At 51.6% G+C, this 230,686-nt stretch carries 196 protein-coding genes, 1 tRNA gene, 1 pseudogene and 1 riboswitch (1 of these 199 cut by a window edge); of the genes and pseudogenes, 101 read left to right on the forward strand and 97 right to left on the reverse strand.

Annotation, left to right across the window (positions count from 1 at the left end; all coding sequences use genetic code 11):
• Positions 1 to 375: 375 nt before the first annotated feature.
• Both NDA02_RS11690 and NDA02_RS11695 read left to right on the forward strand, forming a co-directional pair.
• Complete coding sequence (locus NDA02_RS11690; protein WP_190790441.1) at positions 376 to 588, forward strand: hypothetical protein; 213 nt, start codon at positions 376 to 378, stop codon at positions 586 to 588.
• 48 nt (positions 589 to 636) lie between these two features.
• Positions 637 to 1,821: an HlyD family efflux transporter periplasmic adaptor subunit gene (locus tag NDA02_RS11695; RefSeq protein WP_190790442.1), complete on the forward strand. Its 1,185-nt coding sequence runs from the start codon at positions 637 to 639 to the stop codon at positions 1,819 to 1,821.
• On the opposite strand, the gene NDA02_RS11700 is transcribed toward NDA02_RS11695, so the two are convergent.
• Positions 1,793 to 2,005 carry a hypothetical protein gene (locus tag NDA02_RS11700; protein ID WP_190790443.1) on the reverse strand — a complete coding sequence of 71 codons (213 nt, stop codon included), beginning with the start codon at positions 2,003 to 2,005 and terminating at the stop codon, positions 1,793 to 1,795. The genes NDA02_RS11695 and NDA02_RS11700 overlap by 29 nt on opposite strands.
• Before the next feature lie 16 nt (positions 2,006 to 2,021).
• On the opposite strand from NDA02_RS11700, the gene devC reads away from it, so the two are divergent.
• From devC to NDA02_RS11740, 8 genes are all read left to right on the forward strand, one after another.
• Entirely contained in the window at positions 2,022 to 3,200 is a 1,179-nt protein-coding gene (gene devC / locus NDA02_RS11705; protein ID WP_190790444.1) for an ABC transporter permease DevC, read from the forward strand.
• Between the two features lie 63 nt (positions 3,201 to 3,263).
• Positions 3,264 to 4,007 carry a DevA family ABC transporter ATP-binding protein gene (locus NDA02_RS11710; RefSeq protein ID WP_190790445.1) on the forward strand — a complete coding sequence of 248 codons (744 nt, stop codon included), beginning with the start codon at positions 3,264 to 3,266 and terminating at the stop codon, positions 4,005 to 4,007.
• Positions 4,008 to 4,310: 303 nt separating this feature from the next.
• Positions 4,311 to 5,363 carry an aromatic ring-hydroxylating dioxygenase subunit alpha gene (locus NDA02_RS11715; RefSeq protein WP_190790446.1) on the forward strand — a complete coding sequence of 351 codons (1,053 nt, stop codon included), beginning with the start codon at positions 4,311 to 4,313 and terminating at the stop codon, positions 5,361 to 5,363.
• A gap of 48 nt (positions 5,364 to 5,411) precedes the next feature.
• Positions 5,412 to 6,446, forward strand: coding sequence for an aromatic ring-hydroxylating dioxygenase subunit alpha (locus NDA02_RS11720; RefSeq protein ID WP_190790447.1), 1,035 nt, complete (start codon positions 5,412 to 5,414; stop codon positions 6,444 to 6,446).
• 92 nt (positions 6,447 to 6,538) lie between these two features.
• Positions 6,539 to 7,762 carry an MFS transporter gene (locus NDA02_RS11725; protein ID WP_348247798.1) on the forward strand — a complete coding sequence of 408 codons (1,224 nt, stop codon included), beginning with the start codon at positions 6,539 to 6,541 and terminating at the stop codon, positions 7,760 to 7,762.
• Between the two features lie 808 nt (positions 7,763 to 8,570).
• Entirely contained in the window at positions 8,571 to 9,917 is a 1,347-nt protein-coding gene (locus NDA02_RS11730; RefSeq protein ID WP_190793962.1) for an APC family permease, read from the forward strand.
• Between the two features lie 433 nt (positions 9,918 to 10,350).
• The gene (locus tag NDA02_RS11735) at positions 10,351 to 12,171 is read left to right on the forward strand and encodes a Calx-beta domain-containing protein (RefSeq protein WP_190793963.1); all 1,821 of its coding nucleotides are present in this window, start codon (positions 10,351 to 10,353) and stop codon (positions 12,169 to 12,171) included.
• 796 nt (positions 12,172 to 12,967) lie between these two features.
• Positions 12,968 to 15,583, forward strand: a complete 2,616-nt coding sequence (locus NDA02_RS11740; protein ID WP_199296785.1) for a CHAT domain-containing protein — start codon at positions 12,968 to 12,970, stop codon at positions 15,581 to 15,583.
• Between the two features lie 210 nt (positions 15,584 to 15,793).
• Here NDA02_RS11740 and prmC read toward each other — a convergent pair whose 3' ends face one another.
• Entirely contained in the window at positions 15,794 to 16,705 is a 912-nt protein-coding gene (prmC, locus tag NDA02_RS11745) for a peptide chain release factor N(5)-glutamine methyltransferase (protein ID WP_190793965.1), read from the reverse strand.
• Between the two features lie 94 nt (positions 16,706 to 16,799).
• Positions 16,800 to 17,801, reverse strand: coding sequence for a Tic22 family protein (locus tag NDA02_RS11750; protein WP_348247794.1), 1,002 nt, complete (start codon positions 17,799 to 17,801; stop codon positions 16,800 to 16,802).
• 496 nt (positions 17,802 to 18,297) lie between these two features.
• On the opposite strand from NDA02_RS11750, the gene NDA02_RS11755 reads away from it, so the two are divergent.
• A complete protein-coding gene (locus NDA02_RS11755) occupies positions 18,298 to 19,665 on the forward strand; it encodes an ABC transporter substrate-binding protein (protein ID WP_242067106.1) in 1,368 nt (455 codons plus the stop codon).
• Positions 19,666 to 20,307: 642 nt separating this feature from the next.
• On the opposite strand, the gene NDA02_RS11760 is transcribed toward NDA02_RS11755, so the two are convergent.
• Both NDA02_RS11760 and glpX read right to left on the reverse strand, forming a co-directional pair.
• On the reverse strand, positions 20,308 to 21,597 hold the full coding sequence (locus tag NDA02_RS11760; RefSeq protein ID WP_190789839.1) for a glutamyl-tRNA reductase: 1,290 nt from the start codon (positions 21,595 to 21,597) through the stop codon (positions 20,308 to 20,310).
• Between the two features lie 770 nt (positions 21,598 to 22,367).
• Positions 22,368 to 23,405: a class II fructose-bisphosphatase gene (glpX, locus tag NDA02_RS11765; RefSeq protein ID WP_348247793.1), complete on the reverse strand. Its 1,038-nt coding sequence runs from the start codon at positions 23,403 to 23,405 to the stop codon at positions 22,368 to 22,370.
• A 234-nt stretch (positions 23,406 to 23,639) separates the two neighbouring features.
• Between glpX and NDA02_RS11770 the strand changes: the two genes are divergently transcribed.
• The 6 genes from NDA02_RS11770 (at position 23,640) to NDA02_RS11795 (ending at position 31,963) form a co-directional block, all read left to right on the forward strand.
• Positions 23,640 to 24,419, forward strand: a complete 780-nt coding sequence (locus NDA02_RS11770) for an SOS response-associated peptidase (RefSeq protein WP_242067107.1) — start codon at positions 23,640 to 23,642, stop codon at positions 24,417 to 24,419.
• Between the two features lie 662 nt (positions 24,420 to 25,081).
• A complete protein-coding gene (locus NDA02_RS11775) occupies positions 25,082 to 27,673 on the forward strand; it encodes an EAL domain-containing protein (RefSeq protein ID WP_190789853.1) in 2,592 nt (863 codons plus the stop codon).
• A 101-nt stretch (positions 27,674 to 27,774) separates the two neighbouring features.
• Positions 27,775 to 28,248 carry a hypothetical protein gene (locus NDA02_RS11780; protein WP_190789854.1) on the forward strand — a complete coding sequence of 158 codons (474 nt, stop codon included), beginning with the start codon at positions 27,775 to 27,777 and terminating at the stop codon, positions 28,246 to 28,248.
• Between the two features lie 22 nt (positions 28,249 to 28,270).
• On the forward strand, positions 28,271 to 28,492 hold the full coding sequence (locus tag NDA02_RS11785) for a hypothetical protein (RefSeq protein WP_190789855.1): 222 nt from the start codon (positions 28,271 to 28,273) through the stop codon (positions 28,490 to 28,492).
• Between the two features lie 173 nt (positions 28,493 to 28,665).
• Entirely contained in the window at positions 28,666 to 31,158 is a 2,493-nt protein-coding gene (locus NDA02_RS11790) for a glycoside hydrolase family 31 protein (protein WP_190789856.1), read from the forward strand.
• Positions 31,159 to 31,171: 13 nt separating this feature from the next.
• On the forward strand, positions 31,172 to 31,963 hold the full coding sequence (locus tag NDA02_RS11795; protein WP_190789857.1) for an SDR family oxidoreductase: 792 nt from the start codon (positions 31,172 to 31,174) through the stop codon (positions 31,961 to 31,963).
• A gap of 36 nt (positions 31,964 to 31,999) precedes the next feature.
• Here NDA02_RS11795 and NDA02_RS11800 read toward each other — a convergent pair whose 3' ends face one another.
• The 3 genes from NDA02_RS11800 to NDA02_RS11810 form a co-directional block, all read right to left on the reverse strand.
• A complete protein-coding gene (locus tag NDA02_RS11800; RefSeq protein WP_190789858.1) occupies positions 32,000 to 32,230 on the reverse strand; it encodes a hypothetical protein in 231 nt (76 codons plus the stop codon).
• 233 nt (positions 32,231 to 32,463) lie between these two features.
• Complete coding sequence (locus NDA02_RS11805; protein ID WP_348255012.1) at positions 32,464 to 33,927, reverse strand: alpha/beta fold hydrolase; 1,464 nt, start codon at positions 33,925 to 33,927, stop codon at positions 32,464 to 32,466.
• 91 nt (positions 33,928 to 34,018) lie between these two features.
• Positions 34,019 to 35,218, reverse strand: coding sequence for a glutathione S-transferase family protein (locus NDA02_RS11810; RefSeq protein ID WP_348255013.1), 1,200 nt, complete (start codon positions 35,216 to 35,218; stop codon positions 34,019 to 34,021).
• A gap of 326 nt (positions 35,219 to 35,544) precedes the next feature.
• Here NDA02_RS11810 and NDA02_RS11815 point away from each other — a divergent pair, with 326 nt between their 5' ends.
• Complete coding sequence (locus NDA02_RS11815; RefSeq protein WP_348255015.1) at positions 35,545 to 36,048, forward strand: hypothetical protein; 504 nt, start codon at positions 35,545 to 35,547, stop codon at positions 36,046 to 36,048.
• 138 nt (positions 36,049 to 36,186) lie between these two features.
• On the opposite strand, the gene NDA02_RS11820 is transcribed toward NDA02_RS11815, so the two are convergent.
• The 6 genes from NDA02_RS11820 to NDA02_RS11845 form a co-directional block, all read right to left on the reverse strand.
• Positions 36,187 to 37,482: an iron chelate uptake ABC transporter family permease subunit gene (locus tag NDA02_RS11820; protein WP_348255017.1), complete on the reverse strand. Its 1,296-nt coding sequence runs from the start codon at positions 37,480 to 37,482 to the stop codon at positions 36,187 to 36,189.
• Positions 37,475 to 38,407 (reverse strand): metal ABC transporter substrate-binding protein, encoded by a 933-nt coding sequence (locus tag NDA02_RS11825; protein WP_190789863.1) that lies wholly within the window; start codon positions 38,405 to 38,407, stop codon positions 37,475 to 37,477. Before NDA02_RS11825 ends, NDA02_RS11820 begins: the two co-directional genes overlap by 8 nt.
• Before the next feature lie 117 nt (positions 38,408 to 38,524).
• Positions 38,525 to 39,892, reverse strand: coding sequence for an acetamidase/formamidase family protein (locus NDA02_RS11830; RefSeq protein WP_190789864.1), 1,368 nt, complete (start codon positions 39,890 to 39,892; stop codon positions 38,525 to 38,527).
• Positions 39,893 to 40,254: 362 nt separating this feature from the next.
• Positions 40,255 to 40,704: a cyanase gene (gene cynS / locus NDA02_RS11835; protein ID WP_190789865.1), complete on the reverse strand. Its 450-nt coding sequence runs from the start codon at positions 40,702 to 40,704 to the stop codon at positions 40,255 to 40,257.
• Between the two features lie 165 nt (positions 40,705 to 40,869).
• Positions 40,870 to 41,007, reverse strand: coding sequence for a hypothetical protein (locus NDA02_RS11840; RefSeq protein ID WP_190789866.1), 138 nt, complete (start codon positions 41,005 to 41,007; stop codon positions 40,870 to 40,872).
• Between the two features lie 307 nt (positions 41,008 to 41,314).
• Positions 41,315 to 42,100 (reverse strand): helix-turn-helix domain-containing protein, encoded by a 786-nt coding sequence (locus tag NDA02_RS11845; RefSeq protein WP_190789867.1) that lies wholly within the window; start codon positions 42,098 to 42,100, stop codon positions 41,315 to 41,317.
• 188 nt (positions 42,101 to 42,288) lie between these two features.
• Between NDA02_RS11845 and NDA02_RS11850 the strand changes: the two genes are divergently transcribed.
• The 5 genes from NDA02_RS11850 to NDA02_RS11870 all read left to right on the forward strand — a co-directional run bounded on the left by NDA02_RS11850 (position 42,289) and on the right by NDA02_RS11870 (position 47,207).
• Positions 42,289 to 43,518, forward strand: coding sequence for a PAS domain-containing sensor histidine kinase (locus NDA02_RS11850; protein WP_348255020.1), 1,230 nt, complete (start codon positions 42,289 to 42,291; stop codon positions 43,516 to 43,518).
• Positions 43,519 to 43,529: 11 nt separating this feature from the next.
• Positions 43,530 to 43,763 carry a hypothetical protein gene (locus NDA02_RS11855; RefSeq protein WP_348255021.1) on the forward strand — a complete coding sequence of 78 codons (234 nt, stop codon included), beginning with the start codon at positions 43,530 to 43,532 and terminating at the stop codon, positions 43,761 to 43,763.
• Positions 43,764 to 43,880: 117 nt separating this feature from the next.
• Positions 43,881 to 44,315: a DoxX family protein gene (locus tag NDA02_RS11860; protein ID WP_190790777.1), complete on the forward strand. Its 435-nt coding sequence runs from the start codon at positions 43,881 to 43,883 to the stop codon at positions 44,313 to 44,315.
• Positions 44,316 to 44,516: 201 nt separating this feature from the next.
• Complete coding sequence (locus tag NDA02_RS11865) at positions 44,517 to 45,674, forward strand: HhoA/HhoB/HtrA family serine endopeptidase (RefSeq protein WP_347277833.1); 1,158 nt, start codon at positions 44,517 to 44,519, stop codon at positions 45,672 to 45,674.
• A 240-nt stretch (positions 45,675 to 45,914) separates the two neighbouring features.
• Positions 45,915 to 47,207, forward strand: a complete 1,293-nt coding sequence (locus tag NDA02_RS11870) for a hypothetical protein (RefSeq protein WP_190790775.1) — start codon at positions 45,915 to 45,917, stop codon at positions 47,205 to 47,207.
• 477 nt (positions 47,208 to 47,684) lie between these two features.
• Here NDA02_RS11870 and NDA02_RS11875 read toward each other — a convergent pair whose 3' ends face one another.
• From NDA02_RS11875 to NDA02_RS11890, 4 genes are all read right to left on the reverse strand, one after another.
• A complete protein-coding gene (locus NDA02_RS11875; protein ID WP_190790192.1) occupies positions 47,685 to 47,945 on the reverse strand; it encodes a zinc ribbon domain-containing protein in 261 nt (86 codons plus the stop codon).
• A 130-nt stretch (positions 47,946 to 48,075) separates the two neighbouring features.
• Positions 48,076 to 49,281 (reverse strand): formamidase, encoded by a 1,206-nt coding sequence (fmdA, locus tag NDA02_RS11880; protein WP_190790193.1) that lies wholly within the window; start codon positions 49,279 to 49,281, stop codon positions 48,076 to 48,078.
• Between the two features lie 51 nt (positions 49,282 to 49,332).
• Positions 49,333 to 49,653: an urease accessory UreF family protein gene (locus NDA02_RS11885; RefSeq protein WP_190790194.1), complete on the reverse strand. Its 321-nt coding sequence runs from the start codon at positions 49,651 to 49,653 to the stop codon at positions 49,333 to 49,335.
• Between the two features lie 140 nt (positions 49,654 to 49,793).
• On the reverse strand, positions 49,794 to 50,252 hold the full coding sequence (locus NDA02_RS11890; RefSeq protein WP_190790195.1) for a DUF4385 domain-containing protein: 459 nt from the start codon (positions 50,250 to 50,252) through the stop codon (positions 49,794 to 49,796).
• Positions 50,253 to 50,557: 305 nt separating this feature from the next.
• Between NDA02_RS11890 and NDA02_RS11895 the strand changes: the two genes are divergently transcribed.
• Entirely contained in the window at positions 50,558 to 51,082 is a 525-nt protein-coding gene (locus tag NDA02_RS11895; protein WP_190790196.1) for a DUF3291 domain-containing protein, read from the forward strand.
• A gap of 397 nt (positions 51,083 to 51,479) precedes the next feature.
• On the opposite strand, the gene NDA02_RS11900 is transcribed toward NDA02_RS11895, so the two are convergent.
• On the reverse strand, positions 51,480 to 52,292 hold the full coding sequence (locus NDA02_RS11900) for a creatininase family protein (protein ID WP_190790197.1): 813 nt from the start codon (positions 52,290 to 52,292) through the stop codon (positions 51,480 to 51,482).
• Positions 52,293 to 53,074: 782 nt separating this feature from the next.
• On the opposite strand from NDA02_RS11900, the gene NDA02_RS11905 reads away from it, so the two are divergent.
• On the forward strand, positions 53,075 to 54,169 hold the full coding sequence (locus tag NDA02_RS11905; protein ID WP_190790905.1) for a glycosyltransferase family 4 protein: 1,095 nt from the start codon (positions 53,075 to 53,077) through the stop codon (positions 54,167 to 54,169).
• A 282-nt stretch (positions 54,170 to 54,451) separates the two neighbouring features.
• Here NDA02_RS11905 and NDA02_RS11910 read toward each other — a convergent pair whose 3' ends face one another.
• Positions 54,452 to 55,075 (reverse strand): hypothetical protein, encoded by a 624-nt coding sequence (locus tag NDA02_RS11910; RefSeq protein WP_190790904.1) that lies wholly within the window; start codon positions 55,073 to 55,075, stop codon positions 54,452 to 54,454.
• A gap of 172 nt (positions 55,076 to 55,247) precedes the next feature.
• Between NDA02_RS11910 and NDA02_RS11915 the strand changes: the two genes are divergently transcribed.
• The 5 genes from NDA02_RS11915 (at position 55,248) to NDA02_RS11935 (ending at position 60,365) form a co-directional block, all read left to right on the forward strand.
• Positions 55,248 to 56,594, forward strand: a complete 1,347-nt coding sequence (locus NDA02_RS11915; RefSeq protein WP_190790903.1) for a DNA double-strand break repair nuclease NurA — start codon at positions 55,248 to 55,250, stop codon at positions 56,592 to 56,594.
• A 72-nt stretch (positions 56,595 to 56,666) separates the two neighbouring features.
• Positions 56,667 to 56,915, forward strand: coding sequence for a hypothetical protein (locus NDA02_RS11920; RefSeq protein ID WP_206755045.1), 249 nt, complete (start codon positions 56,667 to 56,669; stop codon positions 56,913 to 56,915).
• Between the two features lie 113 nt (positions 56,916 to 57,028).
• Complete coding sequence (locus tag NDA02_RS11925; protein ID WP_190790901.1) at positions 57,029 to 57,682, forward strand: DUF3318 domain-containing protein; 654 nt, start codon at positions 57,029 to 57,031, stop codon at positions 57,680 to 57,682.
• Between the two features lie 23 nt (positions 57,683 to 57,705).
• The gene (gene menC, locus NDA02_RS11930; protein WP_190790900.1) at positions 57,706 to 58,839 is read left to right on the forward strand and encodes an o-succinylbenzoate synthase; all 1,134 of its coding nucleotides are present in this window, start codon (positions 57,706 to 57,708) and stop codon (positions 58,837 to 58,839) included.
• Positions 58,836 to 60,365, forward strand: coding sequence for a 2-succinylbenzoate--CoA ligase (locus NDA02_RS11935; RefSeq protein WP_348255024.1), 1,530 nt, complete (start codon positions 58,836 to 58,838; stop codon positions 60,363 to 60,365). Before menC ends, NDA02_RS11935 begins: the two co-directional genes overlap by 4 nt.
• A gap of 115 nt (positions 60,366 to 60,480) precedes the next feature.
• Here the strand turns inward: NDA02_RS11935 and NDA02_RS11940 are convergent, their stop codons facing one another.
• Positions 60,481 to 60,834: an iron-sulfur cluster assembly accessory protein gene (locus NDA02_RS11940; protein WP_190790898.1), complete on the reverse strand. Its 354-nt coding sequence runs from the start codon at positions 60,832 to 60,834 to the stop codon at positions 60,481 to 60,483.
• Positions 60,835 to 61,275: 441 nt separating this feature from the next.
• On the opposite strand from NDA02_RS11940, the gene NDA02_RS11945 reads away from it, so the two are divergent.
• Entirely contained in the window at positions 61,276 to 62,916 is a 1,641-nt protein-coding gene (locus tag NDA02_RS11945; RefSeq protein ID WP_190790897.1) for a hypothetical protein, read from the forward strand.
• Between the two features lie 152 nt (positions 62,917 to 63,068).
• Complete coding sequence (locus tag NDA02_RS11950) at positions 63,069 to 63,497, forward strand: photosystem I reaction center subunit II PsaD (protein ID WP_348247771.1); 429 nt, start codon at positions 63,069 to 63,071, stop codon at positions 63,495 to 63,497.
• Between the two features lie 217 nt (positions 63,498 to 63,714).
• On the opposite strand, the gene NDA02_RS11955 is transcribed toward NDA02_RS11950, so the two are convergent.
• The 5 genes from NDA02_RS11955 to NDA02_RS11975 all read right to left on the reverse strand — a co-directional run bounded on the left by NDA02_RS11955 (position 63,715) and on the right by NDA02_RS11975 (position 68,605).
• The gene (locus NDA02_RS11955; RefSeq protein WP_190791895.1) at positions 63,715 to 63,996 is read right to left on the reverse strand and encodes a hypothetical protein; all 282 of its coding nucleotides are present in this window, start codon (positions 63,994 to 63,996) and stop codon (positions 63,715 to 63,717) included.
• A gap of 140 nt (positions 63,997 to 64,136) precedes the next feature.
• Positions 64,137 to 64,964, reverse strand: a complete 828-nt coding sequence (locus NDA02_RS11960; RefSeq protein ID WP_190791896.1) for a tetratricopeptide repeat protein — start codon at positions 64,962 to 64,964, stop codon at positions 64,137 to 64,139.
• Positions 64,965 to 65,217: 253 nt separating this feature from the next.
• The gene (locus NDA02_RS11965) at positions 65,218 to 65,841 is read right to left on the reverse strand and encodes a heme-copper oxidase subunit III (protein WP_190791897.1); all 624 of its coding nucleotides are present in this window, start codon (positions 65,839 to 65,841) and stop codon (positions 65,218 to 65,220) included.
• Positions 65,842 to 65,868: 27 nt separating this feature from the next.
• Positions 65,869 to 67,569, reverse strand: coding sequence for a cytochrome c oxidase subunit I (gene ctaD / locus NDA02_RS11970; protein ID WP_190791898.1), 1,701 nt, complete (start codon positions 67,567 to 67,569; stop codon positions 65,869 to 65,871).
• 46 nt (positions 67,570 to 67,615) lie between these two features.
• Entirely contained in the window at positions 67,616 to 68,605 is a 990-nt protein-coding gene (locus tag NDA02_RS11975) for a cytochrome c oxidase subunit II (protein ID WP_347277871.1), read from the reverse strand.
• 1,224 nt (positions 68,606 to 69,829) lie between these two features.
• Here NDA02_RS11975 and NDA02_RS11980 point away from each other — a divergent pair.
• The 3 genes from NDA02_RS11980 (at position 69,830) to truB (ending at position 73,129) form a co-directional block, all read left to right on the forward strand.
• Entirely contained in the window at positions 69,830 to 70,831 is a 1,002-nt protein-coding gene (locus NDA02_RS11980; protein ID WP_242067325.1) for a heme A synthase, read from the forward strand.
• 80 nt (positions 70,832 to 70,911) lie between these two features.
• Positions 70,912 to 71,901, forward strand: coding sequence for a heme o synthase (locus NDA02_RS11985; protein WP_190791899.1), 990 nt, complete (start codon positions 70,912 to 70,914; stop codon positions 71,899 to 71,901).
• Between the two features lie 298 nt (positions 71,902 to 72,199).
• The gene (gene truB / locus NDA02_RS11990; protein WP_348247768.1) at positions 72,200 to 73,129 is read left to right on the forward strand and encodes a tRNA pseudouridine(55) synthase TruB; all 930 of its coding nucleotides are present in this window, start codon (positions 72,200 to 72,202) and stop codon (positions 73,127 to 73,129) included.
• Positions 73,130 to 73,141: 12 nt separating this feature from the next.
• On the opposite strand, the gene NDA02_RS11995 is transcribed toward truB, so the two are convergent.
• Positions 73,142 to 74,485 (reverse strand): HEAT repeat domain-containing protein, encoded by a 1,344-nt coding sequence (locus NDA02_RS11995; RefSeq protein WP_348247767.1) that lies wholly within the window; start codon positions 74,483 to 74,485, stop codon positions 73,142 to 73,144.
• 1,204 nt (positions 74,486 to 75,689) lie between these two features.
• Between NDA02_RS11995 and NDA02_RS12000 the strand changes: the two genes are divergently transcribed.
• From NDA02_RS12000 to NDA02_RS12030, 7 genes are all read left to right on the forward strand, one after another.
• The gene (locus NDA02_RS12000) at positions 75,690 to 77,234 is read left to right on the forward strand and encodes a ferredoxin--nitrite reductase (protein WP_348255026.1); all 1,545 of its coding nucleotides are present in this window, start codon (positions 75,690 to 75,692) and stop codon (positions 77,232 to 77,234) included.
• A gap of 222 nt (positions 77,235 to 77,456) precedes the next feature.
• Positions 77,457 to 78,776 (forward strand): CmpA/NrtA family ABC transporter substrate-binding protein, encoded by a 1,320-nt coding sequence (locus NDA02_RS12005; RefSeq protein ID WP_190792506.1) that lies wholly within the window; start codon positions 77,457 to 77,459, stop codon positions 78,774 to 78,776.
• A 245-nt stretch (positions 78,777 to 79,021) separates the two neighbouring features.
• The gene (ntrB, locus tag NDA02_RS12010) at positions 79,022 to 79,858 is read left to right on the forward strand and encodes a nitrate ABC transporter permease (protein WP_190792505.1); all 837 of its coding nucleotides are present in this window, start codon (positions 79,022 to 79,024) and stop codon (positions 79,856 to 79,858) included.
• Between the two features lie 61 nt (positions 79,859 to 79,919).
• Entirely contained in the window at positions 79,920 to 81,917 is a 1,998-nt protein-coding gene (locus tag NDA02_RS12015; RefSeq protein WP_190792504.1) for a nitrate ABC transporter ATP-binding protein, read from the forward strand.
• A gap of 119 nt (positions 81,918 to 82,036) precedes the next feature.
• Entirely contained in the window at positions 82,037 to 82,873 is an 837-nt protein-coding gene (locus NDA02_RS12020) for a nitrate ABC transporter ATP-binding protein (RefSeq protein WP_348247765.1), read from the forward strand.
• Positions 82,874 to 83,020: 147 nt separating this feature from the next.
• Positions 83,021 to 85,231 carry a nitrate reductase gene (locus tag NDA02_RS12025; protein WP_190792509.1) on the forward strand — a complete coding sequence of 737 codons (2,211 nt, stop codon included), beginning with the start codon at positions 83,021 to 83,023 and terminating at the stop codon, positions 85,229 to 85,231.
• A gap of 437 nt (positions 85,232 to 85,668) precedes the next feature.
• Positions 85,669 to 86,538: an NF038130 family PEP-CTERM protein gene (locus tag NDA02_RS12030; RefSeq protein ID WP_190792502.1), complete on the forward strand. Its 870-nt coding sequence runs from the start codon at positions 85,669 to 85,671 to the stop codon at positions 86,536 to 86,538.
• 108 nt (positions 86,539 to 86,646) lie between these two features.
• Here NDA02_RS12030 and mfd read toward each other — a convergent pair whose 3' ends face one another.
• Positions 86,647 to 90,189 carry a transcription-repair coupling factor gene (gene mfd / locus NDA02_RS12035; RefSeq protein WP_348247763.1) on the reverse strand — a complete coding sequence of 1,181 codons (3,543 nt, stop codon included), beginning with the start codon at positions 90,187 to 90,189 and terminating at the stop codon, positions 86,647 to 86,649.
• Between the two features lie 523 nt (positions 90,190 to 90,712).
• On the opposite strand from mfd, the gene NDA02_RS12040 reads away from it, so the two are divergent.
• Positions 90,713 to 92,035, forward strand: a complete 1,323-nt coding sequence (locus NDA02_RS12040) for a hemolysin family protein (protein ID WP_190789582.1) — start codon at positions 90,713 to 90,715, stop codon at positions 92,033 to 92,035.
• Between the two features lie 8 nt (positions 92,036 to 92,043).
• On the opposite strand, the gene NDA02_RS12045 is transcribed toward NDA02_RS12040, so the two are convergent.
• Positions 92,044 to 92,994: a GDP-L-fucose synthase gene (locus tag NDA02_RS12045; RefSeq protein WP_348247803.1), complete on the reverse strand. Its 951-nt coding sequence runs from the start codon at positions 92,992 to 92,994 to the stop codon at positions 92,044 to 92,046.
• A 180-nt stretch (positions 92,995 to 93,174) separates the two neighbouring features.
• Entirely contained in the window at positions 93,175 to 94,845 is a 1,671-nt protein-coding gene (locus tag NDA02_RS12050) for a hypothetical protein (protein WP_348247762.1), read from the reverse strand.
• Between the two features lie 140 nt (positions 94,846 to 94,985).
• Between NDA02_RS12050 and trpA the strand changes: the two genes are divergently transcribed.
• Both trpA and purB read left to right on the forward strand, forming a co-directional pair.
• Entirely contained in the window at positions 94,986 to 95,789 is an 804-nt protein-coding gene (gene trpA / locus NDA02_RS12055) for a tryptophan synthase subunit alpha (protein WP_348255028.1), read from the forward strand.
• A 136-nt stretch (positions 95,790 to 95,925) separates the two neighbouring features.
• Positions 95,926 to 97,221: an adenylosuccinate lyase gene (gene purB / locus NDA02_RS12060; RefSeq protein WP_190791706.1), complete on the forward strand. Its 1,296-nt coding sequence runs from the start codon at positions 95,926 to 95,928 to the stop codon at positions 97,219 to 97,221.
• Between the two features lie 104 nt (positions 97,222 to 97,325).
• Here purB and NDA02_RS12065 read toward each other — a convergent pair whose 3' ends face one another.
• The gene (locus tag NDA02_RS12065) at positions 97,326 to 98,264 is read right to left on the reverse strand and encodes a diguanylate cyclase (protein ID WP_199296518.1); all 939 of its coding nucleotides are present in this window, start codon (positions 98,262 to 98,264) and stop codon (positions 97,326 to 97,328) included.
• 496 nt (positions 98,265 to 98,760) lie between these two features.
• On the opposite strand from NDA02_RS12065, the gene alaS reads away from it, so the two are divergent.
• From alaS to NDA02_RS12085, 4 genes are all read left to right on the forward strand, one after another.
• Positions 98,761 to 101,379 (forward strand): alanine--tRNA ligase, encoded by a 2,619-nt coding sequence (alaS, locus tag NDA02_RS12070; RefSeq protein WP_348247759.1) that lies wholly within the window; start codon positions 98,761 to 98,763, stop codon positions 101,377 to 101,379.
• A gap of 390 nt (positions 101,380 to 101,769) precedes the next feature.
• Positions 101,770 to 103,116 (forward strand): type IV pilus twitching motility protein PilT, encoded by a 1,347-nt coding sequence (locus tag NDA02_RS12075; RefSeq protein WP_190791703.1) that lies wholly within the window; start codon positions 101,770 to 101,772, stop codon positions 103,114 to 103,116.
• 88 nt (positions 103,117 to 103,204) lie between these two features.
• The gene (locus tag NDA02_RS12080; protein WP_190791702.1) at positions 103,205 to 104,581 is read left to right on the forward strand and encodes a cytochrome P450; all 1,377 of its coding nucleotides are present in this window, start codon (positions 103,205 to 103,207) and stop codon (positions 104,579 to 104,581) included.
• 240 nt (positions 104,582 to 104,821) lie between these two features.
• Positions 104,822 to 104,927, forward strand: a riboswitch (Glutamine riboswitch).
• Between the two features lie 37 nt (positions 104,928 to 104,964).
• Positions 104,965 to 105,381, forward strand: coding sequence for a DUF4278 domain-containing protein (locus tag NDA02_RS12085; RefSeq protein ID WP_190791701.1), 417 nt, complete (start codon positions 104,965 to 104,967; stop codon positions 105,379 to 105,381).
• Positions 105,382 to 105,585: 204 nt separating this feature from the next.
• On the opposite strand, the gene NDA02_RS12090 is transcribed toward NDA02_RS12085, so the two are convergent.
• Together NDA02_RS12090 and NDA02_RS12095 are read right to left on the reverse strand one after the other, a co-directional pair.
• Positions 105,586 to 106,209 carry an NUDIX hydrolase gene (locus tag NDA02_RS12090; RefSeq protein WP_190791700.1) on the reverse strand — a complete coding sequence of 208 codons (624 nt, stop codon included), beginning with the start codon at positions 106,207 to 106,209 and terminating at the stop codon, positions 105,586 to 105,588.
• Between the two features lie 17 nt (positions 106,210 to 106,226).
• A complete protein-coding gene (locus tag NDA02_RS12095) occupies positions 106,227 to 107,360 on the reverse strand; it encodes a cob(I)yrinic acid a,c-diamide adenosyltransferase (protein WP_190791699.1) in 1,134 nt (377 codons plus the stop codon).
• 361 nt (positions 107,361 to 107,721) lie between these two features.
• On the opposite strand from NDA02_RS12095, the gene fraC reads away from it, so the two are divergent.
• Both fraC and NDA02_RS12105 read left to right on the forward strand, forming a co-directional pair.
• Positions 107,722 to 108,294, forward strand: coding sequence for a filament integrity protein FraC (gene fraC / locus NDA02_RS12100; protein ID WP_190791698.1), 573 nt, complete (start codon positions 107,722 to 107,724; stop codon positions 108,292 to 108,294).
• Positions 108,295 to 108,397: 103 nt separating this feature from the next.
• A complete protein-coding gene (locus NDA02_RS12105) occupies positions 108,398 to 109,456 on the forward strand; it encodes a DUF5357 family protein (protein ID WP_190791697.1) in 1,059 nt (352 codons plus the stop codon).
• 4 nt (positions 109,457 to 109,460) lie between these two features.
• On the opposite strand, the gene NDA02_RS12110 is transcribed toward NDA02_RS12105, so the two are convergent.
• From NDA02_RS12110 to glgA, 5 genes are read right to left on the reverse strand one after another with little or no spacing between them, the layout of a single operon-like run.
• Entirely contained in the window at positions 109,461 to 109,955 is a 495-nt protein-coding gene (locus tag NDA02_RS12110) for a DUF427 domain-containing protein (RefSeq protein WP_190791696.1), read from the reverse strand.
• Between the two features lie 31 nt (positions 109,956 to 109,986).
• Entirely contained in the window at positions 109,987 to 110,586 is a 600-nt protein-coding gene (locus NDA02_RS12115) for a YdeI/OmpD-associated family protein (RefSeq protein ID WP_190791695.1), read from the reverse strand.
• A 16-nt stretch (positions 110,587 to 110,602) separates the two neighbouring features.
• On the reverse strand, positions 110,603 to 111,808 hold the full coding sequence (locus tag NDA02_RS12120) for a SpoIID/LytB domain-containing protein (protein ID WP_348255031.1): 1,206 nt from the start codon (positions 111,806 to 111,808) through the stop codon (positions 110,603 to 110,605).
• Between the two features lie 39 nt (positions 111,809 to 111,847).
• Complete coding sequence (locus NDA02_RS12125) at positions 111,848 to 112,207, reverse strand: cupin domain-containing protein (RefSeq protein ID WP_348247751.1); 360 nt, start codon at positions 112,205 to 112,207, stop codon at positions 111,848 to 111,850.
• 38 nt (positions 112,208 to 112,245) lie between these two features.
• Positions 112,246 to 113,721 (reverse strand): glycogen synthase GlgA, encoded by a 1,476-nt coding sequence (gene glgA / locus NDA02_RS12130; RefSeq protein WP_348247750.1) that lies wholly within the window; start codon positions 113,719 to 113,721, stop codon positions 112,246 to 112,248.
• 464 nt (positions 113,722 to 114,185) lie between these two features.
• Here glgA and NDA02_RS12135 point away from each other — a divergent pair, with 464 nt between their 5' ends.
• The 5 genes from NDA02_RS12135 (at position 114,186) to NDA02_RS12155 (ending at position 118,427) form a co-directional block, all read left to right on the forward strand.
• The gene (locus NDA02_RS12135) at positions 114,186 to 115,214 is read left to right on the forward strand and encodes a hypothetical protein (protein ID WP_190793337.1); all 1,029 of its coding nucleotides are present in this window, start codon (positions 114,186 to 114,188) and stop codon (positions 115,212 to 115,214) included.
• A gap of 50 nt (positions 115,215 to 115,264) precedes the next feature.
• On the forward strand, positions 115,265 to 115,720 hold the full coding sequence (locus tag NDA02_RS12140; RefSeq protein ID WP_190793336.1) for a MarR family transcriptional regulator: 456 nt from the start codon (positions 115,265 to 115,267) through the stop codon (positions 115,718 to 115,720).
• 128 nt (positions 115,721 to 115,848) lie between these two features.
• The gene (locus NDA02_RS12145) at positions 115,849 to 116,037 is read left to right on the forward strand and encodes a CDGSH iron-sulfur domain-containing protein (RefSeq protein WP_190793335.1); all 189 of its coding nucleotides are present in this window, start codon (positions 115,849 to 115,851) and stop codon (positions 116,035 to 116,037) included.
• Between the two features lie 147 nt (positions 116,038 to 116,184).
• Positions 116,185 to 117,579: an NAD(P)/FAD-dependent oxidoreductase gene (locus NDA02_RS12150; RefSeq protein WP_190793334.1), complete on the forward strand. Its 1,395-nt coding sequence runs from the start codon at positions 116,185 to 116,187 to the stop codon at positions 117,577 to 117,579.
• Positions 117,580 to 117,653: 74 nt separating this feature from the next.
• Complete coding sequence (locus tag NDA02_RS12155; RefSeq protein WP_190793340.1) at positions 117,654 to 118,427, forward strand: class III extradiol ring-cleavage dioxygenase; 774 nt, start codon at positions 117,654 to 117,656, stop codon at positions 118,425 to 118,427.
• On the opposite strand, the gene NDA02_RS12160 is transcribed toward NDA02_RS12155, so the two are convergent.
• Positions 118,412 to 119,188: a dienelactone hydrolase family protein gene (locus tag NDA02_RS12160; RefSeq protein ID WP_190793333.1), complete on the reverse strand. Its 777-nt coding sequence runs from the start codon at positions 119,186 to 119,188 to the stop codon at positions 118,412 to 118,414. The two genes, NDA02_RS12155 and NDA02_RS12160, sit on opposite strands and share 16 nt — an antisense overlap.
• A 182-nt stretch (positions 119,189 to 119,370) precedes the next feature.
• Complete coding sequence (locus tag NDA02_RS12165) at positions 119,371 to 120,450, reverse strand: ring-opening amidohydrolase (RefSeq protein ID WP_242067474.1); 1,080 nt, start codon at positions 120,448 to 120,450, stop codon at positions 119,371 to 119,373.
• Positions 120,451 to 120,619: 169 nt separating this feature from the next.
• On the opposite strand from NDA02_RS12165, the gene NDA02_RS12170 reads away from it, so the two are divergent.
• Entirely contained in the window at positions 120,620 to 121,612 is a 993-nt protein-coding gene (locus NDA02_RS12170) for a GntR family transcriptional regulator (RefSeq protein ID WP_190793332.1), read from the forward strand.
• Here NDA02_RS12170 and NDA02_RS12175 read toward each other — a convergent pair.
• From NDA02_RS12175 to tig, 4 genes are all read right to left on the reverse strand, one after another.
• On the reverse strand, positions 121,609 to 122,493 hold the full coding sequence (locus NDA02_RS12175; RefSeq protein ID WP_190793331.1) for an alpha/beta hydrolase: 885 nt from the start codon (positions 122,491 to 122,493) through the stop codon (positions 121,609 to 121,611). The genes NDA02_RS12170 and NDA02_RS12175 overlap by 4 nt on opposite strands.
• Before the next feature lie 206 nt (positions 122,494 to 122,699).
• Positions 122,700 to 124,034, reverse strand: coding sequence for an ATP-dependent protease ATP-binding subunit ClpX (clpX, locus tag NDA02_RS12180; protein WP_190793330.1), 1,335 nt, complete (start codon positions 124,032 to 124,034; stop codon positions 122,700 to 122,702).
• A 9-nt stretch (positions 124,035 to 124,043) separates the two neighbouring features.
• Entirely contained in the window at positions 124,044 to 124,763 is a 720-nt protein-coding gene (clpP, locus tag NDA02_RS12185) for an ATP-dependent Clp endopeptidase proteolytic subunit ClpP (RefSeq protein ID WP_199296706.1), read from the reverse strand.
• Between the two features lie 546 nt (positions 124,764 to 125,309).
• The gene (gene tig / locus NDA02_RS12190) at positions 125,310 to 126,857 is read right to left on the reverse strand and encodes a trigger factor (RefSeq protein ID WP_190793329.1); all 1,548 of its coding nucleotides are present in this window, start codon (positions 126,855 to 126,857) and stop codon (positions 125,310 to 125,312) included.
• Positions 126,858 to 127,263: 406 nt separating this feature from the next.
• Between tig and NDA02_RS12195 the strand changes: the two genes are divergently transcribed.
• Positions 127,264 to 128,310, forward strand: coding sequence for an aspartate-semialdehyde dehydrogenase (locus tag NDA02_RS12195; RefSeq protein ID WP_190793328.1), 1,047 nt, complete (start codon positions 127,264 to 127,266; stop codon positions 128,308 to 128,310).
• Between the two features lie 73 nt (positions 128,311 to 128,383).
• Here the strand turns inward: NDA02_RS12195 and NDA02_RS12200 are convergent, their stop codons facing one another.
• Entirely contained in the window at positions 128,384 to 128,593 is a 210-nt protein-coding gene (locus NDA02_RS12200; RefSeq protein ID WP_190793327.1) for a hypothetical protein, read from the reverse strand.
• Positions 128,594 to 128,662: 69 nt separating this feature from the next.
• Between NDA02_RS12200 and dapA the strand changes: the two genes are divergently transcribed.
• From dapA to NDA02_RS12215, 3 genes and pseudogenes are all read left to right on the forward strand, one after another.
• The gene (gene dapA, locus NDA02_RS12205; RefSeq protein ID WP_190793326.1) at positions 128,663 to 129,556 is read left to right on the forward strand and encodes a 4-hydroxy-tetrahydrodipicolinate synthase; all 894 of its coding nucleotides are present in this window, start codon (positions 128,663 to 128,665) and stop codon (positions 129,554 to 129,556) included.
• Between the two features lie 278 nt (positions 129,557 to 129,834).
• Complete coding sequence (locus tag NDA02_RS12210) at positions 129,835 to 131,592, forward strand: ribonuclease J (protein WP_190793325.1); 1,758 nt, start codon at positions 129,835 to 129,837, stop codon at positions 131,590 to 131,592.
• A gap of 550 nt (positions 131,593 to 132,142) precedes the next feature.
• Positions 132,143 to 132,397 (forward strand): annotated as a pseudogene (locus tag NDA02_RS12215) (Mo-dependent nitrogenase C-terminal domain-containing protein); the annotation flags it as partial.
• A gap of 314 nt (positions 132,398 to 132,711) precedes the next feature.
• Here NDA02_RS12215 and NDA02_RS12220 read toward each other — a convergent pair.
• The gene (locus NDA02_RS12220) at positions 132,712 to 133,017 is read right to left on the reverse strand and encodes a TMEM14 family protein (protein ID WP_190793323.1); all 306 of its coding nucleotides are present in this window, start codon (positions 133,015 to 133,017) and stop codon (positions 132,712 to 132,714) included.
• A 190-nt stretch (positions 133,018 to 133,207) separates the two neighbouring features.
• Here NDA02_RS12220 and NDA02_RS12225 point away from each other — a divergent pair, with 190 nt between their 5' ends.
• Positions 133,208 to 134,542 carry an ATP-binding protein gene (locus NDA02_RS12225; protein WP_190793049.1) on the forward strand — a complete coding sequence of 445 codons (1,335 nt, stop codon included), beginning with the start codon at positions 133,208 to 133,210 and terminating at the stop codon, positions 134,540 to 134,542.
• 192 nt (positions 134,543 to 134,734) lie between these two features.
• Here NDA02_RS12225 and NDA02_RS12230 read toward each other — a convergent pair whose 3' ends face one another.
• The 4 genes from NDA02_RS12230 to NDA02_RS12245 form a co-directional block, all read right to left on the reverse strand.
• Positions 134,735 to 135,826 carry a Gfo/Idh/MocA family oxidoreductase gene (locus tag NDA02_RS12230; RefSeq protein WP_190793047.1) on the reverse strand — a complete coding sequence of 364 codons (1,092 nt, stop codon included), beginning with the start codon at positions 135,824 to 135,826 and terminating at the stop codon, positions 134,735 to 134,737.
• A gap of 12 nt (positions 135,827 to 135,838) precedes the next feature.
• Positions 135,839 to 136,081 carry a hypothetical protein gene (locus NDA02_RS12235; RefSeq protein WP_348255033.1) on the reverse strand — a complete coding sequence of 81 codons (243 nt, stop codon included), beginning with the start codon at positions 136,079 to 136,081 and terminating at the stop codon, positions 135,839 to 135,841.
• 116 nt (positions 136,082 to 136,197) lie between these two features.
• Entirely contained in the window at positions 136,198 to 137,223 is a 1,026-nt protein-coding gene (locus tag NDA02_RS12240) for a lysylphosphatidylglycerol synthase domain-containing protein (RefSeq protein ID WP_190793046.1), read from the reverse strand.
• 36 nt (positions 137,224 to 137,259) lie between these two features.
• Positions 137,260 to 140,022 carry an SMC family ATPase gene (locus tag NDA02_RS12245; protein ID WP_242067444.1) on the reverse strand — a complete coding sequence of 921 codons (2,763 nt, stop codon included), beginning with the start codon at positions 140,020 to 140,022 and terminating at the stop codon, positions 137,260 to 137,262.
• A 402-nt stretch (positions 140,023 to 140,424) separates the two neighbouring features.
• Here NDA02_RS12245 and NDA02_RS12250 point away from each other — a divergent pair, with 402 nt between their 5' ends.
• The 7 genes from NDA02_RS12250 to NDA02_RS12280 all read left to right on the forward strand — a co-directional run bounded on the left by NDA02_RS12250 (position 140,425) and on the right by NDA02_RS12280 (position 148,757).
• Entirely contained in the window at positions 140,425 to 141,240 is an 816-nt protein-coding gene (locus NDA02_RS12250) for an ABC transporter permease (protein ID WP_190793044.1), read from the forward strand.
• Positions 141,237 to 142,016: an ABC transporter ATP-binding protein gene (locus NDA02_RS12255; protein WP_190793043.1), complete on the forward strand. Its 780-nt coding sequence runs from the start codon at positions 141,237 to 141,239 to the stop codon at positions 142,014 to 142,016. Before NDA02_RS12250 ends, NDA02_RS12255 begins: the two co-directional genes overlap by 4 nt.
• Positions 142,017 to 142,078: 62 nt before the next feature.
• The gene (locus NDA02_RS12260) at positions 142,079 to 143,836 is read left to right on the forward strand and encodes a sulfotransferase family 2 domain-containing protein (RefSeq protein WP_190793042.1); all 1,758 of its coding nucleotides are present in this window, start codon (positions 142,079 to 142,081) and stop codon (positions 143,834 to 143,836) included.
• Positions 143,837 to 143,845: 9 nt separating this feature from the next.
• Positions 143,846 to 145,006 (forward strand): glycosyltransferase family 1 protein, encoded by a 1,161-nt coding sequence (locus NDA02_RS12265; protein ID WP_190793041.1) that lies wholly within the window; start codon positions 143,846 to 143,848, stop codon positions 145,004 to 145,006.
• 111 nt (positions 145,007 to 145,117) lie between these two features.
• Positions 145,118 to 145,576 (forward strand): hypothetical protein, encoded by a 459-nt coding sequence (locus tag NDA02_RS12270; RefSeq protein ID WP_190793040.1) that lies wholly within the window; start codon positions 145,118 to 145,120, stop codon positions 145,574 to 145,576.
• Positions 145,577 to 145,601: 25 nt separating this feature from the next.
• Positions 145,602 to 146,165: a glutathione S-transferase family protein gene (locus NDA02_RS12275; RefSeq protein ID WP_190793039.1), complete on the forward strand. Its 564-nt coding sequence runs from the start codon at positions 145,602 to 145,604 to the stop codon at positions 146,163 to 146,165.
• 474 nt (positions 146,166 to 146,639) lie between these two features.
• Positions 146,640 to 148,757: a choice-of-anchor Q domain-containing protein gene (locus tag NDA02_RS12280; protein ID WP_190793038.1), complete on the forward strand. Its 2,118-nt coding sequence runs from the start codon at positions 146,640 to 146,642 to the stop codon at positions 148,755 to 148,757.
• Between the two features lie 200 nt (positions 148,758 to 148,957).
• Here the strand turns inward: NDA02_RS12280 and NDA02_RS12285 are convergent, their stop codons facing one another.
• The 4 genes from NDA02_RS12285 to NDA02_RS12300 all read right to left on the reverse strand — a co-directional run bounded on the left by NDA02_RS12285 (position 148,958) and on the right by NDA02_RS12300 (position 151,134).
• Positions 148,958 to 149,095 carry a photosystem II reaction center protein K gene (locus NDA02_RS12285; RefSeq protein ID WP_036531950.1) on the reverse strand — a complete coding sequence of 46 codons (138 nt, stop codon included), beginning with the start codon at positions 149,093 to 149,095 and terminating at the stop codon, positions 148,958 to 148,960.
• A gap of 112 nt (positions 149,096 to 149,207) precedes the next feature.
• Positions 149,208 to 149,681, reverse strand: coding sequence for a hypothetical protein (locus NDA02_RS12290; protein WP_190793037.1), 474 nt, complete (start codon positions 149,679 to 149,681; stop codon positions 149,208 to 149,210).
• Positions 149,682 to 149,831: 150 nt separating this feature from the next.
• Positions 149,832 to 150,014 (reverse strand): hypothetical protein, encoded by a 183-nt coding sequence (locus tag NDA02_RS12295; protein ID WP_190793036.1) that lies wholly within the window; start codon positions 150,012 to 150,014, stop codon positions 149,832 to 149,834.
• A gap of 37 nt (positions 150,015 to 150,051) precedes the next feature.
• The gene (locus NDA02_RS12300) at positions 150,052 to 151,134 is read right to left on the reverse strand and encodes a PIN/TRAM domain-containing protein (RefSeq protein ID WP_190793035.1); all 1,083 of its coding nucleotides are present in this window, start codon (positions 151,132 to 151,134) and stop codon (positions 150,052 to 150,054) included.
• 268 nt (positions 151,135 to 151,402) lie between these two features.
• Between NDA02_RS12300 and hemW the strand changes: the two genes are divergently transcribed.
• Positions 151,403 to 152,623 (forward strand): radical SAM family heme chaperone HemW, encoded by a 1,221-nt coding sequence (gene hemW, locus NDA02_RS12305; RefSeq protein WP_348247149.1) that lies wholly within the window; start codon positions 151,403 to 151,405, stop codon positions 152,621 to 152,623.
• A 194-nt stretch (positions 152,624 to 152,817) separates the two neighbouring features.
• Here the strand turns inward: hemW and ctpB are convergent, their stop codons facing one another.
• The gene (gene ctpB / locus NDA02_RS12310; RefSeq protein ID WP_190793034.1) at positions 152,818 to 154,152 is read right to left on the reverse strand and encodes a carboxyl-terminal processing protease CtpB; all 1,335 of its coding nucleotides are present in this window, start codon (positions 154,150 to 154,152) and stop codon (positions 152,818 to 152,820) included.
• A gap of 511 nt (positions 154,153 to 154,663) precedes the next feature.
• On the reverse strand, positions 154,664 to 155,563 hold the full coding sequence (hetR, locus tag NDA02_RS12315; protein ID WP_190793033.1) for a heterocyst differentiation master regulator HetR: 900 nt from the start codon (positions 155,561 to 155,563) through the stop codon (positions 154,664 to 154,666).
• 1,047 nt (positions 155,564 to 156,610) lie between these two features.
• Here hetR and NDA02_RS12320 point away from each other — a divergent pair.
• The gene (locus NDA02_RS12320; RefSeq protein WP_348247150.1) at positions 156,611 to 158,017 is read left to right on the forward strand and encodes an IctB family putative bicarbonate transporter; all 1,407 of its coding nucleotides are present in this window, start codon (positions 156,611 to 156,613) and stop codon (positions 158,015 to 158,017) included.
• Between the two features lie 130 nt (positions 158,018 to 158,147).
• Here NDA02_RS12320 and NDA02_RS12325 read toward each other — a convergent pair whose 3' ends face one another.
• Both NDA02_RS12325 and NDA02_RS12330 read right to left on the reverse strand, forming a co-directional pair.
• Entirely contained in the window at positions 158,148 to 159,545 is a 1,398-nt protein-coding gene (locus tag NDA02_RS12325; protein ID WP_190792015.1) for a TldD/PmbA family protein, read from the reverse strand.
• A gap of 71 nt (positions 159,546 to 159,616) precedes the next feature.
• The gene (locus tag NDA02_RS12330) at positions 159,617 to 159,925 is read right to left on the reverse strand and encodes an NIL domain-containing protein (RefSeq protein ID WP_190792016.1); all 309 of its coding nucleotides are present in this window, start codon (positions 159,923 to 159,925) and stop codon (positions 159,617 to 159,619) included.
• A gap of 438 nt (positions 159,926 to 160,363) precedes the next feature.
• On the opposite strand from NDA02_RS12330, the gene NDA02_RS12335 reads away from it, so the two are divergent.
• Complete coding sequence (locus NDA02_RS12335) at positions 160,364 to 160,936, forward strand: hypothetical protein (protein WP_190792017.1); 573 nt, start codon at positions 160,364 to 160,366, stop codon at positions 160,934 to 160,936.
• Here NDA02_RS12335 and NDA02_RS12340 read toward each other — a convergent pair.
• The 3 genes from NDA02_RS12340 to NDA02_RS12350 form a co-directional block, all read right to left on the reverse strand.
• On the reverse strand, positions 160,914 to 162,080 hold the full coding sequence (locus tag NDA02_RS12340; RefSeq protein ID WP_190792018.1) for an extracellular solute-binding protein: 1,167 nt from the start codon (positions 162,078 to 162,080) through the stop codon (positions 160,914 to 160,916). The two genes, NDA02_RS12335 and NDA02_RS12340, sit on opposite strands and share 23 nt — an antisense overlap.
• Positions 162,081 to 162,144: 64 nt before the next feature.
• Positions 162,145 to 162,327: a hypothetical protein gene (locus tag NDA02_RS12345; protein ID WP_242067339.1), complete on the reverse strand. Its 183-nt coding sequence runs from the start codon at positions 162,325 to 162,327 to the stop codon at positions 162,145 to 162,147.
• Positions 162,308 to 162,877 carry a phycobiliprotein lyase gene (locus NDA02_RS12350; RefSeq protein ID WP_242067340.1) on the reverse strand — a complete coding sequence of 190 codons (570 nt, stop codon included), beginning with the start codon at positions 162,875 to 162,877 and terminating at the stop codon, positions 162,308 to 162,310. Before NDA02_RS12350 ends, NDA02_RS12345 begins: the two co-directional genes overlap by 20 nt.
• Positions 162,878 to 163,102: 225 nt before the next feature.
• Here NDA02_RS12350 and NDA02_RS12355 point away from each other — a divergent pair, with 225 nt between their 5' ends.
• Positions 163,103 to 163,480, forward strand: coding sequence for a hypothetical protein (locus tag NDA02_RS12355; protein WP_190792019.1), 378 nt, complete (start codon positions 163,103 to 163,105; stop codon positions 163,478 to 163,480).
• Positions 163,481 to 163,603: 123 nt separating this feature from the next.
• Here NDA02_RS12355 and cobT read toward each other — a convergent pair whose 3' ends face one another.
• Positions 163,604 to 164,737: a nicotinate mononucleotide-dependent phosphoribosyltransferase CobT gene (gene cobT, locus NDA02_RS12360; protein WP_190792020.1), complete on the reverse strand. Its 1,134-nt coding sequence runs from the start codon at positions 164,735 to 164,737 to the stop codon at positions 163,604 to 163,606.
• Positions 164,738 to 164,739: 2 nt separating this feature from the next.
• Positions 164,740 to 165,567 carry a DUF2232 domain-containing protein gene (locus NDA02_RS12365; protein WP_190792021.1) on the reverse strand — a complete coding sequence of 276 codons (828 nt, stop codon included), beginning with the start codon at positions 165,565 to 165,567 and terminating at the stop codon, positions 164,740 to 164,742.
• On the opposite strand from NDA02_RS12365, the gene NDA02_RS12370 reads away from it, so the two are divergent.
• Entirely contained in the window at positions 165,566 to 165,814 is a 249-nt protein-coding gene (locus NDA02_RS12370) for a hypothetical protein (RefSeq protein WP_190792022.1), read from the forward strand. The two genes, NDA02_RS12365 and NDA02_RS12370, sit on opposite strands and share 2 nt — an antisense overlap.
• A gap of 265 nt (positions 165,815 to 166,079) precedes the next feature.
• Here NDA02_RS12370 and NDA02_RS12375 read toward each other — a convergent pair whose 3' ends face one another.
• Positions 166,080 to 166,412: a hypothetical protein gene (locus NDA02_RS12375; RefSeq protein WP_190792023.1), complete on the reverse strand. Its 333-nt coding sequence runs from the start codon at positions 166,410 to 166,412 to the stop codon at positions 166,080 to 166,082.
• Between the two features lie 90 nt (positions 166,413 to 166,502).
• Between NDA02_RS12375 and aat the strand changes: the two genes are divergently transcribed.
• Positions 166,503 to 167,081, forward strand: coding sequence for a leucyl/phenylalanyl-tRNA--protein transferase (aat, locus tag NDA02_RS12380; protein ID WP_190792024.1), 579 nt, complete (start codon positions 166,503 to 166,505; stop codon positions 167,079 to 167,081).
• 114 nt (positions 167,082 to 167,195) lie between these two features.
• Positions 167,196 to 167,426, forward strand: coding sequence for a membrane protein insertion efficiency factor YidD (yidD, locus tag NDA02_RS12385; protein WP_190792025.1), 231 nt, complete (start codon positions 167,196 to 167,198; stop codon positions 167,424 to 167,426).
• Positions 167,427 to 167,486: 60 nt separating this feature from the next.
• Here the strand turns inward: yidD and NDA02_RS12390 are convergent, their stop codons facing one another.
• From NDA02_RS12390 to NDA02_RS12400, 3 genes are all read right to left on the reverse strand, one after another.
• Positions 167,487 to 169,244 (reverse strand): ABC transporter ATP-binding protein, encoded by a 1,758-nt coding sequence (locus NDA02_RS12390; RefSeq protein ID WP_190792026.1) that lies wholly within the window; start codon positions 169,242 to 169,244, stop codon positions 167,487 to 167,489.
• Positions 169,245 to 169,328: 84 nt separating this feature from the next.
• A complete protein-coding gene (locus NDA02_RS12395; RefSeq protein ID WP_190792027.1) occupies positions 169,329 to 170,408 on the reverse strand; it encodes an ElyC/SanA/YdcF family protein in 1,080 nt (359 codons plus the stop codon).
• Positions 170,409 to 170,603: 195 nt separating this feature from the next.
• Positions 170,604 to 171,281 carry a sugar transferase gene (locus tag NDA02_RS12400; protein WP_190792028.1) on the reverse strand — a complete coding sequence of 226 codons (678 nt, stop codon included), beginning with the start codon at positions 171,279 to 171,281 and terminating at the stop codon, positions 170,604 to 170,606.
• 509 nt (positions 171,282 to 171,790) lie between these two features.
• Between NDA02_RS12400 and cobN the strand changes: the two genes are divergently transcribed.
• Entirely contained in the window at positions 171,791 to 175,657 is a 3,867-nt protein-coding gene (gene cobN / locus NDA02_RS12405) for a cobaltochelatase subunit CobN (RefSeq protein ID WP_348255038.1), read from the forward strand.
• Positions 175,658 to 175,747: 90 nt separating this feature from the next.
• Here the strand turns inward: cobN and NDA02_RS12410 are convergent, their stop codons facing one another.
• From NDA02_RS12410 to NDA02_RS12460, 11 genes are all read right to left on the reverse strand, one after another.
• Positions 175,748 to 176,473 (reverse strand): rhomboid family intramembrane serine protease, encoded by a 726-nt coding sequence (locus tag NDA02_RS12410; RefSeq protein WP_190792032.1) that lies wholly within the window; start codon positions 176,471 to 176,473, stop codon positions 175,748 to 175,750.
• A gap of 403 nt (positions 176,474 to 176,876) precedes the next feature.
• On the reverse strand, positions 176,877 to 177,260 hold the full coding sequence (gene petE, locus NDA02_RS12415) for a plastocyanin (RefSeq protein WP_348255039.1): 384 nt from the start codon (positions 177,258 to 177,260) through the stop codon (positions 176,877 to 176,879).
• A 68-nt stretch (positions 177,261 to 177,328) separates the two neighbouring features.
• Positions 177,329 to 177,892: a photosystem II cytochrome PsbV2 gene (gene psbV2, locus NDA02_RS12420; RefSeq protein ID WP_348247039.1), complete on the reverse strand. Its 564-nt coding sequence runs from the start codon at positions 177,890 to 177,892 to the stop codon at positions 177,329 to 177,331.
• A gap of 143 nt (positions 177,893 to 178,035) precedes the next feature.
• Positions 178,036 to 178,527 carry a photosystem II cytochrome c-550 gene (gene psbV, locus NDA02_RS12425; RefSeq protein WP_190792991.1) on the reverse strand — a complete coding sequence of 164 codons (492 nt, stop codon included), beginning with the start codon at positions 178,525 to 178,527 and terminating at the stop codon, positions 178,036 to 178,038.
• A 221-nt stretch (positions 178,528 to 178,748) separates the two neighbouring features.
• A complete protein-coding gene (locus NDA02_RS12430; protein ID WP_190792990.1) occupies positions 178,749 to 179,207 on the reverse strand; it encodes a DUF202 domain-containing protein in 459 nt (152 codons plus the stop codon).
• A gap of 22 nt (positions 179,208 to 179,229) precedes the next feature.
• Positions 179,230 to 179,721, reverse strand: coding sequence for a YajQ family cyclic di-GMP-binding protein (locus tag NDA02_RS12435; protein WP_190792989.1), 492 nt, complete (start codon positions 179,719 to 179,721; stop codon positions 179,230 to 179,232).
• Between the two features lie 159 nt (positions 179,722 to 179,880).
• Positions 179,881 to 180,303 carry an MAPEG family protein gene (locus tag NDA02_RS12440; RefSeq protein ID WP_190792988.1) on the reverse strand — a complete coding sequence of 141 codons (423 nt, stop codon included), beginning with the start codon at positions 180,301 to 180,303 and terminating at the stop codon, positions 179,881 to 179,883.
• A 91-nt stretch (positions 180,304 to 180,394) separates the two neighbouring features.
• Complete coding sequence (locus NDA02_RS12445) at positions 180,395 to 180,898, reverse strand: DNA recombination-mediator protein A (protein ID WP_348247041.1); 504 nt, start codon at positions 180,896 to 180,898, stop codon at positions 180,395 to 180,397.
• A gap of 134 nt (positions 180,899 to 181,032) precedes the next feature.
• A complete protein-coding gene (locus tag NDA02_RS12450; protein WP_190792986.1) occupies positions 181,033 to 181,716 on the reverse strand; it encodes an FHA domain-containing protein in 684 nt (227 codons plus the stop codon).
• A gap of 503 nt (positions 181,717 to 182,219) precedes the next feature.
• On the reverse strand, positions 182,220 to 183,095 hold the full coding sequence (locus tag NDA02_RS12455; protein ID WP_190792985.1) for an alpha/beta hydrolase: 876 nt from the start codon (positions 183,093 to 183,095) through the stop codon (positions 182,220 to 182,222).
• Positions 183,096 to 183,188: 93 nt separating this feature from the next.
• Positions 183,189 to 184,130, reverse strand: a complete 942-nt coding sequence (locus NDA02_RS12460) for an ABC transporter ATP-binding protein (protein ID WP_242067436.1) — start codon at positions 184,128 to 184,130, stop codon at positions 183,189 to 183,191.
• A gap of 160 nt (positions 184,131 to 184,290) precedes the next feature.
• Here NDA02_RS12460 and NDA02_RS12465 point away from each other — a divergent pair, with 160 nt between their 5' ends.
• Entirely contained in the window at positions 184,291 to 184,479 is a 189-nt protein-coding gene (locus NDA02_RS12465) for a hypothetical protein (RefSeq protein ID WP_348247043.1), read from the forward strand.
• Positions 184,480 to 184,599: 120 nt separating this feature from the next.
• On the opposite strand, the gene NDA02_RS12470 is transcribed toward NDA02_RS12465, so the two are convergent.
• Positions 184,600 to 184,845, reverse strand: coding sequence for a hypothetical protein (locus NDA02_RS12470; RefSeq protein ID WP_190792982.1), 246 nt, complete (start codon positions 184,843 to 184,845; stop codon positions 184,600 to 184,602).
• 236 nt (positions 184,846 to 185,081) lie between these two features.
• Here NDA02_RS12470 and NDA02_RS12475 point away from each other — a divergent pair, with 236 nt between their 5' ends.
• The 5 genes from NDA02_RS12475 to NDA02_RS12495 all read left to right on the forward strand — a co-directional run bounded on the left by NDA02_RS12475 (position 185,082) and on the right by NDA02_RS12495 (position 188,639).
• A complete protein-coding gene (locus NDA02_RS12475) occupies positions 185,082 to 186,095 on the forward strand; it encodes an NAD(P)H-dependent glycerol-3-phosphate dehydrogenase (RefSeq protein ID WP_348255041.1) in 1,014 nt (337 codons plus the stop codon).
• Between the two features lie 102 nt (positions 186,096 to 186,197).
• On the forward strand, positions 186,198 to 186,905 hold the full coding sequence (gene trmD, locus NDA02_RS12480) for a tRNA (guanosine(37)-N1)-methyltransferase TrmD (protein ID WP_190792980.1): 708 nt from the start codon (positions 186,198 to 186,200) through the stop codon (positions 186,903 to 186,905).
• Between the two features lie 138 nt (positions 186,906 to 187,043).
• Complete coding sequence (gene ndhC, locus NDA02_RS12485) at positions 187,044 to 187,406, forward strand: photosynthetic/respiratory NAD(P)H-quinone oxidoreductase subunit C (protein WP_190792992.1); 363 nt, start codon at positions 187,044 to 187,046, stop codon at positions 187,404 to 187,406.
• The gene (locus NDA02_RS12490) at positions 187,397 to 188,128 is read left to right on the forward strand and encodes an NADH dehydrogenase subunit K (RefSeq protein WP_190792979.1); all 732 of its coding nucleotides are present in this window, start codon (positions 187,397 to 187,399) and stop codon (positions 188,126 to 188,128) included. The genes ndhC and NDA02_RS12490 overlap by 10 nt, the downstream gene beginning before the upstream one ends.
• A complete protein-coding gene (locus NDA02_RS12495; protein ID WP_190792978.1) occupies positions 188,121 to 188,639 on the forward strand; it encodes an NAD(P)H-quinone oxidoreductase subunit J in 519 nt (172 codons plus the stop codon). The genes NDA02_RS12490 and NDA02_RS12495 overlap by 8 nt, the downstream gene beginning before the upstream one ends.
• 208 nt (positions 188,640 to 188,847) lie before the next feature.
• Here NDA02_RS12495 and NDA02_RS12500 read toward each other — a convergent pair whose 3' ends face one another.
• The 3 genes from NDA02_RS12500 to sufR form a co-directional block, all read right to left on the reverse strand.
• Positions 188,848 to 190,809 carry a calcium-binding protein gene (locus NDA02_RS12500; RefSeq protein ID WP_190792977.1) on the reverse strand — a complete coding sequence of 654 codons (1,962 nt, stop codon included), beginning with the start codon at positions 190,807 to 190,809 and terminating at the stop codon, positions 188,848 to 188,850.
• A gap of 222 nt (positions 190,810 to 191,031) precedes the next feature.
• Entirely contained in the window at positions 191,032 to 191,439 is a 408-nt protein-coding gene (locus NDA02_RS12505; protein ID WP_190792976.1) for a hypothetical protein, read from the reverse strand.
• Between the two features lie 17 nt (positions 191,440 to 191,456).
• The gene (gene sufR, locus NDA02_RS12510; RefSeq protein ID WP_190792975.1) at positions 191,457 to 192,107 is read right to left on the reverse strand and encodes an iron-sulfur cluster biosynthesis transcriptional regulator SufR; all 651 of its coding nucleotides are present in this window, start codon (positions 192,105 to 192,107) and stop codon (positions 191,457 to 191,459) included.
• A gap of 246 nt (positions 192,108 to 192,353) precedes the next feature.
• Here sufR and NDA02_RS12515 point away from each other — a divergent pair, with 246 nt between their 5' ends.
• From NDA02_RS12515 to NDA02_RS12550, 8 genes are all read left to right on the forward strand, one after another.
• On the forward strand, positions 192,354 to 192,716 hold the full coding sequence (locus NDA02_RS12515; RefSeq protein WP_190792974.1) for a ferredoxin-thioredoxin reductase catalytic domain-containing protein: 363 nt from the start codon (positions 192,354 to 192,356) through the stop codon (positions 192,714 to 192,716).
• 91 nt (positions 192,717 to 192,807) lie between these two features.
• Positions 192,808 to 194,244: a Fe-S cluster assembly protein SufB gene (sufB, locus tag NDA02_RS12520; protein WP_190792973.1), complete on the forward strand. Its 1,437-nt coding sequence runs from the start codon at positions 192,808 to 192,810 to the stop codon at positions 194,242 to 194,244.
• A 306-nt stretch (positions 194,245 to 194,550) separates the two neighbouring features.
• Complete coding sequence (locus NDA02_RS12525) at positions 194,551 to 194,838, forward strand: hypothetical protein (RefSeq protein ID WP_190792972.1); 288 nt, start codon at positions 194,551 to 194,553, stop codon at positions 194,836 to 194,838.
• 15 nt (positions 194,839 to 194,853) lie between these two features.
• Positions 194,854 to 195,636: a Fe-S cluster assembly ATPase SufC gene (gene sufC, locus NDA02_RS12530; protein ID WP_348255043.1), complete on the forward strand. Its 783-nt coding sequence runs from the start codon at positions 194,854 to 194,856 to the stop codon at positions 195,634 to 195,636.
• A gap of 3 nt (positions 195,637 to 195,639) precedes the next feature.
• The gene (sufD, locus tag NDA02_RS12535; protein ID WP_190790289.1) at positions 195,640 to 196,995 is read left to right on the forward strand and encodes a Fe-S cluster assembly protein SufD; all 1,356 of its coding nucleotides are present in this window, start codon (positions 195,640 to 195,642) and stop codon (positions 196,993 to 196,995) included.
• Between the two features lie 53 nt (positions 196,996 to 197,048).
• Positions 197,049 to 198,311: a SufS family cysteine desulfurase gene (locus tag NDA02_RS12540; protein WP_190790290.1), complete on the forward strand. Its 1,263-nt coding sequence runs from the start codon at positions 197,049 to 197,051 to the stop codon at positions 198,309 to 198,311.
• Positions 198,312 to 198,490: 179 nt separating this feature from the next.
• Positions 198,491 to 198,895 carry a YkvA family protein gene (locus NDA02_RS12545; protein ID WP_190790291.1) on the forward strand — a complete coding sequence of 135 codons (405 nt, stop codon included), beginning with the start codon at positions 198,491 to 198,493 and terminating at the stop codon, positions 198,893 to 198,895.
• A gap of 291 nt (positions 198,896 to 199,186) precedes the next feature.
• Entirely contained in the window at positions 199,187 to 200,335 is a 1,149-nt protein-coding gene (locus tag NDA02_RS12550; protein WP_190790292.1) for a spermidine/putrescine ABC transporter substrate-binding protein, read from the forward strand.
• Between the two features lie 78 nt (positions 200,336 to 200,413).
• On the opposite strand, the gene NDA02_RS12555 is transcribed toward NDA02_RS12550, so the two are convergent.
• Positions 200,414 to 200,878 carry a DUF2996 domain-containing protein gene (locus NDA02_RS12555; RefSeq protein WP_190790293.1) on the reverse strand — a complete coding sequence of 155 codons (465 nt, stop codon included), beginning with the start codon at positions 200,876 to 200,878 and terminating at the stop codon, positions 200,414 to 200,416.
• 349 nt (positions 200,879 to 201,227) lie between these two features.
• Here NDA02_RS12555 and NDA02_RS12560 point away from each other — a divergent pair, with 349 nt between their 5' ends.
• Complete coding sequence (locus NDA02_RS12560; protein ID WP_190790294.1) at positions 201,228 to 202,262, forward strand: two-component regulator propeller domain-containing protein; 1,035 nt, start codon at positions 201,228 to 201,230, stop codon at positions 202,260 to 202,262.
• A 36-nt stretch (positions 202,263 to 202,298) separates the two neighbouring features.
• Here NDA02_RS12560 and rimM read toward each other — a convergent pair whose 3' ends face one another.
• Positions 202,299 to 202,898, reverse strand: a complete 600-nt coding sequence (gene rimM, locus NDA02_RS12565) for a ribosome maturation factor RimM (RefSeq protein WP_190790295.1) — start codon at positions 202,896 to 202,898, stop codon at positions 202,299 to 202,301.
• A 301-nt stretch (positions 202,899 to 203,199) separates the two neighbouring features.
• Positions 203,200 to 204,786 carry a glucose-6-phosphate isomerase gene (locus NDA02_RS12570; RefSeq protein WP_190790296.1) on the reverse strand — a complete coding sequence of 529 codons (1,587 nt, stop codon included), beginning with the start codon at positions 204,784 to 204,786 and terminating at the stop codon, positions 203,200 to 203,202.
• Between the two features lie 619 nt (positions 204,787 to 205,405).
• On the opposite strand from NDA02_RS12570, the gene NDA02_RS12575 reads away from it, so the two are divergent.
• Positions 205,406 to 206,092 carry a hypothetical protein gene (locus NDA02_RS12575; RefSeq protein WP_190790297.1) on the forward strand — a complete coding sequence of 229 codons (687 nt, stop codon included), beginning with the start codon at positions 205,406 to 205,408 and terminating at the stop codon, positions 206,090 to 206,092.
• 370 nt (positions 206,093 to 206,462) lie between these two features.
• Positions 206,463 to 206,831: a hypothetical protein gene (locus NDA02_RS12580; protein ID WP_190793254.1), complete on the forward strand. Its 369-nt coding sequence runs from the start codon at positions 206,463 to 206,465 to the stop codon at positions 206,829 to 206,831.
• 147 nt (positions 206,832 to 206,978) lie between these two features.
• On the opposite strand, the gene metH is transcribed toward NDA02_RS12580, so the two are convergent.
• The 5 genes from metH to NDA02_RS12605 form a co-directional block, all read right to left on the reverse strand.
• A complete protein-coding gene (metH, locus tag NDA02_RS12585; protein WP_348255045.1) occupies positions 206,979 to 210,611 on the reverse strand; it encodes a methionine synthase in 3,633 nt (1,210 codons plus the stop codon).
• Between the two features lie 252 nt (positions 210,612 to 210,863).
• Entirely contained in the window at positions 210,864 to 211,121 is a 258-nt protein-coding gene (locus NDA02_RS12590; RefSeq protein WP_190793256.1) for a peptidoglycan-binding domain-containing protein, read from the reverse strand.
• A 366-nt stretch (positions 211,122 to 211,487) separates the two neighbouring features.
• Positions 211,488 to 211,745, reverse strand: a complete 258-nt coding sequence (locus NDA02_RS12595) for a peptidoglycan-binding domain-containing protein (RefSeq protein ID WP_190793257.1) — start codon at positions 211,743 to 211,745, stop codon at positions 211,488 to 211,490.
• Positions 211,746 to 211,996: 251 nt separating this feature from the next.
• Positions 211,997 to 212,779, reverse strand: a complete 783-nt coding sequence (locus NDA02_RS12600) for a tryptophan-rich sensory protein (protein ID WP_190793258.1) — start codon at positions 212,777 to 212,779, stop codon at positions 211,997 to 211,999.
• 137 nt (positions 212,780 to 212,916) lie between these two features.
• A complete protein-coding gene (locus tag NDA02_RS12605; protein WP_190793259.1) occupies positions 212,917 to 213,342 on the reverse strand; it encodes an HHL1-like protein in 426 nt (141 codons plus the stop codon).
• 311 nt (positions 213,343 to 213,653) lie between these two features.
• On the opposite strand from NDA02_RS12605, the gene NDA02_RS12610 reads away from it, so the two are divergent.
• Positions 213,654 to 213,727, forward strand: a tRNA-Pro gene (locus NDA02_RS12610).
• 127 nt (positions 213,728 to 213,854) lie between these two features.
• On the opposite strand, the gene NDA02_RS12615 is transcribed toward NDA02_RS12610, so the two are convergent.
• Positions 213,855 to 214,412: an SseB family protein gene (locus NDA02_RS12615; RefSeq protein WP_190793260.1), complete on the reverse strand. Its 558-nt coding sequence runs from the start codon at positions 214,410 to 214,412 to the stop codon at positions 213,855 to 213,857.
• Between the two features lie 211 nt (positions 214,413 to 214,623).
• On the opposite strand from NDA02_RS12615, the gene NDA02_RS12620 reads away from it, so the two are divergent.
• On the forward strand, positions 214,624 to 215,145 hold the full coding sequence (locus tag NDA02_RS12620) for a photosystem I assembly protein Ycf3 (RefSeq protein ID WP_190793261.1): 522 nt from the start codon (positions 214,624 to 214,626) through the stop codon (positions 215,143 to 215,145).
• A gap of 46 nt (positions 215,146 to 215,191) precedes the next feature.
• Positions 215,192 to 215,497, forward strand: coding sequence for an Asp-tRNA(Asn)/Glu-tRNA(Gln) amidotransferase subunit GatC (gene gatC / locus NDA02_RS12625; RefSeq protein ID WP_190793264.1), 306 nt, complete (start codon positions 215,192 to 215,194; stop codon positions 215,495 to 215,497).
• 17 nt (positions 215,498 to 215,514) lie between these two features.
• On the opposite strand, the gene NDA02_RS12630 is transcribed toward gatC, so the two are convergent.
• A complete protein-coding gene (locus tag NDA02_RS12630) occupies positions 215,515 to 216,294 on the reverse strand; it encodes an ABC transporter permease subunit (protein WP_190793262.1) in 780 nt (259 codons plus the stop codon).
• Between the two features lie 313 nt (positions 216,295 to 216,607).
• On the opposite strand from NDA02_RS12630, the gene NDA02_RS12635 reads away from it, so the two are divergent.
• A complete protein-coding gene (locus NDA02_RS12635; protein WP_348247061.1) occupies positions 216,608 to 219,142 on the forward strand; it encodes a response regulator in 2,535 nt (844 codons plus the stop codon).
• A gap of 168 nt (positions 219,143 to 219,310) precedes the next feature.
• On the opposite strand, the gene uvrA is transcribed toward NDA02_RS12635, so the two are convergent.
• A complete protein-coding gene (uvrA, locus tag NDA02_RS12640) occupies positions 219,311 to 222,355 on the reverse strand; it encodes an excinuclease ABC subunit UvrA (RefSeq protein WP_190789923.1) in 3,045 nt (1,014 codons plus the stop codon).
• 400 nt (positions 222,356 to 222,755) lie between these two features.
• Here uvrA and NDA02_RS12645 point away from each other — a divergent pair, with 400 nt between their 5' ends.
• Complete coding sequence (locus NDA02_RS12645; protein ID WP_190789924.1) at positions 222,756 to 223,658, forward strand: ion channel; 903 nt, start codon at positions 222,756 to 222,758, stop codon at positions 223,656 to 223,658.
• A 51-nt stretch (positions 223,659 to 223,709) separates the two neighbouring features.
• Here the strand turns inward: NDA02_RS12645 and NDA02_RS12650 are convergent, their stop codons facing one another.
• Positions 223,710 to 224,444 (reverse strand): DUF928 domain-containing protein, encoded by a 735-nt coding sequence (locus NDA02_RS12650; protein WP_348255048.1) that lies wholly within the window; start codon positions 224,442 to 224,444, stop codon positions 223,710 to 223,712.
• Between the two features lie 420 nt (positions 224,445 to 224,864).
• Here NDA02_RS12650 and NDA02_RS12655 point away from each other — a divergent pair, with 420 nt between their 5' ends.
• On the forward strand, positions 224,865 to 225,125 hold the full coding sequence (locus NDA02_RS12655; RefSeq protein WP_348255050.1) for a hypothetical protein: 261 nt from the start codon (positions 224,865 to 224,867) through the stop codon (positions 225,123 to 225,125).
• 188 nt (positions 225,126 to 225,313) lie between these two features.
• Here NDA02_RS12655 and NDA02_RS12660 read toward each other — a convergent pair whose 3' ends face one another.
• The 3 genes from NDA02_RS12660 to NDA02_RS12670 all read right to left on the reverse strand — a co-directional run bounded on the left by NDA02_RS12660 (position 225,314) and on the right by NDA02_RS12670 (position 229,007).
• A complete protein-coding gene (locus tag NDA02_RS12660; RefSeq protein ID WP_348255051.1) occupies positions 225,314 to 225,958 on the reverse strand; it encodes a calcium-binding protein in 645 nt (214 codons plus the stop codon).
• Between the two features lie 98 nt (positions 225,959 to 226,056).
• On the reverse strand, positions 226,057 to 227,934 hold the full coding sequence (locus NDA02_RS12665; RefSeq protein WP_348255052.1) for an ArsA family ATPase: 1,878 nt from the start codon (positions 227,932 to 227,934) through the stop codon (positions 226,057 to 226,059).
• 119 nt (positions 227,935 to 228,053) lie between these two features.
• Positions 228,054 to 229,007, reverse strand: coding sequence for a S1 RNA-binding domain-containing protein (locus NDA02_RS12670; protein ID WP_190789929.1), 954 nt, complete (start codon positions 229,005 to 229,007; stop codon positions 228,054 to 228,056).
• 204 nt (positions 229,008 to 229,211) lie between these two features.
• Between NDA02_RS12670 and NDA02_RS12675 the strand changes: the two genes are divergently transcribed.
• Positions 229,212 to 230,686: the 5' portion of an AAA family ATPase gene (locus NDA02_RS12675; RefSeq protein WP_348255053.1), read on the forward strand. The gene runs 370 nt beyond the window's last position; the window shows 1,475 of its 1,845 coding nt (coding positions 1-1,475); it begins with the start codon at positions 229,212 to 229,214; its stop codon lies beyond the right edge, outside the window.

Consider the following 230,686-nt stretch of genomic DNA (forward strand, 5'->3'; position numbering starts at 1 on the left):
CTGCCTCGATTGCTTTAGTGCGGAGGTCGTAGCTGTAGGGGGCGGACATGACCATTTCCCAACTCTCTTCTAGCCTCTATGTTACTGTCCTATCTCTGTTGCGTAGGGCTATAAAATAACGGCTCGACAAGTGCCTTTAATCTTTGTCTTTGCAATTCCTGGTATCGTCCCTTTGGAAGCGCAATGCAGAATGCCGAAGTCGATCACCCCTGTAAGAGTCGTTTTTGCAGGAAAGCTTCCTATGTAGTCACTACAGGAACGCAAAGGGACGCAAGGGGACGCAAGGGGACAATGTTACCTTGACTTGTTTCTGGGTACTCTAAGCCTAAATTCAGCACGGTATCGTCGCTGATCTATATTTCAGGGGAACGTCCCATGAGCAAGCGTGTGAGCCGACCGTCCCGAAGGGGAAACAGCTTTGCATCAATTTCTGACCCGCAGGCTAAAGAGAAGATTGAGCAATTTCGCCAGGAGCTAGGTCAACAGATCGATCACGCGATCGATCACCACGAATTCAAGATGGTTTACATCGGCATTGCAACCTTGGTGCTGTTTGCTGGCGTGATTTATGCTGCCTGGAAGTTCTAGAGCCGTTTCCTGAAACTTCCTCAAACAATTTATTACCAATAGGCGATTATGCAGAAGCAGTTTGCGAGAGTGCAGGGATACTGGCTCGTTTTAGCAATCGGCTGTATGGGAATGGGAGTCTGGGCAGTTCAGCGGATTGCAGTACCGAGTCGTGCATCTGTCGAAACACCCGTGACCGCTCCTCAGCCGATTCGGGCAGTTGCCACCCTTGGACGTATTGAGCCGGAAAGCTCGATTATCAAAGTTTCAGTTGCCAACGCCAGGGATAGTCGAGTCAATCGCTTGCTGGTGGCAGAAGGCGATCAGGTTCAAGCCGGGCAGGTGATTGCGATTTTGCAGGGGCTAGAGAAACAGCAGGCTGCGGTGATCGAAGCTGAAAATAGCGTGGCGATCGAGCAGGCAAAGTTGAAGCAGGTTCAGGCAGGTAGCAGCAATTCCAGTCAGATCCGGGCACAGCAGGCTGCGATTGTCCGACTCCAAGCGGAACTGAACACAGACACCGTCGCGAAACAGGCATCCCTACGTCGAGCTGAAGTCGAGCTACAAAATGCTCAAACGACTTACAATCGATACGCTCAACTGTTTGAGCAGGGGGCAATTAGCGCAGCGACATTAGATGGCTATCGCAGAAACTACCGCACCTCCCAGACCCAAGTGACCGAGGCACAAGCAGAGTTAGCGAATACGATCGCAACCCTCAATGCCCAGATCATTCAAGCAAAAGCAACCCTGAACAACTTATCAGAAGTGCGCCCGGTGGATGTTACAGTGCCCCAGGCACAAGTCCGCTATGCCATTAGCAAACTTGCCAGCGAACAAGCCGAACTTGAAGATTATTATGTTCGCGCTCCGGCCGCCGGACAAATCCTCAAAATTAACACTCAGATTGGCGAGCAGGTTGACTCGGAAGCGGGTATTGTCGATTTGGGACAAACCGATCGCATGGCAGTCATCGCAGAAGTGTATGAAACTGATGTTCCTAAGATCAAAACTGGGCAACGGGCAACGATCGCCAGCGAAAATGGTGGCTTTACTGAGGAATTAAAGGGAACGGTCGAACAGATTGGCTTACAGGTAAAAAAGGTAGATATTCTCGACACTGATCCTGCTGCCAATAGCAATGCACGAGTCGTAGAAGTCAAAATTCGCCTGGATGCTCAATCAAGCGAGCAAGTTGCAGGATTGACCTATATGCAGGTGAGAGTCAAAATTCACCGGGATAAAGCCGATTGATCCGAACCGTTTCCCTAGCGGGGCAATTCTGCGAGGAAGCGAGCCAATGACGCTCACGCTCAAAGTCACCTATTGACGGGAAATTGAGGAGGCGATGCAGCACCTTTGACACGCTTGAAGACACTTCCTCGTCCGATCGATTGGCAGAAATATACAGCGTTTTCTGCACTTTTCGATATTCCACTTTTGCCTCGATACCTATGCAAATTTCTAAACCATTCAAGTTCAGTTTACCGAAGGAAATCCCGCTGGCGTGGTCGCAGTTGTCTCATCAGAAGGTGCGGCTGCTGGTTGCAATCTCAGGAATTTCGTTTGCAAATATTCTGATTTTTATGCAGCTTGGCTTTCGCGCTACCATGTTCGATGGCGTGACTCGCTTTCCCGAAAATGTTCAGGGAGATTTGTTTTTAGTGAATCGCAACTCGAAATTTTTGGGTAATCAATCTTTTCCCAAAGATCAGCTTTATCGGGTTAGCGCGATCGACGCTATTGAAGCCGCAAAACCGCTTTATTACACGCAAACGTCCTGGGTAAATCCCTGGAATAAGGAAGTCACTGATGTCACTGTGATCGCATTTAATCCGGCTCAGCCCGTGATGAACCTCCCTGCGATTAATCAACAGTTGGTGCAAATTGAGCAGCCTGACACGGTGCTGTTCGATCGCAAATCTCTGTCTTCACTGGGTTCAGTAGGTCAGGCGTTTGAGCAGGGCGAGACGGTCTCGACGGAGGTAGGCGATCGACAAATTTGGGTCGGTGGGCTATTTTCAATGGGGAGCAGCCTGTTTAAGCGGGGTCATGTCGTCACCAGTGATCTGAACTATCTGCGTTTGTTTGGTGAAGCAGGTGCGGATAACATTCATGCAGGAGTTTTGACGTTAGAGCCAGATGCGAATCCGGTTGAAGTCATTGCCCAGCTTCAAACCATCTTGCCAGAAGACGTTGCGATACTCAACCATCAGGAACTCATCGCGCTCGAAAATCGCTACTGGTCAAATCAGCCGCCTGGAATCATCTTTAACTTTGGAACCATTATGGGTTTTGTGGTAGGGGTGATTATTGTGTACCAGGTGCTTTATACCGACGTAAACGAGCATTTGCCGGAATATGCCACGCTAAAGGCGATCGGCTACTCAGATAATCAACTGCTTGTCGTGGTGTTTCAAGAAGCCATTATTCTAGCGGTGCTGGGTTTTCTGCCCGGATTTGGCTGCTCGATCGCGCTTTACGGAGTGCTGGGAAATTTAACCCAGCTTGCAGTGGTAATGCGGTTTGATGTTGCGTTGCAAGTGTTCATTCTCACAGTGCTGATGTGTATGATTTCAGCCGCGATTACAGTTCGCAAATTGCGATCGGCTGATCCCGCAGATGTTTTCTAAGTTGTTTTCCTCATTATTCTTTGTTGATTGTCTCGCTCTGTCACTTTCTTCTCAGCATTATTTATGCCACTGTCCGCAATTTCGGTTCGTCAGCTTCATCACGTTTATGGAAAAGGCAATCTCCGTAAACCTGTTTTGATCGATATTAATCTCGATATTTTTGCAGGTGAAATTGTCATTCTCACGGGCCCATCTGGAAGCGGTAAAACGACGCTGTTAAGCTTAATGGGCGGATTGCGATCGGTGCAGGAAGGCAGCTTAAAGGTGCTGGGGCAGGAGCTACAGGGAGCGAAGAAACGCCAGCTTGTGCAGGTTCGCAGTCGGATTGGCTATATTTTTCAAGCACATAACTTACTCGACTGTTTAACTGCCCAGGAAAATGTCCGAATGTCGCTGCGCCTGCACCCCGAAATTTCATTTGAGGAACGAACGCGCCGCTGTGTAGAAATGCTGGAAGCCGTTGGGCTGGGTCAGCGCATAAACTACTATCCCGATAGTCTTTCGGGCGGGCAAAAGCAGCGAGTGGCGATCGCCCGTGCCCTGGTGAGTCAGCCTCAGCTCGTGCTGGCAGATGAACCAACGGCTGCGCTGGATAGTAAATCGGGACGGGATGTGGTGGAAATTTTGCAGCGGCTTGCCAAAGAGCAGGGCTGTACGATTCTGCTGGTGACGCATGACAACCGCATTTTGGATATTGCCGATCGAATTATTCACATGGAGGACGGTCAGCTTATTCAAAATGTCAGTTCTATTGAAAGTAACAGCTCATCACCAAACTATTCTCCTGCACTGGCTGAATCTGCCTGAACCTGCCGGAATCTGCCTGAATTGACACTTCGATTAAGCTTTTCAGCCTTAGAAATTGAACCCATTTATTCCTGAAACCGCACGGGTTGCGCCCTTTCTTAAGGACGAGTCGCCAACTGAATTGCAGATAAAAATCAACCGAAATGCTACTTCAATGCTCATTCTGGGAACTCTGCTGAACAGCAATTTCTCAACAACATTGTGCGGCAACTTACTCTTTTCTACTCCTTCAAACTCTTCTAGCAAACGCATTGAAGGAGATGAATTTCACGCTGCTAAACACTATCGGTTAGGAGATTCCCTATGCTTAAAAACTTTTGGTATGCCGTTGAATTTAGTGCTGCTGTGCGTGACCAGCCCCGACAGGTCCGGCTCATGGGTCAGGATTATGTGCTATACCGCGATCGCCAGGGGCAGGTGATTGCCTTAATCGATCGCTGTATTCACCGGGGAGCTGCTTTATCAGGTGGATGGGTCGAGGGAGACTGTATTCGCTGTCCCTATCACGGCTGGCGTTACGCAAGCGACGGCAAGTGTGTGGAAGTGCCTGCGGATCAGACGGGTGTGCCAATTCCGAAGCGGGCAAAGGTCGAGCCTTTCTCGGTGGAAGAGCGCTACGGATTTATCTGGCTATTTGTGGGCGATTTGCCATCGGAGCAGCGTCCTCCGATTCCTCCGTTTCCAGAGTTTGATGATCCGGCATGGCGCAGTGTCAGCGGCGAATATACCTGGAACGCGCACTATACTCGCGTGGTTGAGAGCGGTCTGGATAGCTCCCATGCGCCTTTTGTGCATTCCGTGTTCTTTCATCACCGAAATGATGCCGAAGTACCACCCTACGAGGTGCAAATTGATGACTGGACTGCTACGGCTAAAACCATTTCCAAGCCGCCGAAGCGAGCGGGGCTACTAAAGCTGATTGTGAAGCGCGATCGTCCTTTTTCCAGTGCAACTCTAACGGTTCACCTGCCCAACATTAATCGCATTCACTTGGACTTTAACTACCGGGGATTTCAATACATTTACTTTGCCAGCAATATTCCGATCGATGAACACACCACTTTAACCAAGTGGATTGGACTGCGAAACTTCCTGACACAGCCCTGGGCAGACTGGAATTCTCGCAAAAACACCAATGACACTTATTACGAAGACAAGGCTGTGATTGAAAGCCAGGTTCCGAAGGTCGTGCCGCTCACCGGAGAAATCTTGATTGCTTCGGATAGTCTTCAGCTTGCCTACCGAAAACTGCTGCGGAAATATGTCGAGCAGGGCTGGGCAATCGGGGATTACGGAATTCCGACAGGATTGATTGAGACAAACGGGAAACAGGCAGCAGTGGTGACAGCAGGATAGCTCGATCGGTGAAAAAAACGTGCAAGAAAACGCGAAGGAAAATAGATGATGCTAAAGAATTTTTGGTATGCTGTCGAGCTGAGCCATGAGGTTACTTCAGCCCCAAAGCCGCTGAAACTGATGGGTAAAGAGTATGTCCTGTATCGGCATCAGGGGCAGGTCGTTGCGCTCGATAATCAGTGCGCTCATCGGGGAGCAAGTTTGGCAATGGGCTGGACAGAAGGAAACTGTATTCGCTGTCCCTATCATGGCTGGCGCTACGAGGCAGATGGACGGTGCAGTCATATTCCGGCAGATTCAGCTCAAACCCCGATTCCTAAGCGGGCGCGGGTTCAATCGTATCCAATCCAGGAGAAATATGATCTGGTCTGGATGTTTGTCGGAGACCTGGATTTGCCTGCCGATCGCCGTCCGCCGATTCCTGACTTTCCCCAGTTTGAATCTCCAGAGCGGCCCCCCGCTTTTAGCCGCTATACGTTTAACGCCCACTTCACCCGTACTATGGAAAACGGGATTGATGCTGCCCATGCACTGTATGTTCATCAAGGGGCGATCGGCACGAGCAAGGCTCCGCAAAACACCCAGATCGAAGACTATGAAGTTGAGATCAGTGAGTATGAAATGACGGCGAGCCTGGAGATCAAGGTGAATCGTTTAAATGGCCTGATGCGGTTTGTGATGCAACAAGACGACCCCGATGCGCGGAAAGGTTATCGGTTTGCTCTGCCCAATATCACTTACTCTTCGGTGCAATTTGGTCGCTTTAAGTTAGAAAGCATTCTCGCTCACATTCCGGTCGATGACACCACAACGATCGTCAAGTCAGTCAATATTCGTAACTTCCTGAACAATATGCCGATTCTTGATCATTGGCTCGATCGCCATACGGCGCAGGTCGGCAATAACATTTTGCAGGAAGACGATGTGGTGGTGAAAACCCAGTTTCCTCGCTATGCACCCTACAACGAAATGGGACGCGAACTGCTAGTCGCTTCAGATGCAACCCTGATCGCTTACCGCAAACTGCTGAAAAAATATGCCGATCACCCTGTGATTCTGGAGCAGCCGGAAATCATGGTTTAGGCGGCTGTTTGAGAAGAGGGCAGTGTAAGAGATTTAACACTGCTCAAACATTCTCGAATCAGTATTTTTCTTTTCCCTACGTGAGTTAATTTATGTCTTCAAGTCCTCTCCCAGCAAAGGCACTTTCGATGCCTCGACTGCTGTTTATTTTCATCACCATTTTGATCGACAAATTAGGGGAAAGTTTGATTTTTCCGATTTTACCCTTTCTGGTTGAACGGTTTCGATCGGATGCGTTTACGCTTGGTCTTTTAGCATCATCGTTTGCGATCGCTCAATTTATTGCCAGTCCCATTATTGGCGGATTGTCCGATCGCTATGGGCGTCGTCCGATTTTGCTTGTATGTGTTTTGGGAACAGCAGTTTCGTATTATCTATTCGGTTTTGCGGCAAGTTTGTGGATGCTATTTTTCTCTCGTGTGGTAGATGGAATCACGGGCGGAGTGGCGGCGACAGCTCAAGCCTACATTGCCGATATTTCCTCGCCGGAAGATCGAGCGAAAAACTTCGGTTTAACAGGTGCAGCGTTTGGGCTAGGCTTCACGCTGGGTCCAGCATTGGGAGGTGTGCTGGCAAATATTAACCTGAATTTGCCTGTGTTTGTCGCAGGAACGATCGCTTTACTAAACTTCTGCCTGGGCTGGTTCGTCCTGCCAGAGTCGCTGGACAAAGAGCATCGCCGTCCTTTTACACGGCAAGATCTCAATCCCATCAGCCAATTGATCGATTTACTCAAAAATCCTCGGATTCAGGGACTGCTGATTGCGTTCTTTATCTTTAACTTCGCGTTTGCGGGTTTTAGCAGTATTTTTGTGCTGTTCCTCAACGATCGCTACGGGTGGGGACCGAGTCAGGCAGCCGCCGTCTTTTTCTTTATTGGCATTGTCTCAACCGTGGTGCAAGGAGGGCTAATTCGTTCTCTGCTACCGCGCTTTGGCGAGTCTAAGCTGGCGATCGGGGGGCTGGGGCTAGTGGCGATCGCCTTTGGCGGCATTGTTTTGATTCCGGCAAGGGGTCCGATTCTCGTGCCTGCGCTATACACAACTCAAGCTCTGTTGGCATTAGGCGTGGGGCTAATTATTCCTTCATTGCGGGGTCTGATCTCAAACCGCGTCTCGGATCAGGAGCAGGGCAAAACGCTGGGGGGCAACCAGGCACTCCAGAGTGTTGCGACGATTCTGGGTCCGCTATGGGCAGGCTGGGTGTTTGATCATTCTGGTGTGCTGTCACCCTTCTGGACGGGAGCATTTTTCATGCTGATTGCGATCGGGTTTACCCTGATGAATTTGCCGCGTCGCCTGTCTGTTTCGTCCTGATTTATCCAGCCTGCTTGAGACGTTGTTTAACAAAATTATCATGATTCCTCGAACTGCTCCCCGCACGGGCTAATTCTAGGGGAGCCGAGCTAACTCCGCTTACATTCAAAGTCCCCCAGCATTGGGGGATTTAGGGGGCGATGTAGGAGATTGGATACCTTTAAAGCGTCCTCTGGTTGATCCAGCTTGACTTAAAGAATGTTTAAGGATATTTGGCAAGCTATCGCTGTGATCTGAACTGCCCCAGAACTCCCTAACGCTGAAGGAAACCGAGCCTCCTTCCAATTTCAAAGATTCCCAGAGATGGAATTTTTTTGCTTTTTGCGGATAAAGATTCCATTGTTTTTATTTTCTATTGTCCTCGCTTTACCAATCTTTGCTTTACCAATCTTTGCTTTACATTGTTTTTGATTTAATCGTGTCCTTCAACTTAAGTTAATCGCCCAGCATAAACCCTGGTTACTAACGGCTTAATTTCGATCGCCTGGTTTAAAAAGTTCGCTTAATGCCGATCGCTGCCTCGGATTAGAATTTCGATTTAGATTTAAGCCAAACGAAATATGACTTTCTATTCTTTTATCTCTACTCTTTTATAGATGACAGATTAAACGCTGGCTGATAAAGCTTTTGCACCTGAAAATGAACGATGAACCTTCCCTTCAACTTATCTATTAAAGCAGATAAATTTGTTAGTAAAAATAACCAGCTTGCAGTTAATTAGCAATCCCTTATACTGATAAAACATTAATAAAGAAGCAGGATCGGAATAAGTCTCATTTTCAAAATTGTTAAAAGGTAATTGACTTTTATGGAAACTCAGACGAATGCTGTAGAAACTCAAGCTGATGCAACTAAACTGAAGCGCGTCTTTGGTTTGCCAACCCTAATTATCTACGGAGTTGGCGATATTCTTGGAGCTGGAATTTATGCAGTTGTTGGCAAAATTGCAGGACTTTCTGGCACTCTGGTTTGGGCTTCGTTTCTCGTTGCAATGGTCGTTGCTGCGCTTACCGCGTTGAGCTATGCCGAACTGGGCAGCCGCATTCCGCAAAGCGGAGGAGTTGCCTGCTTTGTCAACCGGGCATTTCGCACAGATTGGCTTTCAGTTCTAGTGGGCTGGTTAATGTTTTGTACCTGCCTGGTGTCGATGGCAACCCTCTCAAAGGCGTTTGCAGGCTATCTGAATGCTTTTATTCCTGTTATTCCTGACTGGTTCATTATTCTCGCTTTGTTTTCAGTACTAGCGTTTGTGAACTTTAGGGGAATGCAGGAGTCTTCTGCCCTTAATATTTTTTGTACGACGCTGGAAGTTTCAGGACTGCTGATCGTCGTTCTGGTTTCGGTTTTGTTTCTGCTAGGCAACGGGGCAACCGCTCAAGCTCTGCCCATCGCTTCGGCTCCCTCTGGGCAAACAGTAGGCTGGTTAGCTGTGGTGCAGGGTGCGGCTCTGGCGTTCTATGCCTTTGTAGGGTTTGAGGACATTGTAAATGTGGCAGAGGAAGTCAAAAATCCAGAACGCAATCTGCCTAGAGCAATTCTGCTGGCCCTGGCAATTGCCGGAGGGGTGTATATCCTGGTGTCCTGGCTGGCGGTTCAGGTGATCAGTCCCTCGGAGTTAGCTGCTTCCAATGCGCCGCTATTAGATGTGGTTCGTCAGGCACAGCCGAATTTTCCTTCGGTCATTTTTACTGTCATTGCTTTGTTTGCCGTACTCAATACTGCCCTGCTCAACTTCATTACGGCATCTCGACTGCTTTATGGAATGGCGCGGGAAGGGCTGCTGCCTGCCTGGTTGGGTAAACTTCATCGGAGCAGACAAACGCCCTATCGTACGCTGATTGTGATTCTGCCGATCGCGATTTTCCTGGCACTCTCCGGTACGCTGCAATTCCTGGCAGGAACGACAGCAACATTAATTCTGGCAATGTTTTGTCTGGTCAACCTCTCGCTGCTGATCATTAAGCGTCGTGAACCGCGATCGAACGGATTTCGAGTGCCTTTGCCGATACCCGCCCTCGCGCTGCTGTTGAACCTGATCCTGGTTGCCTTTGCCTCGCGAGAAAGTCACATTCTGGCATTGGCGTTTGTAGGCATAGGGGTGCTTTTGATTGGCATTCAGAGTGCGGTGAAAAAACAGCGATCGCACAGCCTTTAACGCTCGATGAATTGATGATGAATCGATCAAGACGGATACGCTAATTTCGTTTGTTCATCCCTGGTTTCTGGGTTGATGTTTTGTCTTTCATTAATAAGAACATCGGTTGATACTTTTCGGTAGTCCTCTCTTCCTTCTTCCTTTAGAAAGAGGAATTTAGACTTTGCTTATGACAAAACAGTACTGTTTGTCACGCTCGTTCATTCTGTTCGTTTATTTTGGCTGCGATCGGCTCACTGCCTATTAAGGGATTTAGTGTTGTATCGCTCAACGGATGGATGTGAAAGGATTTATATGAAAGGATAGTTTTAGAAATATTAACAGAAATAGCGCAATCGCTTATGCAATATCGCCTGCTTGATATTTGCGATCGGGCATTTTTTTAGTGCCTTTTCTGCTTGCTTAAGCTTGTCACAGATGCTGCTGAACAAGAATGGCTTCTCAACTTAGAACTTACTTTGTTGGCAACAGCGTTACCGATACCATTAACCAGGCTGGATTGGATGCGTTGTCAGAAAGCGGTGGAGACGATTTGATCTGGGGCAGACACGTCATTCCCGGTGCGCCCCTAAGCTGGATCTGGGAACACCCTAATAATGGATTTCAGCAGCAGCCCTACGGCTATTATCCTAGTGCGCTTGGTAACTATCAGTGGGATGCGCTGTCGCTTCAGCCGTTCGATCGCTCGGTTCTGGGAGGTCAGGGAAACCCGCAGCAGGGCGACTTGCAGATGGCGAGTAATTTCATCAATCTTGCCCGGCAAAATAGCCCCAATCTTCAGGTCTACCTTTACCAGCGATGGCCCCGCAAATCGAGCCGCAATCCGAACCCCACCGCAGCCGATTGGGATGCTCTCTGGCAGGCAACTTACGGCGTAGAGACATCGGGGAACAATAATGAGTCGCGCAGTTATTTTGAGCGGCTGCAAACTCGCCTACAGGAGGCGTTTCCCGATCTAAAGCCAATTCGGCTTGTGCCGGTGGGCGAAGTTCTGTTTCAGCTTAATCAAAAGATGCAGAGTGGGCAGGTTCCGGGCTATTCCAGCATTTGGGATCTGTATGTCGATAATATTCATCTCAATAATATTGGGTCATACATTGTAGGAGCGACTTATTACGCCACGCTGTTTGGCGGCGATCTTACAAAACTGCCGATTCCTGTCCAATATTCCCTCAATCGTCCAGAGCAAAGCCGTCCAATCCCCATCAGTCCAGAGCTTGAATCGATTATTGAGCAGACTGTTCAAAGTGTGGTTGGCGTTGCTGCTCCGCCGATCGCCTCTGTTACCGAAGGTCAAGCCGGGGTTCGCCCTCCGACGGTGGCTCCTGAGCTTCCTGCTGTATCGATCGTCGATGTTGCTGCAATCGAAGGACGCGATTCTACAGCAGCGATTACGGTGAGTTTGTCTAAAGCAGGGACTCAGCCAATTACCATCCGCTACAGCACCGCAGACGGAACGGCTCAAGCAGGCAGCGATTATGCTCCAATCAGCGGCACGATCGCCTTTGCGCCCGGTCAAACCACCCAAACGATCGCACTGCCCATTCTGAACGATAACGTGCCCGAAGCTGATGAAACCCTGACCCTGACGCTGAGCAATGCCAACAACGGTGCGATTCTGGACGCTGAGGCGACGGTCACGATTAGCGATACCCTAGCGGCGACGGTCAGCACAACCCTGCCTAAAGCAATGGAAAGCCTGCGGCTCATGGGAACTACCCCTATTAGCGGCATCGGCAACGCGAGGAACAATGCCATCACGGGTAACGCAGGCAACAATCGGCTGCTGGGAAAAGCAGGTCGCGATGTTCTCGCGGGTGAAGCGGGAGCTGATCGGCTACTGGGTCAATCCGGGATGGATACGCTCATTGGGGGTGCAGGAAATGACATTCTTACAGGCGGGCGCCAATCCGATCGCTTTTGGTTTGGTGCGGGTGTGCCGTTTGCCGAGATAGGTCTGGATCGCGTTACTGATTTCGTCTCCAAACGCGATCGCATTGGCTTAAGTCAACCCACGTTTAGCCGACTTCAAAGCGACATAGGACGTGGATTTCAGAGCAAAAGCGAGTTTGCGATCGTGAACTCCGACCGGGCAGCAGCGCAGCAATCCGCTCTGATTGTCTACAACAGCAGAAATGGCAGCCTGTTTTACAACGAAAATGGCAGCACAGCCGGATTTGGCGAGGGCGGGAAGTTTGCCTTGCTGCAAGGGTCGCCAACGCTGAGGGTGCGTGATTTTGTGATTCAGGGCTAGCGCAAAAAAAATTCCCGAACACCAAAATGGAGTCCAGGAAATTGAAATCAGGGTGCATCTACCACTCCCTCTTTCCCTGGAAGTGACTGCCCGTCCGGAAAATTTGACCCAGATTTTTAGCTTAGTTTTTAGTTTTAGCCCAATCTCGATTTCCCGGAAAGACAATTTTGCAGCCTGCTTGAAAAGCTCAAATCTCGCCGTAACTTTTTTGCGTGGGCTGCGTCTTAGGGTTCAGTAGCTGGATCGAGTATCCTACAGACTGCGATCGGAATAGGACGGGGCTTAGACCAGATCTGCCTTGGAACTGTTCTGGCAGACCTGTATTGGGATAGATTCGATCTGGATTGCTGAACTCTCCTGGGCAATGCTCAGGCAGACGAACAATGGATGAAAACGGAGTGGATGAAAACAGAGCGCGATTCGAGCTTTTTTATACCTCTATCCCCGCTAAGTAAGGTAGCGATTATCCTTCTGGCGATCTGCGAAGCGGACGGCTAGAACGAGCGGAAATTGAAGCAGCTCACCAGGATTTATTTCCTGATTGGTTTGCAAGTTTGATGAACTTCGCTTGTAAGCGTCTGATTTTCGCTAGGCTAGCAAATGTTGTGTTTATCAGGGGCTCTGAGCTTGCCTTTCGCCGATGTGCTGTTCCGCCTCCTGGGTTCAGTCTTTTGTCGATCGTCCGATTTACTGTTTTGTCCATTGTTCAGTCCATCGAGGTTCAGCCCTCAGAGAGCCGCAGATTCAGTTGAGCGATTAGCAGGAGCGCACGGGTAAGGTGACTCAGGAATTTCATGTGTCTGTAACCCCAGTAGGGAACAATGAGTATCTGGTTCGGACAGAGCGAGTTGCGCCAGGAGTGCCGCTTGCGGAAGAACAATTTGTTTTGCCCCTGGAGTCGTGGCTGACTCAAGCGCGTCAGCTCATGAACGATCCGCTCGTGGGCATTTTGCAGGGCGAACGGGCATTTATAACCAACCCGGAACACCCCAGTGTTTTGCAGCCGTCGCTTAGTCTAGTGGAGCTGGGACAGCAGCTTTATCATCATTTGTTTCAAGGCACGTTGCGCGATAGCTGGCTGATGGCTCAGGGGGTTGCTCAAAACCGTCGTCAGGCATTGCGACTGCGACTGGGGCTGAAGGGCGATCGCCTGCCCCGCCTGCCTTGGGAAGTGCTGTATGGCTCTGATGTGCCGATCGAGCGAATGCGGCAAAACCAGGCTGCGCCCCGTCCTTTGGCAACCGGAATTCAGGTCATTTTCTCGCGCTATCGTCCGGGCACTCGTCTGGCGGAAGAAGGGGGGTCGCTGATGCTAGAACCGGGTCAGCCGCTCAAAATTCTTATGGTGGTTGCCTCGCCGAGCGATCGCGAGCAGTTGCAGCTTTATCGGGAAGCTACCCAGCTTCAGCAAGAGCTGCGGATGCCGTCCACGCTGCCTTCGGAGCCAGAAATTCAGCTTACGATCTTGAGTCAGCCTGGACGGGAAGAGCTAACGCAGGCACTCGAACAGGGTCAGTTTCAGGTGCTTCACTATGCGGGACACAGTGATGTCAGCGCGGGCGGCGGTTCGCTGTATCTGGTAAATAATCGTACCGGGCTCACCGAACTGATGAGCGGCGACGACCTGGCGGGCTTGCTGGTGAATAACGGCATTCGTCTGGCGGTGTTTAATTCCTGTCGCGGCGCGTATCTGCCCACCGAAACCGATCCCGCAATGGGGCGAAATCTGGAACAAAACCTGGCAGAGGCATTGGTCAGTCGGGGAATTCCTTCGGTGCTGGCAATGGCAGAGCAGATTCCCGATGAAGTGGCTTTGAATCTGACCCGCCTGTTCTATCGCAACCTGAAGCAGGGCTACCCGATCGATCTCAGCCTCAGCCGCGCCAGGCAGGGCTTAATTTCATCCTATGGCTCGAATCAGTTTTACTGGGCACTGCCGATTCTCTATCTGCATCCAGAGTTTGACGGCTACCTGACTCCCACCGATCGATCACAGGAGGACCCCGCCGATCGCCTGCTGTTTACGCCGCCCACCTATGAGGTGTTTCCGCTGCCGCCTGGCGAAGAAGCAATTTTTCCGCCTGCGCTGCTTGTTAATGCAGAACCCGTTGCTTCGCCGTTTCCCGAAGAAGTCATCGCAGCCGACGAAGCCGACATGATTGCTCAGGCAGTCCTCGCCGAAGATGCAGACTGGCTGGACGCGCTCGACGATGCGGGAGCGGTTGACGACGATGATTTTGCAGTGGCAGACATGATCCGGCAGCTTATTCCGCCTACGCCAAGCGAGACTCCAGTTGCTCCGCCTGCGGTTTCAACGCCCCCGATCGCTCCAGCAGCGTCCACCATTCGCCCGACTCCTCCGGCTGTTCCGAGTCATCGCACCCCGCCCCCTGCAAAGGTTGCTGTTCCCAAAGCACTTGTCACGCCCGACTCCGCTGAGCTTACTGCTCCTGACCCGCCTGGAGACTCCCTCAGCGAACCCAGCAGACAGACCCCCACCGAACAGGTTCACACCGAACAGATTCCAGGGGGGCAGGTTCACACCGAGCAAAGCTACCAGCGACGCACTACTGCCCGTCAACGGCAAAATAAAGCGATCGTCCTACCCCTGGTTGGGGCTGCCGGAGCGATCGGGCTGGCGATCGTCGGATTTTGGGCAGTGCCTCAGATTGTCTCGCAGTTTCAAAGCAGGGTGAGTGAGACAACCGCTACCAATCCCCCGACGCTCCAGGCGGAACTCGCCGCAAAATCAACTCCTGACCTGAAGCAGCTTGCGATCGATAGCTTTACGCAAAACCGCTACAATCGCGGTCAGCAGGCAGTTGAGGCGTTGCTCGATCGCGGTGCTTTTACCGAAGCCGAAGCCGCGCTTGCCAGCATTCCAGTCGATCGCCGCAATGATGCTACGACTCACTTCCTACAAGGTCGCTTAGCATGGCAGGCTGCTAAACAGGGCAACAGTCAATATAGCGTTGCCAATGCCCGCCAGAGCTGGGAAAAAGCAGTTGCCGCCGATTCAGACAATGCGCTTTACTATGAGGCGATCGGCTTTGCCGACTACGAAGCGGGAAAACCAGAGCAGGCGATTCAGTCCTGGGTGCGGGCACTCTCGCTTCAGGAACAGCCAGCTGCCCAGGAAACCTCAACCGCAGCTCGGCCTGCCCTAAACGATCGCATCTTAACCAGCTACGCTGGAATTGCCCTCGCGCTCTGGAAAACCTCAACTAACCCCGATACCGCCCAGCCCGGAGAACTGCTCAGCAAAGCCGTTAAAACCTATCAAATGGTTTCAACCATGAACCCACAGCAGTTCCAGCCCAATGCCCTCAGCCAAAACTGGCTCTGGACACCGATCGCGATTCGGGATTGGCAGACGCTAGGGGCAGCGACACCGGAGGCAAATGGAGGGTAAAAGGTTGAATGAATGGAGGGGTGAGTGAGCGGATGAGGGAGTAAAGAGATAAGGGAGTAAAGAGATAAGGGGATGGGGAGATGGGGAGATCAGGGAATAGGGAGATTTGAACGACTTTGTGTGAATCGATCGCTGCCAAACTCCAACTTCACTAGACCTCTTCTAAACTCCATCCCTACAACTCCCCCACTCATCCACCCATCCACCCATTCACCTGCGATACGCCAGCGCAAACCGCTCAACCCCCGCCAGATCGGGATGAATCTGAATTCCAACATAGTTTCCCTGCGCTTTCAACAGAGCGGTAACGGCTTCTGCCTGACCTGCCATCATTTCGATTAGCCATAGTCCGCCCGATCGCAGATAGGTAGGAGCGGTTTCGACTAAAAGACGAATTGCATCGAGTCCGTCTGTGCCGCCATCGAGGGCAAGGTGGGGTTCGTGCTGGCTGACTTCGGGCTGCAAATCAGGGATCATGGGCTGCGGGATGTAGGGTGGGTTGGATACCATGCCGCTGAGCTTGCCTTTCAGGTCCGTGAGTGGCTCGAACCAAGAACCGCGATAAAACTGAATTCGATCGCTAAAGCCGCACTGTTTTGCGTTTTCCTGAGCCACAGCTAGAGCGGCTTCGCTAAAGTCTACGGCATGAATTTGAGCAGCCGGAAAGCTGTCGGCTAAACCAATCGCGATCGCCCCGCTTCCGGTTCCCAAATCTGCCCAGTGTTCCTTGGCTAAGCCAAAATTGGGCGCGATTCCATCGGCGGAGCAAGCCGCAGCCTGCGCTAAATCAATCAGAATTTCGGTTTCTGGGCGGGGAATCAGGACGGCAGGCGTCACATGCAGCAGGAACTGTCGCCAGGGTGCAACCCCTGCAAGATACTGCACGGGAACTCGCTCGGTTAATCGCTGCTGCCATCGATCGCTGAGGGTCTCCAGGGGCACTTTGAGCGCGAGCGTTTGGGATGTGTAAGTTTCTAGGCGCAAGCTGAGGCGATCGAGTCCGGCAAGTTCTTGCAGAAGCCAATCGACTTCCTGGGGAGAAATTCCGGCGGCGATCGCCTGCTGTTTTGCGGTTTGCTGCCATTGCCACAGGGCGCTCCCAGAAACCTGAAAAGAAGGCATAGATTACGCACTAATACGATAAAAGGGCGCAAAATCAATGCGCCCCAGCGGAGACAAAACTCGAATTCACTTCAATCCAATAAACCCGATGGGCTTACCGGCGAGGCTGAGCGGGTTGCGCCTGTCGCTGCTGTCCTCCCTGCTGCCCCTGTCGCTGCTGCCCTTGCTGCCCCTGCCCACCCTGGGGCTGAAGCGATCGAACAAATTCCACGCTGTCTCTAGGCGGAACCAGCAAAATCTGATTCAGTTCTTCGTTCTCGCTGGCTTGCAAGGTTTGGATCAGTCCTTCCAGGTTGACGACCTGAACCTGCATACCGTTCGCTAGCTCAGGCTGACTTTGCTGAAGGCGAGTCAAAACGGCTTGCAGCTCGGCTCTATCAAAGAACATGGGAATCACCTGCTGATTGCCCTGCTGAATTGTCAGGTAGCCACGATTCTGACCACTGGACTGCGCCACAAAAATTGGCACTCCCTCAAATTCGTTAACGGTTTGTCCGCCTTCTCTCAAAATCGTCATTGCCGCGTCAACCTGCTGCTGGGCCGGGATAAAGGCAAAACGAAGCTGCTGGTCTTGCGGAGTCTGACCCGATCGCTCGGTTTCAGCGATTTGATAGATATCGGCAAGGGATACGGGAACCACCCGAACACCCTGTGCAACCTGAGGATTGCGGGTCTTAAGATCGTTCAGAAACCGCTCGGCATCCTGACGGTTAATAAAAACCCCGGCGACAGGACCGCGATTTTCCCCTTCGGTCGGCGAGGCAACCAGAGGGGCGCCCTGCTCATTTGCCAGGGTAAATACGGGGACGGGACGCAAGCGTTCCATCACCTGTTCGGCGGTTAAAGCCAGCACTCGCGCTGTGCCAGCCCAAAATGAACCGATTAGCACACTACTGACTAGACTTAGCGTTGCACTCCAACGAATGACTGACTTCATAAAAACTCCTGTGATGACGCGAGCATTCAGCAAAAAGGTGGGTGAATGATTCTGCAAATAACTCTGCAATAACTCTGCATTAGCGTTGCCCAGCGTTGTGCTGTCTGCATCTGTCGCTTTGAGGTAAAAAACACTCAGTCGATCGCTTGACCCAACCACTCAGCAGACGAGAATCTTGACCAGAGCGGGCAAAAGAAAGAGAGAAATCAATAGACTGTTTAGCGACCAACGCGACTCGCAGAATAGATTGGCACAATTTCAAGCAATAGGCAACCGTCCGCCTGTTGTTTCCAATAGAACAAGCTTATTCCAACGCTTCATCCTGCTTGACTTCCTTCGATCGTCCAAAGTTCCGGATTGAGAGAAGCTGCTGATTTTCGCTAAAGTTAAAGTTTATTCTGCAAGCCCAGGTTGAAGCGATTGCCCCACCCCAAGATTTGAAGCGTCGTGCTTGTGTCTCGAACTTGTTTTCAGAACTGCCCTACGCCCCTCTATTTTGGGGAATTCGTCTGAGAAATTCGTCTGGGAAATTCGCTGTCATCCTGAATCGCGCAGTTCAACAATTTCTTACTTCCTTTCCGCCTTCAGCCCCGATTCTCCAGGTTTTCGCTACGATCGTTTATCACGTTGATCCTCTTTTTGCTTGAAAAATCTTATGAAGCGTTTGAATAAGCCCTCTAAATTCAATCGATCGAATTTATTAAAACGGCTCGGAGGTGGCGGTGCGGCGGCTCTGATGCTGTCGATAACGGCTTGTGGCTCTGTGCCGCAAAATACTAGCCAGTCTCCTGAAGCGGGTTCCAGCCCGAGCGCAGCAACTACTGCCGGAGCCAGCGTAGAAGGGCAACTCAAGATTGGAACGCTGCTGCCCATCACAGGTGATTTGGCGCAGTATGGCACAACCATGCAGGACAGCGTAAATTTGCTGGGCGAGACGGTAAACGCATGTGGTGGCGTGTTGGGTAAGCCTGTGCAGATTGTTTCTGAAGATGACCAGACTGATCCCGCAGCAGGGGCGGCAGGCATGACCAAGCTGGCAGAAGTCGATAAGGTGGCAGGTGTAGTCGGCGCGGCAGGCAGCGCGGTTTCGAGTGCGGCAGTCGATATTGCTGTGCGAAACCAGGTGGTGCAAATTTCGCCTTCCAGCACCAGCCCCACTTTTACCGATCGTGCCAAGAAAGGTGAATTCAACGGCTTTTGGTTCCGTACCGCGCCGCCCGATACCTTTCAGGGAGATGCTCTGGCGCAATTGGCACAGCAGCAGGGCGCAAAGGAAGTTGCAGTCCTGGCGATTAACAACGATTACGGCAACGGTCTGATCGATTCCTTTATTCCTGCATTCAAAGAGCTAGGCGGCACGGTAACGAACGAATCCAGTCCAACGAAGTACGCTCCCGACGCGACTACGTTTGACTCAGAACTGCGGGCAGCGTTCAACGGCAATCCGGATGCGATCGTCATGGTTGCCTATCCTGAAACGGGCAGCATCATTCTAAAGCAAGCCCAAGAGCAAGGACTGCTCGACGGTAACACCAAAATCCTGATGTCGGACGGCATGAAGACCGATAAACTTGCTGAACTGTCCGGCAAAACGGCAGATGACAAGTTCATTGTATCGGGCGGATTGGGAACTGCTCCCAGCGCAGGTGGTCCGGCGATCGATCAGTTCAGCGACGCATATCAAAATAAATTTAACCGTGCGCCGAACGTTTACGATCCCAACTCCTGGGACGCTGCTGCTGTGATCGCGCTGGCAGCCGAAGCCGCAAAAGCGACGACGGGAGCTGCCATTAAAGATCAAATTCGTGCAGTGACGAGCGGCGACGGTGAAAAAGTCACGGATGTCTGTCAGGGACTCGCGCTGCTGCGGGAAGGCAAACCGATCAATTACGAAGGAGCCAGCGGCACGGTTGACTTTAACCCCGAAGGTGATGTAGTCGGCAGCTACGATGTCTGGACGATCGCCGATGACGGCAAGCTTCAGGTGCAGTCCAAGATTGAAGTGGCCGGCAGCGACTCGTAGCCGATCGCCTCACGGCTTTTAATCGGAATCGGAGCGAGGCGCAAATTCTCCGCCTGGCTCAGCTCAATATCCTGATACTGTCTGATTCTGATACTGTCTGATTCTGATACTGTCTGATTCTGATGTTGTTAAAAACTTCCCCTTATTCTCTTGTTCCAGGGAATGAGGGGGTTTTTGCAGGGGCGCTGCCTGGATTCCCAAAGATCGCCACACAACCGGACTGATTCCCGACAGGAGCATCTGGGAGAACCTGATTTTGGAACCCCATCAGGAGGCGAGTTTTTCCCAGAATGGGCTGCAGCGGAAGGCTACCCAAGCAGTATGGGATCGATCTGATCAAATCCTTTGATATGCCCTGTCCTTGGCCGGATGCAACAGTGCGGCTGCTGTCGGGCAGCAATATGCCAAAGCGGGTGCTGACGCGTGAGCCTAAGCGATTCTTGCTAGCCAGCCCCTATGCGGCTTAGCTTGGGCGCACTGAATATAAAAACTAAAAAATATGAAAACTAAAAAAGCTGTAGGGACGATCCGCAAACCGCCCTTACAGCCCCTGGAAATTCTTCTACAACAGTATTAGTTTTTGTACTGTTGTCTTTTGTTGTTTTTGTACTGTTTTTGTACGGTGCGTCGATCGCCTTGCCGCTACGCCTTGTTAGAAGCAGGCTCCTCCAGGTTAAACAGCGATCGCAGCGTTTGCATTGCCCGTCGTCGGGCGTCGATGTCCTGCTGTGCCCGGAGCTGCACCATCGGGTCGTGCAGAATCTTGTTGACGATGCCGCGCGTCAATGCCTCGATTACTTCTTGATGCTTTTCGGCAAACTCAGAGCCTAAGCGAGACAGGGCTTTTTCGAGTTCCTGAGCGCGGATGGCTTCAACTTTATCGCGCAGCTCGCTGATCGTTGCCACCGTTTCGAGCGATCGCCACCACAGGTCAAACGCAGCCACTTCTTCATCAAGAATGTTCTCGGCTTCCAGTGCCATCTGGCGGCGGCTTTCCTGGTTCTGAGCAACCACGGCTTTCAGGTCATCCACGTTAAACACCTGCACATGTGCCAGATCGTTGACATCAGCATCAACGTTGCGCGGCACCGAAATATCGAAGAGCTTCAGGCCACGGAGAGGATCAAGGGTGGCTTCCAGCTTGGCGCGATCGATCAGCGGTTCGGTGGCTGCAGTCGCCGTGAAAACCAGATCAGAGTTCGCAAGCACCTGCATCATTTCATCCAGCAAATGCAGGCGAATACTAGCTTCTTTGAACTGCTGCGCCAGTTCTTTAGCAGAGTCGAGCGATCGGTTAACGATCGAAATCTGGGTTGCGCCCTTTGAGAGCAAATGCTGCACCACTAGACGCGACATCTTTCCGGCTCCCAAAACGGCAACGCGACAGGTGGGGAGGTGCTGCACTTTGATTTGTGCCAGCTCCACCGCCGCGGAACTAATCGAAACAGCTCCGGTGCCAATGCTGGTTTCCGTCCGCACTCGCTTTCCAGCCGTAATTGCTTGATTAAACAAACGGTTGAGAATCCGCCCGATTCCGTTATACTGCTGCCCGGTTTTTTGCGTATGCTTAACCTGAGCTAAGATTTGCCCCTCGCCCAGCACTAGGCTGTCTAGCCCCGCCGACACTCGCATCAGGTGCATTACCGCATCGTCGTGCAGCAGGATAAACAGATAGGGACGCAACTGCGACACCGGGATTTTGCCGTGTTCTGAGAGAAACTGCATGACTTCTCGCACACCCTGCTCGGTTTCGCTGGTAACGACATAAACCTCCAGGCGGTTACAGGTGCTGAGAATGGTCGCTTCCTCAATATGGGGAAAGCTGCGAAGATGGGCAATGGCTGCCTCCATTTGAGGCGTTGGAATGCTTAGCTTTTCGCGCACCTCGACTGGCGCAGTTCGATGACTCAGACCCACAACAACAATGTTCATTCTTCCTCCCAAGGCTCTTTTTTTATGCTAGCTAAATAGATAAAGATTCCGGGACAAAATTTCATCTCGGAAAACCATCTAAGCGGCTCAAAATCAATCTAGATGTCACAATTGTTTGCGTAAGCTGTCATGAATAAGTGAGCGAAATGCCCAATTATCAACTTAAAAAAGTCTACCAATTGAGTGTAACGAGTTAGAGGATGCGCCGTCTGAAAATCGGGAGAATGGGGTAAATTTTTGTGAATGAGGCTGGAGAGAGCGATCGAACAAAATCTGCTGTAGCTCACGAAAACCCTATAACCCACTCAGCTTCTACCAGCTCCTACTGCTTACCCACAACCATTCTTGGGAGCGTTCCAAGTGTTGCAGCCTCCTAAATTCTCCGGCGTTGCTGAATTGGAGTATGACTAGCCCCCCTAGCCCCCCCAATTTTGGAGGAAACTGATCCTCAAAGTCCCCCAGCATTGGGGGATTTATGGGGCGATACAGGGTCTCAAGCTGTGTCTTCATACTTCGATTTAGCAACGCCAGTTTTCCCTAAATCGGAGACTCTACGCATCGGGGCAGGCTTCACTTTCCCAAAAGCTGGGAGGTTAGGGAGCCAAGCTGGAGCAATTTGAACATGAATCGAGCGGGGTGTACGGGGTAGCACAAAAACCATTAAAAAAAGGGACGATCGCTTCGCCCCCTTATCAAACAGTTTTCAGACTGTTTTCAGACTGTTTTCAGACTGTTTTTAACAGATTGTGGATGACTCGCGAAATTATCCTCTATCGCAGTTGCAGCGACTTTGGAGCATCAAACAAGTGAACTGTATCCACAAACCGAGCCGTCTTCGACTGGTTAGAAATCACCAGGCTATGCGTTCTTGCGCCACCGTGGAAGAATCGCACCCCATCCATCAGGGTTCCAGGGGTAATGCCGCTTGCCGCAAACAGAACCGTCTGACCCGATGCGAGTTCCTCGGCTTCGTAGATCCGATCGGGGTCAGTGATGCCCATTTCTGACAGACGCGCAATGTTTGACTCTTTGCTTTCGCCGATCAGCCCGGTCTTCACCACTGCCGGGTCATAAATAAGCTGTCCCTGGAAGTGTCCGCCCAAGCAGCGCATCGCTGCCGCCGAGATAACGCCTTCGGGAGCTGCCCCGATGCCCATCAGCGCGTGGGTGTTTGTTCCAGAGAAAGCGCAGGAGATCGCCGCCGAGACGTCACCGTCGCTGATTAGCCGCACTCTTGCCCCCGCTTCCCGGATTTCCCGAATCAGGTCATTGTGACGATCGCGCTTCATCACCACGACCACCAGTTCATCAATGGCACGATCGAGACATTCTGCCAGGATCTTCAGGTTTTCAGTGGGCGATTTGCGAATGTCTACTTTGCCTTTTGCCACAGGCGGAGCTGCCAGCTTATTCATATAAAAGTCGGGGGCTGCAAACAGTCCACCCTTCTCCGAAATTGCCAGCACTGCCATTGAACCGGGCTGCCCATAAGCGCAAAGGTTTGTGCCTTCGCAGGGGTCAACGGCAATGTCGATTTCAATCAGCTCGTCTGGATTGCAGTAGGTTTTCGCGTCTTCACGGGTGCAAATGCCCACTTCTTCACCGATATAGAGCATGGGCGCATCGTCCCGCTCTCCCTCGCCGATCACAATGCGACCGCGCATGTGGATTCTGTTCATGCGTTCGCGCATCGCTTCCACGGCAACCTGATCGGCTCCGTGCTTATCGCCCTTTCCCATCATCCGGGCAGAGGCGATCGCTGCTTGCTCAACAACTTCAATGATCTCTAAACCAAGTGTAGCTTCCACCGGATAAACCCTCCCGACTGCTGATGTGGCTCACAAATTTGCCTCAAAAAGGCATAATCTGCCTTAGCTTAAAAGTCTATCAGAGTGGGGATCACGTGACTAGAGAGGAAAAGAATGGAGGGGTGGATGAGGGGTGAGGGGATGGGGAGATAGGGGTGTTAGGCTAAACTATTCAGCCTTGCTGTACAGCCTTTTTGATTGCATATGCGCTAGAACTCAAAGCAAAAGGAAAACTTGACGCGCAATCCGCCCGATCGAGGCGTGGAAGAAAAAGAGGGGCAGAAAATAATGTGTGGACGCTACACCCTGGCTCAAGCCGCCGATCGCCTTGCCGAAGCTTTTGATCTGGACGATGATGTGCCATCAATGCCGTTTCGCTACAACATTGCACCGACGCAGGCAGTTCCTGTAGTTCGGGCGATCGGACAATCCCCCCAGCTTGACTTGCTTCATTGGGGACTGATTCCCTCCTGGTCAAAGGACCCAACCATTGGGTTTCGCCTGATTAATGCTAGAGCAGAAACGCTCACCGAGAAACCATCTTTTCGGGCTGCCTTTCGCCGCCGTCGCTGTTTGATTCCTGCGGATGGCTTTTATGAGTGGCAGCAGGTAGAACGCAAAAAACAGCCCTATTACTTTTGCCGCGATGGTCATCAGCCCTTTGCCTTTGCGGGACTGTGGGAACATTGGGAAAGCGCAGACGGCGAAATTGAATCCTGCACGATCGTCACGACAGAGGCGAATCACCTGCTGCGATCGATCCACCATCGGATGCCCGTCATCCTCCAGCCCGAAGACTATGAGCAATGGCTCGATCCGCAAGTTCAGGAGGGCGATCGCCTGCAACATCTTTTATATCCAGACGAAGATAAAACCTTTATCCGCTATCCTGTCAGCACAAAGGTCAACCGTCCTCAAAACGATACCCTACAGTGTATCGAGCCAATTTCACTCGAAGAAACAGACAGCGAGGTAGATTCAGCAAAGGCAAACGATATCGTCCAGCCCCATTAGCAAATTTCATTAGTAAGTTCTATTAGTAAATCCTATTAACGACCTACATTGACAGAAATGCGATTCAAGCCTAATTCATAAAGGCGGTCGAAACTTTGCAGGTCAATCAAAAGTTAATTGAATAATTATAAAAAATTAAATTGCAGCAGCTCAAGTTTCAATTTGCTAGTTAATTATAGATATTAAGATAGGAAATTAATATTGCAAAAAATATTATAAAGTAGATTATGGATAGTAGGCCATAAAACCAATATACGCTTTCAGTTTTACAACCAGAATAAATTTGGTGGAATTAAAACAAGAAACATTAATAATAAAGATGAGTACGTTTAGCTCAAGATTTAACGAAGAAGCATTTAACCCTGATTTTTAAGACACGACAATCAGTACAGCTCGTTGATTTTGAACGAAATTTGCCAGCCGGAAATTTGGGCAAAGCAACTGTTGCCTTAGTTTAGATCGATCGTGTAAAACTAGCATTCACTCTGGAATGAATGATCCAACTGCTATCCCAACGGTAAATCTAACAGCAGCACCGCTGGCATTTAAGCAACCTCCTGTAAGCAGTGCAACTTTGATCTGTTTGAATAGACTTCATCTAATGTCACTTAAGCAGTAAACATGGGAACTCTAAGCCCAATTAGGCTGCACATTGAGAGATTATGGCAACTGCTGCAAAACGACAGAGATCCAGGATACGTGTACCACTTCGTTTAATCTTAGTCGTACCCTTTGTCCTGCAAATCTCCATTGCCGTAGGGCTGACAGGGTGGCTCTCGTTCCGTAATGGCAAGCTCGCCGTCAACGATCTGGCAAATCAGCTCATGACTGAAATCGACGATCGAATCATCCAGCAGGCAAGTAATTACCTCAAAACTCCCCACGAAATTGCTGCTCTCAATCGCAGTGCTGTCCAATCAAACCTTCTCAATCTCAATAACTTTGAAGACACTGGACATTACTTCTGGCATCAAGTTCAAATTTCGGGTGTGGATTATGTTGCTTTCGGAGCAGCAAATGGAGAATACATTGGTGCTGGTTATGTAAATCAGAAAGGTCGAGTGATTGATGAAGTTTCAAAGATGCGAACTGGCAATCATTTGTATTCCTATACGACCGATCAACAGGGAAACCGTAACCGTATTGTTCAAACGATTAAAAATTGGGATCATCGTCTAGAAGCAGGCTACCGCGATATTGTTCAAGCCAATAAGCCAATTTGGAGCCAGGTTTATCAGGGGAATGATGGCTCTGGAACGCTATCTATCTCAGCGGGTCGTCCAATTTATAACGCCGCAGGAAAGCTTTTGGGAGTTTTAAGCGTAGACTTACGCCTTACGACGCTGAGCAATTTCCTGCACAATCTCAATATTGGACAAAACGGCAAGGCATTTATTCTTGAACGCAATGGTTTCTTGGTTGCAAGCTCCGCAAACGAACCGTTGGTTGTTAAGCAAGGGGAAAGAACAGAACGACTGCTGGCAACCCAGAGTCGCGATCCCTTAATTCAAAATACTGCTAAATATTTAGTCAATCGATTTGGTAGTTTTGCAACACTGCAAACTACGACTCTATTTAACATGAATATTGCTGGAGAGCAAGAATTTGTAAAAATTACCCGGTTCACAGATGATTTTGGTCTAGATTGGTTCATTGTGATTGTTGTTCCCGAAACAGATTTTACAGCGCAAATCCAAGCCAATACTTACACCACAATTTTGCTATGTTTGCTTGCCCTGATGATTGCGATCGCAATGGGCTTAACCACCTCGCATTACTTGATTTATCCGATTCAAAGAATGATTGGTGCGGCTAAAGCCTTATCCGAGGGAAAGTGGAAACAGCAGGTTCCTGAATCAAAACTGCAAGAAGTTGGGCTACTTGCCAATGCATTTAACAGCATGGCGCAGCAGCTACAGGAGTCTTTTAGTGAATTACACTATTCTGCCTATCATGATGGCTTGACCCATTTAATAAATCGAGCAGCATTTATTGAACACTTAGAAAAATCAATTGCTAAACAGCAACACAATGCTGAATCTTTATTTGGAATTTTGTTCCTTGATCTGGATAGCTTTAAGCTCGTTAACGATAGTTTAGGACACCTGATTGGAGATGAACTACTGATTGCTGTGAGTCGCAGAATTCAGGAGTGCTTGCCTGACAGTGCTGTGGCAGCCAGATTGGGAGGAGATGAATTTATCATTTTGCTCCGAGACATTGTTGACTTGGAGGAAGTAGCGAGGGTTGCAAAACAAATCTCTAAAGTATTGACTCATCCCTTCAATTTAAAGGGATATGAAGTTTTTACAAGTGCCAGCATCGGCATTGTTTTAAGTACAACGCAACAAGCGAAGCCAGAAGACTTTCTAAGAGATGCGGATATTGCCATGTATCATGCTAAATCTCAAGGTAAAGCTCGTTATGAAGTGTTTGATTCCCTGATGCACACCCGCAGCAAAGAACGATTGCAGCTCGAAACAGATTTGAGACACGCGATCGAGAAAGGACGGTTTGAAATTTATTACCAGCCCATTATCTCTTCAAAATCTCATACCATTGTAGGCTTTGAAGCGTTAGTCAGATGGCACCATCCCACGAGGGGAATGATTTCTCCGAATCAATTTATTCCTGTAGCTGAGGAGACTGGCTTAATTGTGCAGCTTGGTCAATGGGTGTTGTTGGAAGCCTGCCGTCAAATGTCGCTCTGGCAACTTCGCTATCCCGAAAGCTGTTCCTTATTTTTAAGCGTTAATCTATCGGTTAGGCAACTGCTTCAGCCTGATCTGCTAGAACAGATTATGCAGATTTTGCGAGACACTCAGTTTGATCCAAACCTATTAAAACTAGAAGTTACTGAAAGCACAATTATCAATAATATGGAGGTTGCTGGCTCTAAGCTAGAGAGTCTGCGAAAAGAAGGAATTCAAATTAGTATTGATGATTTTGGTACAGGCTATTCATCGCTTAGCCAGCTACATCATTTGCCGATTAGCATTCTTAAGATCGATCGCTCCTTTGTGCGCCAGATGATGCACGACGAAGGATGTTTTGAAATTACAAAAACAGTGATCCTTCTCGCGCAAGGCTTGGGTATCGACGTGATTGCGGAAGGCGTTGAAACGCAAGAACAATTTAAAAAATTACAGCGACTCGGCTGTGAATTTCATCAGGGATACTTGTTTTTTCCTGCCCTGCCTGCCGCAGAAACAGAGGAACTGTTTTGTTCACAGCTTCTTAAGCTTGGCTGTTGAAGTTAACTGCAAAACCCTGGATAGGTATAATCAGCAGCTCTCTGGCTTCCTGGAGTCTCTTTCTGTTTCTGCCGTTCTTTAGCTCTCATCTGGTTTGGGAAATGCCGCTGCTCCAAGTCGTTGCGGTTGCTCTGCTGACAGGTGCTCTCATTCAAATTAGCCAGGTTTTCTACTTTGAGGCTCTTTCTTACAGTGAAGCCAGCATTGTTGCTGCTTACTGGAACATTACCCCGATCGTTTTACCGATCGCTAGTTTTCTGCTGTTTGGCAAAGTTTTTCAGTTTCGTCATTATTTGGGCATTGCGACTTTGATTACGGCATCCGTTAGCTTGTGCTTAGCCAACGCTAATTTTGAAGCCCGCTGGAAATCATTTTATCTGATGATTTTTGCCTGCTGCGTACAAGCAGCAGCTTTATTGTTAGAAGAATATATTTTTGGTCATAGCTCTTTTTTTGTAGGTTATCTACTTGCCACAGTTGGTATTATTATCAGCGGCATATTACCGCTTTTGATTCCTTCGCGTTTTTTGAGGCACTTGCAAGGATACAGGATAGCATTCCTGTTTTGTTTGTGATTGAATTTTTGTGATTGAATTCATGAATTTAGTTGCGCTATTGCTCAGCCAGCGGGCGATCGCGCTAGGGATTCCATCACTGGTTGCAGCAGTTGAAACCATTATTCCAGCCTACCTCTTTATATTTTCAGTGGGGCTACATCGATTCAATCTGCTGCTAGGTGATCTCAGAGTTTTACATTGCCTACGTTTGAAGTTGCTGCTGCTGGGCGGAATGATGGCAGGCGTTGTATTGGTTTCTTGAAGGGCGGTTCAAAAGCTCCGCTGAATCGCCGAACTGCCCCCGCTCTAATCTATTCTTCTTATCTATTCTTAAGAGATTCAGGTCTTTCCCAAGATTGATGCAGACAAAGACTGAGATCTGTACAAATTGGGTATTTGTGGACTGTTGCTCAGTTCAACTACCCGGATAAGCCCATGTCTCTTGCGAACCCTTCCTATTTCAAGCAGCTATCGCTTAAGTTTAAGTTCTTCCTTGGTTCGCTGTTTTATCTCACTTACGCGCCCAAAGCCTACCTTTATTCCAGGTCGCGCGATCGGTTAGAGCAACAGATTCCGCTCCCACCCATCACTGACACCTTTGAGCAACCGGGAAAGCTGGTTCGGGCGGAGTCGAATGATCGCGGTGCCCAGTTTTATTTTGAACAGGCAGAGCTAGAAGTTTCTTTTCTCACGCCCGACTTTGTTCGCCTCACTTGGCAGCCCGGGCTCTTGCCAATTCCCTACGCCATCCACCAGCACGACTGGGCAGAAGTTTCAACCCGATGCGAACAAACCGAAGCAGGCTGGACGGTAACCAGTGAGCGTTTGCAAGTCAGTGTGGCGATCGATGGCAGCGTTACCTTCTCTGATAGTTCGGGGCGAGTGCTGCGTGAAGAAATGCCGCCCAAGCATCCGGGCGAAGGCTGGAGCCATCAAGTGAAGCTGCGTCCAGAAGAGCATATTTATGGACTGGGAGAGCGATCGGCTCCGCTGAATCTCCGTACGCTCAAGCCTGTGAATAAGAAAGACGAACGAACGCAGCAAGAGGATACCACGCTCGAACCGCCTTCCTACCGAATGTGGAACTACGATGCGGCGGGGATGTATGGCGTAGGATCTGACCCGATGTATCTTTGCATTCCGCTTCAGATGAGTTTGCACCAGGAAGGCTGCTATCTCGTCTTCTACGAAAATTCCTTTGATGCCACCTTTCAGTACGAAGATGTTGCAACGATTTCCTTTGAAGGCGGTGCATTGCGCTATTACTTAACGGCTGGAACTCCGGCGCAGAACATCGAACGCTACACCGAACTCACTGGACGATCGCCGATTCCGCCCAAGTGGGCATTGGGCTATCACCAGTCGCGCTGGGGCTACCGCACCGAAGCCGCTGTCATGGAGACCGTCCAGAAATTTGAAGAGCTGGATTTGCCGCTGAGTGCCGTTCACATGGATATCGATGTGCAGGTGGGCTATCGGGCATTCACGATCGACCCAGAGCGGTTTCCTAACACGCAGGAATTTATGCGATCGCTGCTGGACAAAGGCGTGCGCTTTATCACGATCCTTAATCCGGGCGTGAAATACAGCCGAGACAGCAACCTATTTTTAGAAGGGCAACTGCTGAATCTGTTTTGTCGGCGACAGGATGGCGAATTGGTCGTGGCTCCGGTGTGGCCCGGCTGGTGCGTTTTTCCTGACTTCACGAATCCGAAAGCGCGGCACTGGTGGAGCCGTCAATATGAATATTTGCTTGACGTGGGGGTGGCAGGCTTCTGGCACGATATGAATGAACCCGCTGCTTTTATTGCCTGGGGCGATCGATCGCTTCCGCCCAGAGCCACGCTGCACAATATGGAAGGCAGAGGCGGTGACCATCGCGAAGCGCACAACGTGTATGGCTATCTTCAGGCAAAGGCAGCCTACGAAAGTCTGGGCGGCTATCGTCCTCATCTGCGTCCGTTTATTGTGTCACGGGCAGGCTGGGCAGGGCTTCAGCGTTATTCCTGGACGTGGACGGGCGATATCGAATGCACCTGGGACTGTTTGAAAATTACAATTTCTACGGTTCTCAACCTGGGATTGTCCGGCATTCCCTATTCCGGTCCTGATATTGGCGGCTTTCAGGGAAATCCGAGTGCAGAGCTGTATCTGCGCTGGTTTCAGCTTGCTACGTTTGTCACGTTTTATCGATCGCACTGCTCCAACAACGTTGAATATCGCGCCCCCTGGACTTACGGCGAACCCTATCTGGGCATTCTGCGGCAGTTTCTGAAGCTGCGCTATAAGCTACTGCCCTATTTCTATACGCTGTCGTGGGAATCGAACCAGAAAGGCTATCCGCTGCTGCGTCCTTTGTTCTGGGCTGATTCAACTGATGCCGATTTGTGGGCGATCGACGATGCCTTTTTGCTGGGCGATAACCTGCTGATTTGTCCGGCACTCGCGGAGGGCGAACGGGAGCGATCGGCAACGTTACCCCAAGGACGCTGGTATCACTTCTGGGACGATCGGGCGATCGAGGGAGGAACTCGCGTCATGTTACCCGCCCCGCTAGAGCAAATCCCCGTTTTGGTGAAGGCAGGAACGGTGTTGCCCATGGAGGAGAAAAAGCAAATGACGCTGCACCTTTATCCGCCGACAGCAGGCTCCTCAGACAGCGTTCTTTATACCGATGCCGGAGATGGTTACGGAGAGTTCCGGTGCGATCGGTTCAGCCTGATCCGCAGTGAAAATAGTTTAGAACTAGTGCGCCAGGGTGAAGGCGAGTTTCCGTTTCCCTACGATCGCTGGCGGATTCAGGTTCACGGCATGACGGTGCAGGAAGTTCAAATCAACGGTGAATCAGTTTCTCATCAAGAAAACGAACTAGAGTGCGATTCTTATTTCCAGCACGTTCGCTTTAATGGAATCTTTCAGGAACCATGAATGGAGTCGGCAAATGACAACAGCCTTGATCACCGGAGCCTCGGCGGGAATTGGCGCAGCCTTTGCGCGAGAATTGGCAGCGCGTCAGACCCACCTGGTGCTGGTGGCTCGATCGCAAGACAAACTGCAAGACCTTGCCAACTCACTCAAAAATCAGCATCAGATTCAAGTCGATATCATTGCTCAGGATTTGACCGAACCGAACGCGACAGAAACCATTTTTCAAACCGTGCAGCAGATTGGACGACCGATCGATCTGCTGATCAACAATGCTGGAATTGGTGATTATGGAGATTTCGCCGAAAGCGATCGAATGCTGCAGCTAAAAATGGTGCAGCTAAATATTGAGACGATCGTGGATCTCACCCATCGATTTTTGCCCGGAATGCGGCAGCGTCGAACCGGCGGTGTTATCAATATGTCGTCGGTGGCAGGGTTTCAGTCTATGCCCTATTTCTCAATTTATGCGGCAACAAAAGCGTTTCTTCTTAGCTTTAGCGAAGCCCTGTGGGCAGAAAATCACAGTTACGGCGTACACGTCTTAGCGGTTTGTCCCGGACCTGCTGGCATCCATTTTTTCAAAGAAGCAGGATTTCCACCGCTCCTGGTTAATGTAGCAGAAAAAATTGATACACCTATTGAAACGGTGGTGCGAGATGCCCTGAAAGCATTTGAAAAACGGGAATCGATCGTGATTCCTGGGAATCCGCTCAATCCAATTCTGGCAACGCTGCCCCGGTTCTTACCACGAGAAGCCGTTTCTCGCTTTTGGGGACTGGTATTGGGAAGTAATACTGGCAAATGAAAATCTGGCAAATGAGAATCGGAGCGTAATGGATGCTTATCGAGGCTGATCGCCTCTTTGGATGCACTGCATACAAACATTGAACAGAACGAACACAGAGACAACTTCGATCGGAATTTGCAATACGGGGGGAGACGCAATTAGCCCAGCCAGAATAAAAGCTGAACCCACAAAAACAGAGACAATCAGAATTACCTCATCGTCAAACAGGTTTAGTCCAGCCCAGAAAGTGCCAAACCCGAGTATCCAGAAGATGAAATACTTCATAGGTTGATGTATCAGTGAATCAACACGCTGATATCAGCAGAATACTTTAAGGTATCACAAGGAATTACAGTTTTTTGTCTTGTTACAGCGTTCTTCACTCCCGTAAGGTATGGGGGGTGTGGGGGCTTTCTCGCCGTACAGGGTTCCGCCCCTGCCCCCCATTTTTTGTACTTCAATCGTCTGAACAAGGTTGTATCTGATGTCATCTCAATCGAGTCATCCATAAAACTGGCTCAGCCTGACAGCGGAAACCCAGCTGCTAACACCCAGCCAAAAAACAGCGCGCTCGCGATCGACGAGATCCAGGCTTCATCGAGCGATGCCACCACAAACGACAGCACGGCAATCAGCGGCGGAAACAGCGGCAGCAGCAAAAACACAAACCCTAGCTCTGGCAAGAAATTCAGCGTTAGTACAAAGCCACCGATGAGAATTGCACTCTGGGCAAACCACCAGGCAAATCGCTCTCCGTTTCCCGCGCCCTGCTGAGCAATCCCAGAAGCCAGAAACCAGGGCAGACAGGCGAGCGCAAACGGTAGCCATACCTGAAGCCGAGTTGGAATTAACCACCATTGCAGCCAGACCACCTGCGCCATGGCCCCAAACGCAAACCATAGCAGCACAAATAGTCCGAAACCGATCGCGATCCGTCGCCCGCTCAGCCGAGGAATTCGTCCCAGCAAAGCCAGCCAGATACTTCCGGCAATCAAAAACCAGAGTCCGATCGCCCCGCCAACCTGCACGCCGCCCAAACTTTGCAGATTGATTCGGGAATTCAGCAGCACCAGTCCCGCAACACCCGGCAGGGGAGCCAGCAGCAGTCCCCCCCATCGCTTAATCGCAGAGATTTTCATGCGATCAGGTTCAAACCAGCCTGCCACCGTGGGAGCCACTGCCCCAATCAGCAGCAGTCCGCCCAGCAAATGCAAACCATACCACGCCATCCGCCGATCGCGATAAGGGCTGGAATGGGTCTGGTTAAACGTGGCATCCAGCCAGCGCACCGCAGACTCGTGACTGCGATCGCTAAACAAAATCGTGATGTGCTCGACATTGGGCACGATAACTAGTTCTCGCGCCGTTCCTGCGGCAAAGTTTTTGTTTTCACCGCCACCGGTCTGCAAAATTCGCTCGGCATTACTGATAAACCTGCCTTCCCAACTTCCTGCCTGCATTTGCAAATTTCGGGGAGCCTGGGGCGTTACGGCTGCCCCTGTGGGAGAAACAGCGATCGTGGCTGCAAATCGATCAAGATTTTGAATTCCGGCAGACATGGCAATGCCGCTGCCCATCGAGTGACCCAGGACTGCCAGCCGCGTGCGATCGACTTCTGGCTGTTCGAGCAGTGCCCTCAACCCCACATCCAAATTGGACTGGAGGTCGTATCGCTGCAATCGATTCGGATTTGCACCGTGTCCGTCAAAGTCCCAGAGCATCACAGCATAGCCGGCGTGAGCCAGCACATGAGCATAGCCCAACATGAGCTGTTTGGAACCTGCATAACCATGCGCCACCAGCACACCCGGCACTGAATTTGCCCCTGAATCTGCCTGTGCCGGAGCAACATAAATCAAGGGAATGTTTTCCTGCTCCAGGGTTCGCACGACCAATCCACTCCGCGCTGCAACAATATTCCACCAGGACAGCACAATAAGCGCGATCGCCCCAATCAATAGCCCTAGCTGAAATCGCTTCAATCTTCCTGTCTCCCGGTTTCGATCGATCTGCCGCTATTATTTCAACAATCCAGCGATCGGGCGCATCGCTCCAAGGGCAGCATCCGGATGGCTAGCGGGCAAAAAGAGCCGGGTCTTGATCTCGACGATGCTTGAGCATAATCGGAGTCCCCTGCCGATCGCCTACTAGAGCAGCCGTTGCCTCCAGTGCCTCTCTCAGCCGCTTTGCTGCATAAATGGACATATCGCGAGGCACATTAATTCGATCGCGCAAATACCGCAGGGCAGCATCCGATCCAGGTGGTGGAACACAATCTTCGCCCGTCATCATCCGGGTTAAGGCACAGCGTAACGCCTGATCAAAGAGCGCATCGTCGGCAGGGTTCACGCGAATAATATTGGCACGATGCTTAATCACGCGATAAAGAGCTTCCTGACGCGCGTTTCCCGGCTCTGGATAAGTTACATCCGGCAGACCAAACCAGGGTCCGTTGTCTACTCGATGCTTGTTGATCAGCATTTGCGGCTCCCCGTTTTCCCAGCAGCCGCCCATCTGAGGAGGCAAATCGTGAACGTGGGTATGAAAGTCGCTTTGCGTGCCGCGATAGGTCGATCGGCTCTCCATCGCATCAAACCAGGCACTCAGGCTGGGATTCGATCGCAGCGAGTAGCCTTTGTAGTAATAAAGGCTGGCATTCATGCGTTCGACGTAGGGTGTGAAGATCACATCCGCCGTGCCAAACTCTTCCAGAAAATAAGGACCGGGCGTACTTGCCAACGCAAACTCAACCTTATCCACAATTCCGGTAAACTGCTCTCGGCTATGCTGTTCCTGCCGGGCTGACGTTGATGGATAGCAGAGCCAGCCGCACCAGGCACGAAACAGCAATCGCTCCAATCGGCGCAGAGGAATGACCTGGGGGTCTTCCATACCCTTTCCTAAAGAACCAAAAGCGCGTTCCAGGGCAAGTAAAATATCATCGCTTTCGGTAATCAGCCGTCCGTCTAACTCCAGCGCGGGCAGCATCCCGGAAGGCACTTTGCGTTTGTACCAGCTTTCCTTTTCCCCGTAACAAAACATCGTCACTTTCTCGATGCGGTAGGGAATTTGCTTTTCCTCAAGCCACAGCCAAACCTTCTGGCAGTAGGGACACCAGGCATGATTGTCGCGATAAAGCGTCACCCGCACATCGGACTCGGAATGACCAAACAACCGCAGCCGCGCCTGAGCATTGGTTGGACCATTGACCGTATCAATTTGAAAGTCGGTAAGGGCTTCGAGTTCTGTCCAGTTTAGGGGGGCAAGGGTCATGCGATCGACTGTCCTAGGATACGCTCAAGGCTTTCAGTCTATCAGAAGCCAATCCTTCCCTGTTCTGGCTCTCCTTTCGTTACAGGAAGGCAAAGCATTTAGCCAATGTGACCTTTCGAGTTCTTCTTCCGATGCTGCAATCGGGTAGAAGTTTCATAACCCTGCTGCTGTCAGCATCCAATTGTCATCAAACTCCGCTTTTCGGTTGCGATAAATGGCACGCATCGCCTTTGGATTGTCGCTTGGCTTAACTTTAATTTGGCAAAAGGAAACTCATCCCTAGTAGGCTAGAAAAGCTGACTTTTTGGTTTACCACTGCTCGATTCATGCAAAAAACTAAAGCTTTCGCAATCCTGGTTTCTGTTCCAGAAATGCACCTGATATCTGGTTTAGAAGCGATCGCTGCCCAACTGGATTCTGAGGATCTGCCGCCTGATCAGCTTCCTAAAGTGGCGTTTGGCAGCATGGATTTTGAGCTGTTTGGGGAGGTCGAGAAACTGCGGGGCGGGAAGGCGATCGAAGTGTTCATCCATGCTGCTGACGCTAAGGGAGACCAGCCCCTCAACCCAGAAGTGACCTGGCGGGGATGGTATGTGGGCTATGTTGCCTCCCGTCGCGGTCGCTATCCCGGCAAATCGATCTATCGCCCCCCATCGACTGCGACTGATCCCCCAACCTGGGCAGTCTTTTGGGAGGCGCAGGAATTAGAGCAGCTCAAGAAACCAATTCCGATCGGACACCTGCGAGGGAAAGGGAAGAAAACTAGTCTCCAAGCTCGCTTTATTCCAGAAAGCCCCGTTTTAATCGAATATCCCGCTATCCGGCAGTAGTTTGATTTGCGCTGCAAGGAATGTAAAAGGAATGTACAGTACATTGCTGCCCACGATGGCAATTCTAAATTAGTGGCAGGAGTGACTGCACGATCCGGTCTTCAAGACTCTGACCAGCAAGCAACCGTGTGAATCGATCTACATCACGGTAGCCCTGGGCGATCGTTGCATTCCCAGAAACCCAGCCAGTGAGAGCAGCACTAAGGGAACTCCCAACACCCATCGCTGCCGCCGTCGTGCTGCGTTTCGCAGTTCTCGCTGCACAAATTTCTCTCCGTTTCGCATCTCTTGAAACGACATGGTATAGGAGGAGATGCGGCGCAGTTCTCGATCGCTCAATCCTTCTCCCTGCCAGCGGCTCTGACGTTCGATTTGATCGAGTCGGGCAATTTCAGACTGCCAGCGATCGGACCCTAACCCCGCCTGCTGAAGGTCATTTTGTTCGTCGGAACTTAGGAACGCCTGCCGCAACGCTGGATAACAAGTTTCCAGCCAATCCAGTAAGGGCTGATCAGCATTGGGATTCAGGGTTAACCAGATGCCAGAAGCAAGGGCGATCGTGAGAAGGCTGGTAATTCCCCAAGAGCCTGCCTGCTTCAGAATTTGCAGCCGCGCCGAACTAAAAATAAATGGTCTCAGGAGTGCTGTCAGTGCCAGGATGCCGCCAAACACACAGACAATCGTGGCTCCTGTGGGCAGATTGCCGACAAACGACAGGCTTAATCCGACGCTGCTGGATAAGGTGCCAATCGCCCAGCCGATCAGCAGTTTCGGCAAAATCCGATCGCTGTAGAGTGCGCCGATCGCCGCCGGAATAATCAGAAAGCAAAACACCAGCAGCACCCCTGCAATGGCAACCGAACTCGTCACCACCACGCCAAAGGAAACATAAAACAAAAAATCCCACAGCCACAGCCGCAAGCCTGCCTGTTTCGCCAAATCGGGCTGAAAAGAAATTAGCAACAACGGTTTGCGAACAAACCAGTGAAACAAGCCGACTGCGCTGTAGAGCAGCACAACTTTCAGCAAGTCTGTCTCAGTGACGGTGAGGATGCTGCCAATCAACATTTGCTTGATATGCTCTGCGCCCTGCGGGGACTGATCCACCAGCAAAAACGCTGCCGCTGCCGATACCACATACACCACGCCAATAAAGGTTTCCTGTGAAACGCGCCCAGTCCAGCTTCGGCTAAAGCTGAGGACGATCGCACCACCGATCGTAAATGCCAGCGAGTAGCCGTAAGCCGCGATCGATTGTGGGTAGTAGCCCAGCAGAAAGGCAACCGTTGCGCCCAGTGCTGAGATCTGGGCCAGTGCCAAATCGACAAAAATAATGTTGCGGCTGAGAACGTGAATGCCCAGATAGGTATGGATGCCTGTCAGAACCAGGGCAACCAGAAACGGAATCGTCAATAATTGCAGCCAATCAGCCATGTGATCCCCCCAGTGCCGCTAGCAGTGCACTGATGTTGTAGTCGAACAGGGAAAAATAATCGTATGCTTGGGGAATTGCGCCAATCGATGAAACCAGCATCACAACAGGAACTCTGGTTTTGCTGCTGAGTAAGCGCGGAATGCGATCAGACTCGTAGGGTTCGCGGATAATGACGGCAACCTGCTGATCTTTGATTTCTCGCAGCAGGGCAGCGATATGGGTAGGGCTAGGCGGAATTCCAGGTTTGGCTTCGATAAAGTCCAGCAGATTCAACCGGAAGCGACGTGCCAGGTAGGGCCAGCTATTGTGATAGGCGACAATCGCCTGACCGCGAAAGGGAGCAAGCTGCTGTTCCCAGGTCGTTAGCCGCTCCTGCAACTGAGCCAAAAAGCGCGCTCGATTGGCTTCATACAAGGCGGCATGGTTAGGATCAATGCGCTCCAGCCCTTCCAGGATGCCGCCTGTAATCACCTCAGCATTTGCTGGATCAAGCCAGTAGTGCGGATTTCCAGCACCGTGATTGTGACCGTCGATCGGGGCAATACTGGTCGATCGCACTTCCAGGAGAGGGATTCCGACAGAGGCATCAACATAGCCCACTCCGCCCCGCTGAATTTCCCGGTTTCCGGTTTCTGCCAGCAGCGAATCGATCCACAGGTCATGATCTAAGCCAACTTTCACGACCATCTGTGCGCTTTTGAGCATCTGAAAGTCACCCGGACGCGGCTCAAAACTGTGGGGATCTTGGGCAGGAAGGGCGATACTTGTGACTGTTACGCGATCGCCGCCCACGACCTCCACTAAACTTTTCAAATCCGTTGTGGTCGTTACTACCTGCAGAGGTGTGCTATCTGCCCAGGCAGGCATCATCCAACCCAGGCAGAAGATAAGCAGGTAAACGGCTCCAAACCAGAATCGTGTCATTTGTTTATTTGAAGTACAAAAAATGGGGTGCAGGGGCAGAACCCTGTACGGCGAGAAAGCCCCCACACCCCCCGTACCTTACGGGAGTGAAAAACGCTGTAATCTACAAAGCGTTAATCAGCTTTTTACCCAAACGCTCTTCGGCAATACACAGGAGAGCCCCTTCTCTTCTGCATCCATTTTGCTAATCCGGCAGTCCATTTGCACACTTGCCAGGCCGTAGGCATCCAGCTCAGATAAGCCTTTCTCCTGCTGCAAAAGCTGAATCATTGCCATGGATGCGTTCGCCATGACCTGATTCAGATCGGAACCGCGATCGGAGGTGACAAAATATTCAGCGTTGCTGCTGGTCGGATAATCAACCGGCCTAGCTGCTCGCGGATTTTTCGGATTCAGACAGTGAATGCCGCGTACTCGATTCACAACCTGCGAAATGCGACAGTCCGAAACTCTGGGCATCAATTCCGCCGCCGCTTCCAACGTGATGCTGCGCTGTTCCGCCAGGAATTTCACCGTTTCTGTTTTTGCCATCTCCAGTGCCGTGTCCAGACTTTGATCTAAGCCGATCGTAATCCAGTCCGTTGGCGTTTCACCGCGCGGCATCGTCAGGCTTTGTCCTTTAATCACCGAAACGTTTAGCACCAGTTCTTTGAATGCGGTTTCCAGTGCGGTCAGGTTAATTTCGCCGTTGCCCTGTGCAGCATGCGAATCCCCGGTCCAGAGCAGTGCCCCGTCGACAAACACAGGAATATAGAGCGTTGTGCCTGCGGTGAGATCGCGAATGTCCAGGTTTCCGGCGTAGGGTCCGGGGGGAACGGTGCTATATTCTCCGGCTTCTGCCCGCGCCACCCCGATCGTCCCCGGAAAGGGTTCTAGCGGAATTTCGATTTCTGGCGTAAACTTCGCAACCTTCTGCTCCATATCCAGATACAGATACTTCACCTGTCCATTCTGGAAGCGATCGGGAAACAAGCCGAACAGCCCGGGCAGGTTAAAATTTGCCGCATAGGCGCGGGGCACAACTCTGAGGATATCTACCTTCAGCACATCCCCTGGCTTTGCATCACGAACATAGATTGGACCTGTAACCGTATGCGGTCCCCGTCCCGGAAAATCGGTTCGCAGCTTTTTCAGTTCGTCTACGGTTTTACCAGGAACGACCTGATTGTGGGAGTGCATCATCGTCTCCACCACAACGGTATCCCCAGAATCAATTTCCATCACGGGAGGTTGAGCATTGTTAAACCATCCCCATTGGGTTGTTTCTAAGGTTGCGGGCAGCAAATGCACCTTGCCAGGATAAGATGCGTCCGTTGTTCGCAGCAGCGCAATTGTCGCTTTTGCATCCATTTCTTGCACCTGCTGAGCATAGGCAGCCGTAGCAAAAATGACGGCAAACACCGCTAGCCCTAAACTGAGCCATTTTAACCGCAGCGACTTCCAGCTATCTCGCAATTGTGCGATCGATTTTTGAATGTTTTGCATCAATACCTCCTTACTCCACACTCACGATGATTCCTGTAATCCGAACCGCCCCCTATATTCCCCTAAGCCTGGGGAAAAGTGTGCTTCCCTGCGGGTTCCAAAGTCTCCCAATCCTGGGTATTGCGGGAGCAATGTAGAAGATTTGCTACTTTTTAACTATCTTCAACTATCCTTTCAACCTTTCTTCTAGAACAAACGATGCAAAATCGCAACAGTACCAGATAAAACCTGTCCTAAACCAATCAACGCCAGCACCATCATAATAAACTGAAACCAATTCCTTGCGGGATCAAATTCTATGTCCGATCGCCTATCCTGATTCGTTCTCGTTGATGTTTTGATTGGCATTCTCATGCGTGTTCTTACCACTTCTTATAGGGCAGAAACTTACCGTTCATAATCACCTTTACTCGATCGCCCTTTGGATCTTCTTCTTTCTCAATATTCAGGGTGAAGTCGATCGCGCTCATAATGCCATCACCAAACTTCTCGTGAATGATTTCTTTCATCGGCATTCCGTAGACCTGCATGATTTCGTAGAAGCGATAAATCAGCGGGTCGGTTGGGACGATCGGACCCAAACCCTTTGCGGGATACGCCATCAGTTCTGTCGCAATGTCGCTGCCTAAACCCAATGCTTCTACAAGTTTGCTGGCTTCTTCTGCCGATGCGCTTGCCTGCCGATAAATCACAGCAGCAATCCAAACTTCATTGCGCCCGACAACCTGCTCTAACTCAGCAAAACTGATTCCCTTTTCGGCTTTTGCTGCCAGAAGTTTTTGCGTAATCATCGGAATTTCTACATCAGACATTGATCTTCTCCTCAATCATTTGGACAACAATTTGGAATAGAAATAGCATCAAGGGTGCTTCCTGGGGATGGACATCTGGACTCTCATCGGGATATCCCACTTCTACAGTTGATTGAATCCAAAATTCTTTTCGTGATTCAGTTCACTGCCTGAATGCGGGACTTTTCAACCGCGATCATCGATCATTGCCGCTGGCGTCTGAGGCATACTTTCCCAAAACTCCCAGTGGTCTTGGGACAAATGATTACCGCTACAGGGACACTCAGCCTTTGCCGTCAAGTCAATTCCTTGCAAACCTGTCATGGCAGTGAATGAGTAAGAATAAGTGAATGCAGTATCCACCGCAGCGGGAACGATACGAGTTAAAGAATTTCGAGCAGCCCCTGAAGGATATTCAAACAGGTAATGAAAGGGGACTCATGAAAACTTTTTGGGAAAAATAGGATTTTTTTTAGATCTTTTTTAGATAATAAATTGATGCATAGAGTAATACTTAGAAAAGCTAAAAAAGCTACAAAACGAATTTCAGGAAAAAACAGCCAGGCAGCATACTTTACCTCACCTGAATGTATTGTTCAAAACAGAAATAAAGCTATTTTTCAGACAGAAATTAGCTTACCTGCGTCTCTAGCCCAGGCACAGGTGTACTCTGCCGCCACACTTGTGGGGAAACGCCGTGAATCTGCCGGAACTGCCGAATAAAGTAGCTTGCATCTCGATAGCCGATCGCCTGAGCAATTTCCGCGATCGATTGCGCGGTGTCGGTTAGGAGATGACGTGCCTGCACCATGCGCCGCTCGGTAATCCACTGCTTTACAGTGCGTCCAGTTTGATCCTGCACCAGCGTCGTCAGATAAGCCGGGGAATAGCCTGCTGCCTGCGCCACATCCGACAGGCTAATCGCCGAGTGATAGTGCGCTTCAATGAACTGAAAGACTTCGCGCAATTTCGGACAGGTCGGGAACAGCGTTGGTTGGTTTGCCAAATGGGCAGGCAGGGTAGCGTGGCTATACCAAGCTTTGAGTGCGTCCCGCCGCTCGAGCCGAATCGTGATTGCCGCCAGAAATTGCTCGATCGTGCAGGGCTTGGTCAGATAGTCGTCCGCTCCCAGTTCCATCCCGCACCGCAAATCTGCCATCGTTACCTTTGCTGTAAGGAAGATGAACGAAATCATTGCCGTTGCTGGATGCTGACGTAGTTGGGACAACACTGCATAGCCGTCCAAGTCGGGCATCATAATATCGCATACGATCAGATCAGGTACATGAATTTGAGCGAGCTTGACCCCGATCGCACCCCCTTCTGCGCCTAACGCCCAAAACCCCTCGAACGTGAGACAGCGCACAAAGAGTTCACGAGTTTGCGCTTCATCTTCAATCACCAAAATCTTTTTCATCGCGACACCGAATATAATATTGACCGAATCGCACCAACTCACCTCAAGCGGTTCCCGCATCTTTGCACGATCGGTTCTCTAGTTCTAGATAAGAGATCAATCGAAAATTTTTGGTGTCATAGAATACCGCAAATCGATCGTCGGATAGAATTGGCTTGAATCTCAGTCGGAATCAGCACAACAGGATAATGCCGCAATCTCACTGGCTGACCTCACCGCATTCCCCAACCCTCACTGATCTAATCTTGAATGCGATCGGGGAGGGGGTGTATGGCGTTGATCTGGAAGGCAAAGCGACGTTTGTCAATCCAGCAGCAGCTCAAATGATTGGATGGCGCAGCGAAGAACTTTTGGGACGATCGATGCACGAAGTTCTACATCATTCCCACGCGGATCACTCCTGTTATCCCAAAACCCAATGCCCAATCTATGCTGCCTTTAAAGATGGCACGGTGCATCGCGTTACTAACGAAGTGTTTTGGCGAAAAGATGGAACTTGGTTTCCAGTGGAATATATCAGTACACCGATTCGGGACGATCGAGGACAGCTAATTGGGGCAGTGGTGACGTTTCGAGAAATTACCGAGCGCAAATGGGCAGAAGCAATTTTGCACCAAATGAACGAAGAACTTGAACAAAAAGTGCGAGAACGAACGGCAAAACTGCGGCAGGCAAACGAGCAGCTTAAATCCTTGAACGAGCAGCAATCCCGCCTGGTGGCGATGGTGTGTCACGAGTTCCGTAATCCACTAAACAACATCCTGCTGGCGGTTTCCTCGCTCGATCGCTATACGCATTATCTAACTGCAGCTCAAAAGACAGAATATCTCCAGAGTATTCAAACTAACGTCGATCGCATGACCTCTATCATTGACGATATTCTTGTGATTGGCAAAGCAGAAGCCAATCGCTTAACGCCGAATTTCAAAGCGATCGATCTAGTTCCGTTCTGTCGCAGATTAAGTCAGGAAATGCAAGCTGGAACTCAACATACAATTGATTTTGTCTGCCGTCATTCGTCTTTAATGACTGAAATTGATGAGAAAATTCTGCGGCTTATCCTGACCAACCTGTTATCGAATTCAATTCGTTACTCGCCCCACTGTCAGCAGATCCAGTTCAAGCTGATGCGTCAAAAGCAGCAAATTACATTTCAAATTCAGGACTGGGGGATTGGCATTCCCCCGGAAGATCAGCCCTACCTGTTTGAGCCATTTTATCGGGGGCGAAACGCCAGTAATATTCCGGGAACTGGGTTGGGATTGAGTATCGTCAAGCAACTCGTCGATCTTCACCAAGGTAAATTACAGGTTAAAACTCGACCCGGAAAAGGGACAACAGTTCGAGTGCTGCTTGATGTGAGGCAAATCCCGATAAATTTTTCCGCTGCAAGTCCAGCCAGATCGATCAAGTTTTGATCAGATAGGGAGTGGTTTTCCAGCAGCACTGCTGCGATCGCCCCTGGCTGAATAATGTGGCATTAGAGCGACTGTTTAATCACCCGATCGCTACTAGGCTGAATCGGTCGCACATTCGCGGGAAAGAGCGCGGCAAATTGCTGTACCTGTTCGGTCGAGACCTCGGTTTCAAGGCAGGATGCGGTTTTACGATCGATTCTGCAAAAAGCACGACTGCTTGCCGATCTGTACCAGGCACAGGCTAAAGAACAGGCACAAGCTAAAGGACGAGGGGGCTGCGGCAGTTTTCTAAAAACTAACTTACGGGAGACGATAAACAACTGGACGATCGCTAAGCTTAGAACAGCGTTCAATAGCTCCCGATGACTTCCTACTTACCCTCTCAGCATCGTCGCAAAGAAATCCTACGGGGCATTCTTGCCGTATCGCTGGTGATTGTTGGCATCACGCATTTTTTGAGACCGGAGCAATACGCCCGCATTGTGCCGCCCCCGTTTCCACCTTTTGCATCGGTTTATCTGAGTGGAGTCTTTGAAATTTTGGGAGGACTCGGCTTATTGGTTCCGGTCTTGAGTGTGACGGCTGCTTGGGGCATAGTTGCTTTGTTCATCGGCGTTTTTCCTGCGAACCTCTACATGACGTTCCATTTGATTAAAATCGACGGCATTCCCCAAAGCCCAGTTTTGTATTGGGCAAGGTTGCCGTTGCAAGCCGTATTGATTGCTTGGGCATATTGGTACACGCGCAATCCCCAGGGACAGATGGGCGCGTCAGCCGTTGCCCAGAAACCGGATTGATGCGGTGAATAAAAATTGCTCAGAAAATTGCTCAAGTACCGCTATCTGCTTGAATGATTAGTTGAATGATGGGTCGAATGATTGCGGTTGCTTCGCAGTTTCCCGAAGGGTTAATCGCCCAACTCACTCCCTCAATTATCCCTTCAGACTTCAATGATTATGCTGCTTAAAACATCGACTTTATTCTCAATTCTTTTTGCGGTGGCTAGCGTATCAGGCTGTGCTTCACTTCAAGGCAATCGCAACACCCAGCAACCTGCAACTTCTGCTGCCCCTACTGCTATATCGCCTGCTGCCCCTACTGCTGCATTGCCTGCTGCCTCTACTGCTGCATCATCGTCTCCTGCGCTTCCAGCGGATATCGGTGCCGTTGCAACCGTTGCAAAACAGGTCGGACCCGCGGTGGTGCAAATCAATACATCTCGCACCGTCAGAGAATCGGTCAATGACTTTGGTTTAGATGAGTTTTTTGGCAGACGAGCCCCGCGCCAAGGACAGGTGCAGCAGGGAACAGGATCAGGCTTTATTACCACCGCAGACGGGCAGGTGATTACCAATGCTCACGTCGTTGCCGATGCTGACACTGTAACGGTGGTGCTCAACGATGGACGGAATTATTCAGGGCGCGTCGTCGGCACTGATCCCATCAGCGATCTTGCTGTCATTGATATTGATGCAGATAATCTCCCGACGGTTTCCTTAGGCGATTCTGATGCTTTGGTTCCAGGACAAATTGCAATTGCGATCGGGAATCCGCTGGGACTGAGCAATACGGTGACGCAGGGCATTGTCAGTGCAACCGAGCGATCAGTCGCTGAAATTGGCATCGCGGATAAACGCATCAACTTTCTGCAAACCGACGCTGCCATCAATCCAGGAAATTCAGGTGGACCATTGCTAAATGCCGCCGGACAAGTGATCGGAGTCAATACGGCGATTATTCAGGGCGCACAGGGCATTGGATTTGCCATTCCCATCAATACGGTGAAGCAGGTATCTCAGCAACTTGTGACGCAAGGACGAGTAGATTACCCCTACATCGGCATTCAGATGGCGGAACTCACGCCAGAGCTGCGATCGCGAATTAATGGGAGTGACGTTGGCTTTCAGGTGACGCAAGACCAGGGCATCATTGTTCTAAAAGTGCTGCCAGACTCTCCAGCGGCTCGTGCCGGGCTCCGTGCAGGTGATGTAATCGTTGCTGTAAATGGAAATTCAATTGAAAACGTGGATCAAATTCAACAGCAGGTGGATGCTACCGGAATTAACAATACAATGCAGCTTACTGTAAATCGAAACGGCAATACGCAGCAAGTCACAGTTCGTCCAGAAGCGTTGCCTGCTCAGCAGCCTGGCTAATTAAGCTGGATCAAGTTCGCTACATCAGGCATCAATAAAAGCGCGCTGCACTTCGGATACGTCCCTGTCCTGACATCGACGTTCAACTCGTTGCACCGTCCATCTTAGGCAAGTTCTCAACCTGTCACACTACCAATCTCCTTTGATTGATCCGTCCGATTAGATGGAGAAAGCACAACGGGGATGGTGCTTCATTCACTTCACCTGAATGATCTCCGATTCAGGCGCTAGACAGGGACTATGTTGAGAAGATTTCGACGATCGCTGCGACAATTTTTGACTCGGACTCGATCGATCAACAAGCAGCCACTGAATACAGTGAGCTTGATTGTCATCGTTCTGATTGACATTTTCATCCTGGTCAACGTTTTCACTGGGCTTCACGACATTAGCCGGTGGACGCTGAATCCCGATGAAGCTTATCCCTGCTATTCAGAGTGGCGCGACTACCGAACTTCAACACTGGATAATAAGGAGCTGGATAATAAGGACTTTGAGAAAATTCGGAGCATCACGGCAGATGAGAATGCTGACCCTGCTCTGGTTGGATTACCACAGTCGCTGAGCGTTCAGGAGCAATATCAACAGATCAATCAAGGACGACTCGGCAGTGTTTCATCGACTTGTTTGAGCTTTGCTGAACTCAAAGACCGGATTGATAATTCTGAGAACCAGCAATTGACGAAAGCGATCGACCAAAAACAAAGTAGCATCGAAAATCTAGAAAATTCCAATCGAACCATTCGCACTCAATATGATTCGACCCTGCTCGAACAAATTGCAGGACAGAATCGCAATCAATCGATTAATGCTGTTGGGGCAGACAGAGCCAGAGCACAGCTCAACAAAAACAATCAGCAAATTGCTCAACTCAAAGGTGAGATTGTAAAACTCAAAAGTCAGCTGGTTGCGAAACCCGAAAGCGTTGAGTTTCTTAAGTTTCTTAGAAATGATGCAGCGTTCAACGAAGCCGATCGCGGCTATCAAAGAGCATCATTTTGGTATCCCAGCATCCAACTGACGTTTCAAGCCCTGTTCCTTTTACCACTGTTGGCGGGCGCGGGTCTGGTCTACCGATTTGCCCATCGTAAACGCTACGGGCTGGTTGCGCTCATCAGCTGGCATCTGCTGATTATTTTCTTTATTCCGCTGATCCTGAAAATCTTTCAGTTTCTGCAAGTTGGCGCACTGTTTAGTTTTTTGTTCGATGTCATTAGTACCATCTTTGGCGGATTACTGTTTCTAATTAGCTATGCTTACATTTTGCTCATTCCGATCGCAGGCTTTGTCTTAATCAAATTCTTCCAAAAAATTGCGGTTCGCACCAAACTTCCACCTTCCTCACTAGTGCAGCAGTCCCGCTGTTTGAACTGTACAAGAACCTTAAAGCACAACGAAGGTTACTGTCCACACTGCGGCTATCATCAACATCTAGACTGTCACAACTGCCATCAGCCAACCTACAAGCACTTACCTTACTGTCGCAACTGTGGAGCAGAGCAAGATCTAGGTCGAGCGAGTAGCAGTACATAAACAATTCGATTGTGCATCAGAGGATGGTGGGACAGGTAAAGTAGAGGAACATCCACTTGTACGAATTCCGGATGAGATGTATCCACAAACACTACCCTCAAATTGAGTAGCGAGATCTGACAGTTTCACTCCGGCACAGCCAGCGCAGAAACCACGAATAAATCCTCCACGAATTCCTTGTTCAGGTTTTCGTAGGAGAATGTTGTCTAAAACAATACCTGAACTCTGTAGAAACCGTTTCAGACCTTTCTAGTTCTTCAGATTGCAGCACTAGGGTACGAGCGCATTAGCATTCGCGTCAGCGATCGCGCACAATCACAAAATTTTTATAAAAAATGGTATTTGAAATTGCCTGTCAATTGACGGAACATGAGGCGATCAAGCAAGTCAACGCCCATGAAGGTACTTACCTCAAATTACTTACCTGAAATTGTCCTGGTGTTACCAAAGCTTAAGCAGATGCCCTGACATTCTAAGTCAGTGACCGATCATCCAGGGTCGCTCTCCTGCATGGCTTCTGACTCTTGAAGGTTCCTGTGCTTTCTCTCGCGTAACGACCTGAGGCTCCCGATTCTCATGCTTTAGCCGCAGCGAACCTGATAGCAGAGCCGGTGGCGAAAAGATGCGTTTGGCGACCTTCTCGCAGTCAGGGCACTGAGCGGGTGCATTACACTCTGCCATCGTGCGCCATTCGTCGAATACACCGCATTCATCGCAGCGAAACTCATAGAGGGGCATACTGTATTCTCCAACGTTTTGGATAAGCTGCAATTGGTTTTTCTCTGCGTCAGGCAGGGTTCTACTGCTGCTTAAAGAGAACGAATTGTTCAGCCGAAGGATGCTGTTGATCCGCCTTCTTACCTAACTATCAAACAGGCAAAATGTTTTTGTCGAAAATTTCGGTTGGAATTGCCAGGGTACAGCAAGCATTGGGAATATCGACAATCCCACTTATTCGCCCCTCGACTGGCGCACAGCTTAACAGCAGGTAAGCCTGCTCTCCGGTATAGCCAAACTTCTTGAGATATTCGATCGCATTCAGGCAAGCCCGCCGATAAGCAATATGCACATCCATATAGTATTGCTTGCCTGTGAATTCATCGACCGAGATGCCCTCAAACACCAGATACTCCGAATAGCGGGGTTCAACGGGACCAGGCTTAAAGATCGGATTGGTCATGCCATATTTTTCAACGCCACCCTTGATCAGATCCACATGCAGGTCGATAAAGCCTGACATCTCGATCGCCCCACAAAAGGAGATTTCACCGTCCCCCTGCGAGAAGTGAATGTCGCCCATCGACAGTTTTGCGCCTTCCACATAAACCGGGAAATAAATGCGCGTGCCTCGCGACAAGTTCTTGATGTCGCAGTTGCCCCCATGTTCGCGCGGCGGTACGGTTCGGGCAGCTTCAGCCGCAACTCGCTCATACTCAGACTTAGGCAGCGTTCCCAAAATCGCATTTTGGGGATTGGGCAATGCGGCAAGGACGGGCTGGTCGCCTGAAAGTCCTGCCCCATAGGTGCGGCGATCGGGAGCTGTCTTCACCAGTTCTGCTTCGCGCTGGTTCCACTTCGCTAACAGTTCATGGGAAGGGGCACAGCCAATTAAGCCGGGATGGGTAATGCCTGCGAAGCGAACGCCAGGGATGTGGCGAGAGGAGGTATAAATGCCCTGAAAATCCCAAATCGCTTTTGCTGGATTGGGAAAGTGATCGGTGAGAAAGCCACCCCCGTTTTTTTTGTCGAAAATACCGGTAAAGCCCCATTCATCGCCCTGGAGTGCACCGATATCGAGCAGGTCTACCACGAGAATATCGCCCGGTTGCGCTCCATTTACCCAGATCGGACCACTCAAGACGTGAACAACCGTCAAGTCAACATCGCGGATATCATCTGGACTATCATTATTTTTGATTTGTCCATCAGTCCAGTCCTTGCATTCAATCCGAAACACATCACCAGGATTGACAGACGCCACAGCAGGAATATCAGGATGCCAGCGGTTGTGACCGGGAAGTTCCTGCTGATCTATTGGCTTCGTGAGGTCAACTTTGAAAAGTGTTTTTGGCATAGTCCCGTTCAGTTTAAGCAACGAAGTGGTGAACAAAGATTGAGACAAATATTAAGGCGATTGAAGACACTTAAGTAGTGAACAATCGTTGAGAAAAACGATGATGAGATATTTGAGCAATGTCAATGTAGGTGTACATGACCATAGGTCATCTAAATTGGCTAAAACTGCATTCTGGGCTACCGTTTCTAAATCTGGAGCGATCGCCGCTAGAGTTTGCTGAGCCGTCATATGCCCCAGTACGCCGAGTCGAGTCCCTGCGCCCAGTAATCCCGCCGTAAAGCTGTGCAGGAAGGCGAAAACAGTATCAGTCTTGGTTAACTGAGCCGCCTGTCCAACCAGCGCAAAGACGATTGCGTGCGCACAAACCATCCCTGCAACCGCAACAAGCTACCAAAGTGTCGTTTAAAGGGCGCGTCATCAAACCTAATCACGCAAATTGGGTGGTGATGTTCCAGCAGTTCTTCTAGAGTCATTCGGTTTAATCGTCATTCGATTAAAGTCATTCCGTTTTATGCGGTTTCATACAATTGGCGGTGACGATCGGCAAGCCTGAGATAGTCCGGGTCATTTTTGGCAAGCTGCCACTTCTCGTAAAAAATCCGGGCAGACTCGGCTTTGATCGGGTCTTCCTCACGCGGCAATACCGTCTTGCTGTCCTTTGCATACTTCCGCCCAGATTTGTGATTCGCATAGCGGCGCGACCGAGTGTAGCCCATCTGCAAAAACTTCCGCGCCATATCCATTCCCACAAAATCTTCCTGCGCCTTGTAATCCAAAAATCGCTGATAAATTGCCTCCGCCGACTGACGCGCAATCTCCGGGGTTTTAAACTTCCAGTCCGGCAAAATCTCGCTCTTGTAGGGTTCAACCATCAAAACACCCTGCTCTCCGCGACCAATTCGATAAAGTTCTGGGTGCTGGCGGAAGTCGATCGTTTTGTAGTCGAGGGAGTAGTTGAATTCGAGCATGGGGGAGTGGGTGAGAGTTTTTGGTTTTGGCAATCGAGCAATCAGGGGCGATCGAATCACTTTTCTATTGATTTACCCTTTCTTATCCCTTGCTTGTCTTCTCCCTAAATGCCTGTCCCAGCAAAACATCCGCCTCACAACCCCTACTTTCTGCCAGCGCTATCACTATCGCTCTCCGACTGCCTTCCCCAACCTCATTTCCCTGCCATGCCTCAAAAAACAAACTTAAAAAAACTACACGATCTATCTTTAGGAGGATGACTTGTGCCACAGTGTTGGTGATCTTTGCTTACCCTTCCTTTACCATGCAGCCTATTTCTCCCCAGTACTATCTTGCCCAGGTGAATACTGCCCGGTTACGCGCTTCGCTGGATACGCCGGAGATGGCAGATTTTGTTGCTCAAATTGAGGGAATTAATGCGATCGCTGACGAAGACCCTGGGTTTGTCTGGCGGCTTCGGAGTGAGGGCGCAAATGATGCCACAAGTATTCGTGCGTTTGATGATGACCAAATCCTGATTACGCTAACAGTCTGGAAATCGGTTGAAGCATTATCGAACTATGTTTATCGGGGCGCACACGGAGGAATTATGCGCGATCGACGGAAATGGTTTGAACGGCTAGATCAGCCCATTCTTGCGCTCTGGTGGATTCCGGTCGGGCATTTACCCACGATCGAAGAAGCTAAAGAACGGCTTGCCTATCTTCAGCAACACGGTTCTACACCGTTTGCTTTCTCGTTTGGAAAATCCTTTCCCAGCCCCGACTGCCTTGAAGGGGAAACTGCTTCGCATCGCATTCCAGTTACAGCAAGCGGCGCAGAATTGTAGCGGTTCAGCATCGCGATTATTGAGTTCGCGATTATTGAGTTTGAGCGATGTTCCAGCCTCTGCATTGCCCCCGCTATTTTCCTTCCTGACCCCAAACGTTGGGGGATTCTGAGCGTCAGAAAAGGCTCGGTTCCTCCTAGAATTGGGGGCTGGAACGTGCTTTAAAGTCCTTGCAGTCCCAATTCCTGAATGCTGAAGAACCTTTGACCCCTGCAAAGTCCCCCGATCTTGGGGGATTTAGGAGGCTTAAAGGACTTTGCAATTTAGCCGTTTAGAGTTTCAAAACATGCCATAAGAGACAGTTCGGTAAAGAGCATCGGTAAAGATCGATCGAAATCGAATAAGTTGAGAAAGTTCCTTGTACAGAACTTGTACAGAATCTCGCTCAAGCCCTTCCTTAAGGCGACTTCCAGGATTTTGGCTGCTGAAACCGATAAATATCCTGAATCGCCTGTACCCAGCCTTCCGCCAAAGATGCCAGAATTCGATCGCCTTTCTCGGCGGTTGCGGTAAGCGGATCACCAATCACACCCGATCGGCTTAAGTCACGGGTCGTCCAGGCAAAGGGCAGCTTTCCTTCGATGCTGAGTAGGCTCCCTTGCGGAAGTTCTGCGGGGTACTCGGCAACGGCATCTTGCATTCGCACTTGATCAGGCAACAGCGACAGCAACAGACTAGTTTCGGCATCCCCAGCATGAATTCCCAGTTCGGCTTCTTTGGGAGTCAGCAGTTCCAGCGCAATATTGGGCACGTTCCAGACGAAGCAGGGAAACACCATAAAATCTTCGTGTTTTTGATGCAGATCGCGGGCAACAATTTCGAGGATCTGGGGTTGTCCACCGTGCCCGTTCACAAACACCAGCTTGCGAAAGCCCGATCGATAAAGGCTTTCTCCCACTTCCATCAGCATCGTGATGAGCGTTTGAGCCGAAAGGGTAATTGTGCCGGGAAAGTGCCAGTGTTCGTTTGATTTGCCGTAATGCAGCGTGGGCAGTGCGTAAGCAGGAATTTCCTCATCGAGCTTTGATAGGGTTCTGCCAACAACTGCCGTACTAATTGCGGCATCTACAATCAGCGGTAAATGGGGTCCATGCTGCTCGATCGCCCCGATCGGCTGAATCAGGACAACGTTATCCTTATCGGGCATTGCCTGAATTGTGGTCCAGGTTAGATAAGGAAAGAACCGTTCTGGAGGAATGTATCCGTGCATGGAAGGAAGGTTACACCAAATTACACCCGTATTTTATTAATGATGGCATGACCCGATGTGTTCGCTGAAGAACTTTATGTTTTATACAAGCAGTGAATCAATTTGGGGAGATAGTGGGGAACTAGGAACACCGATCGTATTTCTATTGAATTTCCTCTGCTGACTCGGTCACAGCCTAAAGCTTTGCGGCTCTCTCATCAAATCCTTAGTTTCTTCATATTTTCTTGTTGAGCAGAGATTGCTTGAAGGTGGGGTCTACTAGTAAAAAATGAATATAGCCCAATTACGTTCGTCACGAATAATTCGATACATTTGCAGACCCCCTACTGCTATCCAATTTACTGGAGTCTGTCATGTCATTCGACAACGTTACTACAAAGCATTGCTTACTGCACTGGCTTTTGTGTATTTACACTGGCGTAAGCTGAAAAAATAAAGCAAATATGCTTTGCAAAAACTACCTAGGCGTCCAGTATATTATTTCTGTTTTTGTGAAACACAGGTTAAGGCGGGCAGGCACGGAGAATTTGAGTCCGAGATCCTATAGTTTAGCGAGTCTCCTTAAAGCAATTCAGTGCAAGTTGCATAGTGCACCACTTAGCCTGATCTTGACTTGGGTGACTCATCAACGAGTGGCACTCGCACCACAAAAACTTGTCAAAGGCTTCAGGTTTCGCTCGATTGGCGTGAGTTCGTAAAGCAGAGAAGTTTTTTCAGGGTAATTCACTAATTTAGGTTGAATTCAGCCCTTCAAATCACTTACCAGCACGGGGTTTAATACTATGCATTGGACTGTTGCGGCTTCGTTTATTCACGATCTTAATTTGACGACCTCTACCTGGCTGACCCCCTTTGTGAAGAACCACCAGCATCACTTCACGATCATCCCTCGCTGCGTACCCCTTGCGAGCTGGCACACCCGCAAATCCTCGGTGACAGACTTGAAGGAATGGATGGATCATTGGTTCCAGGCAAGCGACGCCCTCCACAGAACACATGGAGGTGTGATTACCGTTTTTCCGCAACTTGCCGCAGCTGTAGCGATGCAAAAGCATTTACTCCGCAAAGATGCCCCGGTCGTGGCATGGATGTACAATGTGGGGACTTGTTCTTCGGGAGTGCGTCGTCTACTCGCTCAAAAAAGCAGTCAAGCGATCGATCGCTTTGTCGTTCATACGCAACGTGAGCGGCAGATTTACAGCGATTGGCTGGAACTGCCCATTGAGCGGTTTGAGTTTGTTCCTTATCAGGTTCCAGAAATTCCGGTAACTTATGAGGAAAACACCGCTCAGCCGTTCATTGCAGCACTGGGGTCTGCCCATCGGGATTTTCCTGCCTTATTTGAAGCGGTCAAAACCCTCAACATCCCGACGATTGTGGCTGCTAGCAAGCGATCGCTAGAAGGAATCAGCGTGCCTTCGCAAGTGCAAACCCCGTTTGATATTGGCAAACAAGACTGTCTGCGTCTAGCTCAAGAAGCTCGAATCAGTGTGGTACCCATGGTGCCCAATGAGCAAATCACCGCCGCCGGACAAGTCACCATTGTTGAGGCAATGCGGATGGGTCGGGCACTGATTGCCACACGCTGCAACGGGGCAGAGGATTACATTATTGACGGAGAGACGGGTTTGCTCGTGGAGCCACACTCTGTTAAAGATTTAACCGATGCCATTCAAAAGCTGTGGGAAGATCACGAATTGCGGAATCGCCTGGGTCAAAATGCAATGCGCTACGCGGCTGAACACTTCTCTAATGAAGCGGCTGGTGCAGCATTAGATCGAATTCTCACTGAGGTCGCCAATCAAGTTGGTGAAAGAAGCGTCGCTGCGTCCACGGAAACCAGTAGTGTAATGTCGCTGAGACTGGCTCAGCCATAACCGGTGACTGGTTCAAATTAGGGCGTTGCTGAGTTGAAGAGATACATCGCGGTGTTTGGTGGTGAGCCATTCCATCGTTTAGCAACGCTAAAACGAAAAAGGACTCCTCTATCAGGGGGAGTCTTTCTGTTTACAGATATATTCTTTTGCCAGATGACCAAATCGGGCTTCATTCCACGCGGGCAGTATTGTTAAGCGGGCGGAAGAATCTTCTAATTTGCGTATTTTTTTTAGCTTGGATCATCAAAGCATTCCCCAAAAGGTCTACCCAACCGTCAGCGTTTATTTCTTCGAGTTTTTGCCTTTGTTCTTTTTGCCTTTCTTTTTCTTATGTTTTTGTTTGGGTTCTTCTGAGTTCACTGCAGCAACGCCAGCAAGCACAGCCTGAGTTGTATTCATCGCGCTATTAATCCAGCTATCTAGATTTGGAGCAGCCGTACTCAAGTTTTCTTTGGTTTCAGTGACAACATCACGCACCAGCGTAGCAACCGCTTGTTTTGGGTCGTTTGAGGAGGCTTGCAGCACGGCGATCGCTTCATTTAGACGCGGGGTAGCTTCCTCTACAGCCGCTCGCACCGTTTTAAGAATGTCCTGCATCCCAGGCTTGATCTGGGTAACGCGATCGCTTACCGCGCCAGCAACGGTGGCAACGGGCTTATTTTCTAACTCAGCGCCTATCGGCTTAGCGTTCATCGGCAAATCTGATTTGGCTTCCTCAGAATGATCACCCGCTGCGTCGGATTGTGCATTAGATCGGAAAAGACGCTCAAGCACTTGCTGCACAATTTCAGTCACCAGTGTGGTCAGGAGTGCGACGGCAATTCCGTTGAGTCGTCCGCCCAACAAGCCGTTATTTTGCGATTCAGTAGATTGGTTTTTTTTCTTCGATTTCTTTTTAGAAGTCATTTTTATTCTTATGGATCTTTCTATGTTTGAGTCATCTAAATTAACGAATTTAGCCTGTCACCTGCGTCTATAGAAGGAATGAAGCGTTCTATTAACTAAGACAGAGTAAGATAAAGAACATCTGTATCTCGACCGATTCACCCTTAATTAATGCTTTCGCACCCCAAACCGAATGCTTGACCTGATGAAGCTTGCCCGCCAGATGCAGGGCATTGGTCAACACCTGACCCAGGAAGCCACCGCTGCCCGTCAACGGTTAGAGCTGGCAGAACAGCTTTTAGCGCAAGCCCGCGATCGACAGGAAGAATTGCTGGCTCTGCAAACTCAGTGGCGCGATCGATTGGGGTTTACAGCAGCGGAACCTGTGGAACCGCTCGATACGCGAGTTAGCATTGCGCCTGCCCCAGCCCTTCACAGCGTCATCGCCACAGACGGGTCGCAAATTGCCCCCAGCCATCACGAAATTGCCTACTGCTATTTGATCAACGTTGGGCGAATTGTGCTGCACTATGGGCAAAATCGCCATCCGTTGCTGGATAGCCTGCCGGAGGTGTTTTATCGCCCGGAGGATCTTTATGTGTCGCGGCAGTGGGGCATCCGCACCGAGGAGTGGATGGGCTATCAACGCACGGTGTCCGAAGTGGAAACCCTGGCAGAGCTAGCAATTCATCAGTTTGCAGATTCAGAGCTTGCAGATTCAGAGCTTGCAAATTCCCAGTTCACTAATTCCCAGATTGCAGATTCCCATCTCGCAAATTCGTCTGCTGGGATTGCCGCAGTTTCTACCGCGATCGACTCTGCCAGCGATTCATCTAGCCATCAGCTTTCGATTCCCTATGCAGTTCCTGAAGTGCCGCCACGTCTGGCAATGGTAGACGGTTCGCTGATTTACTGGTTTCTGGAAGCTCTGCCCACGGAAGCTCGCGATCGACTCTTGCCTCCCATTTTGACCGCCTGGGATCGACTGCGATCGAAACAGGTTCCGCTAGTGGGCTATCTCAGCGCAGCACGAAGCGGAGAAGCACTCAACTTTCTGCGGTTCCATACCTGTCCTTTTCCGGCTCCCGACTGTCACACCTTTTGTCCGGGTGCGACTGAAACGGCTCCCTGCCAGGTGTTTGCTCCGCTTCGGGATACGGCTCTCTGGGGGTTGCTGCTTGAACCGGGTCAGCGGGGGGCACTCTGGCGCAGCTCTGCCAAGATTCTGGAATGGTACGGCGATCAGGCAATTTACTTTTGCTATGTCAACGTAGGTTCTGAAATTGCGCGGGTGGAGTTTCCTGCCTGGGTTGCCGAAAATCCGACTTTGCTGGAAACTGCCCTCAGTCTGACTTTAACCCAGGTGCAAAAAGGCTACGGCTATCCGGTTGCCCTGGCAGAAGCACATAATCAGGCGGTCGTGCGTGGGGGCGATCGTGCCCGGTTTTTCGCATTACTGGAACAACAAATGATTCGATCGGGCTTGCAAAATATTGGAACTTCTTACAAAGAAGCTCGAAAGCGAGGCAGCATTGCCTGAACGTTGAATCTTATTCGCGATCGCCCGAGAGCCAGCACAAACATTTTGACAATCTCTTCATGCGGTGGATACTTGATCAGACTCAAAAAATCCGCCTTGATTCGATCGAGCCACTGTGCCTCTACCGCTTCGCTCGCTGCAGCAGGCTATTGCCATTCGCCAAAAAATCGGGTTCCTGACCTATTGCAGGTCAAACTGTTGCTCAACGTCACCCAGCTCCAGATCATTTGCAGAAGCAATTTGGACGATCGCTCACCCGAATGGAGGACTAGCTTTCGTGTATTGGGTGAGTCCGATCGATTTCTTTCACTCGATCGCTAATATAGAAAACAAGGGAGTAAAAGACCGCTATACTCTCTGAAAATGCGATTCACAAAGCCATAACCTGAACGCAATAACGCTGACCTATTCGATATCGTTTGCAGGGCTAAACTATGACCTCCTACGCCACTTCCACCGCACGATCGGATCTGAGTGAACTGAGACGGCTCAAGAGCTTGCTGCCGCCGGAACTGAAGAGCTGGGTAACGGTTGAAGCTTCAACGGCTGTCAATCCGGTACTGATCACCAGTGAGGAAATTGGAAAAGACCAGATCGAAGTGCAAATCGACCTGGTAAAGTGGGATCAGTTGGCACTGGATCAGCGCAATCTGCTGTTCTGGCATGAGGTTGCCCGCGTTCAGAACGATACAATTCCCCGTGACGGCTGGGAGATGGCAGCTCTGGCGATCGGTCTGGGCGGTGCAGTGGGCGAACTCTGGGTACAAGATGGCTTGCTGCTGATACTGGCATTGGCACTGTGCGGTGTTTCGGGCTGGCGGCTCTACGTTCGCAACAATGGGGAAAAGACGCTTCAAGAAGCAATCCAGGCAGACGAAAAAGCGATCGCCCTGGCAACCCGATTTGGCTACACGCTTCCTAATGCCTACAAGAGTTTAGGCAGTGCACTGAAAGTTTTAATCGAGCAAACGCCGAAGAAAAAGCAGCGGAAACGCTATGAGCAGCGGCTCGACGCACTGAAAAAGAGTGCCGCCAAAGCGAAAGAGCGGGCTAAGGGTAGCCGCACCGAAATGGCAGACGGTTACTAAGCTTCAGGTAGGCGGTTTCTCCTGTGGCTGTTTATTCCTTTGAGTGGCGGCGATATCGGCGATTGTTTCGTCAGCCGCTCCGAACTCACCACGGCAGTTGGTCGGAGCGTGAGGGAATTATCGTGCGTTTGCAGCATAATAATCAGCAAATGGGCTGGGGCGAAATTGCCCCGATTTCCTGGTTTGGCAGTGAGACAATCGATCAAGCGATCGAGTTTTGCCAGTCGTTGAAGGGACAGATAACCGAGGAGCAAATTGCTGAAATTCCGAATCAATTACCTGCCTGTCAGTTTGGGCTGGAGTCTGCTCTGGAAACGCTGGGGTGTGGGGCGATCGATACTGCCTCGCGATTGAATTTGCCTTGCAGTGTGCTGTTGTCGCCGGAGGCAGTGCTTGCGGATGAGACGAAATTGGAGCAGGGCGAGGAGTCTTACATCAGATCCCTCAATCCCTTAATGCTGGAAAACTTTGAGATTCAAAATGAGCGGCTCGGTTCCTTCCAGCCTAGGGGGGCATCCCTGCGGGGCAAGCACTCTTCTAGAATCCTGTCTGAATTTGGCGAACCCGAACTCACGTTTAAGTGCAAAATTGGCGTGCAGGCAATCGATCGCGAAATGGCTCAGCTCGATCGCCTGCTCAAAGTTCTTCCTGAACAAGCAAAATTGCGGCTTGATGCGAACGGGGGATTGAGCGAAACAGAGGCTTATCGTTGGTTGGAATGGTGCGATTGTCATTCCCAGAACCCGCCGCAAATCGAGCTAATTGAACAGCCGCTTTCGCCCGATCAATTTGAGCAAATGCAGCAGCTTAATCAGCAGTTTCACACACCGATTGGGCTGGATGAGTCCGTAGCGACGATCGATCAGCTTCAGGACTGCTATCGGCAGGGATGGCGGGGCATTTTTGTGATCAAGCCTGCCATTGCTGGATCTCCCTCGCGGCTGCACCAGTTTTGCCAGGAGTATCAGCCGGATGTCATCTGGTCTTCTGCCCTGGAAACGACGATCGGGCGACGCTACATCGAAGATTTTCTGATTCCTTCCACCCAACTCACAAAGCGATCGATCGGATTTGGGGTGGATCAGTGGTTTGCAGATGACTGGGGAAAGCAGGAAGCGGATTTGCTCTGGCGTGATTTGGCAGAGGTCGGCTCATGAGGCTAGATCTGCTAGAAACCCTGAAGCAGCAATCGAATCAGCAGCGGTTGATCGGCTTGGACGGAGCGGAGTTAGTCGATCGAGCAGAACAGCGATTTCAGATGCTCACGCAGCTTGATCAGGCGAATCCAACGGTGTTGCTGGCAGAGCCTGAGCCGATCGATTTTCTGGCAGGATTTGTTGCAGCCGTGGCAGCAGAATGTCCGGTATTTCTGGGAAACCCGCAGTGGGCGGAGGCAGAGTGGAAGAGTGTGTTATCTCTGGTTCAGCCTGCTTGCGTTTGGATCTCTGGACAGCATGATTCCCCGTTGCTTGTGAGTCATCAGAAGCCGCAGTTTCCAACAGGCACGATGGGAAGCAGTTCTTCCCCTGGGATTATCGGCATTCCCACAGGCGGATCATCGGGGCAGATTCGCTTCGCGCTGCACACCTGGGAAACATTAACGGCTTCCGTAGCAGGCTTTCGAGCCTATTTTCAAATCGATTGCTCCAAAGAGAGCACTACTTCGGAGCGCGTCAATTCTTGCTGTGTGCTGCCGCTGTTTCATGTGAGCGGATTGATGCAGTTTATGCGATCGTTCTGCTCGGGTGGCAAGTTTGCCCTGTTTGCCTCCAAGGACTTAGCACAGCAAATTCAGCACATTGACCCTGCTGAGTTTTTCATTTCCCTCGTTCCCACCCAGCTTCAGCGATTACTGCAAAATCCCGCTAACCTCGACTGGCTCTCACAATTTCAAATGATAATGCTGGGCGGTGCGCCTGCCTGGCCAGATCTGCTGGAAACGGCTCGATCGCATCAACTGCGAATTGCCCTTACCTACGGCATGACTGAAACCGCTTCTCAGGTTGTTGCCCTGAAGCCAGAGGAGTTTTTGCAGGGGCGATTACCCCAAAGGGGGAGCTGCTTTGCACCGGGATGCGGTCAAGTATTACCCCACGCTCAGGTGACGGTGCGCGATCCGCAGGGAAACCCAGTCGAACCCGGACAAAGCGGAATTATCACCATTCGTGCCGCCTCCCTCTGTCGTGGCTATCTTCCTGCTCAGCCCAACTCTCAGCTTGAGCAAACCCAGCAGCTTGTCACCGATGACCTGGGCTATTTTGACTCAGCAGGCTATCTGCACCTGATCGGACGCAACAGCCAGAAGATTATCACAGGCGGCGAAAATGTCTTTCCGGCAGAAGTCGAAGCCGCGATTCGCCAAACGGGTTTAGTGCAGGATGTCTGCGTGATTGGACTACCCGATTCTTTTGAAGGGGAAACTGCTTCGCATCGTGCCTGGGGTGAAGTCGTGACTGCGCTGATTGTTCCTGTTTCAGGCCTCGTTCCAGACTTCTCGATTTCGACCCTCGAAGCAGCCCTTCAGCTCAAGCTCAGCCGCTATAAACAGCCCAAAAAATGGCTTATTGTCGATCGCATTCCGCGCAATTTGCAGGGCAAGCTCAATTACGAGCAGCTAAAACAAATCGCCCTTCATCCTGCAACGGGTGCAGTAAATAGAGGGCGATCGACAGACGATGAATGAATCTAACTGCTAAATCGATAATTTGTGAAATCGATAACTTGTGACCCGATAATCTAGGAATCGATAACCAGGCTCACTGCAGACAGAATTCTACAGGATATATTCTGTAGGAGTGCTACGAGAAAGACTTGCCGCAGCCACAGGTTTGATTAGCGTTGGGATTGGTGAACTGGAAGCCGCCGCCAATCAGCGCATCGCTGTAGTCCAGCATCAAGCCGTAGAGGTACAGCATACTCTTAGGATCGCAAACGACCTTAAACCCATCGTAGTCATACACTTCGTCGTTATCGCGGATGTTGTTGGGGTCTTCAAAGTCCATTGTGTAGGACATTCCCGAACAGCCACCTTGCCGCACACCGACCCGCAGGCACAGATCTTTTCCCTGCCTGTCTCGCAGTGCCATGACATGGCGGAGGGCGGATTCGCTCATTAGGATGCCTCCTCGCTGTTGAGGTGCTGCTTGTGTCATGTGTTTGAGACTCCCTTGCTGTTGCAGTCTACTACTCCTTACTCTATTCTATCGCTGCTTCAGCAAACTCCTCCAATCCCCATCAAACTAACCCCACTCATCCATTCACTCATCCACTCATCTACCCATCCACTCATCTGCCCATTCACCCAGCTTTGCGATACTTTGCGATCGCCAAGACCCCTGACTTTTATAGATTAAAGCTAGCAGCCCATGCACTCAACCACGAAACCTCACTCAACCCCAATGCCAAACGATTATCCTAATGATAAGCAGCATTCTAGAAGCACAAACTTCCCGTTTACCGGGAGCAAACCCCGCTAGAATGGCTGAAATCCATCCGTTGCTTCCGTAACTAATCGAAAGGCTGGTTGAAGCACTTGTCGAGAAAACGGTAGGCAATGCTGCATCTGTCTGTCCCGTCTTGTGGTGAGTTTGGCTATGACTGCTCTGAATCGCTCTACCCGTCGTCGGTTGCAACAATTGCGCCAGATTCCCAGCGTGTGGGAAGGCGATCGACGGTCATTGCTGCCAGAGTTTGGGGTCACGTCGCTTGACAATCCAGGACGCAAAGCAAATCACTGCATTCTGTGGGTGGACGGCACAGAAGGGATGGTGCGGGCAATGGACATGGTTTCCGGAGAGGTCGGACACGAGGCGATCGTGCGAACGCTGCTTCAGGCAATGGAATATCCGCAAGGTTCAGCCCTGCCTGCCCGTCCTCAAAAAATTGTGGTGCGCGATCGAGAGATTCAGTTTTTTCTCAGAGGTGTGCTGCAAGAGCTGGATATCACGATCGAATACGCGCCCGAACTACCAATCATTGACGAGATTTTTGAGGGGTTGCAGTCTGCGGTCAAGCCCCAGCCGCCTCAACTTCCGCCGGAACACGAAGCCACCATTCTCGAAGCAACTGCTGATATCTGGCAGGATGCTCCCTGGGAAGTGCTGGACGAGGAAAAGATTATCTCGGTTGAAATCACAGGCGCAGATGTCGGGACTCTCTATGTCTCGATTCTGGGCATGCTGGGCATGGAGTACGGGCTGCTGATGTATCGATCGATCGACTCACTGAAGCAGTTTCGTCAGCGGGTGCTGGCTGCCGGAGACTCGCCCGAAGGTTTGGAAGAAGCGTTTCTGGAACAGGATTGTCTGTTTGTCACCTTTGAGCAGGACGGCAACCTTCGTCCGGACGAAGAATCGCCTGCGGCAGCAGAGTTTTATGCCCAGGCAGGCGTCACGCCTACGTTTGGCAACCTGCACCCGCTAGAAGGAATGCGTCCCATTCTGCATGAAGAAGAAGCCATTACCGTTCTCGTTGCGCTGAAGGCACTGCACCGATTCTTTCAAAAGTCGCTCTCTCGTTTAGAACAGGAAGACTTTCCTTCTGTTTCAGGAAACTATCGCATCCCGAATCCCACGCACCCCGACCAAAAGATATCGGTCAAGGTAGCAACGCTGCCCAACCTCGCGGATGAACTATCGGAAATGACGATCGCCGCTGGATTTCCCGACGAAGATTTTCCGTTTGGTGCGCCGCCGCTGCTAAACAATCATCTAGTGCCGTCTGAATCCTTCTACAGCCTAGGCGCGATGTCCTGGGATGTGCTGGAGCTCTTGCGGAGCAGCGTTAAGTTTTATCAGGAAGCTGGGGCAGAGTTTCCGACTGATGCTGATGGGTTTCCCGTGATCTTGATCCAAACTTCTCGCCCCAAAGCCGCCGAACTGATCGAAGCGATCAAAACTGCAGGCGGACTGAAGGCAATTTGCTTTAACCCCGGCGAAGACCCCTTTTCGGAAGAGCGATACGATTTGGGCGTGCTGCAAACCCAGGACGACGAACTCCACCTGTTTGGCGAGTTTCACGAAAATGACTCAGTTCACATCCAGGCCCGCAAAAAGTGGGATCAACGCTGCAAGAAAACGAAGGGCTACTGTGGCTTGATTATTGCTAGAGGACTCAAGGGTGCATCGAGCGGCAACCCGCAGTTCAACGACATGATGGCTCTGTTTGAAACGCGCTGCATCGCCGCACAGGATTTGGGATTGGGGGAGCTTCAGTTAATTCCGTATTTAGAGTAGCTGATTCCGGATTTAGAGTAAATGACCTGAGACAACCGCGCTCCCTCAGCCTGTTCCACTCTCTCTAAAGAACTATTACAGTTCCATACAAAATTGAGAATGTGAAAAGGGTCGAATGATAGGATGCGTGAAAAATGTTCAGAGAAACGTTCATGACAGAAACTCTTACTGGACAAACTCCTATCTTCGGCGGCAGCACGGGCGGACTGCTCACGGCTGCGTTTGAAGAAGAAAGATACGCCATCACCTGGACTAGTCCGCAAGAACAGGTGTTTGAAATGCCTACTGGTGGGGCTGCGGTAATGCGGCAGGGTGATAACCTGCTGTATTTTGCCCGGAAAGAGCAATGTATCGCTCTCGGTGCGCAGTTCCGCAACAAGTTCAAGCCCAAGATGGACAACTTCAAAATCTACCGAATCTATGCGAACGGCGAGATCCAGTATCTCCACCCGTCGGATGGAGTCTTCCCTGAGAAGGTGAACCAGGGACGGACTTACTTCGGTAAGAACGATCGCAGTATCGGTCAAAATCCTGAAGCTGCATCACTCAAGTTCACGGGCAAAAACACCTACGATTCGTAGCGTTGCATTCACCGAAAGATAAATTTGGGAGCAGATTCGTCTGCTCTTTTTTTGTTTCTTCTAATTTGAAACCATAGGAAGCCGAGTTTTCTGCAGCATTAGCGGCTAGAAGTTTAAGTGACGATCGCAACTGTTCAAACCGCTTCCCCCACGCTACCAAAGTTTCAATCCTATAGAAAAATTTCTGGATCAATGCGATGGTTTACACACCATTCGTTTACCTTTGCTTGAATCTGTGCAGCTTGATTCGCAGCAAGATCTTGCTGCCATTGTCTAAGCTTTCCCGATCGAATGTGATTGATGTGCAGCAGAATTTCTCGATCGTAGTAATCAAACAGGTTTCGACGAATCCCTCGTTCCAGAGCGACTCAAACGGCTTTTCCTGCTGCTTCAAATACGAGGCAAAGACATCTCGAATATCGCAGTAGATGGAAATCCCTTTTGCATTGTTTTGTCTGAATTCTGCTGCGATCGTCTCACAGCACGTTGCTGATCCCATGTATGAATTTTGAAGGGGGTTTTAGAAACCGACCCTAGCAGAGAACTTTCTATCCAAGAATCCGATTTCCATTCAGCAATGCCGGCTCCTGTCAAGCGGATTCTGTCAAAGCTAATCTTATCAAAGCGAATCCTGTCGAATTAATACAGCGTCTGCACCAGTTTCTTGCGATAAACCGGCGTGAGGGGATGCTCGTCGCCCATCAGTTCAAACACCAGCAGCATCGCTTTTCTGGCCCCGTCATTGCGATATTTGCGGCTCTGAGCCACGATCGCCAAAAAACCTTCCAGCGCGGCTTCGTTGTCTTCCTGCAACGCCTGATTGACTGCTGTAAAAAAGGCGCGATCGCGATCGGTTTGATCGGTATCAGGCATTTCCTGACCTTCCTGCTGAAGCTGCACCAGATCTCGCAGTGCCTTTGCCTGAGCATAAAAGGGCTTTTCGTTTTCCTGAATATTGCTCAGCAGCTTTTCGGCAGACTCTTGCTTGCCCTGACCCATTAGGAACCGTGCGGCAGAAATCACCAGCTTGCCGTTCTTGGGATATTTCTCAATGAGCCGCGCAAATAATACCTTCGCTTCTTCGACTTCGCTTGCTGCCATTGCTACGCGAATCGCGTCGAGTCCGGCATCCAGCTCAGACTTCAAATTCAGGTTTGCAAGCAACTGACGCAGTTTCGGCTCAGGTAACACTCCCACAAATCCGGGATGCACTTCTCCCTGGTTCACCACTCGCACATCCGGCACACCTTCAACGTGATACTGATTCGCCAACTCCGGGCTTTGATCAATGTCTACCTTTGCCAGCACAAAATTATATTCCTGCGCCAGCTTTTCCAGCATTGGCTTCAGCATCTGACAGGGACCGCACCACGTTGCGTAGAAATCAATGAGAACGGGGCAATCGTAGGACGCCTGAACGACTTCAGTATCGAAATTGGTGGTATTGATGTCGAGAGAAGTGCCCATAGTGTGGTGAGGGGTAATGGAGTGAGGGGATGGGGAGATGCGGCGGGTAATTGAAAAGGAGTAAGGGGAGGAATCAAAAAAAAGGGCGAAGGTTATGTGAATAAACCTCCATCCCTTTATTTTTGCAAATGTTTTTACATCTGACTGTGCCTGCTTCGAGTTTCAAAGTCCCCCGTTTATGAATGATTTAGGGGGTAATAAGGGGCAATACAGAATGTTAAACATTCCTCAAATAAATGATCAGGCAATGGTTCTAAAGCAGATAAAGCAGGACAAAGAGAACCACCCACACCACGTCAACGAAGTGCCAGTAGAGTTCAGCCGCTTCGATGCCAAAGTGATGTTCGCTGGAATAGTGGGCGCGGTTTCTCGATCGCCACAATACTGACAGAATCAGCACCAGCCCGAACAAAACGTGCAGACCGTGGAAGCCTGTTAGCACATAAAAGGTACTGGCGTAGAGGTTTGTTTTCAGCCCGAATTCCAGGTGAAAATATTCGTAGAGCTGACCGATCAGGAAAATGACGCCCATCAGCCCTGTAGCTGCAAACCAGGCGCGGAATTTAGCAACGTTGTTTTGCTTGATGGCAGTGTCAGCGTTGTGAATTACAAAACTACTCGACACCAGCAAAATGGTGTTAATTCCGGGCAGCAGCAGTTCCCGTTCCGGCGTACCTTCAGGGGGCCAATTCGGATAAACCGCGCGGAAGGTGAGATAGGCCACAAACAGCCCCAGGAAGATCATGCTTTCTGCAACCAGAAAAACGATGATCCCAAAAATGCGGAAGTCGGGATGCTCTTCGTGGGCGGCTGCGCTGGGGGTGTCGTAGTGCTGTCCAACCCGATCGACAGCCGTTCCTTCGATTGATCCTTGCATAGAGTCTCCAGTTGCTAGGGTCTAGGGTTAAGACAGAGGCGAAGAGTCAGGCTGAAGCTGAGGCGACGTAAGTGGCGGCTCGTTTTCGCGGTTGTCCACTTCTGGGTCAACGCCGTAGTCATAAGGACCATGCGTCAGGACGGGCAGCACCTCGAAGTTTTCGATCGCCGGAGGAGAAGTCGTCATCCATTCCAGCGTCAGCGCATTCCAGGGGTTATCGCCTGCGGGTTTGCCTTTCCACCAGCTCCAAATCGCATTGATCAAGAAGGGAAAGGTGGAAACGGCGAGAATGTAAGCTCCCACGGTTGCCATTTGGTTCAGCGACGTAAAGCGCGGATCGTACATGGCAATCCGGCGGTTCATGCCCATCATGCCAAGCTTGTGCATGGGCATAAAGGTGAGGTTCATGCCGATCAGCGTCAGGGCAAAGTGAATTCTCCCAAGCGTTTCGTTCATCATGCGTCCGGTCATCTTCGGGAACCAGTGATAGACTGCCGCAAAGATGCCAAACACACTGCCGCCAAACAGCACATAGTGCAGGTGCGCCACGATGAAATAGGTATCGTGAACGTGGATATCAAACGGAACGGATGCGACCATCACGCCGCTGATGCCGCCGATCACAAACATCCCCACAAAGCCCATCGCAAATAGCATCGCGCTATTGAGGGCAATTTTGCCGCCCCACATGGTGCCAAGCCAGCTAAAGATCTTGATCCCGGTGGGTACAGCGATTACCATCGTCGTGATCATAAAGAACATGCGCAGCCATGCCGGAGTGCCGCTGGTAAACATATGGTGCGCCCAGACCATTAGCCCCAGGAAAGCGATCGCCATACTGGAATACGCGACGGCTCGATAGCCAAACAGCGGTTTGCGCGAGTGAATCGGAATGATTTCTGAGATCGCTCCAAACAGCGGCAGGATCATGATGTACACCGCCGGATGGGAATAAAACCAGAACATGTGCTGATAAACGATCGGATCACCGCCGCCCAGCGGATTGAAGAATGCCGTGCCCACCAGCAAATCAAACGCCAGCAGAATCAGCGCACCTGCCAGAACGGGGGTCGAAAGCAAAACCAAGCCCGACGTTGCCAGCATTGACCAGCAGAACACAGGCATATCGTTTAAGCCCATGCTGGGGACGCGCATCTTCAGGATGGTCGTCAGGAAGTTAATCGCACCCAGGATCGAGGAGGTTCCCAGGATCAGCAAGCTAAAGATCCAGATGCCTTCACCCACTTTGCCGCTGACGATACTGAGGGGCGGATAGGATGTCCAGCCTGCCTGCGGAGCCTCGACCAGCAAACTACCCACAAGCAGAATGCCGCCGATCGGAATCATCCAGAAAGCGAGGGCATTCAGCTTGGGAAACGCCATGTCTCGCGCCCCAATCATCAGCGGAATTAAGTAGTTTGCCAGCCCCGCTCCGGCAGGAATGATCCACATAAAGATCATGATCGTGCCGTGCAGCGTCAGCAGGTTGTTGTACAGCTCTGGCGGAACCAGATCAGAAGCAGGCGTTGCCAGTTCGGTTCGCATGATGTCTGCCATCACGCCGCCGATCAAATAGAAGATAAACGAAGTGACGAGATACTGAATCCCGATCACTTTGTGGTCCGTATTAAAACTGAAGTAGTCCCGCAAGCGACGCTCGGACTTGCCGTGCCCGTGTTGCTCAACGGCTGGAGAATTTGCAGTGATTGGCATTTCTGCGTTTGTCATAAGCTCGGTTGCCAATAAAAAGACCAACAAGAAAAAGGAAAGAACATTAAGCCGCAGGCTGAAGCGACTTCAGGGTTTCGGCAGTGACGCCAAGCTCGGCAGCGACAGGAGCCAACCGGTCAGCATCCGTGCGATCGGTCAAACTCGCCACTGTTTGATCGCCCTCTTTTTGAGCGACCACCTGGGACTGAAGCCACTGATCAAACGCTTCCTGGCTTTCGACGTAGAGCTTCGCACCCATTGCGCCGTGGTAAGGTCCGCAGAGTTCCGCGCAGACGATCGGGTATTCGCCCTCCAATCTGGGCTGGAATCGCAGCTCGGCAGGTTGACCGGGGATCGCGTCCTGCTTCAGACGAAACTCAGGCAGCCAAAAGGCGTGCAGCACGTCCTGCGCTTTAATCGTCAGCTTAATGTCAGAGTTCACGGGGATGTGCAGTTCTCCCGAAGTCACGCCGCTTTCTGGATAGGTAAAGATCCAGGCGTACTGAAGCCCCATTACATCAACGCTCAGGTCAGGCTCTTTGCCCTCTGTAGAGGGGTCTGCCCCAACGCCAAGGGCTAAATGATGATGCATGGAATGGGTCTTATGGCTTTGCTGTCCATCGACGATCGGCGTTGCCATATCGGTATCTGCCATTGCCACCTGCACTTCTGGTGTACCCTCGATCGCGTCGGGATCAAAGCCACCCATATTGCGGTAGACATCAAAGCTGTAAACGCTGAGGAACAGGACGATAAACACCGGGATCGCCGTCCAGACAATTTCCAAAGTGATGTTTCCAGCGATCGGTGGACCATCGGTGGTGTCTCCCTTACGGCGACGGAAGCGAATGGCACTGATAATAATCGTGCCTTCCACCAGCAGGAAGATTCCGGTTCCCACAACCAGCATTGTGTTGAATAGCCCGTCGATTACTCTGGCATCGTCGGAAGCCTGAACGGGGAGCAATCCATGATTTTGTCCATACCAGATGCTCACCAGCGTTAGTGCAATGCCAGCCAGCATCGTCAGGATACTATTCGGAATGTTTTTCACGGTGAGTCAGGAGAGTAGGAGAACAGATACATAGTCATTAACGGGATCACCACTTTATTTACGGGATAACCATTTCAGGAATAACTATTTACGGGATAACCATTTCAGGAATGACCACTTTAGGAATGACTATGATGGTTGGAGAAAGATGTTCAACGCTTCAAATCAGGAAATGGAGCCGAGCCTTTGGATCTCAAATCGGGATGTCGAGAACTCTGATGTGAGGAATTCTTATGTTGCGACGGCAAGATTCAATGTGACGCTTAGCAAGATTAACTGGTTAAAACGCTGAAACATAGCCCAACTCCCACGTTAGCGAAAGATTCTTCTTTTAACCAACTCAAAAACTAATAAGTTGCTAAAGAAATTACAGATCCAATAGGCACTCGACCGAACCGTAATAACCGAACCAGTTGCATTAACTCTTAATGTTTTCTTTGGGATCATGTTTGCTGAATCTGTGCCTGAAGTCGATCGCCAAGGAAACCTTTCAAAATCGGTTCTCAATCCAGGTCTGAATCTAAATCTAAATCCAGATAAATCAAGTTTGAATCGCTAGAATGGAGAAAGTTAGAGACAAGGGAAAGAGTAGACTCTACCCTGATCCCGCATCACTACCGCACTCTAACATCATTGGTGGAAACATCACTAGTAGAAATTCGAGTCAAAGTTTCTGCATTACTTGTGCATTTTCGTCTCGGTCGTATGGCTAGCAATAGCACCCATCATTCTATAGACCAAGTTTTTTGATTGGTATTCCATTCGCCTGACCCCAAACGATCATTCAGATAATTTCCTCGCTAAAATTGTTCTGCCGTCGAAGTAATTCATTGACAGAATAATCCAGAGCAATCTTCGTTGCCAAGCCTGGAAGAGTGAGAAGCGATCGTTCCTTAAGCATTTGTGTTAAATTTTTCATCTCAAGAATCAAAAGAAATTCCGAAGCATTTGCTCTTTCAAGATTTGTCTATCTACAGTAGAGACTACAGCAGCCTAAAGCGGATTTCACCGTTTGCAGCCGTCGTCGCTGACGAATCGAAAAACTGATATAAGGGTAAGGTTCAAGAATTTAATTTCACAACATTACATATTGGTCAGCATCAAGCTTCTCTCTTATGGCTTGGTGGCGATCTATCTTTTGGCAGATCATGCTGCAAAATCTGCATTTAGTCTTATTTCTCTCCTTAAGCTTAATGGTTTTAATGCGAAGAGGAGATATGGCAAATGCCTGATTCCCTCCACCCAGAACTGAAATCAGATATGCTCATCCCGATTCATTCAGAAGTCCCTGAACCCCCAACCGAAAAACCCACGGCTCAACCGCGTTTCACGCCCCAGGACCGAGTCCGCCGCCTGGTCTGGAAAATGGCGATCGCAACGCTAGTCCTGATGGCGATCGGCAGCGCGACCCGCGTGATGAATGCCGGACTGGCCTGTCCCGATTGGCCCCTGTGCTACGGCACGCTGTTTCCGGCTCAGCAAATGAATCTTCAGGTGTTCCTGGAGTGGATTCATCGCCTGGATGCTGCGCTGATTGGGCTATTGGCGATCGTCCTGGTCGGCTACTCCTGGTGGAAGCGTCAGGCATTACCCGGCTGGACTCCCTGGGTTGCCACCCTCGCGCTAGGTCTGATTCTGTTTCAGGGCGTACTGGGTGGACTGACCGTAACAGAGATGCTGCGGTTTGATATTGTGACTGCCCACCTGGGAACGGCACTCGCCTTCTTTATGACGCTGCTGGTGATGGGAACACTGCTTTTGCCCCATCAGCCCACGGGAACGGTCGGTAAGCTACCCTGGCTCAGTCTGACGGCAGCCGTTCTGATTTATCTCCAGAGTATTTCGGGTGCGCTGGTGGGTTCGCGCTGGGCACTGCACCAGTGTCTTGTGGTGACCCAGCTTTGTAGCGTCATGAATATTCATCTGCTTGGCATTATTCCCGCTACGTTAATAACGCTGGCAGTTGTGATTGCTGCATGGCGCACGCCTGCCCTCAGCGGGTCGCTCCGGCAAATTTCTAACCTGGTCGGACTACTGCTGCTGCTGCAATTGACCCTTGGCTTTGCCACCTTCCGACTGCACCTCCAGGTCGAACTGCTGACGATCGCCCACCAAATGGTCGGAGCCTCGCTGCTCGGATCACTGGTTTGCTTTACTGTGCTGGGACTCCGCGATCGAAAGCCAGTTCCAACTCCACTGCAAAACGACTTCATCCAGCCTGCCTAACCCTTTATCCCTTTACCTCCTCATCTCCTCACCCCTCCACCCCGATCCTTCATTCCTTTTTCGATACAGGTTCAAAAGTAATGCAACAGACCACCTGGACAGAAACTCATAGACACCACCAAAACCTCTGGCAGGTGATGCAGAGTTACTGGCAACTGACCAAACCTCGGATTATTGTTCTCCTGTTAATCACCACCGCAGGCAGTATGTGGATTGCGGCAGAAGGCAAAGTTGATCCCTTCCTGCTGTTGGTGACTCTGCTAGGCGGCACACTGGCAGCCGCTTCCGCCAATACGATCAACTGTTTATACGATCGCGATATCGACTACGAAATGGAACGGACGCGCCATCGTCCCCTGCCATCGGGTCGAATTCAGCCGCTCCACGCGCTGCTGTTTGCGATCGGTTTAGCCGTCACTTCCTTTACGCTGCTGACGGTGTTTGCCAATCTGCTGAGTGCCTGCCTAGCGATGTCCGGGATTGTCACCTACGTCCTGGTCTACACCCACTGGTTAAAGCGACATAGCACCCAGAATATTGTGATTGGCGGGGCGGCAGGTGCGATTCCGCCTCTGGTGGGCTGGGCAGCCGTCACAGGTGATTTGAGCTGGGCAGCCTGGGTCTTTTTTGCGATCGTCTTTTTCTGGACTCCGCCCCACTTCTGGGCACTGGCAATGATGATCGAGAAAGACTATGCCAAAGTCGGCGTTCCGATGTTGCCCGTCGTCGCCGGACGCGAAGCAACCGCAAAACAAATCTGGCTCTACACGCTGCTGATGTTGCCGGTCACGCTGCTGCTAGTCTACCCCCTGCACGTCATGGGAACCTTCTACGCGATCGTCGCCCTCGCCCTCGGCGGACTCTTTCTTGCTAAAGCCTGGGAAGTACTCAAAGACCCGATGGATCAGCAAGCCGCCCGATCGCTGTTCAAATACTCCATTCTTTATCTGATGCTGCTCTCCGCAGGCATGGCGATCGATAGTCTGCCTATTACCCAGGAAATCACCAGCACGATCGCCGAAAACCTGAACACGGTAATTAGCAGCCTGCCCATTCACCTGAGCCTGTAATACTCATTCGCCATTTGTAAAGTCGCAATTTGGAATTGCAGAGCGCAGAAGTACCTGCAAGCTTGAACAATCGGCTGAAATAACAGGTTTGCTTGACACGATCGAACAAACAGAGGTGGGACACCCCACCTTTTTCTTGTCTTTTTTCTGGTTTTTTGTTTCTTTGTTGTGCTGTCCTTGTCCAATCCCCAAATCAGGGGATCAGCCGATCGCCTCTCGCAAACAGTAAACTATATCAGCTTCCTTATCCCCCTCTCCTCCTCTCCTCCTCTCCACCGCCCTTATTCGCCCCCTCCCCATGCACGGCTTCCTCAACCTCAACAAACCTGCCGGACTCACTTCTCACGACTGCGTTGCTCGTCTACGGAAACTGCTGCGAACCAAAAAGGTTGGTCATGGGGGCACGCTCGATCCCGCAGCGACAGGCGTATTGCCGATCGCCGTAGGAAAAGCGACTCGCCTGCTGCAATATCTCAGCCACCAAAAATCCTATCGAGCTACAGTTCGGTTTGGGCTGCGAACCACAACCGATGATCTGGAAGGGGAAGTTCTATCCCAGTTTGATGCCTCTGGACTCACGCAGGATCAGGTAAAGGCAGCTCTGCCCAAATTTCAGGGCACGATCGCCCAAATTCCGCCCAGCTATAGCGCGATTCAGGTTGGGGGTAAACGGCTTTATGAGCTGGCGCGATCGGGCGAGACCGTTGAGGCTCCAGTGCGAACAGTGCAAATCGATCGGCTCGAAATTCTTGATTGGCGACCGGGCGAGTATCCCGAATTAGATCTGGCGATCGACTGCGGCACGGGAACGTATATTCGATCGATTGCGCGAGATTTAGGTGATGTTTTGGGAACCGGGGGAACGCTGGCAAAATTGCTAAGAACGCGCAGCAGCGATTTTTTTTTGCAGGACAGCCTTTCGCTAGAAGCGGTTGCGGCTCAAATGGAAGCAAATGCCTTATCTCTCATGCCGCCATCGATCGCTCTGGGTCAAATGCCGATCGCGGTTCTTAATTCTGACCAAACGTTAGCCTGGTCGCAGGGAAAGCGGCTGTCTCTGGAGCAAATCCAGATTGAGCAAGAATCTTCTTATTTTCAAGTACAGAATCAGTCAGGACAATTTTTGGGCATCGGTCAGGTGCTGACTGAAGCCAATGCCCAGCCAAACGCTGTACAGGATCATCGCCTTTTGCAGCCAAAGCTCGTTTGGGATATATCTACGCGATAATCATGACTTTAATCATTCAATCGATCGCTTTCGTTCTGCTAGAGCAATCCCAATCCCTTTACGCAGGTTTGCAGAAATTGCTGTATCCTGCGAGAATCTGACCAGCTCAAAATTTACTGCATCCTGGTCAAAAGCTTTGAGCGCAGCAATCACATGGAGTTGTACGCCTGCATCTGAATCTTCTAGCAGTCGGATCAGCGCAGTGATCACCTCACTAGATTGCTTTTGATTCGAGTGTTGATTCGCTGAAATGTTACTTTCTGAAATTGCTGCAAGCTGTCCCAGGCTGTGGGCGATCGTCTGTTTGCCTTTGCTGGTCTGGCTGATAGGGTGCTGAGTATGCAACAAATCGAGCAGGTTTTGTACAGCAGTTGGGCAAAGTTCTACTTGCTTGAGCCGTCCTAACACGGTAACGATTTCAATCTGGCTTTCATCGTTCAGAATTGCGGAATTGAAGAGTGCCTGCTGTAGACAAGCCATTGCCTCTGGTGTCCCAATCCAGCCGATCGCTCGAATGATTGCCTGCTGTAACGAAGCAGGAGTGTTACTGGATTGCAGAACTTTACCGAGCTCCGAGACTGCGTCGGCTGTACCAATTCGTCCTAGCGTCAAAGCCGTTTGACAGCAGACTTCCAGATCTAAATCCCACAGCAGCGGCTTCAGGGCATGAATGACTGCATCCATTAATGCATTGTTTTCCCCAGTCAGAACCTGCGCCTGAAATCCCAACGCGCCAACGGCTGATCGTCTGACAGAACTATCGAAATCCTGTAGCGCAGCAAACAGAGCGTCTTGAATTGCGGAACTCGAAAAACGGCTTAGGGCATCGATCGCCGCCGATCTCACCGCAGGCAGCGAGTCTAATGTAAGCGGCAACAAAATGGGTACAACTTCAGGATGTTCAATCTGTGCCAGTGCCCGGATTGCCAGAAGCTTCATTTCAGGCTGATGCAGCAAATCGGTCAGCGAAGGAATCGCGGCTGCACCACAGTTTGCCAGCGCGGTTGCTGCCATGCCTGCCACATCTACACTGCAGGAAGTCTGGAGCAAATGCGTCAAGCCTTGCACGGCAAGCGGATGGCCAAACGTGCCCAAAATTCGGGCGATGTACCAACTCACTTCTTCCTCAGAATCTTCTTGCAGCAGGTTAAGTAGTGGATTAATTACTTCTTCGGGGGAACCGCTTTGCGTCGCCTCAATGCCGCAGGCAGAGATTGTCTTTGCAGCTTCCCAGCGGGTGTAGAAGTCACCTGTCTCTAGCGCGATCAGGGCACAATGCAGAACAGAGCTAACGGAATTGCTGCAATTATCAGATTCAGAAAAAGGTTCGTTAATGAATTCGGAAAGATAAGGCATAGCGGAAACAGTAAAAGTGCAGGTCGGCGATCGGGTGGACTTCTAAGGCAGGGCAAAGCAGGGCAGGGCAAAGCAGATCGGAGCAAAACAAGTCAGAGCAAAGCTTTGGATCTCCAGGGGCAGAAGGCTAAAGAGCAGTTTAGTTCACGCTGGAGGCTGTCGAAACAGTTTAGCGGCTGCGGCAAAGCAGTTTCTCTTTGGGGTGCAGTCTCTTGAGGGTTGAGTGGAAAAAGGGGCTTTCAGAAAGCGGTATATCCTGTATTTCAGCATCAAAGGCTTTGGAATGCGATCGCCTTCAGCCACAAAACGGGCACGAATTGTAAAAAACGCATATCTCTGATGCAGTTGCTTCATGGCTCGCAACCGAATGTAGCTATCAATACGAAATAAAGCTTTGAATTTTTCTAGTTTGATTACATCAGCTCAAGGGTTTCTATCTTAGATTTGCTTATTTAAAGCTAGGCGAAATCCTGAGATTAGGGAAGGAGAGCGATTAGAACGAATTGAGATTATTTCATCATTGCTCGTTTGTTTTTATAACCAGGTGTTAAGGTCGGCTTGCAATTAATTTCCTTAGCAATTTATTTTGTAAGCCTTGCAATGTCTCAAAAAAGCTTGCCAAACCTTTTCCGAGAGCCAGCTCTGCGATTTTAAGACCTGTCTAAAAAAAGCTAGGTGTCATGAAACAGTGACAGTAATTTAGCAAGATTCAGTTAGATTGTAAGAATCGTGGAATTACCCAGGCAAGTTACGATATCGAGTCGCTCTTGAACGTTTGTAGAAGGTTATTAAACTTTCAAATTTTTAACTCTGGTTACTTCTCGGCGAATAGTTTTTGATTGCTTTTAGTGTTCATAAGCTCTGTTTATAAGGACCAAAATTGTGAGCTGAAGCACTTGTAAAGCAATACTTCAAAAAATAGTTACGTGGAATACAGAAATAGAAATATGGCTGATTTTCCACCCACATAAAAGTTTGTTCGATCGCCCGCAAGCTCCATCCTGAATACTTTTGAGCCTTCGGCGTCTTCTGCTTAAACCTGAATAATGCTCATAATTCGACCTTATGCAAAAAACGCATCACTAGGATGCAAATTGCTCATTGTCGGAAACAATTGGTAACAAAATGCACCAAATGATAGATGCATTCCCCCTACGCTATGCCAATAGCAGGTTTCACCCCGCCATCCTGAGAGGATAAACCCGTGACCAGCGTGATTAGCCCTCAAGCCACGAGCTTGAACAAGTTTGAAAAAATCAAAGCCGAAAAGGACGGACTGGCAGTTAAGCAAGACCTGTCTCACTTTGCCCAAATCGGCTGGGAGGCCATTGACGAAGCCGATCGCGACTATCGCCTCAAGTGGCTGGGTGTGTTCTTTCGTCCGGTAACGCCCGGTGAATTTATGATGCGGCTGCGGATGCCTTCGGGTATTCTCACCAGCGCACAAATGAACGTGCTGGCAGACATTGTGCAGCGATACGGCGACAGCGGCAACGCAGATATCACCACCCGCCAAAACCTTCAGCTTCGCGGCATTCGGATCGAAGATATTCCCGATATCTTTAACCGCATGGATGCCGTGGGCTTGACCAGTGTGCAGTCTGGAATGGACAACGTCCGCAATATCACCGCTTCCCCGGTTGCCGGACTCGATGCCAGCGAACTGATCGACGTGCGCGATCTGGTACAGCAGGTGCAGGACATGATTACGGGCAACGGCAAAGGTAATCCTGAATTTACGAATTTGCCGCGCAAGTTCAACATTGCGATCGAAGGTGGACGCGATAACTCAGTCCATGCTGAAATCAACGATATTGCCTTTGTGCCTGCCTACGCACCGTCGGGCGACCTGGGTTTTAATATGGTGGTGGGCGGCTTCTTCTCAGCGAAACGCTGTGAAGCTGCTATCCCGATGAATGTCTGGGTTTCTCCCGCTGAAGTCGTTTCGCTCTGCCGCGCCATCCTGGAAGTCTACCGGGATAACGGACTGCGGGCAAACCGTCAAAAGTCGCGCCTGATGTGGCTAATCGACGAATGGGGACTCGATCGCTTCCGGGCTGAAGTCGAACAGCAGTTGGGACGATCGCTTGCACCTGCTGCCCCCAAAGACGAAATCGACTGGGAAAAGCGCGACCACATTGGCGTGTATCCGCAAAAGCAGCCCGGACTAAACTATGTGGGACTGCACGTTCCGGTTGGACGGCTCTTTGCTGCGGATATGTATGACCTAGCGCGACTAGCTGAAGTCTACGGCAATGGCGAAATCCGGCTCACAGTCGAGCAAAACCTGATCATTCCCCATGTGCCCGACTCCCGGCTCGATGCCCTGTTGCAAGAACCCCTGCTGCAAAAGTTTTCCATCCATCCCGCTCCGCTGAGCCGATCGCTTGTGTCTTGTACGGGCTCACAGTTCTGCAACTTTGCCCTGATCGAAACCAAAAATCGAGCCACGGCAATGATTCGCGAACTGGAATCTGAACTGGACTTTGCGCGATCGGTTCGCATTCACTGGACAGGCTGCCCCAACTCCTGTGGTCAGCCGCAGGTGGCGGAAATTGGATTGATGGGCACAAAGACTCGCAAGGACGGCAAAACCGTTGAAGGGGTCGATTTATACCTGGGCGGCAAGGTTGGCAAGGATGCTCATCTGGGCACTTGTGTTCGGAAAGGCATTCCCTGCGACGACCTTAAGCCTGTATTGCGCGAGTTGCTGATTCAGCAGTTTGGCGCAACGCCGAAAACGCTTTGATCATTGCTATGACGATCGCCGACAGCATCACAGATTAATTCACGGCTTAATTCGCGCTTAGTCATTGATTGCTGCTTCGATTCGGTTCACGGATTGTTCTAGGTCAAGGGTCATGATGCGATTGTCTGGTGTTGCAGGATAGTCTGCTCCTGCGATCGGATCAGTTCGCTTGCTTTAACTCCTTGAATTTCACTCAACTTTCATTCATAGGGTATTGAATCCATGTCCAAGATTTCGAGACGCAACTTCCTGGTAACAGCAGGTGCAACGACGGCAGCAACGCTACTAATGCACGGCTGTAGTTCCTCAGCGTCAAAGACGGATACTCAGGCGACCACCAGTGCGGCTGCTCCGATTTCGGCAGCGGATGCGCCAGAAGTAACCTCGGCTAAACTCGGCTTTATTGCCCTTACCGATGCGGCCCCCCTGATCATCGCGAAGGAAAAAGGCTTGTTTGCCAAGTACGGAATGCCCGATGTCGAAGTGACCAAGCAGGCATCCTGGGCTGTCACCCGCGACAACCTGGAACTGGGTTCTCAAGGGGGCGGAATTGACGGCGCACACATCCTCACGCCGATGCCCTACCTGATGACCACCGGCAGAATCACCAAAGGCAATAAGCCTGTGCCAATGTACATCCTGGCGCGGCTGAACGCCAACGGACAGGGCATCACGCTGGCAAATGACTACAAAGGGCTGAATGTCACTGCTGATAGCTCTCCCCTGAAGGATGCTTTTGCAAAAGCCAAGGCAGGCGGTAAGGAAATTAAGTGTGCAGTCACCTTCCCCGGCGGAACCCACGATCTTTGGATGCGTTACTGGCTGGCTGCAGGCGGCATTGACCCGACGAAGGATGTCTCGGTGATTGTGGTGCCGCCGCCTCAGATGGTTGCCAATCTTAAAGTCGGCAACATGGATGCCTTTTGTGTGGGCGAACCCTGGAACGCGCAGAGTGTGAACCAGAAAATCGGCGTGTCTGCTTTTACAACAGGCGAGATGTGGAAAGACCACCCCGAAAAAGCGCTGTCTCTGCGGGCTGACTGGGTGGATCAGAACCCGAAGGCGACCAAGGCTCTGCTGATGGCAGTTCAAGAGGCACAAATGTGGTGCGAGAAGGCTGAGAACAAAGCGGAAATGGTGGACATCGTTTCGGGTCGCCAATGGCTGAAAGTGCCCAAAGATGACATCCTCGGACGCCTCCAGGGCAACTTTGATTTCGGCGATGGTCGCAAGCTCGAGAACAGCGATCTGCTGATGAAATTCTGGGAGAATGGCGCGTCCTATCCCTACAAGAGCCACGACCTCTGGTTTGTCACTGAAGATATGCGCTGGGGCTACCTGCCGGGTGATACTGACGCGAAGAAGCTGGTGGATCAAGTAAACCGGGAAGATCTCTGGCGTGAAGCTGCTAAGGCGATCGGTCAAGATGCTGCCATTCCCAAGAGCCCCTCACGCGGCGTTGAAACCTTCTTCGATGGCGTCAAGTTCGACCCCGAAAATCCAGAGACCTACCTCAACGGCCTGGCAATCAAGAAAGCATAGTTTCAGATGTCTGACGCGGGAACGGTTCAGTTTTGAATCGCTGCGATCGTTCCCTTTCCCATTCTTTTTCCATGATCTCCTGAAACCTAGACCTGTCTTTCACGATTCTGTAAGGGCGTTTTGCAAAATGCTCCTACACGATCTGCGGTTCCTCTTCAGGAAATCTAAAACAGGAAATCTAGAATTACTTTTCCCGATCGTTCACGACCCTATCCCCCTTATCGTTTCTTTTTCTACCACTCCTCATGGCAGTTATTACCAATCGCTCCCGAAATTCGCTTGCAGCCCAGCTTCCCTCGCGAATCGCTCAATTTTTCAAGCGGGCAATTCCGACCGTGATTGCGATCGCTGTATTTCTAACCGTCTGGCAAGTTCTTTGTTCTGGAGCGGATGCAACGCTGCCTAGCCCGACCAAAGTGCTGCAAGAAACCTGGGACCCGCTGATTATCGATCCGTTCTTTCAGGGCGACGGCACAGACCAGGGCTTGTTCTGGCAGCTTGCGGCAAGTTTAAAGCGGGTGGCGGTAGGCTATACCCTGGCAGCAGCAGCGGGAATTGGTTTAGGAATTGTGATCGGCGTTAGCCTGTTCATGTTTCGCGCCCTTGACCCCATCTTTCAGGTGTTGCGAACGATTCCCCCCCTGGCATGGCTGCCGATTTCTCTGGCGGCGTTCCGCGATTCCCAACCTGCTGCCATTTTCGTGATTTTTATTACTGCGATCTGGCCCATCATCATCAATACGGCAGTGGGGGTTCGCAATATTCCCCAGGACTATAACAACGTGGCAAAGGTGCTTCAGTTATCGCGCATCGAGTATTTCTTTAACGTCCTGCTGCCTGCGGCTCTCCCCTACATCTTTACTGGACTACGGATTGCGGTCGGTCTATCGTGGCTGGCGATTATTGCAGCAGAAATGCTCACAGGCGGCGTCGGCATCGGCTTCTTTATCTGGGATGCGTACAACAGCGGCAGCTTGAGCGAAGTAATCTTGGCAGTCTTTTACGTGGGTCTGGTGGGTCTATTACTCGATCGCCTGATTAGCTTTATCGGTCATCGCATCGTCCCCGACGAACAAAACTAACCCCTTATTTCTCGCTCCCCGTATCTCCCCACCCATCCACTCCTTCACTCCTCAACCTGCCATGTCTTCTTTTGTTCACATCGACCATATCGATCAAGTCTTTCCGCTTCCCGGCGGCGGTGAATATATCGCCCTCAAAAACATCAACCTGCAAATCAAAAAAGGTGAATTTGTGACGCTGCTCGGGCATTCCGGCTGCGGTAAATCGACCCTGCTTAACATTGTTGCCGGGCTCGCAAAACCTGCGGCAGGTGGCGTGGTTCTGGAAGGGCGACAAGTGACAAAACCCGGACCCGATCGCATGGTGGTGTTTCAAAACTATTCGCTGCTGCCCTGGCTCACGGTGCGTCAAAACATTGCCCTGGCAGTGAATCGAGTGCTGCGCGACAAACCGGAATCAGAGCGACAGGCGATCGTTGAAGAACACATTGACCTAGTGCATTTGCGTCATGCGGCAGACAAGCGACCCGGACAGCTTTCCGGTGGCATGAAACAGCGCGTGGCAATTGCTCGTGCTTTGGCGCTGCGCCCGAAGGTGCTGCTGCTGGATGAGCCGTTTGGTGCGCTCGATGCCCTCACCCGAAGCGGATTGCAAGATCAGCTCATGCAAATTGCTCAGCAAAACGAGTTGACCTGCATTATGGTGACCCACGATGTCGAAGAAGCCCTGCTGCTGTCCGATCGCATTGTGATGCTCACTAACGGCCCCGAATCCCATATCGGACAAATTCTAGAAGTGCCGTTTGAGCGTCCGCGTGAACGATTGGCAGTCCTGGGGCATCCCAGCTTTTATGGTCTGCGAAACGAAGTCAATTATTTCCTGAACCAGCAGAAGCGAGCAAAGCAGCGTCAGGTGATTCCGGTGATTGCAGGCAACGGGCTGGAAAAAATCAACCTGGAAATTGGCTTTATTCCCCTGACAGACTGTGCGCCGCTGGCAGTGGCAAAAGAAAAGGGCTTCTTCCAAATGCACGGACTGGAGCAAGTCACTCTGTCGCGTGAACCGGGCTGGAAAGCGATCGCCGATGGCATCATGAGCGGTCGTCTGGATGCGGCGCAAATGGTCGCGGGTATGCCGCTCGCCCTTAGTTTGGGGATGAAAGGAATGCAGCCCACGCCCATCGTCACGGGAATGGTGCTGAGCCGCAACGGAAACGCGATTACCCTCAGCAAGCGGTTTTACAACGAAGGTGTGCGATCGCTAGCAGATCTGAAAGCGGCAATCGATCGCAACCGGGACAAAGTGCTGACGCTGGCAGTGGTTCACCCGGCATCAATGCACAACCTGATGCTGCGACACTGGCTGGCTTCGGGCGGCATTGATCCCAACCAGGACGTGAATATTGTGATGATTCCGCCGGCTCAGATGGTGAGCGCGCTAAAGACCGGGGCGATCGACGGCTATTGTGCAGGCGAACCCTGGAACTCGCGAGCGGTGCAGGAAGGCTTGGGCTTTGTAATTGCCACTGACCTTGATATCTGGTCGGGACACCTGGAAAAGGTGCTGGGTGTGCGCGAAGACTGGGCAAATCGCTATCCGCAAACCCATATTGCGCTGGTCAAGGCACTGCTCGAAGCCTGCGAATACTGCGACGATCGCCGCAACCGCGAAGAAATTGCCGAAATCCTTGCCCGTCCTGAATACATTGGCGTATCGGTCGATTACATTCGTCCGGGTCTGGTGACGCCCTACGATCGCGGCATGGGCGAAGCTCCCAGCTCTTTGCTGCGCTACAACCAGTTTTACGTTGATCGGACAAATTGTCCCTACCGGGTCGAAGGACTGTGGGTCATGACGCAGTTGGCACGCTGGGGAATTACTCCTTTCCCGCGCAACTGGGTAGACGTGCTAGAGCGGACGCGTCGCGTAGATGTATTCGGCGCAGCAGCACGGGATCTCGGAATGCTTGATATTGAACCTAATCGCCGTCCGGTCACGCTTTCTGATGGCACAGTGTTTAATCCCGATGACCCGATCGGCTATCTCAATAGTCTGACGATCAAGCAGAACATTCGGATCGAAGAAGTCAACCTGGATCAAGTCCCTGTTACTCCGTAACTTCTTTCATCTTGCTTGCGGGCTAGCTTCCTGCTTCCCCAGTTCAAACAGTAATTCGACGCTCCGCCCAGCTAATTAAGCTGCACAGCGCATTATTTGCTCTTTCCTGACACCCCCCTATGCAAACTCTCAACTCCAAGAATCTCGAAATCACACCGCCCTCGGTTCAAGAACCGTTTCTGACAATTGAAAACGTCTCGAAGTCCTATCCTACCCAGGACGGTGAACCTTATCTGGTGCTGAAAGATGTGAATCTGACGGTGCGGGAAGGCGAGTTTATCTGCGTCATCGGTCACTCTGGCTGCGGTAAATCGACGCTGCTCAATATGGTGGCAGGCTTTAATCAGCCCACCGAAGGCGAAATCCGGCTGCAACAAAATCGCATCACCAAGCCTGGACCCGATCGGATGGTGGTGTTTCAAAACTATTCGCTGCTGCCCTGGAAGACCGCATTCGAGAATATCTATCTGGGCATTAACTCGGTGTGGCGCAAAAAGCCCAAAGCCGAGAAAGAAGCGATCGCCCGCGATCACCTGAATATGGTGGGCTTGGGCGAAGCCGCAGACAAAAAGCCAAAAGCCTTGTCCGGCGGCATGAAGCAGCGCGTCAGTATTGCCCGTGCTCTGGCACTGCGTCCCCAAGTGTTGATTCTGGATGAGCCGTTTGGCGCACTCGACCCGATTACCCGCGAAGAACTCCAGGACGAACTGCTGAAGATCTGGACGGAACACCGCACCACGGTTCTCATGATTACCCACGATATTGACGAAGCTCTGCTGCTTGCCGATCGCGTCGTGATGATGACCAACGGACCCGCTGCGACGATCGGCGAAATTCTGGAAGTGCCTTTTGCCCGTCCGCGCAACCGAGTCCAGGTGATCGAAGACCCGCGCTACTACGATCTGCGGGCTCAGGCGATGGAATTTCTCTACCGCCGCTATGCTCACCTCGACTAGCTGTAGGGTGGGCACTGCCCACCAATTTCTGTCCTTGCTTGCTACCAATCCTGATGTAAGGACGGTTCGCGAACTGCCCTTATGAAATCTGCGGTTCTTCCTCCGCGAACTGAGATTATTCGTCCAGAACTCCCTGCCGCCTTCCCCATGTCTACCCCGATCAAAACCCTCTGCCCCTACTGCGGCGTAGGCTGCGGTCTCGAGGTTGTCTCTAGCGAAGCCTCCCAGCCGTCTGCCCCTGCTTCTACCTACAAAGTCCGGGGCGATCGATCCCATCCTTCAAGTCAGGGCATGGTGTGTGTCAAAGGCGCGACCGTTATGGAGGCGATCGACCGCGATCGGTTGCTGTATCCTCTGTGGCGCGAATCGCTGGATCAGGAATTTCGGCGGATTAGCTGGGAAGAGGCATTTCAAAAGATTGTCGATCGGATTCAGACCATCCAGCAAACCCAGGGCAAGGATGCGATCTGTGTGTATGGCTCCGGGCAGTTTCTCACGGAGGACTACTACACGGCGCAAAAGCTGGTGAAAGGCTGTCTTGGCACGAATAACTTTGATGCCAATTCGCGGCTTTGTATGTCGTCAGCGGTGGCGGGTTATCTACAAAGTCTGGGTTCCGATGGTCCGCCCTGCTGCTACGACGATCTAGAGCTGACGGACTGCGCTTTTATCGTGGGCAGCAATGCCGCCGAGTGTCACCCAATCGCCTTTAATCGGTTCCGCAAACACCACAAACGCAATCCAAACGTTAAACTCATTGTCGTTGATCCCCGCTGCACAGAAACTGCCGAAGCTGCCGATCTGCACCTGCCCATTCGACCGGGAACAGATATCGATTTGTTTAACGGCATGGCGCATTTGCTGAAGCAGTGGGGCTATGATCAGCCGGAATTCATCGCTCAGCATACGGCTGGTTTTGCGGCATTCGAGGAAGTGATGCAGCACTATTCGCCGCAGGTCACTGCCGAGCGCTGTGGCATCTCGGTCGAGCAACTAGAGCAGGCGGCTCGGATGTGGGGCGAGTCCAATCGCGTCCTGTCGCTCTGGTCGATGGGCATGAACCAGTCTAGCGAAGGCACGGCGAAAGTTCGCAGCCTGATTAATCTGCATTTGCTCACCGGACAAATTGGCAAACCTGGAGCCGGACCCTTTTCGCTCACTGGGCAGCCCAACGCAATGGGCGGACGCGAAGCAGGCGGACTGTCTCATTTGTTGCCGGGCTATCGCTTTGTGATGAGCGATCGACATCGGGCGGAAGTCGAGCAGGTCTGGAAATTGCCTGCCGGGAGCATTTCACCTCACCCCGGACGCACGGTTTGGGACATGATCACCGGGCTGGAAACCGGCGAGGTGGGTTTAGTCTGGATTGCTGCGACCAATCCGGTCGTCAGTCTACCCGATTTGGAACGGGCTAAGTTTGCCTTGCGTCGATCGCCCTTCACGATTTATCAAGAGGCATATTACCCCACTGAAACCGCCGCCTATGCTCACCTGCTGCTGCCTGCCTGCCAATGGAGCGAAAAAACAGGCACCATGACCAACTCCGAGCGGCGGGTTACTCTATGTTCAGCCTTTCGTTCTGCTCCCGGTGAGGCAAAGCCCGACTGGGAAATTTTTACAGAAGTGGGGCGGCGGCTCGGCTTTAAGGAGCAGTTTGCGTTTGAATCGGCGGCTGACGTTCACGCAGAATTTGTACGGCTTACCCGAAATCGCGTGTGTGACATGACGGGCATTAGCCACGATCGCCTGCAAACTGAAGGACCGCTTCAGTGGCCCTTGGCTGAGGGACAGTTGGTTTCAACGCCGCGACTCTATCACGATTTACGCTTCCCCACCCCCGACGGACGCGCCCGCTTCGGAGCATCCTATTCGCGAGGTTTAGCAGAACCACCCGACGAAAATTTTCCTTACGTGCTGACCACCGGCAGGCTCTACGGTCACTGGCATACCCAGACCCGCACCGGACGCATCGAAAAAATCCGTCAGATGCACCCTGCGCCGTTTATTGAAATCCACCCCCGCGACGCGGCTCAACTCGAAGTGAATGACGGTGAATGGGTCGAAGTTCGATCGCGCCGAGGCATGGCTCGTTTTCCCGCTAAAGTGACCAAGGCGATCGCCCCAAGAACGCTGTTTGTGCCAATGCACTGGGGCGAACTCTGGGCAGACCAAGCCGAAGCAAATGCCCTTACTCACCCAACTGCCTGCCCCGACTCAAAACAGCCGGAGCTAAAAGCCTGCGCCGTGCAGCTTATTCCCATTCGCCAAGCCGAATCTTTGCATCCATTAGAAGCAGCTACAGATCTTCTTTCCGCAACATCACCTCTGACTCCTTCCCCATTGCCCAGTGTTCACTAATCACTAATATTGATTGTCATTTGCGGCATACCGGGGAAGGAGGTTCAGGGAAATTACAGTTCCCTTAACTTCGCGTCAGATACAAATCGGTTTTGCCCTAATAGGATGAGCTATTAGAGGTTCTGTAATTTCAACTAATTTTAAGTATCAATTACACAAGAAAGTTCTGTTTTTTTCATCGAATTTTTGTTGACTCTAGGCTTAGGTTTATTCTTTCTAGCTATTAATGTCCCTAAACTAAACGGTAGGCAGAATAACAAGTTGCCTAGCCGAATGGATTAAAACATCTGTTTTTACAGATCTGCTTGAGTGCCCTCATTCCTTTGCCTTTATTCCTCTGATTGTTGAAGTCGTAAGTCAGGTGTTTACCCGCCCCAGAACCCTGAACTTTGGCTCAAATCTACGCATACAACTTGTAAAATTTGGAGATATTCGGTATGGCAATTGCTATCAAACAAATTTTGTTAGGGGCGGCTGTATGCCTAAGTGCAGGGGCAATTGTTAGCCCCTCTAACGCTGCAACGTTGACTCCGAGAAATATCATTTTCGACACATCTAACTACAGGACTTATACAGGTGGCTCTAACGGGATTTTTTCTAGCAATCATGCTGGTGCTGCCATCGCAGCCCTACAGGACAGCAACCCCACTTCTAACGTAGAGCTATGGGCTTCCACTGAAAATCCCACTGCTAATGTTGGTTTCAGCAGCACACTGGGCAAATACAATGTCACCGTTCAAAGCGTTACAGCAGCCGACTGGGCAGTATTTGGGAATCAGTGGCTCACTGATTTTCTTGCATCGAGTGCTCAAATCACCCAGATGTGGTCAATGCTAACCTTGTCTCAACAACGAGATGCCCGGTCTTCTCTGCTCTCATTGGGTTTGCCTAGTTCTGGCGATCCAAATGTAGGATCGCTCACCCTGGATAGTCTGACAGGGCAGTTGAAGCTAGACCTGATTGGGCATCTAGACCTGAGACCACGAATTTTGGCAAGGCAATACAGCACGGGGAACACTACCTGGGACAATATTTTGCTTAGGTTTGCCGGCAGAACCCAAAGTGCTATCCAGGCTAGTGAAATTGCGAAGGTGACGATCGGTAAGGATACGTACTACGCCTACAGCTTCAATGCAACTTCAACCGGAGTCTCTACCAATGACGGCAGCGAGTCCTACACAGGTCGCTACACCTGGACAAAGACCTTAGCTCCTTCCCCCAAATCGACCCCAGAACCTTCTGTAATTGGATCGCTGATCGTTGCGGGTGGTCTTGTTGCCTCACGTAAGCTGAAGACTGCCGCATAGGTAAACGGCAATAGCCTACATCTCGCTCAAAACAGGTTGAAACATGGGTTGTGAGAAATGCACCATCGAGGTACGTTTTTCGCAACCCATTCGTTTTTGATTCCTACTCTACGCAGTCACCTCAGACGGGGAACTGTTTCGCACGGTTGTATCTGGCAGTCCACCCTGCATTCGGCTGAAATAGCCTAGCAAGTTTTCAAGCTGCTGATCGGGTTTGAGAATACCCAACCCGCGCACCGTCACTTTGCCGGGAGTGTAGACAAAGCGGGTTTGCAGGTGGGCAGGCAGATTTTCGCGCAGCAGATTCCAGGCGGGTTCCTCCATTGGGGTTTCCAGGACGACGTGCTGTTTGCCTTCGGGTTTGATGCGGCTAAAGCCGAGCGATTTTGCTACCTGTTTCAGTTCCATTACTTTGAGGAGCTGCTGGGCGGCGGAGGGAATGGCTCCGTAGCGATCGACCCAATCCGCTCCGATTCTTTGCAGTTCCAGCGGAGACTGGGCGGCTGCCACCATGCGGTAGGCACTCATTTTTTGATCGAGATCGGCGATGTAGTCAGCGGGAATGAATGCCGTGATGTTGAGATCAATTTGGGTATCGTCGACCTGCGGGATTTCCTGACCGCGAATTTCTTTGATTGCTTCTTCCAGCATTTCCATATAAAGGTCAAAGCCGATCGCATCCATTTGTCCCGACTGCTCTGCGCCGAGCAGATTACCCACTCCCCGGATTTCCATATCGCGGACGGCAAGCTGATAGCCCGATCCGAGCTGGGTGAATTCCTGAATGGCGCGGAGTCGCTGTCTTGCGGTATCAGTGAGGGCAGACTGACGCGGATACAGCAGCCAAGCGTGTGCTTGAATTCCGGCGCGTCCCACCCGTCCCCGAAGCTGATAAAGCTGGGACAAACCGAACTTTTGCGCGTCTTCGATCACGATCGTATTCACACGCGGAATATCCAGTCCAGACTCGATGATTGTGGTACAGACCAGAATGTCGGCTTCGGCGTTGTTGAACGTCACCATCATCGCTTCCAGTTCGCCTTCCTGCATTTGACCGTGGGCGATCGCAATTCGCACCGAGGGAATCATTTCCCGCAGTTTGCCTGCCACTTCTTCGATGCCTTCTACCCGCGGAACGACATAGAAAACCTGACCCCCACGATCGAGTTCCTGCCGAATGGCAGTTCGTACGACTTCAGGATCGTATGCCGCAAGGTGAGTTTTGATCGGGCGACGAGAAGGGGGCGGCGTGGTAATCAAGCTCATTTCGCGCACGCCAGAAAGAGCCATGTACAGAGTACGCGGAATCGGAGTCGCGCTCAGCGTCAGCACATCGACCTGAGTTTTGAGGGATTTGATTTTCTCTTTCTGGTTGACGCCAAATCGCTGTTCTTCATCCACCACGAGCAAGCCCAGCTCCTTGAACTGAATGCCTTTGCCCAAAAGCTGATGCGTTCCTACCACAACATCAATTTCCCCAGTCGTGAGCCGCTGCTGAATCCCCTTGCGTTCTTCGGGACTACGGAAGCGGTTGAGCAAGCCCACCTGGATTGGGTAGGGAGCGAAGCGTTCCTTGAGCGTGTGGTAATGCTGCTGCGTCAGGATGGTGGTGGGGGCGAGAAGGGCGACCTGCTTTCCGGCAGTGACCGCCTTGAAGATGGCGCGGATTGCCACTTCAGTTTTGCCAAAGCCGACATCGCCGCAGACCAATCGATCCATCGGGCGATCGCTTTCCATATCGCGCTTGACATCCTGGGTTGCCTTAAGCTGATCGGGCGTGGGCTGATAAGGAAACGACTCTTCCAGTTCTTCCTGCCAGGGCGTGTCGATCGGATAAGTGAATCCCTGCTGCTGGGCGCGCTGGGCATAAAGCTGGAGCAGATCGACAGCCACTTTTCTGACGGCTTTTCTGACCTTGCTCTTGGTCTTTTCCCAGGCTTTGCCCGACATTTTATTCAGTTCAGGAGCCTGATCTCCCGCTGTCCGATAGCGTGACAGAGCGCTGAGCTGGTCGGCAGCGATTCTTAGCAAGCCGTCTGCATATTGCAGCACCAAATACTCGCGGGTTTCACTATTGATCGTCAGGCTTTCCAGCTTTAAAAAGCGACCGACCCCATGATTGCGGTGAACGACATAATCGCCCAGCTGAAGCTTATTCGGGTCTACCTGCTTGGAAGCTGCCTGTCTGCGCTTGCGGATGTAGGTCGGCGTGGTAAGGCTCTGCTGTCCAAAAAACTCGCGATCGGTGACAACTACAAGGCGAAATGTCGGCAGAATAAAGCCTTCCAGCTCCGCCAGACCGGAATACTTGACGGCAACCGGAGTGCGCTGCGTTTGAAGCTTGTCGATCGCCAGAAAATCCCTTGGATTCGGAACAAACTGCGCCGGACAGTCGTGCTCCTGCAACAACGCCACCGATCGCGACGGCTGCGCCGACACCAGCCACACGGCAAACCCCCGATCGCGTTCTTGCCGAATCGTTTCTGCTAGCCTGCCAAACTGATGCGGAATTGCCGGAACCGGCCGACTCGCCAGATTCAGCGTTGAGGATGCCCCGTCTTCTGCCAGTTCGGTCAGGTGCAGGCGATCGAAGGATTCCAGTAACACCAGTGAATCTTCAAACGATCGGTGGATTTTGGGCAGTTCATATTCTGCCTCTTCCTTAGAATTGACTTCGCGCCACAGTTCCTCGGCGTGTTCGTACCAGCGATCGCTGTGTGCCCGACACAAATCCGGCTCATCGATGCCAATCAGCGTATCGGGCGGCAGATAATCAATCAGCGAAGCAGGCTGATCGAATGCGACTCCCAGAAAGCGACGAATTCCTTCGGGAGCCTGTCCCTGCTCTAGCCGCTCCAGTTCTTCTACCGATAGAAAGGGCGCGATGTGGGTCAGTTTGTTCGAGGTGGAGTTGCCAATCTCCAGTGCGCCCAGAATTATCGGTGTGAAATTGGTTGCGGTGAGCAAGAGGCGATCGGTGCCCTCAAGGGATCGCTGTGTGGCGGGGTCAAATTCGCGGATTTGATCGAGTTCGTCGCCGAATAGTTCCAGGCGCACGGGCAACTCTGCCGCCACCGGAAAGATATCAATAATGTCTCCGCGACGGCTCCACTGTCCCTCAGTTTCTACCAGCGAAACTCGCTCATAGCCCAGTTCTGCGACCTGTTGGCTGAAATCTTCCAGGCTCAGATCCATGCCCTTCATCAGCGTCAGGCAATAGGGACGGAAAGCTTCTACAGGGGGAAGATGGGGTTGTAAAGCACGTTCAGTAGTGACGATCGCTACCGGGGGATGCTGTTTCCCAGACTGCATCTGCTCCTGCAAATCGGCAAGCACCTGGAGCTGACCCCAGAGCATTTCGGCTTCCGGGTCAAATGGGTCATAGGGAGCCGCCTCCGAGGTGGGATAAAAATAAACCGACTTCCAGCCCATCGCCTCAAGCTGCGCCGCCCAGCGTCCTGCCTCTTCCAATGTTCCGGCAATCATAACAAGACTGCGATTCTGCGCTTGTGCCAGAGCCGAGGACACCAAGCCTTTCGGCAGGCGTGAAATCCCACTGAGGCGAACGAGGTGCTGCTGGTCGAGCTTGGTCAACAGGTCAGCGGTGAGGGGCGATCGTCCGAGGGCGCGGGTAATAGAAGAGAATGCCATAGCAGGTCGGTGAAAGCGGATGGGTGCAAGAAGAGCGGAGCAGAAAATCGAATCGACAGGTGCAGTTTCGATCTCTACTATTGTAGAAGTCTGTAGAAGTCTGGATAGGCGAAGGCTGAGAGATTCTCCTAGCTTCTCTCCGACGGTACAAATTCTGTCCTCGATTTATGCCTTCGATTCATGCCCTCGATCTGAGAATGGTAAGTTTTATCTATTACAGTACGCTTTGCGATCGGAAAATTTGCTTCTAAGAAAATTTTTGATGAGTTGGAAATCTCTTGCGTTGTCCCCTAAATCCGCTAATTTTGGAAGACTTGGAGACCGGAGGAAGTTTTAGATTTTGTATCTCCCAGAGAACTCGTTACCCTACCTTGATCCAAACTGTGCAAGCATTCTCATCCCCCGATAAACGATCGGTTACGCTGCGCTAACACATCCTACGATTCCCGTTCCCCTTCTTCCCATTCCCTCATCGCTTCACCCACTTGCCCCGCCACTCATCCACCCCTCCTTCCCCGAAACAATGCTGCTCGAAGTCCTGACCATCCTCCTGCTTATACTGGCAAACGGCGTTTTTGCGATGTCAGAAATGGCGATCGTTTCTGCTCGTCGTGCCCGCTTGCAGGAACTTGCTGAACAGGGCGATCGACAGGCGCGGGCGGCGTTGGCTCTCGCAAATTCACCGAATCGCTTTTTATCCACGGTGCAGGTCGGCATTACCCTGATCGGAATTCTAGCGGGTGCATTTGGAGGAGCAACGCTATCGCGCAGTTTTGCCGGATACATCGCACAAATTCCTGGCGTCGGGCAATACAGCGAGGCGATCGCCTTTGGGCTGGTGGTGATGGTGATTACCTACCTGTCGTTGATTGTGGGCGAACTGGTTCCAAAACGGCTGGCACTGCATAGCCCCGAAAAGATTGCCTCCTCGATCGCCCAGCCGATGCAGTGGGTAGCAAAACTCGCTTCGCCGATCGTCACCCTGCTCACAAGTTCAACTGAATTGGTGCTGCGGCTACTGCGGGTCAACCCTAATGAAGGCGAGCCGCTCGTCACTGAAGAAGAAATTAAAGTGCTGCTGCGGCAGGGGGCACAAGCAGGCACGTTTGAAGCCTCTGAGCAAGACATGGTGGAGCGAGTGTTTAGCCTGGGCGATCGGCAGGTGAGTGCGATCATGACGCCGCGCCTGGATATCATCTGGCTGGATATGAATGACTCTTATGAGATCAATCGCCGCAAGATGATAGAGAGCCACCACAATCGCTTCCCCGTTTGCCTGGACTCGCTCGACAACGTGCTGGGCGTGGTCTACGTCACAGATATTTTGAATCGCAGTCTCTCCAATCACCCGATCGACTTTACTGCCCTGCTGCGTCCGCCCCTATTTGTGCCCGAAAGCACCCGCGCTCCCCGCGTCCTGGAACTATTTAAGCAGCTCGGAACTCACATCGCTTTTGTGGTAGACGAATACGGCATCACCCAGGGCATTGTCACCCTGAATGACGTCATGGAAATCATCATTGGCGATATTCCCTTTGCCGATCAGCCCCAGGAAGCCGAATTCATTCAGCGCGAAGACGGTTCCTGGCTCATTGATGGAATGCTACCCATCCACGAACTGAAGGAACTGTTTGAAATCAACGAGCTGCCCGGAGAAGATCGTGGCAACTACCAAACGATGGGCGGCTTTATCATCACCCAACTCGGACACATCCCCAAATCATCCGATCATTTTGAGTGGGAAGGCTTCCGGTTTGAAGTGATGGATATGGACGGAAACCGGGTGGATAAGGTGCTAGTGATACCGCCGGGGAAAGTGGGCGAGCCAGGAGCAGGAGGTGAGTAAGGGACGACCTACCCTTCCTGCCCTCTCACTTTGCCGTAATGGGCTTGAAACCATTTATAGGTTTGCTCAATGCCTTCCTTAAGGGAAGTCTTGGGCTGCCAGCCAAGCTGCTGTAAGCGAGTGGTGTCCAGCAATTTACGAGGCGTGCCGTCGGGTTTGGTACTGTCGAATTGCAGTTCGCCTCTATAGCCGACGATCGCTTGAATCGTCATTGCCAGTTCCCGGATTGAGACTTCTTCACTAGTACCGACGTTGATAAAGTCCTGCTCGTCATAGTGCTGCATCAGAAACAGCAGAGCATCGGCCAGATCATCAACAAACAGAAACTCGCGCAGGGCAGTTCCCGTGCCCCAGATTTCGACAGCGGGAGCATGGTTGAGCTTGGCTTCGTGAAATTTGCGAATCAGGGCAGGCAAAACGTGGGAATTTGCCAGGTCAAAGTTATCGTTGATGCCGTAAAGGTTGGTGGGCATAGCGGAGATAAAGTTAGCTCCGTACTGACGGCAGTAGTTTTCGCAGAGCTTCAGTCCGGCAATTTTGGCGATCGCATACGGTTCATTCGTCGGCTCCAGGAAGCCGGTCAGCAGATAGTCTTCGCGCATCGGCTGGGGGCAGAGTTTGGGATAAATGCAGGACGACCCCAGAAACAATAATTTCTTCACGCCTGACTGGTAAGCACTGTGAATCACGTTGGCTTCCAGCATCAGATTGTCATACAAAAACTCGGCGCGGTAGGTGTTATTTGCCCCAATGCCGCCCACCTTGGCAGCCGCCAGGAAAACGTATTCGGGACGCTCCTCCGCAAAAAAGGCTTCAACCTCGGTCTGTCGCCGCAAATCGAGTTCTCGACTTGTTTTCAGCAGCAGGTTGGTGAAGCCATTGGCTTGCAGCACCCGCACGATCGCACTTCCAACCAGTCCGTTGTGTCCGGCAACGTAGATTTTTGCGTCTTTATTCATCACATTCACGGCAGTTAGCGAGAGATTCACCTGGCAGTTTTCGTTCCAGTCAAAACTAACACAGCCTTTTATGCAAATCCGGAAATTGACCTGCATGTACTGACTGGGAAAGCCATGAACGGAAACTACAGCGCATCTCCAGAGTTCCCAGGGATTGCTGAAATCGCTCTTGGCTTATACCTAGATTTGATTGGCAATTGCCCCTGCCAGAGCTGCCGAAATGGCTCCCGTTGAGACCGTCAAAAACAGCCACCAAGCGGCAATCGTCGCTGCTTTTTGAGTCGCCTGAAGCTGCTCTTGGGTTTGTGTCTTGAGCGTGTCGGCAGTTGCTTGAAGGGTTTGCTGCACTTGCTCAATCTGCTGCATTGATCGATCGCGCAAATGATCGACCTGATCCACAACCGTTCGATTGAGATCTGCCATACCAGACTGATTCACCAGGCGATCGAGAGTTTGGCGAATGTGCAATGAGTCTATCCCGTCTTCGGGCAACAGGTCTTTTCCTCGCATCAGTGCCATTGCCAGCATCGCTAAACCTGTTCCGGCAGGAAGCTGATTGCCCACTTGCTGAAGCAGTTCGGGGAGTTGCTGCATTACCCGCTCAACGGCAGCATTGTCTGTGAAGGAGCTGGGAAGCTGTTCGGCTAGTGTCTTTAAAGCAGTCTCCGTAACCTGTTGAATCGCTGGATTGGATGCAGCAGAATGTTCACCAACACCGTTTCTTTCATTCTCTTCAATTTGATCCTCGCGATCATCCTGATTCGATCGCCGGAATTCATTCCAGGTCTTCTCAATCTGATTCAAAATCTTTTCGCGCTGCTTTTCGCCCAGGTCTTCACGATCCATTAGCAAACGCATTGCTGTCGTTCGATCGACCTCAGGAATCAGGGCTAAATCAGGCAGGACAAATTGGGCAGCGTCCAGGATTTCTCGCAAGCGGCGATCGACTCGTTTCGCGGTCAGTCTATCCGTATGCTGAAGGAATTGAATAAGCTGCTGCTGAACGAGGGTCAGGGTCGAATCGGTTTTCGACAACTGCAAGGCTGTTTTTTCTTGAACAGTTTTTTCTTCCGCTTTTTCTTGGGCGGTTGGTTCTTGATAATGCAGTCCTGGAACCGCCGATTGCTCCGCAGTTTCCGCAAGCGTGAATCGTTGAAGCTCCGCTCGAATTAAAGACTGGAGCTGTTCTGGCTCAAAGGCTGCCTGAATTTCCTGACGAACCGTTGCCAGCATCTCAGTTTCGGTTACAGGGACGGGTTCCGCTGGGGTAAACAGCGCGCCGATCGGATGAATCAGTCGCCGAAATCCGCCCGTCGTGATGCTCAGCAGCGACCCAACAACAGAACTTACCGCCGTTGAGCTAAGCCAGATCAAAATCAGTAAATAGGCAGACCAGATCACAATCCCCTCGATCGCCCCAGTTATCGGACTTTGAGCCTGACTAAATCGCGCTGCTAAAAAACAGGCGGCAAACAAAACCGTATTCACCGTCAGCAAAACGCCAAAGCCTGCCCAAAATCCAAGCTGAACCCCAGAGGATTCCGCAGACGCTGGCTCACTCGCGATTTCTGGCTCTACGGCGTTGGATTCAGCAGAATTCAGTTCTAATTCCTGGCTGAGATCTTGCTCTAACTCCTGATGTGCAGCTCGATGAGCACTGGCTCGAATGGCTAAAACCGACATTCCGATCGCCACGCCTAAACTGGTCAGCAAAACCTGAAGCGCAAACGCGACCAGCAACCCAACAACGATCGCGGTTAAAAGCTGCGTCCAGACCGAACCGCCAAATAGGATTGTTTGACTGCCCTCAATCACGATCGCCACGCTCCACAGATCAAGCTTCCAGACCACCTTTCCACGCTAGCTAGTCTAAACGCGGGTGTCGTCTGGCAGAATGCAGATTTCAGCGTTCCTGATTCGCATTGCCGCCTTCTGACCACCACCCTGTAAAATAAAAAACGGTCAATCGGCAGGTTTGGGGTAAGTTCAGCATGGTTTCAATTTCAGACTGCATGGAGAAATTACGCGATCGAGGCGAATGTGCGCTGATTCCCTTTATTACCGCAGGCGATCCCGACCTGGACACCACCGCAAAAGCACTGCAAATTCTCGATCGCAGCGGAGCCGACTTGATTGAACTAGGCGTTCCTTACTCTGACCCGCTTGCTGATGGTCCTGTCATCCAGGCGGCAGCAACTCGTGCCCTGGCAAACGGAGTCCGGCTAGAGCAAGTGCTGGAGATGCTCAAAACTGTGCGTCCTCAGCTTCGGGCACCGATCGTCCTGTTTACCTACTACAACCCAATTTTGAATCGCGGCATTGCCAACTTCATGCATCAAGCAGCAGCGGCAGGCGCAAATGGACTGGTGATTCCCGATTTGCCGCTCGAAGAAGTCGATGAACTCTTAAAAGCCGCCGCTGATGCCGGAATCGAAGTCACTTTGCTGGTCGCCCCCACCACGCCCAAAGACCGGATTGCCACGATCGCGGATCGCTGCCAGGGCTTTCTTTATCTGGTTAGCGTCACCGGCGTCACTGGAGTTCGCACCACAATCGAATCCCGGGTGCAGGAACTCTTAACCCAGCTTCGTGAAGTCACCGATAAGCCGATCGGAGTCGGGTTTGGCATCTCCCAGCCCGAACATGCCCGCCAGGTCATGGAATGGGGCGCAGATGCCGTGATCGTCGGCAGTGCCTTTGTCAAGCGCCTCAGCGAAGGCTCCCCCAAACAGGGTTTACAGGCGATCGAATCTTTTTGCCGCAGCTTAAAGCAAGTCATTAAAAATCGAGACTGATATTCTGTATCCTCATGCGGTAGAAATGGTGTTCGATCTCCCGATTCCCTCATCCCCTACCCATCCACCTTCAACAAAACCGATCGCCCCTTGCACGAGAGCAGTAAAATAGATCGGTCGCATTCTCCACAAAGCCTTGATAGAACGGTACACCCTGCCCGAAATGGGCGAAATTTGGACAGAAACCTACAAGCTCAAAACCTGGCTTCAGGTTGAAATCGCCGCTTGTGAAGCGCAGGCAGAGCTAGGCTACATTCCGGCAGAGGCAGTCGAGACGATCAAGGCAAAGGCAAATTTTGACCCAAAGCGCGTCCTCGAAATCGAAGCTGAGGTCAAGCATGACGTGATCGCCTTCCTGACGAACGTGAATGAATATGTTGGCGACGCAGGACGCTATATTCACCTGGGCATGACCAGTTCGGACGTGCTGGATACTGCACTTGCGCTTCAGTTGGTTGCCAGTTTGCAGATTATTCAGTGCCGCGTCGAGGATTTAATTCAGGCGATTCGCTATCAGGCACAGCAGCATCGCGATACGGTGATGATCGGTCGATCGCACGGCATTCATGCTGAACCGATTACGTTTGGCTTTAAGCTAGCGGGCTGGCTGGCAGAAATGCTGCGGCATCGCGATCGCCTCTCACAGCTTTATCCTCGGATAGCAGTAGGCAAAATTTCGGGCGCGGTCGGAACCTACGCCAACGTTGACCCGCAGGTAGAGGCGATCGCCTGTCAGAAACTTGGCCTGGAGCCTGATCCCGCTTCGACCCAGGTCGTTTCCCGCGATCGTCATGCGGAGTTTGTGCAGGTGCTGGCGCTGGTTGCCGCGTCGATCGAGCGATTTTCTGTTGAGATTCGCAACCTTCAGCGCACCGATGTGCTGGAAGTGGAAGAGTTTTTCTCAAAGGGACAGAAAGGCTCTTCTGCCATGCCCCACAAGCGCAACCCGATTCGATCGGAGCGGTTGACCGGAATGGCACGCATTATTCGGGGTCACGCTGTTGCCGCGCTGGAAAACGTCGCCCTCTGGCACGAGCGAGATATCTCTCACAGTTCGGTGGAGCGGGTGATGCTGCCCGACTGCTGCACTCTGATGCACTTTATGCTCATGGAAACGATCGATCTGGTGAAAAATCTGCTGGTCTACCCGGAGAATATGCAGCGCAACATGAACCGCTATGGCGGCGTAGTGTTTAGCCAGCGAGTTTTGCTTAAGCTGGTCGAAAAAGGCTTAAACCGGGAAGCTGCTTATGCGATCGTCCAGTCCTGCGCCCATACGGCCTGGAACACCGAAATCGGAAACTTTCATGCCCTGATTGCCCAGGATTCGCGGGTGACAGAGCATCTCTCGCCGGAAGAAATCGAGGAATGCTTTAATCCGCAGCACCATCTGCAAAACCTGAACACGGTCTATCAGCGATTGAATATTTAAATCGGGTGGTAAAAGTAGGGCAGTAAAAGTGGGGCAGTCATAAAGGTAAGGGCGGTTCGCAAGCCGTCCCTATAGGGGCTATCACACTGCTCCATTTTTTTGATTCAACTACTCACAACTCGATTGCGTCCCAGCGATTTAGCGCGAAGCAGGCGATCGTCTGCCCGTTGCAGCAGGCTAAGGCCTTTCGGATCATCTTCCGAATCCAGCGTAGCAGCTCCAATACTGACGGTGATCGTTAGATCCAGCGTGTCGTCGATCGCAAAGGGCTGAGCGTTGATGATTTGACAGATTCGGTTTGCAATCATGTCAGCTTCTTGGGCGCCCGTTTCGCTGAGGATAATCACAAATTCTTCGCCGCCATAGCGGAAGGGCGTATCGTAAAACCGCAGATTGTGCCGCAGCCGTGCTGCCAGGACTTTTAGAGCACGATCGCCAATTAAATGTCCATAGGTGTCGTTGATCGACTTGAAAAAATCTACATCCAGCATGATCAGGCTAATTAGCCCTCGGCGTTCGCGGGCGTTCTGGATCTGGCGCGGCAATTCCCATTCAAAAGCGCGGCGATTGTTCAGTTCCGTCAGCGGGTCGAGTAGGGCGATCGCCGACAGCACATCGTTAGCCCGAATTAGCTCTCGATAGTTTCGCACTTGCCGCAGTCCAACCTGAATTTGTGCCGTAATTAAAGAACGCCATCCGGCTTGCTGAGAAGTTTCCCGATTGAGCGGAATGTTCAGGTAAGCATCTGCTCCTGCGGCTAACGCTTCGGCTTGTTTTTTAGCGTAATGAACTGCCGCCTCGCCGTCAGCAGAATCGATCGTCATCTGGGAGACTGCATCAGAGCTATCCTCCAGCACAAAGCAATAAATCCAGGCAAGACGACTTTGCGATTTGAGCTGTTCACAGAGGGAAAGGCTTCCTGGCTGTCCGGCTTGGATTACGAGCAGATCGGGCTGCTGCGCCTGGATAAGCGGAAGTGCCTCCTGAGGATTTGGAGCAACTTCGATCGCAAACGCATTCAGCTCAGAAAGGAGACGAAGCAAGGCAAGTCGGAAAGCATCACTCCCAATTAAAAGTATTGAAGCGTCCATCCCTGAATCACGCGAAAACGCTAAAAAGTTTGGTAGGATGATGCACCCGTAACCTCCTAAATTCATACTGCACCACATTCCTCAGGTACGAATCCGGCTGCTGAAAACCCAAAATCTGATGCTTATTCCTGTTCCCAGCTTACTCCGGCTGAATCAGTGATACATTCGAGATTTTGCTAATTTCGAGGATTAACAAATCTTCATCCGGCTCGTTGAACCGCTCCAAACAAATGTTGAATCAACTGAATCAACGGGCGAGTGCCAGGAATGGAAAACTTTGCTGCTCAAGTTTTGCGAATGGGTTTTGCCCAATCAGCCGAACGGTATAGCTGAATGAGTCCAGCCGAATCATGTCACCGAATTGGTTTTGCCGAATTGGTTTTGCCGAATCGGGCAGGATGAATAAGAATAGAGATCTTGAAGTCTACACCACGGCGGTCGAAAGTCCATGTCCACTCCTCTTAGCGGCGCACAAATTCGGCAAACGTTTCTTAATTTTTATCAGGAGCGCGGACACCAGATCCTGCCCAGTGCCTCCCTGGTTCCAGAAGACCCGACTGTGCTGCTGACGATCGCCGGAATGCTGCCGTTTAAGCCCATTTTCCTGGGACAGCGCACCGCTGAGTTTCTCCGCGCCACCACGTCGCAAAAATGTATTCGCACCAACGACATTGAGAACGTGGGACGCACCGCCCGCCACCACACTTTCTTTGAGATGCTGGGCAACTTCAGCTTTGGCGACTACTTCAAGGAAAAGGCGATCGCCTGGGCATGGGAGCTTTCGACTCAGGTGTTTGGACTGCCGCCGGAACAGTTGGTGGTCAGCGTCTTTCGCGAAGATGATGAGGCTTATGCCATCTGGCGCGATCAGGTTGGCGTTCCGACTCAGCGCATTATCCGCATGGATGAAAAAGACAACTTCTGGGAATCGGGTCCGACGGGTCCCTGCGGTCCGTGCTCAGAGATTTACTACGACTTTCACCCAGAACAAGGCGATGAGGCGATCGATCTCGAAGACGACACCCGCTTCATCGAGTTCTACAACCTGGTGTTCATGCAGTACAACAAGGACATCCAGGGCAAACTCACCCCGCTTCAGGCGCAGAACATCGACACTGGACTGGGACTGGAGCGAATGGCACAGATTCTCCAGCGCGTTCCCAATAACTATGAAACCGATTTGATTTTCCCGATTATCAAAACGGCGGCTGAAATTGCGGGAATCGACTACGCCACAGCAGACGAAGAAACGAAAGTTTCCCTCAAGGTGATCGGCGATCATATCCGGGCAGTGGTTCACATGATCACAGATGGGATTAACGCATCGAACGAAGGACGGGGCTATGTGCTGCGGCGACTGATTCGGCGAGTGGTGCGACACGGCCGCTTGCTCGGGATCGATCGCGAATTCACAATCGACGTAGCAGAAACCGCGATCGCCCTGGCAGAATCCGCCTATCCGGGTGTGCGGCAGCGCGAAAAGTCGATCAAAGCTGAACTGCAATTGGAAGAAGCCCGGTTCCGCACCACGCTCGATCGCGGCGAAAAGCTTTTGGCAGATCTGATTGCCAAATCCACCGGCACAATTTCCGGCGAGGATGCCTTTGTGCTATACGACACCTACGGTTTTCCGCTGGAGCTAACGCAGGAAGTCGCAGCCGAGAAAGGTTTAACGGTTGATGCGGCAGGCTTTGAAGCCGAAATGGAAAAACAGCGAAATCGATCGCGGGAAGCGCATGAAACGATCGATCTCACCGTGCAAGGTACGCTGGATACTTTGGCGGAGGATCTGCACGAAACCGAGTTTTTGGGCTATACAACATCAGCAAGTAAATCCACTGTGCGGCTTTTGCTGTTGGGCGGTCAGCCGATCGAAACGGCAACAGCGGGAACGGAAGTTCAAATTGTGCTGGATCAAACGCCGTTTTACGCAGAATCCGGCGGACAGATTGGTGATAAGGGCTACCTGACAAGCACAGATACCGTCATTCGCATTGAGGATGTCAAAAAAGACGGCGCGTTTTTTGTTCATTTCGGGCGCGTCGAGCGCGGCACGCTCAAGGCTGGTGATCTAGTAACCGCTCAAATCGATGTCTCCTGTCGGCGACGGGCACAGGCAAACCACACCGCAACCCATTTGCTGCAGGCTGCGCTGAAAAAGCTAGTGGATGACAATATCGGTCAGGCAGGATCGCTCGTCGCGTTCGATCGCCTCCGGTTTGACTTTAATCTGAATCGTCCAATTACGCCGGAGGAATTGCAGCAAATCGAAGAGCAGGTGAATAGCTGGATTGCAGACGGTCACGCAGCGCACGTTGAAACCATGCCGCTTGCAGAAGCGAAGGCAAAAGGCGCAACGGCAATGTTTGGCGAAAAGTACGGCGACGAAGTACGGGTGATCGACTTTCCGGGCGTGTCGATGGAGCTGTGCGGCGGTACTCACGTTGCAAATACGGCGGAAATTGGCTTGTTCAAAATTATTTCTGAGTCGGGTGTTGCAGCAGGAATTCGCCGAATCGAGGCGGTTGCTGGACCTGCGGTGCTGGAGTATCTCAACCTGCGCGATAAAGTGGTGCGGGATCTGAGCGATCGATTCAAAGTCAAGCCTGAGGAATTGCCCGATCGCGTCACTGCCCTGCAAACAGAACTCAGAACTACGCAAAAACAGCTCGATCAGCTCAAGTCCGAACTGGCTCTAGCAAAATCAGATCAGCTTTTGGGTCAGGCAGAAGCAATTGATGGATTTAAGCTGCTGGTAGCAGAACTGCCCGGAGTCGATGCCGAGGCACTGAAAACCGTAGCCGAACAGCTTCTTCAAAAACTTGGTGAAGGCGCGATCGTCCTGGGCTCGGCTCCCGAACCGAATAAAGTAAGCCTGGTGGCAGCTTTCAGCAAAGGCGTCAACGACAAAGGACTTCAGGCAGGCAAATTTGTGGGAGCGATTGCCAAAATCTGCGGGGGGGGCGGCGGCGGCAGACCCAACCTTGCTCAAGCAGGCGGACGCGATGCCAGCAAACTTCCCGAAGCTTTAGCAACTGCCCGTCAAGAGCTGAAGTCTGCGCTGTAATCGGTCAGAAAACCTTAAATCAGCCATCCTTCTTTTGGTGGGGTGGCTATTCTTTTGAACGGTTCTTAGAGGATCAGAAGATTAGCTTGCTTCCTATGCCTGCTTTCCAGGAATGACGATCGCCGCTGCTCATCCGCAAATAATCAGCAAAACCACAACAAAACGATCGCTCCTGATAAAAATGCGGCAACTTCTGGGCAAGCTAACGTGAAGTTTATTCAGAGAGCGGACGAGACTGGGCTGAAGGTTCTGCCGCCTGGAAAATTCCTTGAATCTGGCTGACTCCCTCTATAGAATGAGCTGAGGTCAGGATTTGGACTCACTTCGATTTCAGCTCGATCCGGCATCTCGGATGATCTTTACGGCTCTGCTCTTTACGGCAAGTGGTTTATGACTGAAGCACAACGTCCATTCACCCCGCCTTCTGCTCCGCGTGTGCCGCCGCCGCCCCCGCCCCGTCCTGCTGCCCCGCCTGCTCAGCCCCATCTTCAACCGCCTGCTGAAGCGACACAGCAAATTCCCGCGCAGACCATGCCGCTGCCGCCTGCCAATCCTGCCGCGCCCGGAATGCCTCAAGCCCGTCCTGTAGCTCCGCCTCCTCCTAACCAGCCGCCCCGTGTCCCGCCTGCGCCACCGCCAGGTATGAAAGGAGCAACCCGCAGCAAACTGGCTCCCGGACAGCCTACCCTGGCGCAAATCGTACGGGAAGCGTTTGACAAAGGCTTTTCGGATATTCATGCCGGCGTGGGAGAGTCGCCGCGCTTCCGCAACCGGGGTGAAATCGACAAAACAGACTATCCCGTTACGGATCAGGAAACCTTCTTTAGCTGGCTGAAAGAGATTCTCAGCGACGAAGAAATTCAGCGATTTCAGAACACGCTCGACTTTGACGGCGCAACCCAGTACGAGTTTGCCCGCGTCCGAATTAACATTTTCGATTCGCTGCGCGGTCCGTCAATGGTGATGCGTCTGATTCCGCTCAAGATTCTGACGATCGATCAGTTAAACCTGCCGCCTGTATTCCGCGACGTTTGCCACTATCACAAAGGGTTGATCCTAATCACAGGACCAACCGGATCGGGTAAATCAACGACGATGGCGGCAATGATCGACTACATCAATTCTGAGATGCCCAAAAACATCATCACCATCGAAGACCCGGTGGAATTTGTGCATCAAAGCAAACGATCGCTCATTAAGCAGCGCGAAGTCGGCATTCATACCCACCAGTTTGATACCGCTCTGAAAGCTTCGCTGCGGGAAGACCCGGATCTGATTTTGATCGGAGAAATGCGCGACAAGGAAACCGTCAACACTGCGCTAAAAGCAGCCCAAACCGGACACCTGGTGATGGGAACGCTGCACACGAACAGTGCCGTGAAGACGATCGAGCGGATTCTCAACCTGTACGAACCTGATCAGCAGGCTCCGATGCGAATTGCGATCGCCGAATCTCTGGTTGCCGTCATCGCGCAAGGACTGTGCCGCACTACGGACGGAAAACGCGCCGCCTTTCACGACATCATGATCAACACCGACGCGATTAAGGACTACATTCGTCGGGGCGAAATTGATGAAATCGAGGCAATTATTCCGCGCTGTACGTTTGACGGGATGTGCTCGATGAATCAGTCGCTCTACAAACTGTACGAAGCCGGGCGAATCACCGAAGAGACTGCCCTGGAACACTCGCCGAAACCCAATGAAATGGCGCAAATCCTGCGCGGACGGGTGTAGCGCAAATAACGATCCTCTGAAACCAGGGCGATCGTCCTTTAAGGGGGTGGCATGATGGAGAGGCAGAGCATTCCCAACAGAAACACCAATGACTTTGCCTCCCGGTCCCACCACTCCCCGCGTTGTGCGAATGATTCGGCTGATCACGCAGCCACTTGACTATCTGGAAGCGTACTATCGCGCTTACGGAGATATTTTTGCAGTGGGCTGGCAAAAGCCACCTGCCGCCGTGTATGTGAATCATCCAGAAGGCATTCAGCAGATTTTTACTGCTAGTCCTGCGCTATTTCAGGCGGGTTCTGGAGGGGCAGTGCTGCGCGATTTGCTGGGAGATTCTTCGGTGCTGCTGCTGAATGGCGATCGTCATACCCATCAGCGCAAACTCTTGATGCCTCCGTTTCATGGCGATCGGCTCAAGGCATACAGCAAACTGATTTGTCAGATTACCGAAGAAGTTGCTGCATCCTTGCACAGCAGGCAGTCTTTTCAAGTACGACCCCTGATGCAGGAAATCACACTGCGCGTTATTTTGCAGGCAGTATTTGGCTTACAGTCGGGTGAGCGATTCGATCGGCTAAGGGTATTGCTGAATGAACTGCTGGAATCGCTAGGTTCTCCGATCGGGGCGGCATTGCTGTTCTTTCCGGCTCTGCGGCAGAACTGGGGACGCTGGACACCCTGGGGCAAATTTTTGTGGCTCAAGCAGCAGGTCGATCGCCTGTTGTATGACGAAATCCACGATCGCCGGAAAAATCCTGACCTCACCCGGACCGACGTTCTGACGCTGCTGCTCTCTGCCCGCGACGAAGCCGGACAGCCAATGAGCGACACGGAACTGCGTGACGAACTGATTACGCTGCTACTGGCAGGACACGAAACGACGGCTTCCGCACTCACCTGGGCACTCTATTGGATTCATTCACTGCCGGACGTGGAACGCAACCTGCGATCGCAACTCCAATCCCTCCATGGGGATGACCTGGGGGATGACCCGGAGCAGATCGGTCGTTTGCCCTATCTCACTGCCCTTTGTCAGGAAACGCTGCGGCTCTATCCCGTCGCCTTAACTGCCGGAGTGCGGATACTGAAGGCTCCTTATAAAATCATGGGCTACGAGCTGCCTGCGGGAACGGCGCTGTTTCCCTGTACCTACCTGGTGCATCACAACGAGGCAATCTATCCACAGTCCAAGCAGTTTCGCCCAGAGCGGTTTCTGGAGCGATCGTTTTCCTCGTCTGAGTTTTTGCCCTTTGGCGGCGGACACCGCTACTGCATCGGCGCAGCACTGGCACTGCTGGAAATGAAGCTAGTTCTCGCGACGCTGCTGCAAGGGCGGAGGTTTGAGCTGCCGCCTCAAAAAGCGATCGAGCCTGTGCGCCGGGGGTTGACGCTTGCGCCTCCGGGTCATTTCAGACTGCGCGTTCAGAACTTGGTCGATCTTGAACGAGAAGTTTTGATTCGGTGAGACAAATTAATTCTTCCGGGGAACCGTACCTACAAAAAGGTATTTGATGGGATAGCCCTATGTGGGCTGTTTGCCCTATTGTTAACTTGATTTTGGTGACGATCGCTACAGGAGTGAACACTCCGCGAAGCATAGGTCTTGAGGTAGAGAAGGTAAAGAAAAATCATTCTTTTGTTAAATCTCCTGAAATTGTTTTTCTTAGAGCCAAAGGGTAAAATAAGATACAGAAATAAATTTGAAAACGTTCATCTCCAGCGATACTGCTCACCCTACCCTCAACCCGTAGGGAAATCGCGAGAGACGGAAGTAGGGTCAATGACACATCAGTGACTTGAAGGAACGCGCCTATTTCACGAAACCTGAGCAGTTTTAGGAGTAAATATATGAGACTTTCCTATCGTGGTACCGAGTACGAGCCTGAGCTAAGCACGGTTGAGACGATCGATCGGGGCGTGATGGGTCAGTATCGCGGACAAGCTTATAGCGTTCGTTATCCCAGACATATTCCGGCTCAGCCTGTGCATACGCTCAACTACCGCAGCGTCACCTATGCCACGATGCCTGACGGAAGCCACATGAGTGTTCCGGGTCGTTTGCGGACGAATGACTTGCCCGTGCGGTGGGCATGTGACACGGCTTCGATTGGTTCGAGCTTTCATCGTGTCCAGCGCGACGAGATGGAGAACGTCCATCGGCAAAACATTCAGCGTCGATTAGTGCAGCGGATTCAAGCCGCAAAACAGCGAGGCGATCAGCAATTGCTTCAGCAGCTTGAACGCGAGATGAATCTGTTTGTCTAATGAATTGATCTCTCGTTGAAAGGGGGCAAAGGGGCAAAATCCCGATCCCTCTTTCAGCTGGATCATTCATTAGCTTAATTCATTGGATTAGAGATTAGATTTCTCTATTTTCTAAATATGTCTCTCCGCTTTCGGGTAGTGTCGGAAATCAGTCCAGACCTGCCCGTTTTTATTGCGTCTTTTCCCAAACATTTATCAAAATCGTTAATCAAAATCGGTTGGCAGGTCAGGCTGTGTCTCGTGCTGAAATAGCCGATCGATTTGCGAAGGCACAACTCGACTCAGCGACAGTTCCGGGATTTGGTCGGGCGCAAAGAAATCAACTGCTTCGGTTTCTATACTGGGTGTCGGGCTGCCGCCGATCAGCTCACAGCGAAAAAACAGCTTGTAAATTTGCACGGGAAGGGGCGGGTGTCCGTGGCGCGGATGGTCACGATCGTACAGAGCCAGCAATTTTGTGGCTTTCGTCTGATAACCCGACTCCTCAAACACTTCCCGCTCGATCGCCAAGCTGGGAGGCTCACCCACATCTACCCAGCCACCGGGCAGCGTCCAGCCGCCGTCCGATCGCTCTTTCACCAGCAAAATTTTCCCATCTTGAAACACAGCTCCTCGCGCATCGACTTTTGGTGTCGCATAGCCCCGCTCATGCCGAAAAAAATTCAGCACCTTTTCGGGTTCGGTGTCTGTATAAGCTGCCATCATCTCCGCTGTAATTTGCTGAATCTGCCGATAGCGATCGACATCATAGGGATTTTCGGTGTAGGTCAGCCCGTTTTGGGCGAGTGCCTGAAGCCTGCGCCCCCACTCTAACCACTGAGTATTCATTTCTCAAAATCATCCTGCTAGAAATCTACGCCCCGCTTCAGATCCACACCTTTTTCTGCATAATGCTTGTGGTTAAACACCTCCGAGTGTGTACTGGCAAAGTCAAAATAGTCCGGCGGATGTTTGCAGCGTCCGGTGATAACGACTTCCGTGTCGCGTGGCTTTCGCAAAAGTGCCTGAACGATCGGCTGTTGGGGCAATAGCTCTAGATCAACGGTGGGGTTCAGCTCATCTAGAATAATGGTTTTATATAAACCTGAGGCGATCGCTGCCCGGGCAATTTCCCAGCCTCGCTCCGCTTCTACATAATCTAATTCCTGCTGCTGTCCGCGCCAGACGATCGCATCTCGCCCGCATCGCTGATGATCGACCAGATTGGGGTAGATTTGGCGCAGTGCCGCAATTGCTGCATCTTCGGTATAGCCAGAGCCGCCTTTGAGCCACTGCATAATCAGCACCCGGTGAGATTTGTCCTGACTGATGCCTTTGCCGATCGCTTGCAGAGCCTTTCCTAACGCACTTGTAGATTTGCCTTTGCCCGAGCCCGTATAAATTTCGATGCCTTCGATGCCGTGGGCAACGGCGTTAGCATGCAGATGTGCCCGCATCTCGGAATGGAGATCCGCAATATCGAGCAATGCTTGCGGTGCGCCTCGTCCGGTCGCGATAATCTCCAGCTCCTCTGGCTTGCGCTTCAGCGTTTGCACCACTTCATCCACAGGTAGCAATCCCAGATCCAGCACTGGATTTAGCTCATCCAGCACCACCACGGAATACAGCCCCGAAGCGATCGCCCCCTTTGCCACATCCCAGCCGCGCTGTGCCTCCATCCGATCGAAGCGCGTAATATCATCCGACCCAAAAAACTCGGCTCGACCCGTCCGCACCTGATCGATCAAATGGGGAAAGCCTCGCCGCAGTGCCTCGATCGCCGCGTCTTCGTCGTAGGTGCGTCCTGGTCCCTTCAGAAATCGCAGCAGCAAGACTCGAGTTTGATTGCCCGTGTGAATGCCCAGCCCGATCGATCGCAGCACCACCCCCAGAGCCGCCTGCGATTTCCCTTTGCCAACCCCGTCATAAATATGAATCTGCCCTGCCAGTCGTTCTGATCGCGTTTGGGCAGTCCGAATCCCAATTCCAGTCCTTGTCATGACTTTAAGATGGTTCTTGTACCTTGGATTTTAACGAAGCTCTAGAAGTTCAGCCTGACCCGAGTGAAACTTTTTAGCACGAGCCAGCTAACCCTCTCGCCAAAAAGTGATTCCCTGAAGAGTCTCTCAAACTGCCCTTTCCCCTGATACTCTAAAACTCTATATATAGCGTCCTATGAAATATACATCGAATTCACACTCTACTAGTTGATTTATTCGCACTTCATCAAACTTCCGAGTCTAAACTCCTAGCCTCAAACTTTTCTCCGCAAATTAGCCTGTAATCGATGCAATAGGCCTCCCGCACGAACCGAAGCTCCCCTCACTCATCTACCCCTTCATCCCTCCATCCCCCTCTCCCATGCCCTCTGTCCTCCCCCTCCGAGCGATCGCCCTGCAAATCCTATTTCTGCTGATTGCGATCGCGATCGAATCCTCTATCCTGTATCGGCAGCTTAAGATTACGCCGCGAGAAGGGGTGCAGTACGCAGCCACTCTGAACCTCCTGTCCACAGTGATGGGATGGATTGTGATCTTTATCGTTTTGAATACTGGAGTAGGAGGGCAGATCAGGCGCAGTTTAGATGTGGAGATTGCCCTGATCAGTCTGGTGCTGTTCAATCAGGCAGTTTCGGTGGGCAGCAATGTGGTTGGTGTTCTGGTTCTGGGGGCACTTGCAGCGTTTCCTGCCAGCTTTGCCGTCAAGCAGTTTGGTTTAGTGCTGCTGAAATGGGTGCTTGATCCCAGCCTCGCCGAAGCCAAGCCGCTGCCCCAACCGGAAGTGCGATCGGTGATGCGAAATCCGCGAGAAGTTGTGCGTAAGGAAGCTTCTTCGCCAGTTCTGGCTGTTTTTCTAGCGAATTTGCTGAGCTATGGGGCGATCGTGCTCGTGTTGCTGCTGCTCATTTTTATTCAGGGGGGAATCGCGCTATAGCGGCGATCGGCACAAAGCGCAATGCTCAAGGAATTGGGTTAGCTCGGTTGGAGTCCTGTTCTAAGTCGGGGGTTTCAGTGAACGCAATCGCGGGGATCTTTGCATGATCGACTTTTTTCAGTTCTTGTTTGGGTTGAGCCTGTTTCGCAACCTGCGTGAGTCCTTGACAGAGCAGTTCAAGCAGACTCAGAGAAGCATTCGCCAGATCAAGCCTTTTTCCTGGCAAACCACGCTACTGCTCAGCCTGCTGTCGTGGCTGGTGTATTTGCTGCTGCAAGATGAGATGGCAAAGCGGTTTGTTTCCTTTTTTGGCTGGGTCTTTCTGATCCTGGGGGTGGATTGGGCATTGGTTAAGCGGAAGCTCACAGTTCCCATTCTTGGACTGCAATTTCGCTACGCGCCCTGGGTTACGGGAGCAATTCTCACGATCGCCCTCTACACCAATCGGCTACTGATCCTGGATCTTGCCAGTGCATTGACCAGCTATCCCATCTTTTCTGCCTTACTGGCGAGTATTCCAAAGTTTATCCATCCGGGTCCCACGTTTCGTCCACCCCATCGGGCTGGAAGGCAGGATATCGTAATTGTGCTGCTGCTGGGAAGCCTGTATAGCTGCTGGTTTCAGCTTTACTTTGATATGCAAAATTTACTGGATCAATACCCCAGCCTGCTGGCAGACGACATGAGCCGCAGTCGTTTTGTGGTGCAGCTAGAGTCCGATCCACCGCTAACCAACGGGATTCAAATCCTGAATGTGGCAGAAGCCAACGTGCGAGAGACGCTGAACGGGCTTTCGACCTGGGTTGCGGTGCAGCAACAGCTCAGTAATATTCAAGCTGAAGTCCCTCGAATTGCGACGCTCGCCCGCTCCGAAATCTACGGCAGCCCGCCCAGAAGCAGAGAATATCGGCTGTGGCGACTGAATGCCCAGAGTTTCCCTGATCCTTTACAGCCCGGTTCCCTTTTGCTTCAGCTCCAGGCCCTCTGGTATGGTCCTAGCTCAGATGGCAAAGGCTATATTTTGCAGCGATCGTGCCAGGTTCAGCCAGCAGGCAGCCAGATTCCCATTGCTCAGGCTCCGGGAACCCAGTCTACGGTGTATCAGATGCAGTGTGGAGCGATCGAGTCTTCGCTACCCGCCGTGTTGCCTCAGGAAAACTGAACTTCTACCAGCCCCAGCTTCCCAATCCACCCTTAAACGGACCCACAATATCTTTAGTGATCCAGCCGCCGTAAAAGTCTCCGGGCTGGGTTGTTACCTGCTCATCGTCTATAAAGCAGGCATCCATCCGACTGGGATAAAAAGCAACATAGTGCTGAATTCCCGCAAAAGACGGAGTAGGGTTGGCATAAAACCAGGCAGCATTCTCAGCCGTTCGATCGCCCACTTGAATCGTGTAGTACCCAGCTTGCCCCTTCCACTCACAGAAGGTCGATCGTCTTTCCTGCGTCAGGTACTCCATCTGAATATCTTCCGGGGGAATGTAGTACACAGGCGGATGGCTCGTTTCCAGGACGCGCTTTGCCCGATGGGTATCGGCGATCGTTACGCCGTTAAACACCACCTGAATATGCTTTGCCGAATCCTCTAGTCGCGGCGGACGGGGATAGTCCCACACCGATTCTTGTCCGGGCTGAGGAATAATGCGATCGATGGTCACAGTGGCTCCGTTGTTTGCTTGATCTGCTGTATCACTCCTTCGATCGTGCCAGAGGATTTCGATTTTGGGCAGCCGCCTTGATAGTTTGCTGAATCCGATTCGATCGAGTTTCGGGACGCCTCGCGCTGCCAATCCACGACAGGATGTTCTTTTTGACTGAATTGCTAAATGCCTGAAAATTCTGCTGCGCCGCTTGATCTACCACAAGTGCCTGCTCCAGATCGATTGGAATGACTAACGCCTCAATCTCATCGAGCGCATTCCAGGAGCCGTCTTGCTGAGCGGCAATGATTTTTGCCATGCCTGCTTCGGTCATCAAGCCCTGCTCGATCAAATTGGCGACGTATTGTTTATTCAGCTTTGACCAGACGCTTCCCGGTTTGCGCGGCGTGAAAATCTGACGATAGCGATCGTCGTCCAGCGTTTGCACTTTGCTGTCAATCCAGCCAAAACAAAGGGCTTCCTGCACGGCTTCAGGGTAGCGGATGCTCGGTTTGCCGCTTCCGACTTTGTAATAGAGAAGCCAGATGCCGATCGCCGTTTGATGATGTTCTGCTAACCACTGCCGCCATGCCAGGCGATCGATCGCTTCAACGATTTCAAGTTGGTCTTCAAATCTTGTCTGCTTCATTGAGCTTCATTGGGCTTCATTGCTGATCCATCAAAATCTGCCCGATGCCCGTGCCTGGATAGTAGCGGCTGAGAATTTGCTGGTGAGAATAGCCCTGTTCTGCCAAATCCAGCGCACCGAGCTGACTCATGCCCTTTCCCTGAAACGCTTCCATCACAATGTCATCCGATGCGGCATAAAGCGACTCCACCACGCCACCCCGATAGCTGACAAACTGACCGCTCGTTTCATCAACTGCTTGACTCGTCCGGTCTGCCTCTCGCTCAATGCCACGATAAACCTGATAATATTCCGTTGCGCCTAGGTCAAACAGTCCGCTCATGGGCTTGTAATAATAGGTCAACGCATAGGAGCGGGCGGCGATCGCCTGTGCCTTCAGAGCTTCCATGTCCCAGCTTGGTGAAACTTCACTGCCAACGACGCTGTGCAAATACTGCCGCATATTCACCTGATTCACTGCCCACAGTTTGCCGCCATCCACGGCTAAGATGAGATGCCCGTGATAGGTGCGCTCATTGAGGGTAAACAGTCCATCGGGCGGCAGGGAAATCATTACAATTCCCGGAAACGCTTTGCCATTGATGCGGATGCCGTCTCCCCCAACTTCCACACTGTAGGATTGGTTCGCGGCAAAATGACCGATCGCCTGTCCTTCTGGATTTAGCGCATCGGTGGCAGTTGAAAAGCTTACCGTGAGTGCCAGAACTTTCTCTGCGATCGCCACTTTCATTTCAATAAAGGAATCAACAGGCGCAGAGGATTGAAGAAGTTCTTGTTTCGCTTTCTCGTTGAGGGCGCGTTCTTCGGGGGTGAGAGCAGAAGGGTCGATGGGCTGAGGAGATGGGGATGGGGATGGGGTAGATAGGGGGATGGGTGAGGGTGCAGGAGCAGGGAGACTGGAGGAGAGTTTACCGGGAATTTGATTGAGGGAGGTGGAGGCTTGGAGGGGGGTTGGAGATGATTTCGCGAAGGCAACGAGGGTCAGGGCAATGATTCCGCCGATTGTTAAGCTTGCCCCAATCAGATAGGGGGGCTGAGTGAAGCGTTTGAGCCGATCCTTGGTTTGGGTAACGGATGTTGGGTCGATCGTCATAATTTCTGTCTGGTCTGAGGGAATTGTGTCAGCACCAGTGGCTTTTAACCGCGTGATGTAAGGGGCTGCAAACTGCTCTTGAGATTCCATATCTCCGCTGGCAATGTGCAAAACCAAGTGCTTCTGCATCGAGAAAATTTGCAATTGCCAAAACTTTCACCGAAGATTTTAAACCTGCTCTAGCACTGCAACCGTTCGATCGCTTTGCACATTCCCCGTATTCAGCGTGGCGGCAGGTTCAAACAGCAGCACATGAACTTCCTCAAGGGCAATCGGCAAATGCTCGACACCTCTGAGAACGATGAAAAATTCGCCCTCGTTCAGCACCACATCGCGATTGCGCAGCCGCATCGTCAGCTGACCTTTCAGCACCAGGAAAAGCTCGTCCTCATGGTCGTGGTGATGCCAGACAAACTCCCCTTTGAGCTTGACCAGCCTCACCTGCTGCCCATTGAGTTCCCCGATAATTCTGGGACTCCAATAGTCTGTGAAGGAGCTGAGTTTTTCAGTCAAATTGACCTTTTCCATCGCTACGGGTTCCCGATGCAGATCAAGCCCAGCCTAGCTTACTTGTGGCGAATCAGTTCATAAATTGCCAGGTAATCTTCGCCCGGATGGTTCCAGGAGAAGTCATAAGCCATGCCCTGAAGCTGAAGCTTCTCGAGCTCTTCAGGGTAGTATCGCCACAGCCCGATCGCCCGATCCATTGCGGACTCCAGTGCTGGATAGTCCATCTGGTAAAACACATAGCCGTTGCGCTCTTCGGGGGGATGGGTTTCGTCGTAATCGCGATCGAACACGGTGTTCACCAAGCCGCCTACCCCTCGGACGATCGGCACGGTGCCGTACCTCAAGCCGATCATTTGCGTCAGTCCGCAGGGTTCAAAGTTGCTCGGCACGACGATAAAGTCGGCTCCGGCATAAATCAGGTGAGACAGTTCCTCGTTGAAGCCAAGTTCCAGATGAATGTCGGGGTTGTCGTTGAGGAAGCTTTTCTCGTGCTGGAAGTGGGCGTTAATTCCGGCTTCAGTGGCTGACCCCAGCAGCACAAACTGAGCATTCCGCAGCATCGCATGATAAATGGCGTGGTGAACCAGATGCACGCCTTTTTGCTCATCTAGTCGTCCGATAAAGGCGATCAGGGGCTTGTCTTCGTGCTGAAGCAGCAGCCGATCGCGCAGAGCTTTTTTGTTTTTTTGCTTGTCGGGCAGGGTTTCCGGCGTGAAGTGGTGAGGAATAAAACGATCGACTTCGGGGTTCCACACATCGTAATCAATGCCGTTGAGAATGCCGCCAAACTTGCCTTCGTGCAGGTGAATGGTGTGTCCCAACCCGTAGCCAAATTCGCCGTAGTGAGCTTCCCAGGCGTGATGGGGGGAGACGGTATTTACGAAGTTGGAATAGACGATGCCGCCCTTCATGAAGTTGATCGCAAAGGGGTTGAAGTTGTCTTGCAGGCGATCGTACTGGAAGTAGTATTCGGGGCGGTTCAGTCCAGTTGCGGTAAGAACCTGTTCGCCGCCGTGTCCCTGGTGCTTAAAGTTGTGAATGGTGTAGCAAACGCGCTGAAACTCCAGTCCGTGATGCTTATAAATTTCATACAGCATAACGGGGACGAGTCCGGTCTGCCAGTCATGGCAGTGCAAAATGTCCGGTCGCTTGTTAGTAATCAGCAAAAACTCCAGCGCCGCCTTGCTGAAGAAGGCAAACCGCATGTTGTCGTCATCGCAGCCGTAATAGGTGCGGCGATTAAAGAAAAAGTCTTCCGAGTGAGGATCGATAAAGAAGCAAAGCCGCCCCTGTACCCAGCCGCAAAAGACATCGCACTTGATACTCGCGCCGTACCAGGGCACGTTGAGATCCCGGTATGCCTCGTGCCAGCCCCAAATCTGGTCGTACCGCATACAGTCGTACTTAGGCAGGATGATCTCAACGGCATGACCCCGAATCTCCAGCTCACGGCTCAGCCCGTACACCACATCGCCTAACCCGCCTGCTTTAATGACCGGGGCGCATTCCGAGGCAATTTGTACGATGTACATCCCTTTTCCTCACCAGGTAGAAATAACTTGGTAATAACTTAACAAAAATATATTTATACGTTTTTGGTAGGCAAGCAACCTGAGAGGGAGTTTAATTCCAAGAAAGGGGGTGAAAACTTCCAGAGCGTTGATGTCCCCCAAATTCCTCAACTTTAGGAGACCTTGCAATCTGCGAATAGGCAAGATTCTTCCCAAAATTAGGTAGCCAGAGAGCTATTCAGGTTACGAATCTCTCCAAACATTCCCTTAAAGCTTTGTGGCGTGGCAGCTTGCAGGTGAGAGAGTAGCATGAGCTATAAAGACTTTGAATCAAACCATAACTTTGAAGTAATCATCAAGAGCAGCACAAAGCTAGAACAAGTTTTAACAGGGGTGCGTCAATGGGAAGCAGTTCTCCGTGGGGGGTAATTGTCTCTCAGGAAACCAATCTGTATCGCCTTTATCCTCCAATCCCCTGAGTTCTTATGCGTCAATCCCGATTTGCGCTCTATTTTTCCATCGGATTATTTTTGGTTACGCTTTGTACGATCGTCTTGCTAATGGTTGAGGTTGCCCCAGCACGATCGAATGCGCCGTTCATGGGAATCATGATCGATCCGGGTTCTTCAGCTCCGATAGTGCATCTGCCGAATCGTCTTTTCAACTGCACAGATGAAAACCAGCAATTTCGCTGTCAGGCATCCTTAAAAGAGCAGCCCCTCCAGATCACGTTTGACCAAGGCAAAGACTATATTTACTTTCTGCAAAACTGCCGTGCGACCTATGCAGGTCAGGCAACAAACTGTCAGGCAGCGCAAGGCGGCAATATGACCCAGCGTGGCGTTCTATCTTATTATTCGCTCACCACCAATCTGGGACTGACAGTTCCTGAACTTAAGGCTCTCCAGCGACAATACTGGCTGACTAACCTGGTGGGCACTAGCGCAGAAGGCTTTATCTGGATCGGGGGCTGGGCGATCGCAGCGATCGGGGCGGCACTTGCGATCGGGTTGAACTGGCTGGAGGATAACCTCCTCACTCGCAGTTTCACCAGCCTGAGCAGTGGCTTTGGTCTGGCTTTGTTGACCTGGTTTGTGCTTGCCAGAATTCCTTACACAACGCTGGCGCAGTACGGCATTAACGAATCGACTTGGCGTTTTGTGCTTCCCATCATCACAATCGCGGCTGGCACGCTGGGGTCAATTCTGACAGGTTTTTATGTGAGTCGGCGCACCCGCCCAGCCCTGAAAGCAGTGACAAGTTTGCTGATGGGATTTGCCACTGCATTTCTCTCCTGGTTCTTTTTCCCAATCGTTCTTTCAGTCATTCCGGAAGGCTGGTGGCTGAGGATTCCCTTAACCGTGATGTTTGGAACAGCTACAACTATTCTGCTGCTGAAAGACACAGGGCGATCGATCAAGTTCTTTTCCTGTAGCGTCAGTGCGCTAGGAGCGTTTGTGATGCTGCTGACGCTGATTACTCACCTTGGGCTAATTCTGGGATTTGCAGATTAGTGGATTGCCTGAACTCATATAATTTGAGTTAGAACTATTCTGCTGCCGCCATGACCGATTCTCCTCATCCCACAACTCAATATTCCTATCTGCCTGTTCTGAGAGAGCTTGTTCGCACTTATCAGGCTTTCTCTTCGATTGATGAGGCACAAATTCGCACCTATGGGTTGACGGCAAGCCAGTTTGACGTGATTGCTACCTTAGGCAACACAGACGGCATGACGATGAGCGATCTGGCAGAAAAAACGCTGGTCACAAAAGGAACGCTGACCGGAATTGTCGATCGTTTGGAAGCAAAGCAATTAGTACGGCGAGAAGTCCCGGAAGGCGATCGTCGCTGCTTTAAAGTCGTGCTGACAGCGGCAGGAGAAGCCCTGTTCCACGACATCTTTCCAAACCACATGGCGTTTCTTCAGGAGCGATTCGATCGTCTAGAAACCTCGGAATTAGAGCTATTGCGGGTTTTGTTGGGGCGTGTGCGATCGGCATTTACAGAGCGATCTTAAGCCTGGATAAGCAGTATTCTTTGAACAAGATAGTTTGACACCAAACTAATTCATGCTAGATTAGCTTTAGTAGAAAGTACGAGTTCAAACTTTTTGGCTTTAAACAATTAATTTTAAGGAGAACTCCGATGCCTGAACTGCCTCTGACCCTGCAACTTGATGCAGGAACCTACTGGCTCTGCACCTGCGGTAAGTCCGAAAACTTTCCCTATTGCAATGGCGCACACAAAGGCTCTGGCTTTACACCAAAGCAGTTTGAGCTGACCGCACCTGCCACCGTTGAAATTACGGCTCCGGGCGAGGCGATCGTTCGCTAAAAGTCGCGCCTTTGCAAAGCACAATTCGATCGTCCCAAAATCGTCCCAATGAGGAATCTGCTTCCCCTGCGGCTGGGTTTTTGGCAGGGTTTCGGTTCAAAATGAAAGTAGCCTGTCTCAAATCCAGCCATTTCTGAGGAATTTGCCGTGAGTGCCAGAGGCTATCGCAGCGCAGGTGATTCGGTGCGTGACCCGGTAGGTAATCCAGTTGTGATCGTGGGTGCGGGATTTGGCGGCATTCAGGCAGCACGCACTCTTGCCCGGCAGGGAGTTTCAGTTCTGCTGATCGATCGCCAGCCTTATCACCTTTTCACGCCGTTTCTGCATCAGGTGGCAATGGCAGAGCTAGAGCCAGATCAGGTGGGAATTCCGATTCGGCGACTGCTGCGATCGTCCCCCAAGGTTCAGTTTCTCCAAGCCGACGTGCAGGCAATTCGCTGGGACAAACAGAGGCTTGAAACCTCAGCAGGACAGGTTTCTTTTGAGTATCTGGTTCTGGCAACGGGCAGTTTCACTCATGCAGAAGTTCCCGGAGCAGCACAGCACACGCTGCCGCTCAAAACTCTGCCTCAGGCGATCGAGCTTCGTAATCACATTTTGTCTCGTGTTGAACAGGCCGTGAATGAGCCTGATCCGGCGCATCAGCAGCGGTTACTCACGTTTGCCGTGATTGGAGGCGGCTCAACGGGTGTCGAAGTTGCCGGATCGCTTGCCGAGTGGATTCAGGAGGGGCTGAGCAAAGACTATTCTATGCTCGATCGATCGCCCCTCAAGGGGAAGGGCTTCGCATCGCAGTTTCGGTTAATGGTGCTGCATTCAGGCGATCGGCTCCTGGAAACAATGGCTCCTCGGCTTAGCCGCTATACCGAACGACAGCTTAAACGGCTCGGGGTAGAAGTGTGGCTGCATAGCAGGGTGACTCAGGTTAAGGCAGGTCGAATCACGGTTCAGACGGGCAATCTTCAGACGGACGATCTTCAGACAGGCGATCACGTGAATTTGATTGAGGCAGAAACGATCGTCTGGGCGGGCGGCATACAGGTGAAAGTGCCGGAGTTGTGGCGGCTTCCCACCGCACCCAGCGGCAGAGCAGCTACGTTAGCCTCGCTAAATTTGCCAGAGCACCCCAAAGTGTACGCGATCGGCGATCTGGCAGAAGTGGGCTGGAATGACCAGGCGTTACCCATGCTGGCTCCCACTGCTGATGCTCAAGGCAAAGCCGTTGCCCAAAACATTCTGCGCCAAATGCAGGGACAGCCTCCGCTTCCCTATCGGCACAACGATCGCGGCACAATGGCAATTTTGAGCCGATTTCGGGCAGTGGTGCAGCGCGGCAAGTTCACCATGACCGGATTTCCCGCCTGGCTGCTGTGGCTTGGCTTTCACTGGTTTATTCTTCCCGGCATGCGCCAGCGCATTCTTGTTTTAATTCACTGGATGTCCAATCATTTGCGGCATGATCGCATTCCGGCTGCTGTTCTTCGCTCTTCGCTTCAGGATTCCTCAACGCAAAACAAAACTTATTCCGCTCGTTCTCGATAACGTTCTTTGTAATGTTCACGCTTTGTAATGTTCACGGTTCTGCCCTTCATCCGAGTTTGGTACAGGATTTTGATATGAGCTTCCCCAGCGTTTTCGTTTCCCACGGTTCGCCCGATTTGGTGTTGCATTCTGGTCGATCGCTTGACTTTTATCGGCAGCTTGGAACCCAGATCGGCAAACCTAGCGCAATTCTCGTCGTTTCAGCTCACTGGCTTTCGACAGAACCGATCGTCAGCACCGCAGCGCAGCCCCCGACAATTCATGATTTTGGCGGCTTTCCAGCAGAGCTGTATCAAATGCAGTATCCCGCTCCCGGTGCGCCTGCCCTGGCGGAAGCAGTGAAATCGCTGCTGATTCAGGCCGGATTTGCAGCCCAAACCCACCCCGATCGCGGGCTCGACCACGGAGCCTGGATACCCCTGATACTGATGTATCCCGATGCGGAGATTCCGGTAACGCAGTTATCGATCCAGCCCCGCCGCGATCCTGCCTATCATTTCCAGCTCGGACAGGCACTCGCCCCCCTGCGTGACCAGAATGTGCTGATTCTCGCAAGCGGCTCGCTGACTCATAATTTAGGAGCTTTGACCCGCAACAACTTTGAAGCAGAACCTACGGATTGGGCAGTTGCATTCGACGAGTGGATCAGCAAGACGATCGCCCAACGCAAAATAGAAGACCTGCTGAACTATCGCCAGTTGGCTCCCTTTGCGATCGAAAACCACCCGACCGACGAACATTTGCTACCGCTTTTTGTGGCTGCCGGAGCAGGCGGGAATCAGCCCGTTCAGCTTCACTCGAATTTCACCTACGGTTCCCTCAGTATGGCAAGCTATGCCTTCGCCTGACCTGCGCCCAACAGGCGGCTAAATAGCTCCTGCACCTGATTCCAGGCATCTGCCGCCGCTTCTGGCTGATAGCTCGATCGTCGATCGCAAAAGAACCCATGCGCCGCATTCTCATAGCGAAAAATCCGGTGCGGAATCTGGGACTGCTGCAAAGCCGCCTTGATCTGATCCACATGAGCCGGCGGAATACTGGCATCCGCTATGCCAAAAAATCCATAGAGTGTGCCTTTAATTTCTGGCGTATAGGCGATTGTTGGCTTACCGTTCTCTGAACTCATACCCGGACTCCAGACCGGAATTCCAGCGCCGTAAAAAGAAGCGGTTGCCTTGATTTCTGGCAGAGTTGCCGCCAGGTATGCTACTAGCCCCCCAAAACAGAAACCAATACAGCCAATCGCCGCCGAACTGACGTTAGGCTTTGCGCTCAGATAAGCGATCGTGCTGCTCAAATCGCTCAGCAGCTCATCTACCTGCGTTTGCTCTTTGTATTTGCGCCCAAGCTGAACGTCTTCTGCGGTATAGCCTGCCTCAAACCCCGGAGCCAATCGCTGATAAATGGCAGGCGCGATCGCCACATATCCCAGCCGTGCAAAGCGATCGGTGACATCACGGATATGACTGTTCACCCCAAAAATTTCCTGAATCACAATCACCGCCGGACGCTGACTTTCTGAACCTGACTCCGATACGGGTTCTGCCAGATAAGCTGCAATCTGCAAATCACCGTTCTTAATCTGAACTTGGTTTGTCTGAATCTCCATCTCACTCTTTACTGCTTGCGTGACTGCTTGCGAATATTTGAAAAGTAACAAAAGGCTTGTCCTGTGTCCCCCCGATTTCCCTTGCTGTCCCGCAATTCTGGAGAACTTTCAAACCTACAGCTTCTTTACCTCATCTCTCTATCTCTCTATCTCCCTATCTCCCTATCTCCTCCCCTTCCCATCTATCCATCTACCCGCACGATCGCTGCCACAGGTCCACCTCCCGGCAATCCCTGATGCTCACTGCCCCCTGATACATACACCATCGGGTCTTGCACCACAGAAGCCACAACGGCTCCCACGACTGCACGCGCCATCCGGGTATGGTTAATATCGGAGTCATCGAGCATCGTGTGTCTGCGTCCCAAAATTGCGCCAGCGGGATCGGCTTCAGCTTTCGCAAAGATATTCACAATTCGATCGATCGGCTGTCCAGTTTGCTCGATCGCCCGCCGTACCGCATCCTGATCGAGCGCGTGAGCCATGACGCTGTGCCCAATTACAAACTCGCTGGCAGAATGGCTGGCATTGCCCATCACAATAATCTCGCAGTTTTGCAGCTCCACCCCCGCAGAAGTCGAAGCGATCGAGGAGTAAAGGCTGTAATTTGAACAAATGTCTGCATCGCTTAACTGAGCCAGATCGACTTCTCCCAGAGCAACCGCCACGCCCAGCGCAGAAGCTCCCCGCGAATATGCCATCGACTGATAGCTGCTGCCCGCCTGCCCGGACTGTTCTCGCTGAGCGGCAGTGACCAAGGGACATTTGATCTGAACAAAATGCACGTCGGCTTTGTTTAATCCTGCGGAATCGATCGCTTGCTGCACCGCATCGGCAACTTCCTTCACCATTGCCACGGTTCCCACTTCCTGCGGCAAAAAGTCTCGCGTTCGGCTCACCCCCAGCACTAGACCCCAGCGGTGCGGCATATCTGGCTCAACCTGCTCCTGAGTAAAAATTGTCAGATGTGGACTCAGCACGCCTTCTGTGCCGCCCGACATCACATAAATAATTTCCTCGGCTGTCTTCTCAGCCATTTTCCCTTCGCCATCGCCAATCTGCTGGCTCAAAAATGTCTTCAGCGTTTGAACCGCGAAACCCCGTGTAAAATCATTAACACAGCCGTTGCCTTCGGTTTTTCCCATAATGGCAACGATCGTCGCCGGATTAACCTCGTCTTCAATTAACTTTTGTAACCCGGCCAAATCATCAGGGCTACTTTGCGGAATTTTGTAAACTCCTACTTTCATGGGTATTTTCATGGGGGTTCGCCTCACACTGATCGCCTTATATCTCACCCTCAACATCATCTCAGCAATTCCGCCGATTTTCGCCTCTGCGCTCTCCTGCCCGAAATGCCGTCTATCCTTTCTGTAGCTACCTTTCAGTGTTCTTCCTTCGTTAAACGCTTTACCCTCTTTGGAGACTGCTATGGTTCAGTTCCGGATTCAACCCGATAGCGAAATCCCGGCATCGACCCAGCTCTATAACCAAATCCGCTTTGCGATCGCCTCACGGCAGTTTCCGCCCGGTCATCGGCTGCCCAGTACCCGCCAGCTTGCCATGCAAACTGGACTGCACCGAAACACGATCAGCAAAGTCTATCGCCAACTTGAGGATGACGGCATTGTTGATGCGCGAGCCGGAGCCGGAATCTATGTACGGGCGCAGGGTGACGAAGGCGGCAACATGGCAAAAGGACGATCGCCCCTGGTCGAGCAATACCCGCAGGCATATAAGCTAGTGCAGCGCAGCCTCGACGATTTGCTGAATCACGGCTGCTCCCTGACTCAGGCAAGAGAACTCTTCCTTGCTGAAATTGACTGGCGACTCCGATGCAGTGCGCGAGTCCTGGTCACGGCTCCCCAGCAGGATATCGGCGCAGGCGAACTGATGGCACACGAACTAGAGCACGCTCTCCAGATTCCGGTGCAGCTTGTCCCCCTAGAAGAACTGGCTCAAGTGCTGGATCAGACCCGATCGGGCACGGTTGTTACCAGCCGCTATTTCATTGGAGCCGCTGAGTCGATCGCCTCACCCAAAGCAGTGCGCGTCATTCCCGTAGACATCTACGACTATGGGCACGAAATTCAAAAACTGCTGAAGCTGCCCCAAGATAGCTGCCTGGGCTTGGTCAGTCTCAGTGGCGGCATTCTGCGCGCTGCCGAAGTGATTGTAAACAGCCTGCGAGGGGACGATTTGCTGATTATGACCACCCAGCCCAACGATACCTATAAGCTGAATGCGATCGTCCACAGTGCCCAAACGATTTTTAGCTTTGATCAGGCAAGCGGGGTCGCAGTCAAAGCAGCTGTCGCAACCGCCAGAGAAGATTTAATTCGCGCTCCGGTCATTATCTGCTGCGAGAACTATATCGGCGAAAAGTCCATTCATCTCTTGAAGCGCGAACTTGGCTTGGATTAAGCCACGACTTCCGGCTGTAAAAAGGCTTCAACTTCTTTGAGATAAGTTGCTTCGTCTTCTAGCATCGGGAAGTGACCCGTCTCGCGCATCACAATCTGTTTTACGTAAGTTGGGTTGAGGCTGGCAGCAGTCTGCCCCAGTGCGGCGGGAATAATCTGATCATATTCGCCAGAGACCAGCAGCGTCGGAATGTGCAGCTTGCGATACTCCTCTGGCATTTCGATCGAAGCCCGCTCGCTTACAGCCGTATAAATCGTGCCCAACGCTGCTTCCTGCTCTGCCATCAAATAATCTTCCAGAAAGGCGCGGCTTGCCTCACGCGGAATCGATCGCCGCAAAAACCGCTGCATAAATAATCGATCGGCTCCCGGAATCTTGCTCATCCAGGTCGGGCGAAACTTGACCACATAGCCGCCAAACTGGTGAAACGCCTTAAACGATCGCTCATCATACTCAAACACGCCATGACAGGTGAGAATCGTGCGCTCCACCCGCTCTGGATGGCGGTTCATAAACAGCACGGCAACCGATGAGCCAGTCGAGTGAGCATTAAGAAACACTTTGTTCAACTGAAGCCGATCGAGCAATACTGCCAGGTCGTCTGCATAGGTCTCTAGCTCATAGCCGAGCGCCACCACTGCTTCTGCCACCGGACGAGTAAAGCGCGATCGACCAAATCCCCGCAGGTCATAAAGCAGGCAGTCAAAACGGTCAGACATTGACTGCGCCGTCGTTTCCCAGTAGCGTGCCGAGCCACCCCAGCCATGAATAAACACCATCGTCGGTTTATCAGGATTCGGCTTTTGCTCAGAATTTGCGGTGGTGGGGCTGCTAATCCACTCGTAGTAGTGATTGACTCCCCGGATTTCAAGATAGGGCATGGTCAGCAATATCAACGAACGTTTGATTTGTACTTTTTGTATTTAATATCCTAGAGGATGAGCGAACGGCTCCCTCCGAACGATGGAATTTCTTTAGCGATCGATTCCACTCACATTTGAATTGAAATCGAAAAAGGCTGAGTCCAACCAGACCCAACCTTTCTTTGCAGCACAAACCTCAGAGAGAAATCAAAAACGCAATCTCCTTAAGCAGATTCCGGTTTCGGCAGCGACGACGGGTGCACCAGCAGTTCCGCAGTCGATCGCTTCTCAACCATTTCGCGGGTAATAGCGCAGCGCGTCACATCCTTACGGGAAGGTAGCTCGTACATGACGTCAAGCATCAGTTCTTCCACAATGCTTCGCAGTGCCCTTGCTCCGGTCTTACGACGGTAGGCTTCTTTGGCGATCGCACGAACCGCATCCGGCTTGAACTCAAGCTGCACGTTGTCCATCCGCATCAGCTTCTGGTATTGCTTCACCAAAGCATTGCGCGGCTCGGTCAAAATTGCAGTTAGAGCATCTTCGTCCAGCGGCTCGACCACGGCCATGACAGGAACCCGTCCAATAAATTCAGGAATCATTCCAAACTTGACGATATCATCCGGCTCCAGGTGCTTCAGCACATCCGAGGCACGCTTTTCCTTAGATTGACCTTCGCCTGGCTGGATAAAGCCCATCGTTTTCTTACCAATCCGCTGCTCGACTGCCTTATCCAGACCAACAAACGCACCACCGCAGATAAACAGGATATTGCTGGTGTCGATCTGAATGCAGTCCTGATAAGGGTGCTTGCGTCCGCCCTGAGGGGGTACGTTAGCGATCGTTCCTTCCAGCATCTTAAGGAGTGCCTGCTGTACACCTTCGCCGGATACATCGCGGGTAATCGAGGGGTTTTCGCTCTTACGGGCGATTTTGTCAATTTCGTCGATATAGATAATGCCGCGCTGGGCTGCTTCTACGTCCAGATCGGCCACTTGCAGAAGCCGCAGCAGAATGTTCTCAACGTCTTCGCCCACATAGCCTGCCTCGGTCAGCGTCGTGGCGTCAGCGACCGCAAAGGGTACATCCAGCATTTCTGCCAGAGTTTGCGCTAGCAGGGTTTTACCGCAGCCCGTCGGACCAATTAGCAGAATGTTGGATTTTTGGATTTCGATCGCATCATCACCCTTGCTGCCCTTCGACTGAGCATAGGTCAAACGCTTATAGTGGTTATAAACCGCGACCGAGAGAATTTTCTTTGCCTCGTCTTGACCAATTACATGATCGTCCAGGTGATTTCTGATTTCCCTGGGTTTCGGAATCTGGCTCAAGTTAAGGCTAGACGCACGCACCTGTCGCTTTTCGGGCGGACTCTCGCGACGGGCAGAAGGCTGAGGAACTGTCGCACTGGAGTCAAACAACTCCTCATCCAAGATCTCATTGCAGAGGTCTACACATTCGTCACAGATATATACTCCAGGTCCAGCAATCAGCTTACGGACTTGTTCCTGCGACTTACCGCAGAATGAACACTTGAGATGGGAGTCGTACTTTGACATATTTTCCCCTTACTGCACAGCGGCAATCGATTCACCGGGCATCGGCAGATTTTGACGCGCAATCACCTGATCGATCAGACCATAGTTCTTGGCTTCTTCGGCAGACATAAAGAAATCGCGCTCCGTGTCCGCTTCAATTCGTTCGAGCGGCTGTCCAGTATGATAAGCCAACAGCTCGTTGAGCGTACGTTTGTGGTAAAGAATTTCCTTCGCCTGAATCTCGATATCCACCGCCTGACCCTGTGCCCCACCGAGCGGCTGGTGAATCATGATGCGGGAATTGGGCAGTGAAAGCCGTTTCCCGGCTGCGCCCCCGCAAAGCAGAAACGCCCCCATACTGGCAGCTAGACCGTAACAGATAGTCACGACATCAGGACGAACCTGCTGCATTGTGTCATAGATAGCCATCCCCGCCGTTACAGAGCCACCCGGCGAGTTGATATAAAGCTGAATATCGCGCTCCGGGTCTTCCGCATCGAGGAACAGGAGTTGAGCTACGATCGCATCGGCAATCGTATCGTCTACCTGAGTGCCCAGGAAGATAATCCGCTCCCGCAGCAACCGTGAGTAGATGTCAAAGGCTCGCTCACCGCGCCCAGACTGCTCAACCACCATCGGCACAACGCCGCCAGAGATGGATGCGCTCGTTACAGGATGGCTGCCAAGCGATGTAATTTGAGGAGTCCGAATGCTGAGCAGATCGGAGTGAGGAAGTTGAGGTTTAGCCATAGCAGGAATGAAGTGTCGTGAGTTCATTCTGACAAATTCAAGCACAATTGGCACGTGACAGGCTCAACAACTCTTATCAACGGTAGACCAAGACGCTCTCGAAGCAAACCCTGTGAATCTCCCGACAGTTGACTTTTGAGCACTCATCTCACCAATAAATATGGGCAATCCGGCTCCAAGGAAATCGAACTTTGAGCGATGCGAAGCAATTTCCCCTATCAATTTCCCCTAGAAGCAATTTCCTCTATAAGGTAATCGATCGTGATGCTACTGCCATCCTACATTCAATCTAAAGCGATGTTACAAAACAGCCTCAGCGACTGCTTTAACGCAATGCTCTGCTGACGCAATGGATAGCAGGGGTTAGGATTCTCTCAGCTCGGTTCCTCCAGTGGAACGGTAGAAGATTTGCCAACAACGCTGACTCCCCTTCACCCGTTCCGAGAAAACATAGAGGAAAATGAGGACTACCGTTTCAGGGCTTATCGTTTCGCAGGATTACGCTTAAGCATAAGGTAAAACGATCGAGCGCCCATTGCTCCTCAACTATTTCTTTGACTTTCCTGACTGAGATTTTTTAGGCTCTGCGTCAGGAGCAGCGGCGGCTGCACTTTCCGCCGTGGCTTCTGGTGTAGCTTCAACTTCCGGTTCGGCTTCCGGTTCGACGGTTGATGCTTCGACCTCGATCGTTTCTTCTGCTGCCGAGGTTTCCTCAGTAGGGTCTTCCTCGGAAAGCTCAAGATCTTCGTCGTCTTCGTCCTTCTTCAGGGTTCCTTCTGGCACAAGCTCAACTGTATTGTTTTGCTCCAGCCAGTCGATAATCTTGTCCTTCAGCAGGTCTTCTTCCACGACTTCGCGCAGTTTTTGCATATCGACGCCTTCCGTAGATTGACCCTCGATCAACTCAGCGACTTTTGCATCGACTTCTGCTGCCTCGACCTTAATCGAGTGTGCTTTCGCGACTTCTCCCAGCGTCAGGGTTCGCATCAGCCGCTTGATTGCCTCTGGACGCGCCTGCTGCCGCAGCATATCAACGATTTCAGGGGTGAACATTTTTTTCACGTCCATTCCCTGCTGGCTCATTTGCATTGCCGTCTGGGTAATCGAGTGGTCAACTTCCCGCTTGACCAGGGTTTCAGGCAGCTCTACTTCGATATGGTTCACCAGCTCGTTCAGCAGTGCTTCCTGTTTGTTGTCCTTAGTTTTGCGATCGGCTTCTTCCTGAAAACGCTTTTCGAGCGATTGGCGCAGCTCTTCTAGCGTTTCAAACTCGCTCACTTCCTGGGCAAAGTCATCGTCCAGTTCCGGCAGTTCCCGCCCCTTCAGCTCTTTCATCGTCACGGTAAAGACGGCTGGCTTGCCTGCCAGATCTGCCTGCGGGTAGCCTTCGGGGAACTGTGCCTGGACTTCCTTAGTTTCACCAGGCTTCATGCCGATCATGCCGTCGATAAAGCCTTCGATAAATCTGCCTTCTAATAGCTCGATCTCAAAGTCTTCTGCGCTGCCGCCGGGAATTTCGGGCGGTTCTTCGCCTTCGGGCGCGTCTGCAGCGGTGAGGCGTCCTTTGAAGTCAACGGTAGCAAGGTCGCCTTCTTCTGCCGGACGGTCTTCGACGGGAACCAGGGTCGCCGACCGCTTGCGGTAGTCCTCTAGCGTGCTTTCGATTCGCGTTGGGTCATACTTCACTTCTTCTGCCTGCACCGTCAGCCCGGTGTATTCCTTCAGCGCCACCGTGGGCGGCACATCTACCGCAGCGGAGAAACTAAGGGCAGCCCCGGGCTGATACTGAGCCACCAAATCCTCAAACGACGATTTCAGCTCAAAATTACCGAGCGCGTCAATCTTCTCCTGCTCTAGAGCCTGCTTCAGGCTGTTTTGCACCAGATCCTCAACAACGGCGGCTTTAATGCGCTCCGAGCCAAATCGCTGAATTAAAACCTGGCGCGGCACTTTGCCCTTGCGGAACCCAGGAATATTGACAGAGCGGGTGAACTCCTGCAATGTTTTGTCATATGCCTGTTGTGACATCTCAGGGGTCACTTCGATCTGCAAACCTATCTGACTCGCGGGCAGTTTTTCCTGGGTTACTTTCATCGTTTTCTCGTCACATCGTCACTTCTAGACGGCTGAGCTTTGATTTTGCGCTGCCGCAATTAGCTATGGTAACTGATTCTGGCCTATCCTGATGCTGAATCACGAGCGAGGTTGTGAGAATCTGCCCATATGCCGATTTATTGAGCAGATGAGAATTTAGCAAGGAATTATTAGGTATCAGAGCGAAGCTGTGCAGCAAAAGTCAGCTATTATCGGTGTTAAAGATTAAAAAGTTTAAGATGAGCTAAGACGGGCAAGTTAAACTTATTATTAATTTAAACTTCTCTTTATCTCACTTCACCGATCGTCTCTTTAACTTCTAAAAGCAGCCCTAATTCTTTAGTCTACTAAGATTGAAAATCAGCTTAAAAAACAAAATTTGATTCTTTATACGGAGGAGATTAATTTGCTCAAGACATATCGCGTTGCTATTTTGGGCGCAACCGGAGCCGTTGGAGTCGAACTACTAGAGTTGTTAGAGCAGCGGCACTTTCCGATCGCAGACCTCAAGCTGCTTGCTTCTCCGCGATCGGCAGGGCAGCAGGTAAAGTTCAACGGCGAGACTTTAACTGTGCAGCCCGTAGATGATCGATCGTTTGACGGGGTTGATTTGGTGCTGGCATCGGCGGGTGGCTCTGTCTCGAAAGCCTTTGCGTCTAAAGCCGTTGCCGCTGGCGCAGTAATGATCGACAATTCCAGCGCGTTTCGCATGAATCCCGACGTGCCGTTGGTCGTCCCCGAAGTTAACCCGGAGGCAGCCGCCCAGCATCAAGGCATTATTGCTAACCCAAACTGCACGACAATTCTAATGTCCGTTGCCGTGTATCCACTGCATCAGGTGCAGCCCATTCAGCGCATTGTTGCTGCCACTTATCAGTCTGCCAGTGGAGCCGGAGCGAGAGCAATGGAAGAAGTCAAGGTGCAGTCCCGCGCCATTCTTGCCGGAGAAACACCCCAGGCTGAGATTTTTCCCTACCCGCTTGCCTTTAATCTTTTTCCGCATAACTCTCCGCTAAGCGAATCGGGCTACTGCGAGGAAGAGCTCAAGATGGTGAACGAGACGCGCAAAATTTTTGGTGCGCCCGATCTGCGGATCACAGCGACCTGTGTACGGGTTCCCGTACTCCGCGCCCACTCGGAAGCGATTAACCTGGAGTTTGCTTCGCCGTTTAGCGTAGTTCAGGCACGCGAAATCTTAGCTCAGGCTCTGGGAGTCCAGCTCGTTGAAAACTGGCAAACCAACTACTTCCCGATGCCGATCGAAGCCAGCGGCAAAGACAATGTTTTAGTTGGGCGCATCCGCCAAGATCTCTCAAACCCGAATGGTCTAGAGCTGTGGCTCAGCGGTGATCAAATTCGCAAGGGAGCCGCCCTGAATGCGGTTCAAATTGCCGAGTTGCTGGCAGCACAAAACTTAATTCGTCCTGCTGAGCCAGTGGCGACAGTGCGCTAGACGGTGCGCTAGGTAGATTGACTGCCGCTTGTGTAGGATGTGTTAGCACAGGGTGAGGTATTGCCCCCAGAAATTAAATTGAGGGGTTACGGCGATCATTCTGTAGCGAGACTTGCAAAGCAACCGCCCAAACCATTCTGCCTAACCCATTACAAAGCAGAGCATGGCACTTTAGGAACAGGATTGCAGTCTTTTGAGCATTGAGCGCGATCGAGGGTCGATCGAATTCCTGCCCAATGACCCGAAGGGGAAACTGCTTCGCCAGGTCTAGCCAATCGCTCAACCCATGCCGATTAACTTGCTGAATTGTTTATCGCTTAATATTTATCGCTCAATGAGGAGTGCGTCGCGTGTGACCGAGTTTGGACGAGTTTTAACCGCAATGATTACGCCATTTCAGGAAGATGGCAGTGTCAACTACGCGGTCGCTGAAGAGCTGGCTGCTTACCTGGTTGCTCATGGAACAGATACACTGGTAGTCTGCGGTACAACGGGCGAATCTCCGACGCTGACCTGGAGCGAAGAACACGATTTATTTCAGGCAGTGCAGAATGCAACATCAGGCAAAGCCAAAATTATTGCAGGCACAGGGTCAAATTCCACCCATGAAGCTGTTACAGCCACCCAAAAAGCTTCTAAAATAGGAATAGACGGGACGCTTCAGGTCGTTCCCTACTACAACAAACCTCCGCAGGCAGGGCTGTATCAGCATTTCAAATCGATCGCTGAAGCAAGTCCCGAACTGCCTATGATCCTTTACAACATTCCTGGACGGACTGGTCAGAACCTCTTGCCTGAAACGGTTGCCCGTCTGGCTGAGATTCCAAACATTGTCGCCATTAAAGAGGCAAGCGGGAATCTCGACCAGGTTAGTCAGGTTCGCCGTCTTACGTCCCCTGATTTCTTGATTTACTCTGGAGATGATTCGCTGACGATGCCGATTCTTGCTGTAGGCGGCTATGGTGTTGTCAGTGTTGCAAGCCATTTAGTCGGTTCGCAGATTCAGCAGATGATTCAAGCGTTTGAGCAGGGAAAGGTTCAAGTGGCAGCTCAGATGCACCTCCAGCTATTTCCCCTGTTTAAGGCACTCTTCACGGTGACAAATCCCATTCCTGTGAAGGCGGCACTTCGACTTCAGGGATGGCAGGTTGGCTCAACACGCCTGCCTCTCGCTGAAGACTCTACCAACTTTGAGATGCTGCTTAAGACCGCAATGACCGATCTGGGCTTACTGGAGGCAGCATAACTGGAAACCTTTGCAGGTCGGCTGCCTATAAAGTTTCAGACAATTAAATACCAATGAATTCCGATAAAGCGAACCCTAATCAAGACTGACGCGAAGCAAGTTGATGCAACATCACTCAAGCCTTTTCTGTACGTTTTGGGGCTGATTGCTTTATTTCCTGCCTTTGGCGATCGTCCTTGTCCGCAATACCTGGCTCCTGTTGACGTTATTGCTCAGGCTTTCCTTCTTTCCATTTCCAGTCGTTTACCAACACCTAGTAAAGTTAGTTACAACCACACATGAGTCAAAACGGTTCTGCAAGTGCGCTTAAAGTCATTCCGCTCGGAGGACTGCACGAAATTGGTAAGAATACCTGCGTCTTTGAATACAACGATGAGATTGTGCTGCTGGATGCAGGCTTGGCGTTCCCCACTGATGGAATGCATGGCGTTAACGTGGTGCTGCCTGACACGAGGTATTTACGCGAAAATCGCCACAAAATTAAGGGCATGATTGTCACCCATGGTCACGAAGACCATATTGGCGGTATCCCCTTTCACCTAAAACAGTTCGACGTACCTGTGATTTATGGTCCTCGTCTCGCAATGTCACTGCTGCAAGACAAGCTGGAAGAGGCAGGCGTTGCAGAGCGAACCGAGCTGCGAACGGTGCAACCGCGGGAAATCGTGCGAATTGGCACTTACTTCCTGGTGGAATACATCCGCAACACTCACTCGATCGCCGACAGCTTTAGCGTGGCAATCCACACGCCTGTTGGAGTTGTGATCCATACTGGCGACTTTAAGTTTGACCATACACCTGTAGACGGCGAGAAGTTTGACCTTCAGCGATTGGCAGAACACGGTGAAAAGGGCGTTCTCTGTTTGATCAGTGATTCCACGAACTCAGAAGTTCCGGGCTTCACGCCGTCAGAGCGTTCCGTGTTTCCCAACCTCGATCGCACGTTCAGTCAGGCTCAGGGACGCTTGATTGTCACCACTTTTGCTTCATCGGTGCACCGGGTCAACATGATTCTGGAATTGGCGAAGAAGCACAAGCGAGCCGTGGCAGTGATCGGGCGATCGATGCTGAATGTGATCGCTCACGCCCGCAACCTGGGCTACATCAAGTGCGAAGACGATTTATTTGTGCCGCTCAATATGGTCAACAAGATGCCAGATGAGAAGGTGCTGATTCTCACGACCGGGTCGCAGGGTGAGCCGATGGCTGCTTTAACCCGCATTGCCAATCAATCGCACCGTCAGGTGAAGATTCGCGAGGGCGATACCGTTATCTTTTCAGCAAACCCGATTCCGGGGAATACGATCGCTGTGGTTGGCACGATCGACAAACTGATGATGCAGGGCGCGAAGGTCGTTTATGGACGCGATAAAGGGATCCACGTTTCCGGTCACGGTGCCCAGGAAGACCAGAAGCTGATGCTAGCTCTTACCCGTCCTAAGTTTTTCCTGCCCGTTCACGGCGAACACCGAATGCTGGTCAAACACTCCGAAACGGCTCAGAGCATGGGCGTTCCGGCTGAGAATATGGTGATTATTGATAACGGTGATGTGGTCGAACTAACCCAGGACAGCATCTGCATCAGCGACAAAGTTCCTTCAGGAATTGAACTGGTGGATTCTGCCCATGCGGGTGTGGTGCATCAGCAGGTGCTGAAAGAACGGCAGCAGCTTGCCGAAGAAGGCATTGTCACGATCGCCGCTGCTTTGGGCTGGAAAGGTGAACTGATCGCGAAGCCCGAAATTCACCTGCGCGGTGTGGCAACGGCGATCGAAGCCGCTAAGCTAGAGCAGTCGATCATGCAAACGATCGAAACTGTGGTGGATAGCCGCTGGTCAGACTATAGCCGCACGATCGGCAGCCTGATCGAAGTGGACTGGGATCGGGTGCGAGTTGATCTCGAAACGGAACTCCGGCGAATGCTGCGACGTGAGCTTCAGAATAATCCAACGCTGCTGTTCCTGCTGCAAAAGCCAACCGAGCAGCCTGTCAGTACCGCCCGTAGACAGCGATCGACTGCAAAAGTTGCGTCTTAATGTCCGTCGTTTGCTGCATCTGGCGACTGAATCTTGAATTGAATCGGAGCAATTGAACTAAAGCGATCGTCCTTTTTCTGGGGCGATCGTTTTTTTTGATTCTTTTATAGAACTGCTTTAATCCCCGCTAATCCCTGCTGATCTCCGCTAATCCCCGAGTGCTTCATGCTTTGCATTCAATCCAGCCGGCAGCATAGACCGTAAATCTACGCATACTATCCACCCCTACCCTAAAAGTTAAGTGGTATTACGGCGATCGATTAAAGGGAGTTTTGGCAAAATTGCCCTAGATTCAATTAAGTTCCTTTGCAGATGAGTTGCTTGCAAATTTTGCGATCGTTTCCGATTTGAGCCGGTTTGCTTTTGTAGATCCGGTCATACAGATTTAAAGACAAGGTTCAACCTCAGACAAACTGCACCTCACTTCATCGCAGCACCAATCTAGAGTTACCTTTCGCCACGCTATCCCCCAAAGCCCGCTTCTCTAAAATCACTTCACCAGAAGGAGAACATCATGAACGCATCTCATTCGACTTATCACCAACCCGTTGACCTGCTGCTGCCCCTGCGTCACTGGCTTGACAATATCGAACTGCAAAACCCGAAGCTGGCGCACCAAATCTGCCGCCTGATTCCGGCGCAGTGCCCCTTTGAGCGTGATGTTCAGTTCTGTGGACGGACGTTGTTTCACGTTCCACCCATGTGCAAGCTGAACCCTCTATACGAGCAGGTTGTGGGCTTGCGCTTCCGGGCGTTGTGCTACTTGGCAGACGTTTGCGGCGAAGATATCAGCCGCTATTGCTAGCAGCCATCATTGCTAGCAGGCATTCATTCAAAAGCGCGAATTGATTCAATTGCCCAGCGGGAAAAACTGCTTCGCATCACTCACTTTAGTTGTGCGAAACCCAGAAACAAAATTTGGTAGCCCTGTCAGATTAGTTTGAGAAGCGATCGGATCAAGAAACGCTCGAACAAGACCGAGGCACGATCGTCGAAACGCCTAAGAGAACAATAAACGGGCAAATCTTGAACAGTTTATTAGCGAATTTCTCAATATTTTCTGGCACGGTTGACGGAACGCGAAAATGAACGGCTGAATTCACAGCGCAACCTATCAGCTTACCCAAATACCAATGACAGCAGCGTTAATGCCCCTGCTAATACCATCAATCCCGCAGGCATAAACTTTCGAGTTTTAAAGAGGCGCACAGCGAACACGATCACGAGAACGATCGCCACGATCGTCGCAATAGGCAATCCCCAATTCAATCCCTGCTGCTGAGCCACTCCGCTCACAATCAGCAAAATACCGCTAATTATCCCAGAAACCAGGGAAGTAGTGCTGCCTGCTTTGGTATATCCTAAAACGCCGCCGACCAGAGCTAAAACGCCATAAACATAGGTTGCCAAAATATCTAAACTCACAGCTTCTTCCCAAAAATAAAGTTGTTAATGACTGCAAATTATGCCAGTAAACGCAAAGGTTTTTTGCAGTTTGACAGGGATTAAAATCTTTCTTTACGCAGATTGACTCGGCGTTTTTATCTCAATTCACCGCCGCGATTCCGCGCATTATCGCATTGAAGAAAGCGGCAATTATTGATAGATTGACCGCATGACGGATTTAGATGCGGTTTTGGACACAGCTCAGCCTACCTTTTTGCAACAGCAAGCCGCCGCGCTGCTGCTTTATCAATCAGTGCTGGAAACAGAGGCGGGCACTGCGTTTTTGAAGCTGCTCCAGACGCTCACATCGCCCCAGCTCAATGCAGTTCAAGTTCTGCAAGCTTACGGTCACTGGTTCAAAACGCTGGCAAATCTGAACCAGAGCTGGCAATTTTACCTGGTGGATCAAATTCTCAAGGCTGAGAATCCCTTTACGCAGCAGGCTCAGAAAATTGCCCTGATTGAAATGCCGCCCCCTCTTGTTGAAGCTGCCCGGCAGGATCTGCGACTGCTATGGGAACTTTATCGCTGTGGCGGCGAAGAGGTCGCTGAGTGGGTGCAAAAGGCGGCCGAACTGACCAATGCGCCAGTTGTTCCTCAGTTTCCGGTAAAGGGCGTTGCCTCAGGAGCGGGTGAAAGACAGGACGATCGAACTCCAGATCTAATAACAAAATTTGCACAGACAGGCGATTGGGCAGACCTGATCGAGCCGCTTGCTGCCTATTATCAGCAGTGCGGAACGGGGATTTTTGCGGCTTACCGGGCGTTTCGCTGGCAGGATGGGCAGATTTGCGGCATTGCTTATCCGGATACGATTCGTTTGTATGAGTTGGTGGGATACGAAGCCCAGAAAGAAGCTCTGCTAAAAAACACGCAGGCGTTGCTGAAGGGCTACCCGGCACTGCACGTTTTACTTTATGGCAGTCGTGGGTCAGGCAAATCTTCTCTAGTGAAGTCACTGCTACACCAGTACGGACAGCAGGGCTTGCGGCTCATTGAAGTGCCGAAGGCTGATTTGCGAGAGCTGCCGGCAATCGTCGATCGATTACGACAGACATCACTCAAGTTCATTATCTTTGTGGATGATTTGTCGTTTGAGGAGGATGACGACGCTTACAAAGCTTTGAAAGTTGTGCTGGAGGGCAATCTCACTGCAAAACCGCAAAACGTTGTTGTCTATGCTACGTCTAATCGACGACACCTGATTCGCGAATTTTTTGCCGATCGCCCCCGTCCCAGCGATGCCGACGAAGTTCACGCCTGGGATACGGTGCAGGAAAAGCTTTCCTTTAGCGATCGGTTTGGTTTAACCCTCACCTTTAACCCAGCCGATCAGGAAACCTATCTAGAAATTGTGCGGCATTTGGCGCAGGGAATGGCGATCGAGTCGCAGGACTTGCAGTATCGCGCTTTGCAGTGGGCAACTCGTCACAATGGGCGATCGGGCAGAAGCGCACGACAGTTTGTGGACTTTCTGAAGGCAGAGCTAGCAGCAGAGCATTAACTTTAATCGTTTGAAAAGTTCTAATAATGACCCTAACCGCCCCCTAACTCACGCCATTAGGGAGGGAACTGAGCTGATTACGTCACGCTCAAAGTTCCCCCTCGCTCTTTTAGAGCGGCAAGTCAAAAGTTGGGGAATTTAGGGGGCAATGTAGGCTGATATGTAGGCGATTGACGATTTGTTAAACAACCTCTAAAGCGCAACTTTTGAGCTGGGAAGCGTTGAGCTGGGATAAAGTGCGCTCAGTTCCGGCTGCTGCCAAACTTGCCCATCGAGTGCCATTTCTTCAATCAGGCTGGCAAGACGGAGTGCCTTGAGCGCCTGTTCGCCGCCAACCGAGGGCTGATTGCCGCCGCGTACACAATTGACAAAATGCTCTAGCTCGGCATGAAGCGGCTCAATATTGCTGGTTTGCACTTTTTCGATCAAGCCATCCTGTCGGTAAAGCACCTGTCCGTAGTCGGTCAGGCAGTTAGCAGTCGTTTTACGGTGAATCAGAATCTCATTGTTGAGGAAGTCTGCTTCGGTCAGGGAATTGCGGCAGTGGGCGGAAATGCGGCGAATTTTGCGGTGGGTAACTTTGCTAGCAGTGAGGGTGGCAACGATACCGTTTGCAAATCCCAAAATTGCCGTTACATAGTCTAGATAGTTTGAATCTGGGGCACGGTTGCCGCTGGCGGTGAGCTTGACGACAGGCGCACCAACTAACTCCAGCAATAAATCAATGTCGTGAATCATCAAGTCCAGCACGACGGATACATCATTGGCGCGATCGGAGTAGGGGCTCATGCGGTGCGCTTCAAGAGCAAGCAGCTCCTCGGTTTTAAGAACTTTGTTGAGTTCCTGAAAAGCTGGGTTAAACCGCTCAATATGCCCTACCTGGAGAATGCAGCGAGATTCAGCGGCAGCGTTGACCAGTGCCTCGGCTTCGGCAATACTGGCGGCGATCGGCTTTTCAATTAGCACATGAACGCCTGCCTGAAGGCAAGTAGTTCCCACCGCATAGTGCGCTCTCGTGGGTACAGCAATACAAACCGCATCCACATGCTGAATCAGGTCGTGATAGTCCTCAAAGAAATGCGCTCGATATTTACTTGCCGTATCGATGCCGCGCTCTACGTTCAGATCCGACACGCCAACCAGCTCTACATCCTTTAGTAGGCTCAACACGCGAGTATGGTGCTGCCCCATGTTGCCCACCCCAATCACCCCAACGCGAATCGGCACGGAGTAGTTGTGCTGCCTGGAGAGATGAGTCTGCCCGATCGATGATTTTTCCTGCACGCCTGCTGTCTCCTACACCACAGAAGAAACGAATGTTACACTAGCTGACTGGAACGCCCCTAGGCAGGCGATGGGTCGCAGTTCCCCTAGCGGGGTAATCGAGCAATCAAGGACCCGCTTCACGATCGCCACCAGGCTGGGAATAGGGAGCAAAAGTAAAAACCTGGGAAGACTGCGCTCCCGCATTTCCGTTTCCTTGTTGGTATAGCGATCACGATACATAAAGAATTTTAAAGGTTTGTTGAGCTCAATCATATCGTTGCCCCGATTAATTTTCTGGATTTCACGGACGACCGATGCGTTTGCTTGTGTCAGTTTTTGCCCTGTCTATTGGCTTAGGTGACTTTCGCCTAATCATCCTGACCGCGATGCTAAAGCTTTTGAGCCGTCCAGCTTGAGGAAATCAATCCCGCCAGGGCGGCTCCGGCGGCTTCTGCCAAAGTGCTAATTAGGCGATATAGCGCAACACTTCCCAGGACAGCGGCGATCGAAAAATGGTTCGACAAGAGGGCAACTGCTGTTGCTTCAAACACGCCAATTCCTCCCGGTGCGCCTGGAACGACCAGTCCCAGCAGCCAGGCAATGGTGAACCCACTCAGGGCAGGCAGGAGATCGAAAATTTGAAGCGGTTGGAGTGCCTGAAGGATAAACAGAAAGCCGACACCACGCAGCAGCACAAACAGCAGTTCGCCGAGCAGCGGAATCACGGGATAGCGATACAGAACAGTTTCTCTGGGGCGATCGGTCGCAGTTTCTGCCCTGAAAGAATCGAGTTGAGCCGGAGCCATGTCCTCTACGGCAGCTGATCCATGTTCAAGCTCTGAATTGCGACCCTGACGAGACTTGCCCTTCAGCTGACGAACGACGTGAAGCAGCCGATTGAGAATGTAGGGATGCACGATCGCCAGCACAAACACCAGACCCAAAATTTGCAATAGCGCATGGGTTCTCAGGCCGGTCAGCAGGGCAAGACCAAGGGCAGAAGCGGCCATTAGCAGCGGTTCCAGCAAAACGCTCAGAGTTGCAGTCGGGGTCGGAATGCCTGCGGCTCGGGCAGCCGTGACTCTGCCGTAGAGGTGCCAGACATTGCCGGGAAGGTATTTTGCAATATTGGTTTTCAGGTAAGCCTGCATTGCCCAGATTCCTGAGGTTTGCTGTCCCAACTCCCGAAGGATGAGATTCCAGACGTAGCCCGTCCAGCAATGTGCCAGCAGCGTCACCCCAAATCCCAGCAGCAGGTTGAGCGGCGCAGCTTCCCTAAGTTGAAGCGCGACAACACCCTCCCAGTGCTGCCTCAGCGTACTGGCAAGGAAAAACAAGGTCGTTCCCAGGATCAGCCAACGCAGATAGGGCTTAAGCCGAGAGATTATAGATTTGCCGATCGGGAGCTTTGTCATGCAGGCTTTTTAGACGCAAACCAGTGGACGGGCTTTTTATGCCTCGCGTTCCACAAAAATAACGTTTTCTGTTACTTTCTCAAAGGTGTCGTCGTGGCTGATCACAAAGAGCTGACGAAAGGATTTAATTCCAGCGATCGCTTCTGCCAGGCTTTCCCGGCGCGGCTTGTCCATATTGGTCGTTGGCTCATCGAAGAATGCCACGTCAATGTCTGCCAACACCCGCAGTAATGCTAGCCGAACTGCCAGTGCTGCACACATTTGCTCCCCACCGGACAAATTCACAAATCGGCGCGTATGCGCTCCTTCCTGCACAATGATTTCGTATTCGTTTGTCCACTCCAGGGCGACATTTTGACGATTCAGCAGTTCTCGGAAGAGACGATCGGCTTCCTTTGAAATGGATTGCACATATCGTTCGGTAATGCGAGGAGCGGCTTGCTTGTAAATCTTGCGGGCAGTGGTGATAAATTTCAGCACCTTCTGTTTTTCCTTCAGGGCAAGCTGTGCCCGATCGCGCTGCTCGGCGATGGCTTTGAGGTTGCTGAGCTGGTGTTCTAGCTCTGCTAGAAGTTTGCGCTGCTGCGGCAATGCCCCAGAGATCCGATCTGCCTGACTGCGAAGGGTGGTGTACTGCATCTCGATCTGCTGTCCCTGCTGGGGGTCGTAGTGCTGCAATAGCCGATCGTATTCCGCCTGCACCCTCGATCGCGACGATTCAAGCTGCTGCAGGTGAGCGATCGTTTGAATCAGCTCAGATTGAAGCTGGGGCAGCCGCTCTGCCGTTTGCTGCTGCTGGAGTACGGTGAGATAGCCGTTCTGGTGATTGCGCTGAAGAGATTTTTGCTGCTCGATCTGGTCTTCGATCGCGGCAAAGGGAGCAAGCTGGCGATCGAGTTCTTGAATTTGCTGCTGAATTTGCTGGTACTCGTGGTAGAGCTTGACGTATTGCGTTTTAAACTCCTCCTGCTTTTCAATCTGCTGCTGAAGAAGCTGGGCGCGTTCTCTCGGACTGTTGAGGCTCTTAAGCAGATCAGACAATTGTTCGCGCTGTTTGAGGCGATCGGGTTCAGTCTCAATCTCGTCTTTAAGCTGGTCAAGACGGCTGTGAAGCTGCGATAGCTCTTGCTGAATCTGGCTTTGCTGCTCTTGTTTGGCTTCCAGAGCAGCGACTTCTGCCTGAAACTGATAGAAGCCTTGCAGTTGAGTTTTGATTTGCTGAAGCTGCTGCTGAAGTTTGGACACAGACACCTGCTCGGACAAATCCGCCAAAATTCGCCAGAGGGCTTGCAACAGGTCAGTATTGAGATCTACCCCTGCCTGGACTGCCTCTAATGCCGATTTAACCGATACCGTCGCCAGCAAAGGCACACTGCGCTGCACTTCCCGCAAAATTCGAATGGCTTCGTCGGACTGAAGCTGATGCCGATCGCGCTTGGCTTCTCCTTCGCTAACGAGCTGCCGAAGTTCTGCTTCAAACTGTTTCGCGGCTTCGACGCGGCTGAGCTGTTCCTGCAATCGATCGCGCTTTTGCTCCAGGTCAGGAATATGCTTAATTTGAGCAGCGACCGTTTGGATGCGATCGATCTCCTGCTGTAGTCGAACGGCTTCCCCCTGGAGCTTCTGGAGCTGTTTGGTGCCGTTTTTATGCTCGGTTTTGTTGATTTGCAGGTGATTGAGCTGATTGGTAAGGGCGATTTGTGCCTGCTCTAGCTGGGCTTGCTGAGCGATCGCGGGCTGAAGCTGCTGGATTTCTGTCTCGGCTTTTTCCAGGCTTTCGAGCTGGATTTGCAGGCGCGTTAGCTCTTTGTGGCGATCGAGCAGTGCCTGTTGCTGCTGTTCTTTCTGACGAAGCAGGATTTGCTTTTGCTTGAGATGCTGGTCGAGCTGCTTCAGGGTTTGGTCTGCTTTAAGATACGCATCATGACTGGCGCGATTGGCGGTACAAAGTTCGACTGCCTGTTCTGCCTGCTGCACTGCCTGCCGGAGAAGCCCGATCGCCTGCTGCTTACTATCAAGCTGCGTGGTCAACTGCTGCACCTGCTGGGCGGTCTGCTGTACCTGCTCTGCCTGCGCCGCGAACTGCTCCTTCACTGCCTGAAGCTTGGCGAGGTCGCCTTCGAGCTGTTGCAGGGCTGCTTCTGATTGGACGATTTCGGTAATGACGGTTTGCTGGCGATCGGTCAGACTGTCCCACTCGGCTAAATCTGTTTCGTGGCGAACAATCTCATCCGCCAGCTTTGCGACCTGATCTTCGGCATATTTCTCAAGCTGGCGCGAGTCTTTTTGCACCTGCTGGTATTCTTCAACTTTTAGAATGCTGTCAAAAACAGCCTTGCGATCTTTGGGCGGCTGAAGAAAGTCTACGGTAAAGGTTCCTTGTGGAACGCCGATCGTATTCGCAAAAAGTCGCGCCAGATCGGTTCCCGGAGCAACCCCCAACTGCTGTCGAATCCAGGGGAGAATTTCGGCTTCGATACTTCTATAGTCGAGCTTGACATCAAGCTGCGGATCGTAAACCGTATAGCCTTTCGTCGTGCATCGCTGAATCTCGTAAGTGCGCCCATCTCGATCGGATACAAACATGACGATCGCCTGAGCACTCCCCGCCCCGTTGCGAATCAAATCCTCCACCTTATACGCGCCGCGATGGTTAAACATGACCCAGGCGATCGCTTCCAGAATGCTCGTCTTGCCTGCTCCGTTTTCTCCACAGATGGCGTTAGTTCCCGGCTGAAAGCTGAAATGACGATCGCGGTGCGTCTTGAAGTTTTTGAGGGTGACGGAGAGGATTTGCATCAGACGGCTGGGGATGAGGGTGAATAGGCGAATGAGGAGATGAAGGGGTGGGTGGATGGAGAGCAGAACAATTGAACCAATCTCTACCGCTAGTGTACTCCGTTTCACTAGAAGCAGGATGCTCGATGATTTGGAACTTGAAGGGCAGATTAGCGTCAAAAAGTGGGACGAATCAGGCTGATTCGGCATTCTCTGGGGCGTTTCTCAGAAGGAGGTATTCTGTAGAGAGCCAGAGTAGAGTATTATCTTGCTTTGAACCTTATTGTTAATAAGTAGATACATTTATACGGCGGTTATTGGTTGGTTGGGATAGGTTTGCAGGCTGCCCTTAAGTCCGTGCGGTTAAAACGCTCAGAAATAACGGATCGAAATAGCTGGTGTTAAGGGGTGAGGAGGCTCGGTGTGAACGGTCGGATCGCAAAAAACTGGAATCGAGTTCGGACGCTCGGCTATCACCGGGACTGGGAGAATTACCGGGATTTGCTGATCGTCCTGGTGCAGAAAGAACTGAAAGTGCGCTACAGCAATAAGGCACTGGGCTATGTCTGGTCGATCGCCAATCCGCTTGCCTCTGCGCTGGTTTACTTTGTTGCCTTTCAAATCTTGATGCGGATCAATATTCCGGGCTATCCGGTAATTTTGCTGTCGGGCATATTTCCCTGGCAGTGGTTTAGCAACGTGGTGGTCTCCTCGCCCAATGTGTTTGTGGGTAACTCAAGTATTATTAAAAAGGTTAATTTCCCCCGCAATATTATTTTGCTTTGCACCGCTTTGAATCACATGATTCACTTCGTCGTTTCGATTCCGGTGCTGACAATTTTTTTGATTGCCTTTAACCATATTCCGACTTTCACCTGGGTCTGGGGTATTCCGGTGCTGCTGGTGATTCACTTTTTAATGGTTTATGGAATTGGGCTGGCACTTGCCTCGATCAACCTATTCTTCCGGGATTTAGAACGGCTGACGGGCATTATTATGAACTTCACCTTTTTCCTGACTCCGATTCTTTATCCGCTGGAACAGATTCCGCCTCACATTCGCAAATTCATCTGGCTCAATCCGGCGGCTCCGCTCATTGCAAGCTGGCGAGAGCTGTTTCTCTACGGCAAATTGGAGCCGATGTACCTGCTGTATAGCCTGCTGTATGCGATCGCCTTTTTCGCGATCGGTCAGATGATCTATCGCAAGCTTTCCTGGAAATTTGCAGAACTGATATGAGAGAGCCAGTCATCACTTTCTATAACGTCAGCAAGTCTTACCCGCTCTATCGGCATATTCGGGGCATCAAAAACTTTGTCTTCAATATGCCCAAGCATCTGAAAACGATGCAGCAGGAGCAGTATGAGGCACTGCGAGATATTACGTTTGAGGTGTACGAAGGCGAAAAGTTCGGCGTTATCGGCAACAACGGAGCCGGAAAAAGTACCACGCTGGGACTGATTGCAGGCGTACTGAAGCCAAACCGGGGACGAGTCATTGTGCGGCGGCGCGTGTCTCCCCTGCTGGCTCTGGGGGCAGGCTTTCACCCGGAACTCAGTGGGCGAGACAATATTATGCTGAACGGTGTGCTGATGGGCTTGACCCGCCGCGAAATCCGGGAAAAAGAAGAGGAAATTATTGATTTTTCGGAGCTGGGCGAGTTTATCAACCATCCAATTCGGATGTATTCAACGGGAATGGTGGCGCGATTAGGATTCTCAGTCGTTGCCCATCTCGACCCGGAAATTTTGCTGATTGATGAAGTGCTGGGCGTGGGTGACATTCGCTTCCAGAAGAAATGCCTGGATAAAATGAAGACCTTCCAGGATAGCGGCGTAACGATGGTGCTGGTCACTCACTCCGTTGCCAGCGTGATGAATCTGTGCGATCGCGTCATGTGGATCGACAACCACGAAATCAAAATGATTGGTGATCCGACCGAGGTAGTGACCTACTACTCAGAGGCAGCGGGTGTGCCGATCGACTTGAGCGCAGTCAACAAAGCAAAGCTATAGAAAATAGGCTTGCAAAACGCAAAGTTACAGACAGTGCAACGCTAGAGGCAGTATCGACGGTCATGAGAAACTTTCCGGCACAGTACACCCTGAACGATGAGGATGTGTTGTATTTTTCACACATTCCCAAAACCGCAGGCATGACCTTTCGGACGATCGTGGAAGATCAGTTTGACGATCGCGAAATCTGTCCGGCAACACTCAATGCTCAGGTTGCCAAAATTCCCAAAGACCAGTTAAAAGACTATCGCTTGTTTCGCGGACATTTGGGATTTATCAACATCCCAGAACTGCTGCCCGGAAAGGAAGTGGTAAATGTAACGATTCTGCGTGAGCCGATCGCCCGCGTCATTTCCCACTACGAATACATCCGCCGCATGCCCGGAGATCCGCACTATAGAGCGGTGAAAGACATGACCCTGGCAGAGTTTGCCCAAAAGCTCACTGCCGGAAAGGTCGGAAAAAACATCCAGACTTACCATGTTGCAAAGGCGATGCGGTTCAAACTGGATGACCTGACCCCGGAAGAAACGCTGGCTCTGGCAAAAGAAAGCCTCGATAATTTTGCCTTTGTCGGCTTGGTCGAACGGTTCCAGGACTCGCTGTTTCTGCTGTCCTACATTCTGGGCTGGAAGCCGATCCTGAATAGCCGCAAGGAAAACGCCGCTAAGAAAAAGAAATCCTTTGACGAGATTCCGGCTGAGACCCTAGAGATTATCCGCGAAAATTCGCTGCTCGATCTGGAACTCTACCACTACGCGCAGGAAATCTTCGAGACGCGCTTTAACGAGATGGTGCAGCAGCTGATCTCCCAGTTCGGCACGGCGGCAGACCAAGCGGAAACTATCTCATCCGATCGCCTCAAAGAATTGCTAGAACTCCACTACGAGCAACGCTATCGCGATCTAGACCGCACTCCATCTTCTACCCTGCTTTACGATTTTGGTCAGGCGTTGCGCGGCATGGGCTGGCAGCGTCGAGAATGTCCGCCTTCTGGACCGCCTGCCTATCGTTGGACTGGACCTGGCACCGTTTCGACGCTTGATCTGCCCCAGATTGCTCCTCCAAATGGCAATTGCTTGCTGGAGTTTCGTGTGATTGCGACTCAGGCGACTGCGCCCGATATTCTCGATAGCCTTTCTGTTTTGGTCAATCAGAATCCAGTGCGACTCAACACACTGCATAGCGATCGCGGTGTGAAACTGCTCCAGGCGGTCGTTGCCCCAGAAATGCTGAAATCTGAGCGACCCTTTACCGAAGTAAAATTTGAGGTCGATCGCGTCACGTCCCTGAATGCGGTGAATCCGCTTGATCCCGATACGCGCCAGGTGGGAGTGGCATTGAACTATGTGCAGCTTTTCCCGCAGGAAACCGAACGACAGCACAGTGCTGCTGCTCAGCTTTTTGAGGATGAAGCCTGGAAAAACACGATCGATTTCCTGAGTCAGCATCTCCAGCCCCAGGAAGTCGTAATTGCGCCCCTGGCATTCCGGGTCATGGTGAATAATTCGGTGCTGGACTACGATGCATTTCTGGAGGGCAAGCAGGCGCAGTGGCTCGTGCTGCACAAAGGTATGGCGGCGCAAATTAGCACAATTTTGATGAAGCTGCTTGGTCGCGGTTTGTCTCCTGTGTTTGCCAACGAAGTGTTTGTCCTGTATTCCAACCGTCAGGGCATCGCTACAGCAAACTATGCTTCAAAGCACGTTCGTCCCGTGTACATCGATCGCGTCAAGAAGAACGTCGAGCACAAGCTGAAAACGCTGTATCGCCAGTACGCAGGTAAGAAGCAGTTGATTCGCAGTTCCCCCAAAGGGTAATCATCCCCCATGACCCAAGGAGCAGGATCAGACAAAAACGCCGCACAAATCATCGCTAACTTATCCTTTGTTGGACAAAAGCCCACAGGACTCGCAACCTACGCAATTAATCTTGCCTCAGAGCTGAACCTGTCTGGATTAACACTGCTGGCTCCGCCTGCCCTGCATCATCACACCCAATCCAGGCAGCCCTGCTATGAAATTCCGGGCGGCATGAGTGCGGAGGAAGGCAAAGCCGGACATTTTCGCCGCCTGAAGTGGTCACAGTTTCAGCTTCCGGGCATTTATCGCCAGCTTCAATCGGACCTACTCTTTTCCCTGGTTCCTGAAGCTCCGATTGAGGCGAAATGTCGATCGATCGTCATGGTTCACGATCTGATTCCGCTTCGCTTTCCGCGCTGGGCTTCTCCCCTGTTTCACTATGCCCGTCTCTATGTGCCGCAGGTTCTAAAGCAGGCTGAGCATATCCTTTGCAATTCCCATGCGACCGCTCAGGACATCTGCAATTTTTACGGAATTCCTGCCTCAAAAATCACGCCCGTGCTGCTCTCCCACGATTCGCACCATTTTCGGATTCCTGATTGGCCGATCGAAGGAATGGCAATGGATTACTCCTCTAAAAGCGCTACGTCGCATCGCCCCTATTTTTTCTACATCGGACGGCACGACCCCTATAAAAACCTCCTGCGGTTGATTCGCGCCTTTGCTGCCCTGCCCAATCCCCAAAATTATGATCTGCTGATTGCAGGTTCCCCCGATCCGCGCTACACGCCTCTACTTAAACAGCAAGCGATCGAGCTAGGGGTCTCCGAGCAAATCAAGTTTCTCGACTATGTGGCTTACGATCAGCTTCCCGGTTTGCTGCATGAGTCAATCGCCCTGGTTTATCCCAGCTTGTGGGAAGGGTTTGGATTTCCCGTGTTGGAAGCAATGGCATGCGGTGCGCCTGTGATTACCTCAAATCTGTCTTCCCTACCGGAAGTGGCAGGAGACGCAGCCATTCTGATTAATCCGTATGATGAGCAGGCTTTAACTGATGCGATGGCTCAAGTGGCAACCGATGATCAAGTGCGAAAAGACTTGCGAGCGGCAGGGTTAAAGCGATCGAGCCAGTTTAGCTGGGCAAAAACCGGACAACAAACGGCAGCAGTGCTGCAGCGGTTTCTCTAGTTTTCTTCAAGCTCTACCTCTCATTCATGTTGCAAAACCTATCGTTTTCACATGAGGATCGATCGTTTGTTGAAGAATGGAGGGAAGCTGTCCTAAAAAATCGGTTTGATTATGACAACAACCTATCCCAACACCCCCGACCTCTCCGCCTCAGATTATCTGGTTGTGGGGCTGGCAACCTGCTTCGTGAAAGAGGATGGCGAAGTGCATCCCGTGCATGTGGTAGAACCCATTCCCTCGGCAGCTCTGGAAGCTCTCAGTAAGGGCATCGCTACTTCCTACGAATTTGCCTGTGCGACGACGATCGGCACAGTCCTTCCAGATGGCAATCCGCAGCTTCTCGCAGAATTGCCGCCCGATACTCAGTTTTGCGATGACTTTGCCTTTCGTGCCACGGCTGCTGCTCGGACTTACAAAAGCCGCTTGGAGTCTCAAAGCCTGATTCCTACCGGAACCACGAAGCGTGACTTCAATTTTTCCACTGAAAGAAAGCGCGTCCTCAACTCCGATCGCATTGTCAAAAGCGAGGATAATGTGAAGCAGCACGCTTACACGCATCAGGTTCTTTAGCACAGGTTTTCTCGTCTCAGGTCTTATGCTCAAACTTTACGGCGGAGCCAGAAGCCGCGCCTCGATCGTCCAGTGGTATCTTGAAGAATTGGGCGTTCCCTACGAATATGTCTTGCTCGATATGCAGACAGGACAGCATAAAGAGCCAGACTTCCTGACAATTAACCCGTTTGGCAAAGTTCCAGCTATCAAGGAAAACGGCTATCGGCTTTGGGAATCGGGCGCAATTTTGCTCTATCTGTCCGAAAAGTACGACACTTCGCTGACCACCTCAGAACACCGTGCCACAATTGCCCAATGGGTGATATTTGCCAACGCAACGCTGGGACCGGGCGTTTTTGTAGAGGCAACCCGCGATCGAGAAATGCCACGCCTGCTGGCTCCTCTGAACGAGATTTTCGATCGTCAGCCTTTTCTGCTGGGCGACCAGCTCTCAGCCGCAGATGTGGCAGTTGGCTCGATGCTGGCGTATATGCCGCTGTTGCTCAAGATTGGTTTTGATGACTATCCCGCGATTGGAAATTACCTGAAGCGTATTGCAGAACGTCCGGCATTCCAGAAGACGATCGGCAGTAGGAAAGCAGCGTAGTTTGTTCCATTCATTACGGTTTACCAGGGGGCAGGTTTCAGGCTTGCCCCTTTAATCATTTTTGACGCTATTTTTGGCGTTGCTAAATCACAGGATGAATTTCTCCACCTACGGAAGACTTTCGATCCGTTCAAAGTCCCCCAGAATTAACTTATTTAGGAATCCGCTCAGCAATTCTCTAACTCAGTTCATCCTTCGATTCAGCGGCGCCTTTGATCGATCGCCTATAAAGACCGAGCGCCCATACAACAATTTTCCTGTGCCTGATCGACTTTCTGCTCGAATTGGGAATTCTAGTTTCAAGAACAGGGTTTAGCTACCAGATAATCATTGTTTCAGGTCGAGATGAATTGCTTGTGTTTACAAGCGAAGCAGTGAATCCTGTAGCCGCCCCAGCATTAGATTCAACTGCTTATTAGTGTCCCCCTTCACGCTTCGGACTCAGAATCGCGGACATTACTAAAGGATTTTTCCATGTCGAATATTCTTGTAACTACCACAGCGGACAGTGGTACAGGTTCCCTGCGAGCAGCAATTGCCTCGGCCACTGCTGGAAGTACAATTCAGTTTGCTGCAAATTTAGCGAACCAAACCATTACCTTAACGAGCGGACAGATTGAAATTGCTGCCGGAAGAAATATCACGATCGATGGCTCCACGGCTGCCGGATTGACCATTAGCGGCAACAACAGCTCCCGTATCTTTTGGGTGAAATCCAACCAGGACTTTCCCACAACCATCACGTTTAAAAACTTGTCGCTGGTCAACGGCTATACTGCCGAAAACGGCGGTGCGATTCGGGGAGAGCACAAAGCTAATCTCACCGTTGAGAATGTCAAGTTCCAAAACAACGTGGCAGACAAAGGGGGTGGGGCAATTTATAGTGCCTGGGAAAATCAGCTTACGGTCAACAGCTCTCAATTCAACGGGAACAAAGCTACTGCGGGAAATGATGAGCGCGGTGCAGGGGCGATCGCTTTTGTGAGTTCGGGAAATTTCACGGTTCGTAATAGCAGCTTTACCAACAATCAGGGCATTAACGGCGGGGCAATCAATAGTTTGAATGGCAAGCTGACGATCGAAAACTCCCACTTTGTCAACAACAGCACACTAGCAGCCCAGTACGACGCCGGAAAAGAGAATCCAACCCTGCGAGGTTATGGCGGTGCGATTTACACCGATCGCGCCAGCAGCACAAACGAGCCATCGGGAAGAATCCGCATTAGCGGCACGCTCTTTGAGGGCAACAAAGGCAAAGCAGAAGGCGGCGCAGCCTATCTCTATACCGGTACACAGGACAGCATCGAGATTCAGTCCAGCACTTTCAAAAACAACGAGGTTCAGGCACTCGCTCAGGGCAATAGCGGCAATGGCGGTGGACTGGTGGTAATAAGCAATTCGCCCAACCAGGGATTGACGATCGCCCAAACCGCATTTGTGAACAACACGGCATCGAGCCAGGGCGGCGGAATGTGGCTGATGGGCGCACCTGCAACGATCCTCAACAGCACCTTTTCCGGCAATCAAGCCCCTGGAACCGTACCCGGCAAAGTCGTGGGTACAGATTACTATCCGCTTGGCGGTGCGATGGCTCTCTACAGCGATGCCAGGCTAATCAATACCACGATCGCCCACAATCAGGCAGGCTGGGTCGGTGGTGGCATCAGTGTTGCTGGCGGCTCCAAAGTCTCATTGCAAGACACAATCCTGTACAAAAACACGGCAGCCAACGGCGGCAACCCTTGGGGCATTCAGCAGCACAGCAGCGGTACACTCACTGATTACGGCGGTAACATTCAATTCCCCCCCGAGAAAGACAACAAAAACGCCACCACTGCAATCACGATCGCCGATCCGATGCTGGGCACCCTGCAAGACAACGGCGGCGGCATTCTGACTTATGCGCTGTTGCCCGGAAGTCCTGCGATTAACAAGGGAGTGGGAACAGGCACACCTACCCTGGATCAGCGAGGCTTTACCCGCGCCGATGGCTCGATCGATGCAGGCGCATTTGAGTTTGGGGCAACGGCTCCAGCAACTCCTCCAGGAACTGAAACCCCGATCGCAGGCAGCACAGACAACGATGTTCTGACGGGCAGCAGTATTAATGACTGGCTCAGAGGAGGAATGGGATCTGATCTGCTCACGGGTGGCGGCGGAGCCGATCGCTTTATTTATGCGGGCGCAACCCGACGCGAGGCTTTGTCAGGCTCCCGGCTGCGAAACCCCGATCGAATTCTGGATTTTAATGCGATTCAAGGCGATCGACTTCAGTTGGACTATGACAATAATCTGGCAACGATCGATCGTCCGCGTAGCGCGTTTAATGCCGGAAAAGTGCGAGGTGAAAATTTACGCGCAGGCGTGCAGGCAGCTTTTCAGGACAAAAATCACCAACGTAAGGGCAATCAAGCTCTACGGGCAAATGAAGCGGTGGTGTTCCAATGGCGCAAGCAGACTTTCTTGACAGTGAATGACAACGAACGCAGGTTTGCTCCCAATCAGGACATGATCATTAACGTGACCGGACTGCAAATGATCGGACAAGATGCCAGCGCAGGGGTTCTGAAGGTGAGTTCCTATTTTGTCTAGCGTTAATTCCAGTCCCTATTCTGCTGCTTCTGAGGGGAAAACCAAGCCCCTTTTCAGTCTCAAAGTTTCCGAAAGTTGACCGTATTGAGGGGCAGAACCTTTCATCCGCCCCAAGCAGCCTCTTTAATATCAAAAAGGACACCTCTTAATGAAGTGTCCTAATTTTTATTTCGTTTTTATTGAATTGTGAAACGAGATTCTTATCTAAAACCGACGGCTGCCTGCCATACAAACGCCAGCAGCAGGAAGAACACCGGAATCACAGGCAGAACGTCTACGAGCGGATCAAAGATCGCGTAGGCTTCAGGTAATTTTGCTAAGAGCAATGCCGCTTCCATGAATCAGTCTACCTCTCCAACACAAATTTCATAATTGTTGGGTATCTTAACACGATCGCCGCTCCAATTCATCCGCAGTGACAAATCTAATTATCAGAGAATCTGATTTGCTTTAGGGCAGCAAAAAGCCTGATCCGGCTCGGCGAATAAAGTAGCGAGAAGTTTCTTCATTGGGCGAGCGATAAAGCATCAGAAAGTTGCCGTTGTTCAGCGTATAAAGTCGATAAACGCCCTGCGCGGGAGTAAGCTGCTGCTCTCTAGGAATCCCTGCATTCTCCGGGAAATAGCCACCTCGCGCCACAATGCGATAGCCGCTGAGAATATTGGTGGCAGCATTGAAAACTGCCTGAAAATCTCCGTCAAAATTCGGATCGTTTTGCAAATCTGCTAGCATCCCCGACGAGAAATTCAAATCACTCTGAGAAGCCCAATCGGTCAAGCGAAACAAAGGCAAAATCCCGCTCCGAACTTCAGTTTGAGCAAAGCTGGCTCTACTGAGTGTAAGCAGCAAAGCAGTTGCTATGACAAGCTGCACTGACCCTTTCCGAGCGAAATTTCTGATCAGTTTGAATTGACGATCGCCCATAGCTAACCTGTGATTAAAATGCTTCTAAATTTAATTGACAGGACTTTATCACAATTTCAGGAAGGGGTGGGAAAGCCTAGGGAGATGAGGAGAGCAAGGGGAGTAATCTGCTAGCTCTTGCTGGAGGCATTGAATGAGCTGTAGGAGTGGTTAGCGGGGTTTATGGGCTTTCCAGGTTCCGCCATATGCATAGTAGGGATTGTTTTGGCTTACGGAGGGATAGCATCGATCGCAGACAAAAATCCACTGCTCTGAGGCATCTACCTTTACGCGATAGAGGACTTCGGCAGGCTCCTGACAGCGATCGCAGGGTTTAATTCGCACCCGTGCCATAAAATTACTTTTTGCGGTTATTTCAGGAGCGGTTATTTCAGGAAATGACGGTCGAATTTTGAGGACGGGCAAAAATCATGCGTCCGGCGGAAGTTTGCAGTGAACCTGTGACGACGACCGCTAATTCACCGCCAATGTAGCTGCCGCCTTCTTCGACCACCACCATTGTGCCGTCATCCAGGTAGCCGACGCCCTGAGCGGGTTCTTTGCCCTGCTTGAGAATCTTCAGGTCAATCTGGTCGCCGGGAAGGTAGGCAGGGCGCATTGCCTGAGCCAGATCGTTAATATTTAGCACGTTGACTTTTTGCAGACTCGCGACTTTGTTGAGGTTGTAGTCGTTCGTCAGCAATGTGCCATTAATGTCCTGTGCCAAACGCACCAGCTTTGCATCGACGGTAGAAACATCATCGTAGTCAGCGGGGTGAATGATAATGCGTTCCGGGTATGCTTCTTGAATCTGATTGAGAATATCTAAGCCTCGCCGTCCCCGCACCCGCTTTTGATCGTTCGAGGCATCGGCAATTTGCTGAAGTTCTTGCAGAACAAACCTCGGTACGAGCAACTGTCCTTCTAGAAATCCGGTTGCCAGGATATCTTCGATTCTCCCGTCGATAATGCAGCTTGTATCAAGAATTTTGCTCGTTGCCGGCTTGAGCGTTCCCTCCGCAACCAGCATCGACTCGACGCTATTAGGATTAATGAGCCGCAGCAGGGTTCGACCGTGGATATCTGCCAGATTGATGCCAGAAAAGGCAAACAGCACGCTTCCCAAAACGGCAGCAAGCGGCTTGATAAAGGCAAACTCTCGTGGAATCGGCAGCAGAAAAATGGGAGCCAGCATCAGGTTCGCGACCAGCAGCCCTAGCACCAAGCCGACCGATCGACTCAGCAAGCGATCGACGGGCATCTCGCGAATTTGCCGTTCGACCCGTCGATAGGCAGTTTGCGCCACAATGCCGATCGCCAAACCAATCAGCGCACCAAATCCGCCCGTGACTGAACTCAGCCCCTCTAGGCTCGTCACCTGTGCCAAAGCATCGTTTGGCAGGAAGTCAACGCTATAAAAGCCAATTCCTGCCCCTGCTATGATGAAAGATATAATGATAATTGCGTCAAGCATGACAATAATCCAAAGTAGGATTAGGTGCAGACTTCGTTAGGAATCAGAATAGCATCGGCAGGGATTTTTCGCTGGACGCAGTTGCCCCGATCGCGCAGAAACGCAAGCTTCAGGCAGTTGCAGAATAACTCACTAAAATTCCAGTGATTCAATTACATGATTCAATTGCGAAGCTAACTTTAATTCCGTACGACCTCATTATATCTTTTTCGCTTTGTCAGCATTTTTGAATTCCTTGAGCCTGAGCTGCGATCGTTCAATTTCTCCTATTGCGGCATCGCCTCTGACTGAGACGGTAACAGCCGCATATCTTCATATTCCGTTCTGCCGCCGCCGCTGCTACTACTGTGATTTTGCCGTGTCGATCGTGGGCGATCAGCCACCGCTGGCTCGAAGCGGAGCAAGTTCCCAATACGGCACCATTACTGCCTATCTCGAAGGGCTGCTGCAAGAAATTCGCGCTACACCTGCCAGAGGAAATCCACTGCAAACGGTTTTCTTGGGCGGCGGCACACCTTCTCTATTGACCGCTCAGCAAGTTGAGCAAATTCTAAGCACGATCGATCGTCAGTTTGGCATCGTACCAAACGCCGAAATCTCGATGGAGATTGACCCGGACACCTTCGATCGCGAAAAGCTGCAAGGCTATCTTGCCGCTGGTATGAATCGCTTTAGTCTGGGAGTGCAGGCATTTCAACCCGAACTGCTTGCTGCCTGCGGTCGCACCCACACGCGAGAAGATATTGATCGGGCAGTAGAATGGCTGCATCAGCTCAATGTGCAAAACTTTAGCCTCGATCTGATTTCTGGGCTGCCTCATCAAACGCTGGAACACTGGCAGGACACTTTGCAGACTGCGATCGACTTCAATCCTGCCCATATCTCGGTGTACGACCTGACCGTTGAACCGGGAACTGCCTTCGATCGTTGGTACGAAGCAGGCAGCAAGCCTCTGCCGAGCGATGAAGCCACTGCACAAATGTATCGCTTGACTCAGCAAACGCTTACCCACGCAGGCTACGAACACTACGAAATCTCAAACTACGCGCGATCGGGCTTTCAGTGTCGGCATAACCGCGTCTATTGGGAAAATCGCCCCTACTACGGCTTTGGCATGGGAGCTGCCAGCTATCTTAACCTGAAACGGTTTACCCGACCGCGGAAGCGCACTCAATACCATCAGTGGGTCTCAGAATATGTTGCCAGCGGTGGGTCGATCGATTGCTTGACCACGCCGCCAACCGAGATTTTGCTGGATACCCTGATGGTGGGCTTGCGTCTAGCCGAGGGCATCAGTTTAACGGCATTAGGCGATCGATTTGGGCAGGAGGCAATCGAGCAGATTCTTGCCTGTTTGAATCCTCACCAGCAGCGCGGCTGGGTTGAAATTACCAATGGTGATCGCACATCGCGAATTCGGCTTTCTGATCCAGAAGGATTTCTGTTCTCGAATGTGATTTTGTCCGATTTATTTGAGTCGTTGAGTTAAACAGCAAAATCAGGACTGACTTTGATCGCGAGAACAGAGACCGATCGATTAAGCCAGCCCTACGGACTTTGTCCTGAGCGACACGGTTCTAAACTGCACAGATAAACCCACCCCGACCTGCGATCGCCCTTCCAGGAGGAAATAAAGAGCGAGGCTGAGGCTGGGATGGGTCGCATGACGTTAATTCAATTGTCCTAATTCAAACGCCTCGTTTGCTCTTGCCCTAAACTCACCGACGGCTGCACAACACGCGACGGAAGCCGGGTTTGAGCGATCGTGGGTCGCAGCACATTCACTGCCTGAGCATACTGGGGATCAGCGTTCGTGCCGACCAACGACAGATTACGGGCAAGCGTTTGCTGCTGCTGCTCATTGAGGCTAACTTCAACATTCGGCGTGATTCCTCGCTGGCTGATATCCGTGCCGCCCGGGGTGTAGTAGTGAGCCACGGTCACCGCCAAACCGGAGCCGTCGGACAGCGAATGCACGGCTTGAACCAGAGCTTTGCCAAAGGTGCGCGTACCCACAATAACGGCTCTCTGGTTGTCCATCAGCGCGCCCGTAACGATTTCGCTAGAGCTTGCCGAGTTGCCATCGACCAGGACTGCCAGCGGAAGCTGGGTCAGAGCAGTGTGATTTGCCATAATCTGATCGCTGTTGCCGTGACGATCGACCGTTCGCACGATCGCGCCGCCATCGAGCCACATCCGCGAGATTTCGACGCTGGCATGCAGCAGTCCACCAGGGTTGCCGCGCAGATCCAGCACAAATCCGTTGACGTTCTTTGACAGCAAATCCTCGATCGCTTTTTTCATTTGATCGGGTGCATGACTGCTAAACTCGGTCAGGCGAATATAGCCAATGCGCTGATTGCCTTCCTGACGCAGCTCGTGGGCAACGTTGGGCAGCTCGATGCGGGCGCGGGTCAGGGGCAGGTCAAAGGCAGCCCGGCTCTCCCGTTCAATTCGCAGAGTGATGCGAGTTCCCGCTTCTCCTTTGATGAGCTCTGAAGCAGTTTCGACGCTCATGCCCGTGGTCGATCGCCCATCGATCGCCAGGATTCGATCGCCTGTCTGAATTCCGGCTGCACTGGCAGGAGAGTTGGCAAGGGGTTCAACCACTGTTAAGGCTTTCGTTTCCTCGTGCAGTTGCAGGCGCAAACCCACGCCGGACAGTTCACCGGAGGTTTGGCTAGTGAGTGTCTGATATTGTTTTGGGTCAAGAAAGCGAGTGTAGGGATCGTTGAGCTGCTCTAATGCCTCTCGCAGTGCAGCGTAGGCAGCTTCGGGCGAGGTATAGTCGCGGCTGAGCAAATCCTGACGGACTGCCTGCCAGTTCACTCGGTTAAACGTGGTATCGACATATTCGCGATCGACGATTTGCCAGGCTTCATCTAAAACGGCTTTGGGATTGTTTTGAAAAGCGGCTTGGGCAGTAGAGTAAAGCGGAGAGAGAACAGTGACTACGGCAAGCGTGCCTCCAAAGCAAACACCTTGCAGAAGGCGGGAAAGGCAAGGGAGATCATTCATAGAAATGTAGACCCAGAAGACGGAAAACGATACCAGCAGCTAACCCACTCGGCTCAGACTGGGGACAGTCGGGTTAAGAAAGGGTCAGATCAGATTGTCTAACAGTAATTTCGAATGGGATCAGATGGGAGTAGAGGAGATACAGAAACGTATCGCTCCAAATCATCATGACCGCAGAAGCAAATTCCTTCCTACAAATGTTGCAAAGCTTAAGCACTCACATTCCGTAGCCTTAGAGCAACCAGCCTTGGAAGTAGCGGATCAGCACACCACAATCATGATGCATCCAAATTACGAACCGAGTTGATGCCCCTGAGACCATTCAGTCAATTCAGTTAATCAGTTAGGTCGATTCACCCCCAGCTAAGGAGGGTCTAAATTCTTCCTCGCTAGTTTAGCAAAGGTCAAACTGACGATCACAAGGATCTCAGAACATTTCTAGCTCAAGTTGTTCCTGCATGCGCAACACGATCTGAAGCAGAGTCTACCGCTTTAATGCGGCTCAATGCGGCTACTCGACTTTTGCCCCGGCAATCATTTGCAGAACAAACGGCTCGCCGCCTGCCTGATGGTAGCGATCTGCCCACTGGCGAATGACTTCGTCTAGCTCAGTCAGTGCCTGCTCCAGGCGATCGGGCGGAATGTCTAGCTCTTCTAAAATTCTGGCGACCCCTGGCTGACGGTCTGCCCAGTCTCGCATCATTTGGAAGAAGCGGGCAGTGTCTTCCACCATGATGTAAGTGCGTTCTTCCTCATCAGCGGGAGTATAGGAAGAGCGGGTCAGGGCGTAAAAGGGCATTCCCCAGGGCGAGTCAATGCGTGTGACGGTCCCAGAGTAAAGCAATCGCCGCTTAATGTGTTCTGCCAGAGCTTCGCTAAGCGGCATTCGTCCGTGGGGCGGCACGTCTTCCTGGGAACGCAGATGGAGAAATTCGATGATCTCCATAAGCTGGAACGAGTTGACCAACTGAGCATCTGGCAAGTTTGGCGGCAGCTTTTCCTCGATCTGTCGCTTCTCCTCGCTAGAAAGACCACCGCCGGGAACTCGCGATCGTCCCGGTTGCCAGGGGTATTGTTCCAGCCAAATGTAGGGAAACTGGATGAGGTAGCGTGGCTCCTGAGAACCCAGCATTTTGAGCAGTTTCCCCTCGGTCAGGGCTTGCCTGACTTCTTCGACAATGACCTTGACTCGCTTTGGCTCAATGTGGTGGAGGTGTCCTGTCATTCGCAGGTTTTCGTCCTGCTCCAGATAGGTCATATAAATCGCGCACTTTGCAGCGGTTGCTGCCGCATCCAGGAAGGCTCCGTGTCGGTGTCCTCCGGTTCGCATTGCGCTAAACGCTAAATAGAGCATGATCTGATCGATCGCACTTGGACTAAGACGTTTGATCAGATCGGTATCGTTCGTCATCTTTTGGGTAAGGTATCGAGCAAGAGGATACGTAGAGGGAAAACGAGAGGCTTCGCTGGGGTCATCTCGGTGTAGCCGTAATCTGGCACACTTTATTTCAGCTCTGCTGCTATTAATTTATCAAGAACGAATTTACGCGTCTATTTGGGCAAGACTAAACCATTTTAGAAGACACTGGTACTTTTTACTGTTCTGTAAATCTGTGGAATTATCGCTGCAATAGCTGAATGCTATGTATCTTGCCAGCAAATTTGCTGCCACAATACCCGAATTGATGGTCTTGCTCAAAAATTTACAATTAATTTTACTTTTTCTAGGGAATTGATGAAGCAACACGCTAAACAATTTAAACCAATCTGTCACTTTCGATTAAAGCAAATGCTCCAAATCAACTGCTCTAATCAAGAGTGCCTTAAACAGCACGATGAACAGATAGTTTTAGCGTCCGCTACCTCGATGGTCGCCTTCGAGGCATGTTGCCATCAATTCTGTTTGATGCAAATCCTTGCTTTGAATGAAGCCCTTTTCAGCGTAAGGAATGCCAGGTTGACCGGTAAGCAGCAAAGAGGATTCTACAAAACTGGCTGCTACAACAAAACCAATCGAAACAAGGAGCGAGGATGTCAACATGAGAGACTTTAGATGAGCGTTTCTAATCCCAAATACGTCCCCTATGTCCATCGGTCAGGAAAGTTCGATCGACTTTATACAAGATTGAATTCTGCTTTGGTCTGCTTGAGATAAAAGAAAATTTTTCAGTATTCCCACAACAGGCAAAATTATCACGCGACTCAACAAAGCGATGCATTTTAAGGCAGTCGGACAGCGATCGATGGCAGAACGGAGGACGGCAAAACGGGCAGAGATGAGCCAAATCGCTTTGTATTCGATTGTGTCTGATTGTGCTCGATCGGAATGAGTGTTCGATCGCAAGGGAATGAGAAATCCTACAGTTGCTTTTGCAAAAGAGCGACTTTTAAGGATAATGGCGGGGAGATGTTTTATCGGGGAAATCACCCAGAAGTAGCCGTGCAACTTCCAAGTCCCATCTATTCCGTTTGGCAACAGATCACCCTGGTCAGACTACCCTTAACCCAGTGGAGCCGATCGAGCTATGCCCATTCCCCGATCGGCAGTTTGCGACGCTGGCGCGATGGAAGCTGGCTGTTGCAGTGGGCAGAACCGATCGGCGGGCTACTAGCAGCCGTGATCTATGGTTTGGCTCCTTTTCTATCAACCAGCATTATTGGCGTGCTGCTGATTGCCTGTGCGGGCTACTGGGGGCTGCTGACGCTTTCAGACAATGCGGAATCAGGATCTGGACTCACGCCAATTCACCTCCTGGTTTTGCTGTATTGGGCAGTCGTAACCATCGCGACGGCTCTCTCTCCAGTGCGAACTGCGGCGATCGAAGGCTGGACAAAGCTAACGCTGTACCTGGTTTTGTTTGCGCTGCTGGCACGGGTGCTGCGATCGGCGCGAGTGCGATCGGCGTTGATTGCCATTTATTTATTAACTGCCCTGGTTGTGAGCATTGCTGGCTTGCGGCAGTGGTTTTTCGGCGCAGATGAACTGGCAACCTGGGTTGACCCGGAATCGACTCTAGCGGGTACGACGCGAGTTTATAGCTATCTGGGAAATCCGAATCTGCTAGCTGCCTACCTACTTCCTGCGGTAATTTTTAGTGCGGCAGCCGTTTTTGCCTGGAAGCGGTGGACACCGAAATTGCTGGCACTGCTGATGTGGGGCATTCATTCTGCCTGTCTGGTGCTGACCTTTAGCCGGGGTGGATGGATTGGCTTTGTGATTGCTAGCTTTGCGCTGCTGGTGCTGCTGATTCACTGGTTTAGCGTCTACCTGCCGCGCTTTTGGCGACGTTGGGCACTGCCGATCGTTCTGGGGGCATTTGCCGTTCTGGTTACGCTTGCCGTAATCGTGGTTGATCCGCTGCGCGATCGGGTGATGAGTATATTTGTTGGGCGAGAAGACAGCAGCAATAACTTTCGGATTAACGTCTGGACTGCCGTGATCCGCATGATCAAGGATTATCCGGTGCTGGGGATCGGTCCCGGCAACGATGCGTTTAACCGAGTGTATCCGCGCTATCAGGAGACTGGATTCACAGCTCTCAGTGCCTATTCGGTGTTCCTCGAACTTGCAGTGGAAGGCGGATTTCTAGGGCTGGGGTGTTTTCTGTGGCTACTGCTGGTGACGTTGAATCAGGGATGGCTCCAGCTTCAAAAGCTTAGACAGTCTGCCAATCGGGAAGGCTTCTGGCTGATTGCGGCTCTGGCAACGATGGTGGGAATGCTGGCACACGGACTGGTGGATACGGTCTGGTATCGTCCGCAGGTGAGTACGCTGTGGTGGCTAATGGTGGCGATCGTGGCAAGCTATTACCCATTTTCTCAGCCCGTTGATGCGGCAGAAGGTTCTAAGGTAGATTCGCAGTGAGTTGGCGGGGTCGGTTCAAGGGATAAAGCTGTGGGACTGAAGTGGGGATTCGAAAATAAGGTGGGGATTCGAAAATAAGGACGGTTCGCGAACCGCCCCTACTGAATCTCCTTCTGGCTAAGCAATAGGCTTACTCAGCTTCGCCGCCCACTACGACATCACGAATTCGCAGGCTCGGACCACCACAGCCGACGGGTAAGCCGCTTTGTCCGCCCTTGCCGCAGCCGCCCGATTCATCCCAGTAGAAGTCATCGCCGATCGCCTCAATGTCTGCCAGCGTAGTGAACACATTGCCGGAGAGATTGACATCACGCACGGGTTCTGCAAGTTTGCCGTTCCGGATCATCCAGGCTTCCCCAGCAGCAAAGGTAAACATTTCGCCGTTGGTCATGCCACCGAGCCAGTTGCGGGCATAAACGCCTTCCTCGATGCCGTCAAACAAGCGACCGACCGGAGTACTACCGCGTGCGATCCAGGTGTTGGTCATTCGGACGATCGGCGGAAAGTGGTAGCTAAGGCAGCGTGCGTTTCCGGTGGGGGTTTCGCCAAGTTTGCCTGCGGTCTCGCGGGAGTGAAGCCTTCCAGACAGGATGCCGTCCTGAATAAGCTGGGTAGTAGTGGCAGGTACGCCTTCGTCGTCGTAGAAATAGCTGCCGCGATGCCCTTCTGGAGCTGCCCCGTCAAAAATTTGCAGATCACGCGGACCAAATCGCCGCCCAACAGTCATGACTTCCATCAGATCTGGATTTTCGTAGATCATGTCTGCCTCGGACAAATGCCCAAAGGCTTCGTGGACAAACAAGCCCGACAGGATGGGATCAATCACGACTGTATAGGTGTTGCCTTTGACCGGAGGCAGGACCAGCGCATCGACAGCGCGTTGGGCAGCACTTTGCACCTGTTGGTCGAGTTGCTCTAGATCTTCATAAGCTTTACGCGATCCAGTGGTTTCTCGTCCGGTTTGGACGGTTTCGCCGTTGCGGGCAGTGGCGGCAAAGCGCATTTCCAGATCAACCCAGGATTGCTCGATCATCGTGCCGTCGGAGGTGGCAAGAATAATGCGCTGAGCACTGTCCCCGTATCGAACTGAGGTTGTCGCGATGCGAGCGTCCACACTTCTCAGAATGTCAGCATAGTGGCTACACAGAGCTTTCTTTTGCACAAGGGGAATCTGGCGGGGGTCGGTTCCGGTAAGCGGCAGTTGACGAATGTCTTGAATTGCCTCGACCGGAGCCAGCAGGGTTTCTTCGTCGCCCACCAGACGAGCAGCGGCGATCGCTTCTTCGATTCGGTCTTTAAGACTAGAGAGGCGATTAAAGCTGGCAAACCCCCAACCGCCTTTGTAGCAGGCACGAACCTGACCACCGATTGAGATGCCTTCACTTAGCGTTTCTATGCGGTTGCCGCGCAGGAGAATGTCGGTTCCTTCTGCTTCTTCGAGCCGAATCGCCAGGTAATCGACCTGCGATCGATAGCGCGCCATGAGATCAGCGAGCAGATTTTTTGCATCAGCCAGTTGGGTAGCCATAGGGATTCCGCGATCGAGACTGTTTCTATTTTGTCTCAGCGGGGCACGAGTTGTTGTCAGGAACGATCAGGCTACCAGCCATCCTCGTTGTTGTCGTGCCAGATCTCAAGATCGAGGTCGTTGAGATACATCAGCGCACTCTCAATCTGGATACTGGGTCCATGCAGTTCCAGGTCAAACCAGCCGTCCTCACGGGCGTTTGCGCCAAGTAGGGCTGCCCGGATGTTGATGGTTAAGCCGTGCTGGGTAATCAGGTTAGAGATGATTGGCTCTTGCTGATAGCGTTTTGGAATGCGAAGCCGAATTCGAGTCTGGGCGTTTTGGCGATCGTCGGGGCTAGAGACAGCGTGGGGAGAACTGAAGGGTTTGAGTGAGGTCATGGCTTTTCAGAAAGGTAAAGGAGTTGCGATCAGAGGTTTAGGATTAATTTGAGGAAAAATTTAATCTACGATAAACCGGTCGGCTTACGAGACTTAATTTAGTGTAGTCGGGATGGAACGATTTTTCTAGGGGGCGATCATTGGATCAAGGCTGGAGTGAGAAAATACTGGAGGTTAGCCAGTGGGAGTAAGGTCTTGCAGGAGCCGGAGGAAAAGGCGCTCGTTCGCTCTCCCCGAATTCAGCAAACGACTGTGTCCCCCAAACCCTTCCAGAAGCCGATTGCATGACGAGAGGCTGGAGGTTGTGGGAGGTGTGAAGTCACTAGAGACCCAGGATTAGAGACCCAAGAAATTTTAATTAGTAATTACTTTGGAATTGGAAAATTGGCGAATTTAGGTACTGGGCAAGAGGTTTAAGGAATGCTGAGGAATAGGGCAATGGGTATCAGGCCGCAATGGAAGACAAGTTTCTTCTATGGGGTCGTTAGCTTGATGCTAGGCACAGGGCTGCTAGGTGGCAGGGCGATCGCGGTGGATGATGAGACCGTGCTGCTGCTGACCGATCCGCTGGAGATTCAGTCTCTCAACTTGCCGGAGGAACGGCAGCAGTTAATCAATCAGGGAGTGGTTACGCCGGAAACGATTTCCCAGACCGGGCTGACGGTTCCGAGCCTGTGGTGGGCGCAGCAGCAGTATGGGGGAAATTTACTGGAATATTGGTTTGCGTTTCCGGGAAGGGAGGATGTGCCGCCGAGGGTGGATCTGCTGGTGAATCAGCAGGTTTGGAACAATACGGATTACCTGGCACAGTATGGTTTTTTGTTGCGGTTTGGGCGGGTGTCAGAAGAGTTTGGCTACAGTACGCGGGTGTTTAATGGTCGGGGGGAATTGCTGGGGGCGTATATCTGTCCGAGCAATGCTCCGACCTGTCGAATTTTTCTTTCGCCTGCGACTCCCAATGCGTTTCTGAATCCGCTCGCGCCTCTGATCACCCCTGCAACCTCACCTTAGTCCAGAGCTGGCGATACTGCTCGATCGTCCGATCGGGTAAGGGCAGCAGAAATTCGCTTTTGTCCAGACTGTTCTGGGGCAGCAACAGGGTTTGATTTTGGCGCAGGGCTTCGGGCAGGGCAGATCGATCGCTTTTCAGCAATACAGGCGAGGCTGCCAGACTCAAGAGCGAAAGCTGCTCTGCAACCTGGGGCTGCCAGAAAAAGCTAATCCACTGGTTTTCGAGGGTTTGGCGGCTGGAGTCGGCGGCTGCGGTTGCGGGACGAACCCACAGGTCTGCGGTCAAAATCGTGCCGCTGGGGGGAACAACTGCGCGAATTCGTCGATCGCGCTTTGCCATTCGCAGAATTTCGCTGGACCAGCCGATCGCAACCCAGGTATCGCCCAGCAGGAGCGGCTGTAGATAATTAGTGGAGCCGTAGAACTTGACTTGCTGATGAAGAGCGTTGAGTTCTGCTTCAAGGGAGGGAACGGCATTGAGGTCGTCGCGATTGATCGATTGCCCCAGTTTCTTGAGCGTCAGTCCAATTACGGCGCGGGCACTGTCGGGCAGAGAGATTTTTCTGCGTAGCTCCGATCGCCACAGGTCCTGCCAGTCTTGAGGAGTCCAGCCCAGTCGTTCAAATTCCTGATGGCGGTAAGCAATCATCAGGGTTCCGGCTCGGTAGGGAGCTGCCCAGATTTCGCCATTGGGGGTAGGCTGTCCCTGGCGATCGCGCCGGACAAAGGCTTGCCAGGGGTCTGGTAAAGATTGAAAGTCAGTGAGATTGGCAGTTTGAATGGGTTGAATCAATCCTTGCTGAATTGCGCTCGTTAGCCACGCATCGCCCAGCGTTACCAGGTCAGCAACCGGGACGGTTCGGCGGCTATTCACAAATGGGAGTCCAGCAGTAGGTTGCTCCGATGTGGCTTGCGGCTTCCAAGTTTGCAGCAGCTTAAACAGGTCGGCAAGCTGACTGGTGGGCAGCAATTTGAGATTTTTGTCGCGGGCAACCTGCCGCTGAAACGCTTTAAGCAGTTCTGCCGGAATAGAGTTTTCGAGGAGCCTGACGCGCAGATCGGCGTTGGTTGCGGGGCTGCATCCGGTGAGAGAATAGCTGACTGCCAGGGTTCCGGCGGCGATGAGGAGCGATCGGCGGTTCATGAAAGGGGGTAAAGGAATAAGGGGGTGAGGTTGTCTTTACTGTTGTCTTCTATTGTCTTCTTTACTATTGTCTATTGTGCCGATCGCAATGAATGGATTGAGCAATGGAAAGTGGGTTTAAGGCTGCTTGTGTTCCATACCGAACGAATCCAACCAGGCTGACCACAGACGCAGGGATTTGATCGTCTTCGGGTCGCTGGTAGGTGACGATCGTTCGCAGGCGCAGATCAGGGCGGATGAATCGCATTTAGATCAACGGCGATCGAGCTTTTGTAGTAGGTCGTCATTTCTAGCGTTTGGCGGGTGGGCTGATAAGTGAAGCGTCCGGCGATCGCTCCTGGCTGATAGTAGCCCTGGTCGCGCAGATAAAATCCCTGAATCATTTCTCCTGCCGGATCGAGCGGAACCTGGGCAGCTACAGGCAGAGGCATGGGCTTCACGGCTTTGGGCTGGGTCAGCACGAACTCGTCGGGCATAAACAAAGCTTTTAGACTCATCGCAACTTCTTCGCCCGTTTCGGAGCGAGTCGCAAACGAAATCGCAAAGCCAAACCAGCTCAGCGGACTTTGCAGAAGGCGATCGATCGCAATTTGAATTCCAGAAAAACTTTGTTCGGCAACTTGACCGGGCTGAGCCGGTGATCTGATTAAAATTCGCTGTTTTTCGGATTGATCAAGCGTATCGGCGCGAAATTCAGTATAAGAGCGTTCAACTTCACCTGTTAAGACAGAGTGATACGTTCTTTCAGTCTGCCAAGTACCTGCACAAGCAGTAAAAAAGTCTTGGAAGCTGAGCATTGAGGCATCAAGCGAAAAGATATTTAGATCAAATCAGGTTGACCGTTTTCCTGCAAGTTGCACTGGAAATAATATTCCTCAAGAGCCTTTTAATTTGTAATGCAAAATCTTCCCCCAGAATAAATCAGAAGTTGTCAAAACGTTAAATGATTCAGGAATCTTGCTTAATTGAACTATTCATTCCCTAAGATGTAAGCACGTTTAAGAAATAAGGCAGATTGTCAGATGGATTTACTCCAGGAACAGGTAGCGACACTACATCTCAAGATTGACGCTACCCAGGACATTGTTGAGCAGTTAAGCCATCAGACTGCTGAGATTTTAACCACGCTCAAAGGGGTGTTAGAAAATCGGAATCAGTTTCTCCAAGGCAGTGGAAACGGTTCACGATCGTTTTATTCCAACCGATTGGTGCTGGAGAACAGTATTGAACAGCACAAAGATGTTTTGGAAGATGTGAGCTATTCAGATTCTGAAGCGCGTTCTAGCGATCGAACCCTTTCGACAGAAATGCAAATTCAACGCCTGACCGCCCAACTGACCGCCGCTTATAATCGCATTGCTGCCCTCGAAGAACAGCTTTTATCCAAGCGAGTTCACTAGGCCGGAGCGACAAATTTCAGCTTATTTTTCAGTCACGTTGCAGTAGTTCTTCACTAGAGAAACTCTTATCTAGCATTCGCTTTTACGAAGATTGCGGTGAAGGCGAGTTCACCCGTGGAATTTCTAGCCGAAACTTTCTATCGATCGCTGTTCATCCATCAAAAATTCGATCGTTTCCAGCAGTTGATGCTGGCTCCAGTTTGCAAATAAATGGGCAGCAATGGCACAGCCTCCGGCTCCCACGCCTTCCTTGACGTATCCCTGCTCGTAGATTCGCAGTTGAGCATAGCGAGAATTGGCAAAGCTTAAACTCGTCGCCAGCAAAGGAGCTTCTAGCAAAGCAGCTAACCCCACTGTATCTCCGGTTGGATCTTCAGCCACCCAGCGCGTTGTACCCACCACCACCTGTTCTGGCTGCCAGAAGAGGTTTTCGGCAAGGGCAATCGATTGGGTTAGCGCGTACACGGCAAGCATCTGTGTCCCCCCTGCGAGCAACACCCCACAGGTCCGGCTGGCTGCGATCGTCATTCCCGCCACGACAATTTGCATCGGGTCGCCCAACCCAGCAATGACCGCAAACGGGTGAATCAAGGGAGCCGGGGAAGTTAAGGGAGTTGAGGAAGTCGAAGTTTTCCAGCGATCGAGTCCCTGCTGCACGATCGCCCATTTTTGTGGGTGATTACAGGTGGAATGGCTACTGTTAATTTTTCCCTCGGCTTGCCAGCCCAAGCCTGTTAGAACTGCCAGAGCTGTTGTGGTGCCGCCTACCACGCATTCGCCCAGAATCAGGTAGCCTGCAGGATTTTGTGCTGCCAGCTTCTCTCCCCAGCGCAGCCCTTGCTGAAACAAATGCTGAACGACAGCCCGATCGATCGCCCTCCCAGTTGTCAAACACCGGGCAGGCATTCCCCCTAAATCGATTGCCGGAACCGTTGGCGGCTTGGGCAGTCCCGCATTCAAGATCAGGGTCGGAATCTGAAGCTTTGCCACGATCGCACGAGTAATCAATGTTGGCGAAGCCCCAGCAACCAGCGGCGGCAAGGGAAACTTGGGCTGAGCCTGCACTCCGTGATATAGAAATTCTGCATCAGCGATCGCTGTAAACTGCCGATCGTCTGGTGTTGCTCCCGCCGCCGAGATCCCCGGAATTAGCCCCGTCTCTGTAAAGCCCAGCACGCAGGCGAACTGAGGAAGTTTTCTTTTGTGGCGATCGATCCAGGCTTGGGTTTGACTCAGTTGGGTGTAGAGGCGGAGCATGCTTACTCTTCGTCCATAATCACCTGTACCCAGTGCGGCGGGTCGGGAATCGGGTTATTCAGTCGTTTCAGCAGTAGCCATGCCGCCAGATGCACGGTGAAGAGATAGACTAGATCGCTCAGTAGCACGATCGCGATCGTGGCAATTTGCACGACGGTTACATTGGTTTGGCTCAGCACATCAATGCCCACGAAGCCCCAATTGACCAGGCGGGTCAGCACGATCTGGATTAAATCCGTAATGCGATTGGTGAGATAAGTCCACAGATCTTCGCCCAGAAACACCGAGAGAATTGCTAACCGGAAAAAGAAGCCAAACATGGCGATGATCGTGCCGATCGCGATCGAGGGCAGCCAGGGAGAACCGCGTCGCCACATTGCCCCAAGCTGCACGCCCAGAAACGCATAAGGTACACAAAACAAAATGCTGAGATATGGACCCATCAGCACCGACAGCAGCAGCCCAGAAACCACCGCCGACATCCACGAAGCCCGGAATCCCCATCGCAGATAGGCAAGGGCGATCGGCAGCGGAAACAAAATCCGCATCCAGGGTCCGATGCTGAGGTAATAGCTCACTAGCCACATTAAACTCGCAGTGCTGGCAAGAAATGCTGTCTCGACCATCACCAGCGTGGGGGTCATGACTCGGATCGGCTGATCTGGCGTTGGGGCATTGGCAGCAGGCGAATCTCGATCGATCGTCAGGCTGGCTTCGACTTCGGCAAATTCCCGTTCCAGGTCGTCTGCCGACGAATGAGGAGAATTTGACCCACTGGAAATTTGATTGCCTTTGGGGTCTGCCGGGTTGCCTGCTAAAGAGTCACTCATGCCGTACCAGAAGAGATCGCTGATCTACTCTATCGTTTCTCCCGGTCGATGCGGAGCAGTTCCCTTTTCTGGAGCGATCGCCTTTCTCAGCGACCTGACGCTGCGCTTTCTCAGTTTGGCTTTCTCAGTTTGGGTTCCGGGTGGACTGCCGCAAAAGATCGCGAATGTCGCGCAGATAGAGTTTGATGCTCCTGAGCGTATCGATGAACCACAGCAGCAGAAAAATCTGGAGCAAAACCAGGATTAGCGCAAACCAGCCAAATCCAACGTTTACCATTGCAGCTTTAGTCCTACTTGTGACCTTACTTAAAAGAGCGGATTTGAAAGAGCGATCGTTCTAAATTCCTGGTAAGTATTGTAGAAGCTGAGATCTTCCCCAGTTCCCCTCCCAGAAGGAAAGAACCAAACTCAACTGCTCACGAAGGAAAACTGAACCACTCAAAGCTCCTTTTGGGGTTTAGGAAGATCTAAACGAGAGCAAGCCACTCCTGGGTGAGCCTTGAATTCCCGTCCTAGCCCTGCCCGCAGCAGCGATCGATTCCTAAACTATCAAGCAGCAAATCGCTAACCGCATTGGCAACTGCAAACTCACTGTAGAAACTCCGGGAAAAGTCAAATCCTTGCATTTCGGTGACGATCGCAATCACCAGCGATCCCACATCGTTTTCCCCTTCCATGCGCTGGCGCACAAACACCTGGGCTGCTCTCGCCGCAATTTGATGATTCACCGCTTCCGGCAAAAATTCTTCATCCAGCCAGCGATGCAAAGACGCTTTCAGCCATTCACCCTCCTGCTCAGCATTGCTTGCGGGCGGCAGTGTCACGGGTGGGATTGGTTCAGCCATCGTCGCTTCCCTCACTCGCAAATCGATATGTTTATCCTACCTTCCTGGGTTATCGTACGTTGAGATCATCCTAAAGCGAAGCGTCGGGTTATGACTCGCTATGACATTGACTCAATTGTGGCTGGCTATGCTCAGGGCTATTTCTTGATGGCAGACGAGCAGGGCAATCTCGACTGGTACAGTAGCCGCAAGCGGGCACTGATTCCCCTAGATGAACAGTTTCGCTACCCCCGATCGCTTCAACGCGTCCTTAACCAAAATCGCTTTACCGTTGCGGTCGATCGTGCCTTTGCAGAAGTCGTCGAAGGCTGCGCCGATCGTGAAACCACCTGGATCTCTGGCGAACTTCAGCAAATTTATGAGGAACTGCACCAGGCAGGCTGGGCACACAGCTTTGAAACCTGGCAGGGTAACGAATTGGCAGGCGGAATCCTGGGACTGGTAATCGGCGGAGCCTTTATCGGCGAATCCATGTTTTACCGCATTCCCGAAGGCTCAAAAGTAGCGATGGTGAAATTAGTGGAACGGCTTCGATCGCGCCAGTTCACTTTATTTGATGCTCAGATGACGAACCCTCATTTAGAACGATTTGGAGCGTATTTGATTGGCGATCGAGAATACAAAAACTTGCTGAATCGGGCACTCCAGCAGCCTTGCTCGCTGATATAGCCTTTTTCAGGCAGATGAAGTACAGAGAAGGGGGGTGCAGGAGCTGTGTCCCCACCCCCTCGTACCTTAATAGAGGGGAAAGCTGTATAGAGTTGACTGAAATAAACTAAAGATATGAAGCAAGTTTTGATCTGGCTCATTCAGGCATATCGCCTTTTAATTTCACCCCTGTTTCCGCCCTCCTGCCGCTTTCAGCCGACCTGTTCACAATATGGCATTGAGGCAATTCAGCGATTTGGCGCAATTAAGGGAAGCTGGCTCACCGTGCGGCGAATCTTGCGTTGTCACCCGTTTCATCCGGGCGGCTACGATCCGGTTCCGCCTAAACAGGTGCTAGAAGAATGAGAGTTTGGCTACAGGGTTGCAATATTCCTTCTTGTAAAGTCTGTCGCCCAGTTTAAGCGGCTAGCTTGCCTGCACTTCCCGCAATTCGTGCTGATCCCAGAGCTGGCGATAAAGTCCTGAATGAGCGATTAACTCAGAATGGCTACCTGCCTGCACAATTCGCCCGTGATCCATCACTAGAATCCGATCGGCAGTCGCAGCCGCAGAGAGCTGGTGAGAGATAAACAGCACCGTTTTGCGGCGAGTTCCCTCGGAGAGGTTGTGCAGAATTGCAGTGGCAGTCTGGTTGTCTACGCTGGAAAGGGCATCGTCCAAAATCAGCACGGGCGCGTCGGTGAGTAGAGCTCTGGCTAACGCAGTTCGTTGTCGCTGACCACCAGAAAGGGTAATGCCGCGTTCGCCCACGATCGTCTCGTACTGCTGCGGAAAGTTGAGAATTTCGGTATGGATTTGTGCCTGTTTTGCCGCGTATTCCACCTCAGGCTGTTCGCTCACGGGATCACCATAGCGAATGTTGTTTTGAATCGTAGTGCTGAACAAGAAACTTTCCTGCGGCACATAGGCGATCGCCGATCGCAAATCCTGCAAACGAATCTGTGTGATATCGTGCCCGTCGAGGAAAAGCTGACCGGGTTCAATCTCCAGCAGGCGCGGAATTGCGTTGGCTAGGGTACTTTTACCTGAACCGATCGACCCTACGATCGCCACCGTCTCGCCCGGACGAATCAGGAACTTCACGCGATCGAGCGCAGGCTGTTTTGCCCCACCATAGGTGTAGCTCAGTTCTTCTGCCCGCAGTTCTCCCCGGACTTCCGATCGTTTTAGCCCGATCGCATCAGGAACATCATGGATTCGGGGTGCGGTGGAGAGGATGGTTTCGAGACGATCGATACTGACTTCCCCGCGCTGAAATGCCGTAATCGTAAAGCCCAGCAGAGCTGTGGGAAAGACGAGCCGTTCTGCAAACAGTAACAACGCCACAAAGTCCCCGACGGACAGCGTATTGTTGCCGATCGCCCCAATGCCCAGCGACAGCAGTGCCAACTGACTCACACTTGCCAATCCTCGCAGCAGGGGAAACAGGGTGTTTTGCGTTTTGGAAAGCCGTAGATTTGCCCGCAACAGCTTATGGTTTAGCTGACGAAAAGCGCGTCGCTCGTTGTCTTCTTGGGCATAGATCTTGATCAGGGCAATGCCGCTCATGTCTTCCTGAATCAGGTCACTCAGGCTTGCGGTTTCCTGCTGCACGTTCATTTGGTAGTTTCGCAGTCGCTGGCTAAATAGCTGCACCAACGCCAGAATCAACGGATACACGGCAACTGCCACCAGCGTCAACCGAACGTTGATCGACAGCATCGCGGGCAGGGTCAGCGCGTAAGCCAGGATGATATTCACCGTACTCAGCACCGCAAAACCCACCAGACGGCGAATATTATCAACATCGCTCGTCGCACGGCTAATCAGATCTCCGGGGGTATTGATGGCAAAATAGCTCGGTTCCAGTCCCAACAAATGGCGAAAAATTTGCTGCTTCAGGTCAAACTCTACCTGTCGCCCCACGCCAAACAGCAAAATCCGCGACGACATCCGCGCCAGCCACATAATTGACGAAAGCAGCAGCACCAGCAGCGAATAATAGATGACGCGATCGAAATTAAAATTCTGCTGAAGCTCATCCAGCCCATCGCGAATCAGCAGCGGAATCTGCACCGACAGCCAGTTCACAACGACCAACGAAGCAATCCCGATCGCCGCACCTTTCCAGTGGGGGCGCATGTAGGACAGCAGTTTTTTGAAGCGGGAACGGGAGTCAGCCATAGTTACGGAAGCCAGATAAGTCAGCACCCAGCAGAGCAGCGAGCATCACTCACAGTCTATCGTTTTGATTCCTTTTTCCGCAGCTTAAACGGTCAGGGGGTCAGCCAGCCAACCTCTGAGGAAGTAATAAATTGTTGCCAGGTATTCATCCACCACCCGCGTCGTAATCACCAACGCCTCTGCACTAGGGATAATATCGGTGACGGCGGCAAACTGAAGTCCGCGCTGAATCTGAAACACATAAAAATCAGTCGGTCGAGGAATGACGCTAAAGTTGAGCCGGGTAAAAGTCGAGGCAGTTCGCCGGATCGAGAGGGTAGGAGCCACCAGGACGATCGGAACCCGACCTGCCGTGGCAGGAGCCGGAACCGGACTGGCATTGTTATCGCAAACCGCAAATAGCCGACAGTTCCCATTCCCGGCAGTTGTGGTCAAAATATTGCGAGCGGCTTCTGCACTGCTGCGCGGATCAACCCCATTGCGATCGATCTGAATCCGATCGTTGGGCACACCATTCGCCGTCAACAGTGCCCGGATGCTCTGATCGCTGTTAACCGCTTCGTTATTGCCGTCAATGCTGCTGACGATCACCAGTGGGGTGTTGCCCCGTGCCACGCGAGTTCCATAAAGCTGAGCCGCATAAAGTAGCCGCGACTGAAGATTAACGCTCAAACCGCCTGTGGTGTTGCTGATCTGGGTCCGAATTCGCGAAGACGGGTCAGAGGGCAATGCCCCATCGCCCAGTACGACGATCGCCTGCCCTTCCTGAGGATTGGATGCCTCCTGACGCTGCACTGCCTCTAGCACGGTTCGCTGCTCGGTTTGAGCCGTGAGCAGGTATGCCGTCAGCGGCAAGCTAAAGATCAGCAAAATCAAGAAAGCGGCAAGCACCTGTCCTCCATCCACCGACTTTAAGCCCTTTCGCATTGCCGCACCCAGCAGCACCAGCGATAGCCCCAACGGTCGCAGGAAAAAGGCAATAAACGACCACAAAATCCCAACCGTGCGATTGGTCGGCTGTAGAAACGCCAGCACCAGCAGCAGCACCAGCACAATCCCGCCCAACCAGGTGAGATAGCGACGATCGATAAAATTTTGCAGAACGTAGCGAACGATAAAAAAGATGGCAGTCAGGAGCAGCAGTTGCGTAATCAGTTCAAACATGGGCTTTGTTATCGCGGCAGAGCATAACCAAGTGGAGCGAATCGAGTGGGGAGTTCCCCGCTGGGGGTAATCGAATTGAGACCTGCTCTAATGTACTCAAACTCGGTACAAACGGTTAAAAAAAAGCCCCTACCAAACGGCAAGGGCTATCACTTCCTGGAAAACGTAGTGAGAACTCAAAATCAAGAATCTGGACTAATATGCGCCCGATCGATTCAGAATGACGGCGATCGTCTGGAAAATTAACTGCAAGTCATAGAGCGGATGCCAGCGTTGCTGATAGCGCAGATCCAGCTCAACAATCTGTTCAAAGTCCTTAATGGCAGAACGTCCGCTGACCTGCCACTCTCCGGTTAGCCCTGGTTTAACGTTGAGCCTCAGCCAGTGCCGATCAGCATAGCGGCTGACTTCATCGCGGGTCGGCGGACGGGTTCCAACCAGGCTCATATCGCCCATCAGTACATTCCAGAACTGGGGAAACTCATCCAGGCTGGTCTTTCGCAGAAATTGCCCAACACGAGTAATCCGAGGGTCTTGCTCGTTCTTAAAGATAAGCCCCTTTGCTTCGTTTTGAACCAGGGCTTTGAGTTGATCGGCGTTTTGCACCATCGATCGAAACTTGAGCAGCGTAAACGTCTTGCCCCGTAAGCCAAATCGCTCCTGCCGAAAGAAAATTGGTCCAGGGCTGTCTAGCTTGATGACCACGGCGATCGGAATAAACATCAAGGCGAGCAGGAGTAGCCCGACGATCGCCCCCACAATATCGATCATGCGCTTAATGACTGAAGAGGCAGAGGGGTGAGGAGCCTGAACTTGCAGCCCTATAGGAAGGGAAATAGAGTGCCCTGCTTGCTGAATCACGGAGTCAGTCATGCTTAGAAGCCCGTACAATGTCTAGGTGAGTGACGAGGGAAGTGGCTAGGAGAAGTGTCTAGGACAAAACGACTACCATTTTATTCCTGAAGTATAAAATCGCGGCATATCAAGCATCGAGGGAAATTCGCTTCTTTGCAAAAGCTTTTTAGTTCTGTAGAAATACTGAATGATCCCTAGAGTTTTGTGAAGCTGAGATGAAGACAGCAGATGTTGGTTCTCTTTTTTATATTTTCTACCGATGAAATTTTAATTTCGGTGGATTGGCTTACAGCGACTTACCCGGTTGCTGCATCAAAAGTCACAGTATTGGTCCTGAAAACGTCTTGAAAACCATACCCATCTGCAAACTAAAAGAATAGGGACTTTTTAGAAATAGTAATGCCACTTCATATCCCGCTACGAGCAGCACGTAGGCGAGGAATAGACTGAGGAATAGATCGAGCAATCGGGCAATTCAGAAAAGCAGATTAGAAAAGTTTGTTCACAAAAAAGTTGAAGGGCTTTGTATGCACCGTTTGGCAACTCAGCCAGGAGGCTGGACTCCAGAGACAGAAGGAGTCATTTTTATCGAGCAGTCGCCTGCACCGATCGTGTACCTGACCGCGGCTGATACCGATATTCAGGTGCTTGCTGCGGCAACTTCTCAGCTTTCCGAAGGGTTTCCGGCAATTCGGGCAGTGAATCTGCTTCAGCTTCAGCAGCATTTGACGATCGACACCTATGCAGAACAGGTCTTATCTCAGGCAAAGGCGATTGTGCTGCGCTTGCTGGGGGGACGATCGTACTGGTCTTATGGGCTGGAGGTGGTCAAGCAAACAGTACAGGAAACAGGAGCCATGCTGTTTGTGCTGCCTGGGGATGATAAACCCGACCCAGAGCTGTGCAGCCATTCAACGGCTTCGCTGGTGGCGGTCGATCGACTCTGGCGATACTTCACCGAAGGCGGCGTAGAAAATATGGTCAACGCGCTCAAATTTCTGGCGGATACTGCTTGCCAGACCGATTATCAGCCCGACCTGCCGCGATCGATTCCGCGAGTCGGACGCTATCCTTTTCCGCTGCCTCAGCCCCTTGCCCTGGATGCCCCAAAAGCCGGAATTCTCTTTTATCGTGCCCATTATCTCGCAGGCAACATTGCCCCGATCGATGCGCTTTGTCAGGCGTTAAGCGATCGAGGTTTAGAACCTGTGCCCCTGTTTGTTTCTTCGCTGCGGGATGGCGAGGTGCAGGCAGAGCTACTGAACTGGTTTCAGGACCAATGCCCGATTCAGGTTTTGCTGAATGCAACAAGCTTTTCCCTTGCCCGTCTGGAAGCCGAAACGCCTAAGGTTGAGCTATGGCAGCGTCTTGATGTCCCGGTGTTGCAGGTAATTCTCAGCAGCGGTACACAGGCCCAGTGGATCGAGCAAACTCGCGGACTCTCTCCTCGCGATATGGCGATGAATGTGGCTCTGCCTGAAGTCGATGGGCGGATTATTACTCGTGCCGTGTCATTTAAAGCGGTTGAGGCACGCCATCCCATCCTGGAAACCGATGTGGTGGGCTATCAGCCGCTAGCCGATCGCATTCAGTTTGTGGCAGACCTGGCCATGAATTGGGTGCGTTTACGCCAAACCCCTGTAATCGATCGCCGTATCGCGTTAATCCTGGCAAACTATCCCACCCGCGATGGCAGACTGGCCAATGGCGTCGGGCTGGACACGCCTCAAAGCTGCGTTGACATCCTCAAAGCTCTCCAGCAGCAGGGTTACTGGGTTGAAAATCTACCCCAATCTGGGGACGAGCTGATCGCGCTGTTGACCCAAACGGTAACGAACGACCCAGAGGGACAACTCCTGCGTCCAGTGCGCCAATCCCTAACCCTGCCCCAATACAATCGCTTTTTTCAATCGCTGCCGCATCCTGTACAGCAAGGCATCACCGATCGCCGGAATTGTCCTACGGCGGAACTGTCTCAACGGGGTCTAACAGATTCCCCGAATTCCCCCGAAACCGCCTTTCCGATCGCTGGAGTGCAGTTGGGTAAAGTCTTTGTCGGAGTGCAGCCTGCCAGAGGCTATGATCTGGAGCCATCGCTCAACTATCACGCCCCCGACCTAGAGCCGCCCCACGCCTATCTCGCCTTTTATGAGTGGCTGCGTCAGCAGTTTGGCGCACAGGCGATCGTTCATGTAGGTAAGCACGGCAATCTCGAATGGCTTCCGGGCAAGGGAACGGCTCTTTCTGCCTCCTGCTATCCTGAAGCAGTGTTTGGCGCGATGCCCCACCTGTATCCGTTTATTGTGAATGATCCGGGCGAAGGTGCTCAAGCAAAACGCCGATCGCAAGCCGTCATTCTCGATCACCTCACCCCACCCCTGACCCGCGCTGAACTTTATGGTGGGCTTCAACAGCTTGAAACGCTGATGGATGAATATTACGAAGCGCAAAGCCTCGATCCGTCCCGTTTATCGCTGATCCGGGATCGAATTCTCACGCTGATCGACCAGACAAATTTAGACCGGGATCTCGCACTGCGATCGGGCACTCAAACCCCCTCTGCTGACGATCGTTTCACCGGACTCCTCACCCGAATCGACGGCTACCTCTGCGAACTTAAAGAAGCGCAAATTCGCGACGGGCTGCATATTTTCGGCAGTTGTCCTCAAGGGCGACAGCTGCGGGATTTGATTGTGTCGATCGCCCGCCATCCCGGACGCGATCGAATTGGACTGACTCGTGCCATTGCTCAGGATTGGGAGCTACCCTTTGATCCGCTCACGGCAGATCCAGCAATTTTAATAGAATCTCTTAATCATCAAAGTCCACCAGTATTAAGCCCTTCAGGGGGCTGCTCAACGCGGTCTAACTCAACGATTCATTCCCCGATTCAGCAACGCCAAAATTCTTGCGAGTGGCGCACGATCGGCGATGCGATCGAAGCTCTGGAAACAGCGGCAGCAGCGTTGATCGAATCCCTATTACAATCCGTCCCCATTTCCGCCAATCTGCCCGCCACGCAAACAGAACTGCACTGGATTACCAAAACCCTGCTGCCTGCCCTGAAACAAACCGATCGCGAAATCACGCATCTGCTCCATGGGCTATCGGGCGGCTATGTGCCGAGCGGAGCATCGGGCGCACCGACACGCGGGCGTCCTGAAGTGTTGCCCACCGGACGAAATTTCTACTCGGTCGATATTCGCGCCATTCCCACCATGACGGCTTGGGATGTGGGACGCAAAGCAGCAGAAACGCTAATCGAGCAATACACCCAGGAACAGGGCGAATATCCGCGCACGCTGGCTCTCTCGATCTGGGGCACGTCCACAATGCGAACCGGGGGCGATGACTTTGCCGAAGCATTGGCGTTGCTAGGCGTACAGCCGGTCTGGGAAGGAGCTTCAGGTCGCGTGGTCGATTTCGAGATTTTGCCGCTGTCGGTGCTAGGTCGTCCCAGAGTGGATGTAACGCTGCGGATCTCTGGCTTTTTCCGCGATGCCTTCCCGAATCTAATTGATCTGTTTCAGCAGGCGATCGTTGCTGTCGCAGCCCTGGAGGAATCCCCAGAGCAAAATCCGCTTGCTGCCCAGGTTCAGCAGGACGCTCAAAACGGGTTGCAAACCGGACTTTCGATGGAACAGGCGATCGATCGCGCTCACTACCGCATCTTTGGCTCAAAACCGGGAGCCTATGGAGCCGGACTGCAAGGCTTAATCGATGCCCAAAACTGGACAGACGATCGCGACCTGGCGCAGGCTTACCTGAACTGGAGCAGCTACGCCTACACCGGAAAAACTGAAAGCTTTGCGCCCGAAGCGTTTGAGCAGCGACTCCGTCAGATGCAAATCGTGCTGCACAACCAAGACAACCGCGAACACGATCTGCTTGATTCCGATGACTATTATCAGTTTCAGGGGGGCCTGACAGCAGCAGTGCGAACCCTATCAGGCAGCAATCCGACCGTTTATTTTGGCGATCATGCCCTGCCCGAAAATCCGAAAGTGCGTCGTCTGGAAGCTGAAATTGCCAGAGTCTATCGATCGCGGGTCGTCAATCCCAAATGGATCGCGGGCGTGATGCGGCACGGCTATAAGGGCGCGTTTGAAATGGCAGCCACGGTCGATTATTTGTTTGCCTACGATGCAACAGCGCATTGCGTCCAGGACTATATGTATCAGGGCATTGCCGAGGCATACTTATTTGACCCGACCGTGCAGGCCTTTATTCAGCAAAAAAATCCCTGGGCACTGCGCGATATGGCAGAACGGTTACTCGAAGCTAACCAACGCGGGCTGTGGCACGAGGCTGATTCCAAAACATTAGAACAGCTTCGATCGCTTGTCCATGAAACAGAAGGGACGATCGAAGCTCTGAGTTCAACAGGTTTCTGAGTTCAATTGCCACCCTACAGAACTGGTTTCAAAGTCCCCCAGGATCTGGGGATTTAGGAAGCAATGTAGAAGCTTTGTTACTCTTCAACCCTAAACATTCGGCGTATTGACTCCAGGAGCCGCAGGTCTAGAAAACAGTCCAAAAACCGGACCCAAAACTGCGCCAAACACAAAACCGCCCGCGTGTGCCCAGTACGCCACGCCGCCCCCTTGCATGCCGACCATTGATGGAGCGTCCAGACTTGCTACGCCATAAAGAGCCTGCTGCACAAACCAAAAACCCAGGAACAGAATTGCCGGAATGCGGAAGGTGGTAATAAACAGGAAAATCGGCACCAGCGTCAGAATTCGCACCTGCGGGAACCGCAAAATATAGGCGCCCATGACTCCGGCGATCGCCCCACTTGCCCCCAGCGACGGCACATCCGATCCGGCTGAGAAATACCACTGCGCTAAAGCGGCCAGTGCCCCACACAGCAAGTAAAAGATCAGGAACCGCGTATGCCCCATCTGGTCTTCGACGTTGTTGCCAAACACCCAGAGGTAAAGCATATTACCGCCGACATGCAGCAGTCCCGCGTGCAAAAACTGGGAGCTAAACAGGGTCGTAATCTCTTGCAGCAGCGAAATCTGGGGGTTGCCCTGCAACGCTGCCGAAAACTGAACCGGAACCACTGCCCAAGTGCGGAAAAAGCCCTCCAACACAGGTCCAGGTAAACTAATTTCGTATAGAAAGATCAAAATATTGAGGGCAATCAGCCCATAGGTCACGTATGGGGTAACGCGAACCGGATTTTCATCACGAAGGGGAACCACAGCAGTTGCTCTTAGTAAGGATATATTTTGTGCAAGCAGAGCATACCGCGATCGATCGCTCCCCTGCGTCTGACTCACGATAGGTTTCACCAAAGGAAATTCCTGGCTTCTCCTTACCGCGAATCCTAAGCATGAGCTTTAAATTTCTCAAATAAATAAGCTTCAATAATGAGCTTTAACGGGCGACAGAGATCAAAATAAAGCCAAAAAATACAAGACAAGGAACCTAGCTGATGTGAGACAGATGCCCCGACAGTAGCAGCCAAATTCCTTGTCTTCGCAGGTGTCTAGATTTCTAAACTCAGAGAGCAAAGAACCAAACGATAAGCCGATCGGAGAGTATCAAGCAGAAAATGCAGATAAAGCAGCCCAAACAAGGGGCATCACTCAATCTGGCAGCTATTTACTCAACCACGACCGTGCCAGCCATACCTGCACCCCGGTGAGGAGCGCAATAGTATTTGTAGGTTCCGGGCTCGTCAAAGGTGACTTCATAGGATTCGCCCGGAGAGAACATGAGCTGGTCGTGCGACTTAGCCGCCTGTGCCTTATCTTCAAACACCACGTTATGCGGAGGCAACTTGTTATTCTGCCATTTCACGGTGTCACCCGCTTTGATGGTCAGGGTAGAAGGCTGAAATGCCAGCATTCCATTGTCAGCACCCATTTTGACCGTGTAGGTTTCAGCAGAAGCAGGCGAGACAGCCAGCAGAAACGTGCAAACAACCAACACGATCGAACAAAGGGTGAGACTTAAACTCCGCGAAACAAAGGAAAACAGTTTCATGAGTAACCTCTGGAGGTTTAAGTTGAACTCAGTCTTATCACTCAAATTTTATCTTGAAAGATCACCGTTCATAACGATAAATTGCCCCAGCCTGGAGCTTTTTGAGCCGCTCGAAGCAAAAATGCTGCTAAATCCTCGGTCTGCTTGGTCGAAAGCCACGACTCTGGAACCTCGCGACAATACAGGCTTTCCTCACTGCCGTCATAAGTCATCGGCTGCCGCAGAAAAGCAACCAGACTCTCAATGTTGTCCCGTGGTGGCATTGCTCCCTTCAGCGCCTCCAGCGTCAGCGGCACGGTCGGGTCAGGCAAAGTTGCACCGCCCACATGACAGTTTTTGCAGTTCTCCTCAAAAAAACGCTTGCCCGCTGACAACTGCTCTGCCGAAAACTCGCGGCGATTTCCCTCAGCATTATTAGGGAGGGCGATCGGTTCTTTGGCATCCAGATAGCGCAGCACATAGGCATCAATTCCTGCCGCTTCTGCCGGTGGAGAACCCAGGAAAGCAGCGAATACGATGGCAAATACGATGTGGAGTAAAGCGATCGTCATGCCAAACGCACTCAGGCAAGTTTGCCAACCGCGAAGAATTCGCCTGATTTGAGCCACTCGACCAAAAACCTGACAAAACACGGAACGTCCTCCTGGGAATTAGCCCTCAACCCTTTTCTTTAATAAAGTGCAGCGCAACGCACTGGCAAAAATCCAAAAAACAAGGGGCAGGCAATGCCCGACCCCAAAACTCCTCTCATTCAGAGAGTGCTTAAAAAAACAGTTTAGTAATAGATTTTGCCGCCGCCCCACTTCTCGCCAACTACTTTTGGCTGAAGCAGAATATGTCCAGCGATCGCAACCAGGTCATCTTCGGTCAGATTTCGCATCTTTGGAAAGATGTCCGTGCTCTTCGTGCTGGGGTGAATCTCAGAGATGTCAGACTGCCCATCGTAGGTCGTGGGGTTGTGCATATAGTCCACCAGTGCCTCTAGATTGTCCCGACGAGGATTCGCCAGCGCAAGGGATTCTGGGTCAAGTCCAACGTTGGGGTCAGTCTTGGTTACGCCACCCACATGGCACTGACCACAGGCATAGTTAAACAACCGCTTGCCTTCAGAGACTTGCTCCAGGCTCAGGGTCTTTGTATCGCCCTGGTCATTTAGGGAAATGGTACGGGTTGCTTTATCCAGTTCAGCCGCAGTTGCGCCTCCGACAAACAGTTGAAAAGCCAGGAAGACCGTCACTGCAACAACCCAGATGTATCTTTTAAACATGGTTCTCCTTAAGAGTGCGTCCTTCGTTATCGGGTTTGATAAAAGTTCAACACAGCGAGACTCAATCTGCTTCAAGTCCATACACGGGAAGCCACAAACCCTAACGCTTGCTCTGCGCCGACCGATCAGGATTGAGCTAGCTCATTCAATATCATGCCACTGTTTGACGCTTTCCCAAAGACTGATGACGATAGACTTTCATCCATCTGCTGCTGGAAGATTTACCTCCGAAAAATAGAGTTGCTTTTCGATCGCACTCCGTAGGATGTTTTAGATTCCTGTCCGGCTCCTCCGCTTGCAGGGGGCTGCCACAGCACAAAGGGCAAGCTTAGTCCGCCAATGAGCAGCATCACCAGGGTTGTAATCCAGATAATCCAGCGATTGGGCTGATAGTTACCCCGCTCGATCTGGCGAAATGTCCGGTTATAGCTCCATGCTGCCAGCACAATCATCACCATGCCTGCCAGCACCAGCACTAGTCCAATCGTTTGGGAGCTAATGGGATTACGCGGCAGTGTAGTTTGAGTTACGCCCTCGTGAAGCTCGCGCAAGAATAGCCCAAAGCGGGCGATCGCTAATCCAAAACTAATCAAGGCGATCGAAGTCCGAACCCAGGCAAGAAAAGTACGCTCGTTTGCCTGATGCTCACGCTGACGATCGACGCGGAATGGTTGACTCACAAATTCCTACTATTAGGACAGATTAGCGATAGTTCGTGAACTGTAGCGCTACCGGATAATCTTCCTGCTTAAGCCGCTGAATTACTTCTTGCAGATCGTCTTTTGCTTTGGCGGTGACTCGCACCGCATCGCCCTGAATCGACGGCTGCACTTTCTTAAACTCATCTCGAATCAGCTTAGAAATCTGCTTGGTCAGCTCAGAGCTAATGCCTTTCCGCAGTTTGATTTCCTGCTTCACCCGGTTTCCTCCAGCAGATTCCACCTTGCCGTAGTCAAAAATTTTCAGCGACAAATTCCGCTTCGCTGCTTTCGTATGCAGAATCGTGTGAACGGCTTGCAGGGTAAAGTCGCTGTCGGTATTCACCACGATCGACTCTGCACCCAGCTCTAGCGTCGTTTTCGTGTCTTTTAAGTCGTAGCGAGTATCGATTTCTCGTTTGGTTTGATCGACCGCGTTCACGAGTTCCTGGCGATCGAAATCACTTACTACATCAAAGGAATACGTAGAAGCCATGAGTCAAAAGAACAATAAAAAACCACAATCTGAGCAAAATAATTTAGGCAACGACTTCTTGCCGAATTTTGGCTTAGCAGAGATTTGGTCGAGCCATTCCAAAACTTAAGTCTAATTCATAAATTTGCTGAGTCTACCGATCGCTCTGCCAACTCAGCCCTAAGGCGCAGCCTGCTGCAAGCTCAGCCCCATCAGCGTTGCGATTGCCAGCGTTCCGACGCCAAACATCAGCGATCGCAGAATCGGCACATTTAAAATGTAAAACGGCGAGTAGAGCGATCGAGCCACCACATAGCTGATTGCGGCCCCGGTTGCCCAGACCGATTCTACCTGAGTCACGACTGCCATCAGTGCCCCCGCCGCAAACAGCATAAATGACTCAAACGAATTCTCATGTGCCCAAGTCGCCCGTTTCGCATAGTTCGGCAGCTTATCAAACAAGGCACGCGGATTTGCCATATCGAAACCTGCCTGCACTCGCCCATAGGCAACCACCAAAAACGGCACATAGATGAGGACAGCGGTGATCGCAATGCAAAGCAAAAGCGTATATCGCACAGGCAGGGCTTGCAGCACAGGCATAAGCTCGAATCAAAGGATAGTTATTTTTTCTATAGTGAGGGAAGTGAGACTTCGTTCTACTTTCACCAGAACTGCTTTCACTCAAAGCGGCTTAGTCAAAATAGAAAAGCGTCACCAGTTTGCGCTGTTCTTCCGCATCGCTGCACGTTTTTAGCAGTGTATGACTGTCGTGAAACGCAAAGCAAATTAACTGCTGACAGCGCGAAATAATTTCCTGATTACAAATCGCACTCGCCTCGCCAAGCGGGAGATGATCGTTAACAGGGTTCGCGACGAGATGAATCACCTGCTCTAGCTGTTCTCGCGATTCACGCGGCTGCTTATCTAGGCTCTGCGGCAGAATAACCGTTAGCAGATTAGGGTCGGCTCGCATTGCCCCCCGAATTGCAGCAGAGTTTGTTCCTGTTGCCCCTGAGGTGAGGAGATGATTCCCTGATAGCACCAGAGCATAGCTCATTAACTCAATCAGGTTTTGATGGGTAATCGGAACGTGGCGAGAGCCGAGTAATGCAATCCGCTTTGAGCCAGTTTGCTGAATCGCAGCTAGCTCCTGCAAGAATTCATCAACTTTAGGAATATCGATAGATTGACTCAAAAGACGTATCTTGACAAACAACCTCGATATTCTAGCAGGTGTCAGTAATTTTCAAAATTAGGACAACTACAGAAACCCAGTCAAAAGCCACAGGCTTAGATCAGCCTCCTGAATCAGCCAGGTTTGCTTTTTGGTTAGCCCGACGATCGCCTAAAAGTAAAAGTTTCCTCCAGTGGATTACTGCTTGGCGAACACTCCGATTCAGCTTGAACTGCCCTTACCGGCGGCGTCGAATTTGTAACCGAAAACGCGCTGTGGGCGATCGAAGCAGGCTGTTGTGATGAAGAGATATCAGACGTGAGAACTTCAGCAGACGCACACAGAAAAAAGATAAAGCTAATACTGCCTAAACGGACCCGATCGCCATCATTGAGAAGAACAGGCTGACGAATTGGTTCACCGTTGACAAATGTTCCATTTCTGCTGCCTAGATCGGTCAAGTAAAAGCCCTTCTGCGCCACATACTCGATCGCCGCATGAGCACGAGAAAGCTGCCGATCAGCAATTGGAATTGCCGACTGCTGGGGACTCCGACCAATTCGCCACTGATGTTCGGGCTGAAGCAGGGCTTGGGTTTTGCCCAGAAGATTGGTCACAAGATGCGGCTGACCCAGCACTACTCCTTGAACGTAGGGCAGCTTTACACTTCCCAAAGCTCTGCTCGTTTCAAGACTAAGAATATCGTCTAGCAGTTCTCGGCGGTATTCATACAGCCTGCAAAACACCTGATACAGCCCTAACTTTTGCTGTAAATCACTATCCTCATAAGTGTCCATAAACTCGGAGCTATAGGACATCCATTGATGTGAGCTGACCATAGCGTGACAGGTAATATGAATGAATAGAATGGAAAAAAGCCAGAGATTTTGCGAATTAAGAGAATCAGCAGCTAAACAGAATGCCGATTTGCGGATTGGTCGCTTTGCCTTAAGGAACAGACGAAGACAAATCGCGGATCAGCAAAATACTAGATTCAGCACAATTGCAGCACACTGACAGCCTTCACTTAACTCTAGTAAAAACTGACTCCAGTGAGAAGTGCTGCAAAGCTTGAAACCTGATAGATTGCAGCAGATGATATTCACCCATTGCCTTAGATTACCCATTTTTCTAGATTAGGAGTTTCAGCGATCGATTCAGAACCGCGAAATTACTGGACGTTAATAATAGTAACGAATTTATGAAGAAATCCAGGCGCAGGGCGAGCAAGCTGCACCAATCTGCCTGAACCGCTCAAGCCTTATTCTTTCCGGCAAACGCCTTATCCTGGCAAGCTTGCTGAAGCTGGAGCGGTTGCTTCACAGTTCCCCGAAGGGGTTAATCATTCCTGAAGAAAATCGAGCAGTTCGCGGTTTACGGTTTGTGGGGCTTCCTGCTGAATCCAGTGCCCACAGTGCGAGAGAAACTTAAGCTTGATTGGAGCCGTCACCAGCCGTTCAATGCCTTCGGTCAGCTTTTCACTAAACAGGAAATCATCTTCACCCCACAAAATCAGGGTTGGAGCAGAAATCGGGGTTGGGGCATGGCTCCATTGATTCCACCAGGTTTGCGGCGAAAACAGGTGACGATAGTGATTCAAAACGGCTGTCAGCGCACCGGGTTTTTCCAGCGCAGCCTGGTAGAGATCGGTATCCTGGCTGGTAAACGCGCTCTTACGCACCGCCTGACCCTGAAACAGGTTTTTGACAATCGACTTCAGATTAGAGCGAATAAACCATTCGGGCAGCGTGGGAATTTGCAGTGCCAGCAGATACCAGCTTCGGCGAATTTGATCGGCATTGCCAACCAATTCCTGCACAAACCGCTGGGGATGAGGTGCATTGAGTACCGCTAGTCGTTGCGTCAAATTGGGAAAGCGATGGGCAAAATGCCAGGCGATCGTGCCGCCCCAGCTATGTCCGACCACATGAGCACTGCGATAGCCAAGGTTTTCAATCAAGCCACGAATATCAGCCGTCAGCGTATCGAGATCGTATCCGGTCGCTGGCTTATCAGAGTCATTGCAGCCGCGCAGATCAGGCACGACAACCTTAAAGTGTTTTGCCAGTGCCGGAATCTGATGCCGCCAGGAATACCAGAACTCTGGAAACCCGTGCAGCAGAATTACCAGATCTCCTTCGCCCTGCGTCACACAGTGAAGGCGAATATTATTAGTCTCGACAAAAGCGTGCTGCCATCCTGATTCGATCGCAGTCATAGGAGGAGAATTTGACCTGAAGAATTGGTATGTAATTGGTATCTATAGATACGCTAGCACGAAAAATTTGTGTCTACAGATACATCCCGATTTCTACTGACTGGTGTAAATTCCGCGTTTGCGAAGCTGCTGCACAAAGAATTCTTCCAGCGAAGGACGCGCCAGATTCATGCTGATCAGATCTGCCTGCATCAGCTTCAGGCTCGCCAAAAAATCCTGTGGGTCGCCGCGTAGGTGTCCCAGCCAATTGCCTTCGACCAGTTCGACATCGGGCAACCACTGCCGCAGAATTTCTGGATTGCCGTCGCGCACCCGAACCTGGTATAGATCGGCGTTTCCGAGCAGCTCCTGAAGTGAACCGATACAGAGCAGTTCCCCTCGTGCCAGAATCGCAACTCGATCGCAAATTTTCTCCACATCCGAGAGAATATGACTGTTAAAGAAGATGGTTTTTCCCTGCGACTTGAGAGAAAGAATAATTTCACGAATCTGATAGCGTCCCAGCGGATCGAGTCCTGACATTGGCTCATCCAGAAACACCACTTCTGGATCATTAATTAACGCCTGCGCCATCCCGACCCGCTGCAACATTCCCTTGGAATAATGGCGCAACTGTTTTTTTCGCGCTGAGGACTGCGCCAAGCCCACTAGATCGAGCAGTTGTGGAATGCGCTGACGCTGCACGGATTTAGGAATGCGAAACAGACCCGCCGCATATTCCAGAAATTCCCATCCGGTTAGATAGTCATAAAAGTAAGCGTTTTCCGGCAAATAGCCAACGCGCTGCTTGGCGGATCGATCGCCCAGCGGTTTGCCCAGCAGTTGCCCCGTGCCCGAAGTCGGACGAATAATGCCCAGCAGCGTTTTTAGCAGCGTGGTTTTGCCCGCGCCGTTTTGCCCCAGCAGCCCAAAGGTTTCGCCCCGAAAGACCTGTAGCGAACAGTCTTGCAGCGTCACCACCTTTTGATTCAGCCAGAACCCGGTGCGATAAACCTTTCTGAGGGCGATCGTTTCGACAACAGCAGAACGATCCATCTCGCTGAATGCAGATTCAGTAGGTTGAACAGTCGATTCAAAAACAACAGACATGGGATTATTGCGGCATCTCTCCTGAGGTTGCCCCTATTTTGCCCGCTTTTATGTCAGTCTAGAGCATACCCAGGTCAAGAAATATTGAGAATCCAGTGAGGGCAGTATGGATCGATCGAAGCTTGTTGCCATTATTACGGGCGTAATTGCTCTAATGATCAGCATTGCCTATTTGTTGCTGGTGCAGTTCCTCGATTTTCGTGGCGAGATGGTTCCGGCTCCGCTGGATATGTCTGCGCTGCTAACTCCAGACTGTTATTTGTCATTTTTGTCATTTCCTGTTCGTCCTTTGTAAGTAGCCGATTAGCCCATCGTTTCCAAGCAGCCGACTATAAACAGTCCACTACAAGCAGCCGATGCCAGGGACGAATAACCAACCACAGCACTCACGCATGCTCTAATTTTGTCTACCGACTTAATTGCAGTCTGAGGGCAGATAAAACTCGCTCAAATGCAGTACCACTTCGCCAAAGTCAGGAACCCAGGCAACCCACTCCTCAGCTGAAGCCTGACAAAGCAGCATTGCCTCATCGTGGCTAAACAGACTCAAGGATTTCGTCAGCCGCACCCAGGTTGAAGGCGCAAAATCTGTGGGGAAATTAGGCTGATGATAGAGAGAAAGGGGAATTTCAGCGATCGCACATTCCAGATTGGGATTCATAAAATTGCCCCCGATTCAACCATGCAATAAAACTTCTGTATTCAATGCTACAAAATTTTAGCGGCGGATTGTGGAATGTTTTATATCTTTACTCGGGTTGGCTTATCGTTTTGTCCATTCTTTTGTCAGACATCCGATGGAATTCGGGAAAGAGACTGGTAGGATGCAAAGGGCGATGGAGTGCCAACCTTCAGACATTTCTTTAGAGACTTCAGTAAATTTTTCAATGACTTCATATGGAGCATGAAGCTGCTTCTTCTGCCATTTCTGTTGTCGCCCCTGGCTTAGATTCAAGTTCTGAGGGCATCCGTTCCACCGTCAAGGTCACTATCCTGGGCGCGGGAGTTTGGGGCAGGGCGCTATCAACGCTGGTGGCTCAAAAAGGGTATCCGGTTCAGCTCTGGTCGCGCCAGGGAAAACTCAGCTTGCCAGAAGCCGTCTCAGAGGCAAAGGTAATCATCTCCGCAGTTTCGATGAAGGGAATTCCAGAGACGATCGCTCGTTTAAAGTCTCTTACCCTGCCTTCCGATGCAGTCCTGGTGAGTGCGACAAAAGGCTTGGATCCCGCAACCCGGCAAACTGCTTCTCAGCTCTGGCAAACCGCTTTTCCAGATCATTCGATCGTCGTGCTTTCCGGTCCCAATCTGTCTGAAGAGATCCAACAGGGATTGCCTGCCGCAACAGTGGTTGCTAGCGAGAATGCATCGGCGGCGCAGCAGGTGCAGATTATCTTTTCGTCTGATCGTTTTCGGGTGTACACCAATGATGATCCGCTAGGGACTGAACTGGGTGGCACGCTAAAAAATGTCATTGCGATCGCGGCTGGGGTTTGCGACGGTTTGAAGCTGGGCACAAATGCGCGATCGGCACTGATTACGCGGGCACTGGCAGAGCTAATCCGGGTGGGCGTGCATCTGGGAGCGAAACCAGAAACATTTTTTGGTTTATCTGGATTGGGCGACTTGCTGGCAACCTGTACGAGTGCGCTGAGCCGCAACTATCGCGTGGGCTATGGGCTGGCGCAGGGTAAATCGCTGGCGAACATTCTGGATGAAATCCACAGCACTGCTGAAGGAGTGAATACGGCGAACGTGTTGATAGATCTAGCCGATCGCGAACGAATTGCTGTTCCCGTGTCTTATCAAGTGTATTTGCTGCTGAACGGCAAGATTACACCCCAAGAGGCGATCGTTGCGCTGATGGAACGCGATTTAAAATCGGAGACAGTCAATATTCAGGGCACAATCTAACTGTTTAACAATTTAACTGTTTAGCTATGAGTTAAATTTTGAGTCGGTTCGCCGCTCGTCGCTCAAGCTACACTTTTTAAGGCAGTTCATTCGATCGTCCCTGTGCGCTTCGATATCATTACTCTCTTTCCTGATTTTTTTGCTTCGCCGCTTTGCTCTGGCTTATTGGGTAAGGCATTGGCGAAGCAAATTGCGTCTGTGCATTTAACGAATCCGCGCGACTTTACGACCGATAAGCACCATAAGGTCGATGATGAACCCTACGGTGGGGGCGTGGGAATGCTGATGAAGCCAGAGCCAATTTTTGCGGCGATCGAGTCTTTGCCCGTGCTGCCCCGACGAGAGGTGATTTTGCTGACGCCTCAAGGCAAAACGATGAATCAGAAGATGTTTCAGTCGTTTGCCGCGAACTGTGATCAGCTCGTGTTCGTCTGCGGACATTACGAAGGCGTGGATGAGCGAGTGCTGCATCTGGTGACGCGGGAAGTGTCGCTGGGTGATTTTGTGCTGACTTGCGGCGAGATTCCTGCCCTCACTTTACTCAATGGCGTGATTCGCCTACTGCCGGGAACGGTAGGCAAAGAAGAATCGCTGAAGCTGGAAAGCTTTGAAGCTGGGCTGCTCGATTATCCGCAATACACCCGTCCGGCAGAGTTTCGCGGCTGGAAAGTTCCTGAGGTTCTGCTGTCGGGAAATCATCAGGCGATCGACCAGTGGCGCAAACAGCAGCAGATTGAGCGAACCCGCGATCGTCGCCCTGACCTTTGGGAGAAGTGGCAGGCAGAAAAAGAACAAGGGGCAGATCCCTAGTTCGAAACAAAACCCTAAACAAAACATAATCCACGTCATAACGGCTTTCGATTGCCCCACGCCGCTAGCCGCGTTTTCTACAATGTAAAAAGCAGGTAACATTAATTGAGTTACCCTAACAAAGCGGCGAGAATCATCGTGTTTGTCCTCAACGGCTACGAATATTTCCTCGGCTTTCTGCTGATCTGTGGTCTTGTACCCGTCCTGGCGATCGGCACCTCCTACATCGTTGCACCCAAGCGCAAAGGGGTTGAACGACGCACCACGTACGAATCCGGCATGGAGCCGATCGGTGCAGCCTGGATTCAGTTCAACATTCGCTACTATATGTTCGCGCTGGTGTTCGTAATCTTCGATGTTGAAACGGTTTTTCTGTATCCCTGGGCAGTCGCCTTCAGTCAGCTCGGACTCCTCGCCTTTGTTGAAGCCCTGATCTTCATTGCAATTCTGGTCGTTGCTCTCGTGTATGCCTGGCGCAAAGGAGCCCTCGAATGGTCATGATTCCTTCTCCAGAAAACTCGGCTGCCCAACTGCTTAACCCGGTGGGACAGTCTGAAGTCACCCAAGCTCTTTCTGAAAACGTCATTCTCACTACCGTTGAGGATCTGCACAACTGGGCACGTCTTTCCAGTTTGTGGCCTATGCTGTACGGCACAGCTTGCTGCTTTATTGAATTTGCCGCCCTGATCGGTTCCCGCTTCGACTTCGATCGCTTTGGTCTGGTGCCGCGTTCCAGCCCTCGTCAGGCAGATTTGATCATCACCGCAGGCACAATCACGATGAAAATGGCTCCGGCTCTGGTGCGCCTCTATGAGCAGATGCCAGACCCGAAATATGTGATCGCAATGGGAGCCTGCACGATTACGGGTGGAATGTTTAGCACCGATTCACCTTCTGCCGTCCGTGGAGTTGACAAGCTGATTCCGGTGGATGTTTATATTCCGGGTTGCCCGCCCCGCCCTGAGGCAATTATTGATGCGATCGTCAAATTGCGGAAAAAGATTGCAAATGAAGGACTCGCCGATCGGACGCAGGCTGCCCAAACGCACCGCTTTTACAGCGTTTCCCATAAAATGAAGCCTGCATCTGAAATCCACACCGGAAAATATCTCCAGGCTGAAACTCGTCAGGCTCCGCCTAAGGAACTGATGGAAGCAATGGGAATGCCAATTCCGACTGCGCTTGAAGCAGCAACTCAACCGGAGGAAGTAAGCCGTGGCTGAAGAAAACCAAACTGAACAAACTACGCAAATCGTTGAAGCCGGGAAAATCTCGCGCTGGTTGACCGAAAACGGATTCGACCATGAAGTAATGGAACCCGATCGGGCTGGCGTTGAAGTCGTTAGAGTCGATCGCGAATTCCTGCTGCCGTTTTGCACCGCGCTGTATGCCTACGGATTCAATTATCTGCGCTGTCAGTGCGGCTATGATACTGGACCGGGCGGCGAGTTGGTGAGCGTCTACGACCTGACTAAGCTGAGCGACAATGCCGATCGCCCTGAGGAAATTCGGGTCAAGGTATTCGTCCCCCGTGAAGATCCGCGCGTGCCCTCAGTGTACTGGGTCTGGAAAGCCGCAGACTGGCAGGAACGGGAAACCTACGACATGTACGGCATTGTCTATGAAGGACACCCCGACCTGAAGCGACTGCTGATGCCAGAGGACTGGGTTGGCTTTCCGCTCCGCAAGGACTACATTTCGCCAGACTTTTACGAGCTGCAAGACGCTTACTAACCTACCTTCAAATCAGATTCAAACACGATCAAGTGGGTTTAATCGCCCACTTTTTTATTGCTGCCCTCACCCTAAATTCCTCTCCCAGGGCTGTCTACCTTGTATGCCTGCGTTCTATCAGCGTTCTAGGTTTTGCAGCCCTTCTAAATTCCCTAATTCAGGAGGACTTTGAACATGGGATCAGGCTCGGTGCCTCTAGAATCAGCACTCAGGAAATCAGCGTGAAATCGCTAGCAGTTAATAGTCCGTGATCAGCCTTCTTTAATGAATTTGCGTCGGTCAGCCTGGCAAAATGTCCGCCTGTGCCAAATCCGGCTGCTCCCCGATTTGCGTTATAGAACAGTCGATCGCTGCGGCTGTTATAAACGATCGCTGCTCGACTCCGTGCTGCTTGGCGATCGGTATTCACAACTTCAAAGCCCTTCTGGATAAACTGGCGACGGGACACTTTGCTCAATGCGGCAAAAGTTGTGGTATCAAGAACAATTTTGTCCTGTCGGTGCGTGAAGCCCTGGATTTGATCCACTCCTGCAGCTGCCCGATCGAACTTTGCATCGGTATTAAACAGATAAGAATCTCTGCCCCTACCGCCATTGAGAATGTCGCTGCCCGCATCCCCAGAGAGGCGATCGGCTCCCTGCCCCCCGGTTAAGCTATCGTCACCAAAGCCGCCGAACAGAAGGTCATCGCCCATGTCTCCCAGCAGCACATCATTGCTACCCTCGCCATAAAGCGTGTCGCTATCAGAGTTGCCATTAAGCCAATCGTTTCCCTCGCCTGCATAGATTGTGTCGTTGCCTGTATCACCACTTAGCGTATCGTCGCCCAGTTCGCCGAATAGTCGATCGTTTCCGGCACCAGCGTTTAGCAGGTCATTGCCATCTGCTGCGAAGAGCTGATCGTCGCCTGCGCCCCCGTCGAGCTGATCGTTCCCGCCTTCGCCAAACAGTTCGTCGTTGCCCTCTCCCCCCAGCAGGCGATCGTCTTCACTACCTGCAAACAGCTTGTCGTTTCCGGCATCCCCGTTGAGCAGGTCGCTGCCAAACTCACCAAACAGCTCATCATCACCATTTCCGCCGTTGAGCGTGTCGTTGCCCTGGCTGCCGAACAGCTTGTCGCCATCATCTCCCCCAGACAGCTCATCGTTGCCGTCCTCACCAAACAGCATATCTTGCCCCGCCCCGCCGAGGATCTGGTCGTCTCCTGCACTGCCAAACAGTTCATCGTTACCTGAACCACCCTCCAGCGTATCGTTGCCTGAGTTGCCGTTTAAGAAATCATTTCCTTCATCGCCAGAAAGCCGATCGTCGCCCTCGCCACCCAACAGGCGATCGTTGCCCAACTGCCCAAACATCGAGTCGTTATCGCTATCGCCATAAAGCAAGTCGTCGTCTTCGTTGCCATTGAGCACATCTTGACCGTCGCCGCCGTACAGCTCATCATTGCCCGTCCCTGCTGATAAGGTATCGTTTCCCTTCTCGCCATAGAGCTTGTCTGCGCCCGCATCACCGCTCAGTTCATCATTGCCATCGCCGCCATAGAGCTTATCAATTCCTGCACTGCCAGCAAGCACATCATTACCGTTTTCGCCTTGCAGTTCATCGTCACCATCGCCGCCAGAAATACTGTCATTGCCCTCACCACCAAAGGCAGTGTCGATTCCTGCCCCCCCTGTGATCACGTCATCGCCTGACCCACCACTGAGAAAATCATTGCCGTCATCCCCGTTCAGCGTGTCGTTTCCGTCTACGCCGTACAGCTCATCATCTCCAGTGCCGCCGCTGAGAAAATCATTGCCCCCTGCGCCCATGATTCCTTGATCACTGCCGCCATACAGCTTGTCGTTACCTGCTCCCCCTAAAAGCGAATCGTCCCCAACCTCGCCATAGAGCAAATCATCCCCATCGCCGCCATTCAGCGAATCATTACCTACCCCACCAAACAGCTCATCGGCTTCTGTACCACCAGAGAGGGTGTCATCGCCCGCATCGCCGAACAGCTCATCCCTGCCCGCATCGCCCTGAATTCGATCGTTGTCCAGTCCGCCGAAAATTTGGTCATCCCCATCAGCACCAGAAAGATTGTCGTTACCGGCTTCGCCAAAGATTCTGTTTGTTTCAGCCGTTCCGACTAGCGTGTCGTCTCCCGGTGTCCCGTAAAAATCAGCCACTACTTTTGCCCCATACCATCTCGCAACTTCTTGCGGCAGTACATCCTGATCGATCCGACGGCAACTTGCAACAGCAGTACTATCCTCAAAGCTCTAGCTCTGAAGATAAGCAAAACACCGTTTGCCGCTCTACTTGACCATCCTAACGATCGACTCCTGCGATTCAGGTGAAGGAGGGCTATAGTTCAAACGATGGGGAATAAAGGAACGGTGAAATTATTTCTAAGCAGGATTGTTGCCCTGGCTCATGCGAAGCTTTGCCTCTTTCTCAAACCACTGCACCACCTGGGGAACGGTTAAGGATTCGATCGCCGTTCCAGCTTCGGCGGCTATCTGCCGCAGCGGCTTCAGGGAAGATAGCATGATGCGCGAGAAGAAAGTGAGAAACGAGCCGTCGCTATCAACTGCCTCCTGGATCGCGTCGTCTTGAGCAATCCAGTCTTCAATCTGTTCAGGCGTGACGGATTCGACCGACTGTCCTGTGCTTTCGGTAATTTTCTTCAGCGTTCGCAGCGAGTAGAGTGCCACCCGCGTCACAAACTTGTCCTGGGTAGTGAGCAAAGCGCGATCGACCTCGGTGACTTCTTCGACGGTGAGGAATTCGATCGGGGCTGGCTGGGAACTAAACATGAAGTCGTTTCCTTAAATTACTTCTCCTGGATTAAATAGCCGCAGCGATGCTCGCCGTTGACGATCCAGTGGGTTCGCTCGACTTTGCTACCCTCCAGCGCAAGCTGAAACATTTCTAGCTCATGCCCGCAGACGCTCGGGAAGGACTCAGCGATTTGAGAAATCGCGCAGTTGTACTCGGTAATCACATAGCGGGGAGCAGCATTCTTCTCGTCAGGCTGAGCATAGTGCCACTCTGCCATATAGCCTTCTGCCTGCCGCAATTCCACCAGTTTTGCCACTCGCTCTTGCAGCGAACCTTGCCCCACGCGATCGCGATACTCCAGTGCTTTGCGCTCCCACTGTTTCCGCAAAATTTTGCTGACCTGCTCTTTGCCCACTGTTTCCGCCAGGGTATCCAGCAGCGAGACGGCAAATTCTCCGTAGCGCTCGGGCAACTGATCCCGTCCCTTATGGCTGAGCTGATATTGATAGTTGGGGCGACCCATCCCTGCCTGGATTACCTGATGCTCGATCAGTCCTGCATCTTCCAGATCCTTCAGGTGTTTGCGGATTGCTTGGGGACTAATGCTAAGATGTTCAGCCAATTCTTGAGCAGTGGCTTGTCCCTGCTTTAATAGATGATGCAGGATATCCTGCTTGGTCGAGGGTTGCTGCGCGGCTGTCATCGGTTTCCCCGTGATCCTCAGCGATCGGTCAGGACTGATTTACTTTTTGTCCGAAAACAAATTGTCAAAGACAAAGCTGCCAAAAGACATCCTGAGTGGCAGCAACATGTCAAGGAAACAAAATGTAAAAAAAGTCCTGCTTGACTTTGACAACTTTCTCGTTGCTAAAGTAGTTTACAATAGAGATAAGCAACTCAGAGGTTGTTTTAATTATAGAAGCTATCTGTTGTTCTGTCGCCCCTTCCTATGAGTACAACCGCGAACCCCAACCAGGCATCGGACAAGAACCTCGAGCTGATGAGGAGTTTTTCCGAGAGTTACGCCAAGCGAACTGGAACTTACTTCTGTGTTGACCCAGGCGTAACTGCTGTGGTCATTGAAGGGTTAGCCAAACACAAAGATGAGCTGGGTGCGCCGCTCTGTCCCTGTCGCCACTACGAAGACAAAGAGGCAGAAGCCGCCGCTGCTTTTTGGAACTGTCCCTGTGTGCCCATGCGTGAACGCAAAGAATGCCACTGTATGCTGTTCCTCACGCCGGATAACGATTTCGCCGGACAGCAGCAGGAGATCTCGATCGACGAGATTCGCAAAGTTACTGATCAGTATTAATCAGCATTAATCAGCCGGCTGGAACTACGGTTTCAGTTTCAATCTTGAATTGCCGCTCCACCTTGAGAACCTGAGAGAAAGAGAACAACCGATGACAGCATCCGTCCAATCCCTGGTTAATCAACCCTATAAGTACGGCTTCGTCACTGAGATTGAGTCCGACACGATTCCGCCTGGGCTTAGCGAAGACGTGATTCGTCTCATCTCTGCCAAAAAGAATGAGCCGGAGTTCATGCTGGAGTTTCGCCTCAAGGCGTATCGGCAGTGGCTCAAAATGAAGGAGCCGAACTGGGCAGAAGTCGGCTATCCGGCGATCGATTACCAGAGTATCATTTACTACTCTGCGCCTAAGCAGCAAGAGAAGAAGAAAAGCCTGGAAGAAGTCGATCCCATCCTGCTGGAAACTTTCGAGAAGCTGGGTATCCCCCTTTCAGAGCAGAAGCGGCTTTCTAACGTCGCCGTAGACGCGATTTTTGACAGCGTTTCTGTCGCCACCACCTTCCGCGAGAAGCTTGCCAAAGAGGGCGTGATCTTCTGCTCAATTTCCGAGGCAATGCACGACTACCCCGATCTAGTGCAGAAGTACCTGGGCAGCGTCGTTCCGGTTGCCGACAACTATTTTGCTGCGCTTAACGCCGCAGTCTTTACCGATGGCTCGTTCGTCTATATTCCGAAGGGTGTTCGCTGCCCGATGGAGCTTTCGACCTACTTCCGCATCAACAACGGTGAGTCAGGTCAGTTCGAGCGGACGCTGATCGTCGCTGAAGAAGGCAGCCATGTCAGCTATCTAGAAGGCTGCACTGCTCCCATGTTTGACACAAATCAGCTTCATGCGGCTGTGGTTGAACTGGTTGCGCTAGATAATGCCGAAATCAAATATTCCACAGTGCAGAACTGGTACGCCGGAGACGAGAACGGCAAAGGCGGTATCTACAACTTCGTGACGAAGCGCGGTCTGTGCCAGGGCAAGAACTCTAAAATCTCCTGGACACAGGTAGAGACGGGTTCTGCCATTACCTGGAAGTATCCGAGCTGTGTGCTGGTGGGCGATAACTCGGTGGGAGAGTTCTACTCCGTTGCGCTGACGAACCACAAGCAGCAGGCAGATACGGGCACGAAGATGGTGCATATCGGCAAGAATACCCGCAGCACGATCGTCTCTAAGGGCATCTCCGCAGGCTATTCCAAGAACAGCTATCGCGGCTTAGTCAAGATTGGCCCGAAAGCAGAAGGGGCACGTAACTACTCCCAGTGCGACTCGATGCTAATTGGCGATCGAGCAGGTGCGAATACCTTCCCCTACATCCAGGTGCAGAACAACACTGCTAAGGTAGAGCATGAAGCTTCGACCTCGAAGATTGGGGAAGACCAGTTGTTTTACTTCCGGCAGCGCGGCATTTCCCTGGAGGACGCGATCTCGATGATGATTAGCGGCTTCTGCAAAGATGTGTTTAATCAGTTGCCGATGGAGTTTGCGGTGGAAGCTGATCGTCTGTTGGCACTGAAGCTGGAGAACAGCGTGGGTTAAGTCAAGTTGCCAGCATTGGTTAGTATCACTGGTGCTGGCTTGTCCCCGAAATCCCTTGAAGGTAGGGGACTTTGAAATAAGGATTCTGAGGGTGAGACGGTTACAGAAAGCTACGACAGTTTCCGCCTTTGCTCGAAAAAACTGTTCTACTTTCGATTCTTAGTCCGATGCGATTTCTCGCGAATTTTCATCTGTCCCCCTTTCCTATTTAGGACAGAACAATCGGTTGAAATTAGTGCTGAAGCTGAGGAAATAAAGATTCGAGAACAGCTAGATGTCCAGCTGCTGCGAGAAGGCTTTTGGGGGATGGCGATCGAGTTTAAAAAGGTTGCGTTTTCGATGGAAGCGGGATTTGCTCAACTGCTAGCGTATCGGCTGGCAAACCCTCAGCGGAAAACCCCATTGTTTGGCATGATTGCCACTGGCAGCCCCTTTGCTTTTGTCAAGCTTGTGCAGGAAGAACGCCTGAAGTATGCGATCGCTGATCAGTTTGGCATTTCGAATCGAGTGAAGGGGCTGTACGACGTATTCAGAATCATGAAGCGGATTGGAAATTTATTGGCCCACACAGGGACATCTTTAATAGGCACGTAGGGAGGAAATCGATCGGTGATCAGTGAAAACAGTGAAGTCATTTTAACCGTCCGGGATTTGACCGCAGAAGTGGACGGAACTCCCATTTTGAAAGGGGTGAATCTGGAGATTCGAGCGGGAGAAATCCACGCGATTATGGGTCCGAATGGCTCTGGAAAGAGTACGCTTTCTAAGATTCTGGCTGGACATCCCGCCTATGAAGTGACGGGCGGCGAGGTGCTTTATAAGGGCGAGAATTTGCTGGAAATGGAAGCGGAAGAAAGGGCGCGATCGGGCTTATTTCTGGCGTTCCAGTATCCGCTCGAAATCCCGGGGGTCAGTAATCTTGACTTCCTGAGAGTGGCGTACAACTCCAAGCGCAAACACGAAGGCGGCGAAGAACTGGATGCATTTGACTTTGATGAACTGGTGCGCGAAAGGCTGAGCCTGGTAAAAATGGATGCCGCTTTCTTGAATCGCAGCGTCAACGAAGGTTTTTCGGGCGGTGAAAAGAAGCGCAACGAAATTCTGCAAATGGCACTGCTAGAGCCGACGCTGGCAGTTTTGGATGAAACCGATTCCGGTCTTGACGTGGACGCACTGCGAATTGTGGCAGATGGGGTCAATCAGCTCTCGAAGCCCGATAACGCAATGCTGGTGATCACCCACTATCAGCGATTGCTCAACTACATCGTGCCAGACTACGTGCATATCATGGCGATCGGCAAAATTCTTCGCACAGGTGGCAAAGATCTGGCGCTGGAAGTCGAAGCGCGTGGCTACGACTGGGTGCTGGAAGAAGCGGCAACAGGAGTTTAATCGATGAGTATTCAAGTCTCTTCTGTGCCAGAACAAACTGGGGTCAGCAATGCGGCTCAGCAGCGCCTCGATTTTGCCAATCACTTGATTGAACTGACAAAGCAATCTCTTTCAGGCGGCTGGCTGCAATCGTTGCGCGCTCGTGCTTTAGCCCTTATCCAGGAGCAGTCCTTCCCGACGACAAAGGACGAAGAGTGGCGGTTTACGGATTTGTCGGAACTGGTGAAGCTGCGGTTTGAGCAGATCGATCGCCGTTCCGCCGTCAATGTCGATGCTGTAACCCAATTTGCGCTGGTAGAAGAAAGCACTCGGCTGGTGTTTGTCAACGGAATGTATGCGCCGGAGCTTTCGACAATCCTGCCCTCCAATGGATTGACCGTCACCAATTTGTCGGCACTGTCTGAAACTCAGCGTGAATCGTTGCAGAACTATCTGGGACAGCAGCCTGGATCAGAAGAACTGTTTACGGCTCTGAATACGGCAGGGATCAGCGATGCTGCTGTGATTAAAGCCGCGAAAAATCAGGCGATCGACGCTCCCGTTCACTTACTCTTTGTTTCCACGACCCGCAGTACGCCTACCTTCATTCAGCCTCGTGTCCTGGTGATTGCAGAGCCAAATAGCGAGTTGACGATCGTGGAAGAGTATGTGTCGATCGGGGAGGAGCAATCCTTCACCAATAGCGTTACGGAAATCTTCCTGGCAGAGAACGCGCAGATCAGTCACACTAGAATTCAGAGGGAAAGTTTAGCCGCATTCCACATCGGCAAGACTGCTGTTTCCCAGGCACGTACTGCTCGCTACACCTGTAATGCGATCGACCTAGGCGGCAAGCTGTCGCGGCATCATCTGGAGATTTACCAGACGGGCGAGCAAACCGAGACGAATTTGAATGGACTGACCTTTATCAGCGGCGAGCAGCTCAGCGATACCCACAGCACGATTGCCCTCACCCAGCCCTACGGCACAACCCGACAACTTCACAAATGTATCGTCGATGACCGGGCACATGCCGTCTTTAACGGTAAGGTATTCGTACCGCAGGCAGCACAGCAGACCGATGCCGGACAGCTCAACCGCAATTTATTGCTCTCTTCCAAAGCGCGAGTTGATACCAAACCTCAGCTAGAGATCGTGGCAGACAATGTGAAGTGTACCCACGGCGCGACGGTCAGCCAGCTTGACGATGACGAAATTTTCTATCTGCGGAGTCGGGGCATTGATGCGGCAAGTGCCGAGCGTTTGTTAGTTTATGCCTTTGCCTACGAAGTGATCGATCGGGTTCCCGTTGAATCCCTCAAGCAATCCCTGATTGCGTTTGCGAAAAACTATCACAGCCGTCCCTGCGGCATTCGCTAATCTATCTTTTCTCTCCTTCTTTTCCTATCACCAGATCCTTACCCGAACCAGCCATGACCCTTGCACAAGAGATAACCCTAGCTGCTAGCGTGCGATCGGACTTTCCTATCCTGTCGCAGAAAGTTCACGACAAGCCTCTAGTTTATCTTGACAATGCGGCAACCTCTCAGAAGCCGATCGCCGTCCTGGATGCGCTGCGATCCTATTACGAGAACGACAATGCCAACGTGCATCGCGGTGTGCATACCTTAAGCGCACGGGCGACAGATGCTTACGAGGGGGCAAGGGACAAGGTAGCGGCGTTTGTGAATGCGGCTTCGCGTCAGGAGATTGTCTATACGCGCAATGCGAGCGAAGCGATCAACCTGGTCGCTTATGCCTGGGGCAATGCAAATCTTCAGCGCGGCGACGAGATTATCCTCACTGTGATGGAGCACCACAGCAATTTGATTCCCTGGCAGCTTTTGGCACAGCGGACGGGTGCGGTTCTTAAGTTTGTAGAGCTGACCGAGACGCAGGAGTTTGACCTGGATCACTACAAATCACTGCTTTCGGACAAGACCAAGTTGGTATCCGTCGTTCACGTCTCGAACACATTGGGCAGCATTGCTCCTGTGAAGGAGATTGTGGCGTTGGCACATCAGTACGGCGCCAAGGTGCTGATCGATGCCTGCCAGAGTGCGCCCCACATGAGGCTGGATGTGCAGGACATCGGCTGCGACTGGCTGGTGGCTTCCGGGCATAAGATGTGTGCTCCGACCGGAATTGGCTTTCTCTACGGCAAGCTAGACATTCTGCGATCGATGCCTCCCTTCCTGGGCGGCGGCGAGATGATTGCCGATGTATTTCTCGATCATTCCACCTATGCCGATCTGCCTCACAAGTTCGAGGCGGGTACGCCTGCCATTGCCGAAGCGATCGGGCTGGGTGCAGCCGTAGATTACCTCACGGCGATCGGCATGGACAGAATTGCGTCCTACGAGCATGAGTTGACCGCCTACCTGTGGCAGCAGATCGGTCAGATCCCCGAAGCAACAACCTATGGACCTAAGCCAAATGCTCAGGCAAATAATCGCGCTGCGCTGGCTTCGTTCACTACGGGTTCGGTTCACCCGCACGATCTGTCTACCATTCTTGATCAGGCAGGCATTGCAATTCGTGCCGGGCACCACTGCACACAGCCGCTTCACCGTCACCTTGGCGCACAGTCTACCGCACGGGCAAGCCTGTACTTCTACAACACTAAAGCTGAAGTAGATGCCTTTATCAAGTCGCTGAAAGAGGCGATCGACTTTTTCGGCAGCATCTTCGGCTAAGTTCACCCAGCATTCTGATAAATTGGATTTCCTCAAGGTGCATTCGTCGTCTCTTCACAGGGGCGGCGTTTTTTTTAGCGTCTGTTGTCCTGCTTCAGTTGGAAACTAGCCTGAATTCGCTTCACACAATCAGAACTTGACACGTTAAATTGAGAAAATCATTGCTAGAAAAAAGAAAGATGGCAGGCAAAAACAATCAGTATTCGGAGCAGAATTTTTGGAGCAAGCTCAAGGGTGCGGCGATCGTTGCTGGACGAGAAGTTGTTGAAAAAGCGTTGACACTGTTTTACGCAGCCCAGCGACCTGAAACTCCCCTTTGGGCGAAAATGACGATTTATTCTGCACTGGCCTACCTTATTTTGCCTGCTGATGCAATTCCCGATTTTCTGCCCATCTCTGGATATGCAGATGACTTAGGTACACTGGCAGCGGCACTGAGCGCAGTGGCAATGTGCATTACGCCAGACGTGAAGAACCAAGCCCGCCAGCAGGTGAAGCAGTGGTTTAGGGACAATGAGTCGCAAACCGAAGCAGAACCGATGCCGACTGCGGATGATACGCCTCGTGAGATTGCGATCGACTAAGCGAGAGCAGAGTTTTGCGGTTTCAATGCTTTTTTATCCCTAAAATTACCCAAAGAACGGTTAAATCAATTCAAATTGAAACTAATCAAATTGAAACTAAGGCAGGTTTGAGATCAGGAGCAATTTACTGCTCCATTTTCTATGAAATAAAAACTTTAACGAATCTCAATTCACTGGCTCTATTTCCTGCTAAGAGAAATCAATAATTGTGCTGAATGAACTATCCTTCCCGCAATAGTTTTGTACTTTAAAAATCTCACTGCTTTCATCAATACAAATAGGAATACCTCCATGACTAGCGACAAGCCGCGATCGATAGTTGGACGATCAACCCGGCGGCGGTTTTTGCAATTTTCAGCAACAGCACTCTCGACGATCGCCCTTTCAAACTGTGCACGATCGATCCAGGGCGGAGGAACTGCCTCTGATTCTGACGCGGCTCCGGCAGCCAGTGGCGGTTCGGGAGATGCTAAAACGCTCTACATTTACACCTGGGGCGACTACAGCAATCCTGATTTTTTCAAGCGATTTACTGACAAAACGGGCATTGAAGTCGTTGTCGATGTTTATGACTCAAACGAAACAATGCTTGCCAAAATTCAGGCAGGGGGCGGAGCGCAGTACAGCATTATTTACCCGTCTGATTACATGGTGCGGCAAATGATCGAGATGAATTTGCTCACTAAGCTAGATCCAAGCAAAATTCAGGGGGTGAACGGACTCATGGATCGCTGGCAGAGTCCGCCCTATGATCCGGGCAACGCGCATAGCATTCCCTATTGCTGGGGCACAACGGGGATTCTCTACAACAGTGAAATTGTGAAGACCCCGCCGCAGGACTGGAATTTCTTTTGGGACAACAAAGAGGCGTTGGCAGGAAAAATCACCCTGCTTGACGACGTACGGGAAACGATGGGCGCGACGCTCAAATCCCTCGGCTACTCCTACAACGCCACCAATCCAAAGCAAATCGAAGCCGCTTACCAGAAACTGCTGGAACTGAAGCCGTCGATCGCTGCCTTTCGCACCTTTGGCTGGGAAGACCAGCTGATCAGTGGTGATCTGGCTGCCTGCATGACCTACTCGACCTTTGGCAACCTGCTGCCCAAGGATAACCCCCAATTGGCATACGTCATTCCCAACAGCGGCACTTCTGTGTGGACTGATACGGTTGCAATTCCTGCCTCTGCTCCAACTCTGGATGCTGCCTACGCCTGGATCAACTACGTGCTAGAACCGGAAAATGCAATTTATGGGGTTGAGCAAATGAACGTGATTACCCCCAATAAGATTGCTTTTGATAAGCTTCCCACACAGATTAAGAGCGATGCAAAGCGATATCCTACGCAGCAGCTCCTGTCGATTTCTGATGGGATTGCCCCCGTTGGAAAGGCACTCGACCTCTACGACAAATATTGGAACGACCTGAAGAGCGCCTAGAGATTTTCGTGCCAAGATTGGCTAGATATCAAAAAGGGGCGAAAGCCCCCTTGTTTTTTGTCAAATTTGTCTCAGTTTTTAGTTACGGACAAGCCACTTCTGCCCATTGAGACGCTGAATAGCGTAGAGCAGCATCAAGTCGAGCGTGACTCTGCGTTCGTCGATCATAAACGATTCCAGAGTACTGGGCGGCGCACTGCTATCGGAACAGCAGAAATACTTGGGAGCCTGAATGTCTTCTTTGGAAAAGATAAAGAAGAACTGACGACGATCGCTTTGCCATTGCCCGATGACCTGCCACAAGGGAGTATCCTCAAAGCCTCTAATGGGCAGTTTGCTCTGCTCAAATTTCAGGTCTACATCCTGAATGCCAATTTTACCGAGTGCCTGCTGCAAACCCGGTAAGAAATGCTGCGAGATGAGCTCTTGAAAGGGCTTGTCCTCCAAGGCAGGAGGCTTTTCCTTTTTGGGGACTTTTGCGGGTTTTGCCGCCGCATCGGGCGTCTGTACATCAGGAGCGGGGGGAGTTGTTTCGTCTGCCATCGCTAAACTCGCTATAAATCTGATTTTTACGACGGGTTAACTCAATTCGGGTTGAGGAATTGGCTGAACCACCTTTGCTACTTTGCTGTTGACGGATGGCTACCGCGATCGGCTGCCTGTGTTCATCTATGTTTAGTGTATATTAAGCGGTTTCACCTCCCGATATCCAGGCAACGGGAGAAGCTGTTTCAAGGTTCTGCCCGATCAGCTTCGATCGCCTCGCCGTTTCCCAAAGTCCCAACTGACCCATATCGTCTATACGAACCAGTTTCTAAAAAACAGGGTATGCTATTGCTCAGCTTCAACGTCCCTGTAGTTTTGACCTTCACTCGATCGGGTTATCGTCGCCATGACCTTTTTTGCTTGTCGCCGTCACATCGCCCAGACTGCTGGTGTTCTGGTGTTGGGATGGAGTGCAGCAGCAGGAATCCATCTGGAAACTCAGCCGCCTGCTTTTTCTGCCGCTAACCTTGCCCAGGCTCAATCTACTCCTCCTAGCATTGCATCTCAAGACGATCGCGTTTCGGCACTTCAGCTAGATGCAACGGGTAGCCTGTGGATCGGGTCATGGCAGGGACTCGCTCGAATTAATCCCAATACGGGACGGGTTCAGGCACGGGTGAGTTTACCGGATCAAACGATCGGCGCAATGGCACTCGATCGCGTGGGGCGGCTGTGGGTCGGAACCTATCGCGGGCTGCATCGGGTTGAGCCACGTACGAATGAGATTACGGCGCAAAATTTTACCCTGCCCTCAAATCGGATTCTGGCATTGCAGATCGATCGACGCGGTTTTTTATGGGTGGGTACAGACAAGGGACTGGCAATGATCAGTCCCGATGAAGGGCTGTTGATGACCACTTATCGAGAACTGCCGGGAAATAGCGGCAATGTGCTGAGTCTAGATGCTGAGGGTCAGCTCTGGGTCGGCACGGCTGAGGGCTTGGTGCAAATCAACACCGCTAGCGCAGCCCCGATCGCCCGCATTCGAGATCTTCCCGGTCAGGCAGTCCAGACACTGACCCTGGGATCAGACAATAACCTCTGGGTCGGCACACCAGAAGGCTTGCTGGTGGTTGATCCCAAGCAGCGAGCGGTCTTACGTTCGGTCACGCCTTTTCGCGGACAGGAAGTCACCGTTGCTCAGTTCGATCGACTGGGGCGGCTGTGGGTCGGCACAAACAATGGCTTATTTCAAGTGAATCCGTTTAATGGGGCGATCGTGACTCAAGTGGCAGGACTGCCCTCTAGCCGCATTGTGTCGCTGGCAGCGGATGCAGGCAATAAGATTTGGGTCGGAACTCGCCAAGGACTGGGATGGGTAAGCCTTACGACCGGACGGGCAAGACCCGCTTTTGTCTTTTCGCGGCAGTCTTCGCCCTGAGCTTCACGACAAGCTTTACGACAAGCTTCAAAGGCTTTACTTCAAATCAAGCAAACCCGGAGGCGGAACGATCTCCACTCGACGCTGAACCAGATCGACGATCGGCACAATCTCTTTGACAAACGGGATCAAAACCGTTTTCGCTGACTCCTTTGTTTGGGCAAGCTGCTCGATCGTCCCGTCTGCTCCTGCCTGATGTGCTCCTGCCTGATAAAGTTCAACTTCCAGCAAGTCATTGCCTGCCGGAATTACATCCTTGATTCGTCCGATCGCCTGCTGGGTCGCCTGATCGATCACTTCCAGATCCAGCAGATCCGGCACATGAAATTCATCTTCTTCGAGATGAGGACGATCGGTGCTGGGAATCAGCAGGCGGCAGTCGTAGAGCTGTTCTGCCTGAGCGCGCTCGACAATGCCCTTGAGCTGGAGGACATATAGGCCTTTTCCAGCGAGATAGCGTCCTGAAATTAGCTCGATCACTTCCGGCTCTGTTTTACCGGGGCGCAGCATCCAGCGTTTTCCCGGTTCCTCAAATCGCTCTGGGAAGTCCGAGTTGGGGTAGACGCGCACCTCCCCTTTTAGCCCTTGAGCCGCGACGATTTTGCCGATTTCTAACCATTCATCTGCGATCGCCATTGCCACTTCACCTAAAAAACGATGGACATTGGATCAAATTGGCTCTAAGAAAATGTTTGAATCGTCCTGCCTGTAATCCAAACCGCCCTCCAAGCCAGCTCTGGGGAAAACCGAGTCCTCCTGAGGCTGCTCAAAGTCCCTCATTGGGAATTGAGAGGGCGATGTAGAAGATTTGCAACTCCTCAAACATTCTTCAGGGCAATGTTTCTTGGGAAACTGCCAATCGATCGACTATCCATCGTCCATTGTCGCTGATAGAACGTTTTTTCTACGCTTGTTTTACGCGATCGGCGGATCAAAACTATTTCAGCCCGATCATCAGGCTCGATGGCTTGCTCAAGTCCCCGCTCAGGCTAACTCCCCGATTGTTTACCGACAGATGGCGGGCGATTTTGTAGAGGGACTCGATGCGATCGCTGGCTCCAATCTTGTCTGCCAGGGTAGTGAGGGCGATTGGCTGTCCGGCTTCGCTCAGGGTTTGCATCATGCTGCGCTGGAGATCGAGGATGGCGGCGGCGGCTTTCTTACCGGCTTCGACTCCAGGCTGGTGATAAGCGTTGACGTTGACCAGCGAACCGTAGAAGCTGACGGTGCGTTCATAAAGGGCGATCAGTGCGCCCACCATCCGGGCATCCACATAAGGCACAGTGATGGTAATAGAGTCGCGCTGATTTTCGTAGAGTGCCTGTCTTGTCCCCTGAAGCAGACCGGAGAGGAAATCGCCTGAGGTAACCCCCGGTTCGACTTCGATCGAAGAACCCGATCGATCGTGCAGCACTTCAATAAAGGTGACAAAGAAATTGTTTACGCCTTCCCGAAGCTGCTGGACATAAGCATGCTGGTCTGTTGAGCCTTTGTTGCCGTAAACAGCGATGCCCTGATAAACCTTGTTGCCGTCTAAGTCGGTTTCCTTACCCAGCGACTCCATGACCAACTGCTGCAAATAGCGCGAGAACAGCAGCAAGCTGTCTTTGTAGGGCAAAATCACCATATCCTTCTCGCCCTTTCCGTTTCCGGCGGCATACCAGGCAAACGACAGCAGTGCAGAAGGATTTTTTCGCAAATCGGGTACACGGGTTGCGGCATCCATTTCTTTCGCGCCTGTCAGCATCGCGTCGATATCAATGCCCTGAAGTGCAGCCGGAAGCAGACCGACCGCCGACATTTCGGAGGTGCGACCGCCAACCCAGTCATGCATCGGGAAGATATCAATCCAGCCTTCTGATTTCGCCAGCTTTTCAAAGTTGCTGCCAATTCCGGTAACGGCGACGGCGTGTTGAGCAAAGTTGAGTCCCTGCTGCTCGTAGGCGCGCTTGACTTCAAGCATTCCGTTTCGGGTTTCGGGCGTGCCGCCGGATTTTGATGTGGCGATTACCAGGGTTGAGGCAAGCCGATCTTTTAGCGTTGCCAGGGTGCGATCGATCCCTGCTGGGTCGGTGTTGTCGATAAAGTGAATCTGCATCGGCGCATTGACCGAACTCAATGCCTCAGACACAAACTGCGGCCCCAGTGCCGATCCCCCGATCCCGATCGATAGCACATCGGTAAACTTTGCGGCATCGGTCGGACGAATTTCGCCCTGGTGAACGCGATCGGCAAAGGCATGAATGCGCTGGAGCGTCTCCACAATGTCGTGCTTCAGTTCGGGGGTGGGAGCAAGGTCGGGGTCGCGCAGCCAGTAGTGCCCCACCATACGGTTCTCGTCTGGATTGGCAATCGCCCCGCCTTCGAGCGCAGCAATATCGCGAAAAGCTTTCTCAAATTTCGGCTCCATCATGGACAGGAAGGAATCGTCAAACCGAATCCGGCTAATGTCCACATACAGACCCAGCCCTGAGTGGAAGTACAGCCAGTCCTGATATCGTTGCCAAAGCGTTGCGGCATCCATAGTCTCTTCTGCTTCTAGGTCACTTACTTCTCCCCAATAGTGTACCGACCGTTCCGCAGGAAAGAATCTGAATTTTGTGTGAGGTTACGCTGATAAGAATTAGCGGCAGATAGACGCTCGATCGCCAAACTGATACAAAAAGAGCGCAAAGCCAGCATTTCAAGCAATCTCAGATTCATGCAATTAAATCTTCTTTAAGCAGCATTGATATCTAGAAATACAACCTTCAGCATTGAGAGGCAAAATTCTGCAAAAAGGTAGAGATGTATGAAAACAATTTTGGATTGCAAGTCATAGGAATTTCACAATTGCTCTTCCTAACCACAACAAATTTCCTATCTGAAGAGAGAGTCGCTCAAATTTTAGATATGACACGCTAAATAGAAATACGATCGAATTCAAATCAATTCGTTTAAACCAACGTTTAAGCCAATAAACTCAGGAACGAAGCGAGTTTATACCAAAGCACCAGTTTTTAAGGTAGAGCATTACTCTTGGTTTTGCATTTGTTTTGACGAACAGGTTCTTTTTGTTCGTTCCGATTGGCTACGTTCTGATTGTCGATTTTTCGATAAAAGTAAACGATTATACTGTCGCTTAATTGCCCTCCTACAGACTCATGAGCAATCAAATTTCACTTCAAGCCAACAAACTCTGGCAGCTTATCTCCGCTCCTACTACGGCTGCAATCTACAAGCAAGCCCTTTCTGTCACCTGGACTATTTTGCAAGAAACCGGAAAGCTCGCCTGGTTGGTGTTCTGTCTGGTGCTGGTTACCCTTGATTGGTTCTGGAATAATTCCATTCGTCTGGGTCGCCAAACCCGCGCCTGGTTCGATCGCTTCGATCGCACAAACGACGTAGTGGCTACCGAGATGGGACAAGAAATCATGTCTTCGCTAAAGTCCAACTTTAACTCTCTGGTGACAACAGCAAGAAACCAGCTTGGAGTTTCCAGCCAGCTTAGTAGCGATACCGGAAGCGATGCCGGAAGTGCGATCATTCCTGCTGCCAGCGCAGAAATTGCCCCAATCTCTACCGTTTCGCCGATGAAGAGATACGAAGCAGCAAGCGAAGATGAGCCTGTGGTATTAAGCAGTGGCTTTATGGCAAACACTCAAGGTAGCGCGGCTGAAAATCCTTCGAACAGCAACGAAGCAAATAGCAGTGAAACGATCGAAACCAACGCTGAACCTGAAACGGTTGCAGTAAGAGCGGTTTCCCCGAAACAAAAAGAGCGGGTTGGGGAAGATGAGGAAGTTGAACAATCTGCCCTGAAAGAGCCGAATCCTTCAGTGAATAGCTAGTGCGATTTGGAAAATCAAGCTTGAAGGAATACAAGCAACTTTCACGAACAGCTTTTAGTTGATGGATTCCTTAAGGGGTGGGCTAGACTCACCCTTTTTATTTTCATTAACTCATTGCATATCTCTCCTTCTGATAGATTGAAATCGAGCGATGATTCCTCTCCTGACAGAGTAGCAAACCGTCTCTATTCTCTAAATTAATATTAGTTTTATTTAATTAGTTGACTGAGTGTCATTCGGGAAGCGTAATTCCTTAACCGATCGTTTTAGAAAAGAAGCAGCAGCTATTTCAAGTCGCTAAACAGCACTGATTTAAGAGCGGCTTATTTCCATTTTTTGACCCTTACAAGCTAATCGCAGGAGTTTCCTTATGGCAGGTTCTAATCCGATTTCTTCTCACTCACAGCGCAATTACTCCGAAGCTGGAGTAACAGCCCGTCGATCGCATTCCACGACCGAAACTGCGATTGGCGACACGATCACCACGCGACGAGCAACGGCAGACGAAATCGCTTTTCGGGATGGCTTTGTGCAGGGACGCGAACAGGAACGACGCATTCAGCAGCACAGTCAGCGGAGAATGCAGCATTTGTATGCTCATCAAGGCATGGTAGGCGGTCTGCTAACAGGCATTTTGATGACCCTCACCGTTGGATCTATCGCCACAATGCTGGCAGTGTTTTCGCCCCAATGGGAAATCCATACCCCGCAGAGCAGCACCACCCAAACCATCCGCTAGCGGCGATCGGGCGGGGACTGCTCCCTTAAAATTGCTCATCTAAACCATCGGCTGAAACCCGCGTTAAGGCTATGGGCTGCAAGGATGAACTGAAACGGTGAGCTGAAACAGTAAGCCGAGACGGTGAACTAAAACAGCGGACGAACACTACGCGCTGAAATATTTTGCAGCCGGGTGGTAAGCGACGATCGCTGTCGTAGACTGCTCTGGGTAAAGCTGTTCGCTCTCGTCCATGTGTAGACCAATTTGCTTTGCGTCCAGCAGCTCCAGCAGCATGTGCTGATCCTGAATATTAGGACAAGCCGGGTAGCCAAAGCTGTAGCGGGAGCCGCGATATCGCTGTGCCAGAATGTCTCGAATGCTGCTAGGTTCTTCTGCACCCAAGCCCAGTTCACGACGAATGCGGGCGTGAGTCCACTCTGCCAGAGCTTCTGCCACCTGCACCGCCAACCCGTGGAAGTAAAGGTAGTCGGTGTACTGATTCGCCTCAAACAGCATTTTGGCAAATTCGGTCGCTACTTCGCCTACAGTCACAGCCTGCATCGGGAAAACGTCATATCGCGTTGCCCCTTCCTGAGGCAAGAAGAAATCGGCAATGCAGAGTCGTCGCAGCGATCGTTGACGCGGAAAGTGAAAGGTTGCAAGCGGTTCTTGCTGATCTGGACTCGTAGTACCGATCGTTGGATCGTACAAATGCAGCGAGTTACCTTCCGCTAAGCAAGGAAAATAGCCGTAAACTACCTGGGGCTGGAGCAGGTTCTCGTCCTGAATTCGCTGCTTCCACTGCTCCAAAATCGGATAGACCTTTGCTGCCAGGAATGCATCATACTCCTCGCGGGTCTGCTCCTTGGGCTTGCGGAACTGCCACTGTCCGGCGATCAGGGCCTGCAAGTCCAGATAGGCAAACACTTCTTCTAATGGCAAATCTTGGGGCTGAAAAATCTTTGTGCCCCAGAAAGGCGGCGTGGGGCGATCGATCGCGACTTCCACCGCATCCGATCGGCGAGTATCAACCGCTGCGGCTTCGGTCTGGACTACCTCGCTGGAGGTTTCTGCGATCGGCCGATGTCCGTTCGTTTCAGTGACGCTTTCTTCGTTCAAGAATCCTTTGAGGTCATCCCACTCGCTCGCCGCTTTTGCAGGCATGAGCTTATCCATAAAGTGCAAATCAGCAAAGGCGTCTTTGCCATAAATCACCCGACCGCGATAAACGTTCTGGCAATCTTCGTGAACAAACTTAGGCGTGAGTGCTGCACCGCCAAGAATGACCGGAACCGTGATCCCGCGATCGTTAAACACCTCCAGATTCTCTTTCATAAAGGCAGTGGATTTCACCAGCAGACCGCTCATCGCAATGCAGTCCGCACCGTGTTGCTGATAGGCTTCGATGATGTTCTCGACAGGCTGCTTAATGCCCAGGTTGATTACCTTATAGCCGTTGTTAGTGAGAATAATATCAACCAGGTTTTTGCCGATATCATGCACGTCGCCCTTCACCGTAGCGATCAGGAAAACCCCTTTGTGGCTATTGCCCGATTCCTGCTTTTCCATGTGGGGTTCCAGGAAGGCGACCGCCGATTTCATGGTTTCCGCCGATTGCAGCACAAAAGGCAACTGCATTTGACCAGAGCCAAATAAATCACCCACCACCTTCATACCATCCAGCAAAAAGGTGTTGATAATTTCCAACGGCGGGTATTTCTGCATTGCCTCCGCCAGAGCTGTTTCTAAGCCGATACGTTCGCCGTCGATAATGTGCTGCTTCAGGCGTTCTTCGATTGGCAGATTTGCCACATCACTGCGCGATCGAGTCTCTTTGGTAGAAACCCCTTCAAATAGCGTCGTCAGTTCCGTGAGCGGATCGTAAATGCAGACATCCCCTTCAAACTGCCGCTCGTCATAGATCAAATGACGGCAGACTTGCTGATAGCGATCGTCAATCTTGGCAACGGGCAAAATTTTCGCCGCGCTAATAATTGCCCCATCCATACCTGCCGCAACCGCCTCATGCAAAAACATCGAGTTCAGCACAATTCGCGCTGCGGGACTCAAGCCAAACGAGATATTCGACACGCCCAGCAAGATATGCACGCCCGGCAGGTTTTGCCGAATCATCTGAATCGCTTCGATCGTCGCTTTGCCGTTTGCCCGGTCTTCCTCAATACCAGTTGAGATCGGCAACGCCAGCGGATCATAGAAAATTTCGTGGGCAGGAATGCCATACTCCAACGCGTCCCGGTACGCCCGTTGAGCGATCGCAAATTTCTTCTCAGCCGATCGCGCCATGCCGTCTTCGTCGATCATCCCTACGACCACGCCTGCCCCGTATTCCTTGGCAAGCTCCAGCACCTTAAAAAATCGCTCGTCGCCGTCCTCGTAGTTCGTGGAGTTAAGCAGACATTTGCCGCCCGCCACTTTTAAGCCTGCCTCCATTTTTTGCCACTCGGTCGAGTCTAGCATCAGGGGCAGATTCACATTCGTCACCAACCGGGAAACAACTTCCCGCATATCGTGTACCCCGTCGCGTCCCACATAGTCCACGTTCACATCCAGGACGTGCGCTCCTTCTTTCACCTGCGATCGTGCGAGCGAAACCAATCCATCCCAGTCTTCCGCGTTGAGCAGATCTCGGCATTTCTTCGAGCCGCTGGCGTTGAGCCGTTCGCCGATAATGAGAAACGAATTGTCCTGGTCATAAGGCTGGGTGGAATAAATCGAAGCCGCTGCCGGAATATAGTCCAACGCGGGACGCGGATCGGTTTCTGCGGTTTGCACGAGTCCTCGAACCGATCGCGCTCTGGGCGTCAGGGTCGCCGCAATTTCAGCGAGCTGCTGGATGTGTTCAGGTTTTGTGCCGCAGCAGCCGCCAATCACCTGCACGCCCAGATCTTCGACAAAGCGAGTCAGAGCCAGCCGCAGTTCCATTGGGGTTAGCTTGTAGTGGGCGTGTCCACCGACGTTTTCGGGAATGCCTGCGTTGGGAATACAGGAAATCACAAACGGCGAATGCTGCGACAAATACTTGATATGCTCTGCCATGCGATCCGGTCCAGTCGCGCAGTTCAGCCCCAGAATATCGATCGGGTAAGGCTCCAGAATCGACAGCATCGCCGCCACATCCGACCCGACCAGCATTGTGCCTGTGGTTTCCACTGTCACCGACACCATCAGCGGACGACGACTGCCCTTTTTCGCAAAAATTTCCTCGATGCCATTCAGTGCAGCTTTGATCTGCAGCACATCCTGACAAGTTTCCACAATAAACAAATCGACTCCACCGTCATATAGCCCCTCTGCCTGCTCTGCAAAAGAAGCCTTCATCGTGTCGTAGTCGATGTGTCCCAGCGTCGGCAGTTTGGTTGTGGGTCCGATCGATCCCGCCACAAATCGCGGCTTTTCGGGAGTCGAAAATTCTGCTGCACACTGTTTGGCAAGCTGAGCCGCTTTCAGATTCATCTCATGCGCCCGGTCTGCCAAATCGTACTCTGCCAGGACGATCGAGGTTGCACCAAAGGTATCGGTTTCGATCACGTCTGCCCCGGCTGCCAGAAAATCGCGATGCACCTTTGCCACCGCTTCTGGTTTGGTCAGAATCAGATACTCGTTGCATCCTTCGTAAGCAGCCCCGCCGAAGTCCTCTGCGGTCAGGTTTTGCACCTGAAGATTGGTTCCCATCGCGCCATCAAACACGATAATCGGGCGATCGGGACTGTGGAGCCGTGCAAGGAAGGGATGGATCGTAGACTGAGCAGAGGTAGACTGAGCAGAGATTGTAACCATGTCTAGCAGGAGTACGGTATCTACTAGATTATCAATCTCTTCCCGTTCTGCAAATTTGACCTGCAGGCTGGGGGAGCGTATCGAGCAATTTCTTTCTGCTCTATGCTGTGCTGGGCGGGGATTCAACCCACCCAAGCCAAGTTTCCTGGCAAGCTGGACGTAGCCAACGAAAAAGAGAGGACGCTGGCATTAAACCAGATATCCTCCCTGTTGATGTGTGATGAGATGAGTAATTAGAGAGCGAATTCGTGCTTAGGGACGCTGGGTGCCTGCCGGATAGGTCAGCTTATCCCACGTTGCAGATCCAACAATTCCGTCTTTAACAGCTACGTTCTGATCCTTCTGAAATTGCACAACAGCCGCCTGAGTTTTAGCTCCAAATTGTCCATCGACTGCGCCGACGATCGAGGGATATCCATACAGAACGAGAAGACGCTGAAGTAGAGCAACGGCGGGACCGCGCGAGCCGTTTTGTAGCGTGGGAAGTTGTGCCGTTACGCTTTGAACCATGAGAAGTCTCCTTTCACAAAAGTGGTAATTCAGTAGTCGAAATGAGTCTGTTTTGTATCGGTTTGATGCATCAACCTGAAGATAGATACAAACTCAAACTCGCTCTTCCCGGAATTTCACTGATGCATTTTTTGATTTTCTATTTTCTTTACATTTCATTAGAATGAATTCGCTTTTTAAGAAGAAGTTTTTGCGATCGATCGCGCTATAGGCTACTTCTTAGTAACAGAAATATTCATCAAAAAAACAACAAACAAAAAGAGAGAATATCGGCATAAAAACCAGATACTCTCCCTCTTGATTCGCTAATGAAATGAGTGATCAGGGAACAACCCTATTGGTCTGAATCTATCTAAATTTATTTACCTATGGACGCTGAGTGCCTGCGGGGTAGGTCAACTTGTCCCACGTTGCTGGTCCAACGATTCCGTCTTTAACGGCTACGTTCTGATCCTTCTGAAATTGCACAACTGCCGCCTGAACTTTGGCTCCAAATTGTCCGTCTACTTTGCCGACGAGCGAAGTATATCCATACAGAACGAGAAGACGCTGAAGCAAGGCAACGACGGGACCAGAAGAGCCGTTTTTCAGGGTAGGAAGCTGTGATGAAGCACTCTGAACCATGAGAATTTCCTTCGTGAAGATATTGATTGATTGGAATGACCCTAGTTTGTAGAGGCTTTTTTACCAATCTGAAGAGGGATACAAACTCAAATCTATCCTTTCCCGAATTCTACTGATTAATTGATTCGATTTAATTCATCTTCTTCCTACTTTCTATTCTTAATAGGGAAAGCAGGAGGGAAATCTTAAGAGGGAAATCAATAGTCAAATCGCTGAGAAGGAGGCTAACTCATGGCTCAAACAATAAATCTTTACTGAGAAGCCCGATGCGACCACCGAACACCCATTAGTACCAACAGCCCGATCGCCAGAACGATCGCCGTCACTGAAACCGAAGCAAACGCTGCCTGCCGAACTGCCACTGCCACCAGTGCCCACACAATCACCCCCGGAAAGGAGAAATCTCGGCGCGTCAGTAAAACCCAGCCTGCCAGCCCTGCCGCCACGATCGCCAGCCCGATCGCCCACACCTCCGATGCAACGCCGCCCCCGTTCCAGCCCGAAGCATCAAGCGCGGAAGCGACATTCACGATCGTCGCCACACTAATCCAGCCCAGGTAAATTCCAAAGGGCAGGTGAGCCGACCATTTCTCCTGTCGTGATACGGGACGCAGTCCCACCCCTAGCCAGCGATAGCTTGCAATCAGGGGAATCAGAATCGCCAGCATCGCTATCACCGACAGCCAGAACTGCCCCCCCAAAAACAGGTAAACCCAGATTGCCTGTGCCACACAAGCCACAATCAGCGCATAGTCTACACGCCGCAACACCGGATTTTGCCGCTGATCTGACCGAAGCTGATAAAAGCCAAAGGCAATCAGCCCCAGGTAAATCAAACCCCAGATGGCAAAGGCATAGTTGGCAGGCAAAATTCGCAGATCGGCGAACTGAGTATTCGCGACCTCACCAATCGTTTGTCCGGCAGGCGGAATGATATTTGAAAGCGCATTGACCCCGATCGAGCCAAAAATCGCTGCAACGGTCAGAATTTGGCGCAGGCGATCGGAGGACGAGTGAGAAGTAGAGGAATTCATAGAACGGCAGACCTTCCCGCAAGAACCGTAATACGTCTTATCGTAGGAGTTCTTTCAGGAAGGACGGCTCTATCAGCATTCAGACATTCCTCGGACTTGCTGTACTTCATCAAGCGGATTCTGAGAAGAGGCAGATCCTACCGCTTGAATAGGCCTGTAATTCGATTCGTCACTTGAGCCAGAGCAGACTGAATTCCCCCAGCAACGCTCGACTGAGACTTCTGAGCGACCTGAATCGGCTCATCCTTAAACGCCTTCAGCCGATAGCCATACTCAAGCTGATCCCGATTTTTCTTCAGCACCGGATACAGCCGAAAAGCTCCCTGAACTAGCTCTTCCTGGTTAGCAAACACTGCCTGGTCGATCTGGCTGGAACGCTTTACCGAAATGACTCCCACCGGATACCAGTTTTTCTTGCCCTCAATCCGAATGTAAATCTCATACTCTGGCAGTCCGTCCTCCTTCATTTTGTCGTATTGCTGCGCGGCTGCGGTGCGTTGAGCCGATCGCTTTGAGACTTTGGGCTGGGGTTTAGGAGTTCCAAATCCGAGATTGCTAGCCATAGAGTTTTGATTGCAACGCTTAATCAGTAAAAGAAGAACTATGAAAAACGAACCGTGAAAGAAAAACAGAAAGCGATCCGAGTAAAACCGATCGGAGATTAATAAAAGTTTACAGCTTTTCTCAGGATCCTTGGTCGAGTTATCTCAACCTGATGCAGATTACTTCCTTCTCCGGTGATTCCAGAACAGTCAACTCTAAATCCCCCGGCACTCAGGGTTCTAAAACGGTGAGCCGCCTGTGCTTTAGAGATTTTTCGATCGCTTCGTTGCAGTGAACTCCGTTTTGCCATAGGATAGAAAAAGTATGACTACGGGATGTAGCGCAGCTTGGTAGCGCACTTCGTTCGGGACGAAGGGGTCGTAGGTTCAAATCCTATCATCCCGATTACTCAAATCGGTTGCGCAGCTTGATTCTGTAAAGGATGAGCTGTCAACCGAGTTTTTGTATGCTGATTTCTTGATTCGCTTTCTGGAAAGGTGGTTGGGTAGGATTTGAGGTGCTGCATTGCCCCCTAAATCCCCGTCGCTTTAGCAGAATCCAGTTCAGCCAGGCTTTTGGGTGATCCCAAGAAAGTAGGCGTAATGCCGCCTTTGCACCGCCACAAACGATGTGAAGCCGTTTCTCCATCAGGATGATGCGAAGCTGTTTCCTCGGCGCGGCGATCGGGCAGGAGTTCGATCGTCATTTGCTGAATTGCCTCGAGCGGCAGCAGAAAGTTTTCAGCATCCAGATTGAAGCAGAGACTCGAAACGCGATCGGCTTCTGCCAGTCCGCCACCCCAGATCCACATCAGGCAGTAGGTCACAGAAATAATCATCACCGGACTCTCGAAACCAGGCGTATAGAAATCGCTTTGTTCTGCCCATCGCTGCGCCCGCTCTGCATCGGTAAAGGCTGGCAGAAGGGAAGTGCCGTCACTCAGTTCCAGAATTAAAGGCTGCTCGACAGTCTCAGGATCGTGCAGAAAGCACCAGGTTTCTAGCGCGAACAGCTCGAAAAAAAGCTCGTTGACTGCTGCCTCAACCTGAGTTGATCGCGCCTGCCGCGCCAGTGCATCAAAGTTTGCCAATTTGCCGCCCTGTGAACGTTAATTCTTTTCGTTCTTCTATAGCCTATCGAGCGAGAAGCAGGTTGGTAAAAATTCCTCACTTGTCAATCCCGTTTAAGCGATCGACGGGCTATTCTAAGGAAGGAGTTTGCTGGGTTGACGCAACTTCAGGTTTCGATTCAGATCCCTGCTCCAATTGCCCTATTAATCGTTGATCGAACGCTCTACAGCTATGCCCAGATCTCAACGCAACGATAACTTTATTGATAAAACCTTTACCGTCATGGCAGACATGATCCTCAAAATGCTGCCAGCAAACCAGAAGGCAAAAGAAGCATTTGTTTATTACCGGGATGGAATGTCTGCCCAGGCAGATGGTGAGTATGCGGAAGCGTTATCCAACTACGAAGAGGCACTCAGACTCGAAGAAGACCCCTACGATCGCAGCTTTGTTCTTTACAACATGGGCTTGATCTACGCCAGCAACGGTGATCATCAGCGTGCCCTGGAACTTTACGAAGAAGCTCTCGAACTCACCCCCAAAATGCCCCAGGCGTTAAACAACGTTGCGGTGATTTATCACTATCTGGGCGAACAGGCGCAGGAAGCAGGACAAGCGGACGAAGCCGACAAATACTTCGACCAGGCAGCCGAATACTGGCAGCGGGCAATTCGCGTTGCGCCCAACAACTACATCGAAGCGCAGAACTGGCTAAAAACCACTGGACGTTCCAAAATCGATGTATTCTTTTAGGTCTGACCTTTCTGTTTCCCGAATCACGTTCAAAGAGTGACCTATGCTGATCGATCGCGACCAGGTTCGTAAAGTTGCCCATCTTGCCCGTTTGGAACTTACGGAAGCCGAAGAGGAACAGTTCACAACGCAGCTCAGCAGCATTCTGGAATATTTCCAGCAGTTGAGCGAGCTGGATACGGATACCGTCGAGCCAACCACCCGGGCGATCGATGTCAGCAATGTGACACGCATCGATCAGCTTCAGCCTTATCCTGAGCGCGAGTTGATTATGGAGAACGCGCCGGAGCGAGAAGACTCGATGCAGGGGGAATTCTTCAAAGTGCCGCAAATTATGGGCGGCGGCGAGTAGTCCGCGAAATCGATCGCTTAAAATTCTCGTCGCGAGAAGATGAAAGTGGCGATCGTTAATAAAACAATTGTGTAGAGCAGTCCATAGGCAAGGTGGGCTGCTAATTCGTTTGCAGGCGGCAGAGCAGCGATGCCATAAACTGCGTCATTTTTTAGATTGAGCCGCGACAGATCTGGCAGGGCGAGATATAGCCCATTAATGATGCGGCGCAGATTTGGGTCGGTGGAAATTGTGCCCAGCGTCACGAGATCGCGACTAAAGTGACCCATCAGGTAAACGGCGATCGTCAGCAGCGTTGCCAGCAGCGAACTGGTGAAGACTCCGAAGAGAATGGCGGCGGCGGCAATTAGCGATAGCTCTAGAAACTGAAACAGCCCAGACAGCAGCAAACTCTCGATCGGAACCGAAATTCGCAAAAGCATCAGCGTCACCAGATAGATCGCCATCATTGCGATTACTAGAACTGCCAGCACCGCCGAAATTCCCCAGTGCTTACCGACGATAAATTCGGCGCGACTAATTGGCTTAGCAACCATTACAAAAACGGTGCGCTTTTCGATTTCTTTGTTGACCAATCCAGTACCGACAAAGATGGCAATCAGCAATCCCAGCAGACCGATCGCCGCTAGCCCAATATCGGGAATGATTTTATTTTCCGTGCTAGCAGCCACCGCAGGAACCAACAGCGTTACAGCAGCCATCGCTACCGCAAAAAAGGCAATCAGGTAAAGCACCCGATCGCGAATTACTTCTCGAAAGACATTGGCGGCAATCACCAGAGTGCGGCTGGGGTTCATAAAAATCTCGCTGGAAAAAGCAGACTCAGAAGACAGAGTTGAGGATGAGAGCAGGTCGGTAAACCTGTTTCCTCTGCGATTATTCCCTAAATTAGGACGGATTGAGTACGGCTATGTACAAACCTTCTTACAGGGACATGATGGTTTGCTGGGCTACGGTGGGCTTTCTAAGGGGATGAACCTTCAAAGCTGCTGCTTCTGAAAGCCCGGATTTCTTGCAAGCCCAAATTGCGCGGATGGTATGAGCCGCTTCGATTAGCCCCTGAACAAGACAAAGTTTAACTAGACTGATACGTGGGTGTTCGTCCTTGTCATGAAGATTCTGCTGGTCGAAACGGATACAAAGCTTAATCAAGAATTTGTCCACATTCTGACTCAACAAAACTTTGATCTGAGTGTGGCGATCGATCCGGAAACGGCGAAAGAAAGACTGCACCAGACCCATTTTGATCTGGTTGTGCTGTGTGGAGAGCGACTCTGCCCCGCAGGATTAGAACTAGTGGAACAGGTGCATCGGTCTGCCGATCCTGCGATCGTCTTGCTGCTGTTGCCGTCCCCATCTCCTACAGTGAAACTGATTCAACCGGCAAACCCAGCCAATGGCAAGTGGAGCGAGCCAGAACGCCGACAGTTTGCGAACCCACAAGAGTTGCTGGATTGCGTTGAAAGTTCCCGCCTGACGTTAGCCGCTTCCTCAGCAACTGTGCCCTTGGCGGAAGGTTCGGCTTCGTATTACCCGACCGTTCCTCCCAGTTCGGCTCCTGCTCCGCTTCAAATGGCAATGCAGCAGATTTGGACTCAGTCGCGATTCATGAGCTATGAGCGAATTAAGTCTCTGGCCGCAACTCAGCGACAACTAAAACAGGGGGCAACTCAAGTCATTCAACCGATGCTCCAAACGGCGCACAAGCTGGTTGGCTCCCTTGGAACTTTTGGCTTTCAAGACGCATCCCAGATTGCTTGCAGCATCGAAAAGCTGCTGATTTCCTATTCTGAAATTCCAGCAACTGATACGGCTGAGTGTTTGTCCCAGATCGACGGCTTAATTGAGGATCTGCAGGCGGAACTGGTTGATCGAGATGAGCAGCTTGGACTGCCTGCGATCGGGACGACGGCTGATCCTGCTCCTGCCGCTCCTGCTTTTGCGGGTCTTGCTCCTGCGAATCTTGCTTCTGTTGCTCAGCCGATCCTGCTAGTGATTGACGGCGATCGAGAGCTGACCGACAGCTTATTACAAGAAGCCATTGCCTGGAAAATGCGGGTTGTGGTGGCTGCAACGATCGAACAGGGACGAGCGCAGATTCAGCAGGAGCGTCCAGCGGCTGTGCTGCTTGACCCAACGCTACCCGGAATACCGGAAGCCCTGTTGGCAGAATTGGCGGCGGCAGATGATCCAATTCCCGTTTTGATCTTTTCCCTCAAAGACCGATCGATCGAGCGGGTGAATGCGCTGCGGCTCGGTGGACAACTGTTTTTGCCCAAGTCAGCCACGCCCGGACAGATTTTTCGCGCCGTGACCGAGGTGCTTCAGCCTCCGGAACCGCTTCATGCGAAAGTGCTGGCAGTCGATGACGATCCGCAAATTTTGCTCTCGCTGCGTGCCCTGCTGGAGCCAGAGGGAATTCAGCTCACCTGCTTGAGCGACTCGACTCAGTTTTGGGAAACGCTGCGATCGGTTCAGCCCGATCTGGTGATTTTTGATTTGAGGATGCCGCAGATTAGCGGGTTAGATCTATGTCAGTCCGTCCGGCATGACTTTCAGTGGAACTGGCTGCCTGTCATTTTTTTGACCACGAGCAGCGATCGCGAAACGATTCAGCAAGTCTTTCGGGCTGGGGCAGATGACTATGTGACAAAGCCGATCGTGCCTGAGGAACTGCTGCTGCGGGTTCTCAATCGGCTCAAACGCAGCCGCTTGTTGCGCGATCGAGCAGAAATTGACGAGCTAACGGGCGTTGCCAATCGCCAGCACTCAACGAAAACCCTGACACAGCTCATTCAGTTCGCGACCGATTTTCAACAGCCCTTTTGTCTGGCAATCCTCGATTTGGATCATTTCAAGCAGATCAACGATCGCTACGGGCACGCGCAGGGCGATCGAATTTTGCATCAGTTCGGGCAGTTTTTGCAGCAAAAGTTTCGTAGCGGAGATCTGGTAGCACGCTGGGGCGGCGAAGAGTTTGTTGTGGGGATGTACGGCATTAGCAGTGAAGACAGCATCGATCGTCTGGCCAATATGCTGGAAGAATGGCAGGCGCAGACGATTACCAGCCTGACCGGAGAGCTGCTGAAAGTGAGCTTTAGTGCAGGGTTGGCGCAGTTTCCAGCAGATGGAACCGCTTTGCAGGTGCTTTACCGAGCGGCTGATGCGGCACTCTATCGGGCAAAGCGGGGCGGACGCAGTCGAATTGTAGCCAGTCACTGGCAATCGACCCGCAGCCCTGCAACTCCGGGAAAAGTGGCTGAAGTTCCAATCCGAGCTTCGGTTGCTGTCGTGCATCCCAACCTGGAATTTGCTCAAAGCTTGCGGCGATCGTTTGAGATTCGAGGCTACAGTATGCAGTGGCTTCAGAGCGGTGAGGCGGCGATCGAGCATTTGCAGAATCCTACGTTTAGCCTTCCTGGGGTTCCCACGCTGATGCTGCTGGCTGAGCAAACCACTGATTGGGATGGTTTAACCGTTCTGCGGCAGCTCAAAGCCGAGGTCAAAAACCGGATGCAGATTATCTTGCTGCTCGATCAGTCTGCCCTGCTTGAAGAGGCTCAAGCCCTGAGCGTTGCGGATGTGCTGCTGATGCCCTGCTCGGTTACGGTGATCCTTCAGCGATTGCGGCAGCTGATTCGATAGAGACCGTCTCGAAGGGTTGTTTAACGGGTATCTGAGGTGCGACATCGCCCCCCCTAAATGAGTCAACTCTGGGGGACTTTGAACGTAGGCGTAATTCGCTCAGTTCTCCCAGAATTGGGGATTAGGGGGGCAAGTCGGAGAGTCTACAAACCGTGCTGCACACAAACGCTAAGCCGTTGCTCTCGCCGAAGGATGCTGCGCCAGCACCTTTTTGAGGTATTGCCCTGTGTACGATCGCGGGTTTTGCGCGACTTCTTCGGGAGTGCCTGCGGCGATGAGTTCACCGCCCCGGTTGCCGCCTTCTGGACCCAAATCGATTACCCAGTCGGAGCAGCGAATAACATCCAGGTTGTGTTCGATGACAACGATCGAATTCCCCATATCTGCCAGGCGCTGCAGCACGTCCAGCAGCTTGTGAACGTCGTAGAAAGAAAGCCCGGTCGTCGGCTCGTCGATCAAATACAGGGTTTTGCCTGTGGCGCGGCGCGACAGTTCAGACGCCAGCTTGAGTCGTTGAGCTTCTCCACCGGACAATGTAGGAGCCGTTTGACCCAGCCGCACATAGCCCAACCCGACATCCACCATTGTTTGCAGCCGGGCATTGAGCTTGGGGATGTTTTCAAACAGGGGGAGGGCTTCCTCGGCAGTCATGTTCAGCACGTCGGCGATCGTAAATCCCTTGTATTTCACCTGAAGCGTTTCCCGGTTGTAGCGTGCCCCTTTGCAGACATCGCACTGTACATACACATCCGGCAGGAAGTTCATCTCGATCACGTTCACGCCCTGACCGCTGCAAGCCTCACAGCGTCCACCTTTGACGTTAAACGAAAACTGTCCCGGCTTATAGCCCCGCGCTTTTGCCTCGATCGTTTCTGCAAACAAATCACGAATGCAGTCGAAAATGCCCGTGTAGGTGGCAGGGTTCGATCGCGGCGTGCGTCCGATCGGCGATTGGTCGATCACGATCGCTTTATCAAGCGCATTCAGTCCTTTGATTTCTTGAAGCTCCTTGGGAAAGGGCACTTTTTGACCAAAGTGGTGTTGCAGTGCCGGGTAAAGCAGCTCGTTAATCAGCGTTGATTTGCCAGAACCGGATACGCCCGTAATACACACCAGTCTACCCAGAGGAATTTCGATGTCCAGATGGCGCAGGTTATTGCGGTGAGCATTTTTAAGAAGCAGCGATCGACCGTTCCCCGGTCGGCGTTCCACAGGCGTTTCGATTCCTCTGCGTCCCGACAGATAGGCTCCGGTGAGCGAAGCTTCTGCCGTCAGTAAGTCATTGAGCTCTCCCTGTGCGACGACTGAGCCGCCGTGAATTCCCGCACCCGGCCCAATATCCACCAGATGATCGGCAGCGCGAATTGTGTCTTCGTCGTGTTCCACCACAATTAGTGTATTGCCCAGGTCGCGGAGTTTGACCAAGGTGTTAAGCAGGCGATCGTTGTCGCGCTGGTGCAGTCCGATACTGGGTTCATCCAGCACGTATAATACTCCCGTCAGTCCTGCACCGATCTGCGTAGCTAAGCGAATGCGCTGTGCTTCTCCCCCAGAAAGCGTCATTGCTGTGCGATCGAGGGTGAGATAGTCTAGCCCCACATCGAGCAGAAACTGCAGCCGCGCTTTGATTTCTCGCAGCACCAGATCACCAATTTGTGCCTGACGGGGGGTAAGGTGCATCTGGGTAACGCGATCGAGACTGTCCCGCACCGAAACGCTGGTCAGTTCTTTGATTCGATACTGTCCCACCCGAACGTTTAATGCTTCCGGCTTAAGGCGATTGCCGCCGCAAACTTCGCAGGGCTGATCGATCAGATATTGCTCTAGCTTTTGCTTGTACAGGTCAGAGGTGGATTCCTTGTACTGGCGATCAAGCATCGGAATGATGCCTTCAAAGCGGCGATGATAGCCCTTGTTGTCGCGATAGCGCGAGTCCGCCTCAATGTAAATTTTCTCCTCAGAACCGTGCAACAACACCTGCTGCTGCTCTCGCGTGAGCTGGTTCCAGGGGGTCTGGATCTCGAAGCCAAATGCCTGCCCCACACTGTACAGCAGCGAAAAGTAGTAGGTATTATCTTTCTCTGACCAGGGTGCAACGGCAGCGTAGACGGGCAGCTTCGGATCGGGCACAACCAGATCGGGCGAAAAGGTTCGCAGCGTTCCCAGTCCGTGACAGTGGGGGCAGGCTCCGTAGGGCGAGTTAAAAGAGAACAGGCGAGGCGAGAGTTCTTCCATCACCGCGCCATGTTCGGGACAGGCGAAGTTTTCTGAAAAGACCAGATCGACGGATTTAGGCGAGTCCTCTTCAGATTTGCCGTAGCGCCCCGCAGGTTCGGCTGCCATCGAAGGAAGCACGGCAAGCTGCAAATCAGGATTGGTCGGCAGCGCAATCACTTTGTTTTCGTCTGAGAAGACCTCCACGATCGCCACTCCTTCCGATCGCTTCAAACAAGTCGAGAGCGAATCCACCAAGCGTTCCTGAATGCCGTCTTTTTTGACAAGGCGATCGACCACGATTTCGACATCGTGAAACTGATTTTTCTCCAGCTCAATATTGTCCGACAATTCCCGCACTTCGCCGTCAACCCGCACCCGGACAAAGCCCTCAGCCGCCAGCCCCGACAGCAGTTTTTTGTGGGTTCCCTTTTTGCCGCGCACGACCGGAGCCAGAATTTGAAATCGGGTGCGATCGGGCAGTTCCATAATTCGATCGACCATTTGATCAATCGTTTGGGGCACAATCGATCGATCGCAGTGGGGACAGTGGGGTTCGCCTGCCCGTCCGTAGAGCAAACGCAAATAGTCATAGATTTCTGTTACCGTGCCCACGGTCGATCGCGGGTTGTGAGAAGTGGATTTCTGGTCGATCGAAATCGCAGGACTCAAGCCTTCGATCGCGTCTACGTCGGGCTTGTCCACCTGTCCTAAAAACTGCCGGGCATAGGCACTGAGCGATTCGACATAGCGACGCTGCCCTTCAGCAAAGATCGTGTCAAACGCCAGCGAAGACTTGCCCGATCCCGAAACGCCTGTAAACACAATTAATCGATCGCGGGGCAGTTCCAGATCAATATTCTTCAAATTGTGCTGCCGTGCCCCCCGAATCCGAATCGTATCCTGTAGGTCTGCGATCGAATCTGAAAGTGACTGACTTCCTTTAAGAGGAGCAACCGCAGCAGGCAGACGATCGGCGGGGTCAACGCGCTGAATCATAGGAAGGGAAGCAGGGGGAGATAGGGGGCAGAGGGGGAAACAAAAAGGGCGAAACTCGAAAGATGAGACAGACGTAACCTAGGGCGACGAATCTTAATAATTCTACCGTTTGTCCCTAAATTCTGCCGAGGGCGAGATTGATAGAATCGTACAACCCCTTATGTTAGCGCGATCGTTTGTCTTAGTACATTTGCCTCATACATTGTTCGACTTAACTTTGCTCGACGGGACATTTGCAAAGCCGAGATTGTGTCCCGAACCGTCCCCCAAAGTTGACTGGTTTGTTGACTCAGGGGTCTCCTTATTTAGAGGGCCCATTTAGAGGACCCAGTAGCACCTTCACCACGTCTCAAATCACCGCTTTGCCGCTCCGCCCAACTGCCCCTTCGCCCCGTTCCCCATGAATCGCAAACTGCTCACTCAGGCTGTTGCCCGTTTACCGATCGTTCGCGTCAGAGTGCAGGATGGACGCTTTCAGGTCTTGGGCAGCAATCGCTGGTACTCCTACTGGCGTGACCCATATCATCTGCTGCTGACGATTCCCTGGCAGGGGTTTGGGCTTTTAACCGTGCTGTTGTATGTATTAACCAACGCGCTGTTTGCCCTGCTGTATCTGCTGGGGGGAGACGGCATTGCCAATGCGCGACCCGGTTCGTTTAGCGACGCATTTTTCTTTAGCGTCCAGACGCTTGCCTCGATCGGCTATGGGGCAATGCACCCGCAGACTTTGTATGCTAACTGGATCGTAACCATTGAGGCGATCGTCAGCATTTTGGGAATTGCCCTGCTCACCGGACTGGCATTTGCCCGATTTTCTCGTCCGACGGCGCGAGTCATGTTCAGTCAGGTTGCGGTCGTTGCACCCCATGAAGGAATCCCAACGCTGATGTTTCGTGCTGCCAATCGCCGCCGCAATCTCATTTTGGAAGCCCAGATGCGGGTCTATTTGATGCGAGATGAAATTACCGCCGAGGGCAATTCGATGCGCCGCTTTTACGATCTGCCCCTGCTTCGTAGCCAAACGCCAAGCTTTACCCTGAGCTGGACTGCGATGCACGCGCTCGATCCCAACAGCCCTCTGTACGCGGCCACGACCGAATCACTTCGTCAGTCTAGAGCAACGATCGCCGTTTCCCTGAACGGGCTTGATGAAACTGTGTCTCAAACCATGCACGCCCGCCACAACTACGCTCCCCAAGACATTTTGTGGAACAGTCGCTTTGTTGATATCTTTCATGAGTCGCCTGAAGGACACCGCTACATCGACTATCGCGATTTTCACAAAGCGATGCCGATCGAATAGAGGGAAGATTTCTCTCCCCTGGTTTCTTGGCGGCTCAGTATTGGTTCAGTACTATTGGTTCAGTATTGTTGGTTCAGCAATAAACGGCTGGTCAGCAAAGGCTTCTAAGCCCACAGATTCCAGCAGAGTGTTCCATCGCTCCTTTAAGAGTTGGCTGGGCTGCGTTTCAGCCGGACTGGACGATTGCCTTAAGTCTGCCAGGGTTGCGATCGCGTCGTACCAAATGCCTGCTGCCGCATATGCCGTCGATCGATCAACCGCAGGAACCTGCGCCAGTTTAGCCGCCAAATCTGGAGTTAGTGCCTGACGCTGCACCCAGCCTCGCGTGAGCAAATCCCCCGATCGATCATCGGCATTGCAAATAATCGAGAAGTACCATTGATAATCTTTGCCAATCGTGAGAGGAGGTACAGTCCCATCGATGGGCAGGCTGACTTGCAGAATTCCCGGCGTTTTGGGCAGGGCGATCGTCGTTTCATAAACGGTTTGGTTGCCGTCCATCAGCACAAATTCTGCGGTCGTGGCATTCGTTTGAGGCACATACCAGAAGAAAGTTGGGTGTTCCTGTACTGTTACACCAAAGTTTTGACTCGGAATCAGTGCGGTCAAGGTGGGCTGGGTCAACGCGCATCCGCCTCTGGTGCCACCGCCTTCTCGCCGTCCGGGTAAGCCGCGATCGGGCGGAACATATTGGGCAAGTACAACAGTTGCCATTGAAGAGAGAATGCCAGTCGTCAGCAGCAGGGCGATCGTAGATTGGGCAAAACGACGCAGGGGGCGAATCATGCGGCTCCTGATAGAGAGACGAGTTAACAATTTAGGGGAACTTACTCATTACTTCACTGCTGCTGCTCTACAGTCCGCAGAAATTAATGCTTTTGTGATGCAATACCTGTAAATTTCTGGTATGTTCCTTGCGGTTCTACGATCGATTGCAAAGCCGTTTTGTTCCCATTTCTTTCTAGAATGTTTGCTTTTTGAATGGGTGGAAACAGAAACGCGAAACTGTGAAAGCACCCCAATATCACAAGGGTTGAAGACGCGGAGGTACTGGAAAATGGAGATGTGCTGACGGTTCCAGAGCTGTTACCTGGCTGGGAACTTCCTGTCTCTGAAATTTGGGCACCTGAATTTGAATGAGATGAATCGCACTTCGGGAATTATTTTTATGATCAGCGAGTCTGGCAAACTTCAAAATTGAGCATTATGACGAACGATCCAATTCAAGCCAATCGATTCAAGCGAGAACTTCACGAGTATTACGTTGATATCGTGTGGGGCTTTGTATGCGGTGACGGGCATATTGCCGGACGTATGGCTTCAGGTGCTCCAGGTGCTATTGATCCAACAGAGCCATGGCAACCCCTTGCAGAGGAATACCGTAAGCGGGGTTTCAACACTAGAGCGGCGATCGCGGCTGATATGAAGCGAAGATGGGCAGAAGCCGACTCAGCAGACGAAGAATGAAATTGAGCTAAAGGATAAAGGCTGTGCGGGGGTGCTTCACACAACCGTTTTACGCAATCCATACAAGCAGGCGAATCCAATTACTGAATTCAAGCTCTGTCTAAAAATAGCCACCCCTGCGCCAGAATGCCCTATTTTAACCGAAAGCGATCAAGCAACAGCGATCAAGCAAAAGTGATCAGGGATTTCTAAACGATCGTGAAATCGCTGCCCGTAATGGTGTTTGCCTGCACTCCAGTCAGAATTGCAAGCGGATCGCGACCTGCCCGAATGATTGTGCTATTCCCCCGCGAAACGATTGTCAAATCGCGGAAGCGCAACCCATCCTCTAACCCGATTAGATCCTGACGGTTGGCAAAGTCTGTAATTCGATCGCGTCCACCCCGACGGCGAATCACAAAAACATCTGTGTCGCTGCCGCCCGTGAGCGTGTCTCTGCCGATGCCGCCATTAAGCTGATCCTTGCCACTGCCACCAAATAGCCGATCGCTGTCTTCATCGCCCCACAGCCGATCGTCACCGCTGCTGCCGTCAAGTCGATCGCGTCCCGTTCCGCCGATTAAGTCATCATCGTTTTCGCCACCTACAAGCTGATCGTCACCGCTGCTGCCTAGCAGTTCATCGTCGCCATCCTCACCGTAGAGTTCATCGTCACCATCTTCGCCGTCAATCTCATCATCCCCGTCGCGACCATAGATCTCGTCATCGCTGTCGTTTCCGTCAATCTCATCACCTCTATCTGAGCCAATGATTTCGTCATCGTTGGGTCTGAAGAAATAATCATTGTCGTAGTAATCGCCAAAAAGAAAGCCGAACCCCAGTCCGATCGCCATGATTCCTCCTTCCAGGCTTCAAAGCAAGAACCTGAAATAAACCAAATCAACCTAAGACCGAAACCTAGAACAAAACCTAAAACAAAACAAAACCTAACCTAAAACAATAAGTCTGCGGCTGCCTCAATTTGGGCAGAGGGTCTAAGTCCCCGTGATAACGGACGTAAACGCACGATCGTTTGTTCCCGAAGTTCTGCCGAAATCGACTGCCCCATTTCAAACCGATTATGGACGATGTATCGCTGGCAAACACCCTGCTGGAGGAGGGATTGGGTTAGCCGTTCTGCTTCTGCGACGATCGCCGACTGTGCCTGCACTACGCCGATAAATTCAGTATGGGCAGGATTTTTGAGCTGCTTTTGTGCCTGCATGACGCGCTGCCGTAAATGGCGAAGCCGCCCAATCAGTTCCGTGTGTCCAGCGATGTCCTGATACTTGATCCACAGCTTAAAAATCCAGGCAAGCCAATCCCCCAACGCAGCAGGCATTTCCAGAAAGCGCAGCAAATGCCCAGTCGGAGCGGTATCCAGAATAATTAAATCTTGCTGGTTCTGCTCTAGTTGCTCAATCACTATCAGCAGCGACAGCATTTCATCGATTCCTGGCAACGCCTGACTCACAATCTGCCGCCATGCCTCAGGACCGTAGGCAATCTTCAGCGAATCTGCTTTTGTATCCCCGCTCATCATCTCTGCCAGTTCCCACAGGTATTCCTCCCGAAAGCGATCGAGTATCCGATGCGCGTTAACTTCTTGAGCCGTGAGATTGCCAGTCAACGATACCGGATCATGTCCCAGCAGGGTTCCAAATGCGTCCCCCAACGAATGTGCCGGATCGATCGAAATCACGCGAATTTGTCGATCGGGATGCCGCACTGCCATGGCCCAGCCGATCGCCGCTGCAATTGTCGTTTTTCCGACTCCCCCTTTTCCACCAACCAAAATCAGCCGTTTTCCTTCTGCCACAAAATCGCTCAAACCGGGCGAGAGTTTTTCCGGTAATTCGATCGACCCTACTGGATTCGCAGGAACAGCCATTGATTGAGGAGTTTTTACTTGGGAAATCAGGTGATCCAAGGCTGCACTGCCGATCGGCTCCTGAGGCTGAACCGGAATCGCTAGCACCGGATAAGGATTAGCAAGGTCGATAAATTTCTCCAAAAGTTTCTGCTGTTCCTGCAAGCCGTTCAGATCGTTTCCGGCAGAATCGTCTGAAATCTGGTTTACAATCATTCCGCCGATTGGCATCTGAAGCAGCTGCAATGCCTGGATAAATCGCTGAGTTTCTAAATAGCTCATCAGTTCTGGAATCGCGACGATCGCACACCCTGTCACTGCTGGATTTTGCAAAAGATGTCGTCCTGCGGTCAGATCTGCCTGCATCTCATGCAAAAAGCGATCGGCTTCATCGTCGTCACACCGTCCGGTAAAGCTCTGGGCGATGTAGCGGTGCTTCTCCTGGAACAAGCCCATCGCAGACAGCAAATTATCCAGAAAATCCATCAGGCTAAACAAATTCAGCGTATGACCGGTCGGAGCCATATCCACCACCACGCGATCGGCTTCCTGCTCCCGCAAAATTCGCTGAATCTCTAAAATGCCCATCAGCTCATCGACACCGGGCCAGCTCAAACTCCAGACCGGAGACAAATCCTCGCCCTGTACAAAACTCCCCCGCTCCACCAATAGCTCCAGAATACTGCCATATTTTTCCTTAAAGCCTTGCAGCAGCTTTTCCGCATCCAGTGCCCGCACCCGAAGATTCAGCAAATCCTCGACTATCCCCGGTTCATCTCCCACCTCAGTTTGCAGCAAGTCCCCCAGCGAATGCGCCGGATCGGTAGACAGCAGCAACACCCGCTCACCAGGAAACTGCCGCGCCCACCGACGTGCAAACCCGCAGGAAAAAGTTGTCTTTCCGACTCCTCCTTTCCCGCTCACCAGAACCAGACGCAGCGAATCAAAATAGTGCAGCATGGCGATCGACTTTAACAGGGGTGATTTTTTAGAACTCCTGCTAAAAGTCTTCCCCTAATTAATTCTCACGAACATCCACGCTGGCTCACCGCAAATAACCTTTACGATCAGAGCGCATTTTAAAGTTGCTCTGCTAACTTCTCACAGCTCTCCAGATTGACTCGTGCCCTCTGTAAATTTATTTCTGCAATCGTTACTTTTACAGAATCATTTGCTTTAAAAACTTGTTTCAGATTGTCGATTTGTTGAGCAATTTTTGAGCGATGCAGTAAAGCATATATGCCATCAATATTAATCCATATTCCATAAGGCTTAACGACATGCACCCTACCATTCACAATTTGACCTACCTGAAACTGACGTAATTTGTTTAAGGTAAAACTTTGAATCAGTTCTATCTCAAGCGGCTTGAAATTACTCAATCTCTCTTTTGAATCTAAAATCTTTAAAGAAAGTCTTTGCCCAACTACTAGCTCCTCTTTGCATCTATCAACGTTGTTAACGGCTCCTCGCAATCCCTCAACTTCAACTAGCACGCTATATCTTGTCTTCTCCAGGATCTCTAGATGGAGCGTTACATCTTCAGCCTGCAATTGTCGTATTCGTCTCCATGCAGTTTGCCGCTCTAATGCTCGGATTGAAAAAGTAATCGTTGGGGGACGCTCTGAACACAAAAACCATTGAACTCTAACTCTTACTCCGTCCGGTTCAACATCAAGAATTCGGGTGTGTATGAGCAGTTCTTCTCGCCTGACAGGACGTTCACAATTAAGAGATGCTCGATCGATCACAGCTTCATACAGCAGATTGCTATCAATTAACGTCTCAGGCGAACAATTTGAAAAGAAAAAATCGTGTTCACTGTCGTAGTTTCCGACGACCAGAAATTCTCTAATTTCGTTGAGCTGTACTGCTTCCTGTGGAGTTTCAATATCAACTAAAGATAGCTTTGATACTGGAACATACGCAGGCTGTTCAGCCCCGAAATCAACTAAGACTCCTCTGGGCTTTAATTCCACAATTCGCCCAATCACAACATCACCGATCGGAAAGCGACCTAATTCAAAGCTCATAGCGCCCTGGGTTATGAGAACCTGGAATAGAGGAAATCGATCGGCGCAAGCTGGCTAATTGATCAGGTTCAAGCCACCGCAACCTTTAACCGAAGCTGTCTAGCTCCATTATTGTCTCAGTTGAAAAAAGCAGTGAGCGTTTCTCGATCGCCCTGGGATTACTAAAGACTGAATCACTTCATCCCATCTATCGGCAGATCCGCCATGAGCGAACTGTTTAAGGGCTTCGAGCAACTGCTAGAGCTTGCCAAAGCCCTGGAAGAAAAAATCGAGAAGGGCGAAATCAAAACTGATGTTCAGATCAACGCCCGTCCGCTCAGCAGCATTCCGCGTCAGGGCAGTATTCCCCGCACGGATATCGGCACGAGTCGCATTAAGCGAAATTCACCTGCACCGAATTCGTCTGCCAGTGCTGCGGCTGCTCCGGGTGATGACGCAACTGACGACAGCCTGACGGCTCCGACTGGCACAACCTCCTCCCTGAAAGACGTGGGTGGCTTGGGCGAAGTGCTGCAAGAGCTGCGCGAACTGGTTGAAATTCCGCTGCGGCGACCGGATCTGTTAGCAAAACTGGGACTCGAACCTCCCAAAGGCGTGCTGCTTGTCGGACCTCCCGGAACCGGAAAAACCTTGACAGCACGTGTCCTGGCAGAAGAACTGGGGGTCAACTACATCGCGATCGTCGGTCCTGAAGTGATCGGCAAATACTACGGCGAAGCAGAATCTCGGCTGCGAAGCCTGTTCGAGAAAGCGGGCAAGTCGTCTCCCTGCCTGGTGTTTATCGATGAAATTGACAGCCTCGCGCCCGATCGCAGCAAGGTCGAAGGCGAAGTTGAAAAACGGCTGGTAGCGCAATTGTTAAGCCTGATGGATGGCTTTGCCAAAACCCCCGGCGTGATCGTGCTAGCGGCAACCAATCATCCCAATCATCTTGATCCGGCACTGCGTCGTCCCGGTCGATTCGATCGCGAAGTGCAGTTCCGAGTGCCCAATCGTGAAGGTCGCCTGGAAATCCTCCAGATCTTAACTCGCGAGATGCCGCTAGAGGCGTCTGTCGATTTGACGGCGATCGCAGACTTGGGAGTAGGCATGGTGGGAGCCGACCTCAAAGCCATTTGTCAAAAAGCCGCCTATACCGCACTGCGCCGTCAGGTTCCCAGCCTTAAAGCTGCCATTCCCGAAACAATGACCGTGACTCAGGCTGATTTTCTTCAAGCAATCAAGGAGATTAAGCCTTCGGTACTGCGATCGGTCGAGGTCGAATCGCCACAGATTACCTGGGATGAAATCGGCGGACTGGAAACGGTGAAGCAAACCCTGCAAGAATCAGTTGAGGGCGCACTGCTGTACCCGGAACTCTACCAGCAAACCAGAGCCACTGCACCACGCGGAATTCTGCTCTGGGGACCACCTGGAACAGGCAAAACCCTTTTAGCCAAAGCAGTTGCGGCTCAGGCACGTGCTAATTTTATTGCAGTCAATGGACCCGAACTGCTCAGTAAATGGGTAGGTGCTGCCGAGCAAGCCGTTCGCGAACTGTTTACCAAAGCGCGTCAGGCGGCTCCCTGTGTCGTATTTGTGGATGAGATCGATACCCTGGCTCCGGCACGGGGAAAGTTTTCGGGTGATTCTGGGGTGAGCGATCGCGTCGTCGGTCAACTTCTCACTGAACTGGATGG

Source organism: Leptolyngbya sp. ST-U4 (assembly GCF_039962215.1).
Lineage (GTDB): Bacteria > Cyanobacteriota > Cyanobacteriia > Elainellales > Elainellaceae > Leptolyngbya_A.

What these genes read in the sequence shown, in the direction of transcription:
- NDA02_RS11690 (WP_190790441.1), top strand. Translation starts at nt 376, where the DNA reads ATGAGCAAGCGTGTGAGCCGACCGTCCCGAAGGGGAAACAGCTTTGCA.
- NDA02_RS11695 (WP_190790442.1), top strand. Translation starts at nt 637, where the DNA reads ATGCAGAAGCAGTTTGCGAGAGTGCAGGGATACTGGCTCGTTTTAGCA.
- devC (WP_190790444.1), top strand. Translation starts at nt 2,022, where the DNA reads ATGCAAATTTCTAAACCATTCAAGTTCAGTTTACCGAAGGAAATCCCG.
- NDA02_RS11710 (WP_190790445.1), top strand. Translation starts at nt 3,264, where the DNA reads ATGCCACTGTCCGCAATTTCGGTTCGTCAGCTTCATCACGTTTATGGA.
- NDA02_RS11715 (WP_190790446.1), top strand. Translation starts at nt 4,311, where the DNA reads ATGCTTAAAAACTTTTGGTATGCCGTTGAATTTAGTGCTGCTGTGCGT.
- NDA02_RS11720 (WP_190790447.1), top strand. Translation starts at nt 5,412, where the DNA reads ATGCTAAAGAATTTTTGGTATGCTGTCGAGCTGAGCCATGAGGTTACT.
- NDA02_RS11725 (WP_348247798.1), top strand. Translation starts at nt 6,539, where the DNA reads ATGTCTTCAAGTCCTCTCCCAGCAAAGGCACTTTCGATGCCTCGACTG.
- NDA02_RS11730 (WP_190793962.1), top strand. Translation starts at nt 8,571, where the DNA reads ATGGAAACTCAGACGAATGCTGTAGAAACTCAAGCTGATGCAACTAAA.
- NDA02_RS11735 (WP_190793963.1), top strand. Translation starts at nt 10,351, where the DNA reads ATGGCTTCTCAACTTAGAACTTACTTTGTTGGCAACAGCGTTACCGAT.
- prmC (WP_190793965.1), bottom strand. Translation starts at nt 16,705, where the DNA reads ATGCCTTCTTTTCAGGTTTCTGGGAGCGCCCTGTGGCAATGGCAGCAA.
- NDA02_RS11755 (WP_242067106.1), top strand. Translation starts at nt 18,298, where the DNA reads ATGAAGCGTTTGAATAAGCCCTCTAAATTCAATCGATCGAATTTATTA.
- NDA02_RS11760 (WP_190789839.1), bottom strand. Translation starts at nt 21,597, where the DNA reads ATGAACATTGTTGTTGTGGGTCTGAGTCATCGAACTGCGCCAGTCGAG.
- NDA02_RS11775 (WP_190789853.1), top strand. Translation starts at nt 25,082, where the DNA reads ATGGCAACTGCTGCAAAACGACAGAGATCCAGGATACGTGTACCACTT.
- NDA02_RS11780 (WP_190789854.1), top strand. Translation starts at nt 27,775, where the DNA reads ATGCCGCTGCTCCAAGTCGTTGCGGTTGCTCTGCTGACAGGTGCTCTC.
- NDA02_RS11785 (WP_190789855.1), top strand. Translation starts at nt 28,271, where the DNA reads ATGAATTTAGTTGCGCTATTGCTCAGCCAGCGGGCGATCGCGCTAGGG.
- NDA02_RS11790 (WP_190789856.1), top strand. Translation starts at nt 28,666, where the DNA reads ATGTCTCTTGCGAACCCTTCCTATTTCAAGCAGCTATCGCTTAAGTTT.
- NDA02_RS11795 (WP_190789857.1), top strand. Translation starts at nt 31,172, where the DNA reads ATGACAACAGCCTTGATCACCGGAGCCTCGGCGGGAATTGGCGCAGCC.
- NDA02_RS11800 (WP_190789858.1), bottom strand. Translation starts at nt 32,230, where the DNA reads ATGAAGTATTTCATCTTCTGGATACTCGGGTTTGGCACTTTCTGGGCT.
- NDA02_RS11810 (WP_348255013.1), bottom strand. Translation starts at nt 35,218, where the DNA reads ATGACCCTTGCCCCCCTAAACTGGACAGAACTCGAAGCCCTTACCGAC.
- NDA02_RS11815 (WP_348255015.1), top strand. Translation starts at nt 35,545, where the DNA reads ATGCAAAAAACTAAAGCTTTCGCAATCCTGGTTTCTGTTCCAGAAATG.
- NDA02_RS11820 (WP_348255017.1), bottom strand. Translation starts at nt 37,482, where the DNA reads ATGGCTGATTGGCTGCAATTATTGACGATTCCGTTTCTGGTTGCCCTG.
- NDA02_RS11825 (WP_190789863.1), bottom strand. Translation starts at nt 38,407, where the DNA reads ATGACACGATTCTGGTTTGGAGCCGTTTACCTGCTTATCTTCTGCCTG.
- NDA02_RS11830 (WP_190789864.1), bottom strand. Translation starts at nt 39,892, where the DNA reads ATGCAAAACATTCAAAAATCGATCGCACAATTGCGAGATAGCTGGAAG.
- cynS (WP_190789865.1), bottom strand. Translation starts at nt 40,704, where the DNA reads ATGTCTGATGTAGAAATTCCGATGATTACGCAAAAACTTCTGGCAGCA.
- NDA02_RS11840 (WP_190789866.1), bottom strand. Translation starts at nt 41,007, where the DNA reads ATGACAGGTTTGCAAGGAATTGACTTGACGGCAAAGGCTGAGTGTCCC.
- NDA02_RS11845 (WP_190789867.1), bottom strand. Translation starts at nt 42,100, where the DNA reads ATGAAAAAGATTTTGGTGATTGAAGATGAAGCGCAAACTCGTGAACTC.
- NDA02_RS11850 (WP_348255020.1), top strand. Translation starts at nt 42,289, where the DNA reads ATGCCGCAATCTCACTGGCTGACCTCACCGCATTCCCCAACCCTCACT.
- NDA02_RS11860 (WP_190790777.1), top strand. Translation starts at nt 43,881, where the DNA reads ATGACTTCCTACTTACCCTCTCAGCATCGTCGCAAAGAAATCCTACGG.
- NDA02_RS11870 (WP_190790775.1), top strand. Translation starts at nt 45,915, where the DNA reads ATGTTGAGAAGATTTCGACGATCGCTGCGACAATTTTTGACTCGGACT.
- NDA02_RS11875 (WP_190790192.1), bottom strand. Translation starts at nt 47,945, where the DNA reads ATGCCCCTCTATGAGTTTCGCTGCGATGAATGCGGTGTATTCGACGAA.
- fmdA (WP_190790193.1), bottom strand. Translation starts at nt 49,281, where the DNA reads ATGCCAAAAACACTTTTCAAAGTTGACCTCACGAAGCCAATAGATCAG.
- NDA02_RS11885 (WP_190790194.1), bottom strand. Translation starts at nt 49,653, where the DNA reads ATGGTTTGTGCGCACGCAATCGTCTTTGCGCTGGTTGGACAGGCGGCT.
- NDA02_RS11890 (WP_190790195.1), bottom strand. Translation starts at nt 50,252, where the DNA reads ATGCTCGAATTCAACTACTCCCTCGACTACAAAACGATCGACTTCCGC.
- NDA02_RS11895 (WP_190790196.1), top strand. Translation starts at nt 50,558, where the DNA reads ATGCAGCCTATTTCTCCCCAGTACTATCTTGCCCAGGTGAATACTGCC.
- NDA02_RS11900 (WP_190790197.1), bottom strand. Translation starts at nt 52,292, where the DNA reads ATGCACGGATACATTCCTCCAGAACGGTTCTTTCCTTATCTAACCTGG.
- NDA02_RS11905 (WP_190790905.1), top strand. Translation starts at nt 53,075, where the DNA reads ATGCATTGGACTGTTGCGGCTTCGTTTATTCACGATCTTAATTTGACG.
- NDA02_RS11910 (WP_190790904.1), bottom strand. Translation starts at nt 55,075, where the DNA reads ATGACTTCTAAAAAGAAATCGAAGAAAAAAAACCAATCTACTGAATCG.
- NDA02_RS11915 (WP_190790903.1), top strand. Translation starts at nt 55,248, where the DNA reads ATGCTTGACCTGATGAAGCTTGCCCGCCAGATGCAGGGCATTGGTCAA.
- NDA02_RS11925 (WP_190790901.1), top strand. Translation starts at nt 57,029, where the DNA reads ATGACCTCCTACGCCACTTCCACCGCACGATCGGATCTGAGTGAACTG.
- NDA02_RS11935 (WP_348255024.1), top strand. Translation starts at nt 58,836, where the DNA reads ATGAGGCTAGATCTGCTAGAAACCCTGAAGCAGCAATCGAATCAGCAG.
- NDA02_RS11940 (WP_190790898.1), bottom strand. Translation starts at nt 60,834, where the DNA reads ATGACACAAGCAGCACCTCAACAGCGAGGAGGCATCCTAATGAGCGAA.
- NDA02_RS11945 (WP_190790897.1), top strand. Translation starts at nt 61,276, where the DNA reads ATGACTGCTCTGAATCGCTCTACCCGTCGTCGGTTGCAACAATTGCGC.
- NDA02_RS11950 (WP_348247771.1), top strand. Translation starts at nt 63,069, where the DNA reads ATGACAGAAACTCTTACTGGACAAACTCCTATCTTCGGCGGCAGCACG.
- NDA02_RS11955 (WP_190791895.1), bottom strand. Translation starts at nt 63,996, where the DNA reads ATGGGATCAGCAACGTGCTGTGAGACGATCGCAGCAGAATTCAGACAA.
- NDA02_RS11960 (WP_190791896.1), bottom strand. Translation starts at nt 64,964, where the DNA reads ATGGGCACTTCTCTCGACATCAATACCACCAATTTCGATACTGAAGTC.
- NDA02_RS11965 (WP_190791897.1), bottom strand. Translation starts at nt 65,841, where the DNA reads ATGCAAGGATCAATCGAAGGAACGGCTGTCGATCGGGTTGGACAGCAC.
- ctaD (WP_190791898.1), bottom strand. Translation starts at nt 67,569, where the DNA reads ATGACAAACGCAGAAATGCCAATCACTGCAAATTCTCCAGCCGTTGAG.
- NDA02_RS11980 (WP_242067325.1), top strand. Translation starts at nt 69,830, where the DNA reads ATGCCTGATTCCCTCCACCCAGAACTGAAATCAGATATGCTCATCCCG.
- NDA02_RS11985 (WP_190791899.1), top strand. Translation starts at nt 70,912, where the DNA reads ATGCAACAGACCACCTGGACAGAAACTCATAGACACCACCAAAACCTC.
- truB (WP_348247768.1), top strand. Translation starts at nt 72,200, where the DNA reads ATGCACGGCTTCCTCAACCTCAACAAACCTGCCGGACTCACTTCTCAC.
- NDA02_RS11995 (WP_348247767.1), bottom strand. Translation starts at nt 74,485, where the DNA reads ATGCCTTATCTTTCCGAATTCATTAACGAACCTTTTTCTGAATCTGAT.
- NDA02_RS12005 (WP_190792506.1), top strand. Translation starts at nt 77,457, where the DNA reads ATGTCCAAGATTTCGAGACGCAACTTCCTGGTAACAGCAGGTGCAACG.
- ntrB (WP_190792505.1), top strand. Translation starts at nt 79,022, where the DNA reads ATGGCAGTTATTACCAATCGCTCCCGAAATTCGCTTGCAGCCCAGCTT.
- NDA02_RS12015 (WP_190792504.1), top strand. Translation starts at nt 79,920, where the DNA reads ATGTCTTCTTTTGTTCACATCGACCATATCGATCAAGTCTTTCCGCTT.
- NDA02_RS12020 (WP_348247765.1), top strand. Translation starts at nt 82,037, where the DNA reads ATGCAAACTCTCAACTCCAAGAATCTCGAAATCACACCGCCCTCGGTT.
- NDA02_RS12025 (WP_190792509.1), top strand. Translation starts at nt 83,021, where the DNA reads ATGTCTACCCCGATCAAAACCCTCTGCCCCTACTGCGGCGTAGGCTGC.
- NDA02_RS12030 (WP_190792502.1), top strand. Translation starts at nt 85,669, where the DNA reads ATGGCAATTGCTATCAAACAAATTTTGTTAGGGGCGGCTGTATGCCTA.
- mfd (WP_348247763.1), bottom strand. Translation starts at nt 90,189, where the DNA reads ATGGCATTCTCTTCTATTACCCGCGCCCTCGGACGATCGCCCCTCACC.
- NDA02_RS12040 (WP_190789582.1), top strand. Translation starts at nt 90,713, where the DNA reads ATGCTGCTCGAAGTCCTGACCATCCTCCTGCTTATACTGGCAAACGGC.
- NDA02_RS12045 (WP_348247803.1), bottom strand. Translation starts at nt 92,994, where the DNA reads ATGAATAAAGACGCAAAAATCTACGTTGCCGGACACAACGGACTGGTT.
- trpA (WP_348255028.1), top strand. Translation starts at nt 94,986, where the DNA reads ATGGTTTCAATTTCAGACTGCATGGAGAAATTACGCGATCGAGGCGAA.
- alaS (WP_348247759.1), top strand. Translation starts at nt 98,761, where the DNA reads ATGTCCACTCCTCTTAGCGGCGCACAAATTCGGCAAACGTTTCTTAAT.
- NDA02_RS12075 (WP_190791703.1), top strand. Translation starts at nt 101,770, where the DNA reads ATGACTGAAGCACAACGTCCATTCACCCCGCCTTCTGCTCCGCGTGTG.
- NDA02_RS12080 (WP_190791702.1), top strand. Translation starts at nt 103,205, where the DNA reads ATGACTTTGCCTCCCGGTCCCACCACTCCCCGCGTTGTGCGAATGATT.
- NDA02_RS12085 (WP_190791701.1), top strand. Translation starts at nt 104,965, where the DNA reads ATGAGACTTTCCTATCGTGGTACCGAGTACGAGCCTGAGCTAAGCACG.
- NDA02_RS12090 (WP_190791700.1), bottom strand. Translation starts at nt 106,209, where the DNA reads ATGAATACTCAGTGGTTAGAGTGGGGGCGCAGGCTTCAGGCACTCGCC.
- NDA02_RS12095 (WP_190791699.1), bottom strand. Translation starts at nt 107,360, where the DNA reads ATGACAAGGACTGGAATTGGGATTCGGACTGCCCAAACGCGATCAGAA.
- fraC (WP_190791698.1), top strand. Translation starts at nt 107,722, where the DNA reads ATGCCCTCTGTCCTCCCCCTCCGAGCGATCGCCCTGCAAATCCTATTT.
- NDA02_RS12105 (WP_190791697.1), top strand. Translation starts at nt 108,398, where the DNA reads ATGATCGACTTTTTTCAGTTCTTGTTTGGGTTGAGCCTGTTTCGCAAC.
- NDA02_RS12115 (WP_190791695.1), bottom strand. Translation starts at nt 110,586, where the DNA reads ATGAAGCAGACAAGATTTGAAGACCAACTTGAAATCGTTGAAGCGATC.
- NDA02_RS12120 (WP_348255031.1), bottom strand. Translation starts at nt 111,808, where the DNA reads ATGCAGAAGCACTTGGTTTTGCACATTGCCAGCGGAGATATGGAATCT.
- NDA02_RS12125 (WP_348247751.1), bottom strand. Translation starts at nt 112,207, where the DNA reads ATGGAAAAGGTCAATTTGACTGAAAAACTCAGCTCCTTCACAGACTAT.
- glgA (WP_348247750.1), bottom strand. Translation starts at nt 113,721, where the DNA reads ATGTACATCGTACAAATTGCCTCGGAATGCGCCCCGGTCATTAAAGCA.
- NDA02_RS12135 (WP_190793337.1), top strand. Translation starts at nt 114,186, where the DNA reads ATGCGTCAATCCCGATTTGCGCTCTATTTTTCCATCGGATTATTTTTG.
- NDA02_RS12140 (WP_190793336.1), top strand. Translation starts at nt 115,265, where the DNA reads ATGACCGATTCTCCTCATCCCACAACTCAATATTCCTATCTGCCTGTT.
- NDA02_RS12145 (WP_190793335.1), top strand. Translation starts at nt 115,849, where the DNA reads ATGCCTGAACTGCCTCTGACCCTGCAACTTGATGCAGGAACCTACTGG.
- NDA02_RS12155 (WP_190793340.1), top strand. Translation starts at nt 117,654, where the DNA reads ATGAGCTTCCCCAGCGTTTTCGTTTCCCACGGTTCGCCCGATTTGGTG.
- NDA02_RS12160 (WP_190793333.1), bottom strand. Translation starts at nt 119,188, where the DNA reads ATGGAGATTCAGACAAACCAAGTTCAGATTAAGAACGGTGATTTGCAG.
- NDA02_RS12165 (WP_242067474.1), bottom strand. Translation starts at nt 120,450, where the DNA reads ATGAAAATACCCATGAAAGTAGGAGTTTACAAAATTCCGCAAAGTAGC.
- NDA02_RS12170 (WP_190793332.1), top strand. Translation starts at nt 120,620, where the DNA reads ATGGTTCAGTTCCGGATTCAACCCGATAGCGAAATCCCGGCATCGACC.
- NDA02_RS12175 (WP_190793331.1), bottom strand. Translation starts at nt 122,493, where the DNA reads ATGCCCTATCTTGAAATCCGGGGAGTCAATCACTACTACGAGTGGATT.
- clpX (WP_190793330.1), bottom strand. Translation starts at nt 124,034, where the DNA reads ATGTCAAAGTACGACTCCCATCTCAAGTGTTCATTCTGCGGTAAGTCG.
- clpP (WP_199296706.1), bottom strand. Translation starts at nt 124,763, where the DNA reads ATGGCTAAACCTCAACTTCCTCACTCCGATCTGCTCAGCATTCGGACT.
- tig (WP_190793329.1), bottom strand. Translation starts at nt 126,857, where the DNA reads ATGAAAGTAACCCAGGAAAAACTGCCCGCGAGTCAGATAGGTTTGCAG.
- NDA02_RS12210 (WP_190793325.1), top strand. Translation starts at nt 129,835, where the DNA reads ATGAGTCAAAACGGTTCTGCAAGTGCGCTTAAAGTCATTCCGCTCGGA.
- NDA02_RS12225 (WP_190793049.1), top strand. Translation starts at nt 133,208, where the DNA reads ATGACGGATTTAGATGCGGTTTTGGACACAGCTCAGCCTACCTTTTTG.
- NDA02_RS12235 (WP_348255033.1), bottom strand. Translation starts at nt 136,081, where the DNA reads ATGATTGAGCTCAACAAACCTTTAAAATTCTTTATGTATCGTGATCGC.
- NDA02_RS12240 (WP_190793046.1), bottom strand. Translation starts at nt 137,223, where the DNA reads ATGACAAAGCTCCCGATCGGCAAATCTATAATCTCTCGGCTTAAGCCC.
- NDA02_RS12245 (WP_242067444.1), bottom strand. Translation starts at nt 140,022, where the DNA reads ATGCAAATCCTCTCCGTCACCCTCAAAAACTTCAAGACGCACCGCGAT.
- NDA02_RS12255 (WP_190793043.1), top strand. Translation starts at nt 141,237, where the DNA reads ATGAGAGAGCCAGTCATCACTTTCTATAACGTCAGCAAGTCTTACCCG.
- NDA02_RS12260 (WP_190793042.1), top strand. Translation starts at nt 142,079, where the DNA reads ATGAGAAACTTTCCGGCACAGTACACCCTGAACGATGAGGATGTGTTG.
- NDA02_RS12265 (WP_190793041.1), top strand. Translation starts at nt 143,846, where the DNA reads ATGACCCAAGGAGCAGGATCAGACAAAAACGCCGCACAAATCATCGCT.
- NDA02_RS12270 (WP_190793040.1), top strand. Translation starts at nt 145,118, where the DNA reads ATGACAACAACCTATCCCAACACCCCCGACCTCTCCGCCTCAGATTAT.
- NDA02_RS12275 (WP_190793039.1), top strand. Translation starts at nt 145,602, where the DNA reads ATGCTCAAACTTTACGGCGGAGCCAGAAGCCGCGCCTCGATCGTCCAG.
- NDA02_RS12280 (WP_190793038.1), top strand. Translation starts at nt 146,640, where the DNA reads ATGTCGAATATTCTTGTAACTACCACAGCGGACAGTGGTACAGGTTCC.
- NDA02_RS12285 (WP_036531950.1), bottom strand. Translation starts at nt 149,095, where the DNA reads ATGGAAGCGGCATTGCTCTTAGCAAAATTACCTGAAGCCTACGCGATC.
- NDA02_RS12290 (WP_190793037.1), bottom strand. Translation starts at nt 149,681, where the DNA reads ATGGGCGATCGTCAATTCAAACTGATCAGAAATTTCGCTCGGAAAGGG.
- NDA02_RS12295 (WP_190793036.1), bottom strand. Translation starts at nt 150,014, where the DNA reads ATGGCACGGGTGCGAATTAAACCCTGCGATCGCTGTCAGGAGCCTGCC.
- NDA02_RS12300 (WP_190793035.1), bottom strand. Translation starts at nt 151,134, where the DNA reads ATGCTTGACGCAATTATCATTATATCTTTCATCATAGCAGGGGCAGGA.
- ctpB (WP_190793034.1), bottom strand. Translation starts at nt 154,152, where the DNA reads ATGAATGATCTCCCTTGCCTTTCCCGCCTTCTGCAAGGTGTTTGCTTT.
- hetR (WP_190793033.1), bottom strand. Translation starts at nt 155,563, where the DNA reads ATGACGAACGATACCGATCTGATCAAACGTCTTAGTCCAAGTGCGATC.
- NDA02_RS12325 (WP_190792015.1), bottom strand. Translation starts at nt 159,545, where the DNA reads ATGGCTACCCAACTGGCTGATGCAAAAAATCTGCTCGCTGATCTCATG.
- NDA02_RS12330 (WP_190792016.1), bottom strand. Translation starts at nt 159,925, where the DNA reads ATGACCTCACTCAAACCCTTCAGTTCTCCCCACGCTGTCTCTAGCCCC.
- NDA02_RS12335 (WP_190792017.1), top strand. Translation starts at nt 160,364, where the DNA reads ATGGGTATCAGGCCGCAATGGAAGACAAGTTTCTTCTATGGGGTCGTT.
- NDA02_RS12340 (WP_190792018.1), bottom strand. Translation starts at nt 162,080, where the DNA reads ATGAACCGCCGATCGCTCCTCATCGCCGCCGGAACCCTGGCAGTCAGC.
- NDA02_RS12345 (WP_242067339.1), bottom strand. Translation starts at nt 162,327, where the DNA reads ATGCGATTCATCCGCCCTGATCTGCGCCTGCGAACGATCGTCACCTAC.
- NDA02_RS12350 (WP_242067340.1), bottom strand. Translation starts at nt 162,877, where the DNA reads ATGCTCAGCTTCCAAGACTTTTTTACTGCTTGTGCAGGTACTTGGCAG.
- NDA02_RS12355 (WP_190792019.1), top strand. Translation starts at nt 163,103, where the DNA reads ATGGATTTACTCCAGGAACAGGTAGCGACACTACATCTCAAGATTGAC.
- cobT (WP_190792020.1), bottom strand. Translation starts at nt 164,737, where the DNA reads ATGCTCCGCCTCTACACCCAACTGAGTCAAACCCAAGCCTGGATCGAT.
- NDA02_RS12370 (WP_190792022.1), top strand. Translation starts at nt 165,566, where the DNA reads ATGCCGTACCAGAAGAGATCGCTGATCTACTCTATCGTTTCTCCCGGT.
- NDA02_RS12365 (WP_190792021.1), bottom strand. Translation starts at nt 165,567, where the DNA reads ATGAGTGACTCTTTAGCAGGCAACCCGGCAGACCCCAAAGGCAATCAA.
- NDA02_RS12375 (WP_190792023.1), bottom strand. Translation starts at nt 166,412, where the DNA reads ATGGCTGAACCAATCCCACCCGTGACACTGCCGCCCGCAAGCAATGCT.
- aat (WP_190792024.1), top strand. Translation starts at nt 166,503, where the DNA reads ATGACTCGCTATGACATTGACTCAATTGTGGCTGGCTATGCTCAGGGC.
- yidD (WP_190792025.1), top strand. Translation starts at nt 167,196, where the DNA reads ATGAAGCAAGTTTTGATCTGGCTCATTCAGGCATATCGCCTTTTAATT.
- NDA02_RS12390 (WP_190792026.1), bottom strand. Translation starts at nt 169,244, where the DNA reads ATGGCTGACTCCCGTTCCCGCTTCAAAAAACTGCTGTCCTACATGCGC.
- NDA02_RS12395 (WP_190792027.1), bottom strand. Translation starts at nt 170,408, where the DNA reads ATGTTTGAACTGATTACGCAACTGCTGCTCCTGACTGCCATCTTTTTT.
- NDA02_RS12400 (WP_190792028.1), bottom strand. Translation starts at nt 171,281, where the DNA reads ATGACTGACTCCGTGATTCAGCAAGCAGGGCACTCTATTTCCCTTCCT.
- cobN (WP_348255038.1), top strand. Translation starts at nt 171,791, where the DNA reads ATGCACCGTTTGGCAACTCAGCCAGGAGGCTGGACTCCAGAGACAGAA.
- petE (WP_348255039.1), bottom strand. Translation starts at nt 177,260, where the DNA reads ATGAAACTGTTTTCCTTTGTTTCGCGGAGTTTAAGTCTCACCCTTTGT.
- psbV (WP_190792991.1), bottom strand. Translation starts at nt 178,527, where the DNA reads ATGTTTAAAAGATACATCTGGGTTGTTGCAGTGACGGTCTTCCTGGCT.
- NDA02_RS12435 (WP_190792989.1), bottom strand. Translation starts at nt 179,721, where the DNA reads ATGGCTTCTACGTATTCCTTTGATGTAGTAAGTGATTTCGATCGCCAG.
- NDA02_RS12440 (WP_190792988.1), bottom strand. Translation starts at nt 180,303, where the DNA reads ATGCCTGTGCTGCAAGCCCTGCCTGTGCGATATACGCTTTTGCTTTGC.
- NDA02_RS12450 (WP_190792986.1), bottom strand. Translation starts at nt 181,716, where the DNA reads ATGGTCAGCTCACATCAATGGATGTCCTATAGCTCCGAGTTTATGGAC.
- NDA02_RS12455 (WP_190792985.1), bottom strand. Translation starts at nt 183,095, where the DNA reads ATGACTGCGATCGAATCAGGATGGCAGCACGCTTTTGTCGAGACTAAT.
- NDA02_RS12460 (WP_242067436.1), bottom strand. Translation starts at nt 184,130, where the DNA reads ATGGATCGTTCTGCTGTTGTCGAAACGATCGCCCTCAGAAAGGTTTAT.
- NDA02_RS12465 (WP_348247043.1), top strand. Translation starts at nt 184,291, where the DNA reads ATGGATCGATCGAAGCTTGTTGCCATTATTACGGGCGTAATTGCTCTA.
- NDA02_RS12470 (WP_190792982.1), bottom strand. Translation starts at nt 184,845, where the DNA reads ATGAATCCCAATCTGGAATGTGCGATCGCTGAAATTCCCCTTTCTCTC.
- NDA02_RS12475 (WP_348255041.1), top strand. Translation starts at nt 185,082, where the DNA reads ATGGAGCATGAAGCTGCTTCTTCTGCCATTTCTGTTGTCGCCCCTGGC.
- NDA02_RS12490 (WP_190792979.1), top strand. Translation starts at nt 187,397, where the DNA reads ATGGTCATGATTCCTTCTCCAGAAAACTCGGCTGCCCAACTGCTTAAC.
- NDA02_RS12505 (WP_190792976.1), bottom strand. Translation starts at nt 191,439, where the DNA reads ATGTTTAGTTCCCAGCCAGCCCCGATCGAATTCCTCACCGTCGAAGAA.
- sufR (WP_190792975.1), bottom strand. Translation starts at nt 192,107, where the DNA reads ATGACAGCCGCGCAGCAACCCTCGACCAAGCAGGATATCCTGCATCAT.
- NDA02_RS12515 (WP_190792974.1), top strand. Translation starts at nt 192,354, where the DNA reads ATGAGTACAACCGCGAACCCCAACCAGGCATCGGACAAGAACCTCGAG.
- sufB (WP_190792973.1), top strand. Translation starts at nt 192,808, where the DNA reads ATGACAGCATCCGTCCAATCCCTGGTTAATCAACCCTATAAGTACGGC.
- NDA02_RS12525 (WP_190792972.1), top strand. Translation starts at nt 194,551, where the DNA reads ATGGCGATCGAGTTTAAAAAGGTTGCGTTTTCGATGGAAGCGGGATTT.
- sufD (WP_190790289.1), top strand. Translation starts at nt 195,640, where the DNA reads ATGAGTATTCAAGTCTCTTCTGTGCCAGAACAAACTGGGGTCAGCAAT.
- NDA02_RS12540 (WP_190790290.1), top strand. Translation starts at nt 197,049, where the DNA reads ATGACCCTTGCACAAGAGATAACCCTAGCTGCTAGCGTGCGATCGGAC.
- NDA02_RS12545 (WP_190790291.1), top strand. Translation starts at nt 198,491, where the DNA reads ATGGCAGGCAAAAACAATCAGTATTCGGAGCAGAATTTTTGGAGCAAG.
- NDA02_RS12550 (WP_190790292.1), top strand. Translation starts at nt 199,187, where the DNA reads ATGACTAGCGACAAGCCGCGATCGATAGTTGGACGATCAACCCGGCGG.
- NDA02_RS12555 (WP_190790293.1), bottom strand. Translation starts at nt 200,878, where the DNA reads ATGGCAGACGAAACAACTCCCCCCGCTCCTGATGTACAGACGCCCGAT.
- NDA02_RS12560 (WP_190790294.1), top strand. Translation starts at nt 201,228, where the DNA reads ATGACCTTTTTTGCTTGTCGCCGTCACATCGCCCAGACTGCTGGTGTT.
- rimM (WP_190790295.1), bottom strand. Translation starts at nt 202,898, where the DNA reads ATGGCGATCGCAGATGAATGGTTAGAAATCGGCAAAATCGTCGCGGCT.
- NDA02_RS12570 (WP_190790296.1), bottom strand. Translation starts at nt 204,786, where the DNA reads ATGGATGCCGCAACGCTTTGGCAACGATATCAGGACTGGCTGTACTTC.
- NDA02_RS12575 (WP_190790297.1), top strand. Translation starts at nt 205,406, where the DNA reads ATGAGCAATCAAATTTCACTTCAAGCCAACAAACTCTGGCAGCTTATC.
- NDA02_RS12580 (WP_190793254.1), top strand. Translation starts at nt 206,463, where the DNA reads ATGGCAGGTTCTAATCCGATTTCTTCTCACTCACAGCGCAATTACTCC.
- metH (WP_348255045.1), bottom strand. Translation starts at nt 210,611, where the DNA reads ATGGTTACAATCTCTGCTCAGTCTACCTCTGCTCAGTCTACGATCCAT.
- NDA02_RS12590 (WP_190793256.1), bottom strand. Translation starts at nt 211,121, where the DNA reads ATGGTTCAAAGCGTAACGGCACAACTTCCCACGCTACAAAACGGCTCG.
- NDA02_RS12595 (WP_190793257.1), bottom strand. Translation starts at nt 211,745, where the DNA reads ATGGTTCAGAGTGCTTCATCACAGCTTCCTACCCTGAAAAACGGCTCT.
- NDA02_RS12600 (WP_190793258.1), bottom strand. Translation starts at nt 212,779, where the DNA reads ATGAATTCCTCTACTTCTCACTCGTCCTCCGATCGCCTGCGCCAAATT.
- NDA02_RS12605 (WP_190793259.1), bottom strand. Translation starts at nt 213,342, where the DNA reads ATGGCTAGCAATCTCGGATTTGGAACTCCTAAACCCCAGCCCAAAGTC.
- NDA02_RS12620 (WP_190793261.1), top strand. Translation starts at nt 214,624, where the DNA reads ATGCCCAGATCTCAACGCAACGATAACTTTATTGATAAAACCTTTACC.
- NDA02_RS12630 (WP_190793262.1), bottom strand. Translation starts at nt 216,294, where the DNA reads ATGAACCCCAGCCGCACTCTGGTGATTGCCGCCAATGTCTTTCGAGAA.
- NDA02_RS12635 (WP_348247061.1), top strand. Translation starts at nt 216,608, where the DNA reads ATGAAGATTCTGCTGGTCGAAACGGATACAAAGCTTAATCAAGAATTT.
- uvrA (WP_190789923.1), bottom strand. Translation starts at nt 222,355, where the DNA reads ATGATTCAGCGCGTTGACCCCGCCGATCGTCTGCCTGCTGCGGTTGCT.
- NDA02_RS12645 (WP_190789924.1), top strand. Translation starts at nt 222,756, where the DNA reads ATGAATCGCAAACTGCTCACTCAGGCTGTTGCCCGTTTACCGATCGTT.
- NDA02_RS12650 (WP_348255048.1), bottom strand. Translation starts at nt 224,444, where the DNA reads ATGATTCGCCCCCTGCGTCGTTTTGCCCAATCTACGATCGCCCTGCTG.
- NDA02_RS12655 (WP_348255050.1), top strand. Translation starts at nt 224,865, where the DNA reads ATGACGAACGATCCAATTCAAGCCAATCGATTCAAGCGAGAACTTCAC.
- NDA02_RS12660 (WP_348255051.1), bottom strand. Translation starts at nt 225,958, where the DNA reads ATGGCGATCGGACTGGGGTTCGGCTTTCTTTTTGGCGATTACTACGAC.
- NDA02_RS12665 (WP_348255052.1), bottom strand. Translation starts at nt 227,934, where the DNA reads ATGCTGCACTATTTTGATTCGCTGCGTCTGGTTCTGGTGAGCGGGAAA.
- NDA02_RS12670 (WP_190789929.1), bottom strand. Translation starts at nt 229,007, where the DNA reads ATGAGCTTTGAATTAGGTCGCTTTCCGATCGGTGATGTTGTGATTGGG.